At 65.5% G+C, this 230686-nt stretch carries 222 protein-coding genes and 3 pseudogenes (1 of these 225 cut by a window edge); 113 read left to right on the top strand and 112 right to left on the bottom strand.

Annotated features, from left to right (window positions below):
* Positions 1-86, bottom strand: partial view of a 4Fe-4S dicluster domain-containing protein gene (locus tag AO501_RS01100; protein ID WP_055575923.1) — the 5' end (the start) only. It extends 877 nt beyond the left edge of the window; 86 of the gene's 963 nt are visible here — the first part of the coding sequence; it begins with the start codon at positions 84-86; its stop codon lies beyond the left edge, outside the window.
* A pseudogene (fdh, locus tag AO501_RS01095) lies at positions 86-3375 on the bottom strand (formate dehydrogenase). The gene AO501_RS01100 and the pseudogene fdh overlap by 1 nt, the downstream one beginning before the upstream one ends.
* Before the next feature lie 85 nt (positions 3376-3460).
* On the opposite strand from fdh, the gene AO501_RS01085 reads away from it, so the two are divergent.
* Complete coding sequence (locus tag AO501_RS01085) at positions 3461-4246, top strand: SDR family NAD(P)-dependent oxidoreductase (RefSeq protein ID WP_231752292.1); 786 nt, start codon at positions 3461-3463, stop codon at positions 4244-4246.
* Between the two features lie 22 nt (positions 4247-4268).
* Here AO501_RS01085 and AO501_RS01080 read toward each other — a convergent pair whose 3' ends face one another.
* From AO501_RS01080 to AO501_RS01070, 3 genes are all read right to left on the bottom strand, one after another.
* Entirely contained in the window at positions 4269-5432 is a 1164-nt protein-coding gene (locus tag AO501_RS01080; RefSeq protein ID WP_231752291.1) for a thiolase family protein, read from the bottom strand.
* A gap of 11 nt (positions 5433-5443) precedes the next feature.
* A complete protein-coding gene (locus tag AO501_RS01075) occupies positions 5444-5782 on the bottom strand; it encodes a Zn-ribbon domain-containing OB-fold protein (RefSeq protein WP_082658327.1) in 339 nt (112 codons plus the stop codon).
* 74 nt (positions 5783-5856) lie between these two features.
* A complete protein-coding gene (locus AO501_RS01070; protein WP_231752289.1) occupies positions 5857-6630 on the bottom strand; it encodes an SDR family NAD(P)-dependent oxidoreductase in 774 nt (257 codons plus the stop codon).
* A gap of 101 nt (positions 6631-6731) precedes the next feature.
* On the opposite strand from AO501_RS01070, the gene AO501_RS01065 reads away from it, so the two are divergent.
* Complete coding sequence (locus tag AO501_RS01065) at positions 6732-8222, top strand: aldehyde dehydrogenase family protein (RefSeq protein WP_197419725.1); 1491 nt, start codon at positions 6732-6734, stop codon at positions 8220-8222.
* Positions 8223-8292: 70 nt separating this feature from the next.
* Positions 8293-8904: a TetR/AcrR family transcriptional regulator gene (locus AO501_RS01060; protein WP_055575919.1), complete on the top strand. Its 612-nt coding sequence runs from the start codon at positions 8293-8295 to the stop codon at positions 8902-8904.
* Between the two features lie 3 nt (positions 8905-8907).
* Here the strand turns inward: AO501_RS01060 and AO501_RS01055 are convergent, their stop codons facing one another.
* Together AO501_RS01055 and AO501_RS01050 are read right to left on the bottom strand one after the other, a co-directional pair.
* Positions 8908-10176 carry a DUF427 domain-containing protein gene (locus AO501_RS01055; RefSeq protein WP_055575918.1) on the bottom strand — a complete coding sequence of 423 codons (1269 nt, stop codon included), beginning with the start codon at positions 10174-10176 and terminating at the stop codon, positions 8908-8910.
* Positions 10177-10180: 4 nt separating this feature from the next.
* Positions 10181-10945, bottom strand: coding sequence for an SDR family NAD(P)-dependent oxidoreductase (locus AO501_RS01050; RefSeq protein WP_055575917.1), 765 nt, complete (start codon positions 10943-10945; stop codon positions 10181-10183).
* A gap of 73 nt (positions 10946-11018) precedes the next feature.
* On the opposite strand from AO501_RS01050, the gene AO501_RS01045 reads away from it, so the two are divergent.
* On the top strand, positions 11019-11852 hold the full coding sequence (locus tag AO501_RS01045; RefSeq protein ID WP_231752287.1) for an SDR family NAD(P)-dependent oxidoreductase: 834 nt from the start codon (positions 11019-11021) through the stop codon (positions 11850-11852).
* A 3-nt stretch (positions 11853-11855) separates the two neighbouring features.
* Here AO501_RS01045 and AO501_RS01040 read toward each other — a convergent pair whose 3' ends face one another.
* The 7 genes from AO501_RS01040 to AO501_RS01010 all read right to left on the bottom strand — a co-directional run bounded on the left by AO501_RS01040 (position 11856) and on the right by AO501_RS01010 (position 18303).
* Positions 11856-12962: an acyl-CoA dehydrogenase family protein gene (locus AO501_RS01040; RefSeq protein WP_231752286.1), complete on the bottom strand. Its 1107-nt coding sequence runs from the start codon at positions 12960-12962 to the stop codon at positions 11856-11858.
* Between the two features lie 22 nt (positions 12963-12984).
* Positions 12985-13623 (bottom strand): nuclear transport factor 2 family protein, encoded by a 639-nt coding sequence (locus AO501_RS01035; protein ID WP_231752285.1) that lies wholly within the window; start codon positions 13621-13623, stop codon positions 12985-12987.
* A gap of 11 nt (positions 13624-13634) precedes the next feature.
* Positions 13635-15260, bottom strand: a complete 1626-nt coding sequence (locus tag AO501_RS01030) for a class I adenylate-forming enzyme family protein (protein ID WP_055575913.1) — start codon at positions 15258-15260, stop codon at positions 13635-13637.
* Between the two features lie 7 nt (positions 15261-15267).
* Positions 15268-16035, bottom strand: a complete 768-nt coding sequence (locus AO501_RS01025; RefSeq protein WP_055575912.1) for an enoyl-CoA hydratase-related protein — start codon at positions 16033-16035, stop codon at positions 15268-15270.
* Positions 16036-16107: 72 nt separating this feature from the next.
* Entirely contained in the window at positions 16108-16857 is a 750-nt protein-coding gene (locus tag AO501_RS01020; RefSeq protein WP_055575911.1) for an SDR family NAD(P)-dependent oxidoreductase, read from the bottom strand.
* A complete protein-coding gene (locus AO501_RS01015) occupies positions 16847-17473 on the bottom strand; it encodes a TetR/AcrR family transcriptional regulator (protein WP_055575910.1) in 627 nt (208 codons plus the stop codon). Before AO501_RS01015 ends, AO501_RS01020 begins: the two co-directional genes overlap by 11 nt.
* A 2-nt stretch (positions 17474-17475) precedes the next feature.
* A complete protein-coding gene (locus AO501_RS01010; protein ID WP_055575909.1) occupies positions 17476-18303 on the bottom strand; it encodes a MaoC/PaaZ C-terminal domain-containing protein in 828 nt (275 codons plus the stop codon).
* Between the two features lie 95 nt (positions 18304-18398).
* On the opposite strand from AO501_RS01010, the gene AO501_RS01005 reads away from it, so the two are divergent.
* The 9 genes and pseudogenes from AO501_RS01005 (at position 18399) to AO501_RS00970 (ending at position 26131) form a co-directional block, all read left to right on the top strand.
* Positions 18399-19472 carry an LLM class flavin-dependent oxidoreductase gene (locus AO501_RS01005; protein WP_055575908.1) on the top strand — a complete coding sequence of 358 codons (1074 nt, stop codon included), beginning with the start codon at positions 18399-18401 and terminating at the stop codon, positions 19470-19472.
* A complete protein-coding gene (locus tag AO501_RS01000) occupies positions 19469-20962 on the top strand; it encodes a class I adenylate-forming enzyme family protein (RefSeq protein ID WP_063892779.1) in 1494 nt (497 codons plus the stop codon). Before AO501_RS01005 ends, AO501_RS01000 begins: the two co-directional genes overlap by 4 nt.
* Positions 20959-22128 (top strand): acetyl-CoA acetyltransferase, encoded by a 1170-nt coding sequence (locus AO501_RS00995; RefSeq protein ID WP_055575907.1) that lies wholly within the window; start codon positions 20959-20961, stop codon positions 22126-22128. The genes AO501_RS01000 and AO501_RS00995 overlap by 4 nt, the downstream gene beginning before the upstream one ends.
* Positions 22125-22271 (top strand): annotated as a pseudogene (locus AO501_RS39960) (zinc ribbon domain-containing protein); the annotation flags it as partial. The gene AO501_RS00995 and the pseudogene AO501_RS39960, both read left to right, overlap by 4 nt.
* Before the next feature lie 9 nt (positions 22272-22280).
* Complete coding sequence (locus tag AO501_RS00990; protein ID WP_231752284.1) at positions 22281-22520, top strand: Zn-ribbon domain-containing OB-fold protein; 240 nt, start codon at positions 22281-22283, stop codon at positions 22518-22520.
* Complete coding sequence (locus tag AO501_RS00985; RefSeq protein ID WP_055575905.1) at positions 22517-22903, top strand: nuclear transport factor 2 family protein; 387 nt, start codon at positions 22517-22519, stop codon at positions 22901-22903. Before AO501_RS00990 ends, AO501_RS00985 begins: the two co-directional genes overlap by 4 nt.
* Positions 22904-23019: 116 nt before the next feature.
* The gene (locus AO501_RS00980; RefSeq protein ID WP_055575904.1) at positions 23020-25041 is read left to right on the top strand and encodes an alpha-ketoacid dehydrogenase subunit alpha/beta; all 2022 of its coding nucleotides are present in this window, start codon (positions 23020-23022) and stop codon (positions 25039-25041) included.
* Positions 25038-25271, top strand: coding sequence for a biotin/lipoyl-containing protein (locus AO501_RS00975; protein WP_055575903.1), 234 nt, complete (start codon positions 25038-25040; stop codon positions 25269-25271). The genes AO501_RS00980 and AO501_RS00975 overlap by 4 nt, the downstream gene beginning before the upstream one ends.
* Positions 25268-26131: an enoyl-CoA hydratase/isomerase family protein gene (locus tag AO501_RS00970; RefSeq protein ID WP_055575902.1), complete on the top strand. Its 864-nt coding sequence runs from the start codon at positions 25268-25270 to the stop codon at positions 26129-26131. The genes AO501_RS00975 and AO501_RS00970 overlap by 4 nt, the downstream gene beginning before the upstream one ends.
* Positions 26132-26137: 6 nt before the next feature.
* Here the strand turns inward: AO501_RS00970 and AO501_RS00965 are convergent, their stop codons facing one another.
* Positions 26138-26746, bottom strand: coding sequence for a TetR/AcrR family transcriptional regulator (locus AO501_RS00965; protein ID WP_055575901.1), 609 nt, complete (start codon positions 26744-26746; stop codon positions 26138-26140).
* A 101-nt stretch (positions 26747-26847) separates the two neighbouring features.
* On the opposite strand from AO501_RS00965, the gene AO501_RS00960 reads away from it, so the two are divergent.
* Positions 26848-27645: an enoyl-CoA hydratase/isomerase family protein gene (locus AO501_RS00960; RefSeq protein ID WP_055575900.1), complete on the top strand. Its 798-nt coding sequence runs from the start codon at positions 26848-26850 to the stop codon at positions 27643-27645.
* On the top strand, positions 27642-28421 hold the full coding sequence (locus AO501_RS00955; protein WP_231752283.1) for an enoyl-CoA hydratase/isomerase family protein: 780 nt from the start codon (positions 27642-27644) through the stop codon (positions 28419-28421). The genes AO501_RS00960 and AO501_RS00955 overlap by 4 nt, the downstream gene beginning before the upstream one ends.
* Here the strand turns inward: AO501_RS00955 and AO501_RS00950 are convergent.
* Positions 28404-29600, bottom strand: a complete 1197-nt coding sequence (locus AO501_RS00950; protein ID WP_055575898.1) for an acyl-CoA dehydrogenase family protein — start codon at positions 29598-29600, stop codon at positions 28404-28406. The genes AO501_RS00955 and AO501_RS00950 overlap by 18 nt on opposite strands.
* A gap of 3 nt (positions 29601-29603) precedes the next feature.
* Entirely contained in the window at positions 29604-30416 is an 813-nt protein-coding gene (locus AO501_RS00945; RefSeq protein WP_055575897.1) for an enoyl-CoA hydratase/isomerase family protein, read from the bottom strand.
* A gap of 78 nt (positions 30417-30494) precedes the next feature.
* Here AO501_RS00945 and AO501_RS00940 point away from each other — a divergent pair, with 78 nt between their 5' ends.
* Together AO501_RS00940 and AO501_RS00935 are read left to right on the top strand one after the other, a co-directional pair.
* On the top strand, positions 30495-31694 hold the full coding sequence (locus AO501_RS00940) for a cytochrome P450 (protein ID WP_055575896.1): 1200 nt from the start codon (positions 30495-30497) through the stop codon (positions 31692-31694).
* Positions 31691-32488 (top strand): enoyl-CoA hydratase/isomerase family protein, encoded by a 798-nt coding sequence (locus AO501_RS00935; protein WP_231752281.1) that lies wholly within the window; start codon positions 31691-31693, stop codon positions 32486-32488. The genes AO501_RS00940 and AO501_RS00935 overlap by 4 nt, the downstream gene beginning before the upstream one ends.
* On the opposite strand, the gene AO501_RS00930 is transcribed toward AO501_RS00935, so the two are convergent.
* Positions 32489-33346, bottom strand: coding sequence for a mycofactocin-coupled SDR family oxidoreductase (locus tag AO501_RS00930; protein ID WP_055575895.1), 858 nt, complete (start codon positions 33344-33346; stop codon positions 32489-32491).
* A gap of 92 nt (positions 33347-33438) precedes the next feature.
* Between AO501_RS00930 and AO501_RS00925 the strand changes: the two genes are divergently transcribed.
* Both AO501_RS00925 and AO501_RS00920 read left to right on the top strand, forming a co-directional pair.
* On the top strand, positions 33439-33969 hold the full coding sequence (locus tag AO501_RS00925) for a nuclear transport factor 2 family protein (RefSeq protein WP_055575894.1): 531 nt from the start codon (positions 33439-33441) through the stop codon (positions 33967-33969).
* Positions 33966-34904: an SMP-30/gluconolactonase/LRE family protein gene (locus AO501_RS00920; RefSeq protein ID WP_055575893.1), complete on the top strand. Its 939-nt coding sequence runs from the start codon at positions 33966-33968 to the stop codon at positions 34902-34904. Before AO501_RS00925 ends, AO501_RS00920 begins: the two co-directional genes overlap by 4 nt.
* Position 34905: 1 nt before the next feature.
* On the opposite strand, the gene AO501_RS00915 is transcribed toward AO501_RS00920, so the two are convergent.
* The gene (locus AO501_RS00915; RefSeq protein ID WP_055575892.1) at positions 34906-36204 is read right to left on the bottom strand and encodes an amidohydrolase family protein; all 1299 of its coding nucleotides are present in this window, start codon (positions 36202-36204) and stop codon (positions 34906-34908) included.
* A gap of 82 nt (positions 36205-36286) precedes the next feature.
* Here AO501_RS00915 and AO501_RS00910 point away from each other — a divergent pair, with 82 nt between their 5' ends.
* A complete protein-coding gene (locus AO501_RS00910) occupies positions 36287-36499 on the top strand; it encodes a hypothetical protein (RefSeq protein ID WP_055575891.1) in 213 nt (70 codons plus the stop codon).
* Here the strand turns inward: AO501_RS00910 and AO501_RS00905 are convergent.
* Genes AO501_RS00905 through AO501_RS00880 form a run of 6 tightly spaced genes read right to left on the bottom strand, consistent with a single transcriptional unit; the run spans position 36496 to position 42863 of the window.
* The gene (locus tag AO501_RS00905; protein WP_055575890.1) at positions 36496-37635 is read right to left on the bottom strand and encodes an acyl-CoA dehydrogenase family protein; all 1140 of its coding nucleotides are present in this window, start codon (positions 37633-37635) and stop codon (positions 36496-36498) included. The genes AO501_RS00910 and AO501_RS00905 overlap by 4 nt on opposite strands.
* 2 nt (positions 37636-37637) lie before the next feature.
* The gene (locus AO501_RS00900) at positions 37638-38690 is read right to left on the bottom strand and encodes an acyl-CoA dehydrogenase family protein (RefSeq protein ID WP_055575889.1); all 1053 of its coding nucleotides are present in this window, start codon (positions 38688-38690) and stop codon (positions 37638-37640) included.
* Between the two features lie 2 nt (positions 38691-38692).
* Positions 38693-39886, bottom strand: a complete 1194-nt coding sequence (locus tag AO501_RS00895) for a cytochrome P450 (RefSeq protein WP_055575888.1) — start codon at positions 39884-39886, stop codon at positions 38693-38695.
* Positions 39887-39938: 52 nt separating this feature from the next.
* Complete coding sequence (locus AO501_RS00890) at positions 39939-40367, bottom strand: VOC family protein (RefSeq protein WP_055575887.1); 429 nt, start codon at positions 40365-40367, stop codon at positions 39939-39941.
* 40 nt (positions 40368-40407) lie between these two features.
* Positions 40408-41577: a CoA transferase gene (locus AO501_RS00885; protein WP_231752302.1), complete on the bottom strand. Its 1170-nt coding sequence runs from the start codon at positions 41575-41577 to the stop codon at positions 40408-40410.
* Between the two features lie 50 nt (positions 41578-41627).
* The gene (locus tag AO501_RS00880; protein WP_055575885.1) at positions 41628-42863 is read right to left on the bottom strand and encodes a CaiB/BaiF CoA transferase family protein; all 1236 of its coding nucleotides are present in this window, start codon (positions 42861-42863) and stop codon (positions 41628-41630) included.
* 105 nt (positions 42864-42968) lie between these two features.
* On the opposite strand from AO501_RS00880, the gene AO501_RS00875 reads away from it, so the two are divergent.
* Together AO501_RS00875 and AO501_RS00870 are read left to right on the top strand one after the other, a co-directional pair.
* Positions 42969-44174, top strand: a complete 1206-nt coding sequence (locus tag AO501_RS00875; RefSeq protein WP_055575884.1) for a cytochrome P450 — start codon at positions 42969-42971, stop codon at positions 44172-44174.
* Between the two features lie 14 nt (positions 44175-44188).
* Entirely contained in the window at positions 44189-45409 is a 1221-nt protein-coding gene (locus tag AO501_RS00870) for a CaiB/BaiF CoA transferase family protein (protein ID WP_055575883.1), read from the top strand.
* 42 nt (positions 45410-45451) lie between these two features.
* On the opposite strand, the gene AO501_RS00865 is transcribed toward AO501_RS00870, so the two are convergent.
* On the bottom strand, positions 45452-46666 hold the full coding sequence (locus AO501_RS00865; RefSeq protein ID WP_055575882.1) for a cytochrome P450: 1215 nt from the start codon (positions 46664-46666) through the stop codon (positions 45452-45454).
* A gap of 193 nt (positions 46667-46859) precedes the next feature.
* On the opposite strand from AO501_RS00865, the gene AO501_RS00860 reads away from it, so the two are divergent.
* Complete coding sequence (locus AO501_RS00860; protein WP_055575881.1) at positions 46860-47411, top strand: TetR/AcrR family transcriptional regulator; 552 nt, start codon at positions 46860-46862, stop codon at positions 47409-47411.
* A gap of 10 nt (positions 47412-47421) precedes the next feature.
* Here AO501_RS00860 and AO501_RS00855 read toward each other — a convergent pair whose 3' ends face one another.
* From AO501_RS00855 to AO501_RS00825, 7 genes are read right to left on the bottom strand one after another with little or no spacing between them, the layout of a single operon-like run.
* Positions 47422-48540, bottom strand: coding sequence for a thiolase family protein (locus AO501_RS00855; protein WP_055575880.1), 1119 nt, complete (start codon positions 48538-48540; stop codon positions 47422-47424).
* Positions 48537-48770, bottom strand: coding sequence for a hypothetical protein (locus tag AO501_RS00850; RefSeq protein ID WP_055575879.1), 234 nt, complete (start codon positions 48768-48770; stop codon positions 48537-48539). The genes AO501_RS00855 and AO501_RS00850 overlap by 4 nt, the downstream gene beginning before the upstream one ends.
* Entirely contained in the window at positions 48760-50856 is a 2097-nt protein-coding gene (locus tag AO501_RS00845) for a CoA transferase (RefSeq protein WP_055575878.1), read from the bottom strand. The genes AO501_RS00850 and AO501_RS00845 overlap by 11 nt, the downstream gene beginning before the upstream one ends.
* Positions 50853-51932 (bottom strand): acyl-CoA dehydrogenase family protein, encoded by a 1080-nt coding sequence (locus AO501_RS00840; protein WP_055575877.1) that lies wholly within the window; start codon positions 51930-51932, stop codon positions 50853-50855. Before AO501_RS00840 ends, AO501_RS00845 begins: the two co-directional genes overlap by 4 nt.
* A complete protein-coding gene (locus AO501_RS00835) occupies positions 51922-53115 on the bottom strand; it encodes an acyl-CoA dehydrogenase family protein (RefSeq protein WP_055575876.1) in 1194 nt (397 codons plus the stop codon). The genes AO501_RS00840 and AO501_RS00835 overlap by 11 nt, the downstream gene beginning before the upstream one ends.
* On the bottom strand, positions 53112-54422 hold the full coding sequence (locus AO501_RS00830; protein WP_055575875.1) for an amidohydrolase family protein: 1311 nt from the start codon (positions 54420-54422) through the stop codon (positions 53112-53114). The genes AO501_RS00835 and AO501_RS00830 overlap by 4 nt, the downstream gene beginning before the upstream one ends.
* A gap of 41 nt (positions 54423-54463) precedes the next feature.
* Positions 54464-54892 (bottom strand): SRPBCC family protein, encoded by a 429-nt coding sequence (locus tag AO501_RS00825; protein WP_055575874.1) that lies wholly within the window; start codon positions 54890-54892, stop codon positions 54464-54466.
* Positions 54893-54980: 88 nt separating this feature from the next.
* On the opposite strand from AO501_RS00825, the gene AO501_RS00820 reads away from it, so the two are divergent.
* The 3 genes from AO501_RS00820 to AO501_RS00810 are packed head-to-tail and all read left to right on the top strand — an operon-like array spanning position 54981 to position 58255.
* The gene (locus AO501_RS00820) at positions 54981-55886 is read left to right on the top strand and encodes an enoyl-CoA hydratase/isomerase family protein (protein ID WP_055576140.1); all 906 of its coding nucleotides are present in this window, start codon (positions 54981-54983) and stop codon (positions 55884-55886) included.
* Between the two features lie 52 nt (positions 55887-55938).
* Entirely contained in the window at positions 55939-56844 is a 906-nt protein-coding gene (locus AO501_RS00815) for an SDR family NAD(P)-dependent oxidoreductase (protein ID WP_055576139.1), read from the top strand.
* Between the two features lie 10 nt (positions 56845-56854).
* Positions 56855-58255 (top strand): aromatic ring-hydroxylating oxygenase subunit alpha, encoded by a 1401-nt coding sequence (locus AO501_RS00810; protein ID WP_055575873.1) that lies wholly within the window; start codon positions 56855-56857, stop codon positions 58253-58255.
* Between the two features lie 176 nt (positions 58256-58431).
* Here AO501_RS00810 and AO501_RS00805 read toward each other — a convergent pair whose 3' ends face one another.
* The gene (locus AO501_RS00805; RefSeq protein WP_231752280.1) at positions 58432-60375 is read right to left on the bottom strand and encodes a flavin-containing monooxygenase; all 1944 of its coding nucleotides are present in this window, start codon (positions 60373-60375) and stop codon (positions 58432-58434) included.
* Positions 60376-60478: 103 nt separating this feature from the next.
* On the opposite strand from AO501_RS00805, the gene AO501_RS00800 reads away from it, so the two are divergent.
* Both AO501_RS00800 and AO501_RS00795 read left to right on the top strand, forming a co-directional pair.
* Positions 60479-61405 (top strand): metal-dependent hydrolase, encoded by a 927-nt coding sequence (locus AO501_RS00800; protein ID WP_055575871.1) that lies wholly within the window; start codon positions 60479-60481, stop codon positions 61403-61405.
* A gap of 65 nt (positions 61406-61470) precedes the next feature.
* Complete coding sequence (locus AO501_RS00795) at positions 61471-62145, top strand: TetR/AcrR family transcriptional regulator (RefSeq protein WP_055575870.1); 675 nt, start codon at positions 61471-61473, stop codon at positions 62143-62145.
* A 7-nt stretch (positions 62146-62152) separates the two neighbouring features.
* On the opposite strand, the gene AO501_RS00790 is transcribed toward AO501_RS00795, so the two are convergent.
* Both AO501_RS00790 and AO501_RS00785 read right to left on the bottom strand, forming a co-directional pair.
* Complete coding sequence (locus tag AO501_RS00790) at positions 62153-63193, bottom strand: LLM class F420-dependent oxidoreductase (RefSeq protein ID WP_055575869.1); 1041 nt, start codon at positions 63191-63193, stop codon at positions 62153-62155.
* Positions 63194-63195: 2 nt separating this feature from the next.
* Positions 63196-63618: a nuclear transport factor 2 family protein gene (locus tag AO501_RS00785; RefSeq protein ID WP_055575868.1), complete on the bottom strand. Its 423-nt coding sequence runs from the start codon at positions 63616-63618 to the stop codon at positions 63196-63198.
* Positions 63619-63738: 120 nt separating this feature from the next.
* Between AO501_RS00785 and AO501_RS00780 the strand changes: the two genes are divergently transcribed.
* Genes AO501_RS00780 through AO501_RS00770 form a run of 3 tightly spaced genes read left to right on the top strand, consistent with a single transcriptional unit; the run spans position 63739 to position 66740 of the window.
* Positions 63739-64302 (top strand): PadR family transcriptional regulator, encoded by a 564-nt coding sequence (locus tag AO501_RS00780; RefSeq protein WP_055575867.1) that lies wholly within the window; start codon positions 63739-63741, stop codon positions 64300-64302.
* 24 nt (positions 64303-64326) lie between these two features.
* The gene (locus AO501_RS00775; RefSeq protein WP_055575866.1) at positions 64327-65268 is read left to right on the top strand and encodes a patatin-like phospholipase family protein; all 942 of its coding nucleotides are present in this window, start codon (positions 64327-64329) and stop codon (positions 65266-65268) included.
* Positions 65265-66740, top strand: coding sequence for a flavin-containing monooxygenase (locus AO501_RS00770; RefSeq protein ID WP_055575865.1), 1476 nt, complete (start codon positions 65265-65267; stop codon positions 66738-66740). The genes AO501_RS00775 and AO501_RS00770 overlap by 4 nt, the downstream gene beginning before the upstream one ends.
* Here AO501_RS00770 and AO501_RS00765 read toward each other — a convergent pair.
* The 5 genes from AO501_RS00765 to AO501_RS00745 form a co-directional block, all read right to left on the bottom strand.
* The gene (locus tag AO501_RS00765) at positions 66706-67791 is read right to left on the bottom strand and encodes a hypothetical protein (protein ID WP_055575864.1); all 1086 of its coding nucleotides are present in this window, start codon (positions 67789-67791) and stop codon (positions 66706-66708) included. The genes AO501_RS00770 and AO501_RS00765 overlap by 35 nt on opposite strands.
* Entirely contained in the window at positions 67784-68605 is an 822-nt protein-coding gene (locus tag AO501_RS00760; protein WP_055575863.1) for an ABC transporter permease, read from the bottom strand. The genes AO501_RS00765 and AO501_RS00760 overlap by 8 nt, the downstream gene beginning before the upstream one ends.
* Complete coding sequence (locus AO501_RS00755; RefSeq protein WP_055576138.1) at positions 68589-69323, bottom strand: ABC transporter ATP-binding protein; 735 nt, start codon at positions 69321-69323, stop codon at positions 68589-68591. Before AO501_RS00755 ends, AO501_RS00760 begins: the two co-directional genes overlap by 17 nt.
* A 56-nt stretch (positions 69324-69379) precedes the next feature.
* Complete coding sequence (locus tag AO501_RS00750) at positions 69380-70402, bottom strand: ABC transporter substrate-binding protein (protein WP_055575862.1); 1023 nt, start codon at positions 70400-70402, stop codon at positions 69380-69382.
* Positions 70403-70541: 139 nt separating this feature from the next.
* A complete protein-coding gene (locus AO501_RS00745; protein ID WP_055575861.1) occupies positions 70542-72854 on the bottom strand; it encodes a hypothetical protein in 2313 nt (770 codons plus the stop codon).
* Positions 72855-72932: 78 nt separating this feature from the next.
* Here AO501_RS00745 and AO501_RS00740 point away from each other — a divergent pair, with 78 nt between their 5' ends.
* Positions 72933-73829: a LysR family transcriptional regulator gene (locus tag AO501_RS00740; protein WP_055575860.1), complete on the top strand. Its 897-nt coding sequence runs from the start codon at positions 72933-72935 to the stop codon at positions 73827-73829.
* Here AO501_RS00740 and AO501_RS00735 read toward each other — a convergent pair.
* Complete coding sequence (locus AO501_RS00735) at positions 73813-74379, bottom strand: TetR/AcrR family transcriptional regulator (protein WP_055575859.1); 567 nt, start codon at positions 74377-74379, stop codon at positions 73813-73815. The two genes, AO501_RS00740 and AO501_RS00735, sit on opposite strands and share 17 nt — an antisense overlap.
* Before the next feature lie 95 nt (positions 74380-74474).
* Between AO501_RS00735 and AO501_RS00730 the strand changes: the two genes are divergently transcribed.
* Genes AO501_RS00730 through AO501_RS00705 form a run of 6 tightly spaced genes read left to right on the top strand, consistent with a single transcriptional unit; the run spans position 74475 to position 80424 of the window.
* Positions 74475-74876, top strand: a complete 402-nt coding sequence (locus AO501_RS00730; RefSeq protein WP_055575858.1) for a hypothetical protein — start codon at positions 74475-74477, stop codon at positions 74874-74876.
* Complete coding sequence (locus AO501_RS00725) at positions 74873-76381, top strand: FAD-dependent oxidoreductase (RefSeq protein ID WP_082658310.1); 1509 nt, start codon at positions 74873-74875, stop codon at positions 76379-76381. Before AO501_RS00730 ends, AO501_RS00725 begins: the two co-directional genes overlap by 4 nt.
* Positions 76381-77589 carry a GNAT family N-acetyltransferase gene (locus tag AO501_RS00720; RefSeq protein ID WP_055575857.1) on the top strand — a complete coding sequence of 403 codons (1209 nt, stop codon included), beginning with the start codon at positions 76381-76383 and terminating at the stop codon, positions 77587-77589. The genes AO501_RS00725 and AO501_RS00720 overlap by 1 nt, the downstream gene beginning before the upstream one ends.
* A 2-nt stretch (positions 77590-77591) precedes the next feature.
* A complete protein-coding gene (locus AO501_RS00715; RefSeq protein WP_055575856.1) occupies positions 77592-78533 on the top strand; it encodes an NAD(P)/FAD-dependent oxidoreductase in 942 nt (313 codons plus the stop codon).
* Positions 78534-78583: 50 nt separating this feature from the next.
* Complete coding sequence (locus AO501_RS00710; RefSeq protein ID WP_055575855.1) at positions 78584-79216, top strand: TetR/AcrR family transcriptional regulator; 633 nt, start codon at positions 78584-78586, stop codon at positions 79214-79216.
* Positions 79213-80424, top strand: a complete 1212-nt coding sequence (locus AO501_RS00705; protein ID WP_055575854.1) for an acyl-CoA dehydrogenase family protein — start codon at positions 79213-79215, stop codon at positions 80422-80424. Before AO501_RS00710 ends, AO501_RS00705 begins: the two co-directional genes overlap by 4 nt.
* 180 nt (positions 80425-80604) lie before the next feature.
* On the opposite strand, the gene AO501_RS00700 is transcribed toward AO501_RS00705, so the two are convergent.
* Both AO501_RS00700 and AO501_RS00695 read right to left on the bottom strand, forming a co-directional pair.
* On the bottom strand, positions 80605-81207 hold the full coding sequence (locus tag AO501_RS00700; RefSeq protein WP_055575853.1) for a DsbA family protein: 603 nt from the start codon (positions 81205-81207) through the stop codon (positions 80605-80607).
* A 62-nt stretch (positions 81208-81269) separates the two neighbouring features.
* A complete protein-coding gene (locus AO501_RS00695; protein ID WP_055575852.1) occupies positions 81270-82004 on the bottom strand; it encodes a hypothetical protein in 735 nt (244 codons plus the stop codon).
* A gap of 132 nt (positions 82005-82136) precedes the next feature.
* Between AO501_RS00695 and AO501_RS00690 the strand changes: the two genes are divergently transcribed.
* Together AO501_RS00690 and AO501_RS00685 are read left to right on the top strand one after the other, a co-directional pair.
* Positions 82137-82568, top strand: a complete 432-nt coding sequence (locus AO501_RS00690) for a hypothetical protein (RefSeq protein ID WP_055576137.1) — start codon at positions 82137-82139, stop codon at positions 82566-82568.
* Positions 82565-83155 carry a DUF998 domain-containing protein gene (locus AO501_RS00685; protein ID WP_055575851.1) on the top strand — a complete coding sequence of 197 codons (591 nt, stop codon included), beginning with the start codon at positions 82565-82567 and terminating at the stop codon, positions 83153-83155. The genes AO501_RS00690 and AO501_RS00685 overlap by 4 nt, the downstream gene beginning before the upstream one ends.
* Here AO501_RS00685 and AO501_RS00680 read toward each other — a convergent pair.
* Positions 83142-83951, bottom strand: coding sequence for a crotonase/enoyl-CoA hydratase family protein (locus AO501_RS00680; RefSeq protein ID WP_055575850.1), 810 nt, complete (start codon positions 83949-83951; stop codon positions 83142-83144). The genes AO501_RS00685 and AO501_RS00680 overlap by 14 nt on opposite strands.
* 118 nt (positions 83952-84069) lie before the next feature.
* Here AO501_RS00680 and AO501_RS00675 point away from each other — a divergent pair, with 118 nt between their 5' ends.
* Positions 84070-85398, top strand: a complete 1329-nt coding sequence (locus AO501_RS00675) for an MFS transporter (protein ID WP_082658325.1) — start codon at positions 84070-84072, stop codon at positions 85396-85398.
* On the opposite strand, the gene AO501_RS00670 is transcribed toward AO501_RS00675, so the two are convergent.
* The 4 genes from AO501_RS00670 to AO501_RS00655 all read right to left on the bottom strand — a co-directional run bounded on the left by AO501_RS00670 (position 85294) and on the right by AO501_RS00655 (position 87730).
* Positions 85294-86058, bottom strand: coding sequence for an acyl-CoA thioesterase domain-containing protein (locus tag AO501_RS00670; protein WP_231752301.1), 765 nt, complete (start codon positions 86056-86058; stop codon positions 85294-85296). The genes AO501_RS00675 and AO501_RS00670 overlap by 105 nt on opposite strands.
* A gap of 81 nt (positions 86059-86139) precedes the next feature.
* Entirely contained in the window at positions 86140-86646 is a 507-nt protein-coding gene (locus AO501_RS00665) for a hypothetical protein (RefSeq protein ID WP_055575848.1), read from the bottom strand.
* Between the two features lie 4 nt (positions 86647-86650).
* Positions 86651-87004 (bottom strand): hypothetical protein, encoded by a 354-nt coding sequence (locus AO501_RS36755; protein WP_055575847.1) that lies wholly within the window; start codon positions 87002-87004, stop codon positions 86651-86653.
* 6 nt (positions 87005-87010) lie between these two features.
* Positions 87011-87730, bottom strand: a complete 720-nt coding sequence (locus AO501_RS00655; RefSeq protein WP_055575846.1) for an NUDIX hydrolase — start codon at positions 87728-87730, stop codon at positions 87011-87013.
* A gap of 129 nt (positions 87731-87859) precedes the next feature.
* Between AO501_RS00655 and AO501_RS00650 the strand changes: the two genes are divergently transcribed.
* The 4 genes from AO501_RS00650 (at position 87860) to malQ (ending at position 92240) form a co-directional block, all read left to right on the top strand.
* Positions 87860-89050, top strand: a complete 1191-nt coding sequence (locus AO501_RS00650) for a cytochrome P450 (protein WP_055575845.1) — start codon at positions 87860-87862, stop codon at positions 89048-89050.
* A gap of 204 nt (positions 89051-89254) precedes the next feature.
* The gene (locus AO501_RS00645) at positions 89255-89671 is read left to right on the top strand and encodes a DUF5313 domain-containing protein (RefSeq protein WP_055575844.1); all 417 of its coding nucleotides are present in this window, start codon (positions 89255-89257) and stop codon (positions 89669-89671) included.
* A 27-nt stretch (positions 89672-89698) separates the two neighbouring features.
* Entirely contained in the window at positions 89699-90193 is a 495-nt protein-coding gene (locus tag AO501_RS00640) for a MarR family winged helix-turn-helix transcriptional regulator (RefSeq protein ID WP_055575843.1), read from the top strand.
* A gap of 64 nt (positions 90194-90257) precedes the next feature.
* A complete protein-coding gene (malQ, locus tag AO501_RS00635; RefSeq protein WP_231752278.1) occupies positions 90258-92240 on the top strand; it encodes a 4-alpha-glucanotransferase in 1983 nt (660 codons plus the stop codon).
* 117 nt (positions 92241-92357) lie between these two features.
* On the opposite strand, the gene AO501_RS00630 is transcribed toward malQ, so the two are convergent.
* The 8 genes from AO501_RS00630 to AO501_RS00595 all read right to left on the bottom strand — a co-directional run bounded on the left by AO501_RS00630 (position 92358) and on the right by AO501_RS00595 (position 100688).
* Positions 92358-93113 (bottom strand): class I SAM-dependent methyltransferase, encoded by a 756-nt coding sequence (locus tag AO501_RS00630; RefSeq protein ID WP_231752277.1) that lies wholly within the window; start codon positions 93111-93113, stop codon positions 92358-92360.
* On the bottom strand, positions 93110-94093 hold the full coding sequence (locus tag AO501_RS00625; RefSeq protein ID WP_082658323.1) for a methylenetetrahydrofolate reductase C-terminal domain-containing protein: 984 nt from the start codon (positions 94091-94093) through the stop codon (positions 93110-93112). Before AO501_RS00625 ends, AO501_RS00630 begins: the two co-directional genes overlap by 4 nt.
* A 23-nt stretch (positions 94094-94116) precedes the next feature.
* Positions 94117-94611: a hypothetical protein gene (locus AO501_RS00620; protein ID WP_055576134.1), complete on the bottom strand. Its 495-nt coding sequence runs from the start codon at positions 94609-94611 to the stop codon at positions 94117-94119.
* A 101-nt stretch (positions 94612-94712) separates the two neighbouring features.
* Positions 94713-96119 carry a WS/DGAT/MGAT family O-acyltransferase gene (locus tag AO501_RS00615; RefSeq protein ID WP_082658309.1) on the bottom strand — a complete coding sequence of 469 codons (1407 nt, stop codon included), beginning with the start codon at positions 96117-96119 and terminating at the stop codon, positions 94713-94715.
* A 13-nt stretch (positions 96120-96132) separates the two neighbouring features.
* Entirely contained in the window at positions 96133-96996 is an 864-nt protein-coding gene (locus AO501_RS00610) for an alpha/beta fold hydrolase (RefSeq protein ID WP_231752276.1), read from the bottom strand.
* 310 nt (positions 96997-97306) lie between these two features.
* Positions 97307-97729 carry a nitroreductase family deazaflavin-dependent oxidoreductase gene (locus AO501_RS00605; protein WP_055575841.1) on the bottom strand — a complete coding sequence of 141 codons (423 nt, stop codon included), beginning with the start codon at positions 97727-97729 and terminating at the stop codon, positions 97307-97309.
* The gene (locus tag AO501_RS00600; protein WP_055575840.1) at positions 97722-99242 is read right to left on the bottom strand and encodes an FAD-dependent monooxygenase; all 1521 of its coding nucleotides are present in this window, start codon (positions 99240-99242) and stop codon (positions 97722-97724) included. Before AO501_RS00600 ends, AO501_RS00605 begins: the two co-directional genes overlap by 8 nt.
* 105 nt (positions 99243-99347) lie before the next feature.
* Positions 99348-100688: a DNA polymerase gene (locus tag AO501_RS00595; protein WP_156452243.1), complete on the bottom strand. Its 1341-nt coding sequence runs from the start codon at positions 100686-100688 to the stop codon at positions 99348-99350.
* Positions 100689-100780: 92 nt separating this feature from the next.
* Between AO501_RS00595 and AO501_RS00590 the strand changes: the two genes are divergently transcribed.
* Complete coding sequence (locus tag AO501_RS00590; protein ID WP_055575838.1) at positions 100781-101527, top strand: SHOCT domain-containing protein; 747 nt, start codon at positions 100781-100783, stop codon at positions 101525-101527.
* Between the two features lie 12 nt (positions 101528-101539).
* Here the strand turns inward: AO501_RS00590 and AO501_RS00585 are convergent, their stop codons facing one another.
* The 10 genes from AO501_RS00585 to AO501_RS00540 all read right to left on the bottom strand — a co-directional run bounded on the left by AO501_RS00585 (position 101540) and on the right by AO501_RS00540 (position 120640).
* Entirely contained in the window at positions 101540-102745 is a 1206-nt protein-coding gene (locus AO501_RS00585) for an NAD(P)/FAD-dependent oxidoreductase (RefSeq protein WP_055575837.1), read from the bottom strand.
* Positions 102738-102926, bottom strand: coding sequence for a ferredoxin (locus AO501_RS00580; RefSeq protein ID WP_055575836.1), 189 nt, complete (start codon positions 102924-102926; stop codon positions 102738-102740). The genes AO501_RS00585 and AO501_RS00580 overlap by 8 nt, the downstream gene beginning before the upstream one ends.
* Positions 102923-103423 carry a metal-dependent hydrolase gene (locus AO501_RS00575; protein WP_231752275.1) on the bottom strand — a complete coding sequence of 167 codons (501 nt, stop codon included), beginning with the start codon at positions 103421-103423 and terminating at the stop codon, positions 102923-102925. The genes AO501_RS00580 and AO501_RS00575 overlap by 4 nt, the downstream gene beginning before the upstream one ends.
* Positions 103424-103628: 205 nt before the next feature.
* A complete protein-coding gene (locus AO501_RS00570) occupies positions 103629-104240 on the bottom strand; it encodes a GNAT family N-acetyltransferase (protein WP_197419737.1) in 612 nt (203 codons plus the stop codon).
* Between the two features lie 14 nt (positions 104241-104254).
* Entirely contained in the window at positions 104255-104479 is a 225-nt protein-coding gene (locus AO501_RS00565) for an MbtH family protein (protein ID WP_055575834.1), read from the bottom strand.
* Positions 104457-105746, bottom strand: a complete 1290-nt coding sequence (mbtG, locus tag AO501_RS00560) for an NADPH-dependent L-lysine N(6)-monooxygenase MbtG (RefSeq protein ID WP_055575833.1) — start codon at positions 105744-105746, stop codon at positions 104457-104459. Before mbtG ends, AO501_RS00565 begins: the two co-directional genes overlap by 23 nt.
* Positions 105743-110119: a non-ribosomal peptide synthetase gene (locus tag AO501_RS00555; protein ID WP_055575832.1), complete on the bottom strand. Its 4377-nt coding sequence runs from the start codon at positions 110117-110119 to the stop codon at positions 105743-105745. Before AO501_RS00555 ends, mbtG begins: the two co-directional genes overlap by 4 nt.
* Positions 110116-116379, bottom strand: a complete 6264-nt coding sequence (locus AO501_RS00550) for a non-ribosomal peptide synthetase (RefSeq protein ID WP_231752274.1) — start codon at positions 116377-116379, stop codon at positions 110116-110118. Before AO501_RS00550 ends, AO501_RS00555 begins: the two co-directional genes overlap by 4 nt.
* A gap of 17 nt (positions 116380-116396) precedes the next feature.
* On the bottom strand, positions 116397-119327 hold the full coding sequence (mbtD, locus tag AO501_RS00545; protein WP_055575831.1) for a mycobactin polyketide synthase MbtD: 2931 nt from the start codon (positions 119325-119327) through the stop codon (positions 116397-116399).
* Positions 119327-120640, bottom strand: a complete 1314-nt coding sequence (locus tag AO501_RS00540; protein WP_055575830.1) for a polyketide synthase — start codon at positions 120638-120640, stop codon at positions 119327-119329. Before AO501_RS00540 ends, mbtD begins: the two co-directional genes overlap by 1 nt.
* A 454-nt stretch (positions 120641-121094) precedes the next feature.
* Between AO501_RS00540 and AO501_RS00535 the strand changes: the two genes are divergently transcribed.
* From AO501_RS00535 to AO501_RS00520, 4 genes are all read left to right on the top strand, one after another.
* A complete protein-coding gene (locus AO501_RS00535) occupies positions 121095-124010 on the top strand; it encodes an RND family transporter (protein WP_055575829.1) in 2916 nt (971 codons plus the stop codon).
* 10 nt (positions 124011-124020) lie between these two features.
* A complete protein-coding gene (locus AO501_RS00530) occupies positions 124021-124839 on the top strand; it encodes a thioesterase II family protein (protein ID WP_082658307.1) in 819 nt (272 codons plus the stop codon).
* A 118-nt stretch (positions 124840-124957) separates the two neighbouring features.
* Positions 124958-126271, top strand: coding sequence for a hypothetical protein (locus AO501_RS00525; RefSeq protein WP_055576130.1), 1314 nt, complete (start codon positions 124958-124960; stop codon positions 126269-126271).
* Positions 126268-127599, top strand: a complete 1332-nt coding sequence (locus tag AO501_RS00520; protein ID WP_055575828.1) for a cytochrome P450 — start codon at positions 126268-126270, stop codon at positions 127597-127599. The genes AO501_RS00525 and AO501_RS00520 overlap by 4 nt, the downstream gene beginning before the upstream one ends.
* A 2-nt stretch (positions 127600-127601) precedes the next feature.
* On the opposite strand, the gene AO501_RS00515 is transcribed toward AO501_RS00520, so the two are convergent.
* Complete coding sequence (locus tag AO501_RS00515) at positions 127602-129398, bottom strand: acyl-CoA dehydrogenase (protein ID WP_055575827.1); 1797 nt, start codon at positions 129396-129398, stop codon at positions 127602-127604.
* A gap of 102 nt (positions 129399-129500) precedes the next feature.
* On the opposite strand from AO501_RS00515, the gene AO501_RS39955 reads away from it, so the two are divergent.
* A complete protein-coding gene (locus AO501_RS39955; RefSeq protein WP_269435160.1) occupies positions 129501-129626 on the top strand; it encodes a hypothetical protein in 126 nt (41 codons plus the stop codon).
* Between the two features lie 39 nt (positions 129627-129665).
* Here the strand turns inward: AO501_RS39955 and AO501_RS00510 are convergent, their stop codons facing one another.
* Positions 129666-130064: a hypothetical protein gene (locus AO501_RS00510; RefSeq protein ID WP_055575826.1), complete on the bottom strand. Its 399-nt coding sequence runs from the start codon at positions 130062-130064 to the stop codon at positions 129666-129668.
* A gap of 75 nt (positions 130065-130139) precedes the next feature.
* On the opposite strand from AO501_RS00510, the gene AO501_RS00505 reads away from it, so the two are divergent.
* Positions 130140-130676 (top strand): TetR/AcrR family transcriptional regulator, encoded by a 537-nt coding sequence (locus AO501_RS00505; RefSeq protein ID WP_055575825.1) that lies wholly within the window; start codon positions 130140-130142, stop codon positions 130674-130676.
* Between the two features lies 1 nt (position 130677).
* Here the strand turns inward: AO501_RS00505 and AO501_RS00500 are convergent, their stop codons facing one another.
* A complete protein-coding gene (locus tag AO501_RS00500) occupies positions 130678-131928 on the bottom strand; it encodes a cytochrome P450 (RefSeq protein WP_055575824.1) in 1251 nt (416 codons plus the stop codon).
* Between the two features lie 152 nt (positions 131929-132080).
* Between AO501_RS00500 and AO501_RS00495 the strand changes: the two genes are divergently transcribed.
* Both AO501_RS00495 and AO501_RS00490 read left to right on the top strand, forming a co-directional pair.
* The gene (locus AO501_RS00495) at positions 132081-132683 is read left to right on the top strand and encodes a TetR/AcrR family transcriptional regulator (protein ID WP_055575823.1); all 603 of its coding nucleotides are present in this window, start codon (positions 132081-132083) and stop codon (positions 132681-132683) included.
* Positions 132684-132701: 18 nt separating this feature from the next.
* A complete protein-coding gene (locus AO501_RS00490; protein WP_055575822.1) occupies positions 132702-133616 on the top strand; it encodes a ribonuclease Z in 915 nt (304 codons plus the stop codon).
* A gap of 1 nt (position 133617) precedes the next feature.
* Here the strand turns inward: AO501_RS00490 and AO501_RS00485 are convergent, their stop codons facing one another.
* Both AO501_RS00485 and AO501_RS00480 read right to left on the bottom strand, forming a co-directional pair.
* On the bottom strand, positions 133618-134721 hold the full coding sequence (locus AO501_RS00485) for a sensor domain-containing diguanylate cyclase (protein ID WP_231752273.1): 1104 nt from the start codon (positions 134719-134721) through the stop codon (positions 133618-133620).
* Positions 134722-134808: 87 nt separating this feature from the next.
* Positions 134809-136284: an amidase gene (locus AO501_RS00480; protein WP_055575821.1), complete on the bottom strand. Its 1476-nt coding sequence runs from the start codon at positions 136282-136284 to the stop codon at positions 134809-134811.
* An 80-nt stretch (positions 136285-136364) separates the two neighbouring features.
* On the opposite strand from AO501_RS00480, the gene AO501_RS37645 reads away from it, so the two are divergent.
* On the top strand, positions 136365-136538 hold the full coding sequence (locus AO501_RS37645) for a hypothetical protein (RefSeq protein ID WP_197419724.1): 174 nt from the start codon (positions 136365-136367) through the stop codon (positions 136536-136538).
* Between the two features lie 3 nt (positions 136539-136541).
* Here the strand turns inward: AO501_RS37645 and AO501_RS00475 are convergent, their stop codons facing one another.
* Positions 136542-137930 (bottom strand): AAA family ATPase, encoded by a 1389-nt coding sequence (locus AO501_RS00475; RefSeq protein ID WP_055576128.1) that lies wholly within the window; start codon positions 137928-137930, stop codon positions 136542-136544.
* A 127-nt stretch (positions 137931-138057) separates the two neighbouring features.
* Between AO501_RS00475 and AO501_RS00470 the strand changes: the two genes are divergently transcribed.
* Both AO501_RS00470 and AO501_RS00465 read left to right on the top strand, forming a co-directional pair.
* Entirely contained in the window at positions 138058-138456 is a 399-nt protein-coding gene (locus AO501_RS00470; RefSeq protein ID WP_055576127.1) for a Zn-ribbon domain-containing OB-fold protein, read from the top strand.
* A 28-nt stretch (positions 138457-138484) separates the two neighbouring features.
* Positions 138485-139696 (top strand): thiolase family protein, encoded by a 1212-nt coding sequence (locus AO501_RS00465; RefSeq protein ID WP_055575820.1) that lies wholly within the window; start codon positions 138485-138487, stop codon positions 139694-139696.
* A 16-nt stretch (positions 139697-139712) separates the two neighbouring features.
* Here AO501_RS00465 and AO501_RS00460 read toward each other — a convergent pair whose 3' ends face one another.
* The 4 genes from AO501_RS00460 to AO501_RS00445 all read right to left on the bottom strand — a co-directional run bounded on the left by AO501_RS00460 (position 139713) and on the right by AO501_RS00445 (position 143714).
* Positions 139713-141197 (bottom strand): PE family protein, encoded by a 1485-nt coding sequence (locus AO501_RS00460; RefSeq protein WP_082658321.1) that lies wholly within the window; start codon positions 141195-141197, stop codon positions 139713-139715.
* Between the two features lie 84 nt (positions 141198-141281).
* A complete protein-coding gene (locus AO501_RS00455) occupies positions 141282-142145 on the bottom strand; it encodes a fructose bisphosphate aldolase (RefSeq protein ID WP_055576126.1) in 864 nt (287 codons plus the stop codon).
* A 20-nt stretch (positions 142146-142165) separates the two neighbouring features.
* A complete protein-coding gene (locus AO501_RS00450) occupies positions 142166-142966 on the bottom strand; it encodes a hypothetical protein (protein ID WP_055575818.1) in 801 nt (266 codons plus the stop codon).
* Positions 142956-143714 carry an SCO6745 family protein gene (locus AO501_RS00445; protein WP_055575817.1) on the bottom strand — a complete coding sequence of 253 codons (759 nt, stop codon included), beginning with the start codon at positions 143712-143714 and terminating at the stop codon, positions 142956-142958. The genes AO501_RS00450 and AO501_RS00445 overlap by 11 nt, the downstream gene beginning before the upstream one ends.
* A gap of 51 nt (positions 143715-143765) precedes the next feature.
* Here AO501_RS00445 and AO501_RS00440 point away from each other — a divergent pair, with 51 nt between their 5' ends.
* Positions 143766-144212 (top strand): YchJ family protein, encoded by a 447-nt coding sequence (locus tag AO501_RS00440; protein ID WP_055575816.1) that lies wholly within the window; start codon positions 143766-143768, stop codon positions 144210-144212.
* On the opposite strand, the gene AO501_RS00435 is transcribed toward AO501_RS00440, so the two are convergent.
* The 3 genes from AO501_RS00435 to AO501_RS00425 form a co-directional block, all read right to left on the bottom strand.
* Positions 144179-144928, bottom strand: a complete 750-nt coding sequence (locus tag AO501_RS00435) for an enoyl-CoA hydratase (RefSeq protein ID WP_055575815.1) — start codon at positions 144926-144928, stop codon at positions 144179-144181. The genes AO501_RS00440 and AO501_RS00435 overlap by 34 nt on opposite strands.
* A gap of 90 nt (positions 144929-145018) precedes the next feature.
* Entirely contained in the window at positions 145019-146464 is a 1446-nt protein-coding gene (locus tag AO501_RS00430) for an FAD-binding oxidoreductase (protein WP_055575814.1), read from the bottom strand.
* A 97-nt stretch (positions 146465-146561) separates the two neighbouring features.
* Entirely contained in the window at positions 146562-147137 is a 576-nt protein-coding gene (locus AO501_RS00425; protein WP_055575813.1) for a TetR/AcrR family transcriptional regulator, read from the bottom strand.
* A gap of 87 nt (positions 147138-147224) precedes the next feature.
* Here AO501_RS00425 and AO501_RS00420 point away from each other — a divergent pair, with 87 nt between their 5' ends.
* The 3 genes from AO501_RS00420 (at position 147225) to AO501_RS00410 (ending at position 149047) form a co-directional block, all read left to right on the top strand.
* On the top strand, positions 147225-147872 hold the full coding sequence (locus tag AO501_RS00420; protein WP_055575812.1) for a hypothetical protein: 648 nt from the start codon (positions 147225-147227) through the stop codon (positions 147870-147872).
* Positions 147873-147915: 43 nt separating this feature from the next.
* On the top strand, positions 147916-148272 hold the full coding sequence (locus AO501_RS00415) for a hypothetical protein (RefSeq protein WP_156452242.1): 357 nt from the start codon (positions 147916-147918) through the stop codon (positions 148270-148272).
* Between the two features lie 109 nt (positions 148273-148381).
* Complete coding sequence (locus AO501_RS00410; protein WP_055575810.1) at positions 148382-149047, top strand: LppU/SCO3897 family protein; 666 nt, start codon at positions 148382-148384, stop codon at positions 149045-149047.
* A 4-nt stretch (positions 149048-149051) separates the two neighbouring features.
* Here the strand turns inward: AO501_RS00410 and AO501_RS00405 are convergent, their stop codons facing one another.
* The 5 genes from AO501_RS00405 to AO501_RS00385 form a co-directional block, all read right to left on the bottom strand.
* Positions 149052-149792, bottom strand: coding sequence for an SDR family NAD(P)-dependent oxidoreductase (locus tag AO501_RS00405; RefSeq protein WP_055576125.1), 741 nt, complete (start codon positions 149790-149792; stop codon positions 149052-149054).
* A gap of 109 nt (positions 149793-149901) precedes the next feature.
* The gene (locus tag AO501_RS00400) at positions 149902-150177 is read right to left on the bottom strand and encodes a cytochrome C oxidase subunit IV family protein (protein ID WP_055575809.1); all 276 of its coding nucleotides are present in this window, start codon (positions 150175-150177) and stop codon (positions 149902-149904) included.
* The gene (locus AO501_RS00395) at positions 150177-150767 is read right to left on the bottom strand and encodes a cytochrome c oxidase subunit 3 (RefSeq protein ID WP_055575808.1); all 591 of its coding nucleotides are present in this window, start codon (positions 150765-150767) and stop codon (positions 150177-150179) included. The genes AO501_RS00400 and AO501_RS00395 overlap by 1 nt, the downstream gene beginning before the upstream one ends.
* Positions 150768-150772: 5 nt before the next feature.
* Positions 150773-151552, bottom strand: a complete 780-nt coding sequence (locus AO501_RS37640; protein WP_197419723.1) for a hypothetical protein — start codon at positions 151550-151552, stop codon at positions 150773-150775.
* Between the two features lie 266 nt (positions 151553-151818).
* Entirely contained in the window at positions 151819-152844 is a 1026-nt protein-coding gene (locus AO501_RS00385; RefSeq protein WP_055575806.1) for an NAD(P)H-dependent glycerol-3-phosphate dehydrogenase, read from the bottom strand.
* 351 nt (positions 152845-153195) lie between these two features.
* Here AO501_RS00385 and AO501_RS00380 point away from each other — a divergent pair, with 351 nt between their 5' ends.
* The 15 genes from AO501_RS00380 to AO501_RS00310 all read left to right on the top strand — a co-directional run bounded on the left by AO501_RS00380 (position 153196) and on the right by AO501_RS00310 (position 167046).
* The gene (locus tag AO501_RS00380; protein WP_055575805.1) at positions 153196-153933 is read left to right on the top strand and encodes a hypothetical protein; all 738 of its coding nucleotides are present in this window, start codon (positions 153196-153198) and stop codon (positions 153931-153933) included.
* A gap of 108 nt (positions 153934-154041) precedes the next feature.
* Entirely contained in the window at positions 154042-155121 is a 1080-nt protein-coding gene (locus AO501_RS00375) for an acyl-CoA dehydrogenase family protein (protein WP_055575804.1), read from the top strand.
* A 102-nt stretch (positions 155122-155223) separates the two neighbouring features.
* On the top strand, positions 155224-156390 hold the full coding sequence (locus AO501_RS00370) for an acyl-CoA dehydrogenase family protein (protein ID WP_055575803.1): 1167 nt from the start codon (positions 155224-155226) through the stop codon (positions 156388-156390).
* Positions 156390-157157 carry an SDR family NAD(P)-dependent oxidoreductase gene (locus tag AO501_RS00365; protein ID WP_055575802.1) on the top strand — a complete coding sequence of 256 codons (768 nt, stop codon included), beginning with the start codon at positions 156390-156392 and terminating at the stop codon, positions 157155-157157. The genes AO501_RS00370 and AO501_RS00365 overlap by 1 nt, the downstream gene beginning before the upstream one ends.
* Positions 157157-158359, top strand: a complete 1203-nt coding sequence (locus AO501_RS00360; RefSeq protein ID WP_055575801.1) for a thiolase family protein — start codon at positions 157157-157159, stop codon at positions 158357-158359. The genes AO501_RS00365 and AO501_RS00360 overlap by 1 nt, the downstream gene beginning before the upstream one ends.
* Positions 158356-159582 (top strand): acetyl-CoA hydrolase/transferase family protein, encoded by a 1227-nt coding sequence (locus AO501_RS00355; protein WP_055575800.1) that lies wholly within the window; start codon positions 158356-158358, stop codon positions 159580-159582. The genes AO501_RS00360 and AO501_RS00355 overlap by 4 nt, the downstream gene beginning before the upstream one ends.
* Positions 159579-160520, top strand: coding sequence for a hydroxymethylglutaryl-CoA lyase (locus tag AO501_RS00350; protein ID WP_231752272.1), 942 nt, complete (start codon positions 159579-159581; stop codon positions 160518-160520). The genes AO501_RS00355 and AO501_RS00350 overlap by 4 nt, the downstream gene beginning before the upstream one ends.
* A 28-nt stretch (positions 160521-160548) precedes the next feature.
* A complete protein-coding gene (locus AO501_RS00345; protein ID WP_055575799.1) occupies positions 160549-161307 on the top strand; it encodes an SDR family NAD(P)-dependent oxidoreductase in 759 nt (252 codons plus the stop codon).
* Between the two features lie 31 nt (positions 161308-161338).
* The gene (locus tag AO501_RS00340; RefSeq protein WP_269435157.1) at positions 161339-162124 is read left to right on the top strand and encodes an enoyl-CoA hydratase/isomerase family protein; all 786 of its coding nucleotides are present in this window, start codon (positions 161339-161341) and stop codon (positions 162122-162124) included.
* A 22-nt stretch (positions 162125-162146) separates the two neighbouring features.
* Positions 162147-162959 (top strand): enoyl-CoA hydratase/isomerase family protein, encoded by an 813-nt coding sequence (locus AO501_RS00335; protein ID WP_055575798.1) that lies wholly within the window; start codon positions 162147-162149, stop codon positions 162957-162959.
* 2 nt (positions 162960-162961) lie between these two features.
* Entirely contained in the window at positions 162962-163813 is an 852-nt protein-coding gene (locus AO501_RS00330; protein ID WP_055575797.1) for an enoyl-CoA hydratase/isomerase family protein, read from the top strand.
* A complete protein-coding gene (locus tag AO501_RS00325) occupies positions 163810-164742 on the top strand; it encodes a DUF7064 domain-containing protein (RefSeq protein ID WP_055575796.1) in 933 nt (310 codons plus the stop codon). Before AO501_RS00330 ends, AO501_RS00325 begins: the two co-directional genes overlap by 4 nt.
* On the top strand, positions 164739-165767 hold the full coding sequence (locus AO501_RS00320; protein WP_055576122.1) for a phosphotransferase family protein: 1029 nt from the start codon (positions 164739-164741) through the stop codon (positions 165765-165767). Before AO501_RS00325 ends, AO501_RS00320 begins: the two co-directional genes overlap by 4 nt.
* Before the next feature lie 99 nt (positions 165768-165866).
* Positions 165867-166673, top strand: coding sequence for a hypothetical protein (locus tag AO501_RS00315; RefSeq protein WP_055575795.1), 807 nt, complete (start codon positions 165867-165869; stop codon positions 166671-166673).
* 10 nt (positions 166674-166683) lie between these two features.
* Complete coding sequence (locus AO501_RS00310) at positions 166684-167046, top strand: DUF732 domain-containing protein (RefSeq protein ID WP_055575794.1); 363 nt, start codon at positions 166684-166686, stop codon at positions 167044-167046.
* A gap of 19 nt (positions 167047-167065) precedes the next feature.
* Here the strand turns inward: AO501_RS00310 and AO501_RS00305 are convergent, their stop codons facing one another.
* The 12 genes and pseudogenes from AO501_RS00305 to AO501_RS36750 all read right to left on the bottom strand — a co-directional run bounded on the left by AO501_RS00305 (position 167066) and on the right by AO501_RS36750 (position 178550).
* Positions 167066-167692, bottom strand: coding sequence for a CAP domain-containing protein (locus AO501_RS00305; protein ID WP_231752300.1), 627 nt, complete (start codon positions 167690-167692; stop codon positions 167066-167068).
* A gap of 72 nt (positions 167693-167764) precedes the next feature.
* Entirely contained in the window at positions 167765-168247 is a 483-nt protein-coding gene (locus tag AO501_RS00300; RefSeq protein ID WP_055576121.1) for a hypothetical protein, read from the bottom strand.
* Between the two features lie 176 nt (positions 168248-168423).
* The gene (locus AO501_RS00295) at positions 168424-169029 is read right to left on the bottom strand and encodes a hypothetical protein (protein WP_055576120.1); all 606 of its coding nucleotides are present in this window, start codon (positions 169027-169029) and stop codon (positions 168424-168426) included.
* A 48-nt stretch (positions 169030-169077) separates the two neighbouring features.
* Complete coding sequence (locus tag AO501_RS00290; protein ID WP_055575792.1) at positions 169078-170547, bottom strand: MCE family protein; 1470 nt, start codon at positions 170545-170547, stop codon at positions 169078-169080.
* Positions 170548-171663 carry a virulence factor Mce family protein gene (locus AO501_RS00285; RefSeq protein ID WP_156452255.1) on the bottom strand — a complete coding sequence of 372 codons (1116 nt, stop codon included), beginning with the start codon at positions 171661-171663 and terminating at the stop codon, positions 170548-170550. It lies immediately after the preceding gene.
* Between the two features lie 41 nt (positions 171664-171704).
* Positions 171705-173027 carry a virulence factor Mce family protein gene (locus AO501_RS00280; protein ID WP_055575790.1) on the bottom strand — a complete coding sequence of 441 codons (1323 nt, stop codon included), beginning with the start codon at positions 173025-173027 and terminating at the stop codon, positions 171705-171707.
* Between the two features lie 2 nt (positions 173028-173029).
* The gene (locus AO501_RS00275) at positions 173030-174307 is read right to left on the bottom strand and encodes a virulence factor Mce family protein (protein ID WP_055576119.1); all 1278 of its coding nucleotides are present in this window, start codon (positions 174305-174307) and stop codon (positions 173030-173032) included.
* Complete coding sequence (locus AO501_RS00270; protein WP_055575789.1) at positions 174304-175332, bottom strand: virulence factor Mce family protein; 1029 nt, start codon at positions 175330-175332, stop codon at positions 174304-174306. The genes AO501_RS00275 and AO501_RS00270 overlap by 4 nt, the downstream gene beginning before the upstream one ends.
* A 42-nt stretch (positions 175333-175374) precedes the next feature.
* The gene (locus AO501_RS00265) at positions 175375-176766 is read right to left on the bottom strand and encodes an MCE family protein (protein ID WP_055575788.1); all 1392 of its coding nucleotides are present in this window, start codon (positions 176764-176766) and stop codon (positions 175375-175377) included.
* Positions 176767-176770: 4 nt separating this feature from the next.
* Complete coding sequence (locus tag AO501_RS00260) at positions 176771-177637, bottom strand: ABC transporter permease (RefSeq protein WP_055575787.1); 867 nt, start codon at positions 177635-177637, stop codon at positions 176771-176773.
* 9 nt (positions 177638-177646) lie between these two features.
* A pseudogene (locus AO501_RS00255) lies at positions 177647-178359 on the bottom strand (MlaE family ABC transporter permease).
* Positions 178360-178409: 50 nt separating this feature from the next.
* Complete coding sequence (locus AO501_RS36750; RefSeq protein ID WP_156452240.1) at positions 178410-178550, bottom strand: hypothetical protein; 141 nt, start codon at positions 178548-178550, stop codon at positions 178410-178412.
* A 486-nt stretch (positions 178551-179036) separates the two neighbouring features.
* Here AO501_RS36750 and AO501_RS00250 point away from each other — a divergent pair, with 486 nt between their 5' ends.
* The 13 genes from AO501_RS00250 (at position 179037) to AO501_RS00190 (ending at position 190574) form a co-directional block, all read left to right on the top strand.
* On the top strand, positions 179037-179768 hold the full coding sequence (locus tag AO501_RS00250) for a FadR/GntR family transcriptional regulator (protein WP_231752271.1): 732 nt from the start codon (positions 179037-179039) through the stop codon (positions 179766-179768).
* 197 nt (positions 179769-179965) lie between these two features.
* Positions 179966-180979, top strand: a complete 1014-nt coding sequence (locus AO501_RS00245) for an amidohydrolase family protein (RefSeq protein ID WP_231752270.1) — start codon at positions 179966-179968, stop codon at positions 180977-180979.
* Positions 180921-181997, top strand: coding sequence for an extradiol ring-cleavage dioxygenase (locus AO501_RS00240; RefSeq protein ID WP_055575786.1), 1077 nt, complete (start codon positions 180921-180923; stop codon positions 181995-181997). The genes AO501_RS00245 and AO501_RS00240 overlap by 59 nt, the downstream gene beginning before the upstream one ends.
* Positions 181994-182830 carry an alpha/beta fold hydrolase gene (locus AO501_RS00235; RefSeq protein WP_055575785.1) on the top strand — a complete coding sequence of 279 codons (837 nt, stop codon included), beginning with the start codon at positions 181994-181996 and terminating at the stop codon, positions 182828-182830. Before AO501_RS00240 ends, AO501_RS00235 begins: the two co-directional genes overlap by 4 nt.
* Entirely contained in the window at positions 182827-184134 is a 1308-nt protein-coding gene (locus AO501_RS00230; protein WP_055575784.1) for an aromatic ring-hydroxylating oxygenase subunit alpha, read from the top strand. Before AO501_RS00235 ends, AO501_RS00230 begins: the two co-directional genes overlap by 4 nt.
* The gene (locus tag AO501_RS00225; RefSeq protein ID WP_055575783.1) at positions 184131-184634 is read left to right on the top strand and encodes an aromatic-ring-hydroxylating dioxygenase subunit beta; all 504 of its coding nucleotides are present in this window, start codon (positions 184131-184133) and stop codon (positions 184632-184634) included. Before AO501_RS00230 ends, AO501_RS00225 begins: the two co-directional genes overlap by 4 nt.
* A complete protein-coding gene (locus tag AO501_RS00220) occupies positions 184631-185395 on the top strand; it encodes an SDR family NAD(P)-dependent oxidoreductase (RefSeq protein WP_055575782.1) in 765 nt (254 codons plus the stop codon). The genes AO501_RS00225 and AO501_RS00220 overlap by 4 nt, the downstream gene beginning before the upstream one ends.
* 37 nt (positions 185396-185432) lie before the next feature.
* Positions 185433-186230: a 2-keto-4-pentenoate hydratase gene (locus tag AO501_RS00215; RefSeq protein ID WP_055575781.1), complete on the top strand. Its 798-nt coding sequence runs from the start codon at positions 185433-185435 to the stop codon at positions 186228-186230.
* Complete coding sequence (locus AO501_RS00210; protein WP_055575780.1) at positions 186227-187168, top strand: acetaldehyde dehydrogenase (acetylating); 942 nt, start codon at positions 186227-186229, stop codon at positions 187166-187168. The genes AO501_RS00215 and AO501_RS00210 overlap by 4 nt, the downstream gene beginning before the upstream one ends.
* Entirely contained in the window at positions 187165-188193 is a 1029-nt protein-coding gene (gene dmpG / locus AO501_RS00205) for a 4-hydroxy-2-oxovalerate aldolase (RefSeq protein WP_055575779.1), read from the top strand. The genes AO501_RS00210 and dmpG overlap by 4 nt, the downstream gene beginning before the upstream one ends.
* A gap of 74 nt (positions 188194-188267) precedes the next feature.
* A complete protein-coding gene (locus AO501_RS00200; protein WP_055576116.1) occupies positions 188268-188702 on the top strand; it encodes an ester cyclase in 435 nt (144 codons plus the stop codon).
* A 145-nt stretch (positions 188703-188847) separates the two neighbouring features.
* The gene (locus AO501_RS00195; RefSeq protein WP_055575778.1) at positions 188848-189780 is read left to right on the top strand and encodes an alpha/beta hydrolase; all 933 of its coding nucleotides are present in this window, start codon (positions 188848-188850) and stop codon (positions 189778-189780) included.
* Positions 189777-190574, top strand: coding sequence for an SDR family NAD(P)-dependent oxidoreductase (locus AO501_RS00190; protein WP_055575777.1), 798 nt, complete (start codon positions 189777-189779; stop codon positions 190572-190574). The genes AO501_RS00195 and AO501_RS00190 overlap by 4 nt, the downstream gene beginning before the upstream one ends.
* A 21-nt stretch (positions 190575-190595) precedes the next feature.
* On the opposite strand, the gene AO501_RS00185 is transcribed toward AO501_RS00190, so the two are convergent.
* Genes AO501_RS00185 through AO501_RS00175 form a run of 3 tightly spaced genes read right to left on the bottom strand, consistent with a single transcriptional unit; the run spans position 190596 to position 193734 of the window.
* Positions 190596-191498 carry a 1,4-dihydroxy-2-naphthoyl-CoA synthase gene (locus AO501_RS00185; protein ID WP_055575776.1) on the bottom strand — a complete coding sequence of 301 codons (903 nt, stop codon included), beginning with the start codon at positions 191496-191498 and terminating at the stop codon, positions 190596-190598.
* Entirely contained in the window at positions 191495-192583 is a 1089-nt protein-coding gene (locus tag AO501_RS00180; RefSeq protein ID WP_055575775.1) for a helix-turn-helix transcriptional regulator, read from the bottom strand. The genes AO501_RS00185 and AO501_RS00180 overlap by 4 nt, the downstream gene beginning before the upstream one ends.
* A complete protein-coding gene (locus AO501_RS00175; protein ID WP_197419722.1) occupies positions 192580-193734 on the bottom strand; it encodes a response regulator transcription factor in 1155 nt (384 codons plus the stop codon). Before AO501_RS00175 ends, AO501_RS00180 begins: the two co-directional genes overlap by 4 nt.
* A gap of 219 nt (positions 193735-193953) precedes the next feature.
* On the opposite strand from AO501_RS00175, the gene AO501_RS00170 reads away from it, so the two are divergent.
* The 6 genes from AO501_RS00170 (at position 193954) to AO501_RS00145 (ending at position 200245) form a co-directional block, all read left to right on the top strand.
* On the top strand, positions 193954-194934 hold the full coding sequence (locus tag AO501_RS00170; RefSeq protein ID WP_055576115.1) for a quinone oxidoreductase family protein: 981 nt from the start codon (positions 193954-193956) through the stop codon (positions 194932-194934).
* 85 nt (positions 194935-195019) lie between these two features.
* On the top strand, positions 195020-195766 hold the full coding sequence (locus tag AO501_RS00165; RefSeq protein WP_055576114.1) for an enoyl-CoA hydratase/isomerase family protein: 747 nt from the start codon (positions 195020-195022) through the stop codon (positions 195764-195766).
* A 123-nt stretch (positions 195767-195889) separates the two neighbouring features.
* The gene (locus tag AO501_RS00160) at positions 195890-197593 is read left to right on the top strand and encodes an AMP-binding protein (RefSeq protein WP_055575773.1); all 1704 of its coding nucleotides are present in this window, start codon (positions 195890-195892) and stop codon (positions 197591-197593) included.
* The gene (locus tag AO501_RS00155) at positions 197593-198786 is read left to right on the top strand and encodes an acyl-CoA dehydrogenase family protein (RefSeq protein ID WP_055575772.1); all 1194 of its coding nucleotides are present in this window, start codon (positions 197593-197595) and stop codon (positions 198784-198786) included. Before AO501_RS00160 ends, AO501_RS00155 begins: the two co-directional genes overlap by 1 nt.
* Positions 198787-198807: 21 nt before the next feature.
* Positions 198808-199554: a CoA transferase subunit A gene (locus tag AO501_RS00150; protein ID WP_055575771.1), complete on the top strand. Its 747-nt coding sequence runs from the start codon at positions 198808-198810 to the stop codon at positions 199552-199554.
* 49 nt (positions 199555-199603) lie between these two features.
* Positions 199604-200245 carry a 3-oxoacid CoA-transferase subunit B gene (locus AO501_RS00145; RefSeq protein WP_055575770.1) on the top strand — a complete coding sequence of 214 codons (642 nt, stop codon included), beginning with the start codon at positions 199604-199606 and terminating at the stop codon, positions 200243-200245.
* Positions 200246-200272: 27 nt separating this feature from the next.
* Here AO501_RS00145 and AO501_RS00140 read toward each other — a convergent pair whose 3' ends face one another.
* The 7 genes from AO501_RS00140 to AO501_RS00110 form a co-directional block, all read right to left on the bottom strand.
* Positions 200273-201043, bottom strand: coding sequence for a FadR/GntR family transcriptional regulator (locus tag AO501_RS00140; protein ID WP_055575769.1), 771 nt, complete (start codon positions 201041-201043; stop codon positions 200273-200275).
* 98 nt (positions 201044-201141) lie between these two features.
* Positions 201142-201600: a MaoC family dehydratase gene (locus AO501_RS00135; RefSeq protein ID WP_055575768.1), complete on the bottom strand. Its 459-nt coding sequence runs from the start codon at positions 201598-201600 to the stop codon at positions 201142-201144.
* Positions 201601-201615: 15 nt separating this feature from the next.
* Entirely contained in the window at positions 201616-202506 is an 891-nt protein-coding gene (locus AO501_RS00130; protein WP_055575767.1) for an SDR family oxidoreductase, read from the bottom strand.
* On the bottom strand, positions 202506-203633 hold the full coding sequence (locus tag AO501_RS00125; RefSeq protein WP_055575766.1) for an acyl-CoA dehydrogenase family protein: 1128 nt from the start codon (positions 203631-203633) through the stop codon (positions 202506-202508). Before AO501_RS00125 ends, AO501_RS00130 begins: the two co-directional genes overlap by 1 nt.
* Before the next feature lie 2 nt (positions 203634-203635).
* Complete coding sequence (locus AO501_RS00120) at positions 203636-204430, bottom strand: enoyl-CoA hydratase-related protein (RefSeq protein WP_055575765.1); 795 nt, start codon at positions 204428-204430, stop codon at positions 203636-203638.
* 84 nt (positions 204431-204514) lie between these two features.
* Positions 204515-206368, bottom strand: a complete 1854-nt coding sequence (locus AO501_RS00115) for a 1-acyl-sn-glycerol-3-phosphate acyltransferase (protein WP_197419721.1) — start codon at positions 206366-206368, stop codon at positions 204515-204517.
* Positions 206369-206373: 5 nt separating this feature from the next.
* Positions 206374-207888, bottom strand: a complete 1515-nt coding sequence (locus AO501_RS00110) for an HAD-IB family hydrolase (RefSeq protein ID WP_055575763.1) — start codon at positions 207886-207888, stop codon at positions 206374-206376.
* A gap of 423 nt (positions 207889-208311) precedes the next feature.
* Between AO501_RS00110 and AO501_RS00105 the strand changes: the two genes are divergently transcribed.
* From AO501_RS00105 to AO501_RS39950, 4 genes are read left to right on the top strand one after another with little or no spacing between them, the layout of a single operon-like run.
* On the top strand, positions 208312-209412 hold the full coding sequence (locus AO501_RS00105) for an NAD(P)-dependent alcohol dehydrogenase (RefSeq protein WP_055575762.1): 1101 nt from the start codon (positions 208312-208314) through the stop codon (positions 209410-209412).
* Between the two features lie 20 nt (positions 209413-209432).
* The gene (locus tag AO501_RS00100; RefSeq protein WP_055575761.1) at positions 209433-210329 is read left to right on the top strand and encodes an alpha/beta fold hydrolase; all 897 of its coding nucleotides are present in this window, start codon (positions 209433-209435) and stop codon (positions 210327-210329) included.
* On the top strand, positions 210310-211725 hold the full coding sequence (locus AO501_RS00095) for a wax ester/triacylglycerol synthase domain-containing protein (protein WP_055576113.1): 1416 nt from the start codon (positions 210310-210312) through the stop codon (positions 211723-211725). Before AO501_RS00100 ends, AO501_RS00095 begins: the two co-directional genes overlap by 20 nt.
* A 1-nt stretch (position 211726) precedes the next feature.
* The gene (locus AO501_RS39950; RefSeq protein WP_269435156.1) at positions 211727-212854 is read left to right on the top strand and encodes a LuxR C-terminal-related transcriptional regulator; all 1128 of its coding nucleotides are present in this window, start codon (positions 211727-211729) and stop codon (positions 212852-212854) included.
* A gap of 13 nt (positions 212855-212867) precedes the next feature.
* Here AO501_RS39950 and AO501_RS00085 read toward each other — a convergent pair whose 3' ends face one another.
* On the bottom strand, positions 212868-213974 hold the full coding sequence (locus AO501_RS00085; RefSeq protein ID WP_055576111.1) for an NDMA-dependent alcohol dehydrogenase: 1107 nt from the start codon (positions 213972-213974) through the stop codon (positions 212868-212870).
* Between the two features lie 231 nt (positions 213975-214205).
* Between AO501_RS00085 and AO501_RS00080 the strand changes: the two genes are divergently transcribed.
* From AO501_RS00080 to AO501_RS00055, 6 genes are all read left to right on the top strand, one after another.
* Complete coding sequence (locus AO501_RS00080; RefSeq protein WP_055576110.1) at positions 214206-215468, top strand: cytochrome P450; 1263 nt, start codon at positions 214206-214208, stop codon at positions 215466-215468.
* A gap of 205 nt (positions 215469-215673) precedes the next feature.
* Positions 215674-216003, top strand: coding sequence for a hypothetical protein (locus AO501_RS00075; RefSeq protein ID WP_055576109.1), 330 nt, complete (start codon positions 215674-215676; stop codon positions 216001-216003).
* A 162-nt stretch (positions 216004-216165) separates the two neighbouring features.
* Positions 216166-217497, top strand: coding sequence for a cytochrome P450 (locus tag AO501_RS00070; protein ID WP_055575760.1), 1332 nt, complete (start codon positions 216166-216168; stop codon positions 217495-217497).
* 15 nt (positions 217498-217512) lie between these two features.
* Entirely contained in the window at positions 217513-218976 is a 1464-nt protein-coding gene (locus AO501_RS00065) for an aldehyde dehydrogenase (RefSeq protein ID WP_055575759.1), read from the top strand.
* Positions 218977-219011: 35 nt separating this feature from the next.
* Complete coding sequence (locus AO501_RS00060; RefSeq protein ID WP_055575758.1) at positions 219012-220007, top strand: PDR/VanB family oxidoreductase; 996 nt, start codon at positions 219012-219014, stop codon at positions 220005-220007.
* Between the two features lie 38 nt (positions 220008-220045).
* The gene (locus AO501_RS00055) at positions 220046-221104 is read left to right on the top strand and encodes a Rieske 2Fe-2S domain-containing protein (protein ID WP_231752268.1); all 1059 of its coding nucleotides are present in this window, start codon (positions 220046-220048) and stop codon (positions 221102-221104) included.
* Here the strand turns inward: AO501_RS00055 and AO501_RS00050 are convergent.
* Both AO501_RS00050 and AO501_RS36745 read right to left on the bottom strand, forming a co-directional pair.
* Positions 221088-222254, bottom strand: a complete 1167-nt coding sequence (locus AO501_RS00050) for an adenylate/guanylate cyclase domain-containing protein (RefSeq protein ID WP_055575756.1) — start codon at positions 222252-222254, stop codon at positions 221088-221090. The genes AO501_RS00055 and AO501_RS00050 overlap by 17 nt on opposite strands.
* A gap of 116 nt (positions 222255-222370) precedes the next feature.
* Positions 222371-222538: a hypothetical protein gene (locus tag AO501_RS36745; protein WP_156452238.1), complete on the bottom strand. Its 168-nt coding sequence runs from the start codon at positions 222536-222538 to the stop codon at positions 222371-222373.
* A 219-nt stretch (positions 222539-222757) separates the two neighbouring features.
* On the opposite strand from AO501_RS36745, the gene AO501_RS00045 reads away from it, so the two are divergent.
* The 4 genes from AO501_RS00045 (at position 222758) to AO501_RS00030 (ending at position 225851) form a co-directional block, all read left to right on the top strand.
* Entirely contained in the window at positions 222758-223660 is a 903-nt protein-coding gene (locus tag AO501_RS00045) for a LysR family transcriptional regulator (protein ID WP_055575755.1), read from the top strand.
* A 94-nt stretch (positions 223661-223754) separates the two neighbouring features.
* Entirely contained in the window at positions 223755-224501 is a 747-nt protein-coding gene (locus AO501_RS00040) for a 3-oxoacyl-ACP reductase family protein (RefSeq protein ID WP_055576108.1), read from the top strand.
* A gap of 104 nt (positions 224502-224605) precedes the next feature.
* Positions 224606-224923: a protein UsfY gene (gene usfY / locus AO501_RS00035; RefSeq protein ID WP_055575754.1), complete on the top strand. Its 318-nt coding sequence runs from the start codon at positions 224606-224608 to the stop codon at positions 224921-224923.
* 46 nt (positions 224924-224969) lie between these two features.
* The gene (locus AO501_RS00030) at positions 224970-225851 is read left to right on the top strand and encodes an amidohydrolase family protein (protein ID WP_055575753.1); all 882 of its coding nucleotides are present in this window, start codon (positions 224970-224972) and stop codon (positions 225849-225851) included.
* Positions 225852-225858: 7 nt separating this feature from the next.
* Here AO501_RS00030 and AO501_RS00025 read toward each other — a convergent pair whose 3' ends face one another.
* Together AO501_RS00025 and AO501_RS40585 are read right to left on the bottom strand one after the other, a co-directional pair.
* Positions 225859-226311 carry a PaaI family thioesterase gene (locus AO501_RS00025; RefSeq protein ID WP_306237545.1) on the bottom strand — a complete coding sequence of 151 codons (453 nt, stop codon included), beginning with the start codon at positions 226309-226311 and terminating at the stop codon, positions 225859-225861.
* A 58-nt stretch (positions 226312-226369) separates the two neighbouring features.
* Entirely contained in the window at positions 226370-226630 is a 261-nt protein-coding gene (locus tag AO501_RS40585; protein WP_082658299.1) for an ABC transporter permease, read from the bottom strand.
* Here AO501_RS40585 and AO501_RS00020 point away from each other — a divergent pair.
* From AO501_RS00020 to AO501_RS00005, 4 genes are all read left to right on the top strand, one after another.
* On the top strand, positions 226629-227240 hold the full coding sequence (locus AO501_RS00020; protein ID WP_055575752.1) for a TetR/AcrR family transcriptional regulator: 612 nt from the start codon (positions 226629-226631) through the stop codon (positions 227238-227240). The two genes, AO501_RS40585 and AO501_RS00020, sit on opposite strands and share 2 nt — an antisense overlap.
* A gap of 75 nt (positions 227241-227315) precedes the next feature.
* Positions 227316-228872 carry an MFS transporter gene (locus AO501_RS00015; protein WP_055575751.1) on the top strand — a complete coding sequence of 519 codons (1557 nt, stop codon included), beginning with the start codon at positions 227316-227318 and terminating at the stop codon, positions 228870-228872.
* Positions 228869-229648 carry an SDR family NAD(P)-dependent oxidoreductase gene (locus tag AO501_RS00010; protein ID WP_055575750.1) on the top strand — a complete coding sequence of 260 codons (780 nt, stop codon included), beginning with the start codon at positions 228869-228871 and terminating at the stop codon, positions 229646-229648. Before AO501_RS00015 ends, AO501_RS00010 begins: the two co-directional genes overlap by 4 nt.
* 93 nt (positions 229649-229741) lie before the next feature.
* The coding region (locus tag AO501_RS00005; RefSeq protein ID WP_156452237.1) for a PE family protein at positions 229742-230686 on the top strand (945 nt) is incomplete at its 3' end.

Below are 230686 nucleotides of genomic sequence, written 5' to 3'. Positions count from 1 at the left end.
GTGTCGGTGAAGAAGCCCTTACGCGGCTTGCGATCCGGCCAACCCGCGTCGTCAGTGGGATCGGTCGATTCGACCAGCTGCGCCATCAAGCCTCCCGCTGCGGCATCGGTAATTCGGACGTCGTCGTTAATCGGATATTGTCCGTCTCCACGGTTACCCCCGCACGCGACTGGTACTCCTCGATGAGCCGCAGCAGCGCCTCACCTTGCGGCCGCCGGCCCGGGCGGATGTCACACGAGCCGGCCTTGGACTCCTGGATCTGCACGTTCGGGTCCAGCGCCACCCCCAGCAGGTCGTTGGCCGCGTCGCCGCTCACCACGGCGTCACTGCCCACCCCCCAGTGGTAGGGCAGCCCGATCTGGTGGATGGTGTGGCCGCCGATGACCAGGGGCCTCATCCGCTCGGTGACGAGCACCTTGGCCTCGATGGCCGCCCGCGGGGAGACGATCGTCGCCCAGCCGTACGGCTCGAGACCGCGTTCGGCGGCCAGCTCCGGGGAGACCTCGCAGAACATCTCCGGCTGCAGCTCGGCGAGGTACGGCAGCCAGCGACTCATGCCGCCCGCGGTGTGGTGCTCGGTGAGCCGATAAGTGGTGAACACGTACGGGTAGACGTCGCTGCCCGGGTCTCCGGCACTGGGGGCCCACAGATTGTCCTTGCGCGGGAACATGATTCGCGACGGGTTCTGCTGCTGCGGGTACAACGCATTGGCCACCGGCGACTCCTGCGGCTCGTAGTGGGTGGGCAGCGGCCCGTCCACCAGGCCCTTGGGCGCGAACAGCCACGCCTTGCCGTCGGCCTGCATGATGAACGGGTCGTCACCGGCCAGCCCGTCCGGCCCGCCGACGTCGGGATCGGGACGGATGTCCGGGGCGCGGTCGACCGGGAAGTCGGGTACGTCGTCTCCGACCCAGCGTTGCTGCGCGGGGTCCCACCAGATGTAGCGCTTGCGCTCGCTCCACGGTTTGCCGTCCGGGTCGGCCGAGGCGCGGTTGTAGAGGATGCGCCGGTCGGCGGGCCAGGCCCAACCCCATTCCGACTGGCTCGGGGTGGGGCCGCCGAGCGGTGCCCGGCGGGCGGCCTGGTTGACGCCGTCGGCGTACACCCCCGAGTAGATCCAGCAGCCGCACGCCGTCGATCCGTCGGCGGCCAGTTCGATGTAACCCGGTACCGGCCGGCCCGCCTTCGGCCCGGTCAGATAGCGACCGCTGATCTCGGCCAGCACCGCGGTGGGATCCGGTTCGCCGTGTTCGTCGGTGGGATAGTCCCAGGTCAGGTCGAGCAACGGGCGGTCGCGCTCATCGGTGGACCCCGCCAGGCGTTGCCTGATTCGCTTGCCCAGCTCGATGAAAACTGCAGTTCGCTCTGGCAGTCACCGGGCGGCTGGACCGCCTGATGCCGCCACTGCACGAGGCGTTGGGTCTGCGTGAAGGAGCCGGCCTTCTCGACGTGGGTGGCCGCCGGGAAGAAGAACACCTCGGTCTGGATGTCTTCCGTCTTCAGCTCGCCGGAGGCGATCTCGGGCCCGTCCTTCCAGAACGTGGCCGACTCGATCAGGTTGAGGTCACGCACCACCAGCCACTTCAGGTGGGACATGCCCATCCGCTGCATCCGGCCGTGCGCCGATCCGACCGCCGGGTTCTGGCCGAGCAGGAAGTACCCGTCGACCTCATCCTCGAGCATCGACATGACCGTCTGATAGGTGCCGTGCGGGCCGGACAGCCGCGGCAGGTAGTCGTAGGCCCAGTCGTTGTCCTCCCGGGCGGCATCGCCCCACCAGGCCTTGAGCAGGCTGACCAGATAGGTGTCGGCGTTGGCCCAGAAGCCCTTCTGGTTCTTGGGGCCTACCGCCTCGATGTACTGACGATAGGTGTCGTGGACGCCGGCCTTGGGCATCGACAGATATCCGGGCAGCAGGTTGAACAGCGTCGGAATGTCGGTGGAGCCCTGGATGGTGGCGTGGCCGCGCAGCGCCATGATGCCGCTGCCGGGGCGGCCGACGTTGCCCAGCAACAACTGCAGAATCGTTGCGGTGCGGATGAATTGGGCTCCGAGCGTGTGCTGGGTCCAGCCCACCGCGTAGGCGAAACAGGTGGTGCGCTCGCGGCCGGAGTTCTCGGTGACGGCGCGGGCGAGGTAGTCGAAGTCCTCGATGCTGATGCCGCAGACGTCGCGCACCATCTCCGGCGTGTAGCGCGCGTAGTGCCGCTTGAGGATCTGGAACACCGACCGCGGGTGCTGCAGTGTCTCGTCGCGCTGGACGCGGGCATGCGGCAGGGGCGGACCGCCGCTGCCGTGCGCGTCGCCCGCGGCGCGGGCCGCGGCACTGGCCCCGTGTTCGGGGTCGGGCTCGTCCTCCTGTCCCGCGTAGGCCCAGGTGGAGGTGTCGTACTGGCCGGTCTCGGGGTCGAAGCCGGAGAACAGCCCGCCGAGGTCCTCACTGTCGCGGTAGTTTTCGTTGATCAGCGTGGCCGCGTTCGTGTAGGCGAGCACGTACTCCTTGAACCAGAGGTCGCGGGCGATCACGTAGTTGATCAACGCACCAAGTAGTACGACATCGGAGCCGGCCCGGATCGGGATGTGTTTGTCGGACACGGCCGAGGTACGGGTAAAGCGCGGGTCGACGTGAATCAGCTTGGCGCCGCGGGCTTTAGCCTCTTCCACCCACTGGAACCCGACCGGATGGCACTCGGCCATGTTGGAGCCCTGGATGACAATGCAGTCCGCATTGGCCATGTCTTGCAGTGATTGGGTGGCGCCGCCGCGCCCGAAGGAGGTTCCCAGACCGGGAACCGTGGCGGAGTGTCAAATACGGGCTTGGTTCTCGATCTGGATGGCGCCCGCGGCGGTGAAGAGTTTCTTGATGATGTAGTTCTCTTCGTTGTCCAGCGTCGCGCCGCCCAGTGCGGCGATCTTCATGGTGCGCCGCAGTGGGTGGCCGTGTTTGTCGATGTCCTGCCAGGCGTGCCGGCGGGCTTCGACGAACCGGTCGGCGACCATGTCGATCGCCCGGTCGAGCTCCAGCGGTTCCCATTCGGTGGCGCCGGGCGCGCGGTAGAGGACTTTCATCTGCCGGCCCGGGGAGTTGACGAGTTGTTCGCTGGCCGATCCTTTCGGGCAGAGCCGGCCGCGGGATATCGGCGAATCGGGGTCGCCCTCGATCTGGACGACTTTTTCGTCCTTGACATAAACCTTCTGCCCGCAGCCCACCGCGCAGTACGGGCAGATGCTCTGCACCACCCGGTCAGCGGTCGTGGTGCGCGGGGTGATGGCGCGGGTGTGCTTGGAGGTCACCGCCGGACCGCGGCCAAGTCCGTCTCCGGACCGCAATTGCCGGACGACGGGCCATTCCAGGAAGAGTCGGGTGAGTCCCATACTCGAAGACTAGTGCGTCAACTCAGGGCCTGCGAGACTGCCAGATGAGCCCGGCTGCGGTGGCCGCGTTCAGTGAGGGGCAGCGGTGATAGAAGGACGCCTGGCGGGCAAGGTGGCGATCATCACCGGTGCCAGTGCCGGTCTCGGTCGAACCATGGGCGCCATCTTCACCCGGGAAGGAGCCAAGGTCGTGCTTGCGGCCCGGCGCGAGGAACTGGTGCGCGAGGCTGCGGAGGAAGCCGGTCCGAACGCCATCGCCGTCCGTGCCGACGTCACCAGTGAAGACGACGTGATAGCACTGGTGTCCCGCGCGGTGGAGGCATTCGGACACGTTGACATCCTGTGCAACAACGCCGCGGCGCCGGGACAGGACAAGTGGGTGTGGGAACAGACGCTCGACAACTGGAACTCGACCATCGCCATCGACGTCACGGCCGCGATGCTGTGCACGAAACACGTGCTGCTGCAGTCGATGTTGCAGCGCCGGTCCGGCGTCATCCTCAATTTCTCCTCCACGGCGTCCTATGCGGGTATGGCCCGCAAGACTCACTACGTCACCGCCAAGGCGTCGTTGCGCGCCTTCACCAAGGCGGTGGCACTCGAGGTGGGGCCGCACGGCATCCGGTGCAATTGCATCGTGCCCGGCAGCATCGACACCGATCTGTACCGCAACTGGGTGGCACGGATTGCACGCGAGGAAGGGGTGGATAGCGCCGTGATCCGCGAGCGATCTCTGAGAAGCGTTGCATTGAAGACTATTTCGTCCACTGACGACGTCGCCAACCTGGCCTTGTTCCTGGCCGGCGACGAGAGCCGGACCATCACCGGCCAGTCCATCCCGGTTGACGCCGGGGGTTACATGCAAGGTTGACGGTCCAGGCCGGTCGCTCTGCTCAGGCCCGCCGCAGCAACATCGCGGTCGTACCGCTGTTAGCTGCCCCCACACCGACGGCGGCCAGCCCGGCTCCGTCGACCTGGCGCGCACCGGCCTCCCCACGGATCTGCAGACACGCTTCATGGAGATGCCCGAAACCGTGCAGACGGCCGCCGGACAGCTGCCCTCCCGCGGTGTTGATTGGCAGTTCACCGCCCAGGGAGATCCGCGCCGGATCGGCTATCCACGAACCCGATTCGCCAACCGGGCAAAAACCGAAGTCCTCCAGCCAGCACAGGACGAACACGCTGAACCCGTCGTAGAGCGAAGCCACATCGACGTCCGCCGCGGTGAAATCGGTGCGCTCCCAAATGGTGGACCACCGTGAGCTGATCCGGGTGATGTCGTCGCCGCCCTCCCAGGTGAAGCGATCGTGATGCGCGCAGTCGAGAGCCTCGACGGTCACCGCCGGATGGTCCACCTGGGTGGCATGTTCGGCGCGCGATACGACGAACGCGGTGGCCCCGTCGCAGGCGATATCGCAGTCGAACATGCACAACGGATCGGACACCATTCGCGCGTCGAGATATGTCTCCAGATCCAGCGGTTCGGAATAGATGGCCGCGGGGTTGAAAGCCGCGTGCGCACGTTGGGCGATGGCTATGGACGCCAATTGCTCACGGGTCAGCCCGTAACGCAACATCCGCGCACGGATCTGAAGTCCGGCAAGGTTCGCCGCGGTTGCGCCAAAAGGCAACTGCCAGCCCAGCAGGCCGCTCGGCCGGCCCATCCCCGAGCCGTAGCCCTTGCGCCGCCCGGACCCCTGTGCGGTGCCTTCCCAGATGCTGCGCCAACACAGCACATGATCGGCCAACCCACCGGCCACTGCCAACATGGCGTCCACCACCGCCCCGAGCTGGCCCGGCGACTCCACGCCACCCGCGACCCAGTTCGGCTTGATACCCAGAGCGTCATGAATGTCCCGCAGGGACGCGCCGGAGAATCCGACACCGGGCTGGGACGCACCCGGATAGGTTGTCAAACCGTCGATTTCGGCAAGCGTGAGGCCGGCATCGGCTACTGCCGCAAGGCACGCTTCGACAGTGAGGTCCAACCCGTCGCGGCCGAGCCTGCGGCCGATTGCGGATTGCCCGATGCCGCTGATAATGACCCGGTCAGTCAACGGACCACTCATCAGCGGTCCGGCTCGAAAAGCGGGACGAAGACCTCTTCGGCGCCGTCGTCCGCGGTTCGCCGCTCGAAGAGGACGCGCACCGGCAATCCGGCTGCGACATCCTCGGCAGCGATGTTCACCAGATTGGTGAGCAGGCGGGCGCTTTCGTCCTCGACCGGGTTGACAAAAGCGATCAGATACGGCGGCGTGAAGCCGGGAAAGAATTGGTGGCGGTTGACGGTCCACGATTCCACTCGTGCCCGGCCACTGAGCGTTACATACTCCAGGAACCCGTGGTCCCGGGGACAGCGCAATCCAGATGGGTGACAAAGCCTTTGACAGTGGCGACAGCGCTGCATGCGCAGGACACCCTGCGCACCGGAGGTCCAGAATGGCCGGCTGAGCTCGGTCAGCGCCGGAACGGGCAACCGGCTCAACCGAAGACCCCCGGCGATTGCGAATAGTCGACGGTTGACAACTCGGTCATGCCGCCGTCGATATGCAGCACTGTGCCAGTGATGAATGCCGCATCATCGCCCGCCAAAAAAGCTACCGCGGGCGCGATTTCGGTCTCGGGGTCGGCACCGCGTTTCATCGGCGAGGCCGTCGCCGTCCGGGTGTAGTTGTCCCATTCCGTGCCGATCATCTTGCGCTGAACGTCGGTCAACGCGAACGGGCACACCGCGTTGACGCGAATGCCGTGCCGCGCCCACTCATTGGCTGCAACTTTCGTGAGAGCGGCGATCGCTCCCTTCGCCGCCGAATAGGGGGCTGTGTAAGCGATGCCGGCCAGCGCGGATCCCGACACAAAGTTGATGACCGAGGCCCGTCCCGCGGCCTTCAGAAAGGGAAAGCCGACCTGCATGAAGCGGAAGGTCGCCTTCGGCCCCGTGGCCTCCGACAGCTCCCAATCCTTGTCCGTGACGAGTTCCAGTGCCTTCGGCATCGCAAAGAACTGCGCGGCATTGACCAAGACGTCGATGCGCCCGCCGGTCGTCTGCGCGACCTGCTGCACGGCGGCCTCAATGGCCGCCCGGTCAGCCACATTAACCTTGACAAACGCGGCCTGCCCACCTACGCCGCTGATCTGCTCGGCGCGGGCTCGGCCTTTTTCCTCATTCAGGTCGACGATCGTGACGTGGGCGCCCAGGTTGGCCAGCGACTGCACGATCGCGCCGCCCAGTCCCTGCGCACCACCGGTGACCAATGCGTATCTGCCGTCTAAGCGGGACACCACTACTCCCCCACGCGTTGCCGATGACCTAGTTGGTGTAACAGTATGACATATCACGTACTACTGTTTAATTGGTGACAGCTATCTCGGTCTTGAACAAACTGGCGACGGCGACCCTGCCGCCGGCCCGGCTCTTCGTCAACGGTTCCTGGATCGAAGGGGCCGCCGAACCGATTCCGCACATCCACCCGGCGACCGGCGAACGCGTGTTCAACACCCCCGTCGCCGACGTATCGACGGTCGACGAAGCCGTGACCGCCGCTCGCGCTGCGTTCGATGACGGACCGTGGCCACGTATGGCGGGCCGGGAACGGGCACGCGTCGTGCGCCGCATCGCCGAACTCATCCGCCATGACGCCGACAATCTCAATACGCTCTTGTCGCTGGATAATTCGACACCGAGCTCGTTCGTCGGCTTCTATCAAATGGGTGCCGAGTATCCGGCTGACGTCTTCGATTCATACGCCGGCTGGATCGACAAGGTCACCGGTGAGACCTATCCGCAGTGGGACCCGAGCCAGCCCGTCACCTACAGCACGTACGAACCCGTGGGCGTGGCGGCGGTGATTACGCCGTGGAACGCGCCGATGAGCCTTTTCGCCCAGAAGGTAGCGCCCGCCTTGGCGGCGGGCTGCACGGTGGTGGCCAAGCCTTCCGAGCTGTCCCCGCTGGTCAGCCTGCGGCTTGCGGAGTTGATCGCCGAGGCGGACATACCCCCCGGGACGTTCAATCTCGTGACCGGGCCCGGTGACCCGGTGGGTACCGCGCTGGTCGGGGACGCGCGGGTAGACAAGGTGTCGTTCACCGGCAGCAGGACCGTGGGCGCCGGAATCGCGTCGGCCGTCGGTGCCCGAATCGGCCGGGTGTCACTCGAGTTGGGCGGCAAGAGCCCGGCACTGATCTTCCCGGACGCCGATGTCGGGATGGCCGTCGGAATAGCCGCCGGGAACGCGTTTCTGGGTTTGTCCGGTCAGGTATGTGTATGCCAATCCCGCATCCTCGCGCACCGGGACGTCTACGAGGAGGTCGTGAACGCCATAACCGGCTTCGCCGCCGCCGCGACGTTCGGCGACCCGTTCGACCCGGGCGTGACGGCCGCCCCGATGATCAGCCCGCAGCACAGGGATCGGGTGCTGGACCGCATCGAAGACGCGCTCCGCGATGGAGCACGGCTTGCCGTTGGCGGCGGCCGGCCCGAAGGGGGACCCGCGACGGGCAATTTCGTCGCGCCAACGGTTCTGGTCGACGTCGACAATTCGACGACGGTGGCGCGCGAAGAGATTTTCGGACCTGTGTTATGCGTCATACCTTTCGACGACGAGGACGAAGCGGTTCGACTGGCCAACGACAGCCCATACGGCCTGGCAGCGGCCGTCTACACCAAAGACATGGGGCGGGCGATTCGGCTCAGCCGGGCCCTTCGGGCCGGCAACGTGGGGGTCAACTGCTGGACATTGCAACCGCATATTCCGTTCGGCGGGGTGAAGCAGTCCGGAATCGGCCGTGAGAACGGCCGGCCGGGGATCTTGGAGTATCTGGACATGAAGACAACGTTCCTCGGCTGAGTCGCTGCAACAGCGCGACAGAAACTGTCACGTAGCATAATTAGCCGGGACTATCGCGCGGAGGAGTGGAATGTCGACTGAGCGGGTCGCTGGCGAGGTGGAGAGCGCCGACGAATTCGACCGGCGTGAACAAATTCTCGACGCCGCCAACGAGTGCTTCACACAATTGGGCATTCAGCGCACCAGCGTCCAGGACGTAGCCCGGATGGCCAAGGTGTCACGGGGCACGGTGTATCGGTACTTCGTCGATCGCGATGTGCTCATCGAGGCCGCGATCGAGCATGGGGCGCAACGGTTCTATCGGGCGGTCGCCGCCGCGATGGCCGGCAAGCCCACCCTGGCCGAACAACTCGGTGCGATGGCCGAAACGCACGCGAACATCCTGCTCGACCACCGCACCCGCAACCGGCTGATGGCTGACGACGCTGAACTGATGCGCCACATGATCTCTGACGGCGACACCGCGGTCCGGCGGTCCACGAAGTTCCTCGAGCCCTATGTGCGCGACGCGCAGAAGCGTGGTGAGGTAGGCGCCGGGGTCGACGTGACGGCGGCCAGCGAATGGCTGGCCCGCATCGTGTACTCGTTCTCGACCGTCAACCAGGGCCTCAGTTTTGACATGACCAAACCCGAGACCGTTCGCAAGTACGTGGAGAAGTTCGCCGTCAACGGGCTGCGTTGAGCCTTACATAGCTGTCCGGCTGTCATGACCCATGGCCGCCGGTTCCGCAGCGAACTCCCGCACCATCGCCTGGATTGTGTAGGACGCCGCGAGCCGGCCATCACGGCTGAAGACGCGGCCGTCGCCTTGCACCTGGCCCCGGCCTGACCAGATGGCGCGATTCGTGTACAGCAACCACTCGGTGACATCGACGTCGTCGTGGAAGGCGATGGTGGCCTGCATGATTCCCGTCGACAACGTCACGTGAGCGCGGGCCTCGCCCAGGCCTGGGTGCGGCAGCATGCCCGCGGCGATAGTCCAATGCGTGGTCGACTGGGCCAGGAGCGCCGCCGCCAACCGGTTATCTCCGGGAGTATCCCTGAAGCGCACCCACACATCGATCTCCGGCGGTCCCACCCGATCGGGGTCCGGATCGTAGGCGCCGTCAACCACTCTGATCTCGCGGCCGGTCATACCGAAGCCTGAGAAAGGGACCGCTTCATCGGGTCCGGGTACGTCCGGCATGCGCTGCACGTCTCGCATCACATCGCCGGCCTCCGAGTCCGCCAGCACTACTCCCGCACTGCGCAACACGCCATGCTGGCTGACGCGCACCTGCGCGGAGGAGAAAGTTCTGCCCCGCCGCAGGACTTCGACGGCCAGATCAACCGGTGCGTCGAACGACGCGGCCTTTGCGAAGATCATGGAGGCCGATGTGATTCGTTGGCCGGGAAAGGTTTTGGCTGCCGCCATGATTGCCTCGCCCAGCAGTTGGCCACCTTCGACGACGTTACGTCGGGTCGGTCCGTGGGCCGGCCCGACAAATCGCCCCGCGTCCACCTGTTCGACATCCATGAGCCGGCAGAGCTCGGCCGCGTCTCCCCACAGTGGAAAAGAGGTCGCGACGGCTGACCCGTCGGGCCAGTCCTCGAGAACTACCACTCGCAGTACCTCGTGGTAGAAGCTGACATGCCCGCCGATCGCGGCTACTTCGGGCAGCGGGGTGCGGTAGGTCCATACAGCGTCCCGAATGACGGGGTCGGCCAGCGACCAGTAGCTCGCCTCCCCTTTGAACGGACATACGGTGGTGTGCTCCGATTGCGTGAAGAGCTGCCACCGCACGTCAGATTCGGGAAAGTAGAGCCGGTCTTCATGGTCGGTCTCGGTGACCACCAGACAACGGTCACTCTCGGCAAGAAGCACTTCCCCGAGCCACACCTGTGCACGAAATGGGCAGGGCGTGGCCGCAATCCGGTAGTCGGGATGGTCAGGCCATGCGGACCGGACTTGCATCGGCTCAGACACCCAACGCACGCATCGATGACGGCGGTCGAACGACCAGCTGTTCGAGCCCCACCTGAGGGAAGTTGGATGCGCTGGCGAAAATTCCCGCCAGGACATCAGCCACATCGTCGGGTGACATCAGCGTCTCCTGCAGCAGGCCGCGTGCGATCCAATCCTGCACGACGACTCCGAGCAGATCCGGATCGAACGCCGCGGTGAACTCGGTCGGCACCGTACCGCCGACGGTGACACAACAGAAACGGAAGTCGGGATGCTCAGTGCGCCAGGCGTTGAGACTCTCCGACAGCGCGGCCTTGCTGGACGAGTAAGCACCCAGGGCGGTCCGCGGCTGTCCCACGGTTTCAGAGGACAGCGCGCTGACGATCGCGCCCGGGGCCAGCACAGGAAGGAAGGACTTGATCACCTGATGCACACTCACCACATTGGTCTGCATCACCTCGAACCAGTCGTCGGCAGAGGTGTCGGCGAACATCCGTAACGGCGCGTAGCCGACCGAGATGAACAGCAGGTCGACGGCACCCAGTCGGTCACGGGCCGCGTCGGCAATGTTGGCGCAATCCTGTGGGTTGCGCACATCGCCCCGTACCGCGGTGCCACAGCCCGCCTCGGCGACAACCTCTTCCAGCCGATCCTGTCGACGCGCCGTGGCGAGCAGGTCCGCGCCTTCCTTTCCGGCCCGCACCGCGAAAGCCCGGCCGATGCCCGCCGAAGCGCCGACCACGGCGACGCGCTTACCCGCCAACGTTCGCTCACCCATCGACGCCTCGTCCTTCAGAAAGATCCCGGTATGCGACAGTAGTACATATATTGTCTGATTGACTCTACCTGGTTTGATTCACCTGAGGGGCAGTGACGTGGACCTGGGCATAGCGGGGCGGAACTTCGTTCTCGTGGGCGGGAGCACCGGAATGGGTTTCGCCGCCGCCGAACAACTGGCCGCGAGCGGCGCCAATGTCGCACTCTTGGCGCGGGACGGCGTCCGTGCCGGCGACCGGGCCACACAACTGACCTCCGCTCACGGGGTACACGCGATCGGAATCGCGGTTGACGCCGCCGCACCCGGCGACGGCATGGACCGCGCCATCGACCGGGCCGCCGCGGAACTGGGACCGCTGCGTGGTCTGGCCGTCACCGCGGGACCGATGAACCAGCAGGGACCGTTCCTCGAACACGGCGACGACTCCTGGGACTGGTATTACCAATTGATCTTGATGGGGACCGTCCGTTCCTGCCGCGCAATCATTCCGCATCTGCAGCGAAATGGCGGAGGCACGATCGTCACGACGGCCGCGTACTCGGTCCGCGCACCAAAAGTTCTCATTCCGCCGTACAACGCGCTGAAAGCCTCCGTGTTGACCTTGTCCAAGATCTTGGCCAAAACACATGGCTCAGAGGGGATCCGGGTCAACACTGTGTGCCCGGGCCTGTTCGATACCGAGGTGAACGACTTCATCCGAGCCCGACGCGCAGCCGAATACGATGTGCCACTGCACGATGCGATCTATACGCACCTTGCCAGAAATCCGGACTGGAACATGCGGGTGGCGTTAGGCCGGGGCGGACAACCGATCGAAGCCGGCGAGTTGATCGCATTTCTGCTCGGCGAACGGGCGGGCTTCATGACGGGTGCGGCCATCAACATCGACGGGGGCACCGACTTCTGAGCCTCAGATACCGATCCAGTCCGCGAGCCGTGAACGGTGAAAGGCGGCGTCGCCCAACAGGTGCCCCGAGGATTTGGCACGCTTGTAATAGAGATGGGCCGGATGTTCCCAGGTGAAACCGATGCCCCCGTGGATCTGGATGTTGGCCGCGGCCGCGCGCGCATACGCATCCGAGCTGCAGGCCTTGGCCAGCGAGGCGATCGCCGGCAATTCGTCGGAGAGCTCGGCCGCCGCGCGAATGGCGTAATACGATGCGCCGCGTGCACATTCGACATCCAACATGACGTCAGCGCACTTGTGCCGGATCGCCTGAAACGATCCGATCGGCCTACCGAACTGCCGGCGAACCTTCGCATAGTCGACTGCCAACTCCAGGCAACGCTGTGCGCCGCCAACCTGTTCCACTGCCAGCGCGGCACAGCCGAGCGCCAACACCCGCGTCAGCACCGGCCACGCCCGTGCCTCCTCGCCGATCAATGTCGCCGGCGTGCCCTCGAATGCAACGCGTGCTGATTTGCGCGTCGGATCCAGACTGGACAAGTTCCGACGAAAAATTCCCTCGAGCTGGTCAACAGCGAACAACGAAAGTCCGGCGCCGGTGCGAGCCGCGACAAATACGACGTCAGCAGCGCAGCCATCGAGCACGTATGTCTTTACTCCGTCCAGTACCCATCCGCCGCCGACTTCGCGCGCGGTTGCGTGGATGGCGTCATCCGACCAGCGACCGGATTCTTCGGTGATCGCCACGGTAGCGATGCTGCCGCCGGACACGATGCCCGGAAGGTACTTCTCCCGGGCGACCTCGTCGCCGGAATGCAGGACAAGGTTCGCAGCCAGTACAGCGGATGCGAAAAATGGCGCCGGGCAAAGCGTCCTGCCCATCTCCTCGACGACGATACCGAGCTCGACAAAGGAATAGCCCTGACCGCCATAGTCTTCGGGAATGGCCAGCGCCGCCAGCCCGAGCTGACCCGTCAGCTGACGCCACACCGCCGGGTCGTAACCCGATTCGGAATCCAGCTGCCGGCGCACGGCGTCCTCGCCGGCCTTGCTTTCCAGAAAGGAACGCACAGTGCGGCGCAGCTCATCCTGTTCCTCGGTGAAAGCCAAACCTGTTGCATTGCTGGACATATCAAGCCTCCGATGCGGCACGCCCGGTTGGGTTCACCCGTGGCGCGGCGCTACCTCGGCGTAGCGTGCTCAGCCATGTCCCGACGGCGGCAGGAGCGGGTACCGGCGCATCGAAGCGACCGGGCTCGGCGTCCCAAAATTCCTGCCATGATGGGAAGGCATCGTGGAAAGCGCCTTCTTGCCAGGGGGATTCCGGCCAGCGCAACTTTTGGGGACCCAGCGGCGGGTCGGTAATGTCGCTCTGATACCAGAACAAGGGTGTACGTCGCGCGAAGTACCAGCGCCCCTCTCTCCGCTCATAGCTGTCGAGATAGGCCAACAGCTCAATGACCCACGTCGACTCGGTCTCCAGGTCGTTGCGAGAGTAGACGAGTCCGGTGGCCCGGTTCGCATCATGCACGTCGATGATGTGGCCGAGAATGCCGTGCGCACTGCCCAGCAGCACCTGCCTGATCTGCGTGTCGTACCACTCGCGCATCGCTGCCCGGCCGTGCTTTCCGCCGGGAACACCGACATCGTCGATGAACAGATTCACCAGAGCGTCGAAGTCGCGCATGTCCAGTGCGACGGCGTATTTCGCCGCCAGTTGCCTGATTTCGTCGAGCGCCTCCAGTCGCGCGATCCGCGCTGCCAGGTCCACTGGATCGCTCCTCATGCCAGCGACCCAGACTCCAGCAGCTTCACCAACAGCTTCTTGTCGATCTTGTTGGTAGTTGTGTAGGGCAACCGTTCGGCATCAGGCAGAATCACCCATCGCTTCGGCACTTTGTAGGCGGCCAGTTCTTTTCGGCACGCGCCGACCAAATCCCGTGACGTCACCTGCTGGCCCTCGTTGCATACGACTATCCCACAGACGAGTGCGCCTCTGTCTGGGTCGGGAACGCCCACGACGTAGCCGATCCGCACCGCGTCGACCCGGCTGATCACTGCCTCCACCTCGACCGGCGCAACGTTCGCGCCCGCCGTCTTGATCATGTCGTCGGTGCGCCCGGTGAAGTACAGATGTCCGTCCTCGTCGCGGTATCCGGCATCTCTGGTGTGGTACCAACCATCGGAATCGAAGAGTTCAGTACTTTGGCGACCGACCATCCCGCGCATCATGGCCACGCCACGCACGCAGATCTCGCCCACGGTGCCATCCGGCACCTCGGTCCCGGAGTCGTCCACGACCTTGTGCTGATATCCCGGCGCGGACACGCCGAGCGAACCGCGCTTGCCGGGGGGCACGGGCTCATTCGGTGGCCACCAGGTGTGCGAACTGCATGTTTCGGTCATGCCCAACTGGGTCACCCGTAGCGATGGGTCGTCGGCCCGCAACTCGGGCGGCAACAGCACCTGGTGGTAGCCCCCGCGCAGGGTGGACAGGTCGGTGGTCGCGAAGTCCGGGTGGTTCGCCAAAGCCGGCCCGATGTGGGGAAAACCCGTTGCGTACGTGGCTCTTTCGGACTCAAGCAGGCGCAGCACGTCGCCGGCGTCGAACTTGTGCTCGGTCAGGATCGCGACACCGGTCTGCATCGGCCCGAGCAAGCCGAAGATCAGACCACCGACCCAGAAGAACGCCATCGGAATGTAAACCCGGTCCCACGGCTGCCATTCATGCTGCGTCGCAATGAATCGGGAGTGGGTGATCGCGGTGGCGTGTGTATGGATGATCCCTTTGGGGTCCGACGTGCTACCCGAGGTGTAGATGATGACCAGGTCATCGGAGGGGCGCACGGTCGACTCAGCTGCTCGCAGCAGCCCTTCGACGACCGGCTCAGGCCACCGGCTCGGCCAGCTCCTCGCACTGTGGGTGAGCGGAAAGGCATTGCGCAGGTGCGGCAGTCGTTCGTTGGGGAGCACTGCACCGCCGGCTGCCTCGACGAATCGGGCGAGCATGTCCTTGCCGAGGATTGTGTCCGCTACCAGCAGGGTGTGGACGTCGGCATCGCGCAGCACCCAGCCGAGCTCCGGGGGCTGAAAGAAGGTGTTGATCGGCACCGCAACGGCGCCGATCCGAGTGACGGCGAGAAGCGCGACCGCGAAGTCGGGCCCGTTGGGCGCGAGTATGCCCACCCGGACACCCTTGGTGACTCCGGCTGCGAGCAGCCGGCGTGCCATCTCGGCCGATCGGGTTTCCGCCTGCGCGTAGGTAATCCGAGCGGTGCGACCGCCGCCGACCGCGGTGACAATGAAATCGTTGTCGCCGTAAGCGGTGGTCATGTGGGCCAGCATCGCCGGAACAACTGGTGGGTACGGCAACGCATCGTAGCTGAAAACCCGGGCAGATTCCGTCATTTCGGCGCTACTCCACCACCCAGCGAGGTTCGCGCTTCTCGGCGAACGCGACCATTCCCTCCCGGTAGTCGGGGTGGGTCAACTGGTGTTGCAGCACGTACCGGTACGCGACGTCATTGGCCGCGTGCAGGCCGACGTCGAGACTGGTCCACATCGCCTTGATGGAAGCCTGGACGGTGGCCGGTGAGAGCTTGGTGATCTCCAGCGCGATCTCTCGTGCGCGCCGTTGCAGCTGATCTGCCGGTACGACCTCGTTGATCAAACCGATCTCGAAGGCCCGCTGCGCGCTGATGCGACCCTGTTTGGTCATCAGCGCGAGCTGCATCACCATCGACAGCGGCATCCTGCGCAGCAGTACCGCCGGCTCGAGGGCGAAGACGTTGCCGACCCGCAGGTGGGTGTCGATCAGCTCGGCATGTTCGGCCGCGATGATCAGGTCCGCGTCCGCCACCTGATGCAGGCCGCCACCGACCACCATGCCATTCAAGGCACATATGACCGGCTTCCACACATTGTGGTGCAAACGGGAGCCCGGCACTTTGTTCCGGATGCCGTTCGCGGCGGTGGCTTGGATGTCTTGGCCGGCCGAGAATGCGCGGTCACCGGCACCGGTGATGATGGCTACCCGGATGTTCGGATCGTCGCGAACCTGCGCCCAAGCCATACCCAGCTCGGTACGGGTGAGATCGTCGGTGGCGTTGAGCCGGTCCGGACGGTTGATCGTGATAGTCGCGATCTGCTCACTGACCTCGAACAGTATTCTCTTCAACTCCACGACATCTCCCGGCACTGAACTGCGACAGCTAAACAGCATATCAATCTCTGTCTCATTGTCCTATCGATCGCTTCACGGTATCCACTGGCCACCCGAGACCGAAATAAGCTGACCGGTGACGTGTTTGGCCTGCGGTGAGCACAGGAACGCGACCGTGGCCGCAACGTCTGAGGGTTCGCCGAGCCGGCCGGTCAGTGTCGTCGCGCGCATCCGGTCAAGTTCCGCCTCACTCTTGCGCGACAGCAACCACGGAGTCGCGGTCGTACCGACCACCACCGTGTTGACCCGGACACCGTGCTCGCCCAGTTGCACGGCCATCAGCCTGCTCAGCCCCTCGACTCCCGACTTGGCGGCGGCGTATGCGGGCGGTCCGGTACGCACCCCGTGCGCCGATACCGAACTCACGTTGACGATCGAACCGCCACCTGCGGTCACCATCGAACGGGCCACGACTTGCGACACCACGAACGTGCCCTTGAGGTTGACCTCCACGATCTGATCCCAGTCATCGTCGGTCTGATCCAAAAATGTTGCGGGCAAGGTCATCCCGGCATTGTTGACCAGCGCACAGATGGGCCCGTGACGGTCGGTCAGGTCGCGCACCGCCGTCTCCACCGCTGCACGCTCGGTGATCGACAGCTGCACGGGGATGAGTTGTCCCGATCGCGCGTACTCCGAAGCGCGAATCCGCTCAAGGGCTTTTGCATTGATGTCGACAGCGGCCACCCGGTGTCCGGCGGCCACCAACGTGTCGACGATGGCCTCACCGATCCCCCGCGCCCCTCCGGTGACGATCGCCAGTGGACGTGATTCAGCCGGCACGTTGACTCTCCGCGGCGGCCGTGCCGGCCTGCTCGATTGCGCAGATCGCCGGCCGCACCAACTGAACCGATTCGGCAATCAGGCCGGGCAGGTCGCCGTGACCGCCGCCGCCGACCCACACATCGATGGCGGCGCGGTTGGCCCCGTTGAGCAATGTCGCGGCAAGGCGCGGCCGGAGGTCATTCCCGCCCTCGCACCCCAACCAGCGTGCGACCTCCGCGGTGAGTTGGTCGATCCAGTCCTCATTGATCCGGAGCATCGTCGCCCGTAGCGCCGGCACCCTCTGGTACAGCCGCGCGCGCGCCACGAACAGTTCCGGCTGTTCGGTGATCGCCTGCGCCACCGCCGATGACGCCTCGGCGAGAGCTTCGGCCAGTGAATCGGGGTGGGCCGCCCGGAACCGCCTGGTGGCCTCTGCGAGCCGGTCGGCGTATCCGTCGAACAGGATGTCGTCCTTGGTGGCGAAGTGGTGAAAGAACGTCCGCGGCGCCACTCCGGCCGCGGCCGAGATCTGTTCGATAGTCGTCGCTTCGTAACCACGATCGCTGAACAGGTCGATCGCCGCGTGGATGAGAGCTTGCCTGTTGCGCTGTCCCCGGGCCCGTCTTTGATCCATGTTCAGCCTCCCGACACCGATGCGGAACCCGAACTCAACGCCAGCACATCGCCTTGCAGCATCCGGAATCGCACTGATTCTCCCGATCGCCACATCTCGGTGCGCACCGCGGCGTCCAGGCGCACCGGCTTGGCGAACCGACAGCTCAATGACGTCAACGCGGCTGGGTTTCCGTGCCCGAACTCGTTGATCAAAGCCCGTGCTGCGAATCCGAGCGTGCACAGTCCGTGGAGGAAGACGTCGTCGAAGCCGTACTTGCGGGCAGCCGCCGGATCGATGTGCAGTTGGTTGCGGTCACCGGACAACCGGTAGATCGCGGCCTGCTCCGGCCGGACGACGTCGTCACGCTGCGCGTCCGGTTCACCCTCGGGATCGGGGTCTGCCACCGGAGCGCGGCCCCCGCCGAAACCTCCGGCGCCGAGCACCATGGTCTGTGACCGAGCGACGAAGACCGGCCCGTCGTCGTCGGTGCCCCAACTGGTGAGTTCCACTGCGGCATGCTTGCCCTTGTCCCAGACCGCCGAGACCTCGGCGCGCACGGAAAGCTCGCCGCGGGTCGCGATCGGCCGGTGCAGGTCAAGGGACTGCGCGGCATGCACAATCGGAAACGTACCCAGGTCGAGCGCGCTGCGCAGGTCCTTGACCGCCCACCAGTTCGCGACGAGCGCGAAGGTCGGCAGCACCTGCGGCCCGCACGCTTCATTGAGCAACGGGAGCTCGGTGGGGGGCCGGGCACCGACACCCAGCGCATAGAGGATGACGTCCGTTTCATCCCACCGAAAGGTCGCCGGAGTCATCGGGGTACCGACGACCGCGTCGGACAGACTCACGCACGACCTCCTACGATGAACGGTTTGACGCTTCGTGTTCAATCGTGCAATATATTGGCAGTAACTGCAACTAGTTTTCAGCAGGGGGCAGCCCAATGAGATTCGGTGTGTTCATCCTCGGCGACAAGCCCAATCACCTCAGCGATCAGGAGGTGCTGGCCAACGTGCTGCAGGAGGCGCGCTGGGCGGAGGAACTCGGCTTCGACGAAGTCTGGTTGGCAGAGCACCACTTTTCTCCGTACGGCATGCTCGCTGACCTACCCCAGGTAGCGGCGGCTATCGCGGCCCAGACCGAGCGAATTCGTATTGGAACGGCATGCATGGTCGCGCCGTTTCACGACCCGATTCAGCTGGCCGAACGCATTGCACTTGTCGACGTGTTGTCGGGGGGACGTTTCGACGCCGGGTTCGGCCGGGGATATCAGGCGCACGAATTCAAAGGTTTCGGTATCTCGATGGACGAGGCCACCGGCCGGTACCAGGAGTGCGTGGAGATCGTGCACCGGCTGCTCAGCGAGGAAAACGTCAGTTATCAAGGCAGATACTTCCAGCTCGAGGACGTGACGATCTATCCGCGGCCACTGCAGCGACCGATTCCCGTGTGGGGCACGGTGATGAAGACACCGTCCAGCTTTGAGTGGCTGGCCGACAAGGGATTTGGTGCGATTATCGGAAACCCTTATCAGGTGGACCCGGACCTGCAGGGAGCGTTGGACATCTACCTCAAGGTCCAGTCCGAGAAGGGCCTCGCAGCAGCAACCGGAAATGTCTGGGCGCTTCTCAACGCGTTCTGCCACCAAGACGACGCTTTTGCCCGCACCTATCCCCGCGACAGCGTCGAACTGTCGATCCAGACCCATCGCCAATACTCGAACCCGTTCGAGCGAGACGGGCAGATACCTGCCGACTACAAGGCCTACTCGGACTGGTTCGAAAAGCACGACAAGCAGAGTTACGAACAGGTACTCAACTCTCACCTGACGTTGATGGGCGACCCGGACCGCATCATCGACAAGATGCGGACCGTCGTGGATATGGGTTGGCGCAACATCATGTTGCGCATGTCACGCGGCGGTGCGATGGACCGCACCAAGGTGTACGAGTCGATGAAGTTGTTCGCTCAAGAGGTGATCCCGGCCGCCACCGAGCTCGCGGCCGCCGCAGTTTGACCGGGGGACTGGTTGACCGCATCCGCACGGTTCTGACCCTCGATCCCTCAGCACCGGCGATCGAATATCGAGGGACGTGGACCGACTGGCGGACACTGGCCGCCATCGCCAAATCGGTGGAAAACCGTGTGATGGCAGCGAATTTGGGTGACGGCACCGCCGTGGGGCTGATACTGCGCAACGACCCGGCGATGATCGGTGCCATGCTGGGAGTGCTGCTGGCCGGTGGTTGCATCGTCACGATCAACCCTGCACACGGTGACAACGCGCTCGCCGAAGAAATCCGCAGTCTGAGACTGCCGGTGTTGGTGGCCGTGCCAACCGACTGGCGACGTACCGGCGTCGTCGACGCCGCTAGCGACGCCATCGGATTGCAAGTCGTGGCCGAGCCGGCCGCCTGCCAGCCCGTACCGGAACTCGAAAGTCTCGGTACAGGCCCGTTCAAGGCCGGCGCGGCCGGGATCGCGGTTGAGATGCTGACCAGTGGTACGACGGGTCCACCGAAGCGTATACCACTGTCCTACCGCGACTTTGAGCATACGGTCGCGGCAGCTGGCGTGCACTACGGTTCATCTGACGCTCCGGCTCCCAGGTTGCGATCGGGGGTGGCCATTGTCTCGTCTCCCTTGGTGCACATGTCCGGTTTGTTCCGCACTCTGCTGAACATCTGCGAAGGCAGGAAGATCGCGCTACTGGAGCGATTCAGCGTGACGGACTTCGTAGATCTCCTCTCGCGGCATCGACCGCGCGCGGTGAGTTTGGTGCCATCGGCGATGGCGATGGTGCTGGACGCCGCCGTAGCACCAGAGGCCTTCGCCAGCGTCGACGTTGTTACCTCGGGAACCGCACACCTGCCGGTCGACGTTCAGGCTCAATTCGAGCGACGATACGGAGTCGCGGTGCTGCCGTCCTACGGGGCAACCGAATTCGCGGGTGGAGTGGCCGGCTGGAACCTCGCCCTGCACCGCAAATGGGCAGCAACAAAACGTGGCAGCGTGGGTCGGCCGCACGAAGGTCGGGAGATCCGGGTCGTATCCGCGGACGACGGTCGAGAGGTACCGGCCGGAACGCCCGGTCGCATTGAGGTACGGACTCGGGGCGGGGATTGGGTGTCGACGACCGACCTCGGTCGAATTGACTCAGACGGCTTCGTTTACATCGACGGACGCACCGACGACGTGATCATCCGCGGTGGCTTCAAGATCACACCCACCGACATCGTCAACGTGTTGCGCACCCACCCCGCGGTGCGCGACGCCGGCGTGACCGGTGTACCTGACAAGCGCCTCGGCCAAGTGCCTGTCGCGGCAGTCGAGTTGGCTGAAGGTGCGCAGGTCGAGCCGCAGGTGCTTGTGGACTACGTTCGAGCGCGGGTAAGTCGATATCAGGTTCCGGCGCAGCTCGTCGTGGTTGACGAGCTGCCCCGCACGCCATCACTGAAGGTCAGTCAACCAGGCCTGCGTGCCCTGTTCGAAGGGGTGTACCGGTGACGACGATTCGAGGAGCGGCCGCCATCGTCGGTGTTGCCGAGGAGGTTTCGCCCACCGGCGTGATCGACGTTCCGCTGCGGGAGCTGGAGGCGCGTGTCGTCAGTGCGGCCCTGGCTGACGCGGGTTTGTCGCTGCGTGATGTGGACGGGTTGTGCTGTTGTACCGGCGGAACCCTGATGCACGCCGTGGAACTTGCCGAGTATCTGGGAATCGCACCGCGGTTCACCGACTCTACTCAGACCGGCGGGGCGAGCTACGGGCTGTATGTCGAGCATGCCGCTGCTGCCATCGACGCCGGTGCGGCCGAAACGGTCGTGATCGTGTACGCCTCGACGCCACGCGCGGCCCGCCGGCGTGGCGAGAAAGGACTGGGCGTCTTCGCCACTCCCGAGCGACTGGAATGGGAGACTCCGTACGGGGTGATGTTGCCGATCAGCGCGTACGCGCTGGCCGCCAGCCGACATATGGCCGAGTACGGAACCACCGCAGCGCAATTGGCTCAAATCGCGGTAGACACCAGACGATGGGCCGCCTTGAATCCGCGTGCGCATCTGCGCGAAGCGATCACGGTGGACGACGTGTTGAGCTCGGGCTTCATTGCCGAGCCGCTGCACAAATTGGAGTGTTGCCTGGTTACCGACGGAGCCGCGGCGATCGTGATCACCAGCACCGGACGGGCACGCGCGTTGGCCAACCAGCCTGTGATGGTCCTGGGCGCCGCGTCGGCGGCCTCGCACGCGATGATCTCCCAGATGCCTGATCTGACAGTCACACCCGGATCTGTCTCCGGGCCCGCGGCATTCAAAACCGCTCAGCTGTCTCCCCGCGACATCGACGTCGTGCAGCTCTACGACTCGTTCACCATCACCGTGCTGCTCGCGCTCGAAGACCTCGGGTTCTGCCCCAAGGGTGAAGGCGGCCCTTTTGTCGCCGAAGGAGTGCTCGGACCCGGCGGAGCGCTGCCCGGACAGACGAGCGGAGGTGGCCTGGCCTACACACACCCCGGTGCGTTCGGCGCCTTCCTGCTTGTCGAGGCCGCCCGCCAGTTGCGGGGCGAATGCGGTGACCGCCAGGTCGACGGCGCCGCGACCGCGGTAGCACACGGTACCGGCGGGGTGTTGTCGGCGACCTCGACCGTGATCCTGGGAACGGAGGCCACGTTGTGACCGAGTCGCTGCCTGTCCCAGCGCCCAGTACTGTCTCCGCGCCGTTCTGGGACGCCACGCGGCGTTGCGAGCTCACCATGCAGCGTTGCGAGTCCTGCTCTCGTCTGGTCTGGTATCCGCGATTTGCGTGCCCATACTGCGGTGATTCCCGGTTGCGTTGGGAAACACTCAGCGGTGCGGGTGTTGTCTACGCGGTCAGTGTGCATCACCGGCCGGCGCTACCCGCGTTGGCGGACAAGGTGCCGTATTCGGTTGTGCTGGTAGACCTTGCGGAGGGAGTACGCATGATGTCCAACGTCTTCGGGCCACCACCCGCGGTGGGCGACAGGGTCGGGGTGACCTGGCTGCCCTTGGACGATGGTCGCAATCTGGCGGTGTTCGAGCCCCGATGATTACCGAACTACAGCGGCACCGGGAGGAACTCGTGCTGCGACATGTCGCCGCCGAGAACGCCCGCGATCTCGATGCGGTGATGGCTACCTTCACTCACCCTCGTTACGAAATCATACCTACCGGAGCAGTTTTCGACGGAGATGCCGCGGTGCGCGCGATGCTGGTACAGCAGTGGACGGACCTGCCGCTGCTGCGGTATTCGGCTGCGTCGCTCTACCACGGCGACGACGGTCTAATCGTCGAAACGCGCACCACCGCGCCGGACACGCCGATGGATATGTTGAGTATCAATCTGTTCGGCTTCCGCGGGCCGGATCTGATTCTGGAACGCTGCTATTTCGACCGGACGCTGCTGGCAGCACAGTTGGCGTTACTCATTTGAGCCGGTGCCGGTAACCGGCTAACACCTCCCGGCGCTAACGAACAGCAACAGAACGATTGGACACATTCCGTTCTATTGTAGACTTTTGGCAAGGCGCGCACCGCGAAGGAGTAGCAATGACCACGCAGTCAGACGCCGGTGTCGGGACGCTGAGCCGCGAACGTGCCCTCGACCTTTACCGCTTGATGAGCCGGGTGAGCCACGCCGATCAGCGCGTACGCAAGGGGTTGTCGTCCGGCGAGATCGCGATGAGCTACTGGCCTGTGACGGGACAGGAGGCGATGTCGGCCGGAGCGGCTCTGGCGTTGTCGTCTTCGGACCAGCTGGTCACCACCTACCGCGGGCTCGGGGATGTAGTCGCCAAGGGAATCGACTTAACCCGGTATTTCGCCGAGATCCTTGGCCGCGGCACCGGATTGTCCAAGGGCAAGGCCGGAGCGATGGGAATCTTCGACCCCGAGCACGGCATCGCCTGGACCACCGGCATCGTCGGGGCGGGGCCGTTGATCGCCAACGGCATTGCGCTGGCCGCCGAGATTAGGGCCACCGGGCAGGTTGTGCTGGTGAGCTTCGGCGACGGCGCGACGAGCATCGGGTACGTCCACGAAGCCATGAACATGGCGGCGCTGTGGTCACTTCCGGTGGTCTTCTTCTGCCAGAACAACGCCTGGGCAGAATCGACACCCGTAGCCGGCTACACCCGCTCGAGTCCGTTGTCCGATCGCGCCGCCGCTTACTCGATCCCGGGGGTCACCGTCGACGGTGACGATCCGGTGGTGGTGTACCAGGTGGTGGCCGAGGCCGTGGAGCGCGCACGCTCGGGTCAGGGCCCGTCGTTCGTCGAGGCGGTCGGATACCGACTGCAAGGCCATTACTTCGGCGACCAGATGTCGTACGCCGACGCTGCCGAACTCGCGGCCAAACGCGCCGACCCCCCCTTTGCCAGATTCCGGCAACGGCTTCTCGACGACGGCGCGGCCTCGGCAGACGAACTCGCCCGTGTCGACGCAGATCTGGCCGCCGAAATCGACGCAGCATTCGTCGCCGCTCGCGACGCCGAGCCACCGGAGATCGACGAACTCAATCGCGACGTCTTTGCCGCGGGTGGCACCGAAATAGCCGCACCGGTAACCCATTACGCCCCGGTACCGGACGGCGAGAGCGAGAATCTCGGGCTCGTCCAGGCCATCAACCGCACGCTCGATCGTGCCATGGCGAAAGACGATTCGATCATCCTGCTGGGCGAGGACATCGCCGACGAGGCGGGCGGCGGGATGTTCAGGATTACGGCCGGGCTGTCCACCAAGTACGGCACCAGCCGTGTGCGCGATACCCCGATTGCCGAGTCGTCGATCGTCGGTGCTGCGCTCGGGGCCGCGCTGGGTGGCCTCCGGCCGGTGGCGGAGCTGATGTTCATGGACTTCCTGGGTGTCGCCATGGACCAGATCGCGAACCACGTGGCGAAGATCCGGTATTTGTCGGGTGGCCGGCAAGGTGCTCCGGTGGTTATCCGCGCCATGGTCGGCATGGGCGCCGGTCCGCAACATTCGCAAGCGTTCGAAGCGTGGGCGATGCACACACCAGGTCTCAAGGTGGTATGGCCCAGTACCGCTGCCGACGCAGTCGGCCTGCTCAATAGTTGTCTGGCTGACGACGATCCGTGCCTGTTCATCGAGTCGATGAAGCTGTTCTACGGTGGCGGTAAAGGCCCGGTGCCAACTGCAGACTACTCGATCCCCCTCGGCCGGGCCGACGTCAAGCAGTCCGGCACCGATGTCACGATCTGCACCTACGGTACCGTCGTACACGCAGCACTGGAGGCTGCGAAACAGCTTGCCACTGAGGGTATTTCGGTTGAGGTCGTCGACCTGCGGACGTTGGTGCCCCTGGACCTCGAGACCGTGCTGCAGTCCGTGCGAAAGACGACGCGACTAATTGTGGCGCATGAGTCCGTTCAATTCTGCGGTCCCGGAGCCGAGATCGCGGCCGCCGTCGGAACCGCATTGTTCGGTGTGCTGACCAGCCCTATTCAGCGTGTCGCCGGCAGCTATACGCCGGTGCCCCGCGCGGCCAACCTCGAAGCGGCCTGTCGCCCGGATGCCGGCCGACTCGTCGAGGCGATCAGGGGGATGATGTGATCGAAATCCGGATGCCCAAACCGGGCGACGCGATCACCGAGGCGGAAATCACCGAGTTGTACGTCGAAGACGGCGCTCCGATATCAGCGGGCGAGCGTCTCTATCAAATCGCCACCGACAAGGTCGAGATGGACATTGAGGCCCCGGCCAGTGGGGTGGTCAGCTGGAAGGTAGCAGCCGGAAACACCTACGACGTAGGCGAACTGCTTGCTGTGATCGGAGAGCAGTGACGCCGCTGCCATACTCGGCCATCGTGGACCTGGGTGCGCCGGAGCTGATGGGACGCATCACAGGTGACACCCTCACGGTCACCATCAACCGGCCCGAAAAGAAGAACGCCGTCAGCGCCGACGGCTATCACGGCATCAAGCGGGCCGCAATGATCGTCGCCGACGAACCCGCTCTGAGTTTTCTGGTCATCACCGGTGTCGGCGAGACGTTCTGCGCCGGCGGGGACATGAATGCGGTGGGTAACCCCGATCGGCAATGGGAAGCGTTCACCGAATCCTATGACGGCACGCCGTTCGAAACCCTCGGCAAGATACCCAAACTGGTGGTTTGCGCGGTCAACGGCATCGCCCTCGGCGGAGGCCTGGTGATGACGCTGTTCGCAGACCTGGTCATCGCATCCGACCGGGCCCGCTTTAGGGTTCCAGATCTCACCCGCGGGGTGTATGAAGCGTTCGTGGCGGCGCGGCTGCCGCAGCGACTCGGCACCCTGAGGGCCAATCATCTGATTTACGGCAATGATTGGATCGACGCGGTGGAGGCCGAGCGACTGGGCCTGGTCGGCAGGGTGGTTCCACACGACTCACTTGAGGCCGAAGTGGGCAGGCTGCTGGAACGAGTTCGCAAAACCGGGCCGGCGGCGCGCGCAGCAGTCAAGCGCGAAATGGCTCGCGCCTTGCCTCCGGTCGACGTCACCGGCTACTGGTCCTCGATCGGCACCACCGAGCAGATCGAGGCATTCACCGCATTCCTGCAGAAGCGGCCGCCCGAGTGGCCGGTGGGCCACGATCGCGACGCATTCGTCGAGACCCGCCGGCCGGCGTGGTTGGTGCCGTCCGACGGTTTGAGTCAGGCCGACTGACCGCTCCTATCGGACCAGCAGGCCCCGGCAGAAGCTGCTCAGGTACTTCTCCAGCACCCCCATGCGGACCGCCGCGTCGTCACGGTTGGTGATCAGCAGCCCGTACAGGCCGATCAGGAAGAAGACCCCGCTGTACTCGGCCTCGACGTCGCCGTAAACCTCGCCCCGGTCGCGCGCGAGCTCGATCTGTTCGATCACGATGTGGACGAGCGGGTGGGTTCCGGAGTCACTGAGTTGGGGTTGGCTCGGCGAGAAGTAGAGGCTGAGGACGTCGCGAAACAGGATGTGGCCGAGCCGTTCCTCTTCGGCTGCTACGAGCCGGATGATCTTCAATAACGCGGTGGCGAGGTCTTCGACCGACGACAACGCTACGGACAGCTCGCTTCCGATTCTGGCTTCCGCGCGCCGCGCAAATTCTGCCAGGGCGTGTTCCTTGGTCGGGAAATGAAAGTAGAAGGTGCCGCGGGACACACCCGCAGCCGAGACGATCGTGCTGATGTCGGCATCTGCCACACCCGAGCGTTCGAACTCATCCACGGCCGCCTGGTAAACGCGCTCGCGGGTCGCAAGGCGCTGTAATTCGCGACCCGTAGCAGCTTCGTTCGCCTGCGTCATCGCCGACCACCGTAACGCCTTCGGAGGGATAGCCGGTACGAGCCCTCCGACTACAACCATCGTATGACACTTGCACACATTGTGTTCTATTATCTACATCGATGACGGAGCTACCGCAGGGCACATCGACGCTGACCGGCTGCGAGGAGATTCTCGTGGCTGAAGACGGCCCCGTGCGAATCGTGACCTTGAACAACCCGGACAACGCAAACGCGGTCAACAATCGGATGCACACCGCATTCACTCGATTGTGGACAGCTCTTGCCGAGGACGCCGATGCTCGTGCGGTGCTGATCACCGGCACCGGTGACCATTTCTCCGCAGGCGGAAATCTGGTGGAGTGGTTGGAAACACACGTCAACAACACGGTGACGCGCCGTGCCGGCATGCGGGACGCGCGCCGGATCGTGCGCGACATGATCGACTTTCCGTTGCCGGTCGTCGCAGCCGTCAACGGTCCGGCGGTCGGATTCGGCTGCAGCATAGCGGTGTTGTGCGACATCGTCCTGATGTCAGACCGCAGCTTTTTCGCCGACACGCACGTTGCCAGTGGGCTGGTGGCCGGCGACGGCGGCTCAGTGCTATGGCCGCTGCTGATGAGCCTGCTCAAGGCCAAGGAATACCTCATGCTGGGTGAACGCATCAAGGCCGACAAAGCGGTCGAGCTTGGTCTGGCCAACCGCGTGGTGGCGCACGCGGATATCAAGCAGGAGGGTCTGGCGATCGCGCACCGGCTTGCAGCGCTGCCCGCACGCGCCGTGCAGGACACCAAGCGCACGCTCAACTTGCACGCCCAGCGAGCGATAACCGGAATACTCGAGTATGGAATCTCAGCTGAGACCGAATGTTTCACGACACCCGAGCATCGCGCCGCGATCGACAAGTTTATCAACCGGTGAACGCACCGCTGATTCTGCGCGAGGACCGCGGCGATGTTGCGGTGATCATGCTCAATCGGCCGCACCAACGCAACGCTCTGACCTACGCATCCTGGACGGAGTTGGCGGCAGCGCTCGATGAGCTGACCGGGGTATCCGGTGTCGTGCTGGCCGGGTCGGCTGGATTCTTCTGCGCAGGAGGCGATTTGAAATCCGGGCCGGCGCACGGTGATGGTGCGATGGGGCCGGCCGGCAGGGTCGAACTCGCGCAGCGGGTCATGGAGAAACTCAGAGGGCTTCCCATGCCGACGATATCCGCGGTCGAAGGTGCCGCCGTCGGACTCGGGTGGAGTCTGGCCCTGTGCTGCGACCTAGTCGTTTGTGCTTCCGACGCCTTCTTCGCCGCTCCCTTCGTGGCACGTGCGGTAGTGCCCGACGGGGGATTGGCGTGGCGTTTCACCCAGCAGTTGGGGAGGCACCGCGCGGCCTCGTTGTTGTTGCGTGGCAACCGGATCCCTGCCGCCGAGGCCGAGCGACTCGGCCTCGTCACCGAGGTCGTCACGCCGGGATCGGCGATCGACGCGGCCGTGCAACTGGCGGCCGAATTGGCCGGAGCCGACGCCGGGGCGGTGGAAATGACCAAGCGGCTGATCAATTCGGCCGAGAACGCGCAGCTCGCCGCATTCCATCCCCTTGAACTCGCGATGGCGACCGTCGCGCAACAACGCTCGGCCGCTGCGACAGGACGGCAAGCATTCGGACAGGACCCTCAGCGCGATTCAGCGGGGCAGGCCTAGACCGGTTGTGGATATGAGGTCACGCTGGATCTCGCTGGTCCCCCCTCCGATGGAGTGGAGCAGCGAAAGCAGCAAGCCTTCGGAGAAATGTCCGTGCAACACGGCATCGGGATCATCTGGCATGAGTTCGCCCGCGGGACCCAGGATTTGCGCACCCAGCGCGCGCAATTCTGCCGTCAGCTCCGAATGGTAGAGCTTCGACAACGAGGGCAGGGCAGGATCCAAGGCACCGGCTGACTGCAGATGCGCCACCCGATAGGACAGGGCGCGACCCACCTCGACCCGTTCGACAGCGTGCGCGAGCGCGATGCGGTTGGTGGGCTCGGCCAAGGGGTCATGCTCGGAACCTTGTCGCGCGCGGCACCAGTCGATCAATTCGTCGAGATAGCGCTGCGCTTGGGCGGCCCGCGTGACGTTAGATCGTTCGACGTCCAGCAGTGCCTTGCCGACCTTCCAGCCGTCACCTTCAGCGCCGACGAGATTGGCGGCAGGCACCCGCACCTCGTCGAAGAATTCCTCGGCGAAAGTGGGATAACCCGTCATCGACCGGATAGGCCGACGCGTGATGCCGGGGGAATCCAGATCGACAAGGAAGAAGGAAATTCCCGCTTGGCGCTTCTCCTTGACCGGTGCTGTCCTTGCCAATACAAAGATCCAGTCGGCAAGTACACCGTTACTAGTCCATGTCTTCTGGCCGTCAAGTACGTAGCAGTCTCCGTCGCGCCGCGCCGTCATGCGTAACGCGGCCAGGTCGGACCCGGCTTCCGGCTCGGAATAGCCCTGGGCCCACATGCGTTCGGAACGGGCGATCGCGGGTAGATGATGCGCCTTCTGTTCGGCTGTCCCGAACTTGAACAGCACCGGAGCCAACATGTTGACACCATTCGTGTTCACCAGAGGCGCGCCGGCGTAGGCGAGTTCCTCACGGATGACGACCTGTTCGACGATGCCGCGGCCGCCTCCTTCGTACTGCGCGGGCCAGTGTGGCACGAACCAGCCCTGGGCGTGCAAATCCCGGCAGAACGACACCGCCCGCTCGTGGGCATCGCGCGGCAGGTAATCGGGATTGGCTGCGGTGTGCCGGAATTCGTCGGGCAGATGGTCCGCCAGCCACTCTCGCACCGAGGCCCGGAGCGCCCCGGTGTCCTCATCGCCGCCGAACCTGATGATGGGCCGCACGGTTCAGGTGCGTTCGGCGGGCTTGGAGCTCTTCTTCATCAGCTCGATCATGAAGTCCTGGAACTCCTTACTGCCAGTCACCATCGCCTGAAGATCGTTCGTCGCCTGCTGGTGCGTGCGGAACCCCATGGTCTCCCACGCTCGGATGATCCCGGACTTGGTGGCCTGCAGAGTGATCAAGGGGGCCTTGGCAATCTTGGCCGCCAGCTCCTCCACGGTGGCCTCGAGCTGCTCGGCCGGCACCACCCGATTGACCAACCCGAAATCGAGCGCCTCGGCAGCAGTCAGCCGCTGCGCTGTGTACAGATACTCCGCGGCCCGTTTGTAGTTCATGAACACCCACGGCTCGAACATCGTCTCGGCGCCGGGCAATCCGAAACCAGGTACCAGAGGCATCTGGAACCAGGCGTCCTCCGAGCAGACCGTGATTTCGGGAATGAGTGCCCAGGTCGTGCCGCCGCCGATGGCATAGCCGTGCACCTGGGCGATCACCGGTTTGGGGAATTCCCACAGTTTCAGGACGGGCCACAGGAACAGCTGCGCCGCTGACCGCCACACCTTCCCTGAAGCATCGAGTTCGGCCTTGAACTCCGGATAGGCACCGGTCGGGATATGACCGGAACAGAACCCTCTGCCGTTTGCCTTGATGATGACGACCTTGATGTTGTAGTCGTACTGCGCGTCCTCGAGGGCAGCATCGAAGCTGTGCACCATCTCCGAAGTCTGCGCATTAGCGGCATCCGGATTATTGAGAATGATGCGTGCGATTGAGCCATCCTTTTCATAGATGACGTGCTCGAGCTCCCGGGTTTCCACGTCTCGTCCTCCTGTCAGCGGTCAGCAGTGCAACTATACAGATAATGTATTACTGTTCTCCAAGAAAGGACGGTGCCGATGACAGCGACAACGGACTTGCGTTGGGACCCCTTCGATCGAGCGCTGCACGCGGATCCGTACGCGGTGTGGAAGCGGATGCGCGACGAAGCACCGGTCTACCACAACGAACAGCACGGCTTCTACGCCCTGAGCAGATTCGACGATGTGCTGAGTGCCTCGCTGGACACCGAGACGTTCTCGTCGGAGCACGGAATCACTCTCGATGCGATCACCGATGAACCCTGGGCACCGCCCAGGGCGATGATCATGATGGATCCCCCCGATCACACGTGTATGCGAAAGATGGTCAACCGCACGTTTTTCCGTACCAAGGTCGCGGAGTTGGAAGAACGCGTCCGGACGCTGTGCCGGGATTACCTGGACCACTTCGTCGGGGGTGGCGGCTTTGACTACGTCCGCGACTTCTCCATGAAGCTGCCGGTCATGGTCATCAGCTCGCTACTCGGTTTTCCCGAGCGTGACCACGACAACCTGCGCGAGTGGTCCGATGCGCAGCTGCACCGCGACGAAGGCACTACCCAGCTGAGCGAAGAAGGGCAGGAGGCCAACGTCAAATTGCTGGGTTACTACGCGGACCAGATACAACGACGACGGTCGGCTCCGACCGACGACATCGTCGGCAATCTGATGACCTCCGACCTGGCCCAGGCCGGTCGCGAAACCCGTCGCCTCGATGACGGAGAGTTATTGATGTTCGTCGCAATGATCAACGTGGCGGGAAACGAGACGGTGGCGCGGTTGCTGGGCTGGGCGGCGCTGACGCTGGCGCGCAATCCCGGGGAGCGGGCCAAACTCGTCGCCCGGCCTGAATTGATCGCCAACGGGGTTGAGGAACTGCTGCGTTACGACGCCCCATCCCCCGTGCAGGGTCGATTCTCCAAGCGCGACACGGTTTATCACGGGACCACAATCCCGGCCGGCTCGCGGGTCGCGCTGTTGACCGGGTCCGCGGGTCGCGACGAACGCCAGTACCCGAACGCGGATGCCTTCGACGTCGAGCGCTCCGGAATCCGCCACGTCAGCTTCGGGCACGGCTCGCACTTCTGCCTGGGTGCGGCTCTGGCGCGCTTGGAAGCTCGCGTAGCGCTGGAAGAGACGCTGGCACGGTTCCCCACCTGGCACGTGGACGAGGAAGCGGTCACCTACGTCCATACCAACACGGTTCGCGGCCCCGCCAGCGTGCCGATCCTGCTGTGACCCCGGATCTCGCCACCCATACCGAGGGCCCGGTGCGCTGGCTGGTTCTGGACCGGCCGGACGTCGGTAACTCGGTGACCCGGGCCATGCAGCGCAGTCTCATCGAGGAGTTGACGCGTGCCTCCGACGATCCGGAAATACGCGCGGTCGTTCTCACCGGTCGCGGAGACAAGCACTTCTGCACCGGCCCGAATCTCCGCGACCCTGGCATGCAGCCCAAGAAGGACCGGGTGGCGGGTGACGCGGCGCGCATCCTGCGTACTGGATCGCAAGCCGTGGTGTCCGCATTGCTCGACTGCGAGAAGCCGGTGCTGTGCGCGCTCAACGGAGTCGCGGCCGGCGTGGGAGCCAGCATGGTGCTCGCGTGCGATCTCATCGTGGCCGCCGAAAGCGCCCGACTGATAGAGCTTTTCGTACGTCGCGGACTTGCCCCTGACGGGGGCGCCGCGTACCTGCTTGCCCGCAAGGTCCCTTTCAACCTCGCCAAACAAGTTCTCTTCTTCGGCGAGGAGCTGTCCGCACCCGAAGCTCACCGCATCGGCCTGTTCAACAAGGTTGTGCCGGACGTCGATCTCAATGACGCGGCGACCGTTTGGGCCCGGCGGCTCGCGGAGGGACCGACCCGCGCCTTGGTGGCGGCCAAGGCCATGCTCAATCAAGCACTCGACGTCGACCGTGACGCGGCTTTCCGAACGGAAGCCCTGCTGGTGGAGCAGGTCGCCGGAACCGATGATGTCGCCGAGGGGATGGCCGCCTTCGGCGAACGGCGCGACCCTCAATTCCGGGGCCGCTGACTACAGGCCGAGTTTCAGCCCGGCACCGGCATCGATGAAGAATTGTTGCCCAGTCACGTAACGTGATTCGTCGGAGGCCAGGTACACCACCATATGGGAGACGTCCTCCGGTTCGATCCACGGTACCGGCATCGCCTGCAGTATGGGGAACACCAGTTCCGCGTCCTCGCGGCTGGGTTCGGCAAGGTCTGGACGAAAAGTTCGATACATCGGAAGGTTGTGCAGCATGCCGGTGTTGACGTTGGTCGGGTGCACGGTGTTGATGCGGATCTGTTCGGGCGCCAGCGTCAATGCCAGGCCCTTGGTGTATTCGCACAGCATCTTCTTGGCGAGGCCGTAGCCGGCGCCGCCCGGACCTTGCGGTCCCCCACCGGTGGCCAGGTCTTTCTGCGGTACCAAGCCGGCTATCGAACCCGTGACGATCACCGACGCGCCGGGCCCCAAGTGCTCAAAGCTGGCGTGTACGGCGTTCACCACGCCGATGAAGTCGACGTCGAACGCGTCGATGAACCCGCGTGAGGGAACCTGATTGCCGAGCGGACAGATCCCGGCGTTGGCCACGACGACATGCAGGCCGCCTAGTTCGGTTACTGCCTGGTCGATGGCCTTCTTCAGTGAAATGCGTTCTCGAACATCGACAACCGCCGTTATCACTCGCCGACCGGACTTCTCGACCAGCTTGGCCGTCTCGTCCAGATCGGCCCTGGTGGCCAGGGGATAGCCATTGGTGGCGATGTCGTCGCAGATGTCCAAAGCGATGATGTCGGCGCCCTCGTCGGCGAGGTGGACGGCATGGCTTCTTCCTTGGCCGCGCGCCGCCCCTGTGATGACGACAACCTTGCCTCCCAGACGCTGCATGTGTCCTCCTCGCCGGCCGTCTGAATTAACAGTAATACATCTTGTGTACTCTTGTAGAGGCCCACCCGCCTACGTGCCCGGAGGGAAGACCGGTGGACGACGACGTGCTCGACGTTGCGGTCCGGAACATGTTGGCGCGTGACGAGATACGGCAGCTGCCCTACCGGTATGCCGCCGCGCTGGAAAGCTCCGACGTCGAGGCGATGGTTGAGCTTTTCGTCCCCCACGCTCGGTTCGGCGACCACGGCACCGGACCCGACGGCATCCGACGACTGATGGCGCAAAGCCTGGAGAACACCGTGTTCGTGGTGATCCTGGTGGCAAACCACTTGATAGAGATCGACGATGCTCAGCACGCCACGGGCCAGGTCTGGGCTCAGTGTTTCGCCCAGACGACCACGGGATTCGTCGAACAACTCATCAGGTACGATGACCGCTACGAAAAGCACTCGGGCGTCTGGCGATTCAGGCGGCGACGACATCGGCTGTACTACGGTGTGCGCCGGCAGCCGTCACCGCTGACGCAACCGGCCGCCCAGTGGCCGCACCGCCAGATCGGTGTGGGTGACCTGCCCCTGGCAGAGCCGGGGTTCCTCGATTGGTGGGAAGACGCTCGGCCATGAACGGCGTCCGTTGCCTCGCCGAAGGACTCGCCTTTCCGGAGAGTCCGCTGCCGATGAACGACGGCTCAGTTCTGGTATCTGAGATCGCGGGTGGGCGGGTCACCCGGGTTGACCCGGATGGGATCTGCCGGCCGTTCGCCCTTACCGGAGGCGGACCCAACGGCATCGCGGCGCTTCCCGACGGACGGCTGGTCGTCTGCCAGAATGGCGGCTCGCGCTTCGGGCTGGCGCCGTGGCCCTACGACTTCGAGGGCTGTGTAAGGCTTTTCCGGCCGGTCGGGCCGCCAGAGCACCCCGTCACCCCCGGGCTACAGATTGTCGACGCCACCGGGGTCGTGACCACCCTTGCCACCGAGTTCACCTCACGTTCCGGCAATACCCACGCGCTGGTAAGGCCCAGCGACATCTGCGTCGACGCCCATGGCGGCTTCTACCTGACCGATGGTGGGACGACCCGTGGTCGCAGCCGCACGGTAACCGGACTGCTCTACGGAACCGTGGACGGTGGCTTGCGAGAGATCGTCTACCCGTTGGAGATGCCCAACGGTGTCGCACTGTCACCCGACGGTGGTTCGCTGTATGTGGCCGAGACGCGCACCCGTCGCATATGGCACTTCGAGCTCGAAGCTCCCGGCGTGGTGGGCCGCTCACGAGGGCTGGCCACAGTGCCCGCCGGCGGACCGCTCAACGTCGGTGGCGCTGACGGAGTGTGCGTCGATGACGCGGGCCGGATTCTGGTCGCCACGCTCGGTACGGGCGGTGTCACGGTTTTCTCTCCCACGGGTGCGCTGTTGGGGGCGATACCCGCCGACGACCCGATGACCACCAACGTGGCCTTAAGTGCCGATGGGCGAACGCTATTCATGACGCTCGCCTCGACAGGCCGGCTGATCGCGGTCGCGGACTGGCACAGCCGGCTACGCCCAGTCACTTGATTTACGTGGCCTTCTGCGCCTTCTGTTCTTCAATGTTGTTCAAGAAGGCCGCCAAACCGACACCACCGTGACCCGCCATCACCTCGTCGTAGTCGTAGGCGGGCGGATCGCCGTCATTAGGCCGCCATCCGCCGTCGGCCGTACAGCTCTTGAATCCCTCTTCCGGAAAGGCGTACCAGCGACGGGCATTGAGTTCGACGATCTTCGCCGCTTCCGCATCGGGGACATCGGCGAGCATCTCCTCGGCGCGTGCCCGGCTTTTCGGCCAGAACGAGTCAGAGTGCGGATAGTCGCACTCCCAGGTGATGTTGTCGATTCCGATGGCATGACGCATCGACATCCCCACCTCGTCTTCGATGAAACAGCCGGAGATGTTGCGCCGGAACAGTTCCGACGGCGCGACGGTCGGATGGATGTTCTGGTAGTACTTGTGCTTGCGCCACACGTAATCGGCGCGCTCCACCAGGTAGGGCATCCATCCCACACCGCCTTCGGAGAACGCCACCTTGAGATTCGGGTGCTTATGGAACACGGGCGAGAAGATGAGTTCTGTGGCGGCCGCCATCGAAGTGGTACCCATCAACGTGATCATCACCGCGAACGGCGCCTCGGGCGCCGTCTGCGGCGGGAATCCGCCGCTGCCGAAGTGCATGACCGCGGTCAGGTTTGTCTCCTCCAGCGCCGACCAGACCGGCTCCCAGTAAGCGGTGTGATAACTGGGCAGCTGCAGGTTGGTCGGGTTGTCCGGCAAACCGATCGCTCGTGCGCCCTTGGCCGCAACCCGCTCTATCTCGGCCACGATGAGCGCCGGATCCCACAGCGGGGTAATCGCCATAGGGATGAATCGGGCGGGGTCGGTGGCACACCACTCGTCGAGTGAAAAATCGTTCCACGCCTTCACACTCAACAGGGCAAGTTCTTTGTCCTCGCCCTCGAGAAACACCGTGCCGCAGAAGCGCGGGAACGACGGGAAGCACAGCATCGCATGCACACCGTCGATGTCCATGTCGGCCAGTCGCGCCTTCGGGTCGTAACAACCGGGGATCATGTCGGCGTAGCGGATCGGGTCCACCCCGAACTCCTCCGGAGACTTGCCGGCAACGGCGTTGAGGCCGATGTTCGGATAAGTCCGGCCCTCATAAACCCACTGCTGCATGGGCGGCGCGCCACTTCGCGGGAAGTCCGCGATCCGCGGCCCCTGTTCGAGGTACTTTTTCGGTAACCGATCCGCCCAGACATGCGGCGGCTCGATGAGATGGTCGTCCACGGACAGCAGCTTCATCGACGGTTGCAACGGCATCGGCCGGTCCTCACATCTATGGGCATTAGGGTACGGTACAACTATACACTTTATGACTATTTGAACATCTCGAGGAGGGCTGGTGGAATCCCACGAGCGTATTCCGCACGACGACTGGGCCGACCAGGACCTACTCACTAAAAGCGAGGCAGCCGAACGCCTTTCGATAGAGATCGCCGAGGTCACCGCGAAACTCAGCGCGGGCGGCGTGCGTTCTGCCGCAGAACGCGAGTTGATGGAACGGCGACTGAGCGGACTCAGGGAGGCCCACCGGCGTTATACCGAGAGCGGTTAACCGCGGGGCAGCCCCAGCACCCGCTGCGCCACGATATTGCGCTGAATCTGCGCGGTGCCGCCGTAGATTCCCGCTGCCCGCGACCATACATAGATGTCCCATTCCAGCCCTTCGGCGAGAACGGGGCCGCTCGCGCGTAGGTCCATCATCGTGTGTCCGAAGACTTGATCGGCGCGTGTCATCAGCAGCTTGTCGACCGATCCCTCAGGGCCGGGAAGTCTTCCGCGTTGCCGGTCGGTGAGCGACCGCTGGACCTTGATCTGCAGTGCACGGAGCTCGACATAAGCACGGCCCAGCGACGCCCGGGCCGTCTGCGAGTCTTCGAGCCAGCCGGTACGGACGTCGTCTTCCAGGCGCCGGAACTGTGTCCAGAGTCGGCTGATCCAGTTGATGTCGCTGGGGCCACGCTCGTAGGCAAGCAACTGGTTTGCGATGGACCAGCCCTGTCCCCGCTCGCCGAGCAGATTAGCCACCGGCACGTCGACGTCGTCGAAGGTGATCTCGGTGAACTCGCGGTTGCGTGCCGCGTTGACAATGGGTCGCACGTCGATGCCCGGGCTCGACATCGGTACCAGCAGCACCGAGATTCCGGCATGCTTAGATACGTCGAACTCGGTGCGGCACAGGAGAAAACACCAGTCGGCGACCGCGCCGAAACTGGTCCAGATCTTGCGGCCGTTGACCCGGAAGACCTGGCCGCCCGGCCCGTGGACCGGCTCGGCGCGGGTCTTCAGGGAGGCCAGGTCCGATCCCGCCTCCGGCTCGGAAAATCCCTGGCACCAACGCACCTGACCGGACAGCAGGCCAGGCAACAATTCCTCCCGCTGCTGGGCACTGCCGAAGAGACGAAGCGCATTGCTGAGGTGACCGACACCCTCGATTGGCGGGGCGCCGGCCCGCCCGAGCTCGTCGTTGAGGATGGCCTCGTAGATCGGTGCCTTACCGTGGCCACCATCCTCGACCGGGAAGGACAGGCCGATATAGCCGGCTTCGTAAAGAGTTCGGTGCCAGGCATTCTGCGCATCGGCGCGGGCGGCCGGATCGTCTGGAACTGCGGCATCGGTCGCATGGTCGGCAAGCCACTGCCGCAACTGCGCGCGGAACTGCGCTTCGTTCGCACTGTCATTGAAGTCCACTGCTACGCCATCTCCCGGTTCGACAACCGCAGGGCCGCGATGGCTTCGTAGTGCTCGGTTTCATCACCGAAGAGCCGGCGGTCCAACAGCATTCGACGCATCCTCAGATGAGAGACGTGCTCCCAGGTGATTGCGATGCCGCCGAATACCTGCGCGCTGGCTTCGACGACCTCCCGGCCGGCCGCTGAAGCGTACGCCTTGGCGGCCATTGCAGCCAGGCGTGCCTCGGCGACTGGCAGGTGGTCGATCGCCCAGGCCGCGTGCCATAAACAGCTGCGGGCACCTTCCACCTGTACCAAGGCATCGGCGAGCAGATGCTGGACGGCTTGGAAGGAACCGATCTTCGCGCCGAACTGGGTGCGTTCGCCGGCGTAGCGCACGGCTTCGTCCAACGCGCCCTGCATGACGCCGAGGAGATCAGCCGCGACAGCGGTCATCCCCAATGCCTCAACGCGACTCCACCGCTCGTCACCGATCGGGCCCCCGATGAGGCGGCCGGGATCGGCCGGATCCACCCGCACTTTCCGGATTGCGCGGGTGAGGTCGAGACCTTCGGTGATCTCGCGCTTGTCAGTGTCAAGCGGGACGCAGACAAGCCGGCGCTGCCCGTCAGTGCGTGACATACCCAGCGCGTGCGTCGCGCCGGCCGCGTCGAACACCACACCGGGTTCGTCCGTCGAGGAGAATCGCGTCAAATCTGTGGCCAGCGCGGGCGCCACCCGAAGGGCGCCCGCTGCCACGAGGGCCAGCTCCTTCCCAGCACCGGCCGCGTCCAGCAGTTCGGTGGCCAGTACTGCTTGGCCGACCACCGGAACAGCGCTGAGGACCCTGGCCAGTTGTTCGACGACGATCGCCGTCTCGACGCCACTGGCTTCCAATCCGCTCAATGACGGAGCACGCAGGGCCGGAACACCAAGTTCCACGATGCGATGCCACTGCGTGTCCAGCGCCGCACCAGAGGGAATCGCCCCGGGGCCGGCGACCGCGAGGGTGGCCGCCAGTCTTGCGACCGTGTCCTGCAGCAATTGCTGCTCGTCGGTGAAAGCGATGTCCATGATCAGCGCAGGGTCATCTCCACGCTGGTGTAGCCACGCACAGTGGCGGTGAGCACCCGTTCGCGTGCTCCGACGGTGTAGTTCGGAAATTTTTGCGCGACATAGTCGAAAACCAGCTGCGCTTCCCGCCGGGCCAGCCATTGGCCCAGACAGATATGGATACCCCAGCCGAAATAGACGTCGGTGCCCCGGGGCCTGTCGATGATGAAGCGGTCGGGGTCGCTGTAGCGGCGCTCGTCGCGGTTGGCGCTACCTAACAGCAGCAACACCCAGTCACCCGCGTCCATGGTGATCCCGTGGCGCTCGACAGGCCGCGTCAGCGTGCGGGCCACCCAGTGGCTTGGTGTGTCATAGCGCAGGGCCTCGTTCACCGCGGCTGGAATGGTGCTGCGATCCATGACGATTCGCCGCCATTGGTCGGGATGCTCAGCCAGCGCGACAAGACCGTTGGAGATCAGCTTCTGGGTCGTCTCCGACCCCGCTGCGGATAACAGATTGCAGAACATCAGCACTTCGTGGGGGGTCAGCGAGCGGTGCGCACCGGCCTCGGGGTCATGGAAGGTGGCCTGGAGCACGATGCTGATCAGATCGTCGCCCGGATCGGTCCTCCGCCGTTCGATCAGCTCGCCGATGTAGTGACTGATCATGCGGCTGGCCTCGATCGCGCTGGACGGCATGGCGACTTCGCCTTCCACGCGGGTGAGGAAGGCTTCCCACCAGACGCGCAGCTGCTCACGGTCGGCGTGCGGCACGCCGAGCAGGTCACCGATCACGTCCGTGGGTACCGAGAAGGCGAACGCCTCCATGGCGTCCACGGTCGTGCCTGGCCGTAACCGACCCAGGTGCGTGTTCACGACCCGCTGCAAGGCAGATTCCAGCGCGGCCACCGCTCTGGGGGTGAAGAAACCCTTGAGCACGCCGCGAATCCGGTCGTGGCGCGGCGGATCCATCGAGATCACCGAGTACTTGCGGCCGTCGTTGTCCGGATTCTCCGGCGCCGGACCAGATTTGGACGAGAACGCCTCCCAGTCGCGCAGTGCCGGTGCCACGTCATCGAACCTCGACAGCACCCACCAGCGGTCCTCCGGGTCGCGATATACCGGCGCCTCGTCACGCAAGCGCCGGTAGACCGGATAGGGGTCGTCGAAGATCTCCTTCGAGAACGGCGAGTACACCAACTCGCTGGTAGCGGGCACACGGAAACTCTATCATTCCAATAGAACAATCGGACGTTTGATGCCTAGGTGACTAGCCGGTCTCGATCAGTTCGATCCACGTGCCATCCGGGTCGGTTGCCATCAAGCCACGGTTGCCACCGTCGAATTTCACCGTCCGCTCCGGCCAACCGTGCCCGCCGCAGCGCTCGATCCTCGCGATCAATTCGTCGGCGTCAGCAACGCGAAACGAAAGATGGCTCAGGCCCAGCGCATTCAGCCGCCGGGGGCTCCCCTCGCCGTCGACCCCGGGGTCGGTGTAACTCAACAATTCCAGGCGGAAGCCATCGCGCTGTAGGTAGACCAGATCAAGGACCAGCCCTGGCACGTCCAGCAACTGCGCAGTCTGCTCGCCGGCCACGTGCATCCGGCCGATCTCCTGGAAATCGAGTGCGGTGCAGTAGAACTCGACGGACTGTTGCAGGTCCGAGACGCACAGTCCGATGTGAGTGAGGCGGCTCAACCGAAGCTCCCCTCGATAGGTGCCTGCACGATGTCTCCGATCAGCTTCGGTCGGGAAGTTGATCGAGTAACTCGTTGTGTTCGCCGAGTAGCGGTGGCCTCGACGGGGGTACGGCCGGACTGGCAGTGAAAATATATGGCACACCGGGATAGTCGACCGTCGCGTCCAGTTCCGGATGGCTCACCGGAACCCTGAATCCCCGGGCCGCGGTATGTTCGTCGTCAAAGGCCTCCTCGGGTGACAACACTGCGCCGGCGGGAAACCCACGCCGTTGACTCTCAAGGAAGTATTGCTTTGCCGGCATCCGGCTGGCGATCAACGTGATCGCATCCCGGGCTGCGGTCAAGATCGCGGTGGTCTCGTCGTCGGCGCCGATCATCGCGATATCCACCGGCACGTCACGAGAGGCGGCCATCTCGAGAAAGACGGCCTCGGGGATCTCGTCGCGCAGCTCGAGATCGTCGAGCCAGGCGAGCAGATTGGCATACTCCGGGGGTTTGCGCGGCAGCACGCCGGTACTGGCGTAAGCGCCGTCTGCACACAACACCTGCGTCGGCTGGCTGGGCGTGAAGTAGGCGTGCCGGCCGGTTTGCCGAACGCACGTCTCGTTGTTGACCAGCCAGTGGTAGGTCGTCTGCTCCGAACTGACATTGCACGCAGCATTGACGTTCACTTCGACGAGCTGCCCCGTGCCCGTCTGATCCCGGTGCGCCAACGCAACCAGGGCTCCGATCGCGCAGTTCAGGCCGGCGAGATTGGCCGATTGCTCACCCGCTCCGCGAATCGGTGGCAGCGAATGGTCGTCGTATCCGCAGTTCCACACCGGACCTCCACCGGCCAGCATGGTGAGGTCGGTGACGGGTTGGCCTGCCCGGACGCTGTCCAATCCGAACGGAGTAACCGCAACCCAGATCAGGCCTGGGTGGTCGAGTGCGCACTTGTCGTAGCTGAGCGGTCCCACACTGACCGTGCCTGCTCCCGAGATGACGATGTCGGCCGTACTGATCAGTCGTCGCAGTCTGACCGGCCCGTCGATGTCGACGTCGACAGTCACCGACCGCTTGCCGGCGTTACCGCTCCACCACCGCAGGCTGAAATCCGGGTCCGCTTCGCCACCCACAAAAGGAGGTCGCCGTCGATGCGCCGAACCTTCCGGTGGCTCAACGACTATCACGTCAGCACCAAGCTCGGCCAGCAGGCGAGCACCGATGGCGGTGAACTGGTCGCTGAACTCGACGACGCGAATTCCGGCTAACGCGTTCAGATCACACCCTGCTTCGTCAGCTCGGCCAACTCGACATCACTGTGCCCGAGCAGACCACCCAATACCTTCCGGTTGTGTTCGCTCAGGCACGGCGCGGCACGCGAGATGTTCCACGTTGTGGCGGACAGCCGTATCGGTAATCCCTCGACGCGAACCGTCCCGATCTCCGGGTGCACGACGGTGGGAAACAGGCCCCACGCGGCGAGGTCGGGATCCTCGTCGATCCGTTCTCGTGGAGATTTCACGACGCTGGCCGGCACGCCGGCGGCAGCGAGTTCGCCTGCCAGAACCGCGGCTTCCCTGGTCCGCGTGCGTGCGCTGATCAGCCCCCCGAGTTCGTCTGCGCCGATTAGCCGTTCCTGGAGTGTGGCGAATCGGTCGGCGGTGAGTTCCGGCTCGTCCAATACCTTCGCCAGCAGCGTGACGTCGCGGTCGTCGCGGCACGCGATGGCGATCCATCGGTCGTCCCCGAGGCAGGGAAAGATATCGTGCGGCGCCATCTCACCGAAGTCGGCGCGATTGCCGGCGGGATTGCCCGGCCGGCGGGCGGGTCGGTGGTTCACAGTCCAGTCGAGTACCTCAGTCGGCAGCATGGCGACACCGGCCGGGACCGTGGCCAGGTCGACATGCTGGCCTTTGCCGGTCTTTTCCCGGTAGTGGACCGCGGCCAGGATGGCGATTGTCATGTAGTAAGCGGCGACATGGTCCATATAGGAGAACCCCCACCCCGCGGGTTCGGTGTCGGGCAGCCCGACCGAGAAGGTCAGGCCGCTGAGTGCCTGGACGATAGGGCCCCAGGTCTTGAAGTCACGGTAGGGTCCCGTGTGGCCGAACCCGCAGTTCGAGACGTAGACGATGTCGGGTTTGATCCGACGCAGCTCGTCGTAGCCGAAGCCCATTCTCGCCATGACTCCGGCGGCGAAGTTCTCACAGACGATGTCTGACACCTCAATCAGCTCGCGTAACAACTCCTTTCCGGCATCGGCGCGAAGATTGATCGTGACCCCGAGCTTTCCGACGTTGTGGTTGTTGAAGCCTGCGCCGAGGTTGACGCCTCGGCGATCGTCGACGAACGGCCCTACGCCACGTAGCGCGTCCCACATCCCGCGGGTCGCCGGGTCCTCCACGCGGATCACCTCGGCGCCGAACGCCGCCAGGATCTTCGTGGCGCCCGCACCGGCCAGTTGCCCACCCAGGTCGCACACCCGGAGGTGAGACAGGGCACCAGTCATTATGCAACAATAAAACAGATTTTGTTCTGCTGCTACTCCTCTTGCGGCGGCTTTGGCGGGTCGGTAGTTCGCAGATCGACACTCAATGTTCTATTGTTTACCTCTATGGTGACGATCGCGGCCGCCCGTTTCGACGACCCGGACTTCTATCTCGGCGAACCCAATGCGACCTTTGCGGAGTTGCGTGCCACCGATCCGGTCCACTGGTATGACGAGGGGAAATTCTGGGTCATCACCAAATACGAAGATATCAAGGGGATCTCGGCACGCCCGGAAAAGTTCAAGTCCGAACGGATCGGCATCATGATGGACCTGATCGCGCACCGGGAAGGAAGAGATCCACAGGGCTACCAGACCCGGGGCATCATGTTCATGGATCCGCCCGAGCATCGCGCGCACCGCAAGGCCATCGGCGTCCGGTTCACGCCGGCGGCCGTCGCAAAGATGGAGGCGCGGGTGCGCCAAGTCGTCAATGAGGCCCTGGACGACCTGCCGAACGGCGAATTCGACTGGATAGAGCGCATTGCCGAGCCCATTCCGGTATTCGTATTCGCCTACCTGCTGGGGGTCCCCGAAGAGGATTGGCCCAAGGTCGCAGGTTGGGCGACCACCATCGCCAACGTGGGCAGCGGGTTGGCCACGGACGACGACATGACGTTGATTTTCGACCAGATCGGTCCATATCTCCTGAGCCTGGCGGCTGAGCGCAAGAGCAACCCTCAGGACGACCTGCTCACGATGCTTTCGCAAGTGACGGTCGGCGGCGAGCCCTTCAACGATGCGCAGGTCATGATCTACGCGCTGACACTGCTGGCGGCGGGCAGCGAGACGACCCAGAGCCTGATCGCCGGCATCGCCGATTGCCTTGATGCGCAGCCTGAACAGGCCGACAGGTTGTTCGCCGATCCGGGTCTCGCCGGCAACGCGGTCGAAGAAGTCCTGCGGTACTGGACACCGGTGATGAGCATGGCTCGGCAAGCCGCCCACGACGTCGAGATGCGCGGCGCCACCATCAAGGCAGGTGACGGACTGCTCCTTGCCTACGCATCCGCGAACCGCGACCCCGATCACTGGGGTGACAGCGCCGAACAGTTCGACATCACTCGCCAGGATGCCGCGGGTCACCTGGGATTCGGCGTCGGAGAGCACTTCTGCATGGGAGCCGCGCTCGCTCGGCGCGAGGCGCGGCTATTGCTGGAAGAGATCGTCAAGCGCGCCAGCGGTCTTCACGTGACCGGCGAGCGCGTGCCACGCGCATCCGCATTGGTGCATACACACGACCACCTCCCGGTCGTGCTGAACTACCGCTGAGGGGCCATGCCGATATGAGTGGACCAATGGACGGTGTGCGCGTTCTGGAGGTTGCCCAGTGGACGTTCGTGCCGGCGGCAGGAGCGGTACTGGCAGACTGGGGTGCCGATGTAGTGAAGGTCGAGCACCCGCGCACCGGGGACTCCCAGCGCGGTTTGCGTCAACTCGGCAACATCACCGTCGAAGGTGCGCGCAATCCGGTGATGGAACACGCTAATCGTGGCAAAAGATCGATCGCACTGGATATTTCGACACCGGACGGGCACACGCTGCTGATGGACCTGGTGCGCACCAGCGACGTGTTCTTGACCAATTTCCTGCCCGATGCGCGCACCAGGCTCAAGATTGACGTCGACGACGTGCGAGCCGCCAATCCCCGCATCATTTATGCGCGCGGCAGTGCCTACGGTCCGCTGGGTGACGAAGGCGGCAAGGGCGGCTACGACATGACCGGGTTCTGGAGTCGCGCCGCCGGCGCCGCTAGCACCACTCCGAGCGACCTCGATGGCGTTGTCGCCCAACCGGGCCCGGCGTACGGGGATTCGATCGGTGGTATGACCATCGCCGGTGGCATCGCTGCTGCGTTGTTCGAGCGCGAACGGACAGGTCTGGCCCGAACCGTGGACATCTCCCTGCTCGGAGTCGGCGTCTGGGCGATGGGAGTGGCCGTCAATGCCGCCCTGATGAGTGGGCAGCCGTGGGTGGCCAGCCCGGCCGGCGCGAATGTGACTCCACACAATCCGCTCACCGGCTTCTACCGCACCAGCGATGGCCGGTTCCTGGGATTGTCGACGCTGCAGGCATTTCGCTACTTCGCCGACTTCTGCGCACGCGTCGGACTTCCCGAGCTCGCCGCTGACGACCGGTTCGCCAGTCACGAGTCGCTGGCGACGAATGCCGTGCAAGCGACCGAGCGGTTCCGCGCCGCGATTGCCGCGCAGCCGTTGGAGTACTGGCGAAAGGCTTTGGCGGACTTCGACGGTCAGTGGGCACCGGTGCTCAACACAGCGGAGGTGGCTGCCGACCCCCAGGTGCGTGCTAACGGAGGAATCGTGGCGATCGAACGCGATGGCGAGTCATTCGATCTGGTCGCCAGCCCGGTGATGTTCGATGAGACACCTCTGCAGCTGCAACCGGCGCCGGAGTTCGCCGAACACACCGAACAACTGGTGCTTGAACTCGGTGGAGACTGGGACCGGATCCTCGCGCTCAAGGACAGCGGAGCAATCGGCTGACCGGCTCAGCGACTGTTGCCGGCCGCCGGCAAAGCCGTTAAGTCAGCAGGTATTCAGCTGGAGACGGTCCAGCCGTCTGACCAGAATGCTGGGCAGCCACTCGCCGACATCAGTCGCTTCGATCCAACTGGTCCGCTCCAAAAGCATCCGGAACACGATCTGCGCCTCCAATCGCGCCAGTGCCGCACCGACGCAGAAGTGCACACCCTTGCCAAAGGTCACATGACCTCGCGCTCCGGCCCGATCGAGACGGAACTGATCGGGTGTTTCGAAATGCGCGGGATCACGATTGGCCGCTCCCCACATCAACAACAGATGGCCGTTGGCAGGCACGTCAACACCTCCCAGCGTGGTGTCGCGCCAGACGTGCCGGTAGTGTCCGCGAAACGGCGCCTCGTAGCGCAGTGCCTCTTCGAGAAATGCGTTCAACAGATCAGGGTTCGCGCGCAACTGCTGCTGGATCTCGGGACGATCGGCAAGGATCCACGCTGCACTACCCAACAGTGATGCGGTGGACTCCCCCGCGGCACTGAACAGTGTCAGCATGATTCCCATGGCCACAGTCTGGTCTACTTCACCGGAGGCGTATCGCGCGGCCAGGTCCGGGATCAGCCCGTGTTCGTCAGCACCGCTGGACTTTTCGAAATGTTCCATGACGTAGGCGGACAATTCGAAGGCGGCAACCCCCGCCGCCTCCAGTTGAGCCTGCGAAACCACCCCGTCGAGCAACGTTGTCGTGGCAAAGCCCAGACGGATCAGATCGTCGACATCGGCATCGGGCAGACCCAGGAGTTCGGCAACCACCATCATGGGCAGCCGATTCGCTAGGGCGCTCATCCACTCGATCTGCCCGTCGGCCAAGTTCTCCTCCCACAGACGATTCGCGACACTGCGCGCATATTCCTCAATGATGTGAACCCTTTTCGCGGACAAGTGCGGCAACAAGATCTTGCGATGTACCGCGTGCGCTGGGTCGTCAGCGGTAGCCAACGCGTGCGATGGACTTCCCGCCTCCATCATCGGCAGAGCGCTGACGCGACCGTCCGCGTGATAAACCATGGTCGCGGTGAGGTTGGACGAGAAGTCGTCCACTCGGTTGACCGCGTCGACTATCGCATCCCAGCCGCAGACGGCGTAGAACTCCGAGTCACCGATCCGGTGCACCGGCGCCTGCGCACGCATCCGGTCGTACAGTGGATACGGATCCTGCAGCGACTCAGCCCCGAAGAAACTGGTCGGATCAGCTAGAACGGTCATTGACTCAGGCTGACCTCGCCCAAGCGAGTCGTCAACGCGCGGCCACAATGTTGATAAACGATCTGTTTCACCGGCCGGGCCCCCACCCCGGCTCGCACCCGAACACCAGCGGATTATTCTGATAAAAGTCACCAGAAATTCTCACGGTGCGAGATAAATTCTCTGCACTGCACGTTCGATAGGCGGTGCTTCCATGCCACATGACGACTGGTTGCTCGGCGGGGACCGGAACCATGAAGCGGCCAAACGCATTTACAGCGCGGCCGCTGAACTCATCACCGAAGCCGGCTACGAGGCGTTCAGCATCGAGGACCTGGCGGCCAAAGTTCATTGCTCACCGGCAACGATCTACCGGCGGGCCGGGGGCAAGGCGGCTATCCGCGACGCCGTCGTCACCCAGCAAGCTACCCGCATTCTGGAGGCGGTGCGCGATGCGATCCGGGATCTCACCGGGACGGACCGCGTCGTCACCGCCACAATCGTTGCCCTGCAACGTATGCGAGCAGATCCCTTGGTCCAGCTCATGCGCTCGGTACGGTTGGCGCCCGGCAATGAATGGCTGACATCGACACCCTCCATAGCTGTCTTCGCCGCTGAGATGCTCGGACTAAACCAGCGTGACCCCCTCGCCGAACAGTGGCTTATTCACGTCTTTCTGTCGCTCTGGTGCTGGCCACTCAAAGACCCGGTGGCTGAACGAAAAATGGTGGAGCGCTTTGTGAGTTCGTCATTCAGCAACGCTTGACCAATTCAGATCACCGGCCCAGCACGGCGACAACACATGAGCCACCGCCACCCATCGCCTGTGCCAAGCCCATACGCGGATCCGCGACCTGCCGCGAATCCGCCTCGCCGCGAAGCTGACTGACGACCTCTGCCACCTGGGCCAGGCCGGTCGCCCCAAAGGCATGACCGCGGGCCAGGCACCCGCCGTCCGTATTCGTCGGCAACCGGCCCCCACTGGCCAGCTCCCCGGTGCCGGCCAGCTCCGCGACCCCGCGGACGTCAGCGAGGCCGAGTGCGATCAGAGCGGTGATTTCTTCGCTGGCGCACATGTCGTGCAGCGATACGATGCCCACGTCGGCGGGTGCGACTCCGGCATGTTGGTACGCCCGGTTGGCGGTCAGGGTGATCTGCGAGGGCGGGCCCACGCACGGTCCGGCCAGCGGCCAGGACGGGTCACTCGGCCAGCTGGTCTGCTCGATTGCGGCAACGGGCACAGATCGCGAATGGGGTTGCCGGGTAACGACGATCGCGGCGCCGCCATCCACCGAGGCGTGGCACATCATCTTCGTCAGCGGCTCGGCTACCGTTCGGGAGGACATGACCTGCTCGATGGTGACCTCGTTCTCGTTGCGCCGCGCGGCCATCGGATTCAGCCGCGCCTGGTTGTAGGACTTGGCCGCGACGGCGCCGATCACCTCAGCTTTGCTGTCGGAGTCGTGCAGCCACCGGGTTGCCTCGATGGCGTAGTGCACCTGTGGCGGAAAGCGGTCCCAGAAATCGACAGCCACCGGCACTACTCCGCCCGGTTCCAGCGCGGTGGTCTTTTCGTAGCCGATGGCCAACGCGGTGCTGCACCGGCCGGAGCTGACAGCCCAGACGGCGTGTCGTAACGCGACCATCCCGCCGGCTGAGGCGCTTTCGATCGCGGTAACCGCAATTCCGGTGCGGCCGAGCTGGTGTGCCACTCTCAAGCCGGTCTGGGGCGGCGCCATCGACGACGAGGTGAAGACCTCGCCGACGGCGTCATAGTCGAGAGCTGCGTCGGTGAGCGCCTTTCTGGCCGCCAGAACGCCGAGGTCGGCCAGCGGGTGATCGGAGTGCCGACCGAAAGGAGTGAGGCCGATACCCGCGATGTATGTGCCGGTCACGTCGGATCCGCCTCGAACAAAAAGGTTTTCGTTTCATTCAGCTCGCGTTCGACCAGCCTGCCGACAGTCCCGGGTGTTGGACGCGGCCCGGATACGAGCACTTGCAGGCGGCCGTCGCTGGTGTCGACCCAGGCGACGCTGTAACCGTCCATGCCGTAGCCGGAGATCGGCGACTTCGAGGGGACGAATGTCGCGGCCCACACCGTCGCCGGGTGCGAGTCAGGTTGCACTGGTGATCCTTTCGTGACGAGTGTTCGCGCTGCCCAGCGCCGGTGGCGGCGCCAACCTAACCGGACCACGCCCCGCGAATCGCCATGGCAAACCGACGAGACGCGCCGTTCCGATCGAGGGATCGGGATGGGCGATTTCGGGAAAGAAGCCGCGCGCAGCCAGATGCGGGTCAGCCACCAGGTCCTCCGCGCGCTGTACCACGGCGGCGCGCAGCCCAGCGGCCGTGAAGTGGGCCGCCACGTCGTGGGCCGGCGCTGCGGCGACCAAATCGGGCAGCTGCCGAGCGTCGGAAGTTATTGCAGCCAGGCGCACCCAGTCTTCCGGATCAATGAGTTCGACTGCCACCCAACGACCGTCAGAGGCCTGGTACACGCCGCGGTGCGGCGGTGTCGGGTTGTCACCGATCGCATCGGGCGCCGAAGCTGCGGCCACGTACTCGGCCACAGTGAAAGCGACCACCTCGGCCATGGAGAGATCGATCAGGGCGCCGCTGTCGCGCTGCGGCCCGACGGCCCAGGCTGCAATCACTGCGGCGGCCACGATCGACGACAACGGGTCGGCAAGAACCGTACCCAGCCGGGCCGGGGACCCGTCGGGCCCGATCGTCAGCCCGGCCAAGCCGCCGTAGGACTGAACGTTGTTGGCGTACACCCGATATCCGGCCATCGGACCCGTCGCACCGAAGCCTGAAACCCGCACCGCGAGCCGGCCGGAACCCGCGATCGCGTCCGGGTTGACACCCAGGCGCTTCAAACGCGACCCACCGACATTCTCGATGAGGACGTCGGAATCCATCAACACGGCAGCCACTTCGGCAGTGGCGCTCGCGGACTCGATGAGCAGGCTCTGTTTGGAGTGGTTGGACACCGCAAAGTAGGCGCCCCGCTCGACGCCCGGCTCGCCGTTGGCGAAAGGGCCGGTGCGCCGGTAGATGTCGAGGCGTTCCGCATCCTCGACCCTCAGCACCTGAGCCCCCATGCCACCGAGCAGCGCACCGATGATCGGACCCGCAAGCACATGGGTCAGCTCGACGATCCGCAGATCCCGGAGGCGCCCGGTCCGATGCCGGCCGATCCGCCCTGCAGTTGTCACCAGCCATGGCGGCGCGAGCACCGATAACACAGTCCCCGCCAGGTTTGCCTCCGATACCGCTCGGCGCGAAATGAACTGGGGTGAAGTCAGAATCTCCCGTGGGGTGTTCACCGGCGTGGAAGGCACGCCGTGCGCCTGCAACAGTGCTGCGCATCCCTCTTTGTCGCGAGTTTCGGCCCACCTGGTCACGTGCTGGTTTATCAGGTCCGAGTGCTCGATGCGGGCGTCTCGCTCATCGAGCCCCTCGGCCCATCCCGGATGACCCAGCGCGGCAATCAAACCGCGCCACTGGTGGTTCTCCACCGCGGTGATGCGCACCAGGCCGTCAGAGCTCCGGAATAGTCCGGACGGCGCGAGATAGCGGCCGCTGCCGGCCCTGCCGGGGCAGGAGTAGAGCACATGGGCGCACTCCGGCAGGGCGGCGGCGAAAGTAACCGCCTCCTGCACCGACACGTCGACCAGGACCGGAGCTTGCATGCTGTTGCGTTCGTCCAGGCCGTGCAGCGCCGCGAGGGCGGCGACCGCTCCGGCCGCCTTGAGTGCCACATAGCCCGGTGCCGGCACCGGTGTTCCACCGGCATCTTCGATCGTCGCAAGCATTCCCCCCGCGGCCTGGGCGACAAGCTCGCCGCCCGGTTGCTCAGACCGCGGTCCGTACAACCCGAATGGGGTGATGCACACCACCACGGCGTGTTCGGCTGCCGGCGGTTCGACCACCCGGTCGTGGTCCACGACCACGATGTCGAAACCCGTTATCAATGGCAAAGACTCGTCAGCCGGCACAATGATCCGCTTGCCCCGATCAAGGATCAGATCAACGGCGGCGATGGGACCGGCCTTTCCGCGGATGATCGGACCGGCACGGCCAGGCACTTCACCACGAGGGACCCGGCTGACCCGAGCGCCGAGGCTGGCCAGCAGTGCCGACGCAGCCGCTCCTGCAATGCCGTCGCCAAGCTGCAAGACGGTCACACCGGATAGGAAGTGCGTCATGCGCCGGCAGTCCCCTCACGGGTGAGACGGTTACCCGCCCCTAGCCAGCGCGTCACCGCTTGGCGGTGATAGGCGCGGGAACCGAGCAAGGCAGCGGAGGTGGCTGCCCGGCGAAGGTGCACATGCGCGTCGTGCTCCCACGTGAAGGCGATGCCGCCGAAGACTTGCGTGGCGCCTTCGGCCACTGGACGCAGCGCATCGATCCCCCAGAACGCTGCTAGCGACGTCAGCGCGGCGGCATCGGGATGGTCGTCCTGGCACGCATCAGCGGCCCTACTGACCAGCGCCCGACCGATCTCGATCGCACACCTCTGGTCAACCAAACGATGCTTGATCGCCTGGTACGCGCCGATCGGCCGGCCGAAGGCTCGACGTATCTTCGCGTATTCGGTTGCAGCGTCGTTGGCGGCCGCCGCAATGCCGACCAATTCGGACACTTGGGCGATCTGTGCACGCAGCACTGCCCCACGGTGGCGTGACTCGGCGTGCCGGCCTTCGGCCAGGACGTCGATTGGTGCTTCCTGCAATGAGATTCGCGCGGCGGGGTTGTGATCCAGCGGTGTCAGCGGCTCGATCTTGACCCCCACCCCATTGATGTCGACCAACCCCAGCACGGCCCGGTCACCCGCACCCGCGCACACCAGCAAGGCGCCGGCCACCACCGCGTAGGGCACCACCGGCCACACTCCCGAGACACCGACGCCGGTGCGCTCGCCAAGTGTTGGCAGTAGTAGAACAACGCCGTCGACGCAGCGGTCCGCGCACCAGGCAGCGGCAGCCACCCCCGCCAGCGGAATTGGGGCTGCCGCGGCGCCGGCCGCCTCGGCCAGCACACACAACTCGCGCAGGACTCCGCCTCCCCCTCCGCGGTTCTCGGTCACCAGCACGTCCGGCCAACCCAGGTCGGCGACCGTCCGCCATAACCCCGGCTCGAATACCGGGCCTTCAAGCATTTCCCGGAAAGCGACGAGCGACCACGATCGGCGCAGCACCTCATCAGCCGAATCCCGCAGAGCTGCAAGTTCTTCGGCCGTGTCGGCGATGTTGTCCAACCCACGGGCTGAGTCAAGGGTCACGTGGCAACCCCAGTAGTTTCTCCGCGATCACGTTGCGTTGCACTTCTGAGGTGCCCGCGCCGAACGTCGCTGCCCGCATCAGCAGGTAGCTCTGAGCGACGTTGCCACTCTTCGCAGTGCCGATCGAGTTGCCATCCAGGGTTCCAGATGGCCCCGCGAGGTCCAGCCCGAAGTTAGCCATCTCCTGGTCGACTTCGGAGGTCAACAGTTTGGCCACCGAGGCCTCGGGTCCGGGACTCGCACCGCGGACACCGGCGGCGGTGGCCTGCGCCGAGATCTGGCGCAGCGCCTCAACCCGCGCGGCGAAACCAGCGATGCGATCGGCGACATAGCTGTCGTCCAACCCATCCCGGGTCAGCGCGTTGTCGTCCTGGGCCATCTTGACCAGAATTGCCAGTCGTCGCTCGATGCGGTGAGTGCGGCTCTGGCCGACGCGTTCGTAGCCGAGAGTCGACTTGGCCACCCGCCATCCGCCGTGCAACGGCCCGACCACGTTCGCTCGCGGCACCCGTACCGAATCGAAGAACACCTCGTTGAACTCCGCCTGCCCGGTGATCTGGCGGATGGGACGGATCTCGATTCCGGGCGAACTCAAAGGCACCAGAACGTAACTGATACCCGCGTGCTTCTCCGCCGCTGGGTCGGTACGAGCCAAAATGTAGATCCAGTCCGCATACTCAGCTTTGGAAGTCCAGATCTTCTGCCCGGTGACCACCAACTCGTCACCGTCGATCTCGGCCTTCGTCCTCAATGCGGCCAGGTCGCTACCCGCCTCAGGTTCACTGAAACCCTGGCACCAGACATCCGCGCCAGACAGAATCCTCGGCAGGTAATTGGCGCGCTGCTCCTCGGAGCCCCATTGAATGATGGTCGGCCCCAGCTGGTTGATCGCGCTGCGGTTGATGGGTTCGGGGGCGTGTGCGGCGGCCATCTCGGCGTTGAAAATGAGCTGCTGAACCGGACCGGCGCCGCGGCCGCCAAACTGTTTCGGCCACGAGATGGCAGCCAGGCCGGCTTCATGAAGTCGCTCCTGCCACAGCCGCATTCGAACCAGATGGTCGGTCTTGTCATGGCCGCGCCCCCGCAGGTCGGAGGTCAGCGCCGCGGCAAGGAACTCGCGCACCTCGTCGCGGAATGCGCGGTCGGCATCGCTGAGGACGACTCCGTAGTCCGGCTCGGTCACGCCCCACCACGAAGGATCGATGCCATCCGCAGTTTCATCTCGCCGTAGGTGATTGCGGTGGCGCCGGCCTTGGGTGCTCGGCCGGCATCTACCTTGGGTGCGGACAGATCCAGGTCGACGATTCTCTGTCGCAGTGCCCCAACCGTGCAGTTCGACCGGCCGAGCCGGTCGACACCGGTATAGCCGAACGCCCGCGCAGCGTTCTGCCACGTGATCGCCTCTACCTCTGCCGCAGTGCAGCCGTCCAGCTGGGCAGCCAGTTGCTCCGGCGCGTCGGGCCAGCTGCTGTCGGAGTGCGGGTAATCCATTTCCCAACAGATGGTCTCGACACCGATTCGGTCCCGCATTTCGATGCCCACTCGATCCCGGATGAAACAGGACATGAAGTTGCGGCGATACACCTGGGTGGGGGTCAGACCGCCACCGAGATCGTCACCCGTCCAGGCCCGCTGACGCGCGTAGATGTCCTCGAACCTCTCGAGTAGGAACGGAATCCAGCCGATGCCCCCTTCGGAGAGCGAAAACTTGATGGTGGGAAATTTGATCAGGATCGGCGAGAACAACAGGTCCGCCGTGAACCGTTGCGTATCGATTGGCAGCATCGAGTTATAAGCAAGGTAGGTGGTCTGATCGGACGGCACGGGCACGCCGCCGCCCGTGCCGATGTGAATGTTCACCACGGTGTTCTCTTCGCACAGCGCCTCCCACAGCGGATCCCAGTGTGGGTCCTGCCACGGCGGCTGTCCGTAGCTACCGATGTGCTGCGGAGCGGTCACCGCCCGACAACCCAGTCCCGCAAGACGATGCACCTCCGCGGCGGCCAGCGTCGGGTCCCAGAGCGGCAGGATGCCCATCGGGATGAAGCGGTCCGGATGGCGGCCGCACCAGTCCTCAATGTGCCAGTCGTTGTATGCGCGAACCATCACCTCCGACACCTCACGGTCGCCCTGGTAGGTGAACAACGCACCCGAGATGGTCGGAAACGACGGGAAACATACCGACGCCAGGACGCCGGAGGCGTCCATGTCGTTGACCCGGGCGTCGATGTCGTAGCACCCCGCTCTCATGTCGTCGAAGCGGGACGGCTCGAAACCCCACTCGGCGTTAGGCCGGCCGGCAACCGCGTTCAGCCCGATGTTGGGCAGCCGCAGACCGTCGTATTCCCAGTAGCACACGCCATCGGTGTCCTCGACGATGCGCGGCGCGAGGTCGGCGAAGCGACTCGGCACGCGTCCGGCGAACATGTCGGGTGGCTCGATGGTGTGGTCGTCGACACTGATCAGTACCAGATCGAGAGGATCAATCACACCTGAATTTTAAACTACTAAACAGATTGTGTCTAAGTGTTCTATCGGTCGGCGGCGCGCACGTAGTCTTCGATCCAGCCCGCCATCAGGCCGTACACCGCTTCGATGGCACCCCGCGCGGCATCCTCATCGCCATCCGGTTCGAAGTCGACTTCCCAGGCCACGGCGGACCCCCCGGAATCGGTTCCGCCGTCCGAAACCGTCGCGACGGCCACAAAACGCCCGACCGGCAATGGATTGTCGGTGATCTCGTAGCACAGCTTCCGCGTCGCGTGTTCGATCCACAGCAGCTTCTCCACGATGGGAGTTGGCCCGCCGCCGGCGAGAACCCGCTGCATGCCCGGTCCGTCACCCTCGACAACGACGTCACCTGCCCCCGGGATCCACTCGACATTGCCGAAGTCGGCGAGCGTCGCCCACACTGCTCCCGCAGACACGCCCAGTTGCTTTCGGATCGCGATGGTCGGCATCGGCCGACGGTACCACTGCTGTGTAACAACTAATCGTCTAGTGTACTTATGTATCGCATGGCCACCGCACCCAGTGAAGGAGGCCGGGATGGACACCGACGCGACCGCCGGCGGCGACTTCGACCCCGCTGAAGTGACAGAAGACTGGGTCCGCTACCAGGTGGTCGAACCGCACATCGCGCAGATCACCATTAACCGCCCGGACCGCCGCAACGCCATCCTGTCGCCGGACATGCACAACATGTTCAAGGAACGTCTGACCCGCGCCGAAGACGACGACGAGGTCAAAGTCGTGGTTGTGGTTGCCGAGGGCAAGGATTTCAGCAGCGGTGACGACGTGCGGCGACTCCCCGTGGAGGAAGCGGGTTTACGCAAAGGCAAGCGAATGCCGCAGACCGCGCGCATGGGCAATGCCCGGAGACTGCACCGGCACCTGACCAATTGGCTGGAGTTCCCCAAGACCGTCATCGTCGCGTGCCAGGGTGCGACACTTGGCGCCGGAATGAATCTTGCGCTCGCCGCTGACATCCTGATTGCTTCCGAAGACATGTACCTGGCCCGACCGCAGGCTCGCATCGGGTTCGCCGGCTTCTCCACCGCGATGCCGCTCGCCCTGCTCAAGCTCGGGCCTAATCGTGGGTACGAGGCGATGATCACCGGCCGGAGAGTCTCGGCGGCGGAGCTTCACGACTGGGGCGTCGCTGCATCAGTGGTAGCCGCGGACGCACTCCGTGAGGAGGCGATGCGCTACGCGCGCGCCATCGCCCACCACTCCGCGGACGGCTTGATGGTGGGCAAACACGCGCTGATCACGTTCTGGCACGCGGTTGGCATGGCCCAGTTCGGCGACTGGGTTCCGATGGCGCACAGCGTCTTCAGCAACCTCTCCTGGCGCGAGGACGAGTACAACTTCATGAAGGAACGAAGCAAACGCGGGGGACGTGCGGCGATGGCCGAGCTGGAACGCCGCTACCAAGAGTGGGGCTTCGAATAGCACAGTCGACACATATACATATGTTGTATGACTGTTCTGTATGCTGAGCCCCATGGGTGTACTCGAGGGACGGACTGCACTGGTAACGGGTGCCGGGCGGGGTATCGGAGCGGCGGTCGCCGAGGGGCTCGCAGCCGAGGGCGCAACGGTATTCGTCTCCGACGCCGGTGTCAGCGTCGACGGCACCGGTCACGACGCTGGTCCTGCCGAGGCCGTTACCGCCACGATCACCAGCCGGGGCGGTAAGGCATTCGCCGACACGACCGATATCACCGACTTCAGCGCATGTGCCGACCTCGTGGGTCGCGCAGCCGAAACGTTGGGCGGCCTGGATATCGTCGTGAACGCCGCCGGGATCCTGCGTGACGGCATGGTGTTCAAGATGAGCGAGCAGGATTGGGACACGGTCATTTCTGTGCATCTCAAAGGCACGTTCAACATCACGCGTCATGCGGCAGCATGGTGGCGGGCCAACCGGGGCGGGCAGTACCGGCTGATCACCTTCACCTCGATGTCCGGACTCCAGGGTGCGCCGAGCCAGCCCAACTATGCGGCGGCCAAGATGGGGATCGTCGGGCTGACGTTCTCGTGCGCCAATGCCTTGCGCAATTACGGGGTACGAGCCAATGCCATCGCACCCATCGCCGGCACCCGCATGACCCAGGGCATCAAAGGCGGCGGGAGCATGGACTACTCCGACTCCAACGTCCGACTATCGCCACAGAACTGCGTACCTCCGGTCGTGTATCTGGCTAGCCTGCAGTCGGATTGGCTCAACCGGCGGGTCATCTTCGCCGGCAACGGCCGCATAAGCCTGATGTCGAATCCGGTCGTGGAGCGAGAGATTGTCTCGGCCTCCGGAACTTGGGACATCCCGACCGCCTTCTCGGAGATCGAAACGTCGTTCAAGGAAGCGGTGCTGTACCCGAACATCTTCGACAGGCCGCCCGCCGACTGAAGGACCTGTGATGACCGAGACCCTCACCGGCCGCGTGCCCGAGAAGTATTCCTGCGGCGATACCTTCGTTCCGAAGAGCCGATACACCGACCCTGCGTTCTTGCAGCTCGAGTTGGACCGGTTATTTGCTCAGGTCTGGCAACCTGCCTGTCGCGAAGAGGAGATACCCGATTCGGGCTGCTTTTACGAATACACGATCGGACGGCAATCCATCGTCGTGGTACGCCAGAAGGACGGCGGAATCAAAGGGTTCCACAACACCTGTTCACACCGCGGAATGAAGATCGCCCGAGGGAACGGATGCCTGCAGGACAACGAGTTCCGATGTGAATTCCACGGTTGGCGATATGCGTTGGACGGCCGTTCTTCGTTCGTTCCGTGCCGTGAGGAATTCGCCTCGCGACCGCGTGAACAGTGGGGTCTGCGTCCGGTGGCGGTCGGCACCTGGGGTGGATGGGTGTTCGTCTCCATGGCGCAAGAGCCACCGGATCTGCTGGACTGGCTGGATCCGCTGCCCACTGCGCTGGCTCCATTCCGGCTGCAGGACATGCGTTATCGCTGGCGGAAGCGCACGTATCTACCGGCCAATTGGAAGACCGTGATCGACGCGTTCATCGAGGGCTACCACACCCCAGGCACCCACCCGCAGACCATGCGGTCAGCGCAGGGTCCGCGGCCGTCGGCCGAGCCCGCCCCACCACAGGAATACGCCTACGCCCCTTACACGCCGACCATCACCTACAAGAACCACTCCCGCTTCGTCTACACCCAGCGACCAGAGCACTCCGACCGCGACAGCGGCCGTCAGGAACTGGCGGCCAGACCTGAGGTGTTCGCGAATTCTATGCAGTACCAATACCTCGAGGTGGGATCTCTGGTCACCGAACGCGACTTTCGCGCCGCCCAGCAACTAGCGACCCTGGAGCCTGGCGACGTGCCACCTTTTGTGCTCTATCACCAGATGTGCGAAGAACTTGCCCGCGCCGAGGGCGTCGACTTCCCGCAGATGTCGATGGAGCAGTATTTCGCGGGAAACGGTGATTGGCACGTTTTTCCGAGCATGGTGATCCTGGTCGAGAAGTCCTGCCTGCTGGGGTATCGCATGTTGCCCGACGCCGAGGACCCGAACAGGAGCCTGTTCGAGATGTTTTCGCTCGAGCACTTCGCACCGGGCCAGGAACCCGACACTCAATGGCAGGTCTTCGAGCGGTGGCAGGACCACGATGGTTGGGGCGAGTTACCTTCGCAAGACTTGAGAAACATCGCCGCGATTCACGCTGGCATGCATTCCGCCGGCTTCGACGGGTTGTGGCTCAACACGGCGCAAGAGATGTCAATTCGCAACGAGCACGCAATCGCCGACAGATTTCTCTTCCCGGCTGACGCCGCGCACCCGAGGGAATTCCGCTAGCGTCGCGGCGCCGGGTACACAGCCGCCGCAGTCTGGGTGGACTCCGCCCGTCCGGCCCCCACAATACAGTTATTTGCCAGTGTGTGGTCAAGGCGTGGCCCAACCGCCGCATCACCGTAGACGTGGGACTGCACCGGGCCCGTGCGCACGATTTCTTGCGGTCGCCTGATGCTCGGTCACGGCCGCAGTTCGTAGTCCTGCGGATTCACGCGGCTTGTCCATCTCCAATAGTCGAAGATGCGGAATCCGTACAGCGTCGGCAACTCTCCCGCGGCGTTCTTGTAGTAGCTGCTGCTGACCGCCGGGTGGCTGTACACCATGGTCTTCAGCCGTTCCTGGTTGCGGCGGTTGTAGTCGCCGCACACTTCTGCGCGCGGCATCGCCGAGCGACAACCGCTTGCCAGCACCATGTCGATACATCCCATGATGTAGCGCATCTGGCACTCCGAGTTGTAGATGATGCTGGCACCGTTGACGCCGTTGGTACCCGGCCCGTACATGCAGAAGAAATTCGGAAATCCCGGAACCGTGATGCCGAGGTAGGCGAAGGCGGAGTCGCCCCAGACGGTGTTGAGGTCGCGTCCGTTGAGTCCGCGGATGTCGATCGGTCCGAGTTGGTGGTTGACGTCGAAACCGGTGGCCCACACCAGCACGTCCGCCGGCCGATGGATACCGTCGACGGTGGTGATCCCGTCTTCGGAGATCTCGGCGATGCCGTCGGTGACCAGCTCGACGTCATCGCGTTGCAGCGTTGTCAACCAGGTTCCGTTGTCCTGCAATGTCCGCTTGCCCATCGGCGGGTATTTCGGGGTGACTTTGTCCAGGAGTTCCCCGTCTTGGCAGAAGGCCCGCATCCATGCGATGAACATCTCCCGGATGGCGTGGTTGGACGCGTTGCACGAGAGCCCACCGTTGTCCCAGTCCGGATCGATGCGCACCTGCTCGTCGAGCGCGTCGGCCAGCGGCCACCACGATACGAACCGCAGCCATCGGCCGTAGTAGGGCAGGTGACGGATCGCCCATCTCGCGCCGTCGGGCACGGCGTCGTGGTACATCGGGTTGGGCGCCATCCACTGCGGCGTGCGCTGATAGACGTCGACGTGTCGCGTGGTGTCGGCGATGGCGGGCACGAGCTGGAATCCGCTGGCACCGGCACCGATCACCGCCAACCGCTTGCCGGTCAGGTCGACGTCGTCGCACCAGTCCGCCGTGTGGAACGAGGGTCCACGAAACTTGTTGGCGCCCATGATCTCTGGGATCACCGGGTTGCTGAATTGGCCGACCGCGCAGATCATTGCTCGCGCGGTGAGCGTCTCGGCCCGCCCATCGCCTTCGCGAACGCGCACCTGCCACGTCGCCGAGACCTCGTCCCACGTCGCCCCGGTCACCTCGGTGTTGAATCGCGCGTGGGGTTCGATGTCGTGCCGGGCCGCCACGTCGGTGAGGTATTGCAGAATCTCGGGCTGCTCGGAGTAGTAATGGGTCCAGTGGTCCGTCGGTTCGAACGAGTAGGCGTAGTACTGATTGGCAATGTCCACCCGGCAGCCCGGGTAGCGGTTGACCAACCACGTTCCGCCCGCCCCCGCTTGCTTTTCGATGATGGTGAAGGGGATGCCGGCCGCTTTCAGTTTGATCCCGGCCAACAGTCCGGCCTCGCCGCACCCGATGACGACGACCGGGAAGTCAGCGCGCTGCTCCGGTGATGACCTGATGACCGGACCGTTCTGGTCGGCGTCGGTGAACCGTAGGTCAGCGGCGACATAGTCCACGTATTCCTCGGTCACCGTCCCCGCCGAAATCACGTCGAGCATTGCCCGCATCTGCTCGGGACCCGGCACATAGGGCGGCGGGCAGCCGCGGTCACGGTAGTCGCGGATCACGTCGAAGGCACGCTCGCGCACCGCGTCCTTGTCGGGCTCGCTCATCGCGCCCTGCAGGTCCATCGCGATCAGCGCAAACGGCCGCGGTAGTTCGGCGAGAAGGCCTGTGTCGCCGGTCATGTGGACCATCGACATCAGCAGCGCGGGAACGCTGGCCTGAGCCACGGCGTCCCGGATGACGTGGTCGGGATCGTCGAACGGCAGGCCGAGCAGAGTGGCGCCCACGGGCGAGTAACCCATCGCACCACCATACATTTTATACAGAGCGTATTGCCAAGGTATCCGCGCGCCCGCTAGCGTTGTCAGCGAGTCACTCCGGGGGGCCGAACGAAAAGGCGGGCGCGTGACGACAGATATTCAAGTGCGGCGAGTCCGCTTCGACTTCGCGGGCTCCGACATACCGTTCAACTGGCAACCCGAGCGCCCGGCTTTTGCCATGCAGTGCAACGTCATCACGTTTTTCGCGCCAGGTTTCGAGAAGTTCATCGTCGAAGCGACTCGCGAGGCCATGCCGCTGATACGCGATCCGGAGATTGCCGAAGAAGCCAACGCCTATCTGCGCCAGGAGGCACAACATTCGGCCGCGCACCTGAGCCACTATCGCGCACTGGCCCGCCGCTGGCCCGGACTGCAGGAGACGATGGACCAAGTGGTGGCCTCCTTCGATCGCCTGACCGCGACCAAACCATTGGCCTGGCGACTCGGGTACGTGGCAGCTGTGGAGGCGACGTTCACTCCCTACTTCAAGGTGTTTCTCGACCACGAAGACAAGCTGTTCGCACCTGGCGACGAACGCGTTGCGTCACTGTTCCTTTGGCACTTCGTGGAGGAGATCGAGCACCGCAGTTCGGCGCTGAAGGTGTATGACGCGGTCCATGACAGCTACCCCTACCGACTCAAGACCATCGCCGGTGTGGCCCGTCACATCGACGAAATTCTGCAGATCATCGCGCAGGGATTTCGTAAACACGTGCCGGCAGCAGACGGTGGGTCATACGGCCGTCTGATACCTGAAGGCCTGTCTCCCAAGGCTTTCTACGCTTCGGCGCGCGCAGCCCGTGAACTGACGCGCCCCGGCCAGGGCACGTATGCCGGTGTCGCGAAACGCGAACTGGCGGCGATGCTGGCCGGCTTGATCCGTTCCCAAGGTCCCGGCCACGACCCCGCCCACGAGAAGATCCCCCCGTTCGCCGGACTCTGGTTCGACCGATATGCGGAAGAACCGAAGAACGCCGCACACTGGTACTCGACTGGTGCCGCACACCTCTGACGCGGCCGCACAACGCGCTGCGCCCGATATGATCACGGCATGTCAGCGGCACGGGCGAGCCGGTAGTGGCGCGTAGTCACGGTTGGGCGGGCAATCCGCCCGCTTCCGACGAAGACGCGATCACCCGCATCCTGGACGCGGCCGACGCGATCGTGGCCGAGCGCGGGCCAGCCATGCGCATCGCCGACGTCGCACGGGATCTCGGTGTGACGCGCCAGACCGTCTACCGCTACTTCCCGGGCACCGAGGCGCTGTTGCTGGCGACCGCCATGCGATCCGGCGACGGATTCCTCGGGCAGTTGGCCGAACACGTCCGCGGTCAGACCGATCCGGTCGGGGCAATGGTGGAGGGCCTGGCGTTCGCGATCGAGAACCTGGCCGCCGACGATCGCATCCGGCTCATCCTCACCAAGCGGCAGCAGGGTGGTGCGGTTCCCTCGATCTCGTCCGAAACGGCGGTGACGTTCAGCCGCGCCATGCTCCACCGCTACGACGTCGACTGGGACGCAAACGGTTTCGACGACGCCGCGCTGGACGAGCTCTCCGAGTTCTGTCTGCGGATACTGCATTCGTTTGTCGTCGACCGCGGACAACCCCCACGCCGGGGCACCGACCTGCGCCGCTTTCTGGCGCGGTGGATCGGGCCCGCCATCATCTACCCGCGTTTCGCCGACGCGATGACGTCGATGACCGGAGTCGCGGTCGCTCCGACTTCCTCCCGCCGCCGTTCGGCGTCTTGAGCGGGGCTCAGTCGACCAGCCCGCGCAGCTCCTCGATCAGCTTGACCCGCTCCGCGGCCGTCCCCGCGATGGGTACGACATTCAGCGTCGTCACCCCTGCCGCGCGGAACGCGGCCACGCGTTCCTTGACGAATTCCCTGGTGCCGATCAGGTTGACGTCGCGCACCAGTTCGTCGGGTACCGCCTTGGCGGCGCCTTCCTTGTCACCGGAGAGATACAGCTCCTGGATGCGGTCGGCCTGCGGCCCGTATCCATACCTGGTGGCCAGGGTGTGATAGAAGTTCTTGCCCTTGGCTCCCATGCCGCCGATGTAGAGCGCCAGGTGGGGCTTGACGAATTCCCTTAGCGGTTCCACGTTTTCGCCGATCGCCAGGGTCGGTCCGGCATACACCTCAAGGTCGCCCAGGGCCGGATCACGCTTGGACTTGCCGGCCGCCAGGGCGTCGCCCCACACGTCCTGCGCCTTCTCCGGCAGATAGAAGATCGGCTGCCAGCCTTCGGCCAGTTCGGCGGCCAATTCGACGTTCTTCGGGCCCAGCGCGGCGATGAGGATCGGGATGCGTTCCCGCACCGGGTGATTGATGAGCTTCAGCGGCTTGCCCAGGCCGGTGCCCTGCTCGGGCGGCAGTGGCACCGTGTAGTACTTCCCCTGGTATTTCAGCGTCTCGCGGCGCCACACCTGACGGCAGATCTCGATGACTTCGCGGGTGCGCCCGATCGGCGCGTCGTAGGGCACTCCGTGGAAACCCTCGATCACCTGCGGTCCCGACGCGCCCAGCCCGAGCGTGAAGCGGCCGTCGGAGACATAGTCGAGGCCGGCGGCGGTCATCGCCGTCAGGGTGGGGGTTCGGGTGTAGAGCTGCAAGATGCCCGAGGCCAACTCCACCCGGTCGGTGCAGGCCGCCAGATAACCCAACGCGCTCACCGCGTCGAACGAATACGCCTCGGGCACAAAGACAATGTCCAACCCGGCGCGTTCCAGGTCGGCCACTTCCGCGGCGACTTCCCTGAAACCGCCAGCATAGTTGATCGCCAATCCGATCCGCATGGTCAGCCCGCCTGCACTCGGCTCGGTTCGGAGGCGAACTCGAGTGCCTCTTCGGTGATCCGGTCGAACTGTGCGCCCATCGACTGCTGCAGGGCCATGGCGGCGGACAGCGGCCGCACCATCACCATGAAGTCGTCGATCAGGCCGTCCTCGTTGAAGTGCAGGAAGTCGCATCCGGTGACCTGCTTGCCGCCCGCCATCGCCTCGAACACGAACGCGTGGTCGCGGCCGTTCTCGTCGTGGATCTCCCGGACGTACCGGAAGTCCTCGAACACCCGCAGCACCCCGCGGAGCAGCGCCCTGGTCATCGGCTTGCCGACGTATGGCTTGAACACGATGGGACTCGTGAACACCACGTCGTCGGCCAGCATCGCCTCGACGGCTTCTACGTCGTGCGCCTCGACGGCTTTACGGAAGGGGTGCATGAGAACCTCGCAATAGTCAATTTGTTGAGTAGATGAGATCGACGCTAGATCCTGGGCGGTCGTATGTCCATAGGCAAATAATCACTTTGTTGAATAGGTGCATCGTTGTACTATCGGCGGATGTCGTTGCGTGATGCCGTGCTGACCGCACTCCTCGAGCGTGAGTACTCGGGATACGACCTCGCCAAGGAGTTCGATGCCTCCGTCGCCAACTTCTGGATGGCCACACCCCAGCAGCTCTACCGCGAACTCGACCGGCTCGCCGAGCAGGGCCTGATTCAGGCGCGGGTCGTTCACCAGGAGCGTCGTCCCAACAAGCGCATGTTCTCGCTGACCGACGCGGGACGCGAAGCGATTCAACAACTCACCGCCCGGGCACCCAAGCCGTCGATGATGCGCGACGACCTGATGATCAAGGTTGCCGCCGCCGACGCCGGCGACACCCGAGCCGTTCGCGACTCGATCGCCGAACGCTTGCAGTGGGCCCAGGCCAAACTCGAACGCTACGAGCGGCTGCGGACCCGCCTGCTCGCCGGCCGCAGCGAGGAGGAGTTCGTGACCGACGCCGAACGGGTCGGTCCTTACCTGACCTTGCTGCGTGGCATATCTTTCGAGCAGGAAAACATCCGCTGGGCCGAGCGTGCGCTGAAGATCATCGAACGCAGGTTGCCGGCACGGGCGTAACCAGCCCGGCACACGAGGAGACCCGTGACGAAGAAAGCCCCCAAAACGGCTTTGGTCATCGGTTGCGGCGGCACGATCGGCGGCGCGTGGATCGTCGCCGTTCTGCATGCACTGGCCGAGCAGACCGGAAGTGAACCCGCGAAGGCGGACATCCTGCAGGGGACCTCGGCGGGCGCCGAGATCGTCACCATGCTCGGCGGTGGCGCCACCATCGCCGACCTGGTCGCGATGCACCGCCGGCAGGCATCCGACGAAAGGCTGCGCCGCCACCTTCACGACACGCCACCGGGCCTACCGCCGCTGCCGCGCCCACGGCTGCTCAACCCGGCGTTGCTACGGTCGCAATCCGGTCTGGCCGCGCTGACCGGGATCGCGCCGACCGGCCGCGGTGACGCCGGCTGGCTACAGCGGTTGGCCGACGGATTCGAATCGGCGGGCCGACTGTCGCATCCGGACACCCGGATGGTCGCCTACGACGTCCGCGCCGGCCGGCGGGTCGCCTTCGGCGCGCCCGGGTCCCCGAAAGCTACCGTCGGAGAAGCGCTTCGAGCGTCCTGGGCCATCCCAGGCTGGATGCCGCCGGTGCCGATCGGCGGCCGCACCTACGTCGACGGCGGGGCGGCCTCGACGGCATCAGTGGATCTCATCAGCCCCGAGGACGCCGACGTCATCTACGTAATCGCGCCGATGGCCTCGGTACCCGGCGTGCGCGTCCCGGGATTCGGCGGCGTGCTCGAGGACCGGCTTTTGCGCCGCCCGATGTCCTCCGGGTTGTGGTCCGAAATCACCACCGCGCGGGCGCGGGGTCAACGCGTGGTCCCGATCGTGCCGACGGTCGCCGACCTCGCCGGCCTCGGCGCCAATTTCATGAACCGTGCCCGCCGCCGGGAGGCGTTCGAGGCGGCGATGACCACCGCACCTGCCACTGTGCGTCAGGCCCTGACGGACAGCGAGATTCACGCATGAACCCGCGCGTCGTGATCGTCGGCGCGGGACTTGCGGGCATCACCGCACTGCACGTCTTCACCCAGCGCGGTTTCACGGATGTCACCGTGCTGGAGAAGGCATCCGACGTCGGCGGGGTGTGGCACTGGAACCGCTATCCCGGTCTTCGCTGCGACGTCCCCTCGCAGCTCTACCAGTTCGGCTGGGCACCGAAACCCGACTGGTCGCACATCTGGGCCGAGGGAAGCGACATCCAGCAATATCACCGCGGCGTGGTGGACTCATTCGGACTCGGCAACCGGATCCGGCTGGACACTGAAGTCGTTGCCGCACAATGGATTGAGAGTAGCTGCAGCTGGGCGCTGGCCACCGCCGACGGTCAGGAGATCGACGCGGACGTGCTGGTGTGCGCCACCGGGGTCCTGCACCATCCCGCGGTGCCCGACATCCCGGGTCTCGACGAATTTCCCGGCCCGGTGGTGCACACCGCGCGCTGGGACGACTCCGTTGACACTCGTGGCAAGCACATCGCGGTGATCGGGACGGGTTCCACCGGCGTGCAGGTCATCTCCGCCCTGCAACCGGGTGCCGCCTCGATCGCCCACTACGTCCGGTCGCCGCAGTGGGTGCTGTGGGCACCGATGTCGCTGCGGCAGAGCGCGTTTCTCGGCGCGGCACTGAAGCGTTTTCCGGGCGGGCACGATCGGATGTATCGAACGCTGTTGTGGGCGTCGGGAATTCTCGCCGACGTCACCACTCGTCCATCGTGGCGGCGCCGCATGGTGCAGAGCTATGCCCGGCTGTGCCTGCGGCTACAGGTGCGCGACGAGGCGTTGCGGGAGAAGCTGACCCCGGACTACCAGCCGCTGTGCAAGCGGCAGGTGGTATCCGGAAGCTACTACCGTGCAATCCAATCCGGCAATGCGGAGCTGGTGACCGACCAGATCACCGAAGTGACCCCGACCGGAATCCGCACCGCGGACGGCCGGTACCGCCACGCCGATGTCATCGTGCTGGCCACCGGATTCCAGGCACACAACTACATGCGGCCCATGGAGATCACCGGACGCGACGGCCTCACCATCGACAAGGCCTGGGCCGGCGGCCCGCGGGCCTATCGAATGACCGCAATTCCGGGTTTTCCCAACCTGTTCACGGTGCTGGGTCCCAACTCTCCTACCGGATCCATCTCGCTGCAGTACTCGGCCGAGCGGACAGCTCACTACATCGCACGGTTCCTGGAGATGCTGCGTGACGGCGCCGCGTCATCGGTCGAGGTGACCGAGGAAGCCACCGACGAGTTCAATGCCGCTGTGGCAGAGGCCATGACGCCGACCGTCTGGAACACCGGCTGTAACTCCTGGTACCTCACCGACAGCAACACGATCGACCTGTGGCCGTGGGACCGCGCGACCCTGACGTCGATGCTGGCCGCGCCGGAACCGGCGCACTTCGATATCAGGCCGGCCACCGGAAGGGTTGGGGCAGAGTGATCGTCCGCTCCGCGGGCGGATACCAGCCCTGGTCGGCGTGCTGGTCGGTGTGCAGGTAGCACTGCACGCGGACTTCGTTGCTGCCGGGGGTGAAGGTCAGCAGCCTGCTGAGCGGTAGGGTGGTGATCGGCATGTGGTGCCGGCTCAGCGAAGCGACGTTGAGAAACCAGGTCCCCCAACGGTTTTCGACATGGGTCTTCGCCCCGTGGTCATCATCGGGATGGGTGTGGGTGTGGCCGGCGAGCCACATCGCCACCCGTCCGGGCCGCTCGGCGAGAAACGACTCGAACTGCCCCGAGTCGGGCCGGCTGTCCACCCAGTAGAGAAACGATGCGCCCTGCGGCGTGCCTTCCGGGAAAGGGCGGTGGTAGTGCTCGTGCCACTGCCCGTCGGCACCCTTGCGGACACCTTCCCATTCCCCCGAGGCAACGGTGGTGTCCTTCAGGACATAGTGGTGCACCGAGACGACGTTGAGGTCGGGGTGCGCCGCGACCATGTCCTTCCACCACCGGAAAGTCTCACCACTGACCACGCCGCCCGGGTTGCCGCCCAAAGTGCCGCGGCCCACCTGCTGGGTCGGCTCGTTGCGGTCACTCATCATCAGGAACAGCAGGTTGCCCACCTGAAACGAGTAACGCTCCCAGCTTCCGGTGATCGGGTAGCGACGCGACCGCGCGTCCACTCCCGAGCTTTCGGGGTGCTCACCGAGCGGATCTATCCACTTGCGCCACCACCAGGCTTCGGCCTCGTCGAGTCCGCTGCGGTCGTGATTGCCGCACACGCTGTACACGTCCTCGCGCCGGTGCCGGCACAGCGCGCCGAATTGCCTTCGCACTTCCTGCCCTTCGGCGTCGTCGGGCAGGCTGTGATGAGCACCCGACATGTCACCGACGTCGATGGCGAGATCCCACTCGAACGGCGGGCCGCCGTCGCGTCCGCCACATTCGGTGTGGATGATGGCTTCCGCCAGACTGTCTCGGCCGTGTTGCCGGTCGGTGCCCACGTGCGCATCGCCGAAGGCCCACAACCGAAACGGCCGGTCGTCAGGCATCGCGGTCGTCCAGCAGTCCCCACCGCCGGCGGACCTGCCGGTCCAGCCAGCTGAACAGGGCGTCGACGAAGATCCCCAGCGCCAGGATGACGATCATCACGGCGATCGCAGAAGGCATGTCGCTGAGGTTCTGCGCGTTCTCCAGCAGCACTCCGATGGAGGAGGTGTTGGCGACCAGCACGACGAGTTCACCGGCCATCAGGCTGCGCCAGGCGAAGGCCCACCCCTGCTTGAGACCCGCGACGAACATCGGTAGCGCGGCAGGCAGGATCACATGCCGGTAGAGCGCGATCGACCGCAATTGCAATGTCGCTGCGGCGCGCAGCAACACCGGGGAGATGTGGTCCACGCCGGAGATGACCCCGAGCGCCACGGCCGGAACGGCGCCGATCACGATGACGAACAGGATCGCCGAGGTATCGAGACCGAAGAAGATGATGGCGAACGGAAACCACGCGATCGCCGGCATGGTCTGCAGGCCGGTGATCAACGGGCCGAACGCCGCCCGTAGCAGCGGGTTACGCGCTATCAGCGCGCCGGTCACCGTCCCGATTACCGCGGCCAGGGCAAAACCGGTTACCGCGCGTCCCATCGTGGTTGCCACGGCATCCCACAGCAGCGCTCCCTGCATCTGGTGCCAGAGATTCTCGGCCACGGCCGCGGGGCCCGGCAGTACGTACGACGGCTTCCAGCCGCTCAGTGCGACCAGCTGCCAGATGGCGACAATCGTGCTGACACCCAGGAGTTTTGGCCACAGAGAGCCGGCGATGCGGTGTGTCGCGCCTACGCGGGGCGGATCAACTTTCGTCGACATGCGCGCTCCGATTGAGTTGCTCGGTGATGTGCGCGGCCAGTTCCGCGACTTCCGCGGTGTTGATGTCGCGTGGCCGGGGCAGCGCGACGGTGAACTCCTCGACCACACGCGCGGGCCGGGCGCTCAACAACACCACGCGGTCCGCCAGGCGCACCGCCTCGCGCACGTTGTGGGTGACGAAGACCACGGTGAGGTTGCGCGAGGCGACGATTCGTTCCAGCTCGCCCTGTAGTCGGTCGCGCGTCAACGCATCCAGGGCGGCGAACGGTTCGTCCATCAGGAGCACGTCCGCGTCCTGGGCGAGGGCACGGGCGAGAGCCACCCGCTGTTGCATGCCACCGGACAACTGGTGCGGCCGCCGGTCGGCGAAGTCGGACAGCCCCACGGTGGCCAGGAGCTCGAGGGCCCTGGCGCGCCGTTGGCGGCGGGGAGTGGCCCGGGCCCGCAGCGCCAGTTCCACATTGCCGGCGGCGCTCAACCAGGGGAACAGGGCCGGCTCCTGGAACATCATTGCGATCCGGTGGTCGCCGGTCTCCACCTGGCCCGAGGTCGGTTTGTCCAGTCCCGCGACAAGCGAGAGCATCGTGCTCTTGCCGCAGCCGGAAACTCCAACCACACAGACGAACTCGCCAACGCCGACGGTCAGGGACAGTGGGCCCAGTGCTGCGGTGCGGGCCCGGCCTTTGCCGAAGCGCTTGGCTACCTCGTCCAGCCTGATGGCCGGGGCGGCGTCGGTTAGGTCCGGCAACGCGACCTCGTGCCAGGCGGCGGTCGTCACGCCGCCACCGGCGGCTGGCCCACCGCCGCGAGTTCACGGTTGAGCAGGCTGAGGTCGAAGATGCCGTCCAGGTTCAGGGGCTGGAGCAGGCCCACCGAAACCGCCTTGCGCACCTGGTCGTTGAGTGACTGCACACCAGGGTCGTTGGTGAAGATCGTCTCCTGGAACGAGGCGGTGAGCACGTCGGGCGCGAGCCCGGAACCTAACGCCTTGGTCAGCGTGGCGTTGGCCGAACGCGCCGCGGCGTCGGGGTCGGTGTGGATGACCTCGTTGGACTGGATCTGGCCGCGTACCAGGCCGGCGACCACATCTGGGTGGGCCGCCAGGAATTCCTGACGTACCACCAGGATGGTGATCGTGTTCGGGTCCGACCACAGCCTGGTACCACCGGCGTTCACCAACTGCACATCGTAGGGGGCGGAGACGATCGCGCCGGCGATCTGGTTGCTGGTGAACTGTTGCACGATAGCCGATTCGGGGGTGGTCGGTTTGATGGAGACGTCGCCACCGCCCTGCGCGTTGGTCTTCAACCCGTTCTTCAGCAGCCAGTCCCGGACGCTGACGTCCTGGGCGCCGCCGAGCGCCGGGTCCGCGACCGTCTTGCCGCGCAGATCCTCCGCGGAATTGATGCCGGGCTTGACCACCATCGAGGTGCCGCCGGTCGCCGAACCCGAAATGATCTTGATCGCAGTGCCATTCGACCGCTGCCAGGCGTTGAACGCGGGGTTGGGGCCCACGAACGCCGCATCGAGTTGGCCGGACAACAACGCGGTGGTCTCGGCGGTGCCCTGACTGAACGGCTGCGGTTCGAACTTGACCTGCGGCCCGAGATTCCTGGCGAACGCGCCGTTGTCGATGCCGATCAGGGCGGAGGCGTGCGTGATCCGCGTCAGATAGCCCAGCCGCAGCGTGACACCGGAGGACTCCGACGTCGGGTTGTTCCCGGCACATCCGGCGAGTGCGGCGGTCAGGGTGAGGACGGAAATGGTTGCCGCATAGGCAAACCTGGAGATGGACATGGGTTCTCCCGATGGGGTCACGAGACAGGGGGCCGCGGGGACGGCGCGATACGTCAGCCGTCGTGTGGAGGCGGACACGCCGCGCGGGTGACCCGACCGAAGTCGACGTGGCGCCGCCGGGTCAGCGCGGTGTGGCCTGTCATCGCGGCTCCGCCTGCGGCCGGGTGAAGAACAGCGGGCTGGTCCAGACCTGATGTCCGTCAGACTGCCTGGCCCGCAGATACACCGCACTGTGTTCGCCTGGCAGACCCAAGTTCACGCTGCCTCCGACGGTGCTGGGCAACGCCGACGGTTCGGCCACGCGTTCGGCGCGGATGCGCAGATTCAACCCTCCGCAGGGTTCCTCGCGAAACGAGTTTGCGATCAGTTCCGGGCCGGTCACGGTCATGGTGGCGCGATGGTCGTCCTCGAGAACCGTTGTCTCGATCTCGAACCGTGCTCGCGAGAGATCGCCGAGCTTGACCAGGAAGCCGATGTCGGAGCCGTAGGTCGTGGTGCGCCAGTTGATCGCCGCGCCGTCGCTCTCGATGACCTGCTCGGGATGACTTGCCGCCCAGGGTGTTACCGAAGCTACAGTGCTGCCGGTGACACGCAACTGGCCGGCCCAGGTCGCCCACCGGTAGCGGTCCCGGTGCCGCGCGCCACCCCAGCGAATCCGCACCAGCGATTCCGAGAGGCCGACCTCCGCATTCAGGTCGCGCCCCCACAGCGGCCCCCGCGCGTCATGGAGAACCAGTTCTTCCCAGCCGGTGGTGCCGTACAACCCGTACTCGGCCCGGAATTCGTCCGCCGCGGTGAGGATTTCGTCGCCCATCCAGTTGCTGCCACTGCGCAACAGCGCAACCGACCTGGTGCCGGTGGTCGCCCAGGTGCGGCGGGCGCGCAGTGCCTGGCCGACGTGTTCGGAGTTCAGGTTGTCGGCGAGCACGCCGGTCAGGCCGCCGAACCCGCCGAAGATGTTAGCTCCGGGCGCACCGCCGCCCGGGCGGCCGCGGTGTTCGTCGCTGGCCGCGCTGGCGCCGACCTTGAGGCCGCGGGCCAGTGCGTCCTCCAGGAACCAGGGGCTGCTGCCCCAGGTGGAGTGCACCTCGATGAGCCGCTCGAGTTCGGGATGGTGCCAGTCCAGGATGGCGCGCCGGCCTCCGACATGGGGGATCAAAAGGTAAGAGTCGGGCTCTTTCTCGTACGCCGCATACAGCTCGGTGATCGGCCAGGTCTGCGGGGTCGGCGCGGTGGCGGTCATGCCCTGCCGCCACTCCAGGGACCGCGCGATGGTGGTGTCCTCGCCGAGGAACACCACATTGTGGTCGCCGCCCACGCCCGCGGTGCCACACCACTCGACGCCGGGAAAACACACGAACCCGCCGTCTTCGTTGGCGGCGCGACAAGCGGCCACCACGTCGGCCCAGGCGCCGTCGGTGATCTGAAAGTCGTTGGCGGTGTAGCCGAGAATGTCCAGGCCGCCGATGTCCCGGCCGTAGCGCAGGTTCCAGTCGGTGCTCTGCGTTCCGACGGTGTCGTTGGAATGGACGTGCAGGTCAGCGAAATAACCCTGTCGCGCAGGGAGATCCGCGACCACGTCGACCAGTGCGACGGTGGGTCCGAAGCGGGTGGCACCGGCTTGTGCGCTCACCTCGATGGCGCCCGCACGGGTCGGCACCTCCAAACTGGCGTGCGCCCAGCCGCTCGTCGGCGTCATTGTGCTGGTGAGGTTTTCGCCGTCGGCGTCGGCCCGAACCGTCGCTGCGACATTACGACAGACATTCCCCCAGCGGTCCTGCAGGTGGGCGCGCAACCGCGTCACCGTGGTGCCGGGGGCTACCACGCGCGGTCCGTGCACCACCAGATTCGTTGGCGGGCCGGGGACGACCGCCATCGTGACGACACCCGCGTGGGCCATCCGCGAAGTCCCGAGAGGATCCACGAACAGATGCACCTCGAAGTCGTCTTCGACGAAGGTCTGCACGCGGGTGCCCGGCCCACCGAAACGCCGATCCCCGAACCTGATCTCGATGACGTCGCCGGGCCGCAGGAAGCCGTCCACCGCGTGCACCAGCAGGGACTTCTGGAACGGACGCTCACCCCCCTTGACGTCATAGCGGGTGGCGAGCAGCCGAACCGTCCCCTGTTCGGAGGCGCCGCCCAGCAGCGACCGGCTGACCACGGACGCCGAGGCGTAGTCGCGCCCACCGGGCTCGGAAGTCTGCAGATCCCAGTCGGAGTAATAGCGGAAGCACAGCTTGAGCCAACCACTGTCCGCGATGCCGGCTTGCCCGACGGTGTAGGTGAAGACGAGTTCTTCGACGGACCCGGCCACCACCCGCTGTGTCCCGCAGGTCAGGGTGCCGAGAAAAGGCAGCGTCGCGAACTCGGCGTTGATCCGGTCCCGGACCTCGACCGATGAGCAGTCGTTGGCCCTGAACTCACCGGTGGGGCGCACGACGACAGACATGCTGACAATTCTCGGTGACCAGCACTTAGCCGTCCAGCGCATAGATATGATCTGATCAATCATGGAAAGTGATTGATCATGAATTTGCAGCAGCTGCGTTACGTCCTTGCCGTGGCGGAGACCCGGAGCTTCACCCGCGCGGCGGACGGGCTGTTCGTGGTGCAGTCCGCGCTGAGTCAACAGGTGCGCAAACTCGAAGACGAGTTGGGCGTGCCGATCTTCAACCGCACCACCCGGTCGGTCTCGCTGACGCCGGCCGGCGAGGCCCTGACGCCGTTGATGCGCCAGGTCATCGCCGGGGTGGACCAACTCACCGTCGATGCTCAAGCGCTGCGCGGCACCGTGACCGGACGACTCACAGTGGGGATGATGGAAATTCCGTCGGAGAGTCTGGACGTCGCCGCGCTGATGGCGACTTTTCATGCCCGGTACCCCGATGTCACCGTGACCCTGCGCAGCGGCGGCAGCGACCTGCTGGTCCAAGCCACCCGGGAACGCAAGCTCGACGTCGCGATCGTCGGCTCCAACACCGCACGATCGACCGACCTGGCTTGCGAGCACCTGTTCTCCGAATCGCTGGTCGCCGTCCTGCCGGTGACGCATGCACTGGCCGGGAAGTCCTCGGTCACGCTCGACGAGCTGGCGGCGCTGCCGTTCATCGACTTCCCGCCTGGTTACGGGCTGCGGCGCGAGACCGATCGGGGGTTCGCCGCGGTCAAACGCCGGGTGGCGTTCGAGGTCACCCGCGTGGACGAGGTGATCCACTTCGTCTGCGAGGACCTCGGCGTGGCGTTGCTGCCCGAATCGGTGGCACGCAGCCGGGCGCAGACGAATCCGACGCTGGTGTTACTGCCCGTGCAGAACGCGGACCTGCGGCGCGAGGTTCACCTGGTAGCGCCGCAGGTCCAGCTCCAATCCGCGGCTACCCGGGCGTTCATCCAGTGCGTGCACGAACACATCAGGCACCGCCGCTGACCGAGCCGGTCAGGTAGTGCGCGAGCACGGGTCGCAGCCATTCGATGAGCTGCGCGTCGTCCATCTCGGCCAGCGCCGGTATGCACAGGATGTAGCGCGCCGTCGCCAGCCCCAACACCTGCGCGCCCACCAGCGCGGCCCGCTCGGCGGGGCGGTCCGGGACGGCGGCGGCCAGGGCCGGGGCGACCCGGTCGACGAACACCTCCAGCAGCGCCGCCGCCGCGGCCTTGTTGGTGGCGGCGGCGCGCAGCAGCGGCAGGAAGGGACCCTGCGGACCCCAGACCGAGACGAACAGCGGCAGCAGGATCTCGGCGATCCGGTCCGGCGCCACATCGGCGAGGTCCGGGAACGTCACGTCGAATCGTGAAGCAGCAGCGAACAATTCGGCCTTGCTACCGAAGTAGTGCATGACCAGTGCCGGGTCCACACCGGCCGCCGAGGCGACCGAACGAATGGTGGTGCGCTCAAAGCCATGGTCGCCGAACTGCGCACGCGCGATCGCCAGGATCGCGGCTCGGGTGGTCTCGCCGTCACGCACTTTAGGGGACATCCGGGCATTGTATTCAACGACTGTTGACATCACTACGGCACGGGGTCTAGCGTTGATTTCAACAGTTGTTGAACCCACGACGGGAGGTCACAGCCATGGCCGTCACAGCCATCCAGATCGGACTCGACCCCGAGGTGATCGACTACTCCTCACCGGATTTCGCGCAGTTCCCCGGACTGACCAAAGAGACGCTGCGGACCGCCAACGATGACAACGTCGCCGCGCTCCGGGCGGCCGGTTACCAGGTCGACAACTGCCTGATCGACTTCGGCGCGCCGGGAGCCGACAAGGCCCGCCGCTGGCTGGAAGCCAACCACTACGACGCGGTCCTCATCGGCGCCGGCGTCCGCCTGGTCGCCGGCAACACGTTGCTGTTCGAGTCGATTGTCAACGCGGCCCACGGGACCCAACCGGGATGCCGGTTCGTCTTCAACCGCGGCGCTCAGTCCACCCCCGACGACATCCGTCGCTGGTACCCGGAGGCGGTGGCGCGATGACCGTTCACGACGTTGACGTCGTCGTCGTCGGTGCCGGTCCGACCGGACTGACGGCCGCGGGCGACCTGGCCCGGGCCGGACGTTCGGTGACGGTGCTGGAACGCCGCCCGTCGGTGAGCCAGGCCAGTCGGGCGTTCGCCACCATGGCGCGCACCCTCGAGGTGCTGGACGCTCGTGGACTGGCCGAAGGCCTGCTCGCGGATGCCTACCGGGCGCCGGGCGTCACCATCTTCGGCGGCGCGCGGATCGACCTCACCCACCTTGCTTCGCCGTACCCGTTCGTGATGGTCACACCGCAGACCAAAGTCGATGCGGCGCTGCGTAGTTACGCCGTTGCGCAGGGCGCCGACATCCGGCGCGGTGTCGAGGTCACCGGGCTCTCCCGGGATGACTGCGGGGTGACCGTGACGACTGGCGATGATGACCGTTGGCGGGCCCGGTATGTCATCGGCGCGGACGGCGCGCACAGCACCGTCCGCAGGCTGATCGGTGTCGACTTCCCGGGCAGGACGATCCTGTCGTCGATCGTGCTGGCCGATGTCAAGCTCGCGCATGCGCCGGCCGGCGAGGGGTTGAAGGTGGGCAGCACGCGAAACACGTTCGCGTTCCTGGCTCCCTATGGTCGCCGCGACGCCGACGGCTCGTGGTACCGCGCAATGGTGTGGGACCGCAACCATCAGGTGCCCGACACCGAGTCGGTGACCGACGACGAGATCGTGAGCATTCTTGCTCACGCGATGGGAGTAGATCTCGGCGTGCTCGAGGTGACCTGGAAATCGCGGTTCCATTGCGACGAAAGGCAAGTCAGACGCTACCGGCACGGCCGGGTATTCCTCGCCGGTGACGCCGCGCACGTGCACTCGCCGATGGGTGGGCAAGGGATGAACACCGGCATTCAGGACGCCGTGAACCTGGCCTGGAAGATCGACGCCGTGCTGGGCGGTGCCGACGACACCGTCCTGGACACCTACCACGACGAGCGCCATCCGATCGCCAAACGCGTGCTGTTCCAGTCCGGTCTGCTGGCACGGGGCGTGACGCTGCATCCCCGCCCGGCGCGCGCGCTGCGAAACTTTCTGGCGCCCAGACTTCTTCGCGTCCCGCGGGTTCGCGATGCGGTGGCCGGGAGCTTCGCGGGAACGACGTTGCGGTATGGGCACCGCCGTGGGGAAAGCCCGCTCGTGGGCACGCGCGCCACGCAGATCCCGCTGACGCAGGGCCGCGTCACCGAGTTGCAGCGTTCCCCGGGCTTTCTGCTGGTTCGCGAGCGCGGAGCTGCGCTGCTGGACACCGAGCTGGCTCAGGCCCAGCGGTCCGATCATGGGCCCGCGGTACTGGTGCGGCCCGACGGCTACATCGGCTGGGCCGGCGCTTCGTCCGACCGGACGGGTTGGTCCGTTGTGCTGACCGAGTGGACCGGTTCACTCTGCGCTGCGGGCGGAGAAGTTCGAGTGGGCACCGCCACAGCCGCAGACTCGAACCACCGAGGCGGCATGATGGCTTAATGGGCTCTGACATCCGCGTGCTCGAGCGCGACGAGGATCTTCTTGCCGCGCTGAACGTGTTTCGCACCGCGATGGTCGGATTCCCCCGACTGGACCTGACACCCGAGCAGATCACCACACTGGTCGAACCCGGCCGCACTATCGGCGCATTCGTCGAGGATCAACTCGTCGGCACGGCGGACGCGGTCACCAGTCGGCTGACCCTGCCGGGCGGGGCCATCGTCAGCCACGCCGCGGTTACCCACATCGGCGTGCTGCCGTCCTTCACCCGCCGCGGCCTGGCCACCGACCTGGTCCGCCATCAGCTGCGCGACTTCGCCGCGCGCGGTGAGGTGGTCGCCACGCTGCGCGCTTCAGAAGCGACGATCTACGGTCGATACGGCTACGGCGTGGCGAGTTCGACCCAGAGCGTGGAAGTCCAGACCGCACGGGCGGCGTTGCGGCCGGACGTCGCGACCGGCGGCCCGGTGCGACTGCTCGACGAAGCCTGGGAAGCCCTGTCCCGCATCTACTCTGAACATCGACCGGCACGTCCGGGCACCATCGACCGGCCCCCGGTGTGGTGGCACGCACGCCGGCTGCGCAGCGAATCGTCGCCCGGCCCCGAGTATGTGGCCGTACACGGGATGCCCGGTTCAGAATCCGGGTTTGCCCGATACCGTCCGGTCGACACCGACAAGTGGTTCATCAGCGACCAGCGCACCATCGTGGTCGAAGACTTCTTCGCACCTACCGTCGATGCCTATCTCGGTTTGCTCCGCTTCCTGTTCGGGCTCGATCTCATTGACCGGGTGATCTTCTGGATGCTCCCGGTTGACGATCCGCTGCCCCTGATCCTCCTGGATCCGCGCGCGGCGAAAGTCACCGCCGTACACGACGAGACCTGGTTGCGTGTCATCGACGTGCATCGGGCTCTCGCGGCACGCACCTACGCTGCCGAGGAGACCATCGTCGTTTCGGTCACCGACCCACTGCTGCAAGATAATTCGGCAACGTTTGCCATCACCGGCGCCGGCGCAGCGCCGACCGACCGGCGTCCCCAACTACAGGTCGGCATCGAAGGACTTGGCACCGTGCTGCTCGGCGGCGCGACCTGGCGAGGCCTCGCCGTCGCGGGCCTGGCCCGGGCTGAGGATCCTGCCGTGCTCGCCGCCGCCGACCGGCTGTTCGCGGTGCCTCAAGCGCCGTACGCCGGCTTCTACTTCTGACCATGATCCTGATCGTCGGCGCCGGCATCTCCGGACTTGCGACAGCCTACGAACTGGCCCGGCGCGGTGTGCCTTCCGTCGTCATCGAGCGCGGCGAACCGTTTGCCGAACAGTCCGCGGGACTGGCACGGATCTTCCGCATCGCGCATCGGCGACCACAGCTGTGCGGGCTGGCTCAGCGCGCCCGATCCGGTTGGCTGCGTTGGGAATCCGAATTCGGAATCACCCTGCTGGGTACGGAGGGATTCATCGCCGCCGGTGCCGTCGACGCCGTCACATCGGCCATGGCCGAAGCCGATGCCGCTTTCTCCCGGCTCGACCGAGGTCAGATCACGGCGCGTATCCCTTTCCTGCAGACACCACGGGAAACCGGGCTTTTCGATCCACAGGGTGGCAGCCTGCGCATCCGCCGGGCGCTGGGTGCCCTGTCTGCCCGCGTGGAACTCCGGCGCGATGAGGTTCTGGCCGTTGCCGACGACGGCTCGACCACGCTGGCGGACGGGACCGTGCTGCGCGCCGACCGGGTGCTCATCTGCGCGGGGACACACACCCAGGACCTGTTCGGTCCGCTCGGTATCGAGTTCTCCCCCCACACCCGCTTCACCTACGAGGGCGGATCCGCTTCGGGTTCGGCGTGTCTTTCGGCGCCCGAGGGCTATGGACTGCCGATCGGCAGCACCGGCCGCTGGGCGTTCGGCCAGGACGACCCCGATCCCGCAGTCGTGCGGAAGCTGTTCCCGTCGTTGACGCCGGTGGGCCGGGTGGATTGCGTGACGGCCCGCGCGGCGTGGCTTGACGACGGCGGCGACGGCTGGACCGTGGCACGACGCGGCCGCGTCCTGGCCTTCGTGGGCGCCAACCTGATGAAGTTCGGGCCGCTGCTCGGCGAACTGCTGGCGCAGGCCGTCCTCGACGAGCAAGTCCCGGCCGACCTCGCCGTCTGACTTCACCTGCCGATTTGTCGCCTCAGGTGGTGAGTGAGTACTCTCTCACCATGGCCACGGAACCCAGTCGCGGACGTGACCGGCTGCTGGCCGAGGCGCTGAAGCTGTTCGCCGCCAAGGGCTACGCGGCGACATCGGTGGCCGACATCCAGCGCGCCGCCGGCCTGGCCCCCGGGTCGGGCGCGCTGTACAAACACTTCGGCTCCAAGCGTGAACTCCTCGAAGCGGCGGTGACGCACCGGATCGACCGCATCGTCGCCGCGCGCGAGCAGTACGACGCGGAAGAGCCGACCAGCGTCGAGGACGCGGTGCGCACGGCCGGTCAGCTCATCTGGGGCAATTTCAAGCAGAGCGAGGACCTGCTCAAGGTGATGCTGCGCGAGCCCGACGAGCTCGGCGATCTCGACGAGAAGACCTGGCAGGTCATCACCGACAACGCCTACCAACGGTTCGCCGACGAACTGACCGCGTCGAATCGGTCCGGCCGCACCCAGATTCCCGATCCGGATGCGATGGCGGCCACCGCCATCGGCTCGTTGTCCTACGCCGCGACACTGCAGGCACTCACCGGGCGCCTGCCCGGAAATATCGACGAAGAACGTTATTTCGAGGCCTGGGTCAACCAGACCGTCAGCGTCCTCACGCATTACCGCACACCCCGAAACCCAGGAGTCAAGCCATGACCTTTTCCATGCAACTGAGCGACGACGTGATCGAGGTGCGCGATTGGGTGCACAAGTTCGCGGCCGATGTGATTCGCCCGGCCGCGGCCGAATGGGACGAGCGCGAGGAGACGCCCTGGCCGGTGATCCAGGAGGCCGCCAAGGTCGGCCTCTACTCTCCCGACTTCATGGCGCAGCAGGCCGCGGAGGAAACGGGCCTGGGCATGCTCACCACATTCGAGGAGATGTTCTGGGGCGACGCCGGCATCGCGCTGTCCATCATGGGTACCGGCCTGGCGGCAGCGGCGCTGGCGGGCAACGGAACTCCGGAACAGCTGGGTCAATGGTTGCCGGAGATGTTCGGCACGGCGGACGAGCCCAAACTGGCCGCGTTCTGCTCGTCTGAGCCCGACGCGGGATCCGATGTCGGGGGCATCCGCACCCGGGCCCGCTACGACGAGGCGGCCGGCGAGTGGGTGCTCAACGGCACCAAGACGTGGGCCACCAACGGCGGAATCGCCAACGTGCACATCGTTGTCGCGTCGGTCTACCCAGAACTCGGAACCCGCGGTCAGGCCAGCTTTGTCATCGGCCCTGACACCAAAGGCCTGGCGCAGGGCCAGAAGTTCAAGAAGCACGGGATCCGCGCCTCGCATACCGCCGAGGTGGTGCTCGACAATGTCCGGCTACCCGAGGACGCGATTCTCGGTGGGCGGGAGAAATTCGAAGCGCGGATCGCCCGGGTGAAATCGGGTGCGTCGGCCGGCGGCCAGGCCGCCATGAAGACGTTCGAGCGCACCCGGCCCACCGTTGGCGCGATGGCGGTCGGGGTGGCCCGCGCGGCTTATGAGTACGCACTTGAATACGCCAGCCAGCGTGAGCAATTCGGCCGCAAGATCGGAGAGTTCCAGGCCGTCGCGTTCAAACTGGCCGACATGAAGAGTCGCATCGACGCGGCGCGCCTGCTGGTGTGGCGGGCCGGGTGGATGGCCCGCAACAACCAGAACTTCGAGGCGGCGGAAGGCTCGATGGCCAAGCTGGTGGCGAGTGAGACCGCGGTCTACGTCACCGACGAGGCGATCCAGATCCTCGGCGGCAACGGCTACACCCGCGACTACCCCGTCGAGCGCATGCACCGCGACGCCAAGATCTTCACCATCTTCGAGGGGACGAGTGAGATTCAGCGCCTGGTGATTTCGCGGGCGCTGACGGGTCTGGCTATCCGCTAGCCCGTCACCATCTCTTCCGGAACAGGCCCGGGCGTGATCCGGCCGCCTCGTGCCCGTCGCACCACTGGTCGGCGGGCACGGTGCGCTGGACTTCCTTCACATGCGCACCGCATCCCGCCCAGGTGATTTTTCCGCAGACTCGGCACCGCACCGCATGACACATCCGAAACCCCCTGAGACTTACCTGCCGCGTGGTCGTTGCAGTTGGGCGAACTGCGGGATGGCGGCCAGCGCAGCCACCGCTTCAAACATTGTCTCAACAACCTCCGGATCAGGTGTAGCGGTCAGCACCGGACCGAAGAACGCGTGGCCGTCGATACGCAGGATCGGGCTGCCGCCGGTTTCGCCCAGAGCGTCCTGCCCAGCCTGATGGCTGCGCCGGACGAGTTCGTCCCACGACGAGTCCGACAGGACATCCACGGTGACATCCCAGGATTTGACGGTATCCAGCACCTGCTGGATGAGTCCGTCGTCAACCGGTTCGGACCGATCAAAGTAACGCTCGGCGAACGCGAAATAAGCTGCCGCCAAGCCCGCATTGCCGTATTGATCACGGATGGCGGTCATCAGCCGGCCGACTCGCCGGGAGTCATGCATCCGGGACTGCTGTTTGGGCGGCATTTCCCGGCCCTCATTCAGCACTGCCAGGCTCATCAGCCGCCATTCAACGCTCATGCCGGTCTTGTCGGCCACGGCCTTCAGCCAGCGGGCGGTGTTCCACGAGAACGGGCACACCGGGTCGAACCAGATCGTCACAGCCGGACTGGAGGGGTTCTCAGACATTTCGGTCAGCTCCTTTCGCCCTTCCTGTATACCATACCCCCTACGGTATACGGTCGAGCCTGCTAGGCGGCCGTTCCGTTCCGCTGCAGGGCCTTGGCCACCGATGCGGGAACGTTGCCGACCACCGAGAGGCCGGCCAGCCGCCGCCAGGACCGGATCGCGTGACGCGTCGTCTCCACGATCCGGGCCGGGCCCTGATCCAAGTTCGCCAACCGGTGGGCACGCAGAGCGTTGCCGGTCACGGCAACTAATGTGTCCCATGCCTCGGCGTCGGAGAGGGCGGTCGATTGATACGCGGCCCGGACGGCGTACCTCTCGGCACCCGGAGCCATCGTGGCGCTGATCTCCCGGGCGGCCCGGGCAGCCGTGTCCCAGCTCGCGATGTCGGGCATCGCACCGGGGGCAAGCGTGCGATGCAGCTCGGCGATCACCGAGATCGTCTCGGCCGCGGCGCCATCGGCGTACCGCACCACACCCCAGGGCGGACTGATCAACAACTTGGACACCCACGGCCGGATGACCGTCTCGTCGACCTCCGCGGTACCGACTGTCAGCCAGCCGAGATCGAGCGCGACCAGGGCGTCCTCCGGAGACAGATACCCGTCGGCCCCCGCCAGCTGGTCGTTGCACAGCTGGACGAACGCGGCCAGTGGCCGCGCCGAGGTGGCCGGAAAGTCGGTGATCCGTTCGTCGCCGTTGATGTACGAAATGACGTTCATCGCACAGCCTTTGGCGGAACCCGGCTGGTGGGATCCCCGCGCCAGCCGCAACGGGTGGGTGATGCGCTCGAGGTCCACGTGGCTCCTCCCGAATTGCCGGGTCAAGCGAATTCTATGACCGGCTTCCAGACCGCGCCGGACGACACGACGGCCGGTCGCCTCGCGACCGAGGCCTTCAGCTTCGACCGCACGCCTGACATGATGAGGCGCATGCTTGCCTTGACTTCGCCGGTAACCATCGAGCCTGACAACGAGTCCGTCGTGGGCTCGATCGCCGTCCTCGACAGCGTCGCGGTCGCCGGATCGGCGGCAGTCGCCGGCAGCGTGGCGGTGGCCGGATCCGTGACGACCGCGGGCAGCGTCGCGGTGGCAGGATCGGTCTCCACCGCCGGCAGCGTCGCGGTCGCGGGATCGGCGGCCACCGCCGGCAGCGTCGGGGTGATCGCCTGCCTGCTCACGGTGGTGTGCGTCGCGGTCCGGGAATGCGTGGCATGCCTGGCGTGCATTGCCTGCACCAGGTGCGTGGCCTGCGTCGCGTGCGTGCGCTGCACCGACTGCGTCGGGTGCGTCGGCTGCGTGAACTGCTCTGGTCTGCGAAATGTCAAGGGCGCGAGGAATGTTCACGTGCAGCCCGGCGAGTGACCCGGCGCACCGCAGGATCCATCCTGTGGGTTGTAGGTGTCGCCGGTTATCTGACCCTGGAAGCCTTCGCGGCCGCCGCGTATCTGCCGGCCTACAGCTACGCGCGCAACTACATCAGTGATCTCGGCAGGGAGGGTCCCCGCGCACCGCTGATGCATGCGGCGTTCTGCCTGCAGGGCGCCATGTTCCTGCTCGGAACGCTGTTGATCGTCGGTGTGCCCGTCGGGCGGCGGTGCCGACTGTTCTTGGCGCTGGTCTCCGCGAACGCCGTCGGCAATATTCTGGTCGGCACGGTGCCCAGCGGACCGATACATCTCGCCGGCGCGGCGCTGGCACTTGTCGGCGGCAACGCCGCGATTCTGGCCGGATCGGCACTTTTAGCGGCGCCGCCGCGCTGGTATCGCACGGTGTCGACAGTGATTGCGGCACTGGGTTTTCTGTGCCTGGTGCTGCTGGTGGCCGGTTCTCCAGCACTGCCCGTCGGTGTTTGGGAACGTGGCAGCGCCTATTCGATCTTCTTGTGGCAGTTGCTGACTGCGGCCTTGCTGCTGAGGCGTCGAGACGACGCCACCCTCACGTGCCGGTGAAGTTCGGCGGCCGCTTTTCCAGGAACGCACGCGGCCCCTCCTTCGCGTCGGCCGACCCCATCACGGCCATCCCGAGTTCTAGTTCCCGCGGAAAAGCTTCGGCCTCCGTCTTTTCCAGATTCTCGACGACGGATGCCTTGATGTTCCGCACCGCCAGCGGACCGTTCGCCGCCACCTGCTGCGCTATCTCACGAGCCCGGCCCAGCGCACCTCCTGCGGGGGTGACATTTCCGACCAGGCCCACCTCGTACGCGCGTCGCCCGGAGATCGGAGTGCCGGCGATCAGCATCTCCATGGCGACGGTGTAGGGGATCTGGCGCGGCAACCGGATCGTCGACGCGCTCATCGGGAACAGCCCGCGCTGCACTTCGCTGATCGCCAACTGTGCGTTCTCGGCGGCCACCCGGATATCGAAGGCCTGCAGGATCTCCATCCCGCCCGCGTAGCAGTAGCCCTCGACCGCGGCGATGATCGGCTTCTTGACGTAGTGATCTTTCAGAAAGCCCTTGTAAATCAACGAGAAATCGGACCTGACCCGCTCCTCGTACTCATTCTGCGGAGGATCGCCGGCGATCAGGGCGCCGACCAGCCGATCCAGATCCGCACCGGCGGAGAAGTTGCCGCCCGCCCCCGTCAGGATCGCGACCCGCAGGTCCGGGTCGTCGTCCAGAAGATCCCAGGCATCGGCGAGCCGGCACAGCACTTCCGGATTGAAGGCGTTGCGTTTCTCGGGGCGGTTGAGGGTGATGGTGAGGATGTGCTGGTCCCGCTCGAGGAGCACTGCCGGTTCTGCCACGTACTGGTGTCTAGCACGAAACCGCCGCGGCGAGAAGTGACATGGGTCTCGATCAGGAATATCGCGGAGGGAGCCGTCGTCGTTGCACCGGTGGCCAGTTGAGGAGGGGATGTCCGTGATGAGGCCTAACGGGGCGACCACCCTGGCAGACCTGCCAGCCGGGGAACCGACACACGGTCAAGCGGATCGGTCGAGTGTGCTGTTCGCCGGCGTATTGGCCGTCCTGCTGGCTATGGGGTGGGCGGCCAATCACTTTGCCGCGCTCATACCGGCCATCAGCGACCACCAGCACCTGACGGTGGCCACCCTCGACACCATGTTCGGAATCTACGCGCTGGGACTGCTGCCGGGCCTGCTGCTGGGTGGACGCGCGTCGGACGCGTTCGGCCGTCCGTCGGTAGCGTTGGCGGGCGCGGGCGCGGCGCTGGCCGGAACGGTCACCATGTTCCTGTCGCAGCAGCCCGAGGCCTTGCTGGCGGGCCGTCTGATCGTCGGTTTCGGGGTAGGCCTGGCCGTCAGCTCGGGTACGGCATGGGCATCCGACCTCAAGGGACCCGCGGGTGCGGCACTGGCCGGCACGGTGCTGATCGCCGGCTTCGCCGTGGGGCCGTTCGCTTCGGGATTGATCTCGGCACGCGGGCATTCCGGCATCCCGGCGTCATTCGGCATTGCCGCCGTACTCATCGCGGTGGCGATGATCGCTGCAGGCATCGGCCTGCGTGGGGATACCTCCACGGCGCCGGCGCTGGTGCCGACGGCAGCTGGCGGGGGCCATGGCACGCGGCGGGCGTTGAGCTGGGCGATGCCGTTGGCGCCCTGGGTGTTCATCTCGGCCACACTGGCTTTCGTCACGATTCCCACCCGGGTTCACACCGGGCTCGCCGCTCCGTTGGCCGCCGGGACGGCGGCTCTGATCACCAACGGGGCCAGCGGGATCAGCCAGGTCGTCGCCCGCGTGCGCCACTGGGGCCCGCAGACCGGCACGATCGGCGCGTTGTTGGCCGCGCTCGGTTACGTCGTGATCGCGGCCGCTCCCACCGACATTCCGCTCGGTGTCGGGATGGCGGTCGTGGTGCTGCTCGGCTGCGCTTCGGGCCTGTGCCTGCGCGAGGGTCTAATCGATTTGGAAGCCGCTGCGCCGCAACGTATCCGCGGAACACTCACCGGGGTGTTCTACTCGGTCACCTACCTGGGTTTCGCCCTGCCGCTGCTGCTGACGATACTCGGGCCGGGCCGGGAATCGACGACGATTTTCGTGGCACTGGCGGGTTTAGCTTCCGCCGTCGCGATCAGCCGGGCAGTGCGGCTGCGCCGGGATGCGCACCGCCAGGGTGATCAGGCGTCACTCGGCCGCAACGGTTTTCGGTGGAGCCAGGAACCCGGTCTGGGCGATGGCGACCGATACGCAGTTGCCGATCGGACCGCCGGCGTCGACCAGCACCGCTGAACCCGTCGCCACTCCGCCGTCACTGAAGTGGGTCAGCGACGCCAGGCCGAGGTATGGGCCTTCTGGCAGCCTGCTGAGCGTGAGGGTGTAATCGACATTAATGAATTGCGGTCCCCGATCGCCCCAGTTGGCGATGGAGGCCGTGATGTCACCGGCCATGGCCGCGCGGGTGAAGGCGGTCATCGGTTCGGCATCGACCAGCGGACGAGTTTCCCGCAGCCAGGTGTACTTCTGCCCGGGTGTCTGCGCCCAATCGGGCTCGGGGTTCTGGATATCCGCACCCCAGCCGTAGGTCCGGATGAAGAGCGACTCGACGTTGCCCTGCTCAGCCGGAAGTGGCGGCATCTGTACGGGTTGCGACCACACCTTCCCGTTGGGCTGCGCCCCGCGCCGCAGAAAGAGCGCGCTGGCCTGCGCAACCGGATTGCGGTCCTGCAACAGCACCATTTCCACCAGGCGCAGGCGCCGACGGTCCTGCCGCACCCGGGTGCGCACCTCGACCGGTTCCAGGGCGGCCGGGCGCGGCAGATCGATGGTCAGGCGCGCCGGTTGAAACTGCGGGTCGTCCACGAGCTGTTCGGCCGCCCAACCGAGCAGGCCGCCGACGACGTGGCCGCTCAGCGACGGCCCCCAGCCTCCCCGCGCGATTTCATTTGGTATGTAACGCTTTTCGTCACGGACAAAGTACGGTCGCTGCGATGCGGAGGCAGCGTCGCCGGAATTGCCTTGCACACCGTGTTTCTACAGCACGCGGGCGCCGGCCCTGGTCCGGGCCACCGCGGATCGGATCTCGGCGACGCGATCGGCGCTCACACCCCAGGGCCGATCGACACCCACCCGCTCGTCGAGATCCCACAACACGCACTGCTCGCCAGGCTCGGCAACCAGCTCCCAGGCGATGATCGTCCTGCGGAGCTGTTCGGCCGCCGAGTCGCCGCAGGCGTCGGCCGGCGCGCCGCCTTCGGGGTGGTGGTGCAGAAACCTCCCGTAGGCCCGGTCGCAGAACGCCGCATACCGCGCGGTGCACAGGATCAGCCCGTGCCAGGCCTCATCGACAGCGCGCGACGGCATGCCGATCACCTGGTCGTCCGGAAGCGCGGCCGCGCAGCAGCGCAGCCACTGCCGCAACCCGGTCGCCACCAGTGCCCGCGGCTGCCACGGGCAGGTCTTGAACACGGCCGGGGGCAGTTCGAGCTCGGTCACCGCGACGCGCGCCCGACCATAGCGATCCGGTCGTCGGCCCCACACGCTCTCACTGTAAAGGGCGCTTTGAATTGCCGCGGATTACCCGCGGAATCCTCGCGTAGCCTTTGCGCATGAGCGGCGGAGTCATGTTGCTGATCGCGGTGGGTTTCGGCGCGGTGTGTCTCGTCGTCTCGCTCATCCGCTTCTCGCGTTCGGGGCGGGGAGGAGGCTCGAACAGCGCCATCTGGGGATCCGGCGCCGGATCCGGTGGCGGGTCGAGCGGCTGCGGCGGCGGCAGCAGCTGCAGCTCGAGCGGCTGCAGTTCCAGTGGCTGCAGCGGTGGGTCCAGCGGCTGCGGGGGCGGGTCCAGCGGCTGCGGCGGCGGCAGCGGTTGTGGCGGCGGAGGCTGCGGCGGCAGCAACTGACGCTAGTTCCAAGCAAATGTCGGTTGCTCGAGTTCGTCGACCCGGTCGTGGCGGCCTTCCAATCCCAGCCACCGCAACTGCAACAGCACCGCACCCGTCGGCGCATGAATCAGGTCGTTGCCCAACGGGATCTGCACGACCGGACGCGGGCTTTCCTCGATGCTGATGTAACGCGGCGAATCGGCGCGCTGCAGCTGGTGCAGCCCCACCCGGTAGACAGCCAGCACTTCGTCGGGAGCCGGCCGTAGCTCCAGCCGGCCACCGCCCCAGATGACGACCGGCGTGATGACGTATCCCGACCTGGTCGGGTAGTCGTCGAGCAGACCCAGCACCGCCGAGTCCGGCAGCCGCACACCGACCTCTTCGTCCAATTCCCGCAGCGCGGCCTCGATCACCGTTTCACCCGGATCCAGGCGGCCACCGGGCAGCGCCCATTGGGCGGCATGAGTCCGCAGCCGAGAAGCCCTGCGACACAACAGAAATGCGGCCCCACCGGCGACGTCGATCATGTGACCGTCGAGCAGTTCGTCCGGCAGTGGACGGCCGTCCAGCCATTCGTCCAGCGGGGCAGGGTCCACCCGGTCTTCACCGATCTCGGAGTCGACAAGCACCACCGCCACGGCGGCGTGCCGCTTCGTCGGGTCGGTGACGGCGCGGCGTTCGTGAACCGCCAAGCGAGCCCGGATCTGTTCCCGCAAGGCGTCGTCATAGGCGATGGTCACCGATCGACCATATGCCCGGCGGGACGGCGCGCGGGTGACGGTTTCGTCAGAAAGTGTTGACGCGGCAGGGCGAAGTATGTGACGATTTCGTCAGAATCCGCCCGCCAGAGTTCCCGAGGAGGTTTTCTCATGGGCCCAGCCCCGAACGGCGTGGCTGTCGACGGCGGGAATATCTACAGCACCGAAGCTCTGCTCAACCCCTATCCGCACTACCAACGACTGCGCCGGGCGGGATCCGTGGTGTGGCTGCGCCGGCACCGGGTGTACGCGCTGCCGCGTTACGCGGAGTGCAAAGCCACGCTTCGCCACGACAAGTTGTTCATCTCCGGCAACGGTGTCGCGCTCAACCCGCTCAGCAATCGACTGTCCCGCGGCACCACGCTCAACAGCGACGGCGCCGAACACGATCAACGTCGCAAGTTGCTCGCGCACCGCCTGCTTCCCAGGGCGCTGCGCTCGGTCGGGGAAGCGATAGACGAACAGGCCGATGCCGTCGTCGAGGCCGCGGTGCACCTGGGCAGCGTCGACGCGGTCGCCGATCTCGCCACCGCACTACCGCTGGCGATCGTTCCCGATCTGGTCGGCTGGCCACGCGACGAGCGCGAGCACCTGATCACCTGGGGCGGGGCCACCTTCGACATCCTGGGTCCGCTCAACTGGCAAGCCGTCAAAGCGATTCCACGCAGCCTGCAGATGCTGATGTTCGCGCGCCGGGTAGTGCGAAACCGCTCGGTACTCGAGGGAAGCATGGCGCACGAACTGCTCCGCGCCGCCGACGAGGGCAAGCTCACCCACGCCGAATGCCCGAAGCTCATGGTCGACTACATCGCCCCCTCGCTGGACACCACGATCAGCGCCATCTCCAACGCCGTCTACCTGCTCGCAACCCACCCCGAGCAATGGCGGCTGCTCAAGGACGACCCCACCCTGATCCAGAATGCGATCAATGAGGTGATCCGCTACGAATCACCGCTGCGGGCATTCGCCCGGCAGGTCCGCGCCGACACCGAAATCGACGGCACACCGGTTCGCCGGGGTTCGCGACTGCTGATCCTGTACGCATCGGCCAACCGGGACGAGGACGAGTGGGACAGCCCGGACACCTTCGACATCCGCAGGGACGCCGGGCGCCAGATCGGATTCGGCAACGGCACCCACGCGTGCGCCGGCCAGGGTCTCGCCCGGATGGAGACCGCCGCCATATTACGGGCCCTGCTGGAACGCGTCGAACGGATCGAGGTGACCGGACGACCGGTCTGGGCAGTCAACAACATCATCCACCGGCACCATCACCTGCCGATCAAGCTCATCGCCGCCTGATTTGGACGGCTCGGCGCGGGCTCGCGCCGAGCGCGAATCTCACGACGGAACACGCCGGTTGAGCGTCGCAGGATTCCCGCTCGCGCGTGAGGACGGGCCGAGCCAGGGGTGACGATCCCCACATAGTTAGGCCCCTAACTAATAGGGTACGATCGATACGGTCGAAGCCAATGGCGGCTTCGCGTACATGCTGTAGGAGCGACCATGTCCACCGCTCGCCCGAACCTCTGGCAATACATCGGCTATTCCTATGGACGACGCTTGCCCGACTCGATGCGCCACTGGGTGTCCCGCGATCTCGCCGGTCCCGGAGCCATCCGCCGGCACCTGATCCGGATGGCGATACCCGCAATCCTGGTGTTGGCCCCGCTCTGGTTGCTGCCGGCATCGCTGTACGTGCACTCGGAGATGACGGCGCCGATCTTCATCTGGGTCCTGTTGATGGCCTTGGCGCTGAACAAGGTGTGGCGTCGTCACCGACTGGCTCAGCACGGGCTGGACCCCGGCCTGGTCGACGTCATCAAGCGCCAGAAGCAGGCCCACATCCACGACGATTACGCCCGCCGCTACGGCCCGCGACCCGAAGAGGCGAAGTGGCAGGACAACAGCAGCCCGTTCTGACCCTGGCCCCGAAGGAGCGGCAACGCCATGCGCATTGAAGCCGGCGCGGAACTGGACCCGCTGTCGCTGGAGCGCCAGGTCTGCTTCGCGCTCGCCGTCACCAACCGGGCGGTGCTCGCTGTGTACCGGCCGCTGCTGGAGCCGCTGGGCCTGACTCATCCCCAGTACTTGGTGATGCTGGCGCTGTGGGACAACGCGAAAGGCAAACCGGGCGGTAATCCGCTGTCGGTCAAAGAGATCGCCACGCTGTTGCAGATCGATTCGGCCACCTTGTCGCCGATGCTCAAGCGCCTGGAGTCACAAGGGCTGATCACCCGGACGCGCAGCACCGCCGACGAGCGGACCACCCACATCGCGCTGACCCAGCAGGGCCGCAATCTGCGCCGCCAGGCGCTCAAAGTCCCTCCGGCGGTGGTCGAGAGACTGGGCGTCGATCTCGCCGAACTCGAGCATCTGCGTGAGGTGCTGACCAAGATCAACGCCGCCGCCGTAGCGGCCGGTGCGCTCGACGTCCAGCCATAAAAATCGAGGCAGCACACTGCCTTTCGCGGGTGTGAGAAACACTGACCCGGGTATACCCCGCGCTGTGCCCAATCCCTCACCAGCCTCCGACAGCTTGCGCCAGTTGGCCGCGGCACACGGCGTGGCGACCTCCTACCGCAACGAACGCCGGGAGCCGGTCGACGTCGATGCCGACGTGGTGATCCGCGTCCTGGGTCTGCTCGATGTCGAGGCCCGTACCGAAGCCGACCGCCGCCGTGAGTTGGCGAAGCTCACCGAGGCCGGCCGCGCCGGCGTCCTGCCACCTACCGTCGCCGTGCGTGTCGACGGGCGTCCCCGGCCGCTGCCGGGCGCCGTCGCGCTGGAAGCCGAGGACGGTGCGCGCATCGACGTAAGCGACGAGCTGCCGGGCGGCCTGCCGCTCGGGTGGTACCAGGTGGAAACCCGTAATGGCCAGCGGGCAACTCTGGTGGCAGCGCCCCCACAGGTGCCCTCGACACCCGAGACCTGGGGCTGGATGCTGCAGCTTTACGCGTTGCGCTCGGCACGGTCCTGGGGCATCGGCGACCTCGGAGACCTGCGCGAGTTCATCGACTGGACCGCCTCCCAGCACGACGCCGGTGCCGTGCTGCTGAACCCGTTGCACGCGCCGGGACCCACCCACCCGGTGCAGCCCTCGCCCTACACGCCGTCGAGTCGCCGGTTCGCTAACCCCCTCGCGCTGCGCATCGAGGATCTCGACGCCTACCTTCGCGCCGACCCGGACACTCGCGGCGAGGTGGACGCGCTGCGCGTCTCGCCGATCACCGAGCGAATCGACCACGATCTGGTGTGGGCGGCCAAGCGGTCGGCGCTCGAACTGCTGTGGCGGGCGGAGGGCCGGCCCTCGCCGCTCGACGAATCGCCCGAATCCACCGGGCTGCGCGACTGGGCCACCTACTGCGCGTTGGCCGAGCGGCACGGGGGCCGCTGGAGCAGATGGCCCGCACCTTTGCGAGATGTCAACGGCCCGGCCGTCGCCGAGGCCCGCCGGGAGCTGGCCTCACGGTTGGCGTTCCACGCCTGGGTGCAGCAGCGTTGCGCCGAGCAGCTGATCGCGGTGCGGACCACCGCCCGGAAGGCCGGCATGGCACTGGGGGTGCTGCATGATCTGGCGGTGGGTGTCGATGCGGACGGCGCCGACGCCTGGGCGCTGGCCGACGTGCTGGCCGCCGGAGTCAGCATCGGCGCACCCCCGGACAACTTCACCCCGCGCGGCCAGGATTGGGGATTACCGCCCTGGCGACCGGACCGGTTGGCCGCGACCGGGTACGCCGCGCTACGAGACATGTTGCGCGCGGTACTCGTTCACGCCGACGGATTGCGGATTGACCACGTCGCCGGGCTGTGGCGGTTGTGGTGGATCCCGCCGGGCGACGGGCCTGACCGCGGCACCTACGTGCACTACGACGCCGAGGTGATGCTGGCAGTGCTGGCACTGGAAGCCCACCGCGCGAAGGCCACCGTCGTCGGCGAAGACCTCGGCACCGTCGAGCCGGAGGTCACCGAGGCGCTGGCCGACAACGGGATGCTGGGTTGCGCGGTGTCGTGGTTCACCCGCGATCAGTCGGTGGCCGAGGAGCCGCTGCTGGCCCCGGCGAAATGGCCCACCCGGGCCGCTGCCAGTTTGTCGACGCACGACCTGCCGACGGCCGCGGGATTCCTGCGCGCCGAACACGTGCGGGCGCGTGCCGACCTCGGTCTGCTCAACGATGTTCCGGCCGAAAAGGCCTCGGCGGCAAAGGAACGCGCCGAGTGGCTGGCCCTGCTGCGGTCCGAACGGCTGCTGCCCATCGGGGAAGACGAGCCGGATGAGGCGACCATCATCACCGCGATGCACCGGCTGTTGGCGGCGACACCGAGCCGGCTGAAGTTGATCTCGCCCTACGATGTGCTGGCCGAGGTCCGCCAGCCCAATCTGCCCGGAACGATCGACGAGTACCCGAACTGGCGCCTGCCGCTGCCCGAGACTTTCGAAGAGCTGCGGGCGGATCCGAGGGTCGCGGAGATCACCGCGTTGTTCCGTTGAAGCATCGGCACGGCGGATCTGGCTTTTCTCACCGTGCAGTTAGACGCCTCCATGACCGCCAAATGTAGCGGCGGATGCCCACAAACAACGGGGATAACGTTGCTTACCGCTCCGGGCTCACGCGTGACGCAGTACCAGCAGCTCGCCCGTCAGGGTCCCGTCTTCCAGCAGGCGTCCGATCCGTGAGCTCTGCCGCTCGGCCAGCTGCCAGACGTCGGTATGCCCGTGCCGCCGGGTCAGCTCGTCCGTAACGGCGTCCATCCGCTCATTCCACTCCTCCGGAATCGCCGGCAGCTCAGCGGTTCTCAGCCAGTGCTCGACATGCAGCGCCGACTCGTCCACCAATTGCCGTAACCGCTCCGGGGCCGGGAAGTGGTTGCCCTCCAGTTCGTCGCTCGGCAGTTCGCCTCGAGCCACGAACGCCAGCAACCCGATTCGGCCACCGCGCCGCACGGTGCGGTGCAGCTCCGTGAGCAATGCGAGCTGCTCCGGAGTGGTGCACAGCACTCCGAGCGACCACGCGGCATCGCAACTCGCCTCCGCCAACGGCAGTTTCGATCCCAACGCTTGCACCACCGGATAGCCGAACAGCCGCTGGGCGGCGCGACACGCGCCGGCCTCCGGCTCGACGAGTACGGGCCGCAGCTCTCGCTGTTGCGCCGCGTACGCGGCCGGCCCGCCGACGCCCGCGCCGCAGTCCAAAAACGTTGCGCCGGGAGCAAGTTCCATGCGCTCGGCAAGCCAGTCCAGTGCGGCCGGGCTGCCGCTGCCCCGGCAGCCTGCCGGCAGGTGATAATCCGGTCCCAAGTCGGCGGCGACCTGTGCCGTCCACTCCGCGACCGTGTCGAACTCCGCCTGCATCGCTTCGGTCACGAAACCCCCTCCCGGATGAGCCGGCCCACCTCCGCTTTGATCTCGGCGCCGACGCGGGCGCCCGACGCCGATGCCAGCCCGGAGACGTTGACGCCTTCGACGCCGTCGATCGAGAGCAGCGACCGCGCCTCACTGACCGCGGCCGAAATGCCGGCGGCGATCGGATCCGCCGAGCTGAGGACGCTTTCCGTCACGGCGGGGTCGAGTTCGAGACCGGGTAGACCCTGCAGAACCGCGGCCGACACGCTGTCGGTGAACACCGCGACCGCGGCGATCACCGGGATCGACAAGCCCTGCGCCCGAGCCGTTTTCATGAACTCGGCGATCATGTCCGGGAACGGCACATGGTTGAGCACCGCGAGGCCCGCGCCCGCCCGCTCTTTCTCGACCAGCCGGGCGGGTCTGGCAGCGACGGGCGGCGCCGTGGGCGTCTCCGGTACCGCCGGGAGCACCCCGAGCGATGCGGCCAGCGACACCAACCGCAGCCCGTCGAGATCGAACGTCTGAGTGACGTCCGGCCGAACGTCATAGCCGCGCCCGTCACCGGTCACACAGAGCACGGTGTCCACCCCGATGGTGCGCAGGCCCCGCAGTTCCTGTTCCAGGACGATCCGGTTGCGATCTCGGCACGACAACGTGATCCACGGGGTCACACCGGCGTCCAGCAGCAACGATCCCATCAGCGTGGGCGGAAAATCCGGCTTGTTCTGATGTTCGCCCACCAGTACCGCGTCGCACGAGGGCGCCAGCACCGCCGCGGTCGCCGCGACATCGTCGCGATCGAAGGGCGCGCAGCTGAAATCGGTCAGCACCAAGGGCGCCGGCCCGGTCTCCCGGCCGGCCACCGGCGCCGGGCCTGACCACCTCACGATGTCAGTGAATACACAGTCCCCCGAACGCATCTCACATTGACCGTCCGGACGCACACCACCGCAAGGCCCGAATTCCATCCGTTTCGGGCAACCCGGCTCGGTCGCCACCGCAGTTTCGCCCACCGCGGTACTCAGTTGCTGTCCAGCGCGTCGCTAACAGGTTGGCCTGCAACGTAATCCATCGGCGGACCGCCCCCGTGCCCGAGGTCGCGGTGGGCCACCGCGGTGGCCAGTGCGGTTCCGTTCTGGATGGTTCCGATGATGTCCACTTCGTCGTTCACCGCGAACTGGCTCCCGGCCCTGGTGATGACCGCGGTCTGTGGAGTGACCAGATAGGTTCGGGTGATCCCGTCACGGCTGCGCGCGGTGACCGAGCCCGCCGACACCGCGATCAACGTGCCTTCCTGGCTGACGTGCTGGTCCGCAGCATCCGGCGGTATGTGCCCGGGTCCGACCGCGTTCACCACGAACGCGGCCAACGCCGCCGCCACAATCAGCGCACCGAAAGCGATGCCGCATGCCCGCAACAGGACACCGGAATTCCTGTTTCTTTCTGGTCGCGCATATTTGCCAGGCAGCGACGGCCGCGGCGGTCGCGGCTCGCTCAGGCGGTGCTTGGCATTCATCATTGGTCCCTCTTGCGGCGGTTTCAGACCACCGCGCACTGACGCACATCGTTTCAGAACGTTGCCCTCGGAATTACCCGATGCTTTGCCGCGGTAAACCGCTAGCCCGCCGAAGCCGCGGATATGCCGCCGTTGCCTTCCTGTCGCTGACGCAACTCGGCGAACGCGGCGACGAACGCGTCGGTCACCTCGTGGGTGTCCTTCAGGGTCGCGTCGTCGGACAGTACCGAGACGCTCAACTGGTCGACGTAACTCCAGACAGTGATGTTCAGGGCCGAGCCGGCGGCCAGCGGTCCGACGGAATAGAAGTCGGTCACCACGGCCCCGGCGATGTGGCCGCGTTCACGGGGGCCGGGCACGTTGGAAACGATCAGGTTGAACAACTGATTGGGTGCCTCGCGTCGTGACATCCACCCGAAGGTGGCGCGGGTGAGGGTGGGCGGGATGAACTCCAGCCAGCGGCCAACCAGGGTGGGTCCGAGCAGTTGATGATCCTCCTTGGCGATGCGCGTGGAGGTGCGGATCAGGTCCAGGCGTTCCTTCGGGTCGCTGACGTGCACGGGCAGCGAGACCAGCATCGTGGCCAGGGCATTACCCGCGATCCGGTCCGGCGAGGTGTCGGTGGCGGTGGGTATCGAAGCGATCAGCGGCCGGTCGGTGGGTTCGCCGTAGTTCAGCAACAGACGGCGCAGCGCCCCTGCCGTGACGGTGAGCACCAGATCGTTGATGGTCACTTCCAGCCTCTTGCTGACCGCTTTGACCTCCGCGAGCGGCAGCACACCGCTGGCGAAGGTCCGTCCCGGCGAGAGCTTGTGGTTGAGGAACGTCGGTGGTGGATCGAACCGGGCCGCCAGATCTGGGTGCGTCAGCCGCTGCCGTGCGCGGCGCTGCAGCCGGTAGGCGCCGACGACTCCGTCGCGCACCGCCGACGGCAGGGTCCGGACGCGGGCGAGGTGGTCGTGGGCCGCGAATCGCACCACGTCCCGGGTCCGCGGCGGGGCGAAGGCCGTTTCGGTCTGATCAGGCGTCACATCGGACCACTGCAAGGTGCGCGCCATCAGGTTCGCCGAGGCGACGCCGTCGGCCAGCACGTGATGGATCTTGCCGATCACCGCGATGCGCTGATCGGAGAGCCCCTCGGCGAAATAGAACTGCCACAGCGGGCGGCTGCGGTCCAGCGGCGTGCTGGCCACGCGGCCGATGACGGCGTCGAGTTCGCGTCGCCCGCCGGGTGCGGGCACCTCTACCCGCTGCAGGTGGTAGTCGAGGTCGAGGTCGGCGTCCTCATGCCAGACCGGGCGGTGCAGATGGAAGGGCGTCGTCACCAGCTGGTAGTGCATCGGCTCCAGCACCGGCAGCCGGGCCCGGAACACCTCGCGGAACGCGTCAAAGGTCGGCACGCCCTCGAAGCCGCTGGTGTCGACCACCGCCACCTTCAGGGTGTGCTGATGCACGTTGGGCGTCTCGCTGGCCAGCATCAGCACATCCCAACCGCTGAGTCGCTTCACCGGCCCGCCTTCCCTATCTGGCCGCCCGCGTGGCGCACTCGGGTGCGGGGAGCCGGTGGTGGACCGATTCGATCGCCTTCGCGAGCCCCGGGACGAAGGCGGCCGGCTGCAGTGTGCACCCGGCGTGGCCGGCGTCCACCGGGACCATCTCAGCGTCCCGAATGCGCTCAGCCAACCACTTCTGCCGCTGTACGCCGAAGGCACGGTCTTTCATCGTCACCACGACCGCCGTCGGAACGTCGATGTCGCCGACCCAGGAGGTCGAGTCGAAGCGCACCACCTCGGCGATCGCGCGAGTAATGCCACCCGGTGACGTGGCACGAGCCTGGCCCAGCACCCACTGATAGTCGGCGAACAGCCCGGTGGGCACGGCGGCCGCCGGTCCGCCGCGGCGGGGTGCGGGGGTGAGAGTCTCGATCAGGGCCGCGAACAGCCCGGTGGCCACGCGCTCGTAGCGGGCGCGGCTCACGGCCGCGGTCGCGGCGCACAGCACCAACCCGTCGACCCTCTCGCGGTGGCGCCGCCACACCAGCTGAGCGATCAGTGACCCCATCGAGTAGCCGACCGGCACGAAGCTGGGGATGTCGAGTACGTCGGCCAGTGCCACCACATCGTCAGCGCAGTCTTCGAACAGCATCCGGGGCGGCGAGATGCCCTGGCCATGGCATCGCTGGTCGAAGATCACCACCCGGCCGAATTCGCGCACCACGTCCAGCGCGGGATACCACGTCATCAGGCCGGTACAGGCCAGGGAGTGCAGCAGGATGTAGGTCGGTCCCTCGCTGGGACCGGAGTCGAGAACGTAGGTGCTGCCCCGACCGGGCAGGTCGACGACGAACCCTTCCGGCAGCTGCGCAACGGGTGCCAGCGCGGGCACCTTCGGCAGCCGCGGCAGTGGGATCCCTCGTGGACGGACGCTAACGATGGGGGTTATTAGAACAGGTGCCGCCGTCCCAGCCAACCGGAATATCCGCGCTGGTTCGCGTTGTTACTCATCGCGACGGTGCCGGATACTTCCCCCGGGTACCACACCAGAATCGTCGCTTAGAGCGACCACTTGCCGAGAGGCGCGAAACCGGCACCGTCACCCGCACGACCCCGTCGAGATTGAAACTGCGCACAGCCCCCACGGCGTGTTGTGTGCCTGATGTCAGTGTCACGCAAACGGCGCACCGGCCGTGCGCCTATCACTCCAGCACGAAGACCGGGATCTGCCTGGTCGTCTTCGTCTGGTACTCGGCGTAGGGCGGGTAGGCCTCGACAGCGCGCCGCCACCACTCCTCACGCTCGGAGCCGTCGAGTTCGCGTGCGGTGAGGTTGTGCACGTTCTCCCCGTCCTGCACGGTCAGCGCGGGATTGGCCTTGACGTTGTGGTACCAGGCCGGATGTTCGGGCGCGCCGCCCTTGGACGCGACGATCGCGTAGCGGCCGTCGTGTTCGACGCGCATCAGGGGCACGTAGCGCTTCTTACCGGACTTCGCGCCGGTCATGGTCAGCAGGACGACGGGTTTGTCGAAGATTTCGACCCCGTCGGTGGTGCCCTGCCGCAGAATCCGCTCGGTCTGCTCGCGTACCCAATCCGTGGGGCTCAGCTCAACGTTTTCAGCCATAACCAAGTTGAACACGTCCGCTCGACCCGTCCATTCCCGGCTCGGCATTGCGCGCGCCGAACCAGGTGGTGAGGGCGGCCGCCAGGCCGTCGTACGGCGCGTCCGCGGCCCACGCGACGTGTCCGTCCGGCCTGATCAGTACGGCGCCGGGAACGGCGACGGCACCCAGCGCCGGAAGCTCGCAGTTGCCATCGTGTTTCGCATCCACCAGCAGGACCCGGTCGGCCCAGCCGGCGATGTCGATGCGGCCGGGTTCGCCGAGGTTCAGCAGCACCGGCTTGGCCTGGTGCAGCAGTTCGTAGACTCGCCGGCCGGTGCTGACCAGGTCGAGGTCGGGCATCCGCCGACCCAGCAACGGATGTCCGTCACCGAGCTCGTAGCGGATGTCCAGACCAGACATCATGGCGGCGAATCGTTTCCGGGGCTCCTCCATGCCGAGGAGTTCGACGGTGGTCTCGCGCAGTGCCGTGGTGCGGTCATCCGTGCGCAGCAGCGCCATCTGGGCCATCGCGTTGCGCAGCACACGCGCGGCGACCGGGTGCCGTTCGTCGTGGTAGCTGTCCAGCAGATTGTCGGGCGACGTCCCACTGACCACCGCCGCGAGTTTCCACCCCAGATTCACCGCGTCCTGCATCCCCGTGTTGAGCCCCTGCCCGCCGATAGGGTGATGCACGTGGGCCGCGTCGCCGGCCAGCAGCACCCTCCCCCTCCGGTACACCGACGCCTGGCGGGCCGCGTCGGTGAATCGGGAAATCCAAGCGGGACTGTGGATTCCGTAGTCCGTTCGGTAAACGTCGATCATTGCCCGGCTCAGGTCGCCCAACGTGGGTTCGCCCGTTGCCCCGAGGTGGCGCTCGGTCACCATGACCCTGACCGGCCCACCCTCGCCGGTCCTGCTGATCGCATGGACACCGAGCTCGTCGTGCCGGATGCCCCATTCCGGTTCCTGCGTTGCTTCAGAGCCGATTTCGGCCTCGGCGAGTAAGTAGCTCGCGGTCGGCTCCCAGCCCTCGAAGGGGATGCCGGCCGCCTTGCGCACCGCACTGCGTCCGCCGTCGCACCCCACCAGGAACTCGGCCCGTAGCACTCCCCCGTCGGTAAGCCGCACCTGGACACCGGCCTCGCCTTGGGAGATGCTCCCGACCTCGTGACCGCGATAGACGCGGACCGCGAGCTCGTCCACCCACTCAGCCAAGAGCCGCTCGATATGGCTCTGCCACAACGCAAGTCCGTAGGGGTGCCGAGTGGGAAAGTCGCTGATGTCCAGGCGGATCTGCGAGAACCCGGCCAACTGGGCCACTTCGCCCTGCTCGATGAACCGGTCGGCCACGCCGCGCTGGTCGAGGATCTCGATGGTGCGTGAATGCAGACCGCCCGCGCGGGCGCCGACCAGGGCCTGATCCGTGCGTCGTTCGACGATGGCGACATCGATTCCGGCCAGCGCCAATTCGGCTGCCAGCATCAGGCCGGTCGGTCCGGCGCCCACGACGACGACCGCATGCTCGCTTCTCACACTTCCCCCGTTTCGCTGAGTTTTGGCTTAGCTCAGCGATTTTGCGGCATGCCCCGGGTCTTGCCGCAAGCCCCCCGGTCAGGTATAGGTTGAAGGTGAGGGGAGTTAGTCCGCGACTGAAACAGCCAGCGGTGCATCAAATTGGTAGGCGCACGCCATCTGCTCGCGGACGATTGTCTCCAGCGTGTCGCGCTCATCGGGCGCCACCTCGAACACGAGCCGGTCATCGATCTGGGCCACCATCCGCGAGGACAGCCCGGCGGCCGTGACGGCCTGGTCGACCGTGATCATCGCGGTTTTGACGACGTCGGCCGCCCCGCCCTGCAGAACCGTGGCACACACCGCCCGTTCAGCGGCGTCACGCAGCACCGGGTCGGGACTGTCCAGGTCGGGCAGGTAGCGACGGCGGCCCGAGAGCGTGGCCGCGTATCCCCGGTCGCGGGCGTCGTCCACGGCGCCGGCCAGCAGGTCGCGCAGAGAGCCGGAAAGATACTGCGCAACAGCTTCTTTCGCGTCACCGACGGTGACCTTCAGCGCGGCCGCCACCTCGTGGGCGCTCCATCCGCAGGCCAGCGCGCGAGACAGCGTCCGTTCCCGGTCGCCGACGATGGGCCCGGTGCCGCCCGACAGGTGGTCCAGTAACCGCAACTCCAGCGCGTGGTAGCGCGCGGTCAGCAGTCCCGCGTAGCCGGCACCGGCCACGAAGCGTGCGTGGACGCCACGCAGGTTCGGTTGCGACGACGACAGAGCGCCGGTGGCTGACACGGTGTGGCGATACGTGGCATGGACCCGCCCGTCCGGCGCGTCGGACAGCGGATGCGCGGGGTCCACGGCGACGCCCACGGACTCCAGGTCAGCCAGCACCCGCTGCACCGGCAGCTCCACCCGCCCCATCAGGGACGAGGAATCGATGCGGGCCAACTCCTCGTCGAGCACATCGGCGAGATCGAGCACCGCGCAGGCCCGCAGGATCAGCGCGCGCACGGCACGCTCGTCCGGGCGCGCCGAAAACAGTTCCAGCCCAAGCGGTTCCTCGGGCAATGCGCAACGCATGTGCTGAACCAACAGATCGTTGAGCTCGGTGTTTCGCCGTCCGGGTCGCAGCAGGTGCGCCGCCAGTGCGGTGTCGGAGGTGACCCCACGCAGGGTCCAGCCGCTGTTCCGCAGCGCGTGCATCGTCCACTTGCCCCGGTGTACCGCCTTGGGCGGGCCCGGGTCGGCGAGCCACGATGACAGGGCAGCCTCGTCGTCGGCGCTCAGCGCGGCGACGTCCAGATAGCGGCCATCCCCGTCGGCGGCGACGATTGCCAGCGCGACCGCCCTGGACCGCCGGCCCTCGTTGCCGGCGGCGACCGCCAGCCCGAACCGGTTGCCCAGGCTGTTCTCCGCCAGCCAGGGCGCGAGCTCACCGTCCCGCGGCAGGCGTCCGCGCACGTCGAAGCTCACGCCATTCATCTTTGGCCATGATTCGCCGACCGGCATCGCGGGGTACCAGTAGGTAATCTCGCCACTGCACCGACAACGAAAGAATCATGACTATGCAGGCAACGGTCACCCCCGAGGCCGAAAACGCCATCACCGACATCGCGCAGCGCCACGGGCTTTCCCGGGATGCTGTCCTGGCCATGCTGTTCGCCATCCACGCCGGCGGCGGCACGATGGCGCAGTTCACGATTCCCGAGCTCGGTGGCGCCGGGCAGTGGATGCGCGGCGGCATGACGATGGTCGGCAACATGTTCGACAACGCACTGAAGGCCCGCGTCGACGCGCTGTGCGGCGAGTTGGCGCAGCTGCTCGCCTCGACCACGGTGTTTCGCGCCACTGCCACATCGTCGGCTGCCACGCAGTCCCAGGGAGGTTTCACCTCATCCAACTGGTGGCCGGCGGACCTGGGCGTGCCCACCTCGTCCGGCGGTCAGAACGATGTGCGCTACGCCATCTTCCCGGCCACCCGGCGACTGGCGATCCAGGTCAACGGTGTCACGAGGGTGTTCGATACCGACGAGCACCAGATCACCGGCGTGCAACAGCAGCAGGGCGGCGGCGGATACGGCTCGGTGAGCTTCACCAGCCAGCTGGGCACCTTCGACGTGTCCGGCCTGACCGAGCTCGGCGCCCAGCAGGTGGCTGAGACGCCGACGTCCGCGCCGGCGCCTCAGCACCAGGCCGGCGACCCGGGGTCCGTCGTCGCAGCAATCGAGTCGCTGGCCGGGCTGCACCAGCGCGGCATCCTCTCCGACGAGGAGTTCGCCACGAAGAAGGCCGAACTGCTCAACCGGCTCTGAGCCGCACGGGCGTCAGGACGGCGGCCGCGGGGGGAACTCAGCGCGGTTGGTGATGGCGTCGCGGTAGGCGTACACCCGATTCGGTATGGTCCCCAGCACCGCGATGGTGTGGCCGTCGCGTCCGTAGGCCGTGACGAACTCCCAGCGGTTCGGGTCGCCTTCGACCAGCTGGACTGCGTCGTAATCCGTTGGCACACCGAGCATTTGAACCTTGACGTGGTACTGATCCGACCAGAAGTAGGGCACCTCCTCGTGCGGCCGTGCGGCCTCGGGGCCGGCGAGCAGCGTGCGTGCGGCGGCGGCGCCCTGCTGCCCGGCGTCCTCCCAGTGCTCCGTGCGCAGATGCCGCTCGTAGAGCGGATGCCACCAGCGCGCGACATCTCCGGCAGCCACCACATCGGTACCGCCTTCGGCGCGGCCGGTGGCGTCGCAGACCACCCCGTCGTCCACGCGCAATCCCGAACCCTGCAGCCAGTCGGTCGCCGGAGTCACGCCCAGTCCGACGATGACGAGGTCGGCCGACACTTGCGAACCGTCGGTGAGCCGAACCGCCTCCACGTGTCCGTTGCCGACGATCTCCTCGACGCCCACGCCCACCCGCAGGTCGACGCCGTGCTCGCGGTGCAGGGCGGCCCAGCACGGTGCCAATTCCGGCCCCAGGGCCGCCACCAACGGGTTGACGGACTTCTCGATCAGCGCCACCTCCAGTCCCAGCGACCGGCAGGTCGCCGCGACCTCGGCACCGATAAAGCCGCCCCCGACCACCACGACCCGGGGACTAGCGCCGAGCCGTTCCCGGATCGCCAGACAATCCTCGACCGTGCGGAGCAGCATCACCCCGTCGGGGACGGGACCGCCCGGCCATTGACGCGGGACCGCTCCGCTGGCGATGACGAGTCCGTCGAACCGCAGCGAACGGTCTCGGCCGTCGTCGCGCAGCCGAACGGTCCTAGTCGAGAGGTCGAGCCCCACGGCCGACGCGCCGCGCAGCACGCGGGCGTCCACCTCGAACTGCGGAGCGATGTCAATACCCGCGCGATGCACCTTGCCGGTCAGGAACTTCTTCGACAGAGGCGGCCGATGGTAGGGAGCGTGGCGTTCGCCGCCCACGATGGTGAGCTCACCCTTATAGCCGTCCCGTCGCAGCGTTTCCGCTGCCCGCGTCCCGGCTATGCCCGCGCCGACCACGACCACCTGCTCGAGCATCAACTCAGTCATTCACGAGGATCGCCTGGGTGGGGCACGAGACCTCGGCCCCCTTCAACTGCTGACGCAACTGCGCGGGCGGCTCATCCTGCAACACGTGCAGTCCGTCTTCCCGCACGTCGAACACCTCATGGCAGATGCTCATGCACACGCCGTTTCCGTCGCAGCTGTCCAGATCGACCTGAACCTTCATCGAACCTCGACCCTTTCCGCCTGGGCTCGGGCCCGCTCCCGGGCGGCCTTGGCCACCGGCGAGTACTCCAGATATTCGATCGCCATCTCGGTGGACGCCTCGTCGTTCGGGTGGTGGCTGGGCCGCAGGTACCTGGCAGGCGCCGTCACGAACAGCTGCCACGGACCCGGCAGCCGGTATTCCCGCGCCGCCCGCAACCAGTCCCGCAAGCGCCATTTGGTCTCGATCGTCGGGTCGTAGGCCATCAGGTAGCGGGCACCGGCGATCCACCAGCCGATGAACAGCGGAGCCGTCATCAACATGGAGAACGCGCGGATGGCGTAGCTGCCGCAGACATGCTGATAGACGTCGTACACGAGGGAGCGGTGTTCGACCTCCTCGGCGCCGTGCCAGCGCAGCAGGTCCAGCATCATCGGGTCGGCTTTCGCGTAGTCCAGCCCGCGGTTGCTCAAGACCCACTGGCCCATAATCGCGGTGAAGTGTTCCAGCGCGGCCACATGTGTCCGACCAGTCGAAGCGGACCATCCGGCGATACTTCGGGTGCCCTTCGTGATGTAGTGCGACCTCCGGCATCAGAAGCTCCTCCCGCCGACCGACCGCATCAAGCGGCGGCCCCTTCTTCTGTCCACCTGGCCGCGTACCCAATCGGACTGTTGTCTATGCGTACCGTTGCCGTCGAGTTCGTACCGTTCGTTCGGTGGCCTACGAAGCCCTCCGCCGGGGAACATCCGCAGGCGTGCGGGGTAGTGCGTACAGCGCCATCCGGCGGTTCGTCATGTCGTGCTCGCCGAGAAACACGCAGCCCGCGCTCTCACAGAACCGGCGCGCGGTCGTGTTCCGGTGGTCGGGATCGAACATCACCCGACGACATTCCGGCTCGTCCGTGAGCACGCTGGCCACCAGGTGTGGCAGCACGAATTGCGCAATGCCCTTGTTGGTGACTGCCGGATCGGCGATGGCGGCGTGTATGCCCAGATCGTGCGGATCGTACTGATACCGGGTGGCGATCGAATCCTTGGCGGCCCAGTACAGTTCGACGTAGGCATGGTCGCGGCCATCGATGCTGGCGACGAACGGGCGGGAGTAGCTGCCGTCCAGTTGCGCCAGCAGATAGCGGCGCCATCGTGACACCGGCCAGACGTACTCCCAGGCGGCGGCCAGATGCGGCCGGCGCATCCACTCGGAGATCATCTCGGCATCGGCGTATGGGTCAGCGAGCCGAAATGCGTAGGGAGCTGGCACTTCCGGCCGCGACGGCGGAGGTGGGATCCGTCTGACCTCGTCGGGTAGCTCGGTCCGTTCCCGCGGCAGCATAACGTCCGTGTCGGTCACGGCGTTGCCTGTGAGTTCATGGCCGCGCGAAGGCTCTTCGGACGCATGTCGGTCCAGTGTTCGTCGACGAATTGCAGGCACTCCGCCCGGCTCGCCGCACCGAAGACCCGTCGCCAGCCCGCCGGGATGTCGGCGAAGGTGGGCCACAAACTGTGCTGCTCTTCGTCGTTGACGACCACGACGAACGTCGCGGTCTCGTCATCGAAGGGATTGGTGCTCATAGTTCCTCCTCATTGCGGGGTCGGTGCTGCCGGTCAGGTCTGCTCCCAGTACCCGGTCGGAGAGCATCCCCAGGCAGCTGAGGTTCGGAAACCCCGGCCCCTGGTTCAGTCCGGCGAGATTGGGCAAGAACAACTTCGGTGCGACGTCGGTGACGGCGAGGTCATGCCCGATCGATTCACGCAGCAGCTCGCCGGTCATCGGCCCGCCCAGCCCGAGTTCGAGCAGATCGAGCGCGTCCTGACCGAACAGCGAGGTAAACCACAACGCGTCGAGGCCGGAGCCGTCGATGACGAGATCGAAACCGTGCACGGTCTCGAAGTTTTCGCTGCCACGATTGGTGTTGAGCGTGAGCCGGATCTGGTCGTCGCGACCGACGGCATGCGCGACGCGCCCCCGCAGGTGCCGGATCCGGTCGTCGGCCATCAGCGCGTCCTGCACGTTGGAAGAGAAGACTCCGCGGTCGGTGCGGGCGATCGCGTCACGGCGCTCGGCCAAAGTCAGAGCCGTCCAGTCGGACGGGTCGGAGAACAGCGAGTTCTCGAAGTAGCCTTCGCCGCGGGTGAACAGCGTCACCTGCGGGGAGATCACGGTGATCGTCGAAATCGAGTGCCGGAACAACTCATTGAGCATCGCCGCCGCGGTCTCGCCGCCGCCGATCATCGCGACCCGTTCGGCGCTGATCCGCTCGTGCGCGGCGGCCCGGTGCCAGAACTGCGCAATCGACAGCACCCGCGGATTGCCCGGCAACAACGTGCGTTCCGGCTGACCCGGCCCGGTGATCATCAGCGCGTCAACGCGCACGGTGCCTTCCGGGGTGTGCAGCGCCCACTGCTTTCCGTCGACGGCGATGCGGTCGACCTCGCCGTAGATGACGGTCATGTCGACGCGTTGGGCGACCCAGCGCAGATACTGGCCCCACCGGCGGTGGGTTGGGGCGGGCCGGCCCCGGTCGATCCATTGCGCGAACTGCCCGGTGGCGATGAGGTACGACTGCCAGCTGTGGCAGGTCATCCGCTCGTCGAGTTCGGCGTTGCGACGCGGCACCAGCGACGAGTGGTAGGGGAAACCGACATCCTTTTCCGGGCTGGTACCCAGGTGTTGGGCACCGTCGGTCCAGCCGCCGCTGGCCTGCCAATTGGCGGCCACTCCGGTTCGCTCGACGGCCACCACCTCGGGTGTGTCGACACCCATGGCACGCAACACCGAAGCCTTGGCCGCCACGGCGACCGCCTTGGCGCCGGCTCCGATCACTCCGAGTGTGGTCATGACACCAGCTCCTTGAGTTCCTGATTCCAGATCGTCTGCAGCGCGGCCACATCGGCCTCGCAGAGAATGTCCGGCAACACCCGCCACTGGGTGAGCAGCACGTGTTCGTCACCGGAGCCGAGCAGGGTGGCCAGGATGACCACCTCGTGACGTACCGCGATGTCCGGCTCCGGCAACTGCGGCAGCCCGCCGAGCAGCTCACGGTCGAGCCGTAGGTCGGTACCGGCGCCGCCCAGGTCGGCGTGACCCAGGTAGTTGAGCAGAAGTTGCGGCCCGGGCCTTTTCTTGAGCTGGTCCGCGGTGTCGCTGCGCAGATAGCGCAGCACCCCGTAGTCGATGTCGCCGCCGGGGACCGAGGCCAGCTGCTCGGCCACCCGGTGCGGGTCGGTGGTGTGCAGGCGCAACGGGTAAATGGTGCTCAGCAGTCCGACGGTGTCGGACGTATCAACCATGTCGCCGGCCAAAGCGTCTGCCCGGCCGTGAGTTTCGAGCGCCAACAGCGGCGGCGGGGTCGGCTGGCCACGGCTTCGCCGCCACCGGTTGACCGTCCGGGTCGCGGCGGCGACCAGTACCTCGAACATCGGAACACCCACATCCAAGAGCCGTCCGGTGGTCTCGGCGTCGGTCACCGACGCGTTTATCACCAGGTCCCGGGCGCGGTCTCGATCGGGATCGACCCGGCGGGACCCGAGGTCGGGATCGTCGCCGTCCAGCTGGGTCAGCCAAAACGGTGTGCTCTCAAGTGTTTCCGCTCGCTGCGTGAGGGCGGCCGCCCACTGCCGGTAGGTGGTGTGCTCGGTGACAGGTGCGGGTGAACGACCCGCTGCCAGCGCATGCAGGGCGGTGTCGAGTTCACCCAGCACCACCCGCCACGAGGCCGGATCCATGGCCAGGACGTGCGCGGCGATCAGCAGCACACTCTGCCCAGTCGGCGGGCGCAGCCAGGCGACCGACAGCAGTGCGCCCCGTTCCGGATCGAGACCGGCCACGGCACGCTCGGCGTGCTTCCGAACCGCCGCGGGCAGGTCACCCGTCACCGCGACCTCATCGAGGAGATCCTGGGCCGGCGCGGGTGCCAAAGTCATGCTGGCGCGGTCCAGGCGGGTGCGTAGCACCTCGTGACCGTCCACGACACTGGTGAGCGCCGTTCTGAGTCGGTCGCCGTCGATGCCGTCGGGCAGCCTGAGGGCCTCGACCTGCGCCAGCCGCCGCGGCTCGCCGTGCTCGTAGAGCCAATGGGCGTTGGGCAGCAACGGAATCGGTTGTCCACGCTCTTCGTCGCGACGATCCGGCACAGCGTCCTGGGCGTCGATTGCGGCGGCGAGCTCACGAACGTCGGCGCACTCGAGGATCAGTCGTGCGCGCAGCGGAATCCCGCGTCGCCGCGCCGCCTGCACCACTGACAAAGCGAGAATGCTGTCCAGTCCGAGTTGCAGGAAGTCTGCGGTCACATCCACTTCGGGTTGACCCAGCAGCTCCGAAATGATCTCGGCCAATTGCGTTTCGGTGGCCGTGCTGGGCGCCGGCGCCGTGGTGGTGACGGCACCGATGTCGTCCAGCGCCGCTTCGTCCAGTTTGCCGTTGGTGGTCAACGGGATCTGGTCGACGACGATGATGTGCTGCGGCACCATGTATCGGGGCAACCGCCGGCCGATTGCGGCGCGCAACTCGGCCGACGTGGGTCGGGTTCCGTTGACGCCGGCGGCGTATGCCGTCAGAACGGGCCTGCGCTGTCGTTCGCGCACCACTACGTGCGCGTGCCGCACCGCGGGATGCGTCTCCAGCGCCGCGGCGATCTCGCCGGGTTCGACGCGGTAGCCGCGGATCTTCACCTGCGCATCGGCGCGCCCGAGGTATCGCAGTGAATCGTCGGACTGGCGTCGCACCACGTCGCCGGTGCGGTACATCCGCCCGCCGCAGACGAACGGGTCCGCGACGAAACGGCCGGCCGTCTCGGCTGCCCGGCCCACATACCCGCGGGCGAGTTGGCGTCCCGCCAAATACAATTCGCCCGGCACCCCGTATGGCACCGGGCGTAGCGCGGCATCCAGCACGTACCCGAGGGTGTACTGGGTGGGCCGACCGATCGTCGGGGCGCGGTGCTCGGTGATGTCGGCGACCACCGCCTCCACCGTGGTTTCGGTGGGGCCGTAGCAGTTGTACGCAGACGTCGCAGTCCGGGCGCACTCATCGCGGATCGCCTGCCACATCGCCGGGCCGATGGCTTCGCCGCCCAGGGCCAGCACGGACAAGGGTGCGCTGGCGAGCAACCCGAAGGCCCGCAGTTGCGTGAACATCGACGGAGTCGTGTCGATCATGTCGATCCGGTGCTCGACGATGGCCTCGACCAGTGCCTCCGCGTCGCGCTGCGTCCGATCGGCGACAACGTGCACGGCGTGACCGTCGAGCAACGCGACCAGCGGCTGCCACGCCGCGTCGAAGGCGAACGACCACGAGTGCGCTATGCGCAACGGACGCCCCAACCGGGCGGCCGCGGGTTTCAGCACCCGTTCGATGTGATCGTCGGCGTAGGCGCCCAGAGCCGCATGAGTTCCGATGACGCCCTTGGGTTCTCCGGTGGTACCCGAGGTGAATACCAGGTAAGCGGCCTGCTGAGGATGTATCGCCGCCGGACGGTATTCCCCGCATCGCGCTTGGGCAGCCGACACCAGGTCCTCATCGATGACGATGGCCGCGCCGGTCTGGCGCATGATCGACGCCATCCGTTCCGGCGGGGTGGCGGGTTCCACCGGAACGCTCACGCCGCCGGCTTTGAGAACTCCGAGCAACGCAACGACATACATGTGACCGCGGGCCAGGCGGATCGCCACCGGTGTTTCGGCTGCGACACCGCGCTGTGTCAGCAGTGCGGCCATCCGGTTGGCTGCGGCGTCCAGTTCGGCGTAGGTCATGGCACCGCCATCCCAGCTCAGCGCCGTGGCCTGCGGGCTCGCTCCGGCAGCCGCGGTGAACCGGGTGTGAAAACCCTCGGTGGGCGGCACCTGCGGCGCGTGGCGGGCCCGCAGCGGCCCGGCCTCGTCGTCGTGGAGCACGCTGAGCTCACGCAGTGGCCGCTGCCACCCTGACAGCAGCCGCTCAGCGGTCAGCAGCACTCTGCGGCCGAGTGATTCGCCGGTTGTCTCCCCGAGCGCGCCATCGAGCACCTCGATCAGCAGCACCAATTCGTCACCGGCCATGTGCGCGGCCAGCGTTACCGGGAAGTGTGTCACACTCTCCAGCCCACTCGGCTTGAATGTCACGCCACCTGAGCACAATTGGCGATCCCCGCCGAGCCCTGCGGTGGGAAAGTTCTCGTACACCAGCAGGGTGTCGAACATCTCTCCGACACCGCCCAGCTTTCGCAGCGTGGCGTGGCTGAGGTAGGAGTGATCGCGCAGCATCGCCGCATCCCGCTGCACGGCAAGGCATTGCGCGCCGGCGCTGGTATCCGGATCCAGCCGGACCCGCAGCGGCACGGTATTGATGAACAGCCCGATCATGCTTTCGACGCCGGACAGCTCAGCCGGTCGGCCCGAGACCGTGACACCGAATACGACGTCGTCGCGATCCGTCGACCGCGACAGCACCAACGCCCAAGCCATCTGCATCAGGGTGTTGACTGTGATGCCCCGGGAGCGGGCACCGTCGGCCAACTCAGCCGTCACCTCGCGGCCCGCGCGCAGTTCGGTGCGCCGGGGTAGGCCGGCGCGGGGCGCTTCGCCGGCCATGGCGGCCGAAAGCATTGTCGGTGCGCTCAATCCGGCCAGGTAGTCCCGCCATGCCTGTTCGCTGGCCGAGCGGTCGTGTCCGGACAGCCAGCCGATGTAGTCCCGATAGGGCCGCGGCTTGTCCGGCAGCGCAGCGGCGTCACCGCCCGCTCCGTACAGCTCGATCAGCTCCGCCGCGAACACCGGCAGCGACCATCCGTCGATGACGATATGGTGCGCGGTGATGATCAGGTGCCAGTGGTCGCCGGGCAGTTCGACGAGCAGGAAGCGGATCGCCGGGGTCCGTTCGAAGTCGAACGGCCGCGCGCGTTCTGCCGCTCCCAGGCCCTCGATCTCCGCTCGGGTCGCACGGACCTGACGCCAGGGCAGCTCGACACCGGTCGGCACGATCTGCACCGGACGCGGGATGTTCCGACTCACGAAGCTGGCCCGCAGATTCGGATGGCGCACCAACATCTCTGCCGCACATTGCTTGAGCAAGTCCACGTCCAGCGCACCGGAGATGTCCGCCGTCATCCCGATCAGATACGGGTCCTCCGAGGAGAACTCCGCCAGCGTGGTCAGCGAGTACAGCCCTTCCTGCAGGGGGCTGAGCGCCATGACATCCTCGATGCCCGGTGGCATGGCGGTCCGGGTAGCGGTCACGGGTTGCCACCCCCCGTGGCCCAGGCCGCCGTCACCGCGGCGAGATCCTGTTCGGACAGGCCCGACGTGCTCATCGGCTCGTGGCGGACATCATCGTCGGCACGAGTCCCGTCCGCACCCGAATCCAGCGCCGCCGCCAGCTGTTGGACGGTCGGGTGCTCGAAGACCATTCGCGGGCTTACCGCAAGACCGGCGTCGCGGGCGCGAGCGGCCAGCTGCACCGACAGGATGCTGTCCCCGCCGAGGACGAAAAAGTCATCGCGGACACCGATCTCGTCGATCGGCAACAATCCCACGAAGACTTCGGCCAGGGCGCGCTCGGTGTCGGTGCGGGGCGGCTCGCTGCGTCCCCGGGTGCTCACCGCCGGTTTCGGCAGTCCGGGCCTATTCAGCTTGCCCGACTCCGTCTTGGGCATCACATCCAGCACGGTGATCGACGACGGCATCATGTATCCCGGCAGCACCGACGCGGCCTGGTCCCGCACCAGGGCGGCGAACTCGGCCTTGTCGGCCTCCTCGGTGACCGGGTCGTGTGGTGCGACGTAGCCGGCCAGGGTTGTACTGCCGTCGACGTCCCAGGTGCGCACGGCGGCGACGGCCACCCCGTCCACGCCCTTGAGTGCGGCCTCCACCTCTCCCAACTCGACACGGAAGCCGCGGACTTTCACCTGATGGTCGGCGCGGCCGACGAACTCCAGGCAACCGTCTTCGGTCCACCGCGCCCGGTCACCGCTGCGGTAGAAACGTGCTCCCGGCTCGCTGGAGTACGGGTTGGGCACGAACCGTGACGCCGTGAGACCGGGCCGCTTCCAATAGCCGCGCACCAATTGCGCACCGGCGTAATACAATTCGCCGACGACTCCGACAGGTACCGGCTTCAGCGCATCATCGAGCAGATACACCTGCGAGCCGGGCATCGGGACGCCCAGCAGCGGCACCGGCGTCGCGAGCGGCCCGCGGACCAGGGCGCCGGACGTTTCGGTGGCGCCGAAGTTGTTCAGCAACTCCGGACCGTCGCCGTAGTTGGCCAGCAAACGCCGGTGCAGCGCGGCGGTCATCGGTTCGGCGCCGCACACCAACCGGTGCAGTGAGCTCAGGGACTCCGGCCAGGCATCCACGATGGTCGACACCAGGCTCGGCACGGCGGTCACCTGTGCCACGGAGTGCCTGCGTACCAGCGCAGCCAGCGCCTCGGGGTCACGATGCTCGGCGTCGTCGGCCAGGATGGTGGTCGCGCCGGCGGCCAGGCCGCCCAGCGTCTCCATGCAGCCCTCCAGGAACGTCCAGGAGGCCTGCGCCAACCGAATGTCGTTGCCTGGCACCGGATAATTCCACAGCTGCCAGTTCAGGCGGCTGGTCATCGCGCGGTGGGTGCCCAGCACGCCCTTCGGTTTGCCCGTTGATCCGGATGTGAACACCAGGTACATCGGGTCGTCGGGATGCGCCGCGGGCAGACCGCTGTCCGGTTGCGCGGGCAGATCGAGTGCCCGTTGCAGTCCGGGATCATCGAGTACCAGCAGCGTTGCCCCGGGGCATTCCGGCATCGACTGCGCGGCCGCGGCGGTGGCTACCACGACGCGCGGCGAGACGTCGTCGAGCATCAATTGCTTGCGTGCCGCCGGGTAGCCGGGATCCAGAGGGAAGAAGCCGGCGCCGGCCTTCATGATGCCGACCAGCGCAACGACCATGTCGATGCCGCGCCGCGTTGACAGTCCCACAAGTGATCCTGGCCCCACGCCGAGATCGCCGAGCAGGCAGGCGAAGTTGTCTGAGCGGCGTTGCAGCGCAGGGTAATCCAGCTGGTCGTCACCGCACCGGAGCGCGATGCGGTCGCTGTCCCACCGTCGGCTCGGTTCGAGCAGCGCGGCGATGGTGAGCGGGCGGTCGACCCTCGGCTCGGGGCCACGGCTCCAATCGGTGAGGATGCGGCGGCGCTCACGGTCGTCGAGCAGCGGGACATCGCGCAACCGCCGATCGACGTCGTCGGCGAAGGTGTTGACGACTTGCAACAGCCAACCGACCAGGCGCTCGATGGTGCTGCGGTGATAGAGCTCGCTGCGGTAGACGATGTTGCCCTGATAACCCGCGTCGGCGGCGAAGAAGTTGACGCTCAGGTCCGCCGGGGCGATATCGAACGGCGGTTCCATCGCGGTGAATACCGTGTCGCCGCCCGCACCGGTCTCGATGACCTGTTGCGCGGGCAGGTGGTCGCGCACATGGACGACGACCTGAAAGAGCGGGTTCCGCGACAGCGACCTGATCGGGCTGACCGCGTCGACCACCCGCTCGAACGGCAGATCCTGGTGAGCGTAGGCGCCCAGCGCGGTGTCGCGAACCCGGCTGAGCACCTCCCGCAGCGACGGGTCGCCGCCCAGGTCGTTGCGCAGAACCAGGATGTTGATGAAAAAGCCCACCAATTGGTCGAGTTCGGGTTCCGTGCGGGATGCGATGGGAGTTCCCAGCGGAATGTCCGTCCCGCCTCCGACCTTGTGCAGCACCACCGCGACCGCGGCCTGCAACACCATGAATTCGGTGACGCCCACCTCCCGGCAGAGCCCGGCGAGCTTTGCCCTGGTGTGCGAATCGATGCTGAACTCCACGGAGTCGCCGACACCACTGGGCACCGGAGGCCGCGGCAGGTCCGGCCGCAGTCCGGTGTCCTCGGGTATACCTTCCAGCTGCCGCTCCCAGTATTGCCTTTGCGCGCAGGCAATTCCGGATCCGTCCTCCGACTCGGTGAGCAGTTCGGCCTGCCAGGCCGCGAAGTCGGCGTACTGGACCGGTAATGGCGCCCATGCCGGTTCCTGGCCGGCCTTTCGGGCGCGGTACGCGGTGAGCAGGTCGGCGAACAGGACACCGCCGGACCAGTGGTCGATCGCGATATGGTGCACGACCAGCGACACCACGTGCTCCCGATGGCCGGGGCCGGTGTGCAGCACCGCGGCGCGGATCGGCCAGTCGTGTTCCAGCTCAAAGCAATAGCGACGCTCAGAGTCGAGTTGCTCCTGCAGCCAGGCCGCACCGTCACCACTGGCCTGGCGGACCGGCACCTCGGCCGGGGCGTTGATCACCTGATGCGGCACGCCCGCGACTTCGCCATAGGTGGTGCGCAGGATTTCGTGGCGCCCGACCAGGTCGCTGAAGGCGGTCGCGAGGGCGTCGAGATCGCACGGCCCCGTCAGTCGCGCGACGAACGGGATGTTGTTGACCGCGCTGGGACCCTCGATCTGGTAGGCAAACCAGCTTCGCAGCTGCGCGGCCGACAGTGGCAGCCGGCCTTTGTGTGACGTCCTCACCAACGCCGGACGCACTCCGGTGGCAGCAGCCGGTTCCGACCGATCGATCAGTTGCGCCAGTCGGCCCACGGTTTCCGACTCGAAAACGTCCCGGATACCGATGTCGACTCCGCATCGGGCGCGGATCGCCGCGACCAGTTTGGTGGCGGCCAGCGAATGTCCGCCCAGGTCGAAGAACGAGTCGTCCAGGCCTGCCTGGGCGGCACCCAGCAACTCAGTGAACAGAGCCGCAACCGTTCGCTCGGTGTCCGTGGTGGGTTCCCGGAATTCGGCTTCGGACGCGATCTCCGGTTGCGGCAGCGCATTCCGGTCGATCTTGCCGTGCGCGGTGATCGGGATCTCGTCGATGACGACATACGCGGCCGGATTCATATAGTCCGGTAGGGCGGCCGCCACCCGGGTCCGGATGCGTTCCAAGTCGACCGATCCCGGGTCGCCGTCCGCCGGCGTCAGATAACTGACCAGGCTCTTGCCCAGGTGCGGCAGATCCGCGGCGATGACGACCGTCTGGCCCACACTCGGGTCAACTGAGATCGCCGCGGCGATCTCGCCGAGCTCGATCCGGAACCCGCGGATCTTAACCTGCTCGTCGGCGCGACCGACGAATTCGACTGCGCCGTCGGCGTTGCGGCGGGCGAGGTCGCCGGAGCGGTACATCCGGGCACCGGCGGTGAACGGGTCCGCGACGAAGCGTTCCGCGGTCAGCGCCGACCGGCGGTGGTAACCGTGCGCGATATGTGTTCCGCCGATGTAGATTTCACCGATGACGCCGACGGGCACCGGCTGCAGTGCGTCATCGAGCAGATACACCTGCGTGTTGAGTTTGGGTCGCCCGATCGGCACGATCCGGGTGCCCTGGTTGCCCTCCACCTGGTAACTGGTGGTGTTGACGACCGTTTCGGTCGGTCCGTAGAAGTTGTAGAGCAACGCGTCGAAGGTGGCATGGAACTTGTCGGCGATCTCTCCGGGCAACGGCTCACCGCCGATCGGCACGCGGCGCAGCGTCCGCCATTGGTTGACTCCTGGCAGCGACAGGAACAGGCCGAGCAGCGAAGGCACGAAATGCATCGACGTGATGCCCTCGCGGTACAGCAGTTCGGTCAGATAGTTGATGTCGCGCAGCCCATCCGGGCGTGGAATCACCAGTCGCGCTCCGCAGACCAGGGGGCAGAAGATCTCGGCGATGGACACGTCGAATCCTGGCGAGGCCACCTGCAACAGCCGATCCGTCTCGTCGACCTGGTATTTGTCGCCGAACCAGACGAAGTACTCGGCGATCGGCCGGTGCGGCACCGGGACTCCCTTGGGCAGCCCGGTCGATCCCGACGTGTAGATGAGGTAGGCGGTGTTCTCCGGCCGCAGCGGACGAACCAGCTGATCGGGCCGAGGGTCTTCCGCCGGATACCGCGACAGACCGGTAACCGGTTCGCGCAGCGCAAGTTTGGCTTGGGCGTCGTCGAGGATGTACGAGAGGCGCTCGGGCGGGTAGGTCGGGTCGACCGGGAGATAGACCGCACCGCATTTGAGGACGGCGAGGGCGGTGACGACGAGCTCGGGGGACTTGTCCAACAGCACGGCGACGCGGTCTTCGGTCCCGATGCCCTGCTCAATCAGCCAGTGCGCCAGCCGGTTCGCCTCCGCGTTGATCTCGCGGTAGCTGTACTGGCGGCCCTCGTACACGACGGCGACGTTGTCGGGCGAGGCAGCGGCCCGCTCTGCGACCAGTGCCGCGATCGTCGTGGCCGGAATCGAGACCTGCTCGCCGGTGGCGACTTCGCGCATCCACTCGGCCTCGGCGTCACTGAACAGGGTCAGCCGACGCAGTTCGCGGCCGGGTTCCCGCAGGGCGCTGTCCAACAGCACGGCGTAGTGCTCGAGCAGCTGGGCGGCCAACGACGGGTCCAGAATTTCGGGCAGATACTCCGCCTCGACCCGGCCATCGGTCGGCTCCACCTTGACGTTCAACGGCAGTCGGCTGGACTGCCCGTGCAACTCCCCGGGACTGCATTGAACACCGGGTGGGCAGAACCCGCCTCCGTCGGATTCGAGGAGCCCGAAACCCACCCGCGTCAGAGATTCCTGAGAAGAGCCCAACTCATCGAGCAACTCAGTCAGGTCGACATTCCGATGGGCGAACGCACCGGTCGCCGTGTCGGCCGTCTGGGTCAGCAGCTCGCGAAAGGTCTGCCGCGGCTGCGGATTGACCCGGATCGGCACCGTGCCGGCGAAGCTTCCGATCGAGTGGACGGTGTCACGACTGCTCACCGGTGCCGCGATCACCAGATCGGTGGTGTGGGTGTAGCGGTGCAGCAGCGCCGCGTATGCCGCGAGCATTACGGCGTACGGCGTGATGCCGGTCTCCCGGGCCAGCGACCTCACGCGCCCGATGGTGTCGGTGGAGAGCAGCCGCGTCACGCGCTGTGCGCGCCGGTGACCCGGCATCGCGGAGCCGTTGGGTCCCGGGAGTTCCAGCGGTTCAGGCAGTTCCCTCAGGAGCGGGCGCCAGTAGTTCAGGTCGTCCTCGGATCGATCGCAGGGCTGTTCCGCCGTCGGCGCCGCGGCGCCGCCATCGCCCTCGGGCCGGGTGTAGGCCCGTGTCAGGTCGGCGAAGAACGGCGACCAGGAGCCGTCATCCCAAGCCCGTTGGTGCGCGGTGATCAGCAGCGCCATGTCGTCCGGGCCCAGACGCACCACCGTCATTCGCAGTGGCGACTCGGATTCCAAATCAAAGGGGCGGCGAAAGTCACGTTGCGCCAGTACTTCCAGCCTGAGCCGCTGGGCCTGGCCGGCGAGACCCGACAGATCGTGCTCGGCCCAGTCGGGCCGTTGCTCCTCGTGCAGCACCGGGTGGCGGGACGCCACGGCATCGAGCGCCTGATGCAACCGCTCGGTGTCGACGAAGCCCCTGAGATGATAGGACGCACAGATGTTCAGCACAGTTTCTCGTTCGGTGGTCTCGGTCACGCAGGAATCCACCCTCTCTAGTTTTTCGGGGTCAGGGCATCGATCAGGTCGCTACCGGTCATGCCGCCCAACAGTTTTGCCGCGGCGATTGATTCGCCGGTCGAGCGCCGTAGCCGGTCGCGCAGTTCAAGCGCCAGCATCGAGTCGGCGCCGAGGTCGACCAGCGCCGCGTTCAGGTCCACCGACGCCGGATCGTCGATACTCAGCACGGCCGCGATCTCGGCCCGGACGATGTCGGCGACGGGAGCGTCCGGTTCGACCCCGGCGTCTTCGGCGGGGCCGCTGTGATGGCCGGTGAACGGCATCGCCAGGCCTTGGCTTTCAAAGAAAACCCGGAGCCGCCCGAGGTCGGCGGCGGCGATCAGCGGGTCGTTGCGCCGCCAGCCGAGGCTGGCCGAGATCGCCGCGTCGGGATCCATCGCAATCAGGCCCGATCGCTCGATGCGGGTGATCTCCTGCGCGTCGGCGATCTTGGTGTCCTGCCACAACCCCCATCGCACCGCGCTGCAGTCCAGGCCGTCCGCCCGCAGGGCGGCGGCCATGCTGTCCAGCATTCGGTTGGAGGCCGCATAGGCGCCGTGGCCGTAGCCGCCCCAGACTCCGGACACCGAGGAGCACAACAGAATTCGGGTGTCCACGCGAAGCGGCCAGCTGGTGACCATCCGCTTCAGCCCGGCCACCTTGGCGGACAACACTCCGGCGATGTCGTCGGCGGCCAGTTGGTCGTGCCGGGCGAAGGTTGCGGCACCGGCCGCATGGATCAGCAGGGAGGGGCCGTCGCCGGCGTACTCGTTCGCCACTGCCGCCACGGCCTCGGGGTCGGTGATATCGCACGCAGGCGCATGAACCTCGGCCGCCGAGCCGTCGGTCAATCGCGCCAGCTCTGAGGTGTCAACACCGCTGCGGCTCAACAGAATCACTCGGCCGGCGCCGGCCCTGATGCAGTGCCGCGCGTAGCGCATGCCGATGGTGCCGTTGCCGCCCGTGATCACCACGTTGTCCAGCGACGTCGCCGCTGCGGTCCCGACCGGTGTCACGTCCTCCCGAAGCGTCCGGACGAACAGCTGCATCCCAGTCTGGTCAGAGCCGTTGCGCCGCAGCGCAATCTCAGTATCCCGGCCGAGCAACTGATCGAGGCCGCAGCGGGCGGCCGGCAAGTCCGCAGCGGTGCCGGGCAGGTCCAGGTGAGCGAACGTGACATCGGGATATTCGAAGCCGACGCTGCGGTGCATCGCCGCCAACGCCGCCTGCCCCGGCAGCCCCGGCGCGGCGTCTGGGTGCACTTGCTCACCGCCCGTGGTGATCAACCAGACACGCCGGCACTTCGGCCCGATCAGACCGTTGTAGTCGATGCGCTGCAGGCGGTCTGCCGCGGCAAGCACATCCGGCTCGACAATTGACGGTGCCACAATGACGATGACCTCGGCGTCGTCGGGCTCAGTCAGCTCATACCTGTCACGCGAGACGACGCCATCGGACAGTGCCCGTGCCACGACACTATTCGCATCTCCGGGCCCCACTATCGCGACGGTGCGGGAGGCCCGGTCCGCCGCATCGGAGACAAGCGGACGTGCCTGCCACTCCTCGTAGAACACCTTCGGGCCGGGGGCCGGTGGCGGTGTCAGCGGCTCCGGCGCTGCCCACAGGTGAATCGCCCGCATCGGTGCGGCGGGGAAGCCCCAGAGGAGCGGCGAGTCAGTCGACCACTCGAACTTCGGATTGTGCACAGCGACGGAGGCGATATTGGCGGAAAGCCGCTCCACCAGCGACTCGTCGCGCAGCCCCGAGCCGACGATGAGCGCCTCCTCGGCGAGTTCGCCAAGTGCGTACAGCAGCGAGGGATGTGCCGACATCTCGATGTAGGTTCCGGTGCCACGTCGCGCCGCGCACGTAACGGCCGCGTCGAAACGGACCGTGTTGCGCAGGTTTTCAAACCAGTAACCGGTGAAGTCGGTCTCGGCGGCGACCAGGTCCCCCCGGGCCGAACTGATGAAATCTATACCTGCATCGAGGAATTCCGCCTCGGGCAGGAGGTCGCAGAACATCGAGCGCAGTGACTCCAGGCGGCTGGTGTGCGCCGGAAAATCGACCGTCAACTCGCGCGCGAAGATACCCCGTTGTTCTGCCCGCCGAACGCACGCGGCGACGGCGGCTCGTTCACCGGATACGACGCTCGACGACGCGGAGTTCAACACCGAGATCTCCAGCCAGCCCGGTGTTTCGGCGATGAGTTCGTCGGCTTCGCCAGCACCGACTCCCAGAGCGGCCATACCGTAGCGGCCCGGTAGCCGGTCGACGACGGCGGCACGCGCGGCGACCACGCCAACCGCGGCCGGTAACGAGATGGCGCCTGCCACATAGGCGGCGGCGACCTCGCCCAGGCTGTGGCCCACCGTGACGTCGGGTACCGCTCCGCACGCCCGCCACACCCGGGCCAGGCTGACGGCATGCGTGAAATGTGCAGCCTGGATTTCGGTTTGGGTATAGCGACGGCCTTCACCGCCCTGCAGGTAGCGCATCGGCGAGGACAGTCCCGCCGCGGCGAATGCGTGCTCGCAGCGCTGTGCTTCATCCTGGTAGGACGGAATGCGTTGGAGGGCTTCGGTTCCCATGCCTGGCCATTCCCTACCCTGACCCGGAAAGACGAACGCGACTCCGGACGCGTCGTGTTGCGATGACCGCGTCACCAAGGGGTGGTCGTCGCCTTCGGCCAGGGCGCGCAGCCCGTCTTCCAGTTCGGTGCGATCGGCGGCGCGGATGAGCGCGCGGTGCCGTCGCACCCGCCGGGTGCGGAGCAGGGTGGTGGACACTGCCGTCGGGACATCGTCACTCTCACTGAGTTGCTTCAGAAACCGCAGGATGGCGACGGCATCGTCACAGATCAACTCGTCCTCGTGGGCGCTGAGCAGGACCGGGACACGGCCATCTGGAAGCCGGGCGGATACCATCAGGCCGCCTCCGGCACGGAGACGATCAGGTGAGCGTTGGTACCGCTTATTCCGAATGCCGAGACTGCGCCGGTGCGGCGTCCTGATGCGGCCGGCCACGGAGTCATCTCTCGCGCCAAACGCAAACCTTGATTTTCCCAGTCGACTTCGGGATTGGCTTCCTCGACATGCAACGTAGGTGGAATTGCCCGGTGCTCTGCCGAGACCAGGATCTTGGCGAGTCCCAGCGCGCCGGCCGCCGCCTGGGCATGGCCGAAGTTGGACTTCACCGATCCCAGCATCGGGCCGCGACCGGGCGGCGAATCGCCGTAAACGTCGGCCAGCGAGCGTAATTCGGTCTGATCGCCCAGCCTGGTACCAGTGCCGTGTCCTTCAACCATGCCCACTTGCTCGGGCCGCAGCCCGGCCTGGCCCAGGGCGCGCCTGAACAGGCGACTCTGCGCCGGCGCCGACGGCGCCGACAGGCCGGCACTCCGGCCATCCTGATTGAGCGCACTTGCCCGAATTTCGGCGAGGATTCGATTTCCGGCCCGCAACGCGGCCGACTTGTGTTGCAGCACATACATCGCCGCGCCCTCAGCCCACACCGTGCCGCTGGCCTGCGCGCTGTACGGCCGGCAGCGGCCGTCGTCGGAAAGCGCGTGCTGCTTTGAGAACTCGACGAAGAATCCGGGCGAACCCATGACGCAGACTCCCCCGGCGAGTGCCATGTCGCAGTCACCGGCGCGCAATGCCTGCACCGCGACGTGCATCGCTGTGAGTGCCGAAGAACACGAAGTGTCGACGGTGATGGCCGGTCCTGCCAGTCCCATCAGGTAGGCGATCCGCCCGGAGATCACACCGCAAGCCGATCCGGTGATCAGGTGACCGCTGTGGCGAGAGTACTTCGCCATGTCCGGGCCGTATCCGGTGGTGTAAGCGCCGACGTAACAACCCACATCGTGACCGGCCAGATCGTCGGGGTTGATGCCGCTGCTCTCCAGGGCACGCCACGAGACTCGCAGTGCGACCCGTTGCTGCGGGTCCATGGTCGTTGCCTCACGCACCGTGATGCCGAAGAATCCGGGGTCGAAAGTACCGGCGCCCGAAAGAAATCCGCCGGCGTTCTGAATCTTCTTGAAACCCTCACGGCCGCTGAGCAAGTCGCTGACCGGCCAGCCCCGATCAACCGGGAGTTGAGACAGGCCTTCACGCTGTTGCGACAGCAACGCCCAGTATCCCTCGGTGCTGTCCACCCCACCCGGCGCTTCGAGCGCCATCCCGATGATGACGATCGGGTCGGCTGCGTCGACGTCGGCCAGGCTGTCAGACATCGGCAAGGGACCCGTGCTCGGCGCGATCGTCGATGTCGGCATACTGCGTCGCCAAAACGATTCTCCCTCCAAAGATCAGCTGAACGAACATCTTCCCGGTGATCAGCTGCGGCTATTCAGGTTTGGCCGGTACCCTCACCGGCCAGGCCAGCAGGTCACGACGGCGGACCCCAGTGGCCGCCGTCCGGCCCGGCAGGACCATGGCGCGATCCGCGCTTAGTGAACGGTCCCGTTACTGATTCCCCAACCTACCCGCCGTAAACGCATACGGCCGAATTCATAGGATTCGTATCGAGTTGGGCGCTGTGCATACTTGTCGCCACTGGGTTCCGCGCGGTCTCGGCGCGGGTCACATCCTTCATTCATACTGCAGCACAACGTTTTTCGAAGTTAGTTCTGCACGTGCGCAATTGCCGAACCGTTGCACTTCGCGCGAACGCGTAGTCTGGAGTGGGTGTGCTCATCCCGTGGTCGTTTCCAGACCACAGGCATATTCCCCCGACTTGCGCGCCTGGTGGTGCGTTGGCCGTGGGCATGCGTGGTCTTCTGGGTGGCGCTGGCGGCTGTCCTGTCGGTCACGCTGTCGCCGCTGACTCAGGTGATCCGGGAGCGCACTGAAGAGATCCTGCCGCGCGATGCCCCCGTGATGGTCGCGAGCAGGCAGATGACGGCCGCGTTCCGCGAACCGGATTCGCAGAACATGGCTTTGGTGGTTCTCACCAATGAGCAGGGCCTCACGCCGGCCGACGAGGGCGTCTACCGCAGTTTGGTGGACAGGCTGCGAACCGACGCGCGCGACGTGGCGAGCGTGCACGATTTCATCGCGACGCCGGCACTGCGCGACGTGATGACCAGCAAAGACCACAAAGCCTGGTTCATTCCGGTAGGTGTGGCGGGACAGTTGGGATCGCCGCGATCGAATGAAGCGTATTCGCGGATCGCCGAGACCGCCCGGGAAACGGTCAGCGGGTCGACGCTCACCGCGAACATGACCGGAATCGCGGCCACTGTGTCCGAGCTCGCCGATATCGGGGAGCGCGACATGCGGGTGATCGAGATCACCACCATCGCCATGGTGTTGTTGATCCTGTTCGTGGTGTACCGCAACGTCGTCACGATGCTGCTGCCATTGCTGACCATCGGGGTGTCGCTCGTGTCGGCTCAGCAGGTGGTGTCGGGATTAGCCGGCGTCGGCCTGGGTATCTCCCAACAGACCGTCGTCTTCATGACGGCGATGATGGTCGGTGCCGGCGTGGATTACGCGGTCTTTCTCATCAGTCGCTATCACGAGAATCTACGGCGCGGTATGGCCTCGGATGCCGCCGTGGCGGCGGCGATCACCAGCATCGGAAAGGTGGTCGCGGCGTCGGCGGCCACGGTCGCGGTCACCTTCCTCGCCATGACATTCACCCGGCTGCAGGTTTTTTCAACGGTGGGTCCCGCGCTGGCGATTTCGATCTCCATTGCGTTTCTGGCTGCGATGACGCTCCTGCCGGCACTACTGGTGCTTGCCGGGCGCCGCGGCTGGGCGGCCCCGAGGCGCGACCACACCAGCCGTTTGTGGCGGCGCTCCGGCATTCACATCGTTCGGCGGCCGGTGGCCCATCTGGTCGGCAGCCTGCTTGTCCTGGCCGCTTTGGCGGCCTGCGTACCCCTGCTGCGTTCGAATTATGACGCGCGCACCACCCTGCCGCCGTCAGCGCAGAGCAACGTCGGCTACGCCGCCATGGACCGGCACTTTCCGCCGAGTTCCATCACACCGCAGTACATCTTCGTCCGGTCCCCGCACGATCTGCGCGACACGAAGGCTCTGGCTGACCTGGAGCAGATGGCTCAGCGGGTCAGTCAGCTGCCAGACATCGAGATGGTCCGCGGCGTCACCCGCCCGACCGGTGAACCGCTCGAACAGGCCAAATTGAGTTGGCAGGCCGGAGAGATCGGCCGGCGGCTGTCGGACGCATCCAGCCGCATCGCCGGCGCCGGCGGCGACCTCGACGCACTGACCTCGGGCGCGCGTCAGCTGGCCGACCAACTCACCGCCGTGCACAACCAGGTGAGTCAGGCGATCGGTCGCATCTCCGGCCTGCTCGGTGAACTCACCCGGATGCAGGAGCAGCTCAGCGGTTCGCGGCCGCCCACCGATGTCAACGCCATTCTGGCGCAGGCTGATTCAGTCCTCGCCGGTCTCGAGGCGAGTCCCGCATGTCATGCGGACCAGGTGTGCAGCAACGCGCGTGAGCAGCTGCAGCGGCTGGTTGCCCTCCGTGACAACAATTTTGGTCGAGGGGTGTCGACACAGCAACTACGGACCCTGCTCGGCAGTGCCGTGCAGACCCTGCGGGCTCTCAACCCGACTCAACTGCAGCAGCAGCTCGCCGGCCTCGAGCAGGGCGCCAACGCCCTGGCGAACGGCAGCCAGCGAATCGCCGCCGGTGTGCGCGCCCTGACCGACCAGACCAAGCAACTCGGCGGCAGTCTGGCCGAGGCATCCGAGCTGTTACTTTCCATGAAAAACAATGCTTCACAACCCGGCATGTCCGGTTTCTATGTTCCGCCGCAGGCCATGACCAGCTCCGATTTCCAGGCAATGGCATCGGCGTTCGTCTCCCCCGACGGCCATTCCGTGCGCTATCTGGTGCAGTCGAAGCTGGAGCCGTTCGACAGCAAGGCGATGGATCAGACCACGGCGATCGCCGATACAGCGCGAAGCGCGCAGTCCAATACCTCGCTCTCAGACGCATCGATAGCCATGACGGGCATGACGCCGATCTACACCGAAATGCGCGACTACTACAACCACGACCTGCGGTTCATCGTCGTCATGACCATCGCCATCGTCCTCCTCATCCTGGCAGTGCTGCTGCGGGCGATCGTCGCGCCGCTGTATCTGATTGCCACCGTGGTGATCTCGTATCTGCCCGCGCTGGGTATCGGCGTCATCGCCTTCCAGTTGATCGGCGGTCAGGACCTGGCCTGGAGCGTCCCGGGCATGGCATTCATCGTGCTCGTCGCCGTCGGCGCCGACTACAACCTACTGTTGATCTCCCGGATTCGCGACGAATCGCCGCGGGGACTGCGATCCGGCGTGATACGCACCGTCGGTACCACCGGTGGCGTGATCACCTCGGCAGGACTGATATTCGCCGCATCGATGTTCGGCATGCTGTTCGGCAGCATCAGCACCATGGTCCAAGCGGGCTTCATCATCGGGGCAGGCCTCCTGCTCGACACCTTCCTGGTTCGCACCGTCACCGTGCCGGCCCTGGCGGTGCTGATGGGCAGAGGCAATTGGTGGCCCTCCAGGCCACCGCCGCCGGAGAAGTCAATTTCGACGGCCAATGCACTTCGAGCAGAAACGCAACGCACGTAGGAGGATACGAATGGTCAACCACAACCGATTCGGCCGGGCGGCCGATCCGACGCCGCGCAGCAGCGGGAGCTTCATTCAACGTCCGCGTCCCGCAGGTGATTTCGCCCCCTGGATCAAACGCCAGTCCGGTCCGGCCGGGCGGAGCCAACACGGCGCCATCGTGGTCTTCCCACACGCCGGGGCAGCCGCTTCCAGTTACCGGACCTTGGCGAAGGCCCTCGCGGCTGGTGGCGACACCTTCGTCGTGCAGTACCCACGGCGGGCAGAGCGGCTCAATCATCCTGCGCCCGAGACGATTCACGACCTGGCGAATGAACTGTTCCAGGCTGGGCCGTGGCACCGTGCGGCGCCGCTGCGATTGTTCGGGCACAGCATGGGCGCGCTCGTCGCCTTCGAGTTCGCCCGGATCGCCGAGCAGCATCAGATCGCCGTGCACAAGCTCTGGGTGTCTGCCGGTCCGGTACCCTCGTCGGTGGCCGCGCTGCCCGAACTGCCCACCAGCACAAGCGAACTCCTCGCCGACTTGGCCCGCTTGGGCGGTACCGACCCGCGCCTGTTGGCTGACGAGGAGTTTGCGCAGTTGATGGCCGAAGCCGCTCGTTGCGACTACCAGGCGCTCAATCGGTACGAGTGCAGCGACCGGGTGCGTATCCGCGCGGACATCCACGCCTTCGGCGGCCGCAGTGACAATCGCGTCGACGCCGGGTCGTTGCGGCGCTGGGCGCACCACACCAACGGTTCCTTCGGGATGTCCCTCTTCGACGGCGGCCACTTCTTCATCAACGAACACACCAATACCGCCGCTAACCGCGTCATCACCGACGTGTGAGCACAGAGACCGATCGGAGACCTCACCAGTGCGACTTCAGACAGCTCCAGACCGAGCCGACAGCTCACCGAACACCGCAGAGCCGCAGGACAATCAGCTCTCACCGGCGGACCAGGCCATGTTCCGCACCCTGCGCGCCATGGACCGCGATGCCGTCGTCCAATGCGTGTGGCTGTACGAACACCCCATCGACCTGGAGGCTCTGGCGCGCTTTCACCACAACCTCGGCTATGGGCTACTGGGCCGCCGCATCGAGCGGTCGCCGATACCCTTCGCGCGCGACCGATGGGTGCGGGACAGATGGCCGACCGCCCTCGATATCGACGAATGCGCCCGCCCGCGAGCCGAACTCGGGGACTGGATCGACAATCGCGCCCGGCTGCCAGTTGATCCGGAGCGAGGCCCGGGTTGGCATCTCGGCGTCGTCCCGCTGACGGACGGGACGACGGTGGTGAGCCTGGTCGCCTCACACTGCCTGATCGACGGTCTCGGAGTGGTTCGCGCGATCGCGGACGCCGCCGCGGGCAACCGGCGCGAGCTCGGTTATCCGCCCCCGAGCTCGCGGCCCCGGCTCCGAGCAGTCAGGCAGGACGCCCGCCAGACGATCCAGGACGTCCCGGGGGCCGCACGTGCCCTCCGTGCCGCGGTCCGATTGTCACGTCAACGGAGACGCGGTGCCGCACCAGATCCAATCCCCGAGCGGCACAACGCTGGCGGCTTTGACCCCAACGAGCGCGTAGCGGTGCCGGCGGTCGTCATCCATATCGATGTCGAGGATTGGGATGCTCGCGCGGAGGCGCTCGGCGGCACCAGTCACCATCTGGCCGCCGGCCTGGCGGCGAAACTCGGGGAGCGACTGGGTCGCCGGCGGAGCGGTGACGGGGCCGTCGCCCTGCAGGTGCCGCTCAGCGACCGCACCGAACACGACACCCGGGCCAATACGCTGTCGTTCGTCAGCGTCGGCATCGACCCGTCCCTGGTGACGATCGACCTGGCGCAAACCCGCGCGGCCATCAGGAAGACGTTCGAGACGCTTCGGGAGAATCCCGAACAGGCCTCGCCCACCCTCCCGCTCGCCCCGCTGGTGCCGTTCATCCCCAGGCGGGTGCTCAAGCAGGCGGCCGAGGCCGAGTTCGCCTTCGGTGATCTGCCCGTGGCTTCCTCGAGTCTCGGTGAGCTGGCCGCCATGGCCGGCTGCCCCGACGGCACACCGGCCGAATTCGCCTTCGGGCGCGGCGTGATCCAGCGGGTGCTGCGGGGAGACCTTGAGCGCGCCCACGGCGAACTGTCGCTGTGGTTCCTGCGACTGGGCGGCAAGATGTGCATCACCGTCGGCGCGTACCAGGCCGGGGTCAGCAATTCGAAGCCGATGCTGCGCGACCTGGTGTCGCGCACCCTCGCCGAGTTCGGCCTCGAAGGAGTTGTCGAATGACGAACGTTGTCAACGCCGTTCCGGCGGCCGGACTGCCGCCGGGTCCACCCCGGATTGTTCCCAGGGCGCTACAGGGCCTCGCATTCTTCACCGCCCGGCGGCAGACCACGCAGTGGCTCACTCGCCGCTACGGTGGCGCATTCACGCTGCACCTGCCGGTGTTCGGACGACTGGTGGTGGTGGCTGAACCGAGCTTGGCAAAGCAGGTTTTCATGAGCCGGGGCGACAACCTCGGCGCTATCGAGCCCAACCTGAGCCGCCTGCTGGGTTCGGGCTCCGTCTTCGGCCTGGAGGGCACCGAGCACCGGCGCCGTCGTAAGCTGCTGGCGCAACCCTTCCATGCCGCCAACATGAAGAACTTTGAGCGGATCGTCGAGCAGGAGACGCTGCGCGAGATTCAGAACTGGCCACAGGGAACGGAATTCGCCACCCTGCCGGCGATGAAGGGGATCACGCTCAACGTCATCCTGCGAGCGGTGTTCGGGGCCGAAGGCGACGACTTCGAGGAACTGCGGCGGGTCATCGTGCCGTGGGCGAAACTCGGATCGCGCCTTTCGACACTGCCGATGCCGCGACGGACCTACGGCCGTTTCACGCCGTGGGGCCGTTTGGCGACGTGGCGACGCAGGTACGACACTGTCATCGATCGCCTGATCGACAAGGCGCAGCAGCGGCCGGAATCGGCGGAACACACCGACATCCTCTCGATGATGCTCGCCAGCTCATACGAAGACGGTTCGGTCATGTCCCGCAAGGACATCCGTGATGACCTACTCACCCTGCTCGTCGCCGGACACGAGACCACCGCCACCACCCTGGCTTGGGCGTTCGAGCGGCTCAGCCGCCAGCCTGAGGTCCTTTCGGCGCTGGTCGCCGAGGCCGAAACCGCAGACAGCACCCTGCGTCACGCGACGATATACGAAGTGCAGCGCACCCGCTCGGTCATCGATTTCTCCGGCCGCCGGGTCCGTGGCTCTGCGTTCGAACTGGGACCGAACACCGTCCCGCCCGGGTACTCCGTCGTCGTCAGCATCTCCGCATGCCACAACGACTCCGAGGCGTTTCCGGAGCCCGAGCGGTTTGATCCGCAGCGCTACATCCAGGGCAAACCGTCGCCTTTCGCCTGGATTCCATTCGGCGGCGGAACGCGGCGCTGCGCGGGGGCGGCATTCGCCAAGATGGAGATGGACGTCGTGTTGCGAACGGTGCTGCGCCACATGGAGATCCATCCTGCCGCCACGGCCGAAGAGACGATGCGGACCGGTGGCCTGGGATTTCTGCCGAGCGGCGGAGGGCGTGTCATCGTGCACCGTCGCGCGGCCGCCTAGTGTCAGAACCAGCTGTCCCGCATCTCCAGCGTGGTGCGGTCCAGTCTCTGGAGAAGATCCAGTTGCGGTCCGGTCCGGGGTAATTCGTAGTTGAAGAAGTAGCGGGCCGCGGATCGCTTGCCGTCATAGAAGTCGCCGGAACGGCCGTGCGCGGCGATGGCCTGCTCCAGCCATGCCCACGCGATGACCAGGTGGCCGAAGGCCTCGAGATACACCGCGCTGTTGGCCAGCGCGGCATCGACGTCGCCCGCCGCGAACATCGAGGTCGTGACACTGACCAGACGCTGCCACGCCTCGTCGAGTTGTTTCGCCATCGCAGCGACCTCGCCGGAAATCGCGCCGGCGCGTGACACGGTCGCGGCAACGGTTTTGGTCAACTCCGCCAGGCTGGCGCCGCCGCGTTGAGTTACCTTGCGGCCCAACAGGTCCAGGCTCTGAATACCATGCGTTCCTTCATGGATCGGGTTGAGCCGATTGTCGCGGTAGTGTTGCTCCACATCGTATTCGCGCGTGTACCCGTATCCGCCGTGCACCTGGATCGCCAGGCTGTTAGCTTCCAGACACCACTGCGACGGCCAGCTCTTCGCGACCGGCGTCAGGATGTCCAGCAGCAGCCCAGCAGACTCCGCTTCGGCGGCCGACTCCGGGCTGCTCTGGATATCGACGAGACGAGCGCAGTAGAGGGCCAGCGCCAGCGCGCCCTCGACGTACGACTTCTGCGCCAACAGCATTCGCTTGACGTCGGGATGCTCGATGATCGGCACCTGAGGCGTGGCAGGGTCCTTGCCGGTCACCGGCCGCCCCTGCGGGCGCTCCCGCGCATATTGCAGGGCCTTCAGATAGCCGGTGTAGCCCAGCGCGATCGCGCCCAGCCCGACACCTAGCCGCGCCTCATTCATCATGTGGAACATGTAGGAGAGGCCGCGATGCGGTTCGCCGACCAGGTAACCGACCGCGCCCGGCCGGCCGCCGGGCTGATGTCTGCCTTCACCGAAATTCAGCGCGGTATTGGTTATTCCGCGGTATCCCATCTTGTGGTTGAGGCCCGCCAGCACGACATCGTTGCGGTCGCCGACCGCTCCGTCATCCTGCACCAAGAACTTCGGGACGATGAACAGCGAGATTCCGCGGGTACCCGCGGGCGCGCCGGCAATCTTGGCCAGCACCAGATGCACGATGTTCTCCGACAATTCGTGATCGCCGCCGGAGATCCACATCTTGGAACCGAACAGGCGATAGCTGCCGTCGTCCTCTGGTTCGGCCCGGGTGGTGATGTCGGCCAGCGACGAACCGGCTTGCGGCTCGGACAGACACATCGTGCCGGTGAAGCGGCCGGCCAGGGTCGGCTTGACGAATCGCTCGATCTGCTCGGGCGTGCCGTAGTGCGCCAGCAGGTTGGCATTCGCCAGACTCAACAGAACGTAGCCGGCCGTGGCCACATTGGCGGCGTGGAACCACACGAGTCCGGCGCCGGCCACGACGGTGGGCAACTGCCATCCGCCCAGCGTGTCGTCCATGCTCATCGCCAGCAGGTCGGCCTTGGCGAATGCGTCCAACGCCTCCTTCACTTCGGGGATCACGGTGACCTTCTCGCCGTCGAACGTCGGCTCCTGCGCGTCGTTCTTCTTGTTGTGCGGCGCGAAGTAGCGGGTAGCGAGGTCTTCGCACAGATCCAGCAGCGCTGAGAACGTCTCCCGGGAATGCTCGGCGAAGCGATCCCGCTTCGGCAGGTCTTCTACCCCCAGCCACTCGAAAAGCAGGAAATCGAGATCGCGCCGGGACAGCAGATTGGACGCCATGGTCGTTTGCCCTTCCGTGTTGCTTCACCTGTGAGCGTACGGTGGAATGAAGAACTTATATGAGCTAACTAAGCGGCGCTGTCCGCGGGGAGGAGCGGGGCTGTGGCCCGAACCGACAATGACACGTGGAACCTGGCTTCCAGTGTGGGCGCGACCGCCATGGCGGTCGCCGCGTCGGCGTCCTTCGGCGACGCATCGGGATACCTCACGTCGCGCTATGCCCGCTGAGTGTGAATCTCACGGCGCGACACGCCGATTCACCGTCGCCTAATTCGCACTCGGCGGCGCAGCTCGCAGCGCGATAGCGCCCAGCGCCACAAACAGCCCGGCACCGGCGGTTGCGCCGAGCAGCGTTGTCTTCGGTGCTCCGGCTCGCAGGGCGATCAGCGATGCGGCGACGTCGGCCGCGTCGCAAATAAGCCCGGCCTGCAGCGCCGCCTTGTGTACGGCTGGTTCCGGGTAATGCAGGGCAGCACCCAAAACCAGGTCCCGCACACCAAAGAGCCGCGTGACAAGTCCGACGCTGGCGCCCTCGGGCAATTTGCCGAGCCCGAACACCCGCGAGCTCAGTGCTGGTGAAGCCCAGGAGATTCCGCCGGCGAACATCCGCATGGCGGACATCGCGGTGGCAGCGCGGTGCTGACTGGTTGTCATGATTGTGGTCATCGGGGCCCGACCTTCCGTTTGTAGTGGTTACTACAAACAGATCTAACCTGTAGTTGCGACTACAATCAAGGCCAAATGGGGCACAAGTACACGCGCGAACAGATCCTCGACGGCGCCGTCGCCTTGGCGATGAGACAAGGGCTCAGCTCGCTGACCTTCGGCGGCTTGGCCAAACACCTTGGTACCAGCGACCGCATGATCGTCTACTACTTTCCCAGCAAGGCCACCCTGGTCACCGACGTCCTCTTGGATATCGGCAACAGGCTTCAGCAGACACTGGCTCAGGCACTCGTCGAGCCCGCTGACGGCCACCGCCAGCTGGCCCGAACCGCCTTCCGGGTATTGGCCCAAGACGAGTTCGATCCGCTCTTCGCGGTCTACTTCGAAGTTTGCGGTCTGGCCGCCGCTGGCGTGGCGCCGTACCACGATCTCGCCGCTCCGCTGACCGAAGGCTGGATCACCTGGCTGGCCGAGTTCTTCACCGGTACCACGAAGCGGCGGCGCGCCGAAGCCGAGGCCAGCCTCGCACTCATCGACGGGATGCTGCTTCTGCGGCAACTCGCCGGGCCGGCGGCAGCTGACCGCGCCGCCAAAGTGCTGGGCGCCCGCTGATTCAGCTCAGCGTGTACCGAATCGGCAGGCGCTTGGGACCGCCGACGAAGGTAGTGGCGATCAATTGCGGATCATCAGCCATCTCAATGGATTTGATGCGCGGTATCAGTTCGGAGAAGAAGCTGTTCATCTCCAGGCGAGCCAGCGCGGCTCCCAGGCAAAAATGCACACCGTGTCCGAACGACAGATGCTTGTTGGGGTCGCGTCCGACATCGAACCGGAACGGGTCGGTGAACACCTCTTCGTCCCGGTTGGCCGAAACGTAAGACAGCAGCACGGATTCGCCCTTCGCGATCGGCACACCGCGCACTTCGGCGTCGGCCTGCGCGGTGCGCATGAACTCCTTGACTGGCACCACCCAGCGGATCATCTCCTCGACCGCGGTCCCCATCAGCCCAGTGTCCTGCTGCAGTCGCCGGAGCTCACCGGGGTTCTCCAACAGGGCCAGCAGTCCGCCGGAAATCGCGGCGCTGGTTGTGTCGTGGCCGGCGCTGGCCACGATCACGTAGTAGGAGATGGTGTCCATGTCGGACAGTGGCTCGCCGTTGATGGTGGCGTTGGCGATCGCTGATGCCAGGTCCTCGGTCGGATGCTCCCGGCGTGATGCGGTCAACGCGGAGAAGTAGTTGAAGAAGTCCAGCAGTGTCGCAAGGACGTCGGTGTTGACCTCGCCGCGGCGCAGTTCGGTGTCGTCACCGCCGAACATCTCCTGAGTCAGCTTGAGCATCCGAGGGAAGTCCGACTCCGGCAGACCGAGCAGCGAAAGAATCACGTACAGCGGGTAATTCACCGCGATCTCTTGCACGAAATCCAGCTCCGGACCGCGCTCGAGCATCTTGTCGACGTAGATCCTGGCCAGTTCGTCGCAGCGGGTTTTCAAGGCTCGCATCGCCTTTGGGCGAAACCAGTCGACCCCGATCTTGCGCATGTCGCGGTGATGAGGGTCGTCCATGTGGATCAGGGTGCGCAGGCCGATTCCCGCCTCCTGGTCTGCGAGCAGCTTCTCTTCCAACTCGGTGACCATCAGCAGCGGGCGGGGATGGTTGGTGAACAGGTCGTTCTGGCGCTCGATCGCCATCACGTCGGCGTGCTTGGTGATCGCCCAGAACGGCCGGTACCCTGCCACATCGACCCAGGACACCGGAGCGTGTGCCCGCAGGTGAGTCAGCGCCTCGTGCAACCGCTTCTCGTCGCTGTAGGCCGACGGGTCGGCCAGAACCCGTGCGGCCTTGTCCATGATCGGGGTGCTCATTGTGTCTCCTCAGGGTGCAGGTAACAGGGATGTCAGCGTCTGCAGGTGGACGACGATCGGGGCGGGTCAACAGCCACGGCAGCACCTCGTACTATGTGGAACGCTATCGTTCTAGATTATGCCTGCGCCCGCGAATGGGTCAAGATGTCGTTATGACCGGCCGTACCTATGGCGGACTGAGCCCTGAGCAGCGTTCACAGGGCCGCCGCGCACGCCTGGTGGAGGCAGCCCGTGCGCTGATCGCTGAGTCCGGCGTGGCGCCCCTGACCGTCGACGTTGTCGCGCAGCGGGCGAATCTCAGCAAGCGGTACTTCTACACCGAGTTCGCCACCAAAGACGACCTGCTCGACGCGTGCGCCGAAGAACTGTTCGGGCGCTTGTACGCGCAGATGGAGGAGGTGCTGGCCACTGCCCCGCTCGCCGAGCGCGTCGCCCGCACGGTGCGGGTGGTCGTGCACACCCTGGCCTCCGATCCCGCCGACGCACGGTTGTACATGGAATGCCCGGCGTACCCGCGGCTTCGCGAACGCCAGCAGCGCGCGGTGCGTGACTTCAGTGAGTACATGGCCGTTCATGCGATCGCCTTCAGCGGGGACCCCAGACCCGGCGTCGACCGGGTGCTGGCCACCAGGGCGCTGGTCGCCGGGACGACCGAGCTCATCATCGGCTGGCTGCACGGGGACATTGACACCGACGAGGACAGCATCGTCGCGACGCTGACCGCCACCTCACTCGGAGCGGCGGCGACGCTGTGAACAACCCGGTTTAGCGTCATGTCGGCCCGCGAACTGATCGTGCTGGGCACCGCCAGCCAAGCGCCCACCCGGTACCGCAACCAGAACGGATACCTGTTGCGCTGGGACGGCGAAGGACTGATGTTCGACCCCGGGGAGGGCACTCAGCGCCAAATGCTGCTAGCCGGCGTTGCGATGAGCAGCGTGACGCGGTTGTGCGTCACCCATTTTCACGGTGATCATTGCCTCGGCGTCCCGGGGATCATCCAGCGCCTGTCCCTGGACGAGGCCCAGCACCGGGTGCACGCCTATTTCCCCGCATCGGGCCAGCAGTACTTCGCCCGCCTGCATCACGCCTGCGTCTTTCATGACCGTGCCGACATCTACGCACAGCCCGTCGCCGTCGACGGTCCGGTGGCGGCGGGGGATTTCGGGGTGCTGGAAGCACGGCGGCTCGAGCATTCCACCGATGCGATCGGCTATCGGCTCATCGAGCCCGACGGTCGTAGATTCGTCCCCGAGCTCTTGGAGCGCTTCGGGCTCGACGGTCCGGCGGTCGGCCAACTGCATGCGGCCGGTTCCATCGACTGGGGCGGACGGACGGTGGATCTGTCGGAAGTCAGCGAGGCACGGCCGGGCCAACGGTTCGCCTTCGTGATGGACACCCGGCTGTGCGACGCGGTCTATGCCCTGGCCGATGGCGTGGACCTGCTGGTGATCGAGGCGACGTTTCTGAGTCGGGACTCGGACCTGGCCGCTCGCTACGGGCACCTCACGGCGCGGCAGGCCGCGCGGGTCGCGGCCGAATGTGGCGTGCGACGGCTGGTGCTGACCCATTTCTCTCAGCGCTACACCAGCACCCGGGAACACCATGACGAGGCGGCGGAGGTGTTCGACGGCGACCTCGTCATCGCCGAGGACCTGGCCCGGATACGGGTCCCCGAACGGCTGTAGGTCAGCGCTGTTGGCCGCACAGTTCGTGGTGGTAGAACCCGTTGCCGCCCAGCCTCTTTGCTTGGTACATCGCGGCGTCGGAAGCGGTGATGAGGTCGATCAGCAGTGCCTGAGGGTCACCGGGTGTCGTCTCGTCGAGGCGGGCACAGGCGGTGCCGACACTGGCCGTGACTCCCACCGTCGAGCCCGCGATCGCATTGCATATCTGTTTGGCCAGCTGCTCGGCGTTGCAGTTCGCGGCAGTGCCGGCCAGCAGAAATTCCTCGCCCCCACTGCGGGCCACCACCGCCTGTTCCTCAGCGGCGGCCAGCAGCGCCTGTCCGACCTGAACGAGCGCATAGTCGCCGGCGGCATGACCGCGGTTGTCATTGAGACCTTTGAAGTTGTCCAGATCGACCACCAACACCACCAGGTGGGCATCGATACCCCGGCGCGACAGCATCATCCCCAATGCGTTGTGCGCGAACGCACGCCGGTTCAGCAGGCCGGTCAGCGGGTCGCGGTCGGCGCGAAGGAGGTCTCCGGCCAGGGCGCGGACCAGGACCCCGATGGCCAACGGCAACGCGATGTTGACCTCGACCACCAGCCACAAATCGACCACGGCGAGGGATGGGTGTCCCGCCTTGGCCAACCGACCGGCCTCGAAGAGGCCGACAGCGGCGGCCACCGCGAAGTTGTACAGCACGAATCCGGTCGTGTGGAAGAAGGCCATATACGCGCCAAAGGTGGCGAACGCGATGCATCCGATCAACGCCGGCAGCGGCTTCGGGTGCGCAAGACACGCCAGCGCGACGGCGATGTTGCACGTCAGGCCGTAGGCCACCGACTGTGCCCGGGTCGGCCACCGCCAGACCCACAGCAACGCCCCTGCGGTCCCACCGGCGACGGCAGCCCAGGTCATGGCGACAGGCACCGCACCCCGCGGGCCGTCCGAGCCGAACAACAGGACCAGCAGACACAACACCAGCGACGTCGAGATGAAGGCCATCAGGGCCCGGGTGGCGCCACTGATGCCGCGCGCAGCCAGGTAGCCAGAGAGCCAGTCGAACTGGTCCGCCCGCTGCCACCGGCTGAAGATCCCGAGTCGACGCTTAATTGCCACCACCGATATCAGAGTCAAGGTGCCGGCCCGCCACATCCCCTGCCCCGAGGCCGACCCGCAGATTATTGCTGATAGCGGTCGCGTTGGCGACTACCCCAATCCGGGAGCCACCCGTTCGGACCACGGCACAGCCTGTTCGAGTTGCGCCGCCAGGCTGATCAACAGGGACTCACCAGCCAGCGGTGCCACGAACTGGACGCCCAGCGGCAGACCTTCGGCAGTCCAGTGCAGCGGCAGTGAGATCGCGGGGCGGCCGGTCAGATTGGCCAGTTGGGTGTACGGCACCCAGCCCAGGTTCTTCTCCACCAGGTCGTCGACGATTTTGGTATGACGCAGCAGACCGGCGGTGCGCGTCTTGATCAGCGCGTCGGATGCGCGTTGCAATACGGCCGGTAGATCGAATTCGCCGATCTTCGGCGGCGGCGTGGCCAGGGTTGGGGTCAGCAGCAGGTCATACGACTCGAAGAATCGGGTCAACCGGAGGGTGTGCTCGTGACGCCTCTCCACGGCGTCCACGTAGGCGATGCTGCTCGTTGCGCGACCCACTGCAGCCATGATCAGCGTGTCGCGCTCGAACGCGTCGTTGCCCGCACCGGTCAGACGTTTGGCCGCGTCGACGTCCCAGGCGAGATGGACGAACCAGGTGAGCAGGAAGTCGCGGGCCAGGGCGGCGTCGTCGTACGGCGCCTGCGGCAGTTCCTCGACGTGGTGTCCGAGCTCGGTCAAGGCACGCACAGTCGCCTCGACGGCGGCAAACGCTTCCGGGTGGGGCTCCGGAGTGATCGCCGACGGCACCCGCACCCCGATCCGGAGTTTTCCAGGGTCCTGGCCCACCGCGGCCGCGAATGGGGCGGCGGGCAGCGCGGGCACGTAGGGCCCGGACGGCTCGCCGCCGCAGATGACGTCCAGCATTGCCGCGGTGTCCCGCACGGTCCGTGACACGACACCCTGCACTGCCGCGCCGTGCATGGACTCGCTGGTGGTCGGTCCCATCGGGGTGAGCCCACGACCTGGTTTGAGACCGACCAGGCCGCAGCAGGCCGCCGGGATACGAATCGACCCACCACCGTCGTTGGCGCCCGCACACGGCACGATGCCGGCGGCGACGGCCGCTGCCGACCCTCCCGAAGATCCGCCCGGTGTTCGCTGCAGGTCCCACGGATTGCGCGCCGGACCCCACGCCTCCGATTCAGTGATTCCCTTCGCCCCGAACTCCGGCAGGTTGGTCTTGCCGAAGATGACCAGACCGGAGTCGATCCAGCGCTGCACGATGGTCGAGTGTTCGCCGACGGGCGTCGTCATCAGGGCGCGGGATCCCTGCGAGCTGGGCAGGCCCGCGTAGTCCTGGGCGAGGTCCTTGATCAGGAAAGGAACACCGGCGAACGGGCCTTGCAGCTGGTCACCAGGCGCGGCCGGAACATCGCGCACGATTGCGTTGATCCGCGGGTTGACGGCCGCGGCCTGCTCCCGGGCGAGCGTGAGCAGCTCGGCCGGCGATACCTCCTTGTCGGCGACCAGTTTCGCCAGCCCGGTGGCGTCATAGGTCCGGTACTCCTCAAAGTTCATGGCTCGACCGTATGCGCCGAAGCCGCCTTTGGGTAAGCCGCGCGGGTTTCGGAACCCGTCAATGCGGCGATCCTGACTGGATGAATCCCGACCAGCAAGACGACAGCTCTGCCGCGCCGGTGCCGGAGGACGCGCGCGAGACGACGCCCGCGCAGCGCGTGGAGGAAGACCGACTGGAACACCAGGACGGTGATCCCGACGCGCCTGCTGCTCAGCAATCGGGCGACGACGTCGCCGACGAGACCACGCGTTAGCCGCTACAGGTAGAGCCCGGCCGGCACGACGGCCCGGTAGCGGCCGTTGCCGATCTCCGCCAACAATGTTGCGGCATCGATGGTTTCGCCGTCACCGGCCAGCACTGCCCGGCGAACGACTTCGCGGATGTCGCTACCGCTGGTCCGCTCGGGCAACGCGGCGACGACCGCGGACGTGTCGACGTCGCGGCCGCCGGGGATGCCGCGGATCAGCGCCTCCAGAATCCGCGCCGCGTCGGTACGACTGGGGTATCCGACCTCGACGACAGAATCGAAGCGCCCGGTACGGATGACGGCCTTGTCCAACGTCGCCGCGTCGTTGGTGGAGGCCAGCGTCAGGATGCGGGCGTCGGCCTCGATGTCCATGGCCTGCAACAATTCCGACAGTCCAGCGTCACCGGACCCGCGGCTGCGGCACCACAGGTCGACGTCCTCGAGCACGATCAGCACCGGACCGCCCAGCCGCTGGGCCTCCTCCACCACCGCGGTCAGCAAATCCTCACCCGCTTTGGCCTCCACGTAGATCACCGTGAATTCGCCGACGACTTCACGAGCCACCACCGCGCTCACGGCCGATTTACCGGTGCCGGGTGGTCCGCACAGGAGCACTCCGCGCCGTGCTCCCAAGCCGTGCGCACGGAGCGCTTCGTGCCGGTCGCGCACGGCGGTGACTCCGAGGTCGACCTCGGTCCACACCTGGTCGGGGACGATGACGGTTTCGCGGGTGACCGTCGAAGGCAGATCGATGACCGCGAAGCTGAGTCCGTGGTTGTTGGTGGCGCGCACCGCGCGGCCACGGTACGGGTTCAACTCGTTGGCGCGCTGAGCCAGACGATCCAGCACCGCGCGGGCGTGGGCCTGGTTGTCCGGCGTGACGAAGGCGCTCACTTCGGGCGAATGCATGATGCCGTCGCGTGCCTCGATGTGCAGTACGCATCCGGCGTCGCGTAAAAGCGACCCGGCCGGGAAATGCACGCGCAGACACAGCGGGTGCCGGTAGCGCTGGTCGCCGATCTCGGTCTGCGTCCACTTCGGCGGGTAGGCGCACTCACCCGGACCGACCTCGCACACGGCCGAGTGCTCCTCGATCCACTCAGCCAATGCCAGAGCGGTGGTCAGCCGGGATACCGGATTGAGTCCGCGTTCCTCATCGAGGAGGTAACCACAATCCGGCACGCCCAGGCAGCGCGCGGTGAATCGTTCGGCGTTCTCGGCGCTTTCGCGCTCGGCGACGCCGACGAGCAACTCACCGAGCGCACGCAGGGCGGGACGCACCCCGTAGTCGAGGCCGTCCAGCCAGACACCGACGTCATCGATCGTTCGACGGTGCGCGGCACCGCCGCCGGTCATCCCGGCGGTCAGGTCGGTCAGTTGGTCATTGGTGAGAGTCATCGCCTTGTGGTGGTTGTCGGTTGGTGAGCAGCGGTCCACCATCGCACCCGGCGCAGCAGGGGTCAACTGTTTTTCCGCACCGGCCGTGCGAGGATTCAAGGTGGCCGACGACGCGACGGAGGTTCGGATGCCCGGGCAGATCCCCTTGGTCGACTATCTGGTGCTCGATGACGGAGACCCGCACCTCGTAGCCCGGGAGTGCACCCATTGTGGCGCCCGATTCTTCGATCGCCGCAACGCCTGCGCCGGCTGCTTCGCGACCGAATTCACCAGCGTTCCCGTCTCGACCGAAGGCACCGTGCGGACATTCACCATCGTCACCTTCGCCGCGCCGGGAATCCCCACCCCGTTCGTCGCGTCGGTCGTCGACTGCGACGGCACCCAGGTCCGGGCCAACCTCGTCAATGTCGAGCCCGACCCCGAACACGTGCGGGACGGGATGAAAGTGCGACTGGCCACCTTCCCGATCGGTACCGACTCCGAAGGTACCGAGGCGATCGGCTTCGGCTTCGAGCCCGCCGAGTGATCGACCGATTCGTAGAGGAGCAGCAGCGATGAGCGCCAGCGACGACATCTGGATCCTCGGCATCCGAATGACCAAGTTCGGCAAGCACTCCGACCTCGACACCGTCGACCTGGCCGCCGAGGCCGCGATGGGCGCGCTGTCCGATGCCGGAGTGACGATGGCTGACATCGGCGTCCTCGCGGCCGGCAACCTGATGGCCGCCAATGCCGGTATCGGACAACAGCTGCAAAAGCAGATCGGCCAGACCGGCATCCCGGTGTACAACGTGGCGAACGCCTGCGCCACCGGTGCCACCGCGCTGCGCACCGCGATCATGGCCGTCAAAGCCGGCGAGGTCGCGTACGGGATGGCTGTCGGTGTCGAAAAGTTATCGGGCGCAGGGCTACTCGGAGGCGGCGGCAGAAAGAAATCCGACGCCGACGTGTGGGAGCCGAAGGGTCGCTACGGGGCGGTCGCACCGGTCGACGGGCGGATCGGCACCGAGGCCATGCCGGGGGTGTTCGCTCAGATCGGTACCGAGTACGGGCACAAGTACGGCGGCACCAGCTTTGAGTTGTTCGCCCGTATCAGCGAGAAGAACCATGCACATTCGACGCTCAATCCGCTTGCGGCATACCAGAAGAGGTTCACTCTCGAGCAGATCATGAATGACGTGATGATCGCTTACCCGAACACCCGCCCGATGTGCTCGGCCAACTGCGACGGTGCCGCGGCTGCGGTTGTGTGCAACGGTGATACGTTGAAATCGCTTTCACTGCAACAACGTCGGCGGGCGGTGAAGGTGTCGGCGTCAGTACTGACCACCGACCCCTACGAAGAGGGCTGCCAGGTGCTGCCGAACGTCAACACCCTGACCCGCAACGCCGCCGCGACCGCCTACGACCAAGCCGGCATTGGCCCCCGCGATCTGGACCTGGTCGAGCTGCACGACTGTTTCGCCACCGCGGAGCTGGTGCACTACGACAACTTGATGTTGTGCGAAGAAGGCGGCGCCGCAGACTTTTTCAACTCGGGCGCCACCTGGCGCGACGGCGCGACGCCGGTCAATGTGTCCGGCGGGCTGCAGTCCAAGGGCCATCCCATCGCGGCCACCGGCATCGCCAACATCTGGGAGATCTGCCACCACCTGCGTGGCGAGGCCGGTGACCGTCAGATCGAGGGTGCCAAGGTCGGCCTGGCTCATGTGATCGGCCTGGGTTCGGCGTGCGGCGTTCATGTGCTGGAGAAGGCCGCGGTCTAGGCCACTTTACGGCGCGCTAGGCGATCTGCGACGCGAGCAGTTGGGACGCGTTGTACAAGCCGGTGACCAGGCCGCTGAGCGGCGTCCCCGCCACGGGTACGGTGAGTGATCCGACGATCGGCAGCCCGCTCAACGACGCGGTGTACCCGGTGTTGGGCACGAGAATTCCGTTCAACGGCAGGTTGATGACGGTGGGGTAGCCACTGATGTCGAAACCGATTGGGAGCGTGGTCTGGCCGTTGAGGAAGCCGTCGGCGATGACGGCGGGCGCGTCGATGACCGCGGCGGCCGCCCCGGCCCAGTCGCCGGTGCGCACCGCGTCACCGAACGTCGTGAAGCTGGAGTCGATCGCGATCAACGCGTTGACCGGTGCACCCAATGCGTCGACAAGAAGTGTCACCGGAAGGCCGAATGTCGCTGCGAGAGAGACGTTCACAGACGGCGGTATCGGAATGAGCCGGATCGAGATCAATGCGTCCGCGGTGATCGACGTGTCCGTCACCGTGTTGACGACGTTGGTGAAGTTCTGGGAGATATGCGCCGGGATGGAGCCGGCCGGCAAAAGGTTGGTGAAGTTCTGAGCCATCATTCCCGGAATGGTGAGGATGGGTAACAGGGCCCCTACCGAACCCGCCGGGGTGACGGTGGCGGTGAGACCGGGCGGACTCAGGGGATCTCCGGTGCTGGTGACGTCGACACCGGTGATGAAAAGGTTCCCCAAGCCCGTCGCGACATCGCTGACGGCACCACCGATGTCGCCCGCCATAAGTGCCTGGCCCGCCGACTGGAAGGCTGCCGGTAGCCCCTGCAGTCCGGCGACGAAGTCGGTGGCTGCGTGTTGCAGAGACGTGCCGATGATCTGGGCGTACGCGACCTGGTTGGCGACGAACTGCTGTAGGTAGGGCGCCGGATTGAAGGTCACCAACGCCTGGATGGCCGCCCGGATATTCGCCGGCAGATCGGCCAGCACGGTCGGCAGGTTCTGGATCACATTTTGGATGTCCGCGGCGATCGTCTCCGCGTACGCCATCTGGTTGGTGATCAACTGTCGCAGGAACGGCGCCGGGTTGGCGGACCACACGGCGTTGAGAGTCTGCAAGTTTGCGGCGGTGTTCTCGTAGAGCGTTTGATACGCGCCACCTACATTGCCGAGGCCGCTGGCAATTCCGGTCAGGCCGGTCCCGGCGGGACCGGAAAGCAATGGGGAAGCGCTCTCGGCGTTGGCGATCTCGGTGCTGAGATAAGCCCCCGCGGCTGCGTTCAACATACTGACGAACTCCGCATGAAACGCGTGCACTCGAGCGTTGACGACTTGGAATTCCTCACCGAAATCGGCGAATACCGTTGCGATCGCGGCCGATACCTCGTCCGCGGCGGCGGGCACCACGGCACTTGTCGGCGCTGCGACCGACGAAGTGGCCTCGGCCAGCATCGAACGGATTCCCGCCAGATCCAGGGCTGCCGCCGCTACCTGCTGCGGCGCCGCCACGACGAACGACATGATCACCACCCCCACCGACTGCCGTCCAGGCAATTCGACTGTAGTGGGACGGCGCCCTCTCGCGTGGGAGAACTCCGGACGGGCCTAGGTGACGGACGCCGCGTAGATCTGCTCGATGTTCGAACCGAGCTTGGCGTCGAACTCGGCTTCGGTCTGGTCGACCATCAAGCCCTCGGTCAGGGCGCGCGAGAAGCTTGCGATGAGGCCGTGGTTGCGCGCCAGGATCTCGCAACTCTCCACCAGGCTGTAGCCGCCGGACAGGGCCACCACCCGCAACACCCGTGGATGCTCGATCAGCGGCGTGTAGAGGTTGTCTTCGGTGGGCAATGTCAGCTTGAGCATCACCTGCGTATCCCCGGGCGCCTCATCGAGTTTCGCGCTCAGCGCGGCCAGTAGCAGGCTGTCGGCCTTGAGCTTGTCGGGGCTTTTGATGCTCACTTCGGGCTCGATGATCGGCATGAGTCCGCGCTCGGCGATCCGGTATGCGTAGTCGAACTGCTGGTCGACGATCGCCTTGATCCCCTGATCATTCGGCTCCTGGATGAACGAACGCATCTTCGTGCCGAAGATCCCGTGCTCTACGGCGCGGTCCAATAAGGGGTCGAGCTTGGTCATGGGCTTCATGAGCTGGACGCCGTTGTCGGCATCGGCGAGACCCTGGTCGACCTTCACGAATGGCACGACGCGCTTCTGCTCCCACAGAAATGCCGCCGTGTCCTGACCCTCGATGGTCCGGTCCATGGTCTGTTCGAAGAGGATGGTGGCCAGGACCCGCTCGCCGGTAAAGCTCGGACTCGACATGATGCGTTCCCGCATCTGGTGGATCAGGTCGAACATCTTCTCGTCGCTGTCGTACGCGTCTTCCGAAATTCCATACAGCTTCAGCGCTTTCGGGCTGCTTCCGCCACTTTGATCCAGCGCGGCGATAAAGCCGGGCCGCGACGCCATCGCGTCGCGTTGCTCTTGGTTCACTGCGCTCCCTCCTGGTGATTTTCCGTCTGGCCTGGGTGACGGCCCGGGCGTTGCGGAAGGACCACTATCAAAACGACCATAATCGCCCCGATCACGGCCGAGGCCAGCGGGCGGCTGAGCGCGAGTCCGCCCTCGGCGACGGGCTTGTCGAGATAGTCTCCGACGGTTGCTCCCAGCGGCCGGGTGAGAATGAATGCGACCCAGAACAGGACGACGTGCGAGATTCCGGTCCAGTAATAGAGCCCGACTACGACCAGAAGAGCTGCCCCGAAGACCATTGCGCCACGTTCGTAGCCGAAGTCACGGGTGTCGGCGAGCCAGTCGCCCAACGCCGTGCCCAGCGTCTGCGAGAACGTGATCGTCGCCCAGTAGAAGGCCTCGACTTTGGGCGTCGACACCGTGCTGACGGAGACGGTGCCCGACGACCAGCGCCACAGCCCCAAAGTGGCCAGCAGGCAACCCAATAGCACCAGGGATCCACCCGTGTAGCCGATGCCCAACGATCGATCAGCGAAGTCAGCCAATGTGGTGCCGAACGTCGTCGAAGCGACGATCGTCGCCCAGTACAAACTCGCGTGAAACTGCTTGGCGAGGATCTGCGCGGCGACCAGCACCACCAGGGTGACGCCGAACAGCGCCACCCCGGCGACATAGCCCCAGTTGAGTGTCATCGTGACGGTGTCGCCACCGGTTTCACCCAGCGTTGTCGCCAGGATCTTGATGACCCAGAAGCCGATCGTGACCGCCGGAACCTTGGTGAAATCCGGCGATCTGTCGTCGCGCGATTCAGGCCGCAAGACTCGCCTTCATGGTCGCCAAGGCGTCGGTGCTCAAGCGCGCGAGTTCGTCAGCCTCTCCGTGGTCGAGGGCGGCCGCGAAGATGTCCGCCATGCGGCGGTTGGTCGTGTCCTCGACCTCGGCGTAGCGGTCTTTTTTCTCGGAGCCGTCGTCGTACGGCTCCGGCCAGGCGAACATCTTCGTGTACTCCCGGCCCTTGTTGAGCATGTGCGCTTCCACGGGGGTGATCCCTGAGTCGGTGAGGACGTCGAAATGAACCGCCGCCCGCAACTCACGCAGGACGAACATCACCTGCAACGCCCGCGCAGGAGCGTCATCGGCCAGTGGCATCGCGCGCCAGCCCGCATACAGTGGCAGTCCCGTACCCGGCGTCGCGGCGATGATCTTCTCTCCCAATGCCGCCAGGCGCTGCAGCCCCGCGGCCCCGGCCAGATACTTGCGGCCGAAGTCAGCGGTCTGTTGCCAGTACAACTCGGCCGCGCCGGCGGCTCCGCGCACCGCCACACCTTCCTCCCACAGTGCGCCGAGCGATTTCGGCTCGAACACGACGAACGCGGAGCTGACCGTCTCGCCGCTGACGTCGCCCAGTACCCCGCCGCGGCCGGCGACGTAGCCGGCCAGCGGGTTCCGGTAACCGGCAGCGATGCTCTCCGCGAACGTCTCCGGGTGCAGCATGAAAACTGCCACGGCCTGCTGGATCGGGTCCCCCGCCGCGCGGGCGGCTTCGGCTATGCCGGTGTCGGTCATCGCGATTCTCCTTCGCTGTGGCGCCGATTCTCAGCCTGAAACAATCTCCTTGTGGGCGTCAAGGAAAACGGCGAGGAGCGTTGCCCGTGCGGTTCCGGCGGAAGCTACGCCGACTGCTGTCGGCCGCTGCACGCCGGTGACCGAGTTGCCGACACTGCGCTGGCGCTGATGCGGTCCCGCTTCAGCGCCTTCGCCGTGGGCGACGCCGAGTACCTCCGGGCTAGCTGGCATCCCCGGACGCGGCCCAAGCGAGTGCGGGTGGACGACGACGTCGAGTGGCGTCGGCTGCAGATCGTCGACACCGAAGGCGGTGGGCACGACGACCCCACCGGGGTGGTCGAGTTCCGCGCCCAGTATGTGCGTGAGGGCAAGCGCCATATCTTGCACGAGCGCAGCCGATTCACTCGCGAGAAGGGCCGCTGGATGTACCTGGACGGTCGAGGTGGCGGACTGACGTCCGGCCATCACCTGCCCTGGAAAGAGGGCGACCGCTTCTGAAAGCGGGCAACCTGCGCTTCCACGGCGTCCTGGCTTTTCCACGCCGCCTCGAACATGTCTTGGTGGACGGGTCTCTCGGTCTCCCAGGCACCGTCGTCGTTGAGCACCCTCTTGGCGTGTCGCAGCGACAGCGGAGCCAGACCCGCGATCTCCTGTGCCCACTGCTGGGCGTCCTCGACGGTGCCTATCCGGTTCGCCATGCCGCACAGCAACGCTTCGTCGGCGGGGAGTTTCTGGGCCGCCATCAGCATGCCGCGGGCTCGTCCGTAACCCACCAGCGAGGTGAGTCGCCGGACCGTCCAGGTGTCGGCGGCCAGCCCGTACTTGGCTACTGGCAGTTGGAAATACGCGTTGGCGTCCACCACGCGGAGGTCGCAGATGATGGCCAGTTGGACGCCGGCCCCGATGACGGGTCCGTTGATGGCGGCGACAACCGGCACTGGCGTGTGGTCGATTGCCGCGTTGAGCGCGATGGCTTTGTCCAGCATTTCATCGATGAGGTTCTCCGCCGAGGCGGCCTCCGCCCCCGACAGGTCCATGCCGGAGCAGAAGACGCTGCCCTCGCCGGTCAGGACGATGGCCTTCACCCCGTCGGAGGCAGCACCTTCGAATGTCGTCCGGAGTTCGTCGATCACAGCGGCATTGAGGGCATTCCGCCGTTCGGGGCGCTGAATCCGAATCGTCAGTACATCGCCGTCCCGCGCGAGTCCGATCATCTCGCTGCCTTCGGTCCGCGGTCACCACATGTGTCAAACCGTCTATCCGACAACGCTTCTCCTCTATCGATTTTGACCTACGGACGGTGGCTACAAGTTCAAGCCGGAGAACATGACCCGGCCCGGGTCATACTTCTGACGCACTGAGCTCAGCCGGGCCAGATTCTGCCCGAAGTACCGTCCCGCCGGCTGACCGGCCTCCAGGTAGTTCACATAACCGCCGACCGAATACTGTTGCACCGCTTGGTGTGCGGTATTCAGCCAGCTGGTCGCGGCCGACGGGGAGCCGGCGGTTTCGACGTACCACTGCACCAGGGCGGACTGCCGTCGCCACGGAAAGGCGGTGGCGTTCGGAGCCACCGTCGCCATCGCGCCGTCCAGAGCGTGCATGATCGCCAACATACGGCCGGCATTGCGGGGGAATGCGTCGACCGCGGCGGCGATCCCCTGGGCGACCGCCGGTGTGACCGTCGTGAAAACGTCTGAGCCACCGACATATCCGAGCGGAGCCGGGTTGAGATTGTTGACGGCCAGGTATCGCACCAGGTCAAGGTAGCTGAAGGTGTGGTTCTCCGTGCCGGTCGGTTGTACGCCGACCGCCGAGATGATCGCCGCCGCAACGCTGTTTCCCGAACCCGCCGGGCAGGTGGCGAGGATCCGGCAATGTGTGCCCGTCGCGTCGGTGGTGCTGTCGGCCAGCGCCCAACTGTTTCGGTCTGCGCTACGCAGCCAGTTCTGCCAGCCGACAAGCACCTGCGGGAAAGATTGGGGCGCGAAATTCAGGTTCACCGCATCGACGTCTTGGGTGGGGAAGGTGGCGAAGGTCAGGGAGGTGGCCACGCCGAAGTTCCCCCCACCCCCGCCGCGCAGTGCCCAGAACAGGTCGGGGTTGCTCGAGGCAGAAGCCGTGACGCTCTGGCCACCGGGCAACACCACCGACGCCGAGGTCAACTGGTCGGACAGCAAACCCGCGTGGCGGGACTGGGCGCCCAGTCCACCGCCCAGCGCATGGCCCCCGGCACCGACCGTCGGGCACGTACCGGTCGGGATGCCCCGGCCGACGGCCGCCAACGCCTGGTGCACCTCGTACAAACCGGTGGCCGGCGTCACGGTCACCAGCCCGCTGGCGGCGTCGAAGTTGACGTCACCCGGGAGTTGGCGCAGGTCGAGCACCATGGTCCCGTTGGCCGTAGAGGCGCCGGTGTACGAGTGCCCGCCACTGCGGGGGGCGACCTTGAGTTTGTTGGCAGCAGCGAACGCCATCGCCTTCTGCACGTCCGCGGCCGATTTCGGGACGACGACCGCCGCCGGCGTCGAGTCGGCGTAGTTGGTGTTGAACACCTGCTTGGCCGCCCCGAACTGGGCACTGCCGGGTTGCATGACCTGGCCGCCCAGGGCGGTCGACAGACCGTCCCAGCCGGACGCGACCGGATCGGCACCGGCTCTGCCCGTGCCGAACACCACGCCGGCGGCCAGGGCACCGGCGGCACCTCGCAGAAACGTCTGCCGCGAGATCTGTGCCCGGCGCTGCGTCATATCGGGCATGGTTGCGCACGGGATTGAGTGAACCGGGTTGCCCCGGCAGACGGCGGCTGAACTGTGCCCTAACCGTGACGCCCGGGCGGGGTCGCCATCACGGTTTCCGGGGTGCGACGAAAGGCACCAGCACCTCGTCGACGAGCTGGACGATCAGCTTGTCATCGATCGGATCGCCGGTGACCAGCAGGCGGTGCCACAAAACGCTCTGCCCCAACTCCCGGGCGATCTCCACGGGCACGTCAGCGCGCACGTCGCCGCGGGCGATTCCCCTGGCCAGCAGGTCGGCCATCTCCTTCTTGCGCCAGCCGATCACGTCGGCTCGGAACGTCTCGGCGAATTCGGAATCGCTCGCGGCCGCTGCGACGGCGGCCTGGACGACGGCGGCCCGGGGACCGGTGAACAGCTCGGCCCAGCCACGAAGGATGGCCAGCATGTCCTGGCGGTAACTACCCGTGTCGCGGTGCGGTATCGCGTCGATCGCGGTGCGAAGCAAGGTGTCCCGCAGCAGGGCCCGGCCGTCCGGCCAGCGCCGGTAGAGCACCGCTTTGCTGGTGCCGGCGGCGGTGGCGACGGCTTCCATGGATACCCCGGCGGGGCCGTGCTCGCAGACGAGCCCCAGCACGGCCTCCCTGATCGCCTCGTCCAGTTCCGCTCCGTGGCGTCGGCGCATCCAAATTCCTTCCAAGAAACGATTGCGTTTCTTAGCATACTGGCCTATCTTGACTGCAAGAAACGGCACCGTATCTTGGAGGTCTATATGCAGGCTCGACCCGTCCTGTATCCGCTGCGCACGTTGGGTACCGCCACGGTGCGGGTCACCAACGGCCCCCACCATCGCCGTCGCGTGACCATCGACCACCGTCCCCTGGCCGGTGTCACCCCGACCATGGTGCTCGACTGGTTCACCCACCTGGACGGAACCATGTCGTATGGGGGAAAGATCGTCGATCGCTACCTCGCGTGGCACCCGATCGATCACATTCGCTGGGAGCTGGCCCGTCCGGCGGCGGGCGGGGGTGCGGCCGAGGGTGCGCGGTTTCGCATCGTGGAGGCCTTCGGCGCCAGGCCCGAGTTCAAGGTCGACGTCGTCGACCGCGTCGAGAAGCTGGACGAGACGGGTATCCGCCTGGTGACGCGGGTGGCCGGCGTCATGACCATCCAACTGGAACACACCTGGTCGGCGGGTTCCGACGGCACGCACTACGTCACCGTGCTCGACCTCGGGGCCCGAACCCCGCTGTTCGCACCGATCAACCGTGTTCTGTGCAGACGCTTTCCCGACGAGATGGTACGGGCATGGATCAGGCACAACATCGAAGAGGTCGGGCAGCTGGAACACCTTCTGCCGCAACTGGGAACGCGCAGCGGGCCAGATCCAAGAAAGGTTCAAGGATCCGTCAAGTAGACACAGCGACGCTCATCGTGTCAGTTCTTTCGGAGGAGAAACGATGTCGCATCGCAGGAAAGTGTTCGCCACGAAATTCGCCGCGGCGGCGGCCGCGGTCACCGCCATGCTCGCCGCATCCACCGGCGTTGCCCACGCCGAAGCTACTGCGCCAGTGGGCTTTTGGACCACGGGCACGGGCTCAGAACAACTGCTGGTCAGCCAGAGCGGGTGCTCACTGGCCAATGCGGCAGGAGTGCCGACGACGTCGGGACCCTGTGCCTGGAACCCGACGTCGCGCGGCGGCATCCTGACGATCATGAGCAGCCAGACATACCGGCCCGCACCGGTTTACTTCAACGTCGTCTGGGTCAACCAGTCGACCATCACCGTCGAGGGCGACGTCTTCTATCGGCGATAGCTTCAAGTTTGCGCGGAATATCCGGTTTCCCGCCGATTAGGCTGCATCCGGACGGGCGGTTGTGGGCAGGCACCCAGCGCTCGTCAACTCGGGCTGAAGGAGTTGATGGATGACAGGCGACACCAAATATCCGCCAGGCGACCATTGGAATGCGCCGCCCGGCGGCTACGCGCCGCCGGGTCCGCAGTTTGCACCACCGCCACCGCCTCCTGCGCCGGCGCCGGCGCCGAAGAAGAGCGCGGTCGGCAAGCGGATCGGTGCCGCGCTTGGGGCCGTGGTGCTGGTGATCGCCGCGAAAGTCGGGCTGAATTTGTTGCTGCACCGTCACGTTGACCGCCCGGCCAGCAGCAATGGCTTCGACTATCCGATCGGCACCTGCCTGAACCTCGCGAAAGCCGGAATCATGGTCAAGCCGAGCGATGTTCAGGTGGAACCCTGCTCGTCGCCGACAGCACTGTCGAAAGTCGCCAAGAAGTACAAGGGTTCCAAGAACTGTCCCAACGACAACTACGGAACTCTGGAAGGTGGCGGCAGCGGCTTATGTCTCGAAGACAATCTGACTGTCGGCAGCTGCTATCACCAGGCGCTGATTTCGCATATGTTCGCCTCCATCGCCTGCAAGCCCGGTGCGTTGTCCAGCGACCCGACCTTCCGGGTCGCTGCTCGGCACGACGGGGTCGATGATCCCGGCTCCTGCGAGAGCGATCAGCAGGCGGTTAACTTTCCGGAGCCACCGCTGACCTACTGCATGGACGTTCTCGAGCGCAGCGGATAGCGAATCAGCCGGCGCCCTTGCCGTTGTCGACCCGGTACACCGCACCGTGGACGGCGGCGGCATCCTCGCTGGCGAGGAACGCGATGACGTTCGCGACGTCGAGCGGCCGCATCATGCCGCGCGGTGCGGCCGAACGCAGGATCAAGTCGTAATTCGGGTTCTCCGGGGCGGTGAATTGCTCGATCTGCGGGGTCAACATGCCGCCGGGGCAAACCGCGTTGACGCGCAACCGATCTGCGGTGTACTCGACCGCGAGCGCGCGGGTCAATCCGATCAGTCCATGTTTGGCCGAGCAGTAACCGGCCGAGTAGGCCTGGCCCTCGACGCCGGCGATGGAGGCGACGTTGACGATGTTGCCGCCACGGTCCAGCAGGTGTGGTATCGCGGCCCGGCACAGATAGAAGGGACCGTTGAGATTGACCGCCAGATCCTGCGCCCATTCGTCGTCGGTCATCGACTCGGTGCGGCGCATCTGGTGGCGCCCAGCGATATTGATCAACACGTCGATACCGCCGAATTGTGCGACGCACTGCGCTACGGCGCTGCGGCAAGCGTTCGGGTCGGTCACGTCCAAGGGCACCCCGGTTCCCACGGGGATGTCCTTGAATACACCGGCAAGCTTTTCGGCGTCCCTGGCGATCCCGAATACCGTTGCACCCCTACGGGAAAGTAAGCGTGCCGTTTCGGCGCCCAGGCCCGACGACGCGCCGGTGACGAACGCGACCTTGCCCTGCAGTGCGGTCATTTCGTGAGTCCTTCGATCGTCCATGCCGTCGATCCCCAACGCGTTGCGCCGCAACAGTATCAGCGCGGCCCGGACCGCTGGGGCGGGCAAGGGCCAAAGATCGCATGGGTCACACCCTATTGGGTGTGACGAACCAGAAGCCGAGGATCACCATTGTCACCACCACCGGCCACGCCTGAAAAGCGAAGCGTACCGGCAACGGTGCGCACCGCAATTCCATGAAGTCCAGCATGACGTAGCTCACCTTCACCGCGGCAATGACGAAGGTTCCTACCATCGCGACGTCCAGGCTGAACAGATCCTTCGACAAGACCCAGGTCGTGACGCAGGTCGCCAGCATCAGACCCAGCCAGACCTTGGTGACCCGCTCGCGCAGCACCGACATCAGGCTGCCCTCATCAGATAGAGCAGCGGGAAAAGCACGATCCACAGCAGGTCTACCAAGTGCCAGAACGAGGCCACGCATTCCGGAAGCACCCGATGCGAACTGGTGTACGCCGCGCGCCGGGCGCCGAGCCAGAGGTAGGCCAACAGGCCGGTACCCGCGACCACGTGGATGAGGTGGATCCCCGTCAGTGTGAAGTACCACATGTAGAAGGCGTCGGTGGCCGGCGTGATGCCGTGGGCGAACTTCTGGAAGTACTCAAAGGACTTGGAACCCACGAACATCAGGCCGGTGAGCACTCCCCCGAGCAGGTAGCGGGGGGCGCGGTCGAAGAGGTCACGTTTGATGGCCTGGATGGCCAGGGCCACCGCCCAGGAACTCGTCAACAGGATCAGCGTGTCGATGCCGCCCAGGTTCATGTTGAGCGTTCGCCGGGACGCCTCGAACATGGCGGGGTTGTGCAGGCGATCCTGCATGAAGCTCAGGAACAGGATCCCGAAGATGACCGCGTCCGCGCCGATGAAGACCCACAGACCATCGACACCGGGCAGCCGTCGGGCCGTAGTGCTTTCGGCGACAACGACTCTCACGCCGGCTACACGTTCGCGTACTCGGAGGCCGCTTCCTCTGCCTTGATCCGGTCGATCGCCTTGATGATGAAGTAAGACAGGCTCGGGATCCAGAAGAACCACGTGAAGAACGCGATCCAGAAGCTGATCACACCGTTGAAGGCCAGCGGACCGGTCGTGACGAACGGGATCGCACTCACCGCGAAGAACGATGCGAAAGTGACCCAGCCCCACCAGATTACGGGCTGCGGCACGAGCTTCTTCTCCCGCTTGTCACGCATGAACACGATGCTGATCGCGGCGATCTGCAAGGAGGTGACGAAATACGCCAAGTCGAACAGCAGCCAGCCCATCCAATACAGCATGTGCATGATCCCGGGGGTGAGGTTGTTGACCTCGTGTGCGGCGGTCAGCCAGATAGCCATCGTCACCATGACCGGCGCGCAAGTAATGGTGCCCCCCATCATCTCGAGTTTGGACAACAGACTGCCGGGACCTTCGATGTTTTCCATGACGCGGGCGACGGCCACGCTCCATGACATGTAGAAGGCGGTCATGGTGAGGCAGATGCTCAGCGCAATCAACAACGGGAGCCTGAACTCTTGAAAGTGCGCCTTGACCTCATCTGGCGTGGCGCTGGGTGGAAATGGCGGCATGTTGTGAGCAACGAACCCCCACAGACAGAAGACCGCGCCCAGAAACACCGGACCCGTCCAGGCCAGGATCTTCCATGTTCGGTAGTCGGTCCCGTTTGACGACACGTAGCGCCGGGGGACAGAAATTACATGTTCGGCATGTGTTGCCATCGAAACTTGCTCCTTAGTAACGAGGCGCGAAGCGCATCGACGATCCAGGTCCGAAATACGGTTCGGGTACCAACATCGTCGCCGACTTCGCGACCGTGCGCTTCACCCCAAGGGGGCACCTTTCGCTCACCTGATCGGGGCACCGGGTGGCAACCGATCTGCGCCAAGGTCCGACGCGCCAGACTTCTACACGCGCGAATTGCCATGTGCCGCTTCGCGCAACTCATGTCCACTACCAGGATCACGGGTGCCCGATTGAAGGCCTGCTAAAAACCTGCCCCGTGGATCTCGTGGCCGGGCTTCTCGGCCGCTAGACCGCGGTAGGCGTCATCGGGGGTCGCGCCGTGATTGATCACTGCGTCGACCTCGCGCGCGATCGGCATAGGTAGGCCGTAATCGGCGGCGAACTCAATGATCACGCTTGCGGCCCTGACGCCCTCAGCGACTTGATTCATCGAAGCGATAATCTCGTCGATGGACTTTCCTGCCCCGAGTTGCTCTCCGACATGACGGTTGCGGCTTCGCTCGCTGGTACACGTGACGATGAGGTCACCTATGCCGGCCAGTCCGGCGAAAGTATCGCGATGCCCGCCGGCAGCCTCGCCGAGTTTGGACATCTCGCGCACCGCGCGGGACATCACCATGGCACGCGTGTTTTCGCCGATGCTGAGCGAATAGCCCATGCCGACAGCGATGGCATAGACGTTCTTCAACGCTCCCGCCAGTTCGACGCCCACGACATCATCGGTCGTGTAGGTGCGAAATCGTCTGGTACGGAACAGCTGTGCAAGATTGGCAGCCAGATGCTGGTCCGGCATGGCCAGCACCGCCGCGGCAGCGTAACCCTGCGCCACCTCGACGGCGATATTGGGCCCAGCCAGGATGCCGGCCGGATGACCGGGCATTACTTCATTGACGATCTGGCTCATCCGCATGTTGGTGCCCTGCTCGAGTCCTTTGACCAGCGACACCACCGGTACCCATGGGCGCACCTCACTCGCCAACTGGTTCAACACCTGGCGAAAACCATGCGACGGCACGGCCATCACGGCGACGTCGGCACAACTCGCCGCCTCGGCAAAGTCTGTCGTGGCACGCAGTGTGTCACTCAGCACCACGTCATTGCCGAGATACCGGCTATTGCGGTGGTCCTGGTTGATGTCCTTCGCCGTGGCCTTGGAGCGCACCCACTGCAACGTGGGTCCGCGCCGCGCGCAGATCGACGCGATGGTAGTACCCCAGGAGCCACCTCCGAACACAACGACAATGGGTTGGCGTTGAACGCCATTCATCGCCGATCTCACCTAAAAGACGGTAGCGGCGCGTTGCCGTCGGGCCGACTTGGTGGCGGTGCCCCACTCATCACTGTCTCCACCAGGACATCCACCCTTCTGGCATATCCGCGGTCGCGCACCTTGGATGGCAATCTCGCGGGTCCGGCCCGCCGGCGCGTCGTGGCCTGAGCTATCGCGATTCTCGCCGATGCAGCGGGGGCTGACTTCCCCCCAAAAGCGCATATACGTCCCCATTCAGAGGCACCGGCCCAACTCAGCGGCGTCGATCACGTCTCTTTCCTTTTGGTCAGGCCATTAGTATCATTAGCACGATCATGGTTTACCGGTATCGGCTCAAGGGGCGAAACTATGCAGCACGTCGAACGGCGTGGATCCCAGAAGTTCGGGCTGTGGTGCAATTGGATCTTCATTCTGCTCACCGCGATCGGCTGGCTGGGAGTCGCTCACTTCTACCTGCCTGCGCGCGCCGACCTCGGCCTCGGTGCCACCAAGGTGTGGTTCAGCGAGACGCACCACTGGGGAACGATTGTCGGTTGCAGCCTCTTCTACGTCGCCGCGGGAATACTGACACCCGGCTCCATCATGTTCGGCATCATGCTGGCAAAGATCGAGGGCCGTTGGCCGGTGTGGTCGCTTACCACGGCAGTGTGTGGAGTTTTCATTTCGTTGATCGTCTTCCTCAACGCGTGTGCCTGGATCGTGTCGGCGTACCGAAAGGAGAGCAGCGCTGACGTCATCCAGGCCTTCTACGACTGGGCGTGGTTCGCCTTCCTGCTCGGCTGGATCTACCTGGCTATTGAGATGGTGGCGACCGCGGTCGTGGAGTTGATGGATCATCGGCCCAGGCCGATGATCCCGCGCTGGCTCACCTGGCTCACTCTCGCCGGCGCCGTGACACTGTTCTTCGCCTCGGGCCCAGCGTTTTTCAAGAGCGGCCCATTTGCGTACCACGGCTTGCTGGCGTTCTACCTGCCCGTCGTCATCTGGGGCGGGTACCTCACTCTGACCACGTGGTACATGCTGAAAGAACTCGACCGTGCCGGCGAGCCGGACCCGGTTCCCGTGTCCGCCGCCGTGGGCAGTTGACCCGCGCAGGCGGTGCACGTCGTGCCATGAAACTGGACGTCGCCACGCAACCGGAGTTCCTTGGCTTCCCATTACAAGCGCACGTAGAGGCCGACGGGAGACAGCCCAATGCATTTAGAGCTTTCCGAAGAACAGCAGATGTTCACCGCATCGCTTCGCGAGTGGTTGGCTGAACGCGCCGATTCGTCAGCGGTCCGGCGCTGGCTGGACGCAGGTGACCCGGCCGCATTCGAGCGCCTCTTCGTCGATGAGGGCTGGGCCGGCGTCGGTTTCGACGAGGACCTCGGTGGCCAGGGGGGCGGCGTCCTCGAATTGGCGCTGACCGCACGCGAACTCGGGCGCGCGGCGGTGCCGTCGTCCCTCTGGCTACAGGCGGCGATGGTCGTCCCGGCGCTGGCTGACGAGCCGGCGCTGGTGCGGTCGGCGTTAGAGTCTGGTGCGGTGACCGCGCTGGCGGCGCCGGCGGACCACATCCCGACAGTGGCCACGTCGGTGCGGTGCGGCGCAGGCCGACTGCGGGGGCGGATACCCTGCGTGCTCGGCGCCGGGCGGTCGCGGCATTTGCTGACGCCTGCACTCGAGGGGGCGGCCACGTCGCTGTGGGTGGTGGATTGCGCTGAGGCGGGGGTCGCCGTGCACCCCCGCCCGCTGCTGGATCGTTCCCGAGATGTGGCCGATGTCGTCTTCGATGACGCCGCCGCACGCCGCATCGATATCGACGCGGCAGCCGCAATCGGCGAAATCGCCACCAGAGCAGCCGTTCTCACCGCTGCCGACGCCCTGGGCGCAGCTGAGCGGATGCTCCAGTTGGCCGTCGACTACAGCAAGCAGCGCCATCAGTTCGGTCGAGCGATCGGCTCGTTTCAGGCGGTGAAACATGCCGCGGCACAAATGCTGGTCACGGTGGAATCGTCACTGTCCATCGTTTGTTACGCGGCCCAATCGACCGAGGAGGGGTTGCCCGAGCGCGCCACCCATGCGGCGGTGGCAATGGCTCAGGTCACCCGCGGGGCCGCCGAAATCGCCGACACCGCGCTGACGTTGCACGGCGCCGTCGGCTACACCTGGGAACACGATCTGCAGTTGTTCTACAAGCGCGCCAAACTCGACCGCGTGCTGTTCGGCACGCCCGCGGCGTGGAATGAGCGCATCGCCGACGTGCTGCCGCTGCTGCCCGCCACCATCTGACCGTGACAGGCCGAACGGGTAGACCATCAGGGTTTCTTTTTGGTCTGTCCATTAGTATGATTTGCATTTAGGTTGAATATCCGAGGTGGAGCGGAGAGCGTTGTGGACTTCGAGTTGAGCGAGGATCAGCAGACTATCCGTAGTGCAGTCGCTGAACTGGCAGGCAAGTTCGACGACCACTACTGGCTGACCAAGGACCAGGACCACGAGTTTCCGACTGAGTTCTATGACGCCTTCGCCGGAGGCGGCTGGCTCGGCATCACGACGCCGGAGGAATACGGCGGTCACGGCTTCGGCATCACCGAGGCGTCGATTCTGCTGGAAGAAGTCGCAGCCAGCGGAGCCGGGATGAACGGCGCCAGCTCAATGCATATGTCGATATTCGGCATGCACCCGGTGATCATGCACGGTTCCGCGGAGCTCAAAGCCCGCACGTTGCCTCGCATCGTCACCGGTGAGTTGCACGTGTGTTTCGGCGTGACTGAACCGGGCGCGGGCCTGGACACCACGAAGATCACCACCTTTGCCCGGCGCGAAGGTGATCGATATGTCGTCAACGGCCGCAAAGTGTGGATCTCCAAAGCGCTGGAATCGGAGAAGATCCTGCTGCTTACCCGCACCACGAAGTTCGAGGACGCCTCGCGCAAAACCGATGGCATGACGCTGTTCCTGACCGACCTTGATCGCAGCAAGGTCGATATTCGGCCGATCCACAAGATGGGGAGAAACGCGGTCAGCTCCAACGAACTGTTCATCGACGGACTCGAGATTCCGGTGGAGGACCGAGTCGGCGAGGAAGGTCAGGGTTTCCGCTACATCCTCGACGGACTCAACCCCGAACGCTGCCTGATCGCCGCAGAGGCCCTGGGCATCGGGCGGGCCGCACTGCGCGCGGCTGTCCGCTACGGAAACGAGCGGGAGGTATTCGGCCGGCCGATCGGGATGAACCAAGGAATACAGTTCCCGCTTGCCGACTCACTAGCCCGCTTGGATGCCGCCGAGTTGATCCTGCGCAAGGCCACCTGGCTTTACGACAACGGCGAACCCTGTGCACGCGAGGCTAATACGGCCAAATACCTGTGCGCCGACGCCGCGTTCGATGCGGCCGACCGTGCGCTGCAGACCCACGGCGGCATGGGTTACTCCGAGGAGTATCACGTGGCCCGATATTTCCGGGAGGCCCGGCTTACCCGGATCGCCCCGATCAGCCAGGAGATGGTGCTCAATTACCTGGGCGAGCACGTGCTGGGTCTGCCGAGGAGCTACTGATGTCCCCGCAGCGCGATGTCTTCCGCCTCGATGGGCGTTCGGCGCTGGTCACCGGTGCGGGCAGCGGCGTCGGCGAGGCGATCGCCCAGGCTTTCGCCGCGGCCGGCGCCGCGGTGCTGGTGACCGATATCGACAAGGACGCCGCGCTGGCCACCGCGGAATCGATCATTGCCGCCGGTGGTACCGCACGGCCGTTCGTACTGGATGTGCGTGACTCGGCTGCGGCAACCGAAGCCGCCGCGGCCGCAGCCGAACTCGGCGGCGGTGTGCTTCACGTCCTGGTGAACAACGCCGGCGCCATCGCGCCGGCCATGTTCGCGGACCTTTCGGAGCAGGACTTCCGGCGTATCGTCGACATCCACCTGGTGGGTAGCTTCGTATGCAGCCAGGCCGCCTTGCACCATCTGCCGACAGATGGCACCGGCCGGATCATCAATGTCACCTCAGCGGCCGGCATTACCGGCACCATCGGTCAGGCCAACTACGGTGCCGCCAAAGCCGGCATCATCGGGCTGACGAAGTCGCTGGCGCGCGAGCTGGCGCGCCAATCCATCACCGTCAATGCCGTCGCGCCGTTGGCCGCAACGGCCATGACGGCCAACATCCGCACCAACGAAAAGCTGGCCGCCAAGACTCTGGCCCGAATTCCGCTGGGACGCTGGGCGTTTCCGGATGAGATCGCGCCGACTTTCGTCTTTCTGGCTTCCGACGCCGCCTCCTACATCACCGGTCAGGTGCTGCCGGTGGATGGCGGGACGGTGATCTGATGGGCCGCAACGTGACTGGTCCGTTCGCCGTAACGGGCCGCGAGGTCTACATCGCTGAAGCGGTACGCACACCAACCGGCAAGTCGCATCCCGAGCGCGGCTGGTACCGCGACACCCACCCCAACGCGATGCTCGCCGCCTGCTACACCGAGCTCATCACACGCACCGGTATCGAACCCGCGCTGGTCGAAGATCTGGTCATCGGTTGTACCGCCCCGTTCGGAGAACAGTCCCGCAACATCGCCCGCAACGCCTGGCTGCAGGCGGGCTATCCGCCGGAGGTACCGGCGACCACACTGGACCGGCGTTGCGGCTCAGCGCAAACCGCAGTGGAAATGGCCGCGGCTCTGGTGGCCTCGGGCACACACGACGTCGTGATCGCCGGTGGCGTCGAGCACATGGGCCACGTCCCGATCGACTCGCCCGGCAAGATCTCCGAACTCTACGGCGATCCGTGGACAGCCGAGCTGCGCGACCGCTACAGCTTCGTGCACCAAGGCGAAAGCGCCGAGTTGATCGCGGACCAGTGGCAGCTGAGCCGCGAGGAGATGGATGCCTTTGCGTCGCGGTCGCATCAGAACGCGGCCAAGGCCATCGCCGACGGCAGGTTTGTTGCCGAGATGGTGCCGATGACCCTCGACGGTCAACTTCGCCACGGGGACCAATGCGTGCGTCCGGAAACCACGTTGGAGACGCTGGCCAATCTCAAGCCGGCCTTCCGCAAAGAAGGCGGGCGAATCACTGCCGGGTCGTCATCGCCGATCAGTGACGGCGCCGCCGCCGTGTTGCTGTGCTCTGCCGATGCCGCGCGCCGGCTCGGACTGCGTCTACGCGCCCGCGTCCTCGACCAGACCACCGTCGGAGTCGATCCGATCATCATGCTGACCGGACCCATTCCGGCCACCCGAAAGCTGCTGCAACGCAACAACCTCACGGTCGGTGACATCGACCTGTTCGAAATCAACGAGGCATTTTCCTCGGTGGTTCTCGCTTGGCAGCGAGAAATTCGTCCGGACGCCGATCGTGTCAACGTCAACGGCGGAGCCATCGCGCTAGGACATGCGGTGGGCGCCACCGGGGCCCGACTGCTGGCCACACTGGTCGCCGAACTCGAGCGCCGAGAGGCCGATCTCGGCCTGGTGTCGATGTGCTGTGGCGGAGGTCTCGGCACGGGGACCTTGATTCAGCGGGTTCCGACATGATCGATTTCACCAGATTCCTGTCCCGCGGCGACGGTGTCTGGTGGGGTCAGGCCGCGGCCGAACCGCGCCCCCTTGTCGACGCGCTGATCCTGCAGAATCCCCGGATCGGTCCGATCCGGACCTTCACCGGGCTGAGCTGGAACGACCAGCTGGCCGTGACGATCCCCGGCCGGATGTCGATGGTGTCCTACGGCGGACTTGGCGAGCTTCGCGAACTGAGTCGGTCGGGTCGGCTGGACGTGGTGCCGTGCCACTATTCGGCTTTACCCCGCATGTTCGCCGAGCGCCGCCTTCCGTGTGATGTCGGCCTGATTCAGGTGTCCCCGCCCGATAAGGACGGGACATGCTCGTTGGGCATCGGGGTCGACTATGTCGCCGACGCGATACCGCACACGCCTGTGCTGATCGCCGAAATCAACCAGAGAATGCCGGAACCGGCGGGCAGCCCACGAATTCCGCTGGACCGCTTTGCCGCGACCATCAGCACGGATCGGCCGCTCGCCGAAGATCCCACCCGCGCAGCGGGTATCACCGAGCGCCGTATCGCCGCCCACGTCGCCGGTCTCGTCGACGACGGCGACACCGTGCAGATGGGCGTCGGCTCGCTGGGCGCCGCGGCGCTCGATGCCCTGTCCGAACACGAGGACCTGGGATTCCACACCGGCATGGTCACCGACGGGGTGCTCCGGCTGGTCGACAAAGGTGTTATCACCTGCAGGCGCAAGGAGATTGACCCCGGCCTGATAGTTGCCGGCATCGCGTTGGGTTCTGCCGAGCTCTACAGCCGGGTGGCCGAGCTGCCCGCCCGCTTCCTGCCGACGAGTTACACCCACAGCCCGCAAATACTTTCGCAACTGAGCTCGCTGGTATCGGTCAACTTCGCCGTCGAGGTCGACCTGACCGGGCAGGTGGGCGCCGAGGTCAGCGGCGGGGTTTACGTGGGCGCCGTCGGCGGGCAAGTGGACTTCACCCGGGCGGCCTCGCTCACCGGTAAACGGTCGATCATCGCGCTGCGGGCCACCTCGCGTGGTCGGTCCACCATCAAGGCCTCGCTCGACGGCGGGGTGGTCACCACCGCGCGTTCTGATGTCGACACCGTCGTCACCGAATACGGCGTCGCGCATTTGCGCGGCTGCAGCCTGAGGGAACGAGCGCGACGCCTGGTCGCGATCGCCGCCCCCAAGTTCCGCGATCAGCTCGACCGGGAAAGGAGCGCACTGTGAGCGGGTTGCCCACACATGTCGATATCCGCGAGGTAGGCCCGCGCGACGGATTCCAGAACGAACCGGAAACGATCGCCACCGCGAACAAGATCCACTTGATCAACCGGCTGGCCCGCACCGGGCTGAAACGCATTGAAGTGGCCAGTTTCGTTCGCCCCGACGTCATCCCGCAGCTGTCCGACGGCGTTGAGGTGCTGCGCGGCGTCGATGTGCCCGAGGAAGTTTCACTGATGGTGCTGGTACCCAACAGCAAGGGACTGGACAATGCCCTCAAAGTACGCGAGACGTTCGGCGAGGTGGCCATCTTCGTCAGCGCGTCGGAGACGCACAACAAGAAGAACGTGAACCGGAGCATCGCCGAATCCATGTCCGACAACGAGATCATCGCCAAACGCATTGTCGCCGAGGGCCTGCGGTGCGCCGCGGTCATTGCCACGTCCTACGGCTGTCCGTTCGAGGGCAGGGTGCCGATGACGCGGGTGCTGGATATCGCCGAGCAGTTCGCGGCAGCCGGCGCCAGTGAGATCGGATTCGGCGACACTACGGGAATGGCCAATCCCGCCTACGTCGGTGAGTTCTTCACCGCCGCCATTGAACGACTGCCGGGTGTCGAGGTCACTGCCCACTTCCACAACACCCGCGGACAGGGACTGGCTAACGCTTACGCCGCGCTGCAGGCTGGATGCACCAGCTTCGAGTCCAGCTTCGGCGAACTCGGCGGCTGCCCGGTGCCGGCAGGATCCACCGGAAACATCGCCTCGGAAGACTTGATCAGCATGTTCCACGAGATGGGCGTATCGACCGGGGTATCGCTACCTGCCCTGATCGATGCGGCGCGCGCCGCTCAACAGGTGCTGGGACGCAAATTGACCAGTCACTCCATAGTCGCCGGACCGATCCACTGGACACCGGACCCGAACCACACATCCTGCCGCTAGGCATCAGACCACTCAAAGGAGAGAACATATGAGCAAACGTGTCGCATTCGTCACCGGCGGGGCCCAAGGAATCGGTCAGGGCATCTCGGAAACGCTGGGAGCCAATGGATATCGAGTTGCGGTCGCCGATCTGAATCTGGAGGCGGCCGAAGCAACCGCGAAGCGCATTGCCGAAGCGGGCGGGGAAGCCATCGCCGTCCACGTCGATGTGACCAACACCGAGTCGGTACGTGGTGCGGTCAAGACCGCCACTGCCGAACTCGGCGACATCGAGATCGTCGTGAACAACGCCGGCTGGGACGACTTCATGCCGTTCGTGAAAACGTCAGAGGATTTCTGGGACAAGATTCTCGACATCAATTTCAAGGGCGCGCTGCGAGTCATCCATACCGTTGTGCCGGGCATGGTGGAGCGCGGTTTCGGGCGGGTGATCAACATCGGCTCGGACGCCGGTCGCGTCGGCTCGTCGCTGGAGGCGGTCTACTCGGGCGCCAAGGGCGGCATTATCGCGTTCACCAAGACGCTGGCCCGCGAGGTGGCGACCAAAGGGGTGACAGTGAACACCGTGTGTCCCGGACCGACGGACACGCCCGCGCTGCGCAAGTTCGCCGACAGCTCCGGACAGGACGCCGACAAGGTGATCGGCGGTATGACTCGCTCCGTGCCGATGAAACGGCTGGCCCAGCCGTCCGATATTGCCGCTGCGGTTGCCTTCTTCGCATCGGATGCCGCGGGGTACATCACCGGCCAAACCTTGTCCGTCAGCGGCGGACTCACGATGGCCTGAGCCAATCCTTCAGTCAGCAAAGGAGATTCCCGTGGCACAACCACACAGGCGCGAGGCCGTCACCTGGAACCGGGACGGCGCCGTGGTCGAGATCATGCTCGATCGGCCACCGGCCAATGCGCTCGGGCTGGAGATCATTACCGGCTTGCACACGGCGATCGACTACACCCTGGCGGTAGATGCCAAGGTCGTGGTGGTGGCTTCCGCGGTGGACGGGTTCTTCGCGGCTGGGGCCGATATCAAACACATGTCCGCGGTGGACGCGGCGTCATTCCGCGAGTACGGCGATACTCTGCGCGGCGCGGTGGAACGCCTCGCCGACCTGCCGGTGATTTCCGTGGCGGCCGTCGACGGACTTGCCCTCGGTGGTGGCCTCGAGTTGGCGATGGCGTGCACGCTGCGTGTCGGTGCGGCCCGCGCACGGTTCGGTCTCCCCGAAGTCAAATTGGGGCTGATCCCCGGCGCCGGGGGCACCCAACGACTCCCCCGCCTGGTGGGGCGCGGCAAAGCGCTCGACATCATGCTCACCGGGCGCCAGGTCGACGCCGACGAGGCGTACCGGATAGGCCTGATCGACCGCTTCGCCGGACCGGGTACAACGGCCCGGGCCGCGGCCTGGCAACTTGCGCACGAGTTGGTCGCGCCCTCCATGCCCGCACAACTGGCGGTCGTCCGCACCGTCGACGCGTCCTACGATCGCCCGCTGGCCGACGGCTTGCAGTTCGAAGTCCAGCAGATTCAGGACCTGTTCGAGCAGGGTGAGGCGGTCGAGGGAATCCGTGCCTTCATCGCCAAGCGCTCGCCCGAATTCGCGTGACCCAGAGATCGGAGCCTGTTTCATGATTGATGTCGAAACCCGTTATGAGACAATGCTTCTTGCGTCTCCGGCGGACGGCGTGGTCCAGGTGACCCTGAACCGGCCCGACCGTCTCAATGCGATGACGCTGACCATGTTCAACGAGCTGGAGACGTTGGCGCGCGCGCTCGCTGACGACCGCGACGTCCGGGTGGTGATCCTCACCGGCACGGGCAAGGCCTTCTGCGCGGGATACGACCTCGACGAAGCCGAAGAACTGGCCTCGCTATCCGCCCTGGGCATGCTCGATCGTCAGGAGCGCGCCGCCCGCGCACTCAGCGCCGTGCGCGCGGTGCCGGTCCCGGTGATCGCCGCCGTCAACGGTCCCGCGGCCGGCGGCGGAATGTCGCTCGCGCTGATGGCCGACATCCGGCTCGGGTCACCGGCGGCGAAGTTCAATGCCGCGTTCGTGCGCATCGGGCTTTCGGCCGGCGACCTCGGTGCCTCCTGGTTGCTGCCCCGCCTGATCGGTCCGTCCGCCGCCGCAGAGATGGGTTTCACCGGGCGCATTGTCGAGGCTGAAGAAGCAGCGCGGCTCGGCCTGCTCAATCGGGTGACTGGTTCGGACGACTTGCTCGACCAAAGCCTGGCCATGGCGGGCCAGATCTGCGCCAACTCCCCCGGCGGTATCCGGATATCCAAACGCGCACTGCAGGCCAACATGGAAGTGGCCTCCTTCGCGGCGGCACTGGAGTTGGAGAACCGCGGTCAGGCGCTGCTGACGCGCTGCGACGACATGACCGAGGCGCTGCAAGCCTTCAAAGCCAAGCGGCCGCCGAACTTTTCCGGGCGATGAGCATGAGCACGGCAACATCGCAGTGGAATCGGGTGTCGCGGCGGCCGCTGCCTGATGTTCTCGACGAGCTGGGCACGGCGCAAACCCTGACCTTCGACGAACGACACCCGGGCATCGTCGTGATGTCAGTGAACCGCCCACACCGGGCGAACTCGCAAACCATCGAGATGTTCGGCGAAATCGCCTGGGCAGCAACCGTATTACGCAATGCACCGGTGCGGGCGCTGATCGTCACCGGGGCCGGGGGTAAGGCGTTCTGCACCGGCTTCGACTTGGACGAGGTCGATGTTCTGACCCGGATGTCGGTGTCGGAATTCACCGATCTCGTCGAGACCGCCGCGGCCGGGTCAACCGGATTGCGCGCGCTGCCGTATCCGGTGATCGCTGCAGTCAGCGGCCCCGCGGCCGGCGGAGGACTATCACTGGCACTGGCCGCCGACGTCCGGATCGCCGACCCCACCGCCAGTTTCAGTGCCGGGTTCGTGCGGGTCGGGTTGTCCATCGGCGAACTTGGCACGTCGTGGAACCTGGTCCGGCTGATCGGGCCTGGCCGGGCGGCCGAGTTGGCATTCACCGGACGCACCGTGCGGGCTGTCGAGGCCTGTCAGATCGGACTGGCCGACCAGCTCTCCGAAGGTGGCAATGCGCTCGACGCGGCGATGGATCTGGCCGTAACCATCTCGGAGAACTCCGACGACAGTGTGAGATCCACCAAGAACGCGTTGGTCCGCAATCTGGAGAACAACTCGTTGCGGTCCGCACTCGAGGTCGACACCCGCGGTCAGGCACTGGCGTTGCAGGTGCCGACCACTCGCGGTGGGCTGGCCGGCCTGCGGGACGCGCGGCGCATATGACAACCCTAGGAGCCCGGAGTGACGGGCTGGGTCCCGCTGACGACCTCCGGCACCGACCGCAGGCCGGCGAGCGAACGCGTGACAGCCTGTTCTGGGAGTTGATCATGCCCGAGGAGCAGCTCGGCGTGCAGATCTACCTCTACCTGACCGGCACCGGCAGGGCCGGTTACAACGTGTGCGTCTGGGGTCCCGAACGGCGCCCGCTGGCGCTGCAACTCCACCAGGGACGCGTGGACGACGATGTTGACCTCGACGAATTCTCCTTCGAGGGAATGACTCTCACGCAACCCGAACTGCGCAAGTCCTGCGTTCTCACCTATGACCGCGACGGGGTGCGAATCGAGTTCGCATTCCACGGCATTCACGACGCTTTCAGCTACCACCGCAATCCGGACGGCCTGCCCTCGTGGTTCGCGGTCAACCGGATCGAGCAGACGGGCCGGGTGCGCGGGGGTCTCGAAGTCGCCGGCCACCGAATCGAGTGGGATCGAATGGGGCACCGCGACCATTCCTGGGGGGTCCGAGACTGGGGCATCCCCCAGCATTGGAAGTGGTTCATCGCCTACACCGAGTCGGGCCGTGCGGTCAATGGCTGGATATGGATCGCCAAGGGCGAGTGGGGTTTCGCCGGCTACGTCGTCCGTGACGGAATCACCTACCCCGTCAGTCGCATCGACCACCATGCCGAGTACGGGCAACAGATGCGGCAGCGTCGGCTGTCGGCCACCCTCACCGACACCGCGGGTGTGCGAACCGAGTTGGAGCTCGATGTCTTCGGGGTCATCGAGTTGCCGACACACGATCGGCTGCAGACGGTGATCCGCGAGGGCGCCTGCCATGCACTCATCGATGGTGAACAAGGCGCCGGCCAATTCGAAACGCATTGGCAAGGAGCCTATCTCGATTATCTGTCGGCTGGGGACACCTGATGTGGTCGTGGTCTGAGCATGAGCTGCGCGATCTGGGGCGCTTCCTGGCCGATCGGGACTTGTGCAACCCGGTCATCACCGCCCACGCCGTCGGCGATGGGCATTCCAACCTGACCTTTCTGGTGTCCGACGGCTATTCGCAACTGATCGTCCGCAGACCACCGCCACCGCCGCTGCACGCCGGCGCTCATGACGTGTTACGGGAGGCTCGGGTGCTATCCGCACTCGAGCACTCCGACGTCCCCACCCCGCGGGTGCTCGCCGTCGCCGCCGCCGGCGACCTCCTCGACGTCCCGTTTCTGGTCATGGAATTCGTCGACGGGACCGTCATCACCGAGTCGACCCCCGCGCCGAGTGAGGACCTACAGCTGCGCCGGCAGATCGGTGAATCACTGGTAGACACTCTCGCCGCGCTGCACCAGGTGCATTGGCGTGAGGTAGGGCTCGGCAACTTCGGCAAACCGCAGGGCTTCAACGCCCGGCAATTGCGACGGATGCGGTCGCTGATCGTGGTGGACGGTACCCTGCCACCGGCCTTTTCCCGCCTCGACCAGTGGCTGCACGCACATCTTCCGCCGGAATCCGGAAGTGCCATCGTCCACAACGACTTTCGCATCGGGAATATGATCGTCGACATCGGCGCCGGTGCCGTCGCCGCGGTCCTTGACTGGGAACTCGCTACCCTCGGCGACCCGCTCGCCGACCTCGGATACCTACTCGCTTCGTATCCGATGGCGGGCGAGCCGCTGGTTCCAACATCAGCGATGGGCACCGCCGTCCTGGAGCCCGGATACCCTGGACGGACTGAGCTGATCGACCGATATGCGGATCGCACCGGCGCTGACGTGTCGAACATCAATTGGTATGCCACGCTTGCGATGTACAAGCTCGCCGCCCTCTACGACTACAGCCGCAAGCGGTTGGAAAGCGGTGTCGGCGACGCGTACTATGCCCAGCCCGGGTTGGTGAGTTCGTTCCTGGACGCCGGCGAAAGGCTGGCCGCCGAAGGCGCTTCGCTCGCCTGATTCGCCTGCGCGGTTTCGGGAACTCAATCATCCCAACGGATGGGAAGATCCCCTTCTTGAGGGACGCGGGTCGAGCTGAGCTGTCCCTACGCTGAAAACATGCCACCGATCGATCACGCATTGAACCTCACTACACAGACGATCCTGACGTACGCCAGTTGGGCGCTGACCGCGGTGCTCCTGGTTGTCGCGATCCGGATGGGGATGCGCGATCGGACGCCCTTCTATGCGCTCGTGGTACTTGGGGCCCTGGTCGGGGCCTTCGCAGAGCCGCTGTACGACGTGGGGATGATGCTGTACTTCTACTCCACACCCGGCATGTGGACTCACTTCACCGCATTCGATATCCCGCAACCGATCTGGACGCACAGCGGCTATGCGGTGCTGTACGCGGCACCGGCCATCTACATCACCAATCGGATCGCCCACGGTTCAATGACCGGCCGCACGCTGTCGGTCTTGGCCGGGATCACGTTACTGGAATCGGCCACCTTCGAGATGGTCGGAATCAATGGCGGCCTCTACAGTTACTGGGGGCCACATGTCTTCCGGATCTTGCAGTACCCGTTGGTGATTGGCGTGCTGGAGACCGCTCAGGTGATCTGCTTCGCGGTGGCGGCGGCACAGCTGCGCGCGCGCTGCACCGCCTCTCGGCAACTACTCGGCGTCTTCGTACTGTTCCCATGCACCTTTTTCGGGGCCAACTTCGGTGCCGGCTGGCCGACCATCGTTGCTATTCACCTCGAGCACACCTCGGCACCGGTGGTTGCCGGCGCGACGGTACTGAGTATCTGCTTCGCGCTGTTATTGATGCGAGCCGCCGCATCTTTCCTGCCGCGGTCATCCGCCGATGCACATCGGGATCACATCCGTGCAGCGGTGCAGCCGGCCGATTCCACTGCATAGGAGCTGACCAATGATGCGTCGCACGCCTGCCGCTCTGATCGTCGCCGCTGCCCTCGGTGTTGCCCCGCTTGCGTTGGCGCCGTGGGCTAATGCCGCTCCGGCGCCCGATGTGGAGTATCTCTACGACGTGACCGTGCGACGGCACTACGACTTCCCGAACACCGACGCGCTGAACTACGGTTACGGGATCTGCGACAAGGTCACCGCGGGCCACGGCTACGCCCAGGTAATGGGTGATGTCAAGCGTGACGTGACCCCCAACGACGAGTTCGCGGCCAACTACCTTGTCTCGTATGCGGTGAATCTTCTTTGTCCTGCCCAGATCTGGCAGCTGCGGAACTCGGCGGCGCACTACCAGCCTCCGGCGGAGTAGCGCAGCGTCCGCCCCCTGATTATTGCGGCGGGATACCCGGTGGCGGGTACACGCCGCGCAGGATCCACGGGAACCAGTTGATGGCGTATTCGATCTCGTCGCTGGCGTCGTATTGCGGGCTGGGGTCGATCGGGACGTTTTCCGGCAGGACCACCACCGGCGCGGGGCCTGCCTGCTGCCCAACCGCTGTGCTCTGGGGTGCTCTGTCAGACTGCCCGTAGACGGCCACCACGACGGTGCGATCCGGGCTGTTTTCCGACCACACCCCGATCTGACTGTTGGCGCAATCGGACATGATCGCGAAATACGAAGGGTTGTAATACCACTGGTTCATCAACTCGACGCCGCTGATTGCCACGGCAGGATTGATGGCCACCGTTTCGGTCACTCGCCCCTTATAGCCGGCTGCGTTGGCGCGACTTTGTGCGGTGGACCCGTCAGAACCGATGTCGCTGTCGAGGTTTCGGTTGTTCAGGACATCGAGGGTGTGCCACTGGGCGGCGAGTTGCAGTTGCGGGTTGATCTTGACGTCGTTGCCGCAGCCGGCCTGATGTTGCACGGTGTACACGTTGGCGACCACGCTGTCATTGAGCCGCTTGTTGTCGGCGTACGCCGCCGGCATATCCAGGACCGTGCCGCCCACCATGACGAACAGAGCAGACAAACCCAGCTGTCGGTACTGCATGTCGATTCCTTCCGTCGGCCGTGATCACCGGTGTCACACCGGATCGAATTGCGATATCAGCCAACGGCCCCCGACCTTGTCGAGGGTGACCCGGACGCTGGAGGCGGTGCTTGAGGGCGCGTCCTGGCCGATGACGATTGTCTGGTTCACCGACAGCAGTACGACGGCGTGATCGGCAGTCGTGTACGTGGCAGCGGCGGCCGGGACGGTGGCCACGGCGGAAATCTGCTTCTGCTTTGCTCCCGGGATCACCACGTCGTGCGTCAGCGACGTATAGGCCTGCAGGAACGCACCGGTCAATCGGCCCCGTGCGGCCTCGAGATCAGCCTGCACGGTGTCGGGCCGGTAGGACAGCAGCGCAATGGTGCCGTCGGTGGCGGCGCGCACGGACTCCGCCCGGGCCACCCCGGCATCGCGGGCCGAGGTGTCCTGCCATCTCAGGAAGCCCGCTCCCGCGGCCAGCAGGAGCGCCACTCCCGGCAACAGCCCGTAGGCGATGACCCTGGACCAACGGATGCGACGCCACGCCGTGGCCGGTCGCTCCTCGTGATCTGACCCGTCGGCATCCGTGGCCACGTCGGTCGCTTCGGTCTCGTCCGCGCCGGCCTCCCCAGCGGCCGCTGGCTCAGCAGGTGACTGGGGCACCTCGTCGAGGTCACTGCGCTGGCCTGTCCGGGGCGAGATGACCGCGCTCACAGCACGAACCCGACATTAGAGACTTTGACCTGATCCCCGACCCTCTGCACCGAGATACGCATTCGCCATGCCCGCGGTACCGGGTCGGCCTCGCCGGCATTGGACGTCTGCACGGCAACCGCGACCAGTACCTGCGCTCCGTCGGCTGTCTCCGATTCCAGTCCCGCCTCCGTGATTCTGCCCACGGTGGTTGCCTGGCTTTGCTGCAGCACCTCGACGAATGGCTTCGAGCGCTTGGCGAAGTCGTTGTAGAAATCCCCGGTCGCGCCGTCGAGAATTCGGCGCACATCGGCGTCGGCGTGGTGCCAGTCGATGGTCGTCAAGTTCAGTGCGCCCTGTCTGGCCACCTGCAGGTACTGACTCCGCTGGGCCTGCACCTGGTTGGACTGGTGCAGGCGATAGCCCCACCATCCGCTCAGCGCCGCCAACGCGACGACGACGGCTAAGCCGAACAGCGTTGCGCGCCGCTCTGTGGACACGGGTTTCCTGGTCCGGCCCGCGGGCGGGCTCTCGAGGTCGTCCGCGGCGGGTTCGGGGGGGCTGTCCTCGACTTCGGCGGTGTCTTCGTCCAGCTCCTGGTCACGATCGGCTACTACCGTCATGAGGTTCTCCATCCTTGGTGCTTGATGAGTCTGGGTGTCGTCGCCGTCTCAAGGCCCGGGCGGCAGCAGCATCGACTGCCAGGTCCGTTCCTTCGGCGCGGTTTGGGCCAGATCGGATCGGGTGTACTGATGCCCATCGGATCCGGTGTAGGTGCCGGTGGCCGGGTCGTACTGCGCCGCGGCAATCGGGGGTGGCGCCGGACCGGGTGCGGGTGTCGCCCCGGCCGGTGGTGGCGCCGATCCCGGTGGCAGCTGCGGAATGTCCTGACCCGACAGCGTGGCGTTGGGGTCGCCCTTCCAGTTCCAGCCGTCGTTGAGGGGCACGTACTGTTCGTTGCTCTCGCACATCTTGACGGTGGGTGCGCGTTTGCCCGGCACGGTTTCGCAGGGGACGTTGCGAGCGCCGCGCACGTTGAGCGGCGAGTCCTGGGGCACCCTGCAGTACAGGTCGCCGGCCGGGCGGTTGGGGTAGTCCTCGAAGGTGGGGACGCGCTGCTGCTGGGCCGGCAGGAATCCGGTGCTGCACGTCGGCGGCAGGTTGATGTTGAGGTTGAAGCTCAGGTATTGGCCGTGGTACGGCTGCTTGGTGTTGACGTTGGCGAGGATGCCGGCCTGTTCGGCGGCGATGGATTCGGGGAATATCACCAGCAGTTGCTCGATGTCGTTCTGGTAGGTGAGCGCGACCTGTCCGACGCTGGCGAGGTTGGCGAGCAGTATGGGCAAGGTGGGTTGCACCCGTTCGATCAGTTGACGCATCTCCCCGAACGCCGGGCCGGCCTGGTCGATGGTGCCTGCGACGGCCGCGTCGTGAGTCTGCAATTCCGTGGTCACGGTCGCCAGGTGGGCTGCCCACCCGGCAATCTCCTCCGACGTGTGAGTCTGGGAGTCCAGCACGGGCTGCGATCGGTCGATCAGCGAGACGAGCGGGTCGAGGTTCTTGCGCGCATCGATCGCCAGGTTGGACGAACCCATGATCAGGCGGGAGAGTTCGGGGCCCAGCCCACCCACCGCGGTGTACGACTCGTTGATGACGGTCTGCAGGTTGTCGTGCGGTATTGCCTGCAGAGCGGTGTTGGCGGCACTGAGCAAGGAGTTGATGTTCGGCGGCACGGAGGTGTCAGCCCGCCGGATCAGGTCGCCGTCCTTCAGTGGCGGTGAGGTGCCGTTGCGGGGCAACAACTCGACGTAGGATTCGCCGATCGCGGATTGGCTGTGCACCTCGGCTCGCAGGTCCGAGGGGATGTCGATGCCCGATTTGAGGGAGAGCACAGCTTCGACGCCGCTGTCGGTCAGCCGCACGGACTGCACCTGGCCCACCTCGGTGCCGCGATATGTCACGTTTCCGGTGCCGTACAACCCGCCGGTTTCCGGCAGCTCCACCTTCACGGAGTAGCGGCCGACGCCGAACAGCATGGCCGGCAGTTTCACGAAGTGCAGGGACATCACCGCCAGCGCGATCAGCGCGATCACGGTGAAGACGGCCAGTTGGACTTGGACTCGTCGGTGTAGGCGGCGCATCTACGGCCCCTGGTCCGAGTGGTACGGGATGGTCAGCGGATTGCCGGGGGTACCGCGGAATCCCGAGGTGCACGGGCTGGGGTACTGGCCGATGGTTCGTCCCCACTGCAGCTCGAGTTGGGTCAGGTGGCACTCCCACCGGGTGCCGGTGAGTATTCCCTGGTCGATTCGGCTGAGCGTGAGGTCGATGATCGCGGTCAGGTTGGCATAGTCACCACGTTGAAAATTCTCGAAGGTTTCGTTCGGGAATGGGAACGTGGCCAGCAGGCTGAGTGCGCGGGTCATGCTCGGACCGGCGTTGGCGAGCGATTCCAGGACGGGCCCGAGTTCCTTCAATTCGTTGACCAGGTTCGCCTTGGTTTTGTTAACCGAGTCGACGGTCAGGGCGCTAAACCTGCCCAGCTGATCGGCCGCCTCGACGAGGTTGCTCCGCTCGTTGTTGAGCACCGCGAGCGCGTCGGGAATGGTCGCCAGGGCCCGGTCGAGCACGGGCTGCTGCTCGGCGAACTTTCCGACCAGGCGGTTCAAGCTGTCGGTGGCCGCGATGATGTCGCCGGACTGGTCGTTGAGGTATGCGGTGAACCTGTCGAGCTGCCCGATGAGGCTGCGCACATCGTGCTCGCGCCCCCGGAACGCGGTGCTGAAAGCCTCGGTGATGTCCTGTATCTGGCCCAGCCCGCCGCCGTTGAGCACCAACGACAACGCCGCCAGCGTCTGCTCGGTATTCGGGTATGCACCGCCGTGGGACAGCGGGATGACCGAGCCTTCACGCAGCTTGCCTTGCGGTGCTTCGCCTTTCGGCGGCGCGAGCTCGATGTGGTAGGAGCCCAGCAGGCTGGTCGTGCCGATCTTGGCGGTGGCGTTGGCGGGCAGGGCGACGTCACCGTTGAGCCGCATGCTCACCAACGCGTGCCAGCCCTGACGCTCGATTTTCGTCACATGGCCGATCGCTACGTCGGCCACGCGCACCCGAGAGTTGGGTTGGATGTTGTTGACTTCGGGCATCTGCGCCTGGATCAGGAAGGAGCCCGCGCCGGCGCCCTGCGTGCCGGGCAGGGCGAGCGAATTCAGCCCGTGCCAGCCGCAGCCGGATGTGCCGGCCACGAGCGCGAACATGGCCAGGCTCGCCGCAGCGCGGCGCCAGCGGTTGCTTGTCATCAGCCACCTCCCGGCGGAATCATCATGCCGCGCAGGCCGGCCGCGGGGTCGGTTGCCGCCGCCGCCCCGGCGGGTGCTGGCGCCGCTGGTGCTTCGGCCGGCAGTGGCCCAGTTGCTGGAGCCGGCAGGTTATTGGCGGCCGGCGGCACAAAATCGGGGCGCATCCAGTCCTCGCTGTAGGTGACCTCGTTCGGTCTGGCTTGAGCGCCGACGAACAGGTTCTCTCCGATCGGCGGGAAGTTGTATTGGCGATTCTTGAAAATCGGCGCCATGTACTGCGCGCAGAGCTTCGCCGCTTGCTCGCCGCCCAGGCGGGACGCGGCCTGGATTGCTCCGCACAAGAATGAGACCGGGTTGGCGAAGTTGTTGACCGCCAGCGCGCCGGTCAGCGCACCGTTGGCCGGCTCGTAGATGTTGTTGAAGTCCTGCAATACCGTCGGGCCGATGTGCAGCGTCTGCTTGATGTCGTCGAGGCTGCCGACCAGTGCCCGGCTGATCGACGTCAGCTTGTCTGAGGCGGTGCCCACCGCCTCCCGATTGTCGGCGGCGAAACTCTGCACGTCGGCGACGACCGCGTTGAGGTCCTCGACCGCCTGACCGACCTTGTGCGGGTCGTCGGCCAGCAACGAGGACACCGCGGCCAGGTTGCGGTTGAGCTGCTCGAGCAGGTCTGCGCTGTCATGCAGCGCTGACACCAGCGTCGACAAATCTCTGAAGGTGGCGAAGATGTCTTTGCTGTGGTCGCCCAGTGCGGACACCGCCTGGGACAGCTTGATGATCGTGTCGCGGATGGTGGCGCCCTGTCCGCGCAGGTTGTCCGCGGCAGTGTTGATCAGTGAACCCAGCGTGCTGACGCCGCCGGGCTGGTTGGGCTTCAGCAGATCGGTCAGCCGCTGCAGTTGTGCCCGCAAGTCGTCCCACTCGACCGGCACCGCGGTGCGGTCCTGCGGGATGACCGCGCCGTCTGGCATCGTGGGGCCGCCGGTGTAGGGCGGCGTCAGCTGGATCGCCCGCCCCGTCACCAGCTGCGGGGAGAGAATCGCAGCCTTTGCATCGGCGGGCACTTTGTACTTGCGATCGAACCAGAACGAAATCTTGGCCCGCAGCGGCTGCGGCTCGATCTTGGCGATCTTGCCTACCGCCACGCCCCGAATGCGCACCTCGTCGCCGGCATACAAGCCGTTGCTGTTGTCGAAGTAGGCGGTCACGATTGTGCGGGCGGTCTGATCACTTGCCCGCATTGCGACCACCACCCCGGCAACGAGCACCAGTGCGAGGGTGGTCGCCAACACGGCGCGGGCTTGTCGAAGTTTTGATTTCACCGTCAGCCTCCCGGCTGCTGCGAAGGAAGTGGCGCCGGCGGCCCGGGCGGCGGCCCGCCGGGCGGCGGGGCCGGCGGTGGTTCCCGATACGGGTAGCAGCCGGGGCCGGGCAACGCTACGCCGGGCAAACCGCACGAATGGTCATCCGGGTTGCCGGTGATCGCGTCCGGCAAGCTCATCCGCGGCTCGCCGCCCTGTCCGGTGCGCGGGTACGGCATCGGCAACGGCGGCGTCCCGGGCTGGCCGGTCGGCGGGTCGGTCAGCTGCGACGGCAGTAATGTGGCCGGGTCCAATCCCAGGTCGGAGAACGCGGCGCCGATGAACGGTTGCACGAACTGACCCGGAAGTAGATTCACCACGTAGGCCTTGAAGAAGGAGCCGGAGGAAACCGATTCACCGAGCGACAACACGTACGTGTTGATCAGTGGGATGGCCTGCTGGATGCGTTCTTTGCGCTGGTCGACGATCGCCAGGACCCCGTTGAGCTTGTCGAGCGCAGGCCGCAGCTGCTGTCGGTTCTCGGCAATGAACCCCTGCAGTTGCCGCGCCACCGCCGACATGTTCGCCCAGATCTGATCCAATGCCGCGCTTTGGGTCCGGAGCTGGGCCAGCAGCGCATTGGTGTCCCGCACCAGCCCCACGATCTGGTCGGTGCGCTTGGCCAGCACTCCTGTCGCCTTGGCTGCGTTGCTGAGCAGGGTGCGAAGTTGTGCGTCGCGCTCATCGAGGGTTTGCGCGAACCGTGCCACGCCCTGCAATGCGTTCCTCAGATCTGGCGGGGTGTTGGCGAAGGTCTGCGCCAGGGTGCTGAGCGATCCGGACAACTGTTCAGTGTTCAGCCCGCTGATCGTGGAGGCCAGGTCGCCGAGGGCCTCCGGTAGCTGGTAAGGCGAGGTGGTCCGCTCGATGGGGATAGCACCACTGAGCCGCCCGTCGCCGCGGGGTAGGACGTCGAGGATCTTGCCGCCCAACAGGCCCTTGCCTTTGATCGCCACCTCAGTGCGGTCGCCGAGACGGATGTTCTCGCCGACTTTGAACTTGACGAGCACGCCCGGTCCGTCGAGTTCGATGCTGGACACCTTTCCCACCGGATAACCCGACACCTCGACGGTGTTGCCGGTCCGCAGCCCGCCGGCGTCGGCGAAATAGGCGGCGACGTCGGTGCCCTGATTGAAGAAGGGCAGCTTCTGGTATTCCAGCGCGGCCACCACAAACCCGGTGACTGCCAGGATGCCGACGGCGCCGATGATCAGCTGGTTGCGCTCGGAGAAGGTTTTCATTTCGGCGCGCACCGTCCCGTGCTCTGAGCGGCCACTTTGACGTACACCGGCTGACCGCCTTTGCCGTTGACCTTCAACACGACATCGCAGAGGTAGAAGGCGAAGTAGTCGCCGTAGATGCCCTGGCGAACCAGGGCCTGGTATTTGTCCGGCAGCGTGTTGAGCAGGTTGTCGAGGTAGTCGTGGTCGGCCACGGCGATGCTCGCGACCCGGTCGGTTTCGTGGACCACCTTGCGGAGGGGCTCGCGGGCCTGGGCCAATAGGTCGGCGACCGAGCCGGCGGCCGCGTTGGTGTAGGCGACCGCATTGGAGATGTCGGTCTTGCGTTCTGCCAGCCCGTGAACCAACTGCGACAGCGACGTCACCGCTGTGTCCAACCGGTCGTTCTGGCCGCCCAGTGAACCCAGCACCACGTTCAGATTGGTGATGACTTGCCCGATCAGCTGATCTCGGTCGGCCAGCGTGTTGGTGACCGCAGCCGCCTGGTCCAGAAATGACCCGATCGTGGGGCCTTGCCCTTGAAACGCCTGCAACAACTGTCCGCTCAGCGCGTTCACCTGCTCCGGGTTCAGCGCACGAAACAGCGGCTTGAAGCCCCCGATCAGCGCATCCAGATCCAGCGCCGGTTTGGTGCGGGAAACCGGAATGGTCTGACCGGGAGTCAATATCTTGAGTCCCCCGGCGCCCTCCTGCAGCGCCATGTACCGGTCGCCGAACAGGTTGTCGTACTGGATCACGGCCTGCGTCCCCTCGGTGAGGGTGACCGAGTCATCGGCGGTGAACTCGACGCGCACCGTCGCGTCGGAGTTGATCGAGATGGTCTTGACTTTGCCGACCTCGACCCCGGCGATGCGGACCAGCTTGCCCTCTCTGAGATTGGACACGTTGGTGAACTCCGCGAAGTAGCTCTTGCCTTCGCTGAACCGGACCTGCCCGAAAACGGCGACCAGCAAGAACGCGGCCAGCAGGCAAACCGCCAGGAAGGCGCCGAGGCGCACTGTGACGCCTCTCAGGTTTTCCCGCATGGCTTCTTCTCCTGTTCTCCTGCTCGTGTCGGTAGCGGACGGTCAAGGTGTTGGCGGACCTGCTTCTGCCGGGGCTGGGCCGGGCTCCGCGGGCGGTGTGTCGGGTGTGGCCGGCGGCACCCCGGGCCAAAGCGGCACCCCGCCCGGCCCGTACAGGGCCGCCCCGTATGGCGGCGCCCCCGGGTACGGGATCGGTCCGATTGCCGGCCCGGGAATGCACTCGCGGATCGACGGCGGCTTCGGGACCGCGCGGGTCACCGGGAGGTAGTCGGCCCAGCAGGGGTGCCCGAGGCCGGGGTTGGGCCGGATATCGAGGCCGGTCCCCCAACCGGTGTTGGTGATGAGTTGGCGCACCGGGAAGTTCTTGGTGGCATCCGGCAGCGACCCGCACCCCGGCTTTCCACCGGGTCCGCCCTTGGCGGCGACGATCGGCAGGTTGTCGGGATAGGCGTAAGGGTCGTTGCCCAGCAGCAGGGCGACATCGAGTTGCAGCGTGCGGCCGTCGGCGCCGCCCCACGCCGCGTATCCCCCGTTGTCCAGATACCACTTGGTGCCCTGCAGGAAGCAGGTGTACTCGGGGCTGTACTTCAGCAGCAGGTTTGTCGTCGGCTCGAGAATGTTGACCGCCGCGGCGAGGTTGTCCCTGCTGGTAACGAGCAGGTTGGTCCCGGAGTTCGCGAAGCCAATGACGTTGAGCAACAAGGAGTCCAGGGTGTTCGCGTGGTTCACCACGGTGGTGCTGGTGGTGCTGGTGGCGTTCAGGATCGTCACGATGTCACGGGCGGCCGCAGCATAGGTGTCGTTGAAGTTCTTGAAGGAGCGCCAGTCTTGGCGGATGGTGTCGCTGCGCTCGTTGAGTGCCTGCAATACCTCATTGAGGGCGGTGGTGGCTTCGCCCATCCGTTCACCTTGTCCGCGTACGCCTTCGGCGACTGCGCTCAGCACCGCGTTCAACTTGAGCGGATCGATCATGTTGAGCAGATCGACGACGTTTTCAAAGACCGTGTTGACTTCTGTGCTGACATTCTTCGAATGCAGCACGGCGCCCGCAGTCAGTCGGGCGTGACTCGGTTGCTCCGGATACACCAACTCCACGAACTTGGCGCCGAAAGCGGTGGTGGAACTGATCTGCGCCTGCACATTGGCCGGGATATACCGGATCTGATCGGGGTCGATCTCGAGTGTCAGGTTGGCCATGTTCTGTGCGTCGCCGATCTGGCCGACCCGGCCCACCTGCACGCCACGCATCTGGACCTTGGCCCCGGTCTCCATCACCAGCCCGGAGCGATCCGACGTCAGAGTCACCGGCACATACGATCTGAAGGTTCCGGCAAAGGCCGTCGTGGTGACGAGCATGAACGCGCCGACGGCCAACAGCAGGATCACCGTCCACCATGCGGAGTGGATACGGTGTTGTCCTGCACGGAGTTTCATGCCGTCAGCCCGCCAGATGGAAGTTGCCGGATTGGCCGTAGACGGCGAGTGTGATCATCACGATCTCCACCGCCGCGACCACCATCGAGGTCCGCACGGCCCGCCCGACCGCCTCACCGACCCCGGCCGGCCCGCCGTGGGCGGTGTAGCCGTAGAAGGTGTGCACCAGCATGACCACGATCGTTATCGCCACCACCTGGAGGAACGACCAGATGATGTCGCGGGGGCTGAGGAACGTGTTGAAGTAATGGTCGTAGACACCCGAACCCTGGCCGTAGATCGCGGTGGTGCCGGCCCTGGATGCGAAAAACGCCATCATGATGGCGACGCAGTACAGCGGGATCACCACCACGACGCCGGCCACGACCCTGCTGGACGCCAGGTAGGCGACGCTGCGGATGCCGATCACCTCGAGCGCATCGATCTCCTCGTTGATCCGCATCGCACCGATCTGCGCGGTAGCGCCGGCACCGATGGTCGCCGACAACGCGACGGAGGCCGTTCCGGGCACGATGAGCCGGACGTTGAAATACGACGACGCGAAGCCGGTGAGGGCTTCGATACCTACCGACGCCAGTTGGTTGTAGCCCTGTACCGCCACCAAGGCACCGGTGGTCATCGTCAAGAAGCCAACGATCACGACGGTGCCGCCGATCATCGCGAGCGCCGCGGCCCCCAGCCCCATCTGTGCGATCAGCCGCAGCAACTCACTGCGGTAGTTGGTGATCGCATCGGGAATCGAACCGAGCGTCGCAGCATAGAACCGCATCTGCGATCCGACCCGGTTCCACTCGCTCGCGAAGCCGTTGAATGTACGCTGCAGCAGCGGAAGTGCAGGGGCCGCAAGGGCATTCGGGACGGTCTGCGTCATCGGTTCACCTCAAGTAACCGTGAACTGGATGCCGACGGCGGTCACGATGACGTTGATCGCGAACAACACCATGAAGGTGAACACCACGGTCTCGTTGACGGCGTTGCCGACACCGGCAGGACCACCGCCGACGGAGATGCCCATGTAACAGGCGATCAGGCCAGCCGCCATCCCGAACAGGGTCGCCTTGACCAGCGAGACGATGACGTCGGCAAGGCCGGTGAGCGTCGTCAGGCCGGTCACGAACGCCCCCGCCGAGACGTGCTGGACGTACACGGTGAAGAAGAATGCGCCGGTGAGACCGACCACGGTCACCGCCGATTCCAGCGCCAACGCGACTGTTGTCGCCGCCAGCACTCGCGGGACCACCAGCCTCTGGATGGGGTTGATGCCCAGCACCCGCATCGCGTCGAGTTCTTCGCGGATCGTCCGCGCGCCCAGATCGGCGCACATTGCGGTGGCGCCTGCGCCGGATACCACCAGCACCGTGACGATCGGTGCGATCTGATTGACGGTGCCGATCCTGCGCCCGTTCCGGAGAAATCCCCGGCACCGATCTCGGTCAGCAGAATGTTGAAGATGAACGTCAAGATCACCGAGTACGGGAGCGTCATCATCAGCGCCGGCACCGTTGACACCCGAGCCACGAACCAGCTCTGCAGCAGGTACTCACGCCAGGCGAGCGGCGGCTTGAACATGAACACGAAAGCGTCCAGTGACATCGCGAAGAAGCCGCCGATCGCGCGGACCGGCTTGGTCACCGCTTGCGTCGTCACCACGAGCACTCCGACGGTTGTGTCCGGCGGCAAGCGATGCCGCACGGGTCGACCAACGGTGTACCCAGGCGCGCCGCCTCGGCGCGGACGCCCCACGGCGCCCACACCTGCGGATAGACACGATCAGCCTGCGGCATGACCGAACGCTAACTAGGCCAGCAGTCCGGTGGCTGCTCCACCAAGAGGGATAATGGGTCCCCCAATGGGGTCAAATCCTGGGTACTCCGATCGGCTGTCCAGCTCTCGAAACAAGCGCCGACGTTGCCAAATCCCGGCATTGGGCCGACCGTGTCGTAGCGCGATGAGCTCTGGCCACGTGAGCGCCGCTCACCGATCACGCCGCGCTTTCGTCAAACCTTCTGGCTTGCTGGATTTTTCGTGAACTGGAGGCCTGCGGTGCGCAGGATACGTTGATAGGGAGCAAGATTACGGCGAGCCTGAAATGTTCTCCTCGCGCCGAACACCGCTGGATGTTCGTTGAGCACCTTTCCACGGTCGGCTGCTCGGCCAGTTGTCCGTCTCATTGGTCCGGACTCCCTACTGAGCCGCATTCTGCGGTTCTTTCTGAGAAACTTGTGCTGCGGCGTCACCCGGCGCCGACGATGTCTCGAAGGAGGCTGCGCGTGCCGCGTCGCGAGCAAGTACTCCGGTCGTCGCGCGCGGAACGGGTCGCCGCCGATCTGGAACACGAGATACTCAGTGCTCGTCTGCCCGTCGGGGCGCACCTGGGACGCCGCTCGGAAATCATGGACCGCTTCGGCATCAGCCCCACCGTGATGAATGAAACGCTGCGAATCCTGCGTGATCGGGACCTGGTCGCTGTGCGGCCCGGGCCAGGCGGCGGAATCACGGTGGCCAGCGCCCCTCCGCAGGTCCGGGTGGGTGCGCTGGATTTGTGGTTTCAGCCCTCCACTCCACATCCCCTGGACCTGTTCGAAGCCCGGTTGTACCTCGAATTCGGCTTGACCAAGGCGGCGTTCGAACGAGCCACCGGTGAAGATGTCGCCGCCATGCGGTCGGCGATGATCGTGATGCGGGCCAGCACCGAAGCGCCGGATTTTTTCAACGCCGTGCTCGCCTTCCACGGCGTGGTCGCTTCCGCGGCGCACATACCGGTTCTGGAAGGGATGCATCAGCTCGTCGTGACCAGCATCAAAGCCGTGCTGACCCGGGTGGTTTTCATCGGCGACCACGAGCCCGTGCTGGCCAGGAGTCTCGACATCCACGACGACATCGTGGCCGCGATTGCCCTGCACGATCAACCGTCGTTCATCGATGCCATCAACCGCCATGATCAGGATCTGATCCGCGCCGACGACCCGGACCGTACGCCGAATACCCCCCAACACCCCTGACCCGGCCCGCCGGTTACCCCGCTGCGCGCGGCCGATCCTGCCTGTACGCGGCGCGCCTCATGTTACCCATACAATTATGCATGCACATCTTGAATTATGTATGCACAATAGCTATCCTCGATGGAACCCGTCCGTCTCACCTGTTGCGCGGAGCCACCATCAACGCTCAGACATCCACCCGCACAAGACTTGTCGACGTGCACACGCATGCCATCGACGATCGTCTGCCGGATCTGCTGCACGGCTATCCGGACGACCTCTGGCCGAGCGTCGAGCGGACCGGCGAGACCGAAGCACACCTCCTGTTCGGCGGACAGCATTACCGCCGGATCGACCACCGATGCTGGTCGCCACCGGCCCGGCTCCGCGATATGGATCGTGACGGCGTTGCCATGCAGTTGCTTTCGCCGATCCCGGTGACGTTCTGCTATCGGGCCACGGCGGCAGGCGCGGCTGAACTTGCGTCGGCGCAGAACGAATTCTTCGCCCGGATCACCCGTCGGCACCCAACCCGGTTCGCTGCACTGGGCGCCGTACCCCTGCAGGACCCCGACCGGGCCGTCGACGAATTGCGCCGGTGTATGCGCCAACGAGGCTTTCTGGGTGTCGAAATCGGTTGCCGGATCGGCGATACCGAACTCGGCCATCCCAGCCTGGACCGATTCTTTGCCGTCGCGGGAGAACTCGGCGCCCTGATCCTGGTTCATCCCAGCGACCAGGACCTGCCGGCACGGGTGACCGAGCTCGGACTGGGCTTCGGTGCCGGGATGCCGATCGAGACGGCGCTGGCTGCGGCCGCATTGCTGGTCGGCGGTGCACTCGCGCGCCGCCCCGAAGTGCGGATCTGCTTGGCGCACGGCGGAGGTGCGCTCCCGGCATTGATCGGCCGACTCGACAAGGGGGCCGTTATCGCCGGGATATCCGCCGCCTCAGCGCATCTACCGAGTCGGCTGGCCCGCCGGCTGTGGTGCGACTGCCTGACCTATGACCGCCGAGCGCTATACGCCGCGATCGAAATCTTCGGCAGCGACCACGTCGTCTTCGGATCCGACTACCCCTTCCCGGCGATGCCCGAGAAACTCGACGAGATCGTCGCCACCCTGCCCACCGACCTGAATCGCAGGATCTGCCACACCAATCTGGAGGACCACTATGGCGCATTTCCTGGGCCTGGGCCTGACCCACTACCCGCTGCTGGCCGGCACCGATGACCACATGGCGGACCTGTTGCGCTGGACCCTGACTGATCCCGACATACCGGCCGAGGCAAAGGATCCCGCCAACTGGCCGCCGTCGATGCGCGCGGAATGGGGCTGCGACGGGGGACTGGAATCCGCGGCACATCATCGAAAGCTTCTGGTGGAGAATCTGTCTCGCTGTCGTGAGGCACTCGACGAGTTCGGTCCTGACGTCGTGGTCGTGTGGGGCGACGACCAGTACGAGAACTTTCGCGAAGAGGTCATCCCGCCGTTCTGCGTACTCGCTTATGGCGATGTTGAAGTCAACCCCTTCGAGCTGATGACCCACCGAGGCAGCCCCAACGCCTGGGGATTGCCCGACGACACCACCATCACTCTGCACGGTGACGCTGATGGCGCCCGCCGGCTCGCCGACGACCTGATCGGCCAGGGCTTCGATGTCGCCTACTCCTACCGCAAGCGCAGCGACTCGCCCTTCCCCCACGCAATACTCAACACGCAGTTGTTCCTGGACTATCCGGACGCCGGATCGCATTTCGAGTACCCGCTGATACCGATCACGGTCAATTGCTATGGGCAACATGCGATCGCCCGTCGGGGCGGCCTGGCCCGCTTCGCGGACATTGCCGACGAGCGACTCGACCCGTCCGGGCCCACCCCGGCCCGGTGCTTCGCACTCGGCGCCGCGGTCGCAAAAGCATTCCGCAATAAGGATCTACGCGTGGCGCTGGTGGCGTCCTCGAGCTGGTCGCATGCTTTCCTGACCGACAAGAACTGGCATCTCACCCCCGACACCGCCGCCGACCGCCGGCTGTATCGGTTGTTCGCCGAGCGCGACTACCAGACGTGGCGGACCACACCCAGCCACGACATCGTCGATGCCGGTCAACACGAGATGCTGAACTGGTTCTGCCTGACCGGCGCGGTCGACGAACTCGGCCTGGACCTTGCGTGGTCGGAGCTCGTCACCACCGATGTCTTCAACTCCAACAAGTGTTTCGCGGTGTTCCAGGAAGGAGACCGACGATGACGTCGACCGTAGCCCGGATCGTGGCACAGCAACGCATCATCGATGCCGGAGGCATCGATACCCACTACCTCGAAGCGGGCGCCGGGAAACCGGTTCTCATGCTGCACGGTTCGGGGCCTGGAGTGTCGGCGATGGCCAACTGGCAGCTCAACATCGGGCCACTGGCCCAACGGTTCCATGTGCTCGCGCCGGACATCGTCGGCTTCGGCGGCACCGCGCGGCCCGACGACATCGTCTACTCACTGCGCACCTGGACCGACCACGTCTGGGCGTTTTTGGATGCACATGGCATCGAGAACACCGCGATTGTCGGCAACTCACTGGGTGGGCGCATCGCGCTGCAGATGGCCGCCGAGCACCCGGACCGAATCACCCGAATGGTGCTGATGGGGGCACCCGGTGTCGGCATGACCCTCACCGACGGTCTCGCCGCGCTGCGCGCCTACGAGCCGTCCCATGAGGCGATGCGCGACCTGCTGCGCAACTACTTCGCGGTCGACCCGGCGATGATCACCGACGAACTCGTTGAGATCCGTTACGAGGCCAGCATCGCCGACGGAGCGTACGAGACGTACCGCGCGATGTTCTTCGACCCGCGGCACGCCGGTTCCGAGCTCGGTATCACCGAGGACGAAGTGCGTCGCATCGCCACCCCCGCGCTGCTCGTCCACGGTCGCGAGGACAAGGTTGTTCCGATGCAGGTCTCGGTCACCATGCTGGGTCTGTTACCCAACGCCGACCTGCATGTGTTCAGCGCCTGCGGACATTGGACCCAGATCGAGCGTGCCGACGAGTTCTCCGCGCTGGTCTCCGACTACCTGGCCCGACCGTGAGCACCGGTGTGGAGCCGCGGGTTACCCGGGCAACCGACGTGGCACAGCTGCCGGTCGTCGTCGATGACCCGGTGGCCCAGCGCTTCAAGGTGCACCGCTCGGCGATGACATCGCCCCAGATTCACCGAGCCGAAATCGACCGGATCTTCGCCAAGTCGTGGCTTTACGTGGGCCACGAGTCGGAGATTTCCCGGCCGGGCGACTTCGTCCGGCGGCCGGTCGGCGGACGACCGCTGTTCATGGTCCGCGGAGTGAAAACCGGAAAGGTCAACGTCTTTCACAACACCTGCACGCACCGTGGCGCATTGGTATGCCGTCAGGACTCCGGCAATTCCAAAGTCTTCCAGTGCTTCTACCACGCCTGGACCTTCGACTCCGAAGGCCGGCTCAAGGGGGTGCCGGACCGCGACTCCTACGTCGGCGGACTGAACTTCGACGAGCTGGGGCTCAAGCGCGTGGCGCGCGTGCAGTCCTACCGTGGATTTGTCTTTGCCAGCTTCGACCCCGATATCGTGGACCTGCCAACCTATCTGGCCGGCGCTAAGGACTACATCGATCTCGTCGTCGACGGTTGCGGCGGCTCTGTCGAAATGGTCCGTGGCACCCACGAATATAGTTTTGGCGCCAACTGGAAGCTGCTGGTGGAGAACAGCTTCGACGGCTACCACGCCGAGTCCACGCACGACACCTACTTCAAGTACCTGGTGTCGATCGGCACTGACCTGCGGGGCGGCGTCAGCGGTCAAGCGGTCGACCTCGGCAACGGCCACGCCGTGATCGAATACAGCTCTCCGTGGGGACGCCCGGTCGCTAAATGGGAGCCGCTGTTCGGTGAACAGGCGCGCACCGAAATCGACCGACTGCGTGCGGATCTGGTCACCCGCCATGGCGAGGAGCGGGCGCATGCGATGGCAGAGATGAATCGAAACCTGCTGATCTATCCGAACCTGATCATCAACGACATCATGGCTGTGACGGTGCGAACCTTCTACCCCCCAGCGCCCGACGTCGTCGACGTCACCGCCTGGGCGTTGGCCCCCATCAATGAGCCGGCCACCCTGCGTCACAGACGGCTCGACAGCTTTCTGACCTTCCTCGGCCCCGGCGGCTTCGCCACCCCAGACGACCTGGAAGCCCTGGAATCGTGTCAGCAGGGTTTCGCCAGCGGCGGGGTCGAGTGGAACGACATCTCCCGCGGAATGGGTCGTGTTGCGCTGGCCAACGACGAAGAACAGATGCGCGTCTTCTGGCGGCGCTGGCAGCATCAGATGGGCGCCGCTGCGGACCGGGCTGGTGCCCCGTGACCGCCGTGGCTGCGCAGCAACAGGACTTCCTGCGGCAGCAGGTCGAGGAATTCCTTTATGCCGAAGCGGAATTGCTGGACACGTGGGCGCTCGACGATTGGTTGGCTCTCTTCGACGGCGACGCCAAGTACGAGGTGCCCTGCAACGACGCCCCCGACGCCGATCCGTCCCACGAATTGATGCTCATCGACGACAACCACGTCCGGCTGACGGCCAGAGTCGCCCGGCTCAACAGCCGGCGCGCCCACCGCGAGTACCCCCATTCCCGAACGAATCACCAGCTGTTCAACGTTCGGGTCCAGGACGGGCCGGCCGAAGAGCTCTCCGTGACAACGTCGTTCACGGTGTGGCGGTTCCGGGCTGGACGCACCAGTTGTTACGTCGGTCGGTACCACTACCGGCTGCGCCGCAACGCCAGCGGTTTTCGGATTGCCGCAAAGAGAGTCGAACTGGACATGACGGACCTGCGTTCCGTCGGTGACGTCGCGATCATCCTATGAGTGGCGCACTGACCGGCCGCAACGCGATCGTCACCGGCGCCGCCTCCGGCATCGGCCTCGGTATTGTCACCCGGCTCATCGCCGATGGCGCAATGGTTTTCGCCGGCACCCGGAACAAGGACGACCTGGAGTGGGTGTACGAGCACGCGGCCATTGCCGGTGGCTTCGTCGGTGAACTGCAACAGCCCGGTGCAGCCGACGAACTGGTGGCAACGGCGGTCGAGGCGCTCGGCCATGTCGATGTGCTGGTCAACAACGCAGGCGGCGGCGTGATCCTGCCGACGCTCGAGCACACCGAGGAGTCGTTACGGGCCACCGTGGACAACAACTTGTGGACGACCATCTACTGCGTGCGAGCAGTGCTGCCGCACATGGTGTCTCGAGGCCACGGCCGCATCGTGAACATCGGCGCCGACTCGGTACGCACCGGGCTGGTGGATCACGCAATGTACAACGCGGCGAAGGGTGGCGTACACGCGATGATCACCGGCCTCGCCCGCGAGTTCGCCGGCGCCGGTATCACCGGGAACACGGTGGCGCCGTGCTATGTGCGCACCCCCGAACTGACCGAGCTTCTCGAATCCGGCCTGGCGCCGCCGCGTCTGCAGCGTGTCGTCGAGGAGGGAACCGCCATCGTGCCGCTCGGACGGCCGGGCGATCCGGCTGAGGTCGCGACAGCTGTGGCTTTCCTTGCCGGCGAGGACAGCCGATTCATCACCGGTCAAACGATCTACGTCAACGGCGGCAGCAGCATGGGCTGACGCCCATCCAGCCACAAACCCTAAGGATTCAAACGCCATGGCCATCAATAGAACACGGCTGCGCGAGGCCGCGGACCGGTTGATCGCAGCCGCCGCCGGACCGCGGCAATGCGATCCGGTGCGAGACCTCCTGGACGAGGCCGACGTCGCGTCGGCCTACGCGGTGCAGCGCCTGATCACCGAGGAATCACTGGCGCGAGGACGCGGGATCGTCGGCCACAAGGTCGGCCTGACCTCCCCGGTGGTCCAGCGGCAGTTGGGTGTGGACCAACCTGATTCCGGTGTGCTGTTCGCCGACATGCAGGTAGCCAACGGGGCGACGGTCCAAACCGGCCTCTTGCTGCAGCCCAAGGTCGAGGCCGAGATCGCGTTCATCCTCGCCGAGGACCTCGACGGTGACCTGTCGGATTCGCGTCTCAGAGCCGCCGCCGGTATCGCGGTACCGGCGATCGAGATCGTCGACTCGCGAGTGCGCGACTGGTCGATCAGCATTGTCGACACCATCGCTGACAACGGCTCGTCAGCGATGTTCGTGCTGGGATCGGAAGTGGCGGCCGCCGCTGATCTCGACTTCGTCTCGCGCACCATGCAACTCACCCAGGATGGCACGGTCGTCTCCACCGGTTGCGGGTCCGACTGCCTGGGCAGCCCGCTTAACGCGCTGCGCTGGCTGGCGCGCACCGCACGGGAGAACGGCTCTCCGTTGCGTGCCGGCCATATTGTGCTCTCCGGTGCGCTGGGCCCCATGGTGCCGGTCCGGCCAGGCAGCACGTACATAGCCGAAATCGGCGGAATCGGCTCCGTGGAAATCTCATTCGCCGAGGTGACACCATGACCCGCACCAAAGTAGCCGTCATCGGCTCGGGCAATATCGGCACAGATCTGATGATCAAGGTACGGCGGCTGTCGCAGAGCCTTGAGATGGGCGCGATGGTCGGCATCGATCCGGGATCCGAGGGGCTGCGGCGGGCGCAGCGTCTGGGCGTGCCGACCACTTCGCACGGCGTGCAAGGCCTGCTGGAGATGTCCGAATTTGACGACATAGCAATTGTTTTCGATGCAACGTCGGCGGCTGCACATGTCGAAAACTGGCGGCTGCTGGCTGCGCGCGGCAAAACCCTGGTCGATCTCACACCGGCAGCGGTCGGCCCCTTCGTCGTGCCGGCCGTAAATTTGCAAACACACCTCGAGAGCCCGAATCTCAACATGGTGACCTGCGGCGGCCAGGCCACCATCCCGGTCGTCGCGGCGGTCGCCGCCACCACGCCGGTGCTCTACGCCGAGATCGTCGCCTCGATCGCATCGAAATCGGCGGGCCCAGGCACTCGGGCCAATATCGACGAGTTCACTGAGACCACCGCAAAGGCGTTGCAGGTCGTCGGCGGAGCGAAACGGGCGAAGGCCATCATCGTGCTCAACCCGGCCGAGCCACCATTGATCATGCGCGACACCGTGCATTGCCTGATCGGTGATGCCGATCTCTATTCCGTCGAGAGTCAGGTGTTGGCAATGGTCGATGCCGTCGCTGCCTACGTGCCCGGATACCGGCTCAAACAACGGGTGCAGGTCCGCCGGGTCGAAAATGGCTCTGCAGCAGCAGAACTAATTGATGCCCGGTACGGCCTTCCGCGCTGGCAGGTGTCGGTGTACCTGGAGGTCGAGGGCGCCGCCCACTATCTACCGGCCTACGCCGGGAACCTCGACATCATGACGTCGGCCGCACTGCAGGTCGCCGAACGCCTGGCTGCGCGAACGGAAGAACGGGTGCCATGACGCATCTCTACATCCAGGACGTCACACTGCGCGACGGCATGCATGCCGTTCGTCACCGGATGCCGCTCGACCGATTACGCCGAATCGCCGCCGCCCTCGACGGGGCCGGAGTCGCAGCAATCGAAGTCGCCCACGGCGACGGCCTTGCCGGCTCCAGCCTCACGTACGGCCCGGGCAGCTCGACCGATGGGGAATGGATCGCCGCTGCAGCCGAGGTGGTTAACCGCGCGCGACTGACCACACTGCTGCTGCCCGGGGTTGGCGCCATCCGCGACCTCGTGGCCGCCCACGACCTCGGCGTCACCTCGGTACGAATAGCCACCCATGCCACCGAGGCCGATATCGCCGAGCAGCACATCGCGAAGGCGCGCGACCTGGGCATGGATGTCTCCGGCTTCCTGATGATGTCCCACATGGCCGACCCGGCCCTACTGGCGCGCCAGGCGAAGCTAATGCAGGATGCCGGAGCGCACTGTGTGTATGTCACCGATTCCGGTGGGCGCCTCACCATGCGCGATGTGCGAGATCGGGTACGCGCCTACCGCGACCTGCTCGAGCCAGGCACCCAGATCGGTATTCACGCGCACGAGAACCTGTCGCTCTCGGTCGCCAATTCTGTGGTCGCCGTCGAAGAAGGGGCCTTCCGGGTCGACACGTCACTGTGCGGCCATGGCGCGGGAGCCGGCAACTGCCCGATCGAAGCATTCGTAGCAGTCGCCGAAATCTACGGCTGGCAGCACGGATGCGATCTGTTCGCCCTGCAGGACGCCGCCGAAAACCTGGTACGCCCGATGCAGGACCGACCGGTCCGGGTCGACCGGGAGACATTGACGCTGGGCTACGCCGGGGTCTACTCCAGTTTTCTGCGGCACGCCGAAGGTGCCGCGCAGGAACACGGACTCGATGTGCGCGACATCCTCATCGAGGTCGGGCGGCGCGGCCTGATCGGCGGCCAGGAAGACATGATCAGCGATGTCGCGCTCGATTTGCTCGGTACCCCCGGAGTCCATAAAACCTCGCTTTAGGGGGACGAGCCGCCGAGGTGATCGGCACTACCGTAGGTGCCGCGCAAGACCGGACTGTAGTGAAAGGACCGAACGTGACCGCGACGACCACCGACCTCGCCGCCTACCCTGCACGCTATTTCGCCGCGTGGAACCAACGCGACCTGGCGACCGCGCTGACCGCAATCGCTGAGACAGTGCACTGGGAGGATCCATCGCTGCCCGCACCGATCACCGACCACCAGCAGGCCGGCGAGTTCTTTCTTGCCGCGTGGGCAGGTTTCCCAGATCTAGCCTTTCACCCTGTCGGTGAGCCGCTGGTAGACATCGCCAATCATCGCGTATCGCAGGAGTGGCGGATGGTCGGCACCCACACCGGCGAGGGATTCCCGCCGGGGGTCACGCCCACCGGTCACACCTTCGACATCCCCGGGTTGGACGTCTGGGAGGTCGACACCGATGGCCGGGCCGTCTCGGTACACGCCTATTGGAATGTCGGCACGCTGCTGACTCAACTTGGTTTGGGATGACCGGCTAAGCCATTCAGCACATTTCGCGAAATGCAGCTCCGGTGGCTGCAGCCGCTTGACCCGGCCAAGTCCGGGGACTATGGTCTGACCATTAGACACTAGGACCCAAGGCGCTACTCTGTGCGAAGCACCCCGTGAGGACGCAGTGAATCTTCATCCAGCCACGTTTTCGTTGGATTCCGCCGACGGGCGCCGGCTCGCCGGCTATCGCTGGACCCCGCACGATGACCAGCGCATCGCGGGCGTCGTCGTCCTGGTTCATGGCATGGGCGAGCACATTCGCCGCTACGACCACGTTGCCGACGCGCTCACCGCCCAGGGTTTTGTCGTGTACGGGCACGACCATCGAGGACATGGCGCGTCCCTGAACAGCGGCGACGAGCCCGGACACCTGGGACCCAACGGGTGGCGAACGCTGGTCGACGACCTGGCTCTGGTGGTGGCCCAGGCGAAATCAGAACACCGCGGCCTTCCGGTGGTGATGATCGCGCACAGCATGGGTTCGTTTGCCGCTCAACAATTTCTGCTGGATCACGGCGGCCAGGTTGATGCGGTCGCGCTGACCGGAACCGCGGCCGTCGACCTTCTCGAACCCGCCTTGGACCTCTCCGCCGATCTGGAGCTTTCCGCCTTCAATGCCGCCTTCCACCCGGCGCGAACGGATTTCGACTGGCTCTCGCGCGACGAGTCGGTCGTCGATGCCTATGTCGTTGATCCGCTGTGCGGATTCGGCCTCGACACCGAGTCGCTCAAAGGCATGTTCGACGGCGCCCGGCGTCTGGCAGATCCCGCACAGGTGGCACGCATCCCCCCAGAGCTATCGCTGTACTTGGCGGTGGGGTCCAGGGACCCCGTCAACGCCGATCTCACATTGTTGTGGGCGCTCGTGGACCGGTACCGCTCCGCCGGCCTTGACGATGTCACTGTCCGCGTCTACGACGATGCCCGCCACGAGATCCTCAATGAGGTCAACCGGGCAGAGGTGATCGATGACTTGCTGCAGTGGCTGCAGCGCGCGATTACCGCCACTGCGTCTCCACCACAAGAGATTTCAACGGATATGAGGACGAATCGATGACTACCGAGCGCACCGAACTGCATGCCCCCAAAGACCTCGACGCCTCCACCGCGCTGATCGTCGGCGGCACCGCCGGCATCGGCCTGGCCTCAGCGCGAGCACTGGCCGCGGCCGGCGTGCCGCGGATCGTGATCGTCGGCCGCAACGCCGAGCGCGGCGAGCTTGCCGCGAAGTCCATCGCCGAACTTGGCGCAGCCGCGCATTTCATCGCCGGCGACGCCACCGATCCCACCACCGCGGCTACCGTCGCGGCAGAAGCCGATCGCATTCTTTCGGGTATCGACATTCTGATGTGCACCACCGCCGCCGACGTCCGGCCCGAGCTGTTCATCAACATCCCGACCGCCGACATCGGTCGCATGCTGACCCAATTAGCCTTGCCGTCAATGTATCTGGCGAGCGCCGTGCTGCCGGGCATGCGCGATCGCCGAGGTGGTGTGATTGTGAACGTAGCGTCGGACGCCGCGAAGACCGCCACGCCTGGCGAAACGGTGATCGGCGCCGCGAAAGCGGCCATCGTGATGTTCACCCGGACCATCGCCATCGAGGAGAAGCGCTACGGTATCCGCGCCAACGCGCTGACGCCGTCGCTGGTCCATGGCACCGCCTCGACCGAGCGCATCACCGCAGATGGATTCAGCGGCAAGCTGTTTGCCCGAGCCGCACAGCAAGCTCAGCTCGGTGTGCCGACGGCCGAAGATATTGCGGCGCTGACGGTGTTCCTCTGCAGCCCGGCAGCCGCGCGGTTGACCGGGCAGGCCATCAGCGTCAATGGCGGCATTTCTGCGGCATAGCCATCCAGCCGCCGCAGTGGTTCAGAAATAACGGGGGAATGGTGTCCAGTCCGGCGGCCGCTTCTCCAGAAACGCGTTGCGGCCCTCGACCGCCTCATCGGTCATGTATGCCAACCTGGTCGCCTCCCCGGCGAACAACTGCTGACCTACCAGCCCGTCATCGAGCAGATTGAAGGCGTACTTCAACATTCGTTGCGCCTGAGGCGACTTCCCGTTGATCTCGGTCGCCCACTCCAACCCTACGATCTCCAGCTCGGCGTGGTCGACGACCTCGTTGACGGCGCCCATGCGATGCATCTGCTCGGCTGTGTATGGCCGGCCCAGGAAGAAGATCTCGCGCGCGAACTTCTGGCCGACCTGGCGGGCCAGGTAGGCGCTGCCGAAACTGCCGTCGAAGCTGCCGACGTCGGCGTCGGTCTGCTTGAAGCGCGCGTGCTCTCTGCTTGCCAGCGTCAGGTCGCAGGTCGAATGCAGGCTGTGTCCGCCGCCGGCCGCCCATCCGTTGACCAGGCAGATGACGACCTTGGGCATGAACCGGATCAACCGCTGCACCTCGAGGATGTGTAGCCGGCCGCCGCGCGCTTGGTCGACCGTGTCCGCGGTTTCTCCGCTCGCGTACTGGTAGCCGCTGCGGCCGCGGATGCGTTGGTCGCCGCCGGAACAAAAGGCCCAAACACCGTCTTTCGGCGATGGGCCGTTACCGGTCAGCAGCACCACGCCCACATCGGGGGACATCCGGGCGTGATCCAACGCCCGATACAGCTCATCGACCGTGTGCGGCCGAAACGCGTTGCGCACCTCTGGCCGGTTGAATGCCACCCGCACGGTGGGGCCGGAGACATGACGGTGGTAGGTGATATCGGTGAGATCGGCGAATCCATCCACCGACGCCCATGCAGGTGCCTGAAAGGGGTTGTCGGTCATCGGTTGCGGCTGTGACGCCGGTAGGCGCTCCGGGTGTCGTCCATGTAGAGGGCGATCGCCTCGGACCGGTTGATAGCGCCGATCTTGCGAAGGATCCGCTTCACATGCGTCTTGACCGTCTCGATCGTGATGACGAGCTCGTCGGCAATCTCGGCGTTGGAGGCGCCCAGCACCAGCCTCTCGAACACTTGTCGTTCACGATGCGAAAGCGTCGCCGTCAGCAGGGAATCCGCTGCCATCGCCGGCGACTCCACACGATCGTCGCACTCGACGTCGAAGCTTATGGCTGCTGCGGCAATTCGGTCTGCTTCCTCGGTCAGCCGGGCCGCCGCACGGGCAATCGAGTTCCGCTGCTGTTGCACCCGTTCGGTATTCAGCATTCTCTCGTGCAGCAGCGAATAGGCTGAGGCGAACGCGTCGAGCACATCGACGTCGGCGGCAGCGACCGCCCCTGCACCCCGACGCGCGACGTGGATGAGAGCGACAACCCGCGTTTTCGAGATGACGGGAGCCACCAAATAGTGGACCGAGCCAAGCAGTTCCCGATACCCGGGCGAACCCGGCATTTCGGCGTCATCCGTCCCCGTGGTGTTGAGCAAGCGAATACAGGCTCGCTCGGCCGCGCATTCACGACGCGGGATCACCGTAGGTCCACCGAGACCGTGGTCGGACTCCTCGACGACGAATCCGTCGTCTTCGACGAAGGAAAGCATCGCGCTGTCGAAGCCGAGCACCTCGCAGAGTTCGGTGCATGCTTGGCGGCCGAGTCCCTGCAGCGATCCGGCCTTCTTCATTCGCCGGACACCAGCGGTCAACGAGCGCACCAGATCGACGCTCTCTCCCGCCTTCATCTGGCGCGCCTCCACTTGAGCTTGCAGGAATTCCGTCAGGTGCAGGCATCCGATCGGCGACTCGGCACAGTCACCGACGCCGCCCTCCCGGGTGACCAGTCGCTCAGTGGTGGCGGCCGCCATCGTGATTGCCTCGTCGAGTGTCGTCGCGTCGTCTGATCGGGACACACCGAATGCGCCACACAGCCGTCCATCGAGTTCGTTGAGACGCGCCACGATCGCGCGCGCGTTCATCGGGCTACCCCGAGTTCACTTGTGCCGACGCCCGCATAGGTCGCGACCGCCGCTGCTCTGCTTGAGGTATTCAACTTCTTGGCAATGTGTTTCAGATGGGACTTCACGGTCCCTTCGGAAATCACCAGGCATCGGGCAATCTGTCCGTTGGTGGCGCCGGTGGCCACATGCGACATGATCTCGCGTTCGCGAGAGGTCAAGGCGGAGGCAGTGGGTTGTTCGCGGCGGCTAACGGCACCTTGCCGGGTCCCCGGTGCCTCACCCGGCACGGGCCACAACACCGGGCGACCTGACCCGCCGAGAAGTTCGTCCACGTTGCCACACAACTTGTCGACTTCGACGCGCTGCTGCGCCGCCTTTTCCTCAAGCGCCGCACTCTCGAATGCCACGGACAGGCATTCGGCGAAAGCCTCCAACTGCTCGAGATGGTCCATCGTCACCAGTCCGTGGGGCTTGGGACGGTCGGCGTGCAGTATTCCGATTGCCCTGCCTTGAACGGTAATTGGTGCGGCTATGTAGCCCGAGCAGCCTGCGACCTCGACGATCTCCTTGAACGTGCGTTTGTCATTCATCGGCGACGGCGCGAATGCACCGCTCCGCTTGCGGACGAGTTCTGTCTCCAGCGGGGCGTCCGCCAGTTGGATGTGGCGACTGGCCACGTAATCCAGGAACTTGCGCGAATTGGGATCTGCCTTTTCGTTTTCGATGTGTAGCCGTTGGGGCAGCCACACCGAACCGCGCACGGTGGAGATCATCGTCCGCGCGAAAGCCAACTCCCGACTCAGGACCTCGGGGGCCGCATAGATCATCTTTCGTGGCGGCAGTCCTCTGAGGAACTTCAGGGCATTGCGTATCTCCGACATCGACTTGACCCGGCGTGCCAAGTCGAGGTCGAGGAGTTCGCATTGCAAGCTCAGGATCGAGATCAAGATTTCGTTGGTCGCCGCCCACTCATCTACTGTTCCGGACGGCGCCGCCAAGTGCTGCTCGAGCCCTTTCCGCAAGCTGGCCAACTGGTGTTCCAACGCGATCGGCGACAATTCGAACGGCGCCACTTTAAGGTGTTCGGCAGCGGCCGCGACGATTGTTTCAGCACGTGCGATCACAATCGGATCCTCCGCGACGGAGACACTCGGCATTCGTGAAACCATCACCTCTCCTCCCGTCGTTGGAGCCAGCCGAAGCATTACGGTCAGACCATTGGACCAAAGTATAGGATGGTGTTGCGTGCGACACAATGGGGTCACTGCCCTTATTTGCTCGGCGTCATTCGCGGGGCGCTCCCCGTCACCCCTGGAAATGCCGCGCCCGTATTCGCTTGTGCGCACTCACGACGCAATGGTCTAATGGTCAGGCCATAGGAGGTGATCGTGCGCGCGGTGGTCATGCAGGAGTTCGGCAGCGCAGAAGTGTTGCGCCCCGGGGAATTTCCCGATCCCGCCGCACGACCGGGCTGGGTGACCGTGGCATTGCGCGCAAGCGCGCTGAATTGGCACGACGTCCTGGTCCGCCAGGGCCGCTACCGTTCACCGCTGCCACACATCATCGGGGCCGACGGAGCCGGGGTCCGCACCGACACCGGAGAGCACGTTCTGGTGTTGCCGTCCCTGAACTGGGGCGACCGCGATGAGGCGCCCGGTAACGGCTGGGAGATTTTAGGCGATCGCACACCCGGGACCTACGCGGAGCTGGTCAGTGTTCCCGTCGACTGCGTGGCCCCCAAGCCGCCAGGCCTGAGCTGGACCGAGGCGGCGGCGCTGCCGCTGGTCGGCCTGACGACCTACCGGGCCCTGTTTGCCCGCGGACGGCTACGGTCCGGTGAATCCATGCTGGTGATCGGCGCCGGTGGCGGAATCGCCACGATGGCGATCGCGCTCGCCGTCGCGGTCGGAGCGAGTATCACGGTGACCTCTTCCTCGGCCGACACCATCGAGCGCGCCGTCTCCGCGGGTGCTCGCGGCGGGGTGTTGCACAGCGTGCCGGAGTGGCCCGAGCACGCCCGTGCCATGTCACCGGACAACGGCGGATTCGATCTGGTCCTCGACCCTGTCGGCCGTTGGAGTGAGTCCGTGCGCGCTTTGCGGCCCGGCGGCCGACTGGTGGTGCTGGGCGCCAACGCCGGACAGAACGCCCTGATGGACATTCGCGGCTTCTACTTCGGTCAATTCGATCTCCTCGGCACAACCATGGGCAGCGGCAGAGATTTCGCGGGCCTGCTCGACATGTTCGATCGGCGTTCGGTGCGCGCACCCGAGATCGACAGGGTGTTCGGGCTGGACCAGGCGGCCGAAGCGCACCGATACCTCGAGCATGGACGCACGTTCGGCAAATGCGTACTGACCCACGACTAGGAGGTGCACCGTGGCCCCATCCCCCGAACTGGTCACGTACCGACTCGAAGAGGCCGTCGCCGGCACCCCGGAAGACAACGCGGCTCTGGCCGCTTACCTGACGCTGAATGATCCCGAGCGCCGCAACGCGCTGTCCGACTTGCTGCTCGATCAGTTGGGCCAACTGCTGCAGCGCGCGGCAGCCGACTCTCGGGTGAGGGTCATCGTGCTGACCTCCTCGCACCCACGTATCTTCTCGTCGGGAGGCAATCTGGATGCGTTCGCCGACAATCGCCCCACGATCGCGAAGTACGCCGGACTGGGCCGTTTTCCTAACCTGTTTCGCACCCTGACCAATATCGACAAGCCGGTGGTCTGTGCCGCGAACGGCGATGTCCTGGCCGGCGCGCTCGGCATCGCGCTGGCCTGCGATCTCGTCATCGCCAAGTCGTCAGTGCGGCTGGGATGCCCCGAGATCAACGTCGGAGCATTTCCGTTCATGATCTCGGCATTGATCTTCCGGGCTACCGGACGGCTGGTCGCCAATGAGCTGATGATGACCGGTCGGTTGATCAGCGCCACCGAAGCCGCCGCTGCGGGTTTGGTCAACAAGGTGGTACCCGACGGAGAGTTCGACGAGGCGCTGCGCCAATGGGTTTCCGCCATCGCCGCCAAGTCGCCGTTGTTGCTCGGCATGGGCAAGCGGGCGTTGGCGGCGACCCGGGACCTACCGCTGGAATCGGCGTTGGACTACCTGCAGGCCCAACTCGCCTTGGCGTTCACCACCGAAGATCTGGCTGAAGGGGTACTGGCCTTCAAGGAGAAGCGTTCGCCGCGCTGGCACAACGCGTAACGTTGTGCTTCCAGCGCAATTGCCGTCCTTGCCGTTTCGGTCTGACCATTCTACAATTCGATGATTATGACTCCGTCGGGCCCATCCCACGCAGGCGGATCCCCTGAGCCGAGGAACAATGCGATGAAGCCGAGCTCCTACACAGTCCGCTACAGCCGCAACGAGATTGACCACTACTACCGAACCGGCCTGTGGTCCACTGACACCTTCCACGACCTGCTGGTCCGGCGCGTGGAGGAAACCCCGGACAAGGTGTTCGCCACCGACGGAACCCGATCACTGACGTTCAAGGAGCTCTTCAAGGCCGGCCAACGCCTGGCGGTCGGGCTACACCGGCAGGGCTTGCGACGCGGCGACACCGCCGCCGTTCAGTTGCCCAACTGGGTGGAGTTCATCCAGGTGCTGACCGCGTTGTCGCGGCTTGGCGTCATCATGGTGCCGATCATGCCGATCTATCGGCATGAAGACGTCGCCTACGTGATGTCGAATGCCGGTGTACGTGCGGTGTTCACTCCGGAGCAGTTCGGCAAATTCGACTATCTGGGCATGTATCTCACTCTCCGCGAGGATGATTCGGATCTCAGGATCGTCGTCGCCAGGCCTGATACAACAGGCGGGCAGGCCGCCCGGGCGCACCCGAACGTGTTCACCCTCAGCCAGTTGGAAGCCGACACCGACGACGACAGCGCGCGGGCAGAACTGGGCGACCCGCCCGGCGCAGACGACCCGTTTGTCATCGTGTACACGTCTGGGACCACCTCGCGATCAAAGGGGTGTGTGCACACCTTCAACACTTATTGCTCGGGGTCCCGTTCGCTGATCGAGCCATTCGGCTACACCGCGAACGACGTCCAGTTCGGCCCCTCCCCGATCGCCCACACCACCGGGCTGGTCACCAGCGTGTTGCTGCCTCTGCTGGCCGGCGCGTCGACACACGTTATGGCCAAGTGGGATCCGGCACGCGCCATCGATGAGATCCAGCGCTTCGGCTGCACTGCCGCGGTCACCGCCCCGACCTTCCTGCACACGCTGCTGTCGGAGTACGACGCGCAACGCCATGACCTGTCCACGTTGCGCATGTGGACGTGTGCGGGTGCACCCATACCGGCCGCCGTCGTCGAGCGATCCAGCGCGAAACTCCCCAATGTCAAAGTTCTCAGCCTGTACGGTCGCAGCGAAAACCTGGTTACCACAACATGTTCAGTGACTGACGACGTGTCCCGGGCCTTGACCTCCGATGGCCGCGCCTTGCCCGGGGCGGAAGTCAGGATCGTCGGACCCGACGGCGATGAAGTATCTCGTGGTATCGAGGGTGACATCGCCTACCGCGGCCCCGCGCACATGATCGAATACCTGGCCAGTCCCGAGGAAACAACGGCCCTCTTCACCAGCAGCGGGTTTTCCAGGTCCGGCGATCTGGGAACGATGACCGAGGACGGCTACGTCCGGGTGACCGGGCGGACCAAAGACATCGTCATTCGCGGTGGCATGAACATCAGCGTCCGCGAAATCGAAGATCATCTGGCCCACCATCCTTCGCTGCACGCCGCCGCCGTGGTGGGCATGCCCGACGAGCGGCTGGGTGAAAAGGTGTGCTGCTTTCTGGTTGCTGCCGTTGGCCACGACGCGCCGACCGTCGATGAAATTCGCGAGTTTCTGCTCGAGCGGGGCATGCCGATCCAGAAGACGCCCGAGCGCGTCGAGGTCGTCGATTCGCTGCCGATGACGGCCACCGGCAAGGTTCTCAAACACGAATTGCGCCGGGAGATTGAACGACGCCTACGAGCGCAGGCCGCGCCGGCGCATCAAACGGCGGGCGCCTCCTGATGGAGCTGAAAGACAGTCCCGCAGAGGCGGAGTTCCGTAGCCGGGCCCGCGCCTGGCTGCAAGGCGCGCTGCCGCTTCTTGGCGGAACCGAACCCGCACGTCTCGAGGACAAGCTCGACTACTGGCGCACCTGGCAGCGGCTGCTGTATGACGCCGGATACGCCGGGCTGTCCTGGCCGCGCGAGTATGGCGGGGGCGGCGCCGATGCCAAGCTGCGAGCAGTGTTCAACGAGGAACTCGACCGGGCGGGCGCCCCCGAGCGGCTCAACATCATCGGCGAGGACTTCGCCGGGCCCACGATCATCCAATTCGGCACCCCATCACAACAGCAGCGGTACCTGCGGCCCATCCTCACCGGCAGGGAGATCTGGTGCCAATTGTTTTCCGAGCCTGAGGCCGGATCGGACCTGGCCTCGTTGCGCACCACTGCGACCAAAGTCGAAGGCGGCTGGCGAATCCAGGGCCAGAAGATCTGGACGAGCCGGGCCCAACTGGCGGCCCACGCAATCCTGTTGGCCCGCAGCGGCGGTGGACCACGACACCGTGGAATCACCTATTTCCTGCTCGACATGAACAGCCCCGGTGTGGACGTCCGCCCCCTGGCGCACATGCTAGGGGAGTCCGAATTCAATGAAGTGTTCCTGGACCAGGTGTTCATCCCCGATGACCGTGTGCTCGGGGAGGTGGACGGTGGTTGGCAAGTGGCAATGGGAACCTTGGCGTTCGAGCGTGTCGCCATCGCCACCGGCCGGGTCAACACCACCGGCGCAGTCAACGATCTCATTGGCGAAATCGGCAGCCTCACAGCCGATGACGGCACCCCCCTGGGTGCCGACCCACTGGTACGCCAACGCATTGCCGACCTCTACGGGCGCGCTTTGGTGCACTACCTGATCGGACAGCGGGTCATCGCCGGCGCCGCCGGAGACGGACCGCCCGGACCCGTCACATCAATCGGAAAGCTGTACTTCTGCCCATTGGTAGAAGACATCGCCGATTTCGGGTTGGAGCTCGACGAGATGGGCGGACAATTCGCACTCGCCGAAAAGGGTTGCGCCGATTCATCACTTGAGTCCCGGCAGCGATGGCTCCGGCTGGCGTATCAGGCCAGGGGAACCGCCATCGCCGGGGGTTCGACCTTCATTCAGCGCAACATCGTCGCCGAACGCATTCTCGGCATGCCCAGGGACTGAGCGGCGAGGAGGGGTGTGACGATGGACAAGGTCATAGCAACAGCGACAGAGGCTGTTGCAGACGTGAGGGATGGATCGTCGCTGGCCGTCGGTGGATTCGGCCTGTGCGGCATACCGCAGGCGTTGATCGCAGCGGTGCTGGACCTTGGGGTCGGCAATCTGGAGACGGTATCGAACAATTTGGGCGTCGATGGGATCGGGCTGGGAGTGTTGCTGCAACACAAGCGGATCCGGCGAACGATCAACTCCTACGTAGGCGAGAACAGGGAATTCGCCCGCCAGTACATGGCCGGCGAACTCGAGCTGGAACTGACCCCGCAGGGCACGCTGGCCGAGCGCCTGCGTGCAGGTGGGGCCGGGATTCCTGCCTTTTACACACCCACCGGGGTGGGGACGCAGGTGGCCGACGGCGGTCTGGCGTGGCGTTACCATTCAGACGGTACTGTGGCGGTTGCGTCGCCGGCGAAGGAAACACGCGAATTCGACGGGATCACTTACGTTTTAGAGCGGTGGATCCGCACCGACTTCGCACTGGTGCACGCCTTCAAAGGCGACCGGCACGGCAACCTCGTCTATCACGCCGCGGCCGCCAACTTCAATCCGGACTGCGCGGTGGCGGGACGAATCACGATCGCTCAGGTTGAGCATTTGGTCGAACCTGGCGACATCGACCCTGCCCAGGTACACACCCCGGGGATCTACGTGGACCGGGTGGTGCATGTTCCCAACCCGGCTAAGCAGGTCGAGAAGGAGACGGTGCGGCCGTGACCGCGCCGACGACGATGCAGGGCGCAGCCATGAGGAGGAGTGGCGCAAAATGAGCTGGAGCCGAAACGAATTGGCGGCGCGGGTCGCCACGGAACTGATGGACGGTCAGTACGTGAACCTCGGCATCGGGTTGCCCACCCTGATCCCTAGCCACATTCCCCCGGACATCAGCGTCGTCTTGCATTCGGAAAACGGGATTCTCGGTGTTGGGCCGTACCCACGACGCGAGGACCTCGATCCCGACCTGATCAATGCCGGCAAGGAGACGGTCACCACGCTGTCGGGTGCGGCCTTCTTCTCCTCATCGGCCTCGTTCGGGATCATCCGCGGGGGACACCTCGACATCGCGGTGCTGGGCGCAATGCAGGTCTCGGCCTCCGGCGATCTGGCGAACTGGACGATCCCGGGCAAGATGATCAAGGGCATGGGCGGGGCGATGGACCTGGTGCACGGTGTCGCGAAAGTTTTCGTGATGATGGAACATACGGCCAAGGATGGCAGCGCGAAGATCGTCGACCGGTGCACGCTGCCGCTGACCGGCAAGCGTTGCGTCAAACGTATCTTCACAGACCTCGCCGTCATCGATGTGGCCGAGGACGGCTTGCACCTGATCGAGACCGCGCCCGGCGTCACCGTTGACGAGGTTATCGCGAAAACCGAACCGCCCCTGGTACTTCCTGCCGTGGTGTAATGCGCTCCCGCTACGTCCGGCGTGCGCTCAGTCCTCGACGGTGATCGCGTCCCGATCGTCCACGGCTAACGCTGCCTTGGCGTAGCTGTGCACATGGCGACGCATACGCCTGGCCGCCGTATCGGCGTCTCGGTTGCGGATCGCCGCGGTGATCGAGCGGTGTGCGCGCGCCGTGACCGTACGCACGGTGTCGTCGACGAACGCCGCATTCTCAGTTCCGGCGTAAATGGCCTGTGACAGCGCGGTCATGAAACCGATCAACAGTTCGTTGTGGCTGGCAACCGCCACACCGACATGCCAGTCGAGGTTGGCTTGCAGAAACGCCGACAGGTCGGCATCGGGATCTGCGATATCGGAGTTGGCGCGGTCGAGCACCGCCAGATCCTCATCGGTGCGTTTGCGGGCAGCCAACTCGGCGCAGAACGGCTCCAACGCTTCCCGCGTCTCCATCAGGTCAGCGAGCTTGATCTGCCGACCCCTGATCAACATGCTCACCGAACTCGCCATCGACTTGGTCGTCGGTTTCTGAATGAAAGCGCCGCCGGCGCGACCCGCCCTAACCCGGACGAGGTTCTGCACCTCCAGGATGCGCAGTGCCTCGCGCACCGTGGCCCGGCTCATCTGCGTCTGCTTGACCAGTTCACGCTCGGCAGGGAGCGCCATACCCTCGACCAGCTCGCCACTGAGGATTCGCTCGCGCAGCTCACGTGCCAACACGTCGGATGCCTTCGGGACATCCACTGGCTTGAGCAAGACAGCAGAACGCGTTGGGGCAGAATCTGTATCGCCGTTTTCCATCGATCCTCCGTCAGCCTAGACTTTGGCGTAAAGGTAAGGCCTATTGCAGGTTAGCCTATTTAACGGTCGCGGGGTATTCGACATCACTCGAGCCGCGGCTAGAACACCATTCGCGCGATAACCTCGGCCACCGCCGCCGGTTTGACCGAGCCGTCGAGTTCCACCGTGTGCCCGACGGTCAGGTCGATCGTGGTGTCGCTGACCTTGGCAGCGCCGACGAGGACGGATCGGACCCGGATTCGGCTGCCCGCCGGAACCGGTGCGAGAAACCGCACTTTGTTCAGTCCGTAGTTGATCCCCATCTTGGCATTCTCGACACGGTAGTTGGCCTTGCTCAGTGCCGGAATCAGGGACAGAGTCAAGAAGCCATGCGCGATCGTTGAGCGAAAAGGACTTTCGGCCCGGGCCCGTTCAACATCGACATGAATCCACTGATGATCGCCGGTGGCATCGGCGAAGGCTTCGATGCGGTCCTGGTCGAGGGTGATCCAATCGGAGACGCCGAATTCTTGACCGACGGCCGCGATGGCCTCGTCAATGGAGGAGATGATGCGCATCGCTATCGGCTCCGACTACACCGAACGAGCGGACTTGGCGGCCGCCGACGCCGCCTTGCTGGCTTCGCGCGCCTGCGCCCAGTCATCGTCACTCATCGCCGACAGCCCGGCGAAGGTGTTGGGGCCGGCAAGACGCTGTCCGCCGTCCATCGCGATCGTCTCACCGGTGAGATAGGGGCAGGCGTCGGAGAACGCGAAGATCGTCAGATTGGCCAGTTCCTCGATGGTCCCCGCACGGCGCAGCGGAATCTGATCGGACTGGGTGGCGCCGACGGAGCTCTTGTCCGTCGGATTGAGCATCTCCCAGGCGTAGTCGGTCGGAATCGGCCCGGGCGCAAGCGCATTCAGGCGAATGCCGTAGGGGCCCCACTCGACGGCGAGCGACATCGTCATCGCGTGCACAGCGGCCTTTGCCATGGCCGAGGGGACGACGAAGGCCGAACCGCTCCACACCCAGGTGGTCAAGTTCGACAACACCGACCCGGGCAGCCCTTGAGCGATCCAGCGCTTCCCGACGGCCAAGGTGGTGTTGAAGGAACCGGTCATCACCGTCGAGGTGACCGCCTCGAACGCGCGTGGGCTCAGACTGACGGTGGGTGCGATGAAATTCGCGGCGGCATTGTTGAGAACTCCGGTCAACGGGCCGTGCCGGTCCCATATCTGTTCGACGGCCGCGTCGACCTGGTCGAAGTCTCGAACATTGACCGGCTGCCAGTGCACGGTTCCCGGACGGCCAGCCGAAATCTCGGCGGCGGCTTCGGCCAACACGGTTTCCCGCCGACCCCACAAATGCACGTGGGCACCGTGGGCGGCCAGATGCGCGGCCACTCCGCGGCCCAGTCCGGTGCCGCCGCCGGTGATCAGAATCCGCTTGCCGTTCAACAGCGCAGGATCGAAGACGCTCATCACAGCCCCAGACTCTTACCGATGATTTCGCGCTGAATCTCGTTGGCGCCGCCGTAGATCGGCGGTGCCAGCGCCTTGCGCACCTGTGCTTCCATGCCGAATTCGACGCTGTAGCCGTTGCCGCCCATCAATTGCACACCTTCCAGCGCGGCCCGCTTGGCCACCTCGGTGCACTTCAGTTTTGCGATCGAGCCCTCCCGCGCGAGCCGGTCCTCCAGCCCCGCGTCGATCTGAGCGGCCACCAGATAGACGTAGGCGCGGCAACATTCGATCTCGGCCGCCAGGTCCGCCAATCGATGACGAACGGACTGGAAGGTGCCGATCGGTTTGCCGAACTGTTCCCGGGTTTGCACGTAAGCGATCGTGTCCTGCAGCGAACGCCGGGCGGCACCGAGCGACATCGCTGCGATGATGAGCCGCTCGACGTTGAGTCCGCGCATCAATCGGTGCCAAGCATCGCCGTTCCCGCCGACCACGTTGTCGGCGGGAACGACGACGTCGGTGAAGAACACGTCGTTGACGGTGTGGCCGTCCATGGTCTCGATCGCTTTGATGTCGAGTCCTGGCGTTGCGGTGGAGAGGTACAGCAACGTCAGGCCGCGATGCTTTCCCGCGTTGGGATCGGTACGGGTGAGCACCAGCAGATGATCGGCCAGGTGCGCAGCCGTGATCCAGGTCTTCTGGCCGTTGACGACAAAGTTGTCACCGTCGCGGACCGCCCGGGTCCGCACCGCACCCAGGTCGGATCCGGCACCGGGTTCGGACAACGCAATCGCCTCGAAGTGGCCGGCGCACAGGTTGCCGACGACCTCTTTCTTCTGAGATTCGGTGCCGTGCCGCAAATATGTCTGCGCCGCAGTCAATCCGGTGCCATAGGCATGGATCGGTGCCTGGCCGCGCGCGGTCTCCTCCAAGAAGATGCACTCCTCGACCATGCCCGCGCCACCTCCGCCGTAGTCGACGGGTATCGACACCCCCAACCAGCCGAGTTCAGCCAGCCGCTGCAGTAATTCGGGGCTGTTCGACAGCCCCTGAGTCAGCTGCGCGCGCTGCACCGCCGTGCCGCAGTAGTCGGCGCAGAATCGCTCGATCGCGGCGGCGAACTCGAGCTGTTCGGGGGTGAACATGCTCAGTTGCCCCGGTAGGCAGCGAATTCGGGGCTGCGTTTCTCGTTGAAGGCGCTGACGCCTTCCTGCGCTTCGGGCGTCTCGCCGAACATCTTCAGCGTCGAGTACGCCATCTGACCGACCGACGCGAACTGTTCGGTGTCGGTGTTGAACGACTGCTTGAGGACTTTCAATGCCGTTGGCGAAAGCACCAATATCTCGTCGGCCCACGCCCGCACCTCTGCCTTGAGCTGGTCGGCCGGCACGACCTTGTTGACCAGCCCCCAGTCATACGCCTGCTGGGCGGAATACCTGCGGCACAGGAACCAGATCTCGCGCGCCCGTTTTTCACCGACCACGCGGGCCAGGTAGCCGGTGCCGAAGCCGGCGTCGAAGGACCCGACCCGCGGACCATTCTGGCCGAAGACCGCGGTGTCCGCGGCGATGGTCAGGTCGCAAAGGACGTGCAGAACGTGCCCGCCGCCGATCGCGAACCCGTTGACCGCCGCAATGACGGGCTTCGGCACATCCCGGATGACCCGATGCAGCGTATCCACCTCGAACAAGCCGGTTTCGGACGGTCCGTAGTCGCCGGTCTCAGCACGCTGCTTCTGGTCACCTCCGGTGCAGAAGGCCTTTTCCCCGGCCCCGGTCAGGCAGATCACGCCGACTTCTGGACTCCCCCACGCCAATTTGAAGGCCCGGATCAGCTCGTCAAGGGTGCGTGCGCGAAATGCGTTGTAGCGCTCGGGCCGATTGATCGTGATCCAGGCCAGGCCACTGTCGACCTCGTATGAAATGTCGCTGAACTCAGTCATCGGTTGCCTCTCTTCGTTGAAAGTCGGGTTGGAAGCCGCAGTGATTATGGTCTTACCATATTACCAAAGCGATGTCGGCTGATGCTACTGAGTCACCCCTCGCAAACCGGTCGCGAAGTACCGGCGCATCTGAGCCAGTTCACCGATTGACCGCTGGAGGTCGTCGAGTTCGGAGACGAGGGCCTCCCGACGCTCGACGACGTCGGGTGCTCCGGCGTCAAGCAACCCCCGGTGGCGTGCCATTTTCACTGCGGTGGAGAACATTTCACCGGATACCGATTCCTCGGTGATGCGGTGTTGGAGTGACCATTGCCGGCCGAGGCGAAGACAGCGGCGGAGCAAGGTCTGCTCATCGACTTCCCGACCGGCACCGAGATTCAACAACTCTTCAGACACCACTCGGTAGGCGTCGACGAACGGCCTGACCACCAGATGGGCTACCAGCAGATCGCTTTCACGCAGACTCCGCGCTGCCTCTTCGGTGTCGAGTGGGGCGCTCGGATCATGGCTGCGGCCGGTCATGATGCTGAACTCGTTCCATAGCTCGTCAGCGAACTCGTCGCGTCCGGCGAAGAAGAAGTCGAACTTCAGCAGCTCGCGGATGGCCAACGCCTTCTCCCATCCCGTGCGTTTGGTGGCCCCCGGGGTTCGGACGATCGCCAGCAACGCCAGTTCGGCGATCGCTCTCATCACCAGGACATGGATTGCGCTGTTGCGGTACACCGCAACGATCAGGTGCTGGTCCTCGCCGATGCCCCACACGGTCGTAGGACCTTCGGAGTAGGAGGTCAGCACTCCGGAGCCGACCAAGTCGTGCAGCGTTTGCGAAACGGTGGCCCGGTCGGTGAGGTCAGCGCCCCCTGCGACGGGCCAGCCGCGGGCGCGCAGATAGCGGGCCAGCGGCGCAACCGTAGCGCACACTTCGTCCAGAGTGAGGGCTCGATCTTCGCCGAGCATCGCCACGCAGACGGCTGCCGTCGCCGTTACCGGCGTGGTCTGGTTGAGGCGATGGCAGATATCCAGCGCGATGCGTTCGACTATCTGTCGATCGCTGAGACCCTCGGCGCGCAATGCGACCATGCGTTCATAAAGGGGAACCGGTGTCCCGAAGTTGATGTAGATGCGTCCGAGGCGATGCCGCAGGCCTCGTGCATAACTGAGCAGCCAGCGTGCGTTCTCGGGCTTCTTGGGCAGTCCACGTGATTCCGCAGCCATCAGTTTCACTTCGTGTAACGGCAACTGGTCGAAGAGGATTGAGACCGGAACCGCAAGAGTCTGCTCCGACTGCACGGATTCCACGGCATCGGTTACATAGCGCAGCAATCCGTATCGCGGCGGACGTAGTTTGCCGGTGCGGGTCCGGCCTCCTTCGATCGACCACACCAGATTGCGGCCACTGGCCACCATATGGCCGACGAGTGCGCGCAGGGCCAATCGGTACACCGGCACGTCGCCCGTAGCACGGCGCACCGGGATGAATCCGTTTCGGCGGGCCAGTGTGCCCAGCGGGAAAAAGTTGAGGTTGGCGCCACCGAGTCCGAACGTCGGTGAAATCCCGCCCCGGGCAAGGCGTGGCGGAAAGGAGAACTGGTCCAGATAGGACCGGTGCGAGATTAAGAAGATCAGGGCATGGTCGCGGTCAAGCTCCCGCAGCTTGGCCAAGTCATCGTCGTTGATGACGACCTGGAAGCCACGCACCATCCATGCCGACCACGCTTCCCAGGCCCGCACCACCGGGGGAACATGAGTTGCCGACATCTCCCGCACATAAGTTGCGGCCTCGGCCCGCACGTCGTCGACATCCCGGCCCAATTGCGGCGCTAATTCCGCTGTGGCCGTGAGAAATCCGTCTGAGTCCAGAAGCGTCGCGCTGTCAGCTGCTGATTGTGTGCCGGCGTTACCGTTTGAGCGCAGCAGTCGCGCGAGGCGATCTGGCACGGCAATCATTTCCGGCTCACCCCGGCAGCCGGCGCAATCGATTCCGACCACGCCCTGCCCGCTTCGGTGCCCGGCCAGTCATCGAGGGTATCGATGTACAACTGGCGCATTCGAGGCACCCACTCATCGATGTCGGCTCGGGTCCAGTTGGTGGTCGGAAGGGGTTCGTGGACGACGACTTCTATGGTGCCTTCCTGGGCCACCTTTGCGTTGCGCCACATGATTTCGCCGGCATTGCGGATAACGATCGGGACGATCGGCACCCCCGCGTCGCGGGCCAGGTGGAAGCCGCCTTTCTTGAACACCCCGATGCGGGGACTCAGTGATCGGGTTCCTTCGGGAGCCAGGACAATCGAAATCCCGGCGCGAAGTTTCTCTACCGCCGGCTGCATCGCCGAGATGGCTTTCGACGTGCTGGATCGGTCCACGAAAGCGACGTCGGCGAGCGTGAGGAGCTGGCCAAGCACCGGCACCTGCTTGACCTCTGCCTTGGCAACGACACTGAAGCCTCGTTGCACGACGCGCGAGGTGACCAGCGCATCGATGAGCGTGCTCTGGTGGTTGATGAAGAAGACCGCCGGTCGATGAGCGGTGTGGTGCTCACCGCTGACCTCGACCCGAATGTTCCCCAATTGCCCACTGAGACGGCCGAATAGCGATGTAGCCATGTCCACCCCGCCGCGGCGGTCCCTGGTCAACACCCCAGCCACGGTGCCCAGACCCACGGCGGCGGCAAAGCCGCCGAACACCCCCGAAGTCCGGGCCAGCGCCATCGGATGCAGGCGGCCTCGCTTGCCGGCGAGATACAACGCGGGCCAGCCACGTTCTGCGGCACGGCGGGCCAGAAGTGGCGCCGGGTTGACCGGGTGCGCGAATCCAACTCCGCCCAACAGCGGAACATCCTCTGCGCCATTGGCATACGCGTGGCTGTCTTTCAGCGAAATGCGGTGGCGTCGAGCGAATTCCTTGACCGCGGCCAGTTTGCCTTCCCCCCACGGCGGACGTCCCGCTATCCCACCGGTGAGCACGCCCTGCGCCGACTCGAGTTCCGTGCACAGCAGGTGCTCGATGTCTAGTTCGCGGGCCATCGGCTGCGCTTGCATGCGAGTCGCGGATGTCGCGATGACGACGGTATGACCCTGGTTTTGGTGGGCACGCACCAGTCGCCACGCTCCGTGAAAGAGCGCTCCGGCGATCTCCTGGGCGAACAGTTGCTCCCCGAGCTCCATGAGGTCGTCCTCGGTGCGGCCCACCCAACCCCGGATTCCCTGCGACAGCAGATCTTTGAACGCCTCCTCAGTGAGGGGTCCACCGAGGGCGGCGCGCAGCGTGCGGACGAACTCGTCAGGTCCCAGTTCCAGATTGCGGGCGCGGTGGGCGTAGAGCGCGCCGGCCGAGTAACCCTGAATCAGGGTTCCGTCGAAGTCGAAGAATGCGGCCACCTTTCGGCCGCTGGGTCCCATCTTGATGCGCTCGATGAGTTCATCGACGGTGATCACCGGCGGTGTCGTACCCGTCATCTCATTCTCACTTCTTCTTCTTCGTGAGCCCGGCCCAGAAGTAGATCGTCTCCGTGACCACAAACGGGGGCCCGACACCAGGCAGTGCATGCCCCGTTGTCGGGGAGGGAAAGGGCATACCCGCATCGTGCCGGGGCAGGACGCTTGTGGCGGCCCCCGACCATCTCACTATGTAGAGCGGATCCTGCTCAGCCAAGGGTGTGGGGGCGAAATACCTCTTCTGCGGGGCAGAGAACTGCCCGATGTGGTGACGCGGTGGCGCGGCTCGGTGGGTCACACTCGCAGCGTCGGGTTCGGCACCGCCGTCTCGCACTGCTATGCCAGGTCCCGCCGGTGAACTCGGCATGCACAGACAGGCGATGGGTGATTCCATCCGGCGGTCACGTCGAAATAAACGACCGCAGAACAGGAAAGAGGCATCGGATGCAGATCTCAGCCGCCGTGGTGCAGGAGGTCGGAGAGCCCTTCACGCTTGCCGAGGTCGACCTGCACGAGCCGGGGCCCGATGAAATCGTGGTACAGATCGCCGGCGTCGGCATCTGCCACACCGACATCGCCGTCAAGGAAGGGCACCTACCCTTTCCGCTTCCTGGCGTCCTCGGCCACGAGGGCAGCGGCACCGTGGTGTCCGTCGGGGCCGATGTCACCGCCGTAACCGTTGGTGATCACGTCGCGATCAGCTTTAACAGCTGCAATAACTGCCCCCATTGCGCCAAGGGGGAGCCTGCATACTGCCACAACTTCCTCGAATACAACTTTGGCGGGAGCCGACCCGACGGGTCATCCGGATTAGCCTCTGCCGGTGCAAAACTCGCAGCCAACTTCTTCGGTCAGTCCTCGCTGGCAACGCATGCGCTGGCCCACGAACGTAACGTGGTCAAGGTACCGGCGGATATACCGGTCGAACTCGTGGGGCCGTTGGGCTGCGGCATTCAGACCGGGGCCGGCGCTGTGTTCAACTCGCTTGATGTCCAGCCTGGATCGACGGTGGTCATCACCGGCGCGGGCGCAGTGGGTCTGTCGGCGGTAATGGCCGCCGCGGCACGTGGAGCCGCCTCGATCATCGCGGTCGACCTACACGAGAGTCGGCGGCTGCTGGCCACCGAGCTCGGCGCCACTCATACCCTCGACCCGCAAAACGGCCCACTGGACGAGCAGATCCGCCAGATCGTTCCGGAGGGAGCCGATTACGCCATCGACACCACCGCAGTGGCTTCCGTCGTGGAGCAACTTCTTTCTTCTCTCGGAGTGCGGGGGATGCTGGGGCTGATCGGCGTACCGCCCGATCCGCAGGCCATCTTCTCGGTCGGACTTTTTCAGCCGCCGCTGCTGGGACTGACCATTCGGGGCATTGTCGAAGGCGATGCCGACCCGCAAACGTTCATCCCCTATCTCCTCGATCTCTACCGTCAGGGCAAGTTTCCATTCGACAAGCTGATCACCACCATGCCGTTGGCGCAGATCAACGAGGCGGTTGACGCCCAGCTCCGGGGCGAGGTCCTCAAAGTCGTGCTGACACCTTGACCGAGTCCCGAAACCTATCAATGGTGAACAACCCACGCCGGAAGGCGCCCGCAGCGGTCTCCCGGCTAGAGCTGACCCCGAGCCACCACGGCGGAACCGGAACACCCTTGCTGTTGCTGCACGGGATCGGGGCGATCTGGCGGGCCTGGTCACCAGTCCTGCCGCATCTGGAACCCCACCACGAGGTGATCGTGCCGACTCTGCACGGGCACGCCGGCGGACCGCCACTGGATTCGCAAGTCGCACCATCGGTCCGGGCGCTGGTAGATGGTCTCGAGAACGAGCTCGACCGCATGGGTCTGGAAAAGGTGCACATCGCCGGAAACTCGCTCGGCGGGTGGATAGGAATCGAGCTGGCCCGCCGCGGACGGGCGCAATCACTGGTGTTGCTCAGCCCGGCCGGGGCCTGGCGGTCGCACCGGCGCCTCAGGGTGACAGCACGTAGCATCCGGTTCTTGCTGAGCGCGCTGGCCCGCAATTCGTTCCGGGCCGAAGCAATCACCGAGCGTCGGCTGCTGCGCTGGGCGATGCTGGCGGGTCAGGTCGCACACCCTCATCGGGTGCCGCGGGAGACGTTGGTGACTCTTATCCAGGCAACGGGGCACTCACCCGTGGTCGATCCGCTGCTGCGGGTGCTTCACCTCTACCCGGTCGAGCCGTTACCCGCCGAACGGGACTACCCGGTCAGGTTGGTGTGGGCCGAGCAGGATCGTGTGCTGCCGTTCAAGCACTTCGGTTCGCCGATGCTCGAACGTCTGCCGGGGGCGGAGCTCATCCGCCTGAGCGGAGTGGGACACGTTCCGATGTCCGACGATCCGGCGCGCGTCGCCGATCTGATCCTGGAAGTAACCCGCGGCGTCGACGGCGTCACGGCCTCGGCGGCCAGGGAGGGTGACGATGTCCAGCGACGAAGCTGACGTGCTCGCCTCGTGGGGTGGCGGCCAAGACCTCAGTGCCTGGGAAGCGCTGATGTGGCGCACCGGTGGTGACTATCGGACCCGGTCCACCGGGGTGATGGTCGAGTTGCTCGACACCGAGCCTGACTGGGACCGTCTGGTCGCCGCCCACGACCGGTTTACCCAGCGGGTCCCGCGACTGCGCGAACGCATCGTCGAACCGCTCGTGTCCCTGGTGGCGCCGGCGTGGTCTCCCGACCCCCACTTCGATCTGAGTTACCACCTGCAACGGGTGCGGCTGCCCGGTGACGGGTCGATGACCGAATTGCATTCGCTGGCAGCACAGTTCGCCGCCCGACCGCTCGATCCCGAGCGTCCCCCCTGGGAGTCCCTGCTGGTGCTGGGCCTCTCCGGCGGTCAGGCCGCATACCTCTTCAAACCCCATCACTGTTTGAGTGACGGGATTGGCCTGCTGCAGTTGCTGGATCTGGCACATGGACACGGCCGGGAACCCGGGCCCGCCGACGAGCGGCCGGTGCCCGACCCGCGCCCGACGGAGTCGCCGGAAGGATTGCTGCTCAATCGATTGGCCGGGAAGGTCGTCAACGCCCCCGGAGGTGCGCTGCGCGAAGCCCTCCACCTCGCAGGCCAGTTTGTCGGCGACCCGGTAGGGACCACCAGCGGCGCGGTCAAGTTTGCCATGTCGCTGCGGCGAGTGCTGTCACCGCCGGATGCACCCCACTCCCCCGCACTGACGGGCAGCGGGTCCGGTTATCGGCTGGACACCTTCGATGTAGTGTTCGACCAGCTCAAAGCCGCGGGTCGGTCGGCCGGAGGATCGGTCAACGACGCCTTCCTCGCCGCCCTCCTCGGCGGGGTGCGCCGCTATCACGAAAGGCTTTCCCTGACAATCGATTCCATGCCGATGGCAATTCCGGTCAGCCTTCGCACGGACGCCGATCCGATGGGCGCCAACCGGTTCGCCGCCGCAAGGTTCGTGGCGCCGGTCGGCGAACCGGATCCCAAAGCACGCATCGCCGCGATCCACGAGTTCATCGCCGACGCGCGCATGGAGCCCGCCCTCGGATTCCTCGACCTTCTTGCACCGGTGCTGAGCCGGCTGCCGGGGATCGTCCTGACTCGCATCGCCGGTGAGATGACCGGCCTGTCCGACATGCAGGCTTCCAACCTCGGTGCGATCGGTCGTCCGCTGTACTTGGCAGGTGCGCGGGTAACCCGTATCTATCCGATGGGCCCCCGTCCGGGCATCCCGGCAATGGTTGCGATGGTGACGTACGACGGAACATGTTGCATTGCGGTCAACTTCGACCCGGAGGCCGTCACCGACGCCGCGGCGTTCTCGGCCTGCCTACGCGAAGGCTTCGACGAGGTGCTCGATCTGGCGAAGGCAGACTGACGTGAAGGGCGTCGAGCTGGCCCGCGAAGTCCTCTGCGCCGCAGAGGAAATCGTCGGCACCGACGCGCTTCATCCCCGGTTTGCCGACGACGACCTCGACTCGGCAGCCGCCGCGCTATCCGCGGTCCGTCGCGCGCTCAACGGGCGCTTAGCTGCTGCGGGCGAAATGGACACAGCAAAGGCCGTGCAGCTTGCGGCCCTACTGGTGCGTTCGGAACATGCTCAGGCCGAGATCCTCGATGCCCTGCTGGCGCGTAGGGCCAAGGTCGTCATGGTTCGCGACGCGGTGAGGCGGCTCCGGCAAGCCGGGTCTACGGCCGAGCTCATCGAGCGGGCGTCTGCGGAAGCTCAGTACATGGGGTTCGATCGGATCTTGTTCTCGCGCATCGCTCATGGATTCTGGCTGGCATCTTCGGCTTACACCGGAGCCGACGAAGGGTTCGCCCATACGTTGGTGGAGGTGGGACTCGCACACCCGCGCAAACTCAACGGCGCGCTACTAGAGGCCGAGATGGTGCGTCGTGGTGCGCCGATGGTGGTTCGCGATCCCCAGACCAATCCGCGCGTGTACACCGAATTGGTTGCGCTCACCGAGACGAAGGCATATGTCGCAGCCCCGGTGCTTGCCTGGGGCCAGCCCATCGGTCTGCTACACGCCGACCGGCAGCCGCAGTCGGCCCTGGTGGACGAGTTTGACCGCGACGTTCTGGCAGTTTTCGCCGAGGGTCTTGGCATCGCATTCGAGCGAAATCTGCTGCTGGACAGGGTTAAGGGACTTCAGCACGCCTGCAGAGAATACGCGCGCGGTGTCGATGAGCTCGTCGACGACGTCACCGTTGCCGTGATAGAAGGTGCCGCCCCGGGTGAGCCTCTCGATCCCTGCCTGCCCACAGAGTCGTGCGGACGGCCGCCACTTCGGGCACGTGACGGTGACGTCACGGGGAATCTGACCCGCCGCGAGCGGGATGTCTTGCGTGGCCTCGCGGCTGGAAAGACCAACGCACAGATTGCGATTGCCTTATTCGTGGCCGAGGGGACCGTCAAAACACACGTCAAGCATGTCCTGAGAAAGCTCGGCGCGGCGAATCGCACTGATGCAGTTGCCAAATATCACCACGTAGTCAACTGATTCAGCGATTGTGTCAGAATTTGATCACGCCGCGAATGTTGCGGCCCTCGATCATGTCCTCGTACCCCGTATTGATCTCATCCAGCGAGTATTCCTTGGTCACCAGCTCGTCAAGCTTCAACTGGCCGAGGTTGTACATCTCGAGGTAGCGGGGAATATCGTGGCGCGGATTCGACGATCCGAACAGCGACCCGTGGATTGACTTCTCGTACAGGGTCAGTTCGAACAACGAACCGCTGATTGACAATTCAGTCGGATGTCCGATGGCCGTGACGACAACCCTGCCGCGTTTGCCTACCAAGCTGAGCGCCTCGCCGACATAGGCGCCCTCGGCTACATCGGTCGTGATGATGCAGGCATCCGCGAGCTGTCCGCGGGTCAGCTCGGTCATCAGATTCCGCGCTTCGTCAACCGTGGGGGTGGTGTGGGTAGCGCCGAATTCGATTGCCCTGTCTCGCTTGTAAGCTACCGGATCTACCGCGACGATATGGCGCGCACCAGCGGCTTTCGCGCCTTGAATCGCGTTGCTGCCGATTCCTCCCACGCCGAGCACCACGAGGGTTTGGCCGGGCCGCACCTGAGCGGTGTTGACGACACTGCCAAAGCCCGTCGGCACGCAGCATCCGGTCAGCACTGCCCGGTCGAGCCGATTGCCTTCCTCCACTCGCACTACCGACGCGGTGGGCACCACTGTGTATTCGGAAAATGTTCCCAACAAACACATTTGGCTCACGCCGGCGCCGCGTGCATGAAACCGGTATGTCCCGTCAAGCTGTGGGCCCTGAATGATTGCGGCACCGAGGTCACACAGGTTCGTCATGCCACGCGCGCAGTACGAGCACCTCCCACAGGCGGGGAGAAAGCTCAGGACAACCGAGTCACCCTCGGCGACCTCGGTAACCCCGGGCCCGACAGCGGCCACGACGCCGGCCCCCTCGTGTCCGCCGATGACCGGAAACGGTACCGGTATGTCGCCGGTGACCAGGTGGTAGTCGGAGTGGCAGAGCCCGGACGCGGTCAGTTTGACCATGACCTCATTGGGCCCGGGTGGGTCGAGAGTGACTTCTTCGACTTGCCACTTCTCGCCGACACCCCACAAGACCGCGGCGTTCGTCTTCATGTGCAGAACCTCCATCTCGGGTCACCGATTGTTTTCATGTCCGGGGTTTGCGGCGCATCTCCCCTACGGGGTGTTTTTGCTGCCTTCATCGAGACGGCCACCAGCAGAAATACCGATCTCGGGATAGGGAAGTTGGCTCGGAGGGGAGAGGTGTCGGGGGTCACAGCGACCTACCGTCGGCTGTTAGGGCGCCGATCCTGCACATCGGCAATCACGACGATGGGAATGGTCATGGCTCTAACCGATGAAGGTGTCCGAACCGATCTGAACAAGTTGGCATTCTGGGATCGGCCTCGCGCCGAACATCACCAGACCTTCAAGTGGCTTCGGGAGAATCGGCCGATCAGCTGGAATGATGCGCCCGAAGCGCTCGATCCTAACCTCGACAACGCCAAGGGATTCTGGTCGGTGGTCAAGCACCACGACATCCAGGAAGTGTCGCGCAATCCCCAGGTTTTCAGCTCCGCCCAGGGCGTGTTCATCGATGACTTCCCCCAATTGGAGACAATGCTGTCGTTCATCGTGACCGACCCGCCTCGACACACCGAGATGCGCAACATCGTCAACGTCGCATTCGCCCCCCGCAATATCAACCGGATGGTCGATCAGATCAACGGCCTCGTGGCGAAGATCATCGACAATGTCGCCCCTCTGGGCGAGGGGGACCTGTGCGAATTGATCACCAAAGAAGTTCCCGGCCGGGTATTCGCCAACTTCATGGGCATCCACGACCCAGACCACATTCAGTACGTGATGGACGCCGCCGAGCAGTTCGCCGGGTGGGCCGACCCCGAATGGGCCCACATCGGCTCCCCGTTGATGGTGTTCGCAGACGCTTCAAGCAAGCTGTCGACGCTCGCACTGGAACTTGCCAAGGATCGCAAGCAGAATCCGGGCGAGGACCTGCTCACGTGGGTGGCCCAGGCGGAGTACGAGGGTCACAAGCTGACCACCGAAGAAGTCGGAGTTTTCTTCGCGCTGCTCGCCGCCGGCGCCAACGACACCACCCGGCACGCCATGGCACACGTTGTCACCCTGTTCCAGCGCAACCCTGACCAACTCGCCTATCTGATGCAGGATTTCGACGGCCGCGCAGATGATGCCGTCAACGAGTCGCTGCGCATGGAGCCGCCGCTGATGCACTTTCGCCGCACCGCCCTGCGCGACTACGAACTGGGTGACGTCACCATCAAGGAGGGCGACAAGGTGGTGATGTGGTACATCTCCGGCAACCGTGACGAGGACGTTTTCGAAAACCCCGACACATTCGACATCAGCCGCACCCAAAAGCACAATCCACACCAGGCGTTCGGCGGCGGGGGTCCGCACTACTGCATCGGCCACGCGCTGGGCAAGGCGGTCCTGAAGGCTCAGATGCGGCAGGTCTACATGCGAATGAAGAACTTGCAGGCGGGCGAACCAGAGCTATTGCGGTCGAACTTCATGAACGGTGTCAAGCGCCTGCCGGCGACCTGGACGCCCGAGCGCCGTTGAAACAATTGGGCCCCAATTGATTTGACACTGACTGGTGTTAAGCGAGTCTCGCTCTTACCTCCAACGCGGGAGCGATGACCCCCCGTCATGGTGACGCGCGAAGAACGTCGATCACGCTAAGACTTGAGAGCGCCAGTGCCGTCGCCTTCACGTCGCCGTGCATGTGCGCCTCGACGGCCATCCGGCAATCCTGGGAAAGGGCATCATGAACTTCAAGGACGTCATCGAAATCCTCGACAACTCGGTCGGCGGCCCTGATGCCGATGTCGCCTCGCACGGCCCGTTCTGGCGGGACGTCACGCGCGACCGGTTCGTCGAAATGAAAGTCGGCGGAAGAAAACTCGTGATACTCGGTGACGGAGCTAACTCAAGCCTGGTGTTGTCGTTGAAAGGCGAGGCGCCGTTTGGCTCTGACCTGGATGACCCGCCGGTTGGCGCGGTGACCCCCCGTATGCCCGCCTACCTGGACCCCGTCCCTGCAGAGTCGATCAGCGAAATCGAGCAATGGATCAACGACGGCTGCCCGGCGGATTGATCCCGCCAACTGCCCCACTACCCCCAATGTGGGAGCGATGACCCCCCGTCATGGTGACGCATAGGGAAGCCCCTCGCGATGAGACTTAACTCACCAGCACCCCGCCAGGACGTGCCGCGGGCAGCCATGGTGGCTATCCCGGGCATTAGGAGGACATCCGAGATGACGACCACCCAAGAAACCGCATCAGCCGTTGCACCCGACGAGGTCGCACGCAGGATCGTGCTCCCTGAAGGACACGCAGATCTCACCGCGCTGCACGAAGCCTACAAGTGGTTGCGTGACAACATGCCGGTGGCAAAAGCGGTCGTCGAGGGCTACGACCCGATCTGGTTGGTCAGCAAACACGCAGACATCCAGGCGGTGGAGAGTCTCTCGGAGGTCTTCGCAGCCGGCGGCGGCTCCGAGAACCCCGGTTCGCACAACCCGATCCTGCAGAACCTCGCCGGCGACGAGTTCACCAAGCAGCTCCTCGGCGGTAGCCTGCGCATCCTCGATGCGCTGCCCTACATCGACCCGCCCGAGCACACCCAGGCCAAGAACATGGCCTTCGGCTATTTCAAGCCGCCGTCGGTGAAGAAGATGGAAGCCCAGATCCGGGACCTGGCGAAGGAATCGATCGAGAAGCTCAAAGGACTGTCTGCGCGCGGCGAGATCGACCTTGTCGATGACTGGGCGTTGGGCTACCCGCTACACGTGGTAATGACGCTGGTCGGGGTGCCGCCGGAGGACGAGCCGCGGATGATGGCTCTCACCCAGGAGTTCTTCGGCACTGCCGATCCGGAACATCAGCGCGAGGACGTCGAGCCGCTCTCGCCGGAAGCGATGGCCCAACAGTGGGCGGCCACCATCCAGGACTTCTTCGGCTACTTCGACACCCTCGTCGAAGACCGCCGCGCCCACCCCCGCGACGACCTGGCCTCGGTGGTCGCCTGCGCCAAAGGGGCCGACGGTGAATACTGGCCCAAGTCTTTCGTATACGGCTGGTACACAGCCATTTTCACCGCGGGGCATGACACCACCTCGGCGACCCTGGCCGGCACGTTGCAGCAGCTGGCCCTACACCCTGAGGTGCTGGCCAGAGTCAAAGCAGACCCGAGTCTTGTGCCGGACCTCATCCAGGAGGGTTTGCGGTACGTGGCGCCGGTCAAGCACTTCATGCGCCGGGCATTGACGGACTTCGAGTTGGGCGGCCAGATCATCAAAGCCGGTGACCGGGTAATGCCGCTGTTCCAGTCCGGCTGCCGCGACGAGGAGGTCTTCGACCACCCCGACGAATTCGACATCAACCGCAAGCCCAACAATCACCTCGCGTTCGGCTTCGGTGCCCACACCTGTGTGGGCCAGCACCTGGCCAAGCAGGAACTCAAAGTGATGTTCGAGGAGCTGCTGCCCCGCCTGGAATCGATCGAGGTACTCGGACCCGGCAGCGTGACGCAGACCAACTTCGTTGGCGGCCTCAAGCACTTGCCCGCCAAAGTCACCATCTCCTGATCGGCCGAAACGACAATGACAACAATCGATTACCCGCAGCTTTACATCGGCGGTACGTGGACCGCGCCCGCCGGCCACGACACCATCGGGGTCCATTCCGCGACCACCGAAGAGCGGATCGGTTCGGTGCCCAGAGGCAGTGAGGCCGATATCGACGTTGCCGTGGCAGCGGCGAAGTCCGCGTTCAACGCGCCCGACGGGTGGTCCACCTGGGACCCCAAGGAGCGTGCCGACGTTCTCGAACGGTTCGCGGTGGAACTGGAAGCCCGCGGTGCCGAAACGGCGCGTCGCGTGTCGATGCAGAACGGGATGCCGATCTGGCTGGCCCAGCAGTTCGAGGCGGGATTTCCGCCGCTGCTACTGCGCTATTACAGCGACCTGATGACCAGTGCACCAGCCGAGGACGCCCGGCCGGGCATGCTCGGCGGAACCGCGCTGGTGTCCAAGCAGCCCGTCGGCGTCGTCGGCGCGATCGTGCCCTGGAACGTCCCGCAAGGAATCTCGTTCCTCAAGCTCGCACCGGCATTGGCGGCCGGCTGCTGCGTCGTACTCAAACCGGCCGAGGAAACCGTGCTCGATGCTTTCCTAATGGCAGAGGCCGCAGCCGCAGCGGGCCTGCCCGAGGGAGTACTCAACGTGGTCCCGGGCGGCCGCGAGGTAGGCGCATACCTGGTGCAGCATCCCGACGTCGACAAGGTCTCGTTCACGGGCTCCACCGAGGCAGGCCGCTGGATCGCCGAGACCTGCGGGCGGCTGCTGCGGCCGGTGACCCTGGAACTCGGCGGCAAGTCCGCCGCGATCGTCCTCGACGACGTCGATCTGGCGGCCTCCCTGGAGCAGTTGTTCGGGTCCACCCTGCTCAACAACGGTCAGATCTGCTGGCTCAGCACCCGGGTGCTGGCCCCCCGCAGCCGATACAACGAAATCGTCGACGCGATAACCGATCTGACCCGCTCGCTGGCGATCGGAGATCCTCTCGATCCCGAGACCAAGATCGGTCCGTTGGTGTCGAAGCGACAGCGGGAGCGCGTCGAAGGCTACATCGCCAAAGGCAAGAATGAGGGCGCCCGACTGACCACTGGCGGTGCGCGGCCGGCAGGATTCGACCGCGGCTGGTTCCTCGAACCCACGATCTTCGCCGACCTGGACAACAACGCGACCGTGGCACGCGAAGAGATCTTCGGGCCGGTGCTGTCGCTGATCCCCTACTCCGACGAACAAGAAGCCGTGGCAATCGCCAACGACAGCATCTACGGCCTCGGCGGGAGCGTGTGGTCATCGAATCCCGAACGAGCGGCCAACGTCGCCCGCCGCGTTCAGTCCGGGACGGTTGGGGTCAACCACTACGTCAACGATCCCGTCGCCCCCTTCGGGGGAATCAAGCAGAGCGGCATGGGGCGCGAACTCGGTCCGGAGGGGCTCGACCCGTTCCAGGTGTACAAGACCGTCTACCTGCCGCGTCCGGCGGGCAATGGCTAGTTTCTGGCCACCTCGCGGTATCGGAGCACGTAACCATGTCTGCCCCCGCTGTCACCACGCCCGGTGCGAACGTCCATGAATTCACAACCGAACTCGTCGTTCGCTGCCGCAGCACGCCGGCAGAGGGTGTCGTGGTGCTTGACCTTGCCCACCCAGAGAACGAGGAACTGCCGCGTTGGGAACCCGGAGCCCACATCGACCTGTTGCTCGACGACGGCCTGACCCGTCAATACTCGTTGTGCGGTGATCCACGCAATTCCGGGATCTGGCGCGTCGGGATCCTGCTCGATCCGAACAGTCGCGGCGGTTCCCGCTATGTCCACGAGGAGCTTCACGAAGGCGCCACGGTACGAGTGCGTGGTCCTCGCAACCATTTTCCGCTGGTCGATGCTCAGCACTACCGGTTCATCGCGGGAGGAATCGGTATCACACCGATCCTCGCGATGCTTGAGGCCGCACAACGCGCCGGCACCGAGTGGACACTGCTCTACGGTGGAAGGACCAAGGCGTCCATGGCATTTGCGGACGAGCTGGCCGAGCGCTTCCCCAGCCGAGTGACCGTGTGGCCTCAGGACGAACTTGGTCTGCTGGACCTGGAATCGCTTCTCAAGGAGCCCGACGACAACACGTTGGTGTACTGCTGCGGGCCCGAAGCGCTGCTCGACGCCGTGGAACAGCACTGCGCCCACTGGCCGGCAGGGCGACTCCATATCGAAAGATTCGCCGCCAAGACGCTGGCAGCGGGAGAAGCCACTGAAGCACTCGAGCAGTTCGAGGTGGTGTGCCAACGCTCCGGAGTCTCCTTTGAAATAGGGTCCGACCAGTCGATCCTGGAAGTCCTTGAGGAAGCAGGAGTTCCGATTCTGGGGAGCTGCTACGAAGGCGTCTGCGGCACCTGTGAAGCGCGGGTGTTGCAAGGCACGCCCGAACACCGTGACTCGGTCCTGACCGAGGCTGAGCAAGCTGCCGGCGACGTGATGCTGGTCTGCGTGTCGCGCTCGCGCACCGAAAGGCTGGTGCTGGACCTGTGAAGAATGTCAGGAGCAACTACCCGCGGAAGTGCTGGTATGTGGCTGCCACCGGCGACGAAGTCGCCGGCTCGCCGTTGGACAGGCGACTGCTCGGCGAGAAGGTAGTACTGTGGCGCAGTTCGGACGGACGCGTCAACGCTTTCGAAAACCGTTGCGCACACCGGGCTTTCCCACTTTCACACAGTCGTATCGACGGGGACCGACTGGTCTGCGGTTACCACGGATGTACCTACGACATCGACGGCAAGTGCGTCCACATTCCCTCGCAAGCCCAAGTCCCGACGGGCATGCGGGTGCGCGTTTTCCCCGTCCTCGAGCAACCACCATTTGTGTGGATCTGGCTGGGAGCCACGGCCGCTGCCGCCGGCAGCGAGCCACCACGCACGCCGTGGATCAACGATCCGGCCTGGGCGACATTCGCCGATTCCTGGCGCGTAAATGCCAATTACCTGATGGTCCATGAACATTACCTCGACTTCAGCTACGCCCCGATCCTGCACAGGCGCGATGTCCCTCGGGAAATCGAAAGCATGCCGGCATTCAGCGATGTCGAAGTGAGCGAAACCACCGTTTCCTACACTCGGATCCTGCCGCAGGCCCATCTCACTGATTGGGAAGCCGACTCGACCGGACTCGACCGTGGCGTGGCGTATCAACGCCGCGAAAGCGGTACCTTCGTCTCTCCTGCTATGCACCGCCAGTTCTGGGAGATCGCAACCGCGAACGGCGAGCTGTACATCACTACCCGGACACACGCCATCACTCCCGAGACGGAAACGTCGACTCACGTGTTCATGCAGGGATCACGCAGCTATCACACCGATCGTGATGAGGTGACCGCTCGCCTGCGCTCCTTCTTGTCCGGAGTTGCCGAACGCGACACCGCTATACTCGAAATGGCCTGCGCGCATTCGGGTTACGATCGGTGGCGAGGCGGAGTGGAATTCCAGGCGGACGCCGCAGCATTGCGCGCCCGACGCATCGTGGGCGTGATGTTGGCCAGAGAAGCCGGCCATGCAGCAATACGGCCGGGGCTGGCGCCCAACACCCGCAGCGACGCACTCAGCCCTTTGCGATCGACTACTGCGCGGGGCTAGCGTCGGCGGGAATTCGGCGGGCGCCATAAAGGCGGACCCCGCCGCGTATCCCTTTCAGTCGACGCGCCTGCGCCGGCGTCCACTGGATGTCGCCAGGATCGCCGATTACATCGCGCGCAGTCTCGGTTACCCGCACCGTACCGGCGGGCGCAGCGCTGGTAACTCTGCTGGCAAGATTGACCGGGCTGCCGTACCAGTCCCCGGCACGGTTGACGGCGGGTCCGAACGCGAGTCCGGCTCGCAGTCGCGGGAAATCATCCGCGGCCGCCGCATCAACCAGGTCCAAAATGGTCACCAGTAGTTTGTGCGGATCTGAGCAGACCAGCATCACTGCGTCGCCAATAGTCTTGACGAAGTGAACTGGCAGTTTGACAACCGTCCGAGCGAGATCTGCCAATCGCAGGGCCACCAGTCCCAGATCTTCGGGCGGTATCTGCTCTCCGAGGCGCGTGAAACCCACCAAGTCGGCGAAGGCCACCGCGACCTGCCGCGCGCCCGGCAAGGTACCAGTGGTGCGCTCGAATACGTTGATCGCCTCTGTCTCAAAGGAATGCCGCAACGCCAGCCGCAGCAAATCGCCAACCATGGGCCCAAGAATCGGTTCGGCATCGTGCGCCAGCACCTCGAAGGCTTGAGCGAGCTCGAGTTCGGTTGCCCCCGGGTGCAGCGCTGCGTGCAGTGCCGCCTGCCGCATCATCACCGCGACATTCGTCAGACCGTCCATCAGCAGACGCCCGATCAAGGTCACCTGCGCGGGATCGAGCCCGATCTCTACCAATCGTGCTGCACCTAATACAGATTCGGCATCCGCCCGCGATAGCAGGCGCGCCTCGGGGTCATCTGACTGGACCAGGCCAACGGCGCTGTGCAGTCGCCGCAGCAGCTCCAGATTCACCCCGCTGGAGTCTGAAATCTCCTGCGGCGAGACCAATGTCCCATCATCGCCGATCATGCGATTGGCCGGCAGCAGCATCGGGCTGAACTCGCCACGGATCTGGTCGACGTTGAAGCCGCGACTGAGCAACCATCGAACAAGGTCCGCACGCTCTTGACGGGCCCGCCCATGCAGATTGTCGAGGAGTCCTGCTGCCTCGATATCGCGGTCGTCCGGGTCTGCTGCCACGGCGTCAACGTACACCGCGACCGGCATCCACCAATCGCGAAAGCTGTCGCGAACTCACGGGATTCCCTCCACGTGGGCACCGGTATCTCCCCCGCGGGCGAGGCAACCGCTTCGTCAAGCGTCCATGATTGAATCTGGGTGTTTCATCGATATTGGAGTCCACGTTGGTTACTACCCGCCGTTCCGGTCAGGCCGTTGAAACCGTCGACGTCGTTATCGTCGGGGCCCGCTGCGCTGGCACCGCCGCGGCCGTGCCACTCCCCCGAGCGCACCGAATCTGCCCGCAGCGAAAGCGTTTCCGCCGACTTCATAGCTCCAACCTCTCCGTGGTCGACCGCCGTTCGTCGGCCTCGTGCATCATGGCGCTGATTGGTTGGCCGGCAACGCATTTTATTCGCGATGGGGAGCGATTTCTCGCGGCACAGGTCCCAGTCTAGGTACCGTCCCATGCAAAAAGGGACATAAGATTTCATCGCGCCAATCGATGGTAGGTAATTTATCGCATCAGATATACAGATAGGGTCATCGGCATGGAGCTACGCCAGATCGAGTACTTCGTCGCGGTGGCCGGCGAGATGAGCTTCACCCGCGCCGCGGAGCGCGTCCACGTCGTGCAGTCGGCCCTGTCGACGTCGATCGCAAAGCTGGAGCGCGAACTGCAGGTCCAGCTTTTCGACCGTACCCGTCAACAGATCCAGCTCACCGCCGCCGGCGAACGTTTCCGCGTTTATGCCAACGACGTGCTGCGCGTCGCGCGCACGGCGGCCGACTCCGTCAGCGAGTTCCGCGGGTCGCTCTCCGGCACAGTCGAGTTCGGCTCCCTGATCTCCTTCGGTCCGATGGACGTGGCTCGCGCGCTGGGCGACTTCCACAGCGCCAACCCGTTCGTACGACTTCGACTGCGGCTCAGCCAGTCTGGCGCCTCGGCCTATCTGTCGGCGTTGCTGGACGGCTCGCTCGACTTGGCGCTGGTATCGGTACCCAACCGATTTCCGCCTCAACTCGACATGCGGTTGCTGTTCGAGGAGCCAATGGTTTTCGTCTGCCGAGACGACCATGCGATGGCCGGGCGCAGACGGTTGCAGCTGGGCGACCTCGCGAGTGAAGAGCTGGTCAGTTACCCACCGGAGTTCGGGTTGCGGCGATTGATCGACGACGCGTTCCACGCCGCCGGTGTATCGCCGCAGACGTTCTACGAGGTGCCGGCCGGTTTCGCCGATATCGCGGACCTGGTCGTCAACGGCCTGGGCACCACCTTCATGCCCGAGTCGGAGGCCCGGCGCTTTCCCGCGTTGCGATCGATCAAGCTGACCGATGCGGTGATCTGGCAGGTCTTTCTCGCTTCGCCACCCGCCGATCAGCTGACACCCGCCGCAGCAAGACTGGCCGGCATCTTGCTGGATGCGGCACCGCATAAGGGCGGTGCGCGCTGACGGCAACTGCCGTCGGGCGGGAATGAATTCGCCGGCGGCGGACTTGCCTACCAGGTAGCGAGGCAATTGGTAACGAGCAGGGAGGTCCATGGACATGAGCGCGGCGACGCTGGCTGGGAAGCGGGCACTTGTCACCGGAGGTTCGCGCGGCATCGGCGCCGAGATCGTGCGGCGACTGACCGCGGACGGTGCCGCGGTGGCGTTCACCTACGCGTCGTCGGCGAGCGATGCTGACAAACTCGTCGCCGAAGTGGCGGGGAACGGCGGCAAAGCGGTTGCGGTACAGGCCGACGCCGCCGACCGGAACCAGATCGCCGCCGCCGTCGAGCAGGCCGTGACCGAACTGGGCGGCCTGGATGTGCTCGTCAACAACGCCGGCACCGCGTATCTGGCACCGATCGACGAGTTCCCTGCGGAGGAGTTCGACCGCGTCGTCGGCGTCAACATCGGTGGCGTGTACTGGGCCGTCCGGAGCGCTGTCGCGCACCTCGGAACGGGTGCTCGGATCATCAACATCGGCAGCATCAACGCCGACCGGGTGCCGGGGCCAGGTCTGTCCGTGTACGCACTGACCAAGGGCGCGGTGTCGTCTTTCACTCGTGGACTGGCTCGTGAACTCGGACCCCGCGGGATCACCGTCAACAACGTGCAGCCCGGCCCGATCGACACCGACATGAACCCGGCCGAAGGCGACTTCGCGGAAAGCCTCAAAGTGGTGTCCGCGCTGGGACGCTACGGTCACACCAGCGACGTCGCCGCCATGGTGAGTTTCCTGGCGGGTCCCGAGGCCGGGTACATCACCGGTGCCAACGTCAACGTCGACGGCGGTTTCACGGTCTGACGACGCACACGGTCTGCGGTCACCCGGCAGATCACTCGTACGGGGGTTGGTGGCCCGCCGTGCGCTGAGTACCTCTTCGAAGTAGCTCAACCGAGGAGGTCATCATGTGCAGCACCAAAGATCCCACCGACCATTTCCGCACCACCTGCCCGCACACCGGCGAGTACTTCATCGACCGGTACTGCTGGCCGGGCGTCTCGTCGATCGCACTCGGTGTCATGTCACTGTCCGCCGGTACGGCGGCCGCAGCCTACAAGCACTACGAGTGGTTGCTGGCGTGCGGCCTGGTCGCCGTGCTGGCGATCGCCGGAGGGCTGGCCTGGCTCGTGGTGGAGCACCGTCGGGTGATGCGCATCGAACGCGATTGGCATGCGGCGCATGCACACACCCCTCGGGTGAAAGAGTTGCGACCGGTCGCTTAACCCCTCCCGTCCGCTGTCACGCGCGTGCCTGTCATCCTGACGGGCGATGGATGAGACCCAGGAAGTACGCCAGGTGTGGCAAGGGCTCGGCCTGCCCGGCCTCGTCGACGTGCACACCCACTTCATGCCGAAGCCCGTGATGGACAAGGTCTGGAGATACTTTGACGAAGCCGGGCCGCTGGTGGGACGCACCTGGCCGATCGCCTACCGCACCGATGAGCAAGATCGATTGGAGAAGTTGCGCGGCTTCGGGGTGCGCGCCTTCCCGTCCCTGATTTACGCCCACAAGCCCCAGATGGCGGCCTGGCTCAATGAGTGGGCCGCGACGTTCGCCGACGAGACCCCGGACTGCCTGCGCACAGCCACCCTCTACCCGGAGCCCGGCGTCGAGGCCTACGTCCGACGAGCAGTCGACGAGGGTGCACGGGTGTTCAAGGTGCATATCCAGGTGGGCCGCTACGCCCCCACTGACCCGCTCCTCGACACCTCGTGGGGTGTGCTCGAAGACGCCGCCATCCCCGTGGTCATCCACTGCGGATCCGGTCCCGCCCCTGGCGAATACACCGGCCCCGGCCCGGTCACGGCGCTGCTCAGACGCCATCCCCGACTGCGTTTGATCGTGGCCCACATGGGCATGCCCGAGTACACCGAGTTCCTCGACCTGGCCGACCGGTATCCGGACGTGCGACTCGACACCACGATGGCCTTCACTCCGTTCGTAGAGGAGACCATGCCGTTTCCGGCATCCGAATATGGGCGGCTCCGCGATTACGCCGACCGCATCCTCTTCGGCAGCGACTTTCCCAACATTCCCTACGGCTTCCTCGACGCACTGCGCGTCCTGACCGGGCTACCCGGCGTCGACGACGCTTGGCTGCGGAAAGTACTGCACGACAACGCCGCTCACCTTTTCCAGCTCGACACGTAATAACGCGTCAGCTGCGGTGTGCGCGCAGTTGATACAACCCGTGCGTCCTGGCGACCACGGTGCCGTTCTCGTCGGTCACGACCGCGTCCAACGTGTAGTCCGATTTGCCCTGAGCGGCGGCCTCGGCTTCGACGCGAGCGATCGTCTCGTCGTCCATCTCCGCCTCGGCACGCAGGGGTGTCGTGGCCATCGCCAGGAACGAGATGTCGACGTTCTTCACCAGCGGGAAGTACTTACTCGCGTCGAAGGTGGACAGAGCGATGATGCCGCCAAGAACTTCTGCGACGGTGAACTGCACGCCGGCGTAGATGACACCGAAGTGGTTGCCATTGCCCTCGACCGGAACACTGGCGGCGGCAAAGCCGCGTCGCGCCTCGACCACGCGCACGCCCATGTGTTCAGCGATCGGGATGGTCGACGACAGAGCGGAATTCATCATCTCGACGATGGGGTCAGTCACGTCGTCGATGGTTGCACACCGGTCCGCACGCGCTGACGCTCGGGCGTCCGGCACGGGCCTACAGGTTTGGCGTTCCTGCTGCGTGCAGTGCACAGGTCATCGGGAGGGATCGCGTTCCGCCCAGGCCGACGATGATCACCAGGCTGTTGAGCAGGCTGGCGACCACGGTCGTGGCCAGCAGGCGCGGCACCCCGAGGCGGTGGATGGGATCGGTGCCCAGCACGCTGTCGGATCGCCGATCGGACGTCGGTGCGGAACCGGCGCGCCGCCTGAGGTGACCACCGATGGCGGGCCGCCGCGATGTAAAACTTGTCAACATGGCGTCCGGTTCCTACCACCACGGCAACCTGCGGCAGGCGCTGCTGGATCACGCCGTGACGCTGGCCCGGGCCGGCGGGCCGGACGCGGTGGTATTGCGCGACGTGCAGCGCGCGGCGGGTGTGAGCAACGCCGCGGCCTATCGCCACTACGCCGACCGACAGGCGCTGCTCGGCGCGGTTCAGGTGTACGCGATGACGCTGCTTGGCGAGTCGATGGTGGAGTCGATCGCCGCGGTTCCCACCCGCGGCCCGCGCAAGAAACGTGCCCTGGCTCGGTTACGGGCCACCGGTCAGGCTTACGTCGACTTCGCCCTCGCCGAACCTGGGCTATTTCGAACGGCTTTCGCGCCCGGCGGGCCGCAACAGACCGATCCGGTTGTGGCGCTGGACCGTCATCCGTTCCATATTCTCAGCCGCTGTATCGATGACCTCGTCGCCACCGGAGTGCTCACCGCGAGTCGGCGCGACGGCCTCGACGAGGCGGCGTGGGCCGCCGTGCATGGCCTGTCGTCGCTGTTTCTCGACGGGCCGCTGGCCGCGGCGGACGCCGACCGCAAGCAGTTGATTACCGACCGCCTCCTCGACGTCGTCGAAGAAGGCATCCGCTAGCCGTCGATGTTGACAGCGATAACTTCAGCTGCCATGCTTTCCGATGTTACTGCTGTCAACATAAGGCGGACCCCGATGACCATCGATGCCCCAGACCGTTCCCGTCTCGAGTCACCACCGGCGCGGGTCCGTCCCGCCGCCGTGCTGGCTGTCGTCCTGATCGCCTCACTGGCGATCAACGTGGAGACCACCATCGTCAATGTGGCTCTGCCGACGTTGAATTCGGCGCTCGGTGCCTCGACGCGCGGCCTGCAGTGGATCGTTGACGCCTACAATCTCGCCTTCGCCGCGCTGGTACTGGCCGGCGGCACCATCGGGGACAAGTTCGGCCGGCGCGGGACGCTGATCGCCGGGCTCATCCTCTTCGCGCTGAGTAGCGCCGGCGCGGCACTGTGCACCACAACCGGCTCCCTGATCGCACTGCGGGTAGTGATGGGCGTCGCCGCGGCGCTGATCTATCCGACCACGCTCGCCATCATCACCGACACCTTCCGGGAGGCCCGGCAGCGGGCAATCGCGATCGGTCTGTGGGGCGCGGTCACCGGGCTGGGCGTCGCGATCGGCCCGATACTCGGCGGCGCACTGCTCGAAGTGTTCTGGTGGGGCAGCCTTTTCCTGGCGCTGACGCCCATCGCCCTCGCGGCTGCGCTCGCGGCGCCCGTCGTCATCCCGGCCTCGACGCCGGACCCGGGTTCACGCCTCGACCGGGGCGGACTGGTGCTCTCCGTCCTGATGCTCGGCGCGCTGGTCTACACGATTATCGAAGCGCCAGAACAGGGTTGGAGCTCTGCGCGTACGTTGGGCGGCTTCGCGCTGGCACTGGCGGCGGGCGTCGGCTTCGCGTTGTGGGAGCGGCGGCAGCGCGACCCACTCATCGACGTCACGTTGTTCACCAACCTGCGGTTCAGCGCGGCAAGTGGCGCCGTGACGGTGGCGTTCTTCGCCTTGTTCGGGTTCATCTTCCTGATCACGCAGTTCATGCAGCAGCTGCAGGGATTCGGGCCGCTGGGCACCGGCGTGCGGATCTTGCCGGTGGCGTTGTCGATCGCGGTGGGATCGGTACTGGGCACCAGGCTGGCCGTCAGCAGGGTAGGCACCAAAGCCGTTGTCTTCGTTGGGCTGTTGATGATGGCGGCGTCCTTCGCCTGGATCAGCACCTGCGATCTCAGCGTCACCTACCTGGAGATGGCCGCGCAGATGGTGCTGCTGGGCGGCGGCCTGGGACTGACCACCGCGCCCGCCACCGACTCCATCATGGGTGTCGTGCGGCCCGAGCAGGCCGGTGCCGGGTCGGCAGTCAACGACGCCACCCGCCAGGTGGGCGGCACCCTCGGGGTGGCGGTCATCGGCAGCGTCTTCTCCACGCTCTACATCCGCCACCTCACCGAAAGTCAAGCGCTGCAGGGGCTTCCGCAGCCGGCCCGATCTGTCGCCCAGGAAGGTCTCGCCCAGGGCCTGGCCGTGGCCGGACAGTCTCCCCCCTCGATAGCGGACACCGTGCGGTCCACCGTCAGCGATGCATTCCTGTCCGGTATGAGCGCGGGCTGCCTGACCGCCGCGGCGGTCTGCCTGGCCGGAGCGTTCTTCGTGCTCGCCGTACTGCCGGCACACCCGGTCGGAACCCGGGCATGAACAAGCGCGAGCAGTACGGACCGTGGGCGGTGGTCACCGGCGCCAGCAACGGGATAGGGTGCGCTGTCGCCAAATATGTTGCGGCACAGGGCCTTGACGTGGTTCTCGCGGCCCGCAGCGAGACCCGGCTGCAGGAACTCGCCCTGGAACTGGAGCAGTCGTATGGGGTGAAGGCCCAGGTGGTCGTGGTGGATCTCGGTCGAACCGCTGGGGTGGCAACGCTGCTGAGCGCGACCGATGGCTTGGAGGTGGGTCTGGCGGTCTTGGCGGCCGGGTTCGGGACCACCGGGCCGTTCACCGATACCGCCCCCGCCGATGAGCTGGAGATGATCGCGCTCAACGTCAGTGCCGTCGCACAGTTGGCCCAGGCTTTCGCCGCCCGGATGACCGCACAGCGGCGCGGCGGAATCGTATTGTTCGGCTCCATCCTCGGCTGGCAGGGAGTGCCCGGCCACGCGAACTACGCGGCGACTAAAGCGTATGTTCAGAGCCTTGCCGAGGGCCTGCACCGCGAACTCAGACCGCGCGGCGTCGACGTGCTGTCGGTTGCCCCCGGACCGGTGCACACCGGCTTCGCAGCGCGGGCTGGCTTGACGATGAAGTCGGCTGCCGCACCCGAAACGGTGGCCGAGGCGATGTGGTCGGCGCTCGGGCGCCGGGTGACCGTGGTGCCCGGAGGGCAGGCGAAGTTCCTGACGGCGTCTCTGAAGATGCTTCCCCGCCGGGTCAGGTCAATCATCATGGGCCGCGTGATGGCCTCGATGCGGCCCCGGTGAAAAATTGCCGCGGAATTTAGCGGTTGCGCGGCCATACGATTTTCTGACATGCGGTGACCCTCGGGCGGTGACCGCTCCGGTTCGGAGGTCGAAATGTCCTTTGTCACTGCGGTTCCGGAGTTCCTGACGGCGGCGGCCTCCAACCTGGGCGACATCGCCTCCTCGATCGGCGCCGCCAACGGGGCGGCGGCCGGCCCGACCTCCGCGTTGTTGGCCGCCGGCAGCGACGAGATCTCGGCGGCCGTCGCCGCGGTGTTCAACGAACATGCCCAGGCCTACCAAGCGGTCAGCGCCGGGGCCGCGGAATTCCACCAGCAGTTCGTGCAGCTGCTCACCGCGGGTGCGGGCACCTACGCCAGCGCCGAGGCAGCCAACGCCAACCCCCTGCAGAATCTGATCAACCAGGTGAATGGGGTCACGGAAACTTTGCTGGGCCGCCCGCTGATCGGCGACGGCCGCAACGGTGTCGACGGAACCGGTTCGCGTGGCCAAAACGGCGGATTGCTGTGGGGCAACGGCGGGGACGGCGGGTCGGGGGCGGCCGGCCAGAACGGCGGCCGCGGCGGGGACGGCGGCTTCTTGTTCGGCAACGGTGGCCGGGGCGGAGCCGGGGGCGCCGTCCCGAACGGGTTTGCGGGTTTCGGCGGTAACGGCGGCAACGCGGTGGGCCTGTTCGGCACCGGCGGTGCGGGCGGCGTCGGCGGAGCCGGCGGTACCGGAGTCGCCGGTGACGGTGGAAACGGCGGTAGCGGCGGTTTCCTGTTCGGCAACGGCGGTGTCGGCGGGGCTGGCGGACGAGGCTTCGTCGCCGGCTGGGGCGGCTTTGGCGGCGACGGCCTCGGCCTGCTCTACGGCGCGGGCGGAACAGGCGGCGCCGGTGGCGCCACCCCCTTCAACGGCGGCGTCCCGGGCATCGGCGGTACCGGCGGCAGCGGCAACGTCCTGTTCAACGTGATCAGCACCGGTGCGGCCGGCGGCGCCGGCGGGGACGCTGCCGGCGTCACCACCGGCGGGCAGGGTGGTCAGGGCGGTAGCGGT

Source organism: Mycobacterium gordonae, assembly GCF_001417955.2.
GTDB lineage: Bacteria > Actinomycetota > Actinomycetes > Mycobacteriales > Mycobacteriaceae > Mycobacterium > Mycobacterium gordonae_B.
This window is presented reverse-complemented; position numbering and strand designations above follow the sequence as displayed.

Coding starts and splice junctions, on each gene's coding strand:
- AO501_RS01075 (WP_082658327.1), bottom strand. CDS start 5,782: ATGCAGCGCTGTCGCCACTGTCAAAGGCTTTGTCACCCATCTGGATTG.
- AO501_RS01060 (WP_055575919.1), top strand. CDS start 8,293: ATGTCGACTGAGCGGGTCGCTGGCGAGGTGGAGAGCGCCGACGAATTC.
- AO501_RS01055 (WP_055575918.1), bottom strand. CDS start 10,176: ATGCAAGTCCGGTCCGCATGGCCTGACCATCCCGACTACCGGATTGCG.
- AO501_RS01050 (WP_055575917.1), bottom strand. CDS start 10,945: ATGGGTGAGCGAACGTTGGCGGGTAAGCGCGTCGCCGTGGTCGGCGCT.
- AO501_RS01030 (WP_055575913.1), bottom strand. CDS start 15,260: ATGACGGAATCTGCCCGGGTTTTCAGCTACGATGCGTTGCCGTACCCA.
- AO501_RS01015 (WP_055575910.1), bottom strand. CDS start 17,473: ATGGATCAAAGACGGGCCCGGGGACAGCGCAACAGGCAAGCTCTCATC.
- AO501_RS01005 (WP_055575908.1), top strand. CDS start 18,399: ATGAGATTCGGTGTGTTCATCCTCGGCGACAAGCCCAATCACCTCAGC.
- AO501_RS00985 (WP_055575905.1), top strand. CDS start 22,517: ATGATTACCGAACTACAGCGGCACCGGGAGGAACTCGTGCTGCGACAT.
- AO501_RS00980 (WP_055575904.1), top strand. CDS start 23,020: ATGACCACGCAGTCAGACGCCGGTGTCGGGACGCTGAGCCGCGAACGT.
- AO501_RS00965 (WP_055575901.1), bottom strand. CDS start 26,746: ATGACGCAGGCGAACGAAGCTGCTACGGGTCGCGAATTACAGCGCCTT.
- AO501_RS00960 (WP_055575900.1), top strand. CDS start 26,848: ATGACGGAGCTACCGCAGGGCACATCGACGCTGACCGGCTGCGAGGAG.
- AO501_RS00940 (WP_055575896.1), top strand. CDS start 30,495: ATGACAGCGACAACGGACTTGCGTTGGGACCCCTTCGATCGAGCGCTG.
- AO501_RS00930 (WP_055575895.1), bottom strand. CDS start 33,346: ATGCAGCGTCTGGGAGGCAAGGTTGTCGTCATCACAGGGGCGGCGCGC.
- AO501_RS00920 (WP_055575893.1), top strand. CDS start 33,966: ATGAACGGCGTCCGTTGCCTCGCCGAAGGACTCGCCTTTCCGGAGAGT.
- AO501_RS00915 (WP_055575892.1), bottom strand. CDS start 36,204: ATGCCGTTGCAACCGTCGATGAAGCTGCTGTCCGTGGACGACCATCTC.
- AO501_RS00900 (WP_055575889.1), bottom strand. CDS start 38,690: ATGGACATCGCTTTCACCGACGAGCAGCAATTGCTGCAGGACACGGTC.
- AO501_RS00880 (WP_055575885.1), bottom strand. CDS start 42,863: ATGACTGGTGCCCTGTCTCACCTCCGGGTGTGCGACCTGGGTGGGCAA.
- AO501_RS00875 (WP_055575884.1), top strand. CDS start 42,969: ATGGTGACGATCGCGGCCGCCCGTTTCGACGACCCGGACTTCTATCTC.
- AO501_RS00870 (WP_055575883.1), top strand. CDS start 44,189: ATGAGTGGACCAATGGACGGTGTGCGCGTTCTGGAGGTTGCCCAGTGG.
- AO501_RS00865 (WP_055575882.1), bottom strand. CDS start 46,666: ATGACCGTTCTAGCTGATCCGACCAGTTTCTTCGGGGCTGAGTCGCTG.
- AO501_RS00860 (WP_055575881.1), top strand. CDS start 46,860: ATGCCACATGACGACTGGTTGCTCGGCGGGGACCGGAACCATGAAGCG.
- AO501_RS00845 (WP_055575878.1), bottom strand. CDS start 50,856: ATGACGCACTTCCTATCCGGTGTGACCGTCTTGCAGCTTGGCGACGGC.
- AO501_RS00825 (WP_055575874.1), bottom strand. CDS start 54,892: ATGCCGACCATCGCGATCCGAAAGCAACTGGGCGTGTCTGCGGGAGCA.
- AO501_RS00820 (WP_055576140.1), top strand. CDS start 54,981: ATGGACACCGACGCGACCGCCGGCGGCGACTTCGACCCCGCTGAAGTG.
- AO501_RS00815 (WP_055576139.1), top strand. CDS start 55,939: ATGGGTGTACTCGAGGGACGGACTGCACTGGTAACGGGTGCCGGGCGG.
- AO501_RS00810 (WP_055575873.1), top strand. CDS start 56,855: ATGACCGAGACCCTCACCGGCCGCGTGCCCGAGAAGTATTCCTGCGGC.
- AO501_RS00805 (WP_231752280.1), bottom strand. CDS start 60,375: ATGGGTTACTCGCCCGTGGGCGCCACTCTGCTCGGCCTGCCGTTCGAC.
- AO501_RS00790 (WP_055575869.1), bottom strand. CDS start 63,193: ATGCGGATCGGATTGGCGATCAACTATGCTGGCGGTTTCAGGGAAGTC.
- AO501_RS00785 (WP_055575868.1), bottom strand. CDS start 63,618: ATGCACCCCTTCCGTAAAGCCGTCGAGGCGCACGACGTAGAAGCCGTC.
- AO501_RS00780 (WP_055575867.1), top strand. CDS start 63,739: ATGTCGTTGCGTGATGCCGTGCTGACCGCACTCCTCGAGCGTGAGTAC.
- AO501_RS00770 (WP_055575865.1), top strand. CDS start 65,265: ATGAACCCGCGCGTCGTGATCGTCGGCGCGGGACTTGCGGGCATCACC.
- AO501_RS00765 (WP_055575864.1), bottom strand. CDS start 67,791: ATGCCTGACGACCGGCCGTTTCGGTTGTGGGCCTTCGGCGATGCGCAC.
- AO501_RS00760 (WP_055575863.1), bottom strand. CDS start 68,605: ATGTCGACGAAAGTTGATCCGCCCCGCGTAGGCGCGACACACCGCATC.
- AO501_RS00750 (WP_055575862.1), bottom strand. CDS start 70,402: ATGTCCATCTCCAGGTTTGCCTATGCGGCAACCATTTCCGTCCTCACC.
- AO501_RS00745 (WP_055575861.1), bottom strand. CDS start 72,854: ATGTCTGTCGTCGTGCGCCCCACCGGTGAGTTCAGGGCCAACGACTGC.
- AO501_RS00740 (WP_055575860.1), top strand. CDS start 72,933: ATGAATTTGCAGCAGCTGCGTTACGTCCTTGCCGTGGCGGAGACCCGG.
- AO501_RS00735 (WP_055575859.1), bottom strand. CDS start 74,379: ATGTCCCCTAAAGTGCGTGACGGCGAGACCACCCGAGCCGCGATCCTG.
- AO501_RS00730 (WP_055575858.1), top strand. CDS start 74,475: ATGGCCGTCACAGCCATCCAGATCGGACTCGACCCCGAGGTGATCGAC.
- AO501_RS00725 (WP_082658310.1), top strand. CDS start 74,873: ATGACCGTTCACGACGTTGACGTCGTCGTCGTCGGTGCCGGTCCGACC.
- AO501_RS00720 (WP_055575857.1), top strand. CDS start 76,381: ATGGGCTCTGACATCCGCGTGCTCGAGCGCGACGAGGATCTTCTTGCC.
- AO501_RS00715 (WP_055575856.1), top strand. CDS start 77,592: ATGATCCTGATCGTCGGCGCCGGCATCTCCGGACTTGCGACAGCCTAC.
- AO501_RS00710 (WP_055575855.1), top strand. CDS start 78,584: ATGGCCACGGAACCCAGTCGCGGACGTGACCGGCTGCTGGCCGAGGCG.
- AO501_RS00705 (WP_055575854.1), top strand. CDS start 79,213: ATGACCTTTTCCATGCAACTGAGCGACGACGTGATCGAGGTGCGCGAT.
- AO501_RS00700 (WP_055575853.1), bottom strand. CDS start 81,207: ATGTCTGAGAACCCCTCCAGTCCGGCTGTGACGATCTGGTTCGACCCG.
- AO501_RS00690 (WP_055576137.1), top strand. CDS start 82,137: ATGCTTGCCTTGACTTCGCCGGTAACCATCGAGCCTGACAACGAGTCC.
- AO501_RS00675 (WP_082658325.1), top strand. CDS start 84,070: ATGAGGCCTAACGGGGCGACCACCCTGGCAGACCTGCCAGCCGGGGAA.
- AO501_RS00650 (WP_055575845.1), top strand. CDS start 87,860: ATGGGCCCAGCCCCGAACGGCGTGGCTGTCGACGGCGGGAATATCTAC.
- AO501_RS00645 (WP_055575844.1), top strand. CDS start 89,255: ATGTCCACCGCTCGCCCGAACCTCTGGCAATACATCGGCTATTCCTAT.
- AO501_RS00640 (WP_055575843.1), top strand. CDS start 89,699: ATGCGCATTGAAGCCGGCGCGGAACTGGACCCGCTGTCGCTGGAGCGC.
- AO501_RS00620 (WP_055576134.1), bottom strand. CDS start 94,611: ATGAATGCCAAGCACCGCCTGAGCGAGCCGCGACCGCCGCGGCCGTCG.
- AO501_RS00605 (WP_055575841.1), bottom strand. CDS start 97,729: ATGGCTGAAAACGTTGAGCTGAGCCCCACGGATTGGGTACGCGAGCAG.
- AO501_RS00590 (WP_055575838.1), top strand. CDS start 100,781: ATGCAGGCAACGGTCACCCCCGAGGCCGAAAACGCCATCACCGACATC.
- AO501_RS00585 (WP_055575837.1), bottom strand. CDS start 102,745: ATGACTGAGTTGATGCTCGAGCAGGTGGTCGTGGTCGGCGCGGGCATA.
- AO501_RS00580 (WP_055575836.1), bottom strand. CDS start 102,926: ATGAAGGTTCAGGTCGATCTGGACAGCTGCGACGGAAACGGCGTGTGC.
- AO501_RS00570 (WP_197419737.1), bottom strand. CDS start 104,240: ATGCTGCCGCGGGAACGGACCGAGCTACCCGACGAGGTCAGACGGATC.
- AO501_RS00565 (WP_055575834.1), bottom strand. CDS start 104,479: ATGAGCACCAATCCCTTCGATGACGAGACCGCGACGTTCGTCGTGGTC.
- mbtG (WP_055575833.1), bottom strand. CDS start 105,746: ATGACCACACTCGGAGTGATCGGAGCCGGCGCCAAGGCGGTCGCCGTG.
- mbtD (WP_055575831.1), bottom strand. CDS start 119,327: ATGGTATCCGCCCGGCTTCCAGATGGCCGTGTCCCGGTCCTGCTCAGC.
- AO501_RS00540 (WP_055575830.1), bottom strand. CDS start 120,640: ATGTCTGACAGCCTGGCCGACGTCGACGCAGCCGACCCGATCGTCATC.
- AO501_RS00530 (WP_082658307.1), top strand. CDS start 124,021: ATGGTCAACCACAACCGATTCGGCCGGGCGGCCGATCCGACGCCGCGC.
- AO501_RS00525 (WP_055576130.1), top strand. CDS start 124,958: ATGTTCCGCACCCTGCGCGCCATGGACCGCGATGCCGTCGTCCAATGC.
- AO501_RS00520 (WP_055575828.1), top strand. CDS start 126,268: ATGACGAACGTTGTCAACGCCGTTCCGGCGGCCGGACTGCCGCCGGGT.
- AO501_RS00515 (WP_055575827.1), bottom strand. CDS start 129,398: ATGGCGTCCAATCTGCTGTCCCGGCGCGATCTCGATTTCCTGCTTTTC.
- AO501_RS00510 (WP_055575826.1), bottom strand. CDS start 130,064: ATGACCACAATCATGACAACCAGTCAGCACCGCGCTGCCACCGCGATG.
- AO501_RS00505 (WP_055575825.1), top strand. CDS start 130,140: ATGGGGCACAAGTACACGCGCGAACAGATCCTCGACGGCGCCGTCGCC.
- AO501_RS00500 (WP_055575824.1), bottom strand. CDS start 131,928: ATGAGCACCCCGATCATGGACAAGGCCGCACGGGTTCTGGCCGACCCG.
- AO501_RS00495 (WP_055575823.1), top strand. CDS start 132,081: ATGACCGGCCGTACCTATGGCGGACTGAGCCCTGAGCAGCGTTCACAG.
- AO501_RS00490 (WP_055575822.1), top strand. CDS start 132,702: ATGTCGGCCCGCGAACTGATCGTGCTGGGCACCGCCAGCCAAGCGCCC.
- AO501_RS00480 (WP_055575821.1), bottom strand. CDS start 136,284: ATGAACTTTGAGGAGTACCGGACCTATGACGCCACCGGGCTGGCGAAA.
- AO501_RS37645 (WP_197419724.1), top strand. CDS start 136,365: ATGAATCCCGACCAGCAAGACGACAGCTCTGCCGCGCCGGTGCCGGAG.
- AO501_RS00475 (WP_055576128.1), bottom strand. CDS start 137,930: ATGACTCTCACCAATGACCAACTGACCGACCTGACCGCCGGGATGACC.
- AO501_RS00470 (WP_055576127.1), top strand. CDS start 138,058: ATGCCCGGGCAGATCCCCTTGGTCGACTATCTGGTGCTCGATGACGGA.
- AO501_RS00465 (WP_055575820.1), top strand. CDS start 138,485: ATGAGCGCCAGCGACGACATCTGGATCCTCGGCATCCGAATGACCAAG.
- AO501_RS00460 (WP_082658321.1), bottom strand. CDS start 141,197: ATGTCGTTCGTCGTGGCGGCGCCGCAGCAGGTAGCGGCGGCAGCCCTG.
- AO501_RS00455 (WP_055576126.1), bottom strand. CDS start 142,145: ATGGCGTCGCGGCCCGGCTTTATCGCCGCGCTGGATCAAAGTGGCGGA.
- AO501_RS00445 (WP_055575817.1), bottom strand. CDS start 143,714: ATGACCGACACCGGCATAGCCGAAGCCGCCCGCGCGGCGGGGGACCCG.
- AO501_RS00435 (WP_055575815.1), bottom strand. CDS start 144,928: ATGATCGGACTCGCGCGGGACGGCGATGTACTGACGATTCGGATTCAG.
- AO501_RS00430 (WP_055575814.1), bottom strand. CDS start 146,464: ATGACGCAGCGCCGGGCACAGATCTCGCGGCAGACGTTTCTGCGAGGT.
- AO501_RS00425 (WP_055575813.1), bottom strand. CDS start 147,137: ATGCGCCGACGCCACGGAGCGGAACTGGACGAGGCGATCAGGGAGGCC.
- AO501_RS00420 (WP_055575812.1), top strand. CDS start 147,225: ATGCAGGCTCGACCCGTCCTGTATCCGCTGCGCACGTTGGGTACCGCC.
- AO501_RS00415 (WP_156452242.1), top strand. CDS start 147,916: ATGTCGCATCGCAGGAAAGTGTTCGCCACGAAATTCGCCGCGGCGGCG.
- AO501_RS00410 (WP_055575810.1), top strand. CDS start 148,382: ATGACAGGCGACACCAAATATCCGCCAGGCGACCATTGGAATGCGCCG.
- AO501_RS00405 (WP_055576125.1), bottom strand. CDS start 149,792: ATGACCGCACTGCAGGGCAAGGTCGCGTTCGTCACCGGCGCGTCGTCG.
- AO501_RS00400 (WP_055575809.1), bottom strand. CDS start 150,177: ATGTCGGTGCTGCGCGAGCGGGTCACCAAGGTCTGGCTGGGTCTGATG.
- AO501_RS37640 (WP_197419723.1), bottom strand. CDS start 151,552: ATGGCAACACATGCCGAACATGTAATTTCTGTCCCCCGGCGCTACGTG.
- AO501_RS00385 (WP_055575806.1), bottom strand. CDS start 152,844: ATGAATGGCGTTCAACGCCAACCCATTGTCGTTGTGTTCGGAGGTGGC.
- AO501_RS00380 (WP_055575805.1), top strand. CDS start 153,196: ATGCAGCACGTCGAACGGCGTGGATCCCAGAAGTTCGGGCTGTGGTGC.
- AO501_RS00375 (WP_055575804.1), top strand. CDS start 154,042: ATGCATTTAGAGCTTTCCGAAGAACAGCAGATGTTCACCGCATCGCTT.
- AO501_RS00365 (WP_055575802.1), top strand. CDS start 156,390: ATGTCCCCGCAGCGCGATGTCTTCCGCCTCGATGGGCGTTCGGCGCTG.
- AO501_RS00360 (WP_055575801.1), top strand. CDS start 157,157: ATGGGCCGCAACGTGACTGGTCCGTTCGCCGTAACGGGCCGCGAGGTC.
- AO501_RS00355 (WP_055575800.1), top strand. CDS start 158,356: ATGATCGATTTCACCAGATTCCTGTCCCGCGGCGACGGTGTCTGGTGG.
- AO501_RS00345 (WP_055575799.1), top strand. CDS start 160,549: ATGAGCAAACGTGTCGCATTCGTCACCGGCGGGGCCCAAGGAATCGGT.
- AO501_RS00335 (WP_055575798.1), top strand. CDS start 162,147: ATGATTGATGTCGAAACCCGTTATGAGACAATGCTTCTTGCGTCTCCG.
- AO501_RS00330 (WP_055575797.1), top strand. CDS start 162,962: ATGAGCACGGCAACATCGCAGTGGAATCGGGTGTCGCGGCGGCCGCTG.
- AO501_RS00325 (WP_055575796.1), top strand. CDS start 163,810: ATGACAACCCTAGGAGCCCGGAGTGACGGGCTGGGTCCCGCTGACGAC.
- AO501_RS00315 (WP_055575795.1), top strand. CDS start 165,867: ATGCCACCGATCGATCACGCATTGAACCTCACTACACAGACGATCCTG.
- AO501_RS00310 (WP_055575794.1), top strand. CDS start 166,684: ATGATGCGTCGCACGCCTGCCGCTCTGATCGTCGCCGCTGCCCTCGGT.
- AO501_RS00305 (WP_231752300.1), bottom strand. CDS start 167,692: ATGGTGGGCGGCACGGTCCTGGATATGCCGGCGGCGTACGCCGACAAC.
- AO501_RS00295 (WP_055576120.1), bottom strand. CDS start 169,029: ATGACGGTAGTAGCCGATCGTGACCAGGAGCTGGACGAAGACACCGCC.
- AO501_RS00290 (WP_055575792.1), bottom strand. CDS start 170,547: ATGCGCCGCCTACACCGACGAGTCCAAGTCCAACTGGCCGTCTTCACC.
- AO501_RS00285 (WP_156452255.1), bottom strand. CDS start 171,663: ATGTTCGCGCTCGTGGCCGGCACATCCGGCTGCGGCTGGCACGGGCTG.
- AO501_RS00275 (WP_055576119.1), bottom strand. CDS start 174,307: ATGAAAACCTTCTCCGAGCGCAACCAGCTGATCATCGGCGCCGTCGGC.
- AO501_RS00270 (WP_055575789.1), bottom strand. CDS start 175,332: ATGCGGGAAAACCTGAGAGGCGTCACAGTGCGCCTCGGCGCCTTCCTG.
- AO501_RS00265 (WP_055575788.1), bottom strand. CDS start 176,766: ATGAAACTCCGTGCAGGACAACACCGTATCCACTCCGCATGGTGGACG.
- AO501_RS00260 (WP_055575787.1), bottom strand. CDS start 177,637: ATGACGCAGACCGTCCCGAATGCCCTTGCGGCCCCTGCACTTCCGCTG.
- AO501_RS36750 (WP_156452240.1), bottom strand. CDS start 178,550: ATGCCGCAGGCTGATCGTGTCTATCCGCAGGTGTGGGCGCCGTGGGGC.
- AO501_RS00240 (WP_055575786.1), top strand. CDS start 180,921: ATGGCGCATTTCCTGGGCCTGGGCCTGACCCACTACCCGCTGCTGGCC.
- AO501_RS00235 (WP_055575785.1), top strand. CDS start 181,994: ATGACGTCGACCGTAGCCCGGATCGTGGCACAGCAACGCATCATCGAT.
- AO501_RS00220 (WP_055575782.1), top strand. CDS start 184,631: ATGAGTGGCGCACTGACCGGCCGCAACGCGATCGTCACCGGCGCCGCC.
- AO501_RS00215 (WP_055575781.1), top strand. CDS start 185,433: ATGGCCATCAATAGAACACGGCTGCGCGAGGCCGCGGACCGGTTGATC.
- AO501_RS00210 (WP_055575780.1), top strand. CDS start 186,227: ATGACCCGCACCAAAGTAGCCGTCATCGGCTCGGGCAATATCGGCACA.
- dmpG (WP_055575779.1), top strand. CDS start 187,165: ATGACGCATCTCTACATCCAGGACGTCACACTGCGCGACGGCATGCAT.
- AO501_RS00190 (WP_055575777.1), top strand. CDS start 189,777: ATGACTACCGAGCGCACCGAACTGCATGCCCCCAAAGACCTCGACGCC.
- AO501_RS00185 (WP_055575776.1), bottom strand. CDS start 191,498: ATGACCGACAACCCCTTTCAGGCACCTGCATGGGCGTCGGTGGATGGA.
- AO501_RS00180 (WP_055575775.1), bottom strand. CDS start 192,583: ATGAACGCGCGCGCGATCGTGGCGCGTCTCAACGAACTCGATGGACGG.
- AO501_RS00175 (WP_197419722.1), bottom strand. CDS start 193,734: ATGGTTTCACGAATGCCGAGTGTCTCCGTCGCGGAGGATCCGATTGTG.
- AO501_RS00160 (WP_055575773.1), top strand. CDS start 195,890: ATGAAGCCGAGCTCCTACACAGTCCGCTACAGCCGCAACGAGATTGAC.
- AO501_RS00155 (WP_055575772.1), top strand. CDS start 197,593: ATGGAGCTGAAAGACAGTCCCGCAGAGGCGGAGTTCCGTAGCCGGGCC.
- AO501_RS00150 (WP_055575771.1), top strand. CDS start 198,808: ATGGACAAGGTCATAGCAACAGCGACAGAGGCTGTTGCAGACGTGAGG.
- AO501_RS00145 (WP_055575770.1), top strand. CDS start 199,604: ATGAGCTGGAGCCGAAACGAATTGGCGGCGCGGGTCGCCACGGAACTG.
- AO501_RS00140 (WP_055575769.1), bottom strand. CDS start 201,043: ATGGAAAACGGCGATACAGATTCTGCCCCAACGCGTTCTGCTGTCTTG.
- AO501_RS00135 (WP_055575768.1), bottom strand. CDS start 201,600: ATGCGCATCATCTCCTCCATTGACGAGGCCATCGCGGCCGTCGGTCAA.
- AO501_RS00130 (WP_055575767.1), bottom strand. CDS start 202,506: ATGAGCGTCTTCGATCCTGCGCTGTTGAACGGCAAGCGGATTCTGATC.
- AO501_RS00125 (WP_055575766.1), bottom strand. CDS start 203,633: ATGTTCACCCCCGAACAGCTCGAGTTCGCCGCCGCGATCGAGCGATTC.
- AO501_RS00120 (WP_055575765.1), bottom strand. CDS start 204,430: ATGACTGAGTTCAGCGACATTTCATACGAGGTCGACAGTGGCCTGGCC.
- AO501_RS00110 (WP_055575763.1), bottom strand. CDS start 207,888: ATGACGGGTACGACACCGCCGGTGATCACCGTCGATGAACTCATCGAG.
- AO501_RS00105 (WP_055575762.1), top strand. CDS start 208,312: ATGCAGATCTCAGCCGCCGTGGTGCAGGAGGTCGGAGAGCCCTTCACG.
- AO501_RS00100 (WP_055575761.1), top strand. CDS start 209,433: ATGGTGAACAACCCACGCCGGAAGGCGCCCGCAGCGGTCTCCCGGCTA.
- AO501_RS00095 (WP_055576113.1), top strand. CDS start 210,310: ATGTCCAGCGACGAAGCTGACGTGCTCGCCTCGTGGGGTGGCGGCCAA.
- AO501_RS00085 (WP_055576111.1), bottom strand. CDS start 213,974: ATGAAGACGAACGCCGCGGTCTTGTGGGGTGTCGGCGAGAAGTGGCAA.
- AO501_RS00080 (WP_055576110.1), top strand. CDS start 214,206: ATGGCTCTAACCGATGAAGGTGTCCGAACCGATCTGAACAAGTTGGCA.
- AO501_RS00075 (WP_055576109.1), top strand. CDS start 215,674: ATGAACTTCAAGGACGTCATCGAAATCCTCGACAACTCGGTCGGCGGC.
- AO501_RS00070 (WP_055575760.1), top strand. CDS start 216,166: ATGACGACCACCCAAGAAACCGCATCAGCCGTTGCACCCGACGAGGTC.
- AO501_RS00065 (WP_055575759.1), top strand. CDS start 217,513: ATGACAACAATCGATTACCCGCAGCTTTACATCGGCGGTACGTGGACC.
- AO501_RS00060 (WP_055575758.1), top strand. CDS start 219,012: ATGTCTGCCCCCGCTGTCACCACGCCCGGTGCGAACGTCCATGAATTC.
- AO501_RS00050 (WP_055575756.1), bottom strand. CDS start 222,254: ATGCCGGTCGCGGTGTACGTTGACGCCGTGGCAGCAGACCCGGACGAC.
- AO501_RS36745 (WP_156452238.1), bottom strand. CDS start 222,538: ATGAAGTCGGCGGAAACGCTTTCGCTGCGGGCAGATTCGGTGCGCTCG.
- AO501_RS00045 (WP_055575755.1), top strand. CDS start 222,758: ATGGAGCTACGCCAGATCGAGTACTTCGTCGCGGTGGCCGGCGAGATG.
- AO501_RS00040 (WP_055576108.1), top strand. CDS start 223,755: ATGAGCGCGGCGACGCTGGCTGGGAAGCGGGCACTTGTCACCGGAGGT.
- usfY (WP_055575754.1), top strand. CDS start 224,606: ATGTGCAGCACCAAAGATCCCACCGACCATTTCCGCACCACCTGCCCG.
- AO501_RS00030 (WP_055575753.1), top strand. CDS start 224,970: ATGGATGAGACCCAGGAAGTACGCCAGGTGTGGCAAGGGCTCGGCCTG.
- AO501_RS00020 (WP_055575752.1), top strand. CDS start 226,629: ATGGCGTCCGGTTCCTACCACCACGGCAACCTGCGGCAGGCGCTGCTG.
- AO501_RS40585 (WP_082658299.1), bottom strand. CDS start 226,630: ATGTTGACAAGTTTTACATCGCGGCGGCCCGCCATCGGTGGTCACCTC.
- AO501_RS00015 (WP_055575751.1), top strand. CDS start 227,316: ATGACCATCGATGCCCCAGACCGTTCCCGTCTCGAGTCACCACCGGCG.
- AO501_RS00010 (WP_055575750.1), top strand. CDS start 228,869: ATGAACAAGCGCGAGCAGTACGGACCGTGGGCGGTGGTCACCGGCGCC.